This is a genomic window from Comamonas testosteroni, from assembly GCF_000761245.1.
Taxonomy (GTDB): Bacteria; Pseudomonadota; Gammaproteobacteria; order Burkholderiales; family Burkholderiaceae_C; genus Comamonas; species Comamonas testosteroni_C.
Genome location: NZ_AWOR01000046.1, coordinates 173,015 through 403,700, shown reverse-complemented (window position 1 = coordinate 403,700; position 230,686 = coordinate 173,015). Strand labels below are relative to the sequence as shown.

General features: G+C 62.1%; 207 protein-coding genes, 1 tRNA gene, 2 pseudogenes and 3 riboswitches (2 of these 213 cut by a window edge). Of the genes and pseudogenes, 117 read left to right on the top strand and 93 right to left on the bottom strand.

The features are described from left to right. Positions 1-183 carry the 3' portion of a hypothetical protein gene (locus P353_RS13155; RefSeq protein ID WP_034369880.1) on the top strand. Its footprint begins 102 nt before the window's first position, so 183 of the gene's 285 nt are visible here — the last part of the coding sequence; its start codon lies off the left edge, out of view; it ends in the stop codon at positions 181-183. A gap of 169 nt (positions 184-352) precedes the next feature. After that, positions 353-1,234 carry a nitroreductase family protein gene (locus tag P353_RS13150; protein ID WP_034369878.1) on the top strand — a complete coding sequence of 294 codons (882 nt, stop codon included), beginning with the start codon at positions 353-355 and terminating at the stop codon, positions 1,232-1,234. A gap of 101 nt (positions 1,235-1,335) precedes the next feature. On the opposite strand, the gene modB is transcribed toward P353_RS13150, so the two are convergent. Continuing rightward, positions 1,336-2,016 (bottom strand): molybdate ABC transporter permease subunit, encoded by a 681-nt coding sequence (modB, locus tag P353_RS13145; protein ID WP_034369877.1) that lies wholly within the window; start codon positions 2,014-2,016, stop codon positions 1,336-1,338. Positions 2,017-2,033: 17 nt separating this feature from the next. Beyond that, the gene (gene modA, locus P353_RS13140) at positions 2,034-2,837 is read right to left on the bottom strand and encodes a molybdate ABC transporter substrate-binding protein (RefSeq protein ID WP_034369875.1); all 804 of its coding nucleotides are present in this window, start codon (positions 2,835-2,837) and stop codon (positions 2,034-2,036) included. Positions 2,838-2,925: 88 nt separating this feature from the next. Between modA and tsaA the strand changes: the two genes are divergently transcribed. Beyond that, positions 2,926-3,408, top strand: a complete 483-nt coding sequence (gene tsaA / locus P353_RS13135; protein ID WP_034369873.1) for a tRNA (N6-threonylcarbamoyladenosine(37)-N6)-methyltransferase TrmO — start codon at positions 2,926-2,928, stop codon at positions 3,406-3,408. A 540-nt stretch (positions 3,409-3,948) separates the two neighbouring features. Here tsaA and P353_RS13130 read toward each other — a convergent pair. Beyond that, positions 3,949-5,637 carry a long-chain fatty acid--CoA ligase gene (locus P353_RS13130; protein WP_034369871.1) on the bottom strand — a complete coding sequence of 563 codons (1,689 nt, stop codon included), beginning with the start codon at positions 5,635-5,637 and terminating at the stop codon, positions 3,949-3,951. 182 nt (positions 5,638-5,819) lie between these two features. On the opposite strand from P353_RS13130, the gene P353_RS13125 reads away from it, so the two are divergent. Beyond that, the gene (locus P353_RS13125; protein ID WP_034369869.1) at positions 5,820-6,332 is read left to right on the top strand and encodes a pyridoxamine 5'-phosphate oxidase; all 513 of its coding nucleotides are present in this window, start codon (positions 5,820-5,822) and stop codon (positions 6,330-6,332) included. Here P353_RS13125 and P353_RS13120 read toward each other — a convergent pair. From P353_RS13120 to P353_RS13095, 6 genes are all read right to left on the bottom strand, one after another. Next, on the bottom strand, positions 6,329-6,886 hold the full coding sequence (locus tag P353_RS13120; protein ID WP_034369867.1) for a hypothetical protein: 558 nt from the start codon (positions 6,884-6,886) through the stop codon (positions 6,329-6,331). The two genes, P353_RS13125 and P353_RS13120, sit on opposite strands and share 4 nt — an antisense overlap. A 53-nt stretch (positions 6,887-6,939) precedes the next feature. Next, positions 6,940-8,340, bottom strand: a complete 1,401-nt coding sequence (locus P353_RS13115; protein ID WP_034370022.1) for an MBL fold metallo-hydrolase RNA specificity domain-containing protein — start codon at positions 8,338-8,340, stop codon at positions 6,940-6,942. A gap of 197 nt (positions 8,341-8,537) precedes the next feature. Next, a complete protein-coding gene (locus tag P353_RS13110) occupies positions 8,538-10,001 on the bottom strand; it encodes an efflux transporter outer membrane subunit (protein ID WP_052084845.1) in 1,464 nt (487 codons plus the stop codon). 13 nt (positions 10,002-10,014) lie between these two features. Next, entirely contained in the window at positions 10,015-13,245 is a 3,231-nt protein-coding gene (locus tag P353_RS13105; protein WP_034369863.1) for an efflux RND transporter permease subunit, read from the bottom strand. Positions 13,246-13,267: 22 nt separating this feature from the next. Beyond that, positions 13,268-14,509: an efflux RND transporter periplasmic adaptor subunit gene (locus tag P353_RS13100; protein ID WP_034369861.1), complete on the bottom strand. Its 1,242-nt coding sequence runs from the start codon at positions 14,507-14,509 to the stop codon at positions 13,268-13,270. A 181-nt stretch (positions 14,510-14,690) separates the two neighbouring features. Continuing rightward, positions 14,691-15,527, bottom strand: a complete 837-nt coding sequence (locus P353_RS13095) for an alpha/beta hydrolase (protein WP_034369859.1) — start codon at positions 15,525-15,527, stop codon at positions 14,691-14,693. 176 nt (positions 15,528-15,703) lie between these two features. Between P353_RS13095 and P353_RS13090 the strand changes: the two genes are divergently transcribed. Next, positions 15,704-16,630: a LysR family transcriptional regulator gene (locus P353_RS13090; RefSeq protein WP_034369857.1), complete on the top strand. Its 927-nt coding sequence runs from the start codon at positions 15,704-15,706 to the stop codon at positions 16,628-16,630. 38 nt (positions 16,631-16,668) lie between these two features. Here the strand turns inward: P353_RS13090 and hrpA are convergent, their stop codons facing one another. After that, positions 16,669-20,724 carry an ATP-dependent RNA helicase HrpA gene (gene hrpA / locus P353_RS13085; protein WP_034369854.1) on the bottom strand — a complete coding sequence of 1,352 codons (4,056 nt, stop codon included), beginning with the start codon at positions 20,722-20,724 and terminating at the stop codon, positions 16,669-16,671. 263 nt (positions 20,725-20,987) lie between these two features. On the opposite strand from hrpA, the gene P353_RS13080 reads away from it, so the two are divergent. From P353_RS13080 to P353_RS13065, 5 genes and pseudogenes are all read left to right on the top strand, one after another. Beyond that, positions 20,988-22,166 (top strand): metallophosphoesterase, encoded by a 1,179-nt coding sequence (locus tag P353_RS13080; protein WP_034369852.1) that lies wholly within the window; start codon positions 20,988-20,990, stop codon positions 22,164-22,166. Between the two features lie 422 nt (positions 22,167-22,588). Continuing rightward, positions 22,589-22,741, top strand: a pseudogene (locus P353_RS29920) (zinc ribbon domain-containing protein); the annotation flags it as partial. A 177-nt stretch (positions 22,742-22,918) separates the two neighbouring features. Continuing rightward, positions 22,919-23,458, top strand: a complete 540-nt coding sequence (locus P353_RS13075) for a zinc ribbon domain-containing protein (RefSeq protein ID WP_232776485.1) — start codon at positions 22,919-22,921, stop codon at positions 23,456-23,458. A gap of 5 nt (positions 23,459-23,463) precedes the next feature. Further along, the gene (locus P353_RS13070; protein ID WP_034369850.1) at positions 23,464-24,126 is read left to right on the top strand and encodes a hypothetical protein; all 663 of its coding nucleotides are present in this window, start codon (positions 23,464-23,466) and stop codon (positions 24,124-24,126) included. 64 nt (positions 24,127-24,190) lie between these two features. Beyond that, positions 24,191-25,888 (top strand): zinc ribbon domain-containing protein, encoded by a 1,698-nt coding sequence (locus P353_RS13065; protein ID WP_034369848.1) that lies wholly within the window; start codon positions 24,191-24,193, stop codon positions 25,886-25,888. Positions 25,889-25,984: 96 nt separating this feature from the next. Here the strand turns inward: P353_RS13065 and P353_RS13060 are convergent, their stop codons facing one another. The 3 genes from P353_RS13060 to P353_RS13050 all read right to left on the bottom strand — a co-directional run bounded on the left by P353_RS13060 (position 25,985) and on the right by P353_RS13050 (position 31,542). Next, complete coding sequence (locus P353_RS13060) at positions 25,985-27,775, bottom strand: enterochelin esterase domain-containing protein (protein WP_420093385.1); 1,791 nt, start codon at positions 27,773-27,775, stop codon at positions 25,985-25,987. A gap of 106 nt (positions 27,776-27,881) precedes the next feature. Next, on the bottom strand, positions 27,882-30,107 hold the full coding sequence (locus P353_RS13055) for a TonB-dependent receptor (RefSeq protein ID WP_034369844.1): 2,226 nt from the start codon (positions 30,105-30,107) through the stop codon (positions 27,882-27,884). Positions 30,108-30,261: 154 nt separating this feature from the next. Then, complete coding sequence (locus P353_RS13050; protein WP_034369842.1) at positions 30,262-31,542, bottom strand: XAC2610-related protein; 1,281 nt, start codon at positions 31,540-31,542, stop codon at positions 30,262-30,264. Positions 31,543-31,675: 133 nt separating this feature from the next. Between P353_RS13050 and P353_RS13045 the strand changes: the two genes are divergently transcribed. The 18 genes from P353_RS13045 (at position 31,676) to argA (ending at position 48,437) form a co-directional block, all read left to right on the top strand. Further along, positions 31,676-32,869 (top strand): MFS transporter, encoded by a 1,194-nt coding sequence (locus P353_RS13045; protein ID WP_034369840.1) that lies wholly within the window; start codon positions 31,676-31,678, stop codon positions 32,867-32,869. 856 nt (positions 32,870-33,725) lie between these two features. Further along, positions 33,726-34,319 (top strand): A24 family peptidase, encoded by a 594-nt coding sequence (locus tag P353_RS13040; RefSeq protein ID WP_034369838.1) that lies wholly within the window; start codon positions 33,726-33,728, stop codon positions 34,317-34,319. Between the two features lie 32 nt (positions 34,320-34,351). After that, positions 34,352-35,197: a Flp pilus assembly protein CpaB gene (cpaB, locus tag P353_RS13035; RefSeq protein ID WP_034369836.1), complete on the top strand. Its 846-nt coding sequence runs from the start codon at positions 34,352-34,354 to the stop codon at positions 35,195-35,197. Between the two features lie 66 nt (positions 35,198-35,263). Next, positions 35,264-36,820, top strand: a complete 1,557-nt coding sequence (locus P353_RS13030) for a type II and III secretion system protein family protein (protein WP_034369835.1) — start codon at positions 35,264-35,266, stop codon at positions 36,818-36,820. A 14-nt stretch (positions 36,821-36,834) separates the two neighbouring features. After that, positions 36,835-37,152, top strand: coding sequence for a hypothetical protein (locus P353_RS13025; RefSeq protein ID WP_034369833.1), 318 nt, complete (start codon positions 36,835-36,837; stop codon positions 37,150-37,152). A 139-nt stretch (positions 37,153-37,291) separates the two neighbouring features. Further along, positions 37,292-37,504 carry a Flp family type IVb pilin gene (locus P353_RS13020; protein WP_034369831.1) on the top strand — a complete coding sequence of 71 codons (213 nt, stop codon included), beginning with the start codon at positions 37,292-37,294 and terminating at the stop codon, positions 37,502-37,504. A 45-nt stretch (positions 37,505-37,549) separates the two neighbouring features. Continuing rightward, the gene (locus tag P353_RS13015) at positions 37,550-37,747 is read left to right on the top strand and encodes a Flp family type IVb pilin (RefSeq protein ID WP_034369829.1); all 198 of its coding nucleotides are present in this window, start codon (positions 37,550-37,552) and stop codon (positions 37,745-37,747) included. 100 nt (positions 37,748-37,847) lie between these two features. Beyond that, positions 37,848-39,107, top strand: a complete 1,260-nt coding sequence (locus tag P353_RS13010) for a pilus assembly protein TadG-related protein (RefSeq protein WP_034369827.1) — start codon at positions 37,848-37,850, stop codon at positions 39,105-39,107. 5 nt (positions 39,108-39,112) lie between these two features. Further along, the gene (locus tag P353_RS13005; RefSeq protein WP_034370018.1) at positions 39,113-39,556 is read left to right on the top strand and encodes a TadE/TadG family type IV pilus assembly protein; all 444 of its coding nucleotides are present in this window, start codon (positions 39,113-39,115) and stop codon (positions 39,554-39,556) included. Continuing rightward, positions 39,553-40,002, top strand: coding sequence for a TadE/TadG family type IV pilus assembly protein (locus P353_RS13000; protein WP_034369825.1), 450 nt, complete (start codon positions 39,553-39,555; stop codon positions 40,000-40,002). Before P353_RS13005 ends, P353_RS13000 begins: the two co-directional genes overlap by 4 nt. A gap of 17 nt (positions 40,003-40,019) precedes the next feature. Then, positions 40,020-41,180: an AAA family ATPase gene (locus tag P353_RS12995; RefSeq protein ID WP_034369823.1), complete on the top strand. Its 1,161-nt coding sequence runs from the start codon at positions 40,020-40,022 to the stop codon at positions 41,178-41,180. A gap of 29 nt (positions 41,181-41,209) precedes the next feature. Next, on the top strand, positions 41,210-42,631 hold the full coding sequence (locus P353_RS12990) for a CpaF family protein (protein WP_034370015.1): 1,422 nt from the start codon (positions 41,210-41,212) through the stop codon (positions 42,629-42,631). 21 nt (positions 42,632-42,652) lie between these two features. Next, on the top strand, positions 42,653-43,642 hold the full coding sequence (locus tag P353_RS12985; protein ID WP_034369822.1) for a type II secretion system F family protein: 990 nt from the start codon (positions 42,653-42,655) through the stop codon (positions 43,640-43,642). Positions 43,643-43,669: 27 nt separating this feature from the next. Then, positions 43,670-44,581, top strand: coding sequence for a type II secretion system F family protein (locus P353_RS12980; protein ID WP_034370013.1), 912 nt, complete (start codon positions 43,670-43,672; stop codon positions 44,579-44,581). A 145-nt stretch (positions 44,582-44,726) separates the two neighbouring features. Further along, the gene (locus P353_RS12975) at positions 44,727-45,620 is read left to right on the top strand and encodes a phosphatase PAP2 family protein (RefSeq protein ID WP_034369820.1); all 894 of its coding nucleotides are present in this window, start codon (positions 44,727-44,729) and stop codon (positions 45,618-45,620) included. A 45-nt stretch (positions 45,621-45,665) separates the two neighbouring features. Next, positions 45,666-46,223 carry a class I SAM-dependent methyltransferase gene (locus P353_RS12970; protein WP_034369818.1) on the top strand — a complete coding sequence of 186 codons (558 nt, stop codon included), beginning with the start codon at positions 45,666-45,668 and terminating at the stop codon, positions 46,221-46,223. Positions 46,224-46,335: 112 nt separating this feature from the next. Further along, positions 46,336-46,794: an SRPBCC family protein gene (locus P353_RS12965; protein ID WP_034369816.1), complete on the top strand. Its 459-nt coding sequence runs from the start codon at positions 46,336-46,338 to the stop codon at positions 46,792-46,794. A gap of 296 nt (positions 46,795-47,090) precedes the next feature. Next, positions 47,091-48,437: an amino-acid N-acetyltransferase gene (gene argA, locus P353_RS12960; RefSeq protein ID WP_003079639.1), complete on the top strand. Its 1,347-nt coding sequence runs from the start codon at positions 47,091-47,093 to the stop codon at positions 48,435-48,437. 143 nt (positions 48,438-48,580) lie between these two features. Here argA and P353_RS12955 read toward each other — a convergent pair whose 3' ends face one another. After that, entirely contained in the window at positions 48,581-49,396 is an 816-nt protein-coding gene (locus P353_RS12955) for an AraC family transcriptional regulator (RefSeq protein WP_034369814.1), read from the bottom strand. 275 nt (positions 49,397-49,671) lie between these two features. Here P353_RS12955 and P353_RS12945 point away from each other — a divergent pair, with 275 nt between their 5' ends. The 3 genes from P353_RS12945 (at position 49,672) to P353_RS12935 (ending at position 54,894) form a co-directional block, all read left to right on the top strand. After that, a complete protein-coding gene (locus tag P353_RS12945) occupies positions 49,672-51,351 on the top strand; it encodes a 2-isopropylmalate synthase (protein ID WP_034369810.1) in 1,680 nt (559 codons plus the stop codon). A 270-nt stretch (positions 51,352-51,621) separates the two neighbouring features. Then, positions 51,622-54,015, top strand: coding sequence for an adenosylcobalamin-dependent ribonucleoside-diphosphate reductase (locus P353_RS12940; RefSeq protein ID WP_052084844.1), 2,394 nt, complete (start codon positions 51,622-51,624; stop codon positions 54,013-54,015). Between the two features lie 231 nt (positions 54,016-54,246). Then, positions 54,247-54,894, top strand: a complete 648-nt coding sequence (locus P353_RS12935) for a dihydrofolate reductase family protein (RefSeq protein WP_198529065.1) — start codon at positions 54,247-54,249, stop codon at positions 54,892-54,894. A 527-nt stretch (positions 54,895-55,421) separates the two neighbouring features. Here P353_RS12935 and P353_RS12930 read toward each other — a convergent pair. From P353_RS12930 to bla, 8 genes are all read right to left on the bottom strand, one after another. Next, positions 55,422-56,858 (bottom strand): chloride channel protein, encoded by a 1,437-nt coding sequence (locus tag P353_RS12930; protein ID WP_034369805.1) that lies wholly within the window; start codon positions 56,856-56,858, stop codon positions 55,422-55,424. A 276-nt stretch (positions 56,859-57,134) separates the two neighbouring features. After that, positions 57,135-57,491 (bottom strand): DUF3325 domain-containing protein, encoded by a 357-nt coding sequence (locus P353_RS12925; RefSeq protein ID WP_034369803.1) that lies wholly within the window; start codon positions 57,489-57,491, stop codon positions 57,135-57,137. After that, positions 57,488-57,805 carry a hypothetical protein gene (locus P353_RS12920; RefSeq protein WP_232776463.1) on the bottom strand — a complete coding sequence of 106 codons (318 nt, stop codon included), beginning with the start codon at positions 57,803-57,805 and terminating at the stop codon, positions 57,488-57,490. The genes P353_RS12925 and P353_RS12920 overlap by 4 nt, the downstream gene beginning before the upstream one ends. Next, entirely contained in the window at positions 57,802-59,454 is a 1,653-nt protein-coding gene (locus P353_RS12915) for a PepSY-associated TM helix domain-containing protein (protein ID WP_034369799.1), read from the bottom strand. Before P353_RS12915 ends, P353_RS12920 begins: the two co-directional genes overlap by 4 nt. 10 nt (positions 59,455-59,464) lie before the next feature. Then, positions 59,465-62,002, bottom strand: coding sequence for a TonB-dependent siderophore receptor (locus P353_RS12910; RefSeq protein WP_052084843.1), 2,538 nt, complete (start codon positions 62,000-62,002; stop codon positions 59,465-59,467). A 144-nt stretch (positions 62,003-62,146) separates the two neighbouring features. After that, positions 62,147-63,142 (bottom strand): FecR family protein, encoded by a 996-nt coding sequence (locus P353_RS12905; protein WP_034369795.1) that lies wholly within the window; start codon positions 63,140-63,142, stop codon positions 62,147-62,149. Then, positions 63,139-63,606, bottom strand: coding sequence for a sigma-70 family RNA polymerase sigma factor (locus tag P353_RS12900; RefSeq protein WP_034369793.1), 468 nt, complete (start codon positions 63,604-63,606; stop codon positions 63,139-63,141). Before P353_RS12900 ends, P353_RS12905 begins: the two co-directional genes overlap by 4 nt. A gap of 480 nt (positions 63,607-64,086) precedes the next feature. Next, a complete protein-coding gene (gene bla, locus P353_RS12895) occupies positions 64,087-64,992 on the bottom strand; it encodes a class A beta-lactamase (RefSeq protein WP_034369791.1) in 906 nt (301 codons plus the stop codon). A gap of 113 nt (positions 64,993-65,105) precedes the next feature. Here bla and P353_RS12890 point away from each other — a divergent pair, with 113 nt between their 5' ends. Continuing rightward, positions 65,106-65,969: a LysR family transcriptional regulator gene (locus P353_RS12890; RefSeq protein WP_034369789.1), complete on the top strand. Its 864-nt coding sequence runs from the start codon at positions 65,106-65,108 to the stop codon at positions 65,967-65,969. A gap of 139 nt (positions 65,970-66,108) precedes the next feature. Further along, complete coding sequence (locus tag P353_RS12885) at positions 66,109-66,825, top strand: glutathione S-transferase (protein WP_052084842.1); 717 nt, start codon at positions 66,109-66,111, stop codon at positions 66,823-66,825. A gap of 119 nt (positions 66,826-66,944) precedes the next feature. On the opposite strand, the gene P353_RS12880 is transcribed toward P353_RS12885, so the two are convergent. The 7 genes from P353_RS12880 to P353_RS12850 all read right to left on the bottom strand — a co-directional run bounded on the left by P353_RS12880 (position 66,945) and on the right by P353_RS12850 (position 73,719). Then, complete coding sequence (locus P353_RS12880) at positions 66,945-67,445, bottom strand: disulfide bond formation protein B (protein WP_034370011.1); 501 nt, start codon at positions 67,443-67,445, stop codon at positions 66,945-66,947. 170 nt (positions 67,446-67,615) lie between these two features. Next, entirely contained in the window at positions 67,616-68,743 is a 1,128-nt protein-coding gene (locus P353_RS12875) for a sulfate/molybdate ABC transporter ATP-binding protein (RefSeq protein ID WP_034369785.1), read from the bottom strand. Between the two features lie 29 nt (positions 68,744-68,772). After that, positions 68,773-69,813, bottom strand: coding sequence for a sulfate ABC transporter permease subunit CysW (cysW, locus tag P353_RS12870; RefSeq protein WP_034369784.1), 1,041 nt, complete (start codon positions 69,811-69,813; stop codon positions 68,773-68,775). Between the two features lies 1 nt (position 69,814). Further along, positions 69,815-70,672, bottom strand: a complete 858-nt coding sequence (gene cysT, locus P353_RS12865; RefSeq protein WP_034369782.1) for a sulfate ABC transporter permease subunit CysT — start codon at positions 70,670-70,672, stop codon at positions 69,815-69,817. Between the two features lie 157 nt (positions 70,673-70,829). Next, entirely contained in the window at positions 70,830-71,831 is a 1,002-nt protein-coding gene (locus tag P353_RS12860) for a sulfate ABC transporter substrate-binding protein (protein ID WP_034369780.1), read from the bottom strand. 217 nt (positions 71,832-72,048) lie between these two features. Further along, positions 72,049-72,636 carry an RBBP9/YdeN family alpha/beta hydrolase gene (locus tag P353_RS12855; RefSeq protein WP_034369778.1) on the bottom strand — a complete coding sequence of 196 codons (588 nt, stop codon included), beginning with the start codon at positions 72,634-72,636 and terminating at the stop codon, positions 72,049-72,051. A gap of 141 nt (positions 72,637-72,777) precedes the next feature. Beyond that, positions 72,778-73,719, bottom strand: coding sequence for a LysR family transcriptional regulator (locus tag P353_RS12850; protein WP_034370008.1), 942 nt, complete (start codon positions 73,717-73,719; stop codon positions 72,778-72,780). Positions 73,720-73,913: 194 nt separating this feature from the next. Here P353_RS12850 and P353_RS12845 point away from each other — a divergent pair, with 194 nt between their 5' ends. Further along, positions 73,914-74,531 (top strand): FMN-dependent NADH-azoreductase, encoded by a 618-nt coding sequence (locus tag P353_RS12845; protein WP_034369776.1) that lies wholly within the window; start codon positions 73,914-73,916, stop codon positions 74,529-74,531. A 231-nt stretch (positions 74,532-74,762) separates the two neighbouring features. After that, a complete protein-coding gene (locus P353_RS12840; RefSeq protein WP_052084841.1) occupies positions 74,763-75,164 on the top strand; it encodes a hypothetical protein in 402 nt (133 codons plus the stop codon). 41 nt (positions 75,165-75,205) lie between these two features. On the opposite strand, the gene P353_RS12835 is transcribed toward P353_RS12840, so the two are convergent. The 6 genes from P353_RS12835 to P353_RS12810 form a co-directional block, all read right to left on the bottom strand. Then, positions 75,206-75,985, bottom strand: a complete 780-nt coding sequence (locus tag P353_RS12835; RefSeq protein WP_420093386.1) for an SDR family oxidoreductase — start codon at positions 75,983-75,985, stop codon at positions 75,206-75,208. 191 nt (positions 75,986-76,176) lie between these two features. After that, complete coding sequence (locus P353_RS12830; RefSeq protein WP_034369769.1) at positions 76,177-77,175, bottom strand: ABC transporter substrate-binding protein; 999 nt, start codon at positions 77,173-77,175, stop codon at positions 76,177-76,179. Positions 77,176-77,197: 22 nt separating this feature from the next. Next, positions 77,198-77,986, bottom strand: a complete 789-nt coding sequence (locus tag P353_RS12825) for an ABC transporter permease (protein WP_034369767.1) — start codon at positions 77,984-77,986, stop codon at positions 77,198-77,200. After that, on the bottom strand, positions 77,983-78,756 hold the full coding sequence (locus tag P353_RS12820) for an ABC transporter ATP-binding protein (RefSeq protein WP_034369765.1): 774 nt from the start codon (positions 78,754-78,756) through the stop codon (positions 77,983-77,985). The genes P353_RS12825 and P353_RS12820 overlap by 4 nt, the downstream gene beginning before the upstream one ends. After that, positions 78,746-80,212, bottom strand: a complete 1,467-nt coding sequence (locus tag P353_RS12815; protein ID WP_034369763.1) for an acyl-CoA reductase — start codon at positions 80,210-80,212, stop codon at positions 78,746-78,748. Before P353_RS12815 ends, P353_RS12820 begins: the two co-directional genes overlap by 11 nt. Next, positions 80,209-81,303, bottom strand: a complete 1,095-nt coding sequence (locus tag P353_RS12810; RefSeq protein WP_034369761.1) for a long-chain-fatty-acid--CoA ligase — start codon at positions 81,301-81,303, stop codon at positions 80,209-80,211. The genes P353_RS12815 and P353_RS12810 overlap by 4 nt, the downstream gene beginning before the upstream one ends. A gap of 70 nt (positions 81,304-81,373) precedes the next feature. Beyond that, a riboswitch (TPP riboswitch) is annotated at positions 81,374-81,465 on the bottom strand. A gap of 311 nt (positions 81,466-81,776) precedes the next feature. Here P353_RS12810 and P353_RS12805 point away from each other — a divergent pair. The 7 genes from P353_RS12805 to P353_RS12775 all read left to right on the top strand — a co-directional run bounded on the left by P353_RS12805 (position 81,777) and on the right by P353_RS12775 (position 89,932). Next, the gene (locus P353_RS12805) at positions 81,777-83,906 is read left to right on the top strand and encodes a TonB-dependent receptor family protein (RefSeq protein WP_034369759.1); all 2,130 of its coding nucleotides are present in this window, start codon (positions 81,777-81,779) and stop codon (positions 83,904-83,906) included. A 619-nt stretch (positions 83,907-84,525) separates the two neighbouring features. Next, a complete protein-coding gene (locus tag P353_RS12800; protein WP_034369757.1) occupies positions 84,526-85,275 on the top strand; it encodes an energy-coupling factor ABC transporter ATP-binding protein in 750 nt (249 codons plus the stop codon). After that, positions 85,268-85,861, top strand: a complete 594-nt coding sequence (locus tag P353_RS12795; RefSeq protein ID WP_034369755.1) for an energy-coupling factor transporter transmembrane component T family protein — start codon at positions 85,268-85,270, stop codon at positions 85,859-85,861. The genes P353_RS12800 and P353_RS12795 overlap by 8 nt, the downstream gene beginning before the upstream one ends. Before the next feature lie 10 nt (positions 85,862-85,871). Then, on the top strand, positions 85,872-86,465 hold the full coding sequence (locus P353_RS12790) for a biotin transporter BioY (protein WP_034369753.1): 594 nt from the start codon (positions 85,872-85,874) through the stop codon (positions 86,463-86,465). Next, complete coding sequence (locus tag P353_RS12785) at positions 86,462-87,973, top strand: AMP-binding protein (protein WP_034369751.1); 1,512 nt, start codon at positions 86,462-86,464, stop codon at positions 87,971-87,973. The genes P353_RS12790 and P353_RS12785 overlap by 4 nt, the downstream gene beginning before the upstream one ends. 5 nt (positions 87,974-87,978) lie before the next feature. Continuing rightward, on the top strand, positions 87,979-89,193 hold the full coding sequence (locus tag P353_RS12780) for an acetyl-CoA C-acyltransferase (protein WP_034369749.1): 1,215 nt from the start codon (positions 87,979-87,981) through the stop codon (positions 89,191-89,193). Between the two features lie 25 nt (positions 89,194-89,218). Then, positions 89,219-89,932: a nitroreductase gene (locus tag P353_RS12775; RefSeq protein ID WP_052084840.1), complete on the top strand. Its 714-nt coding sequence runs from the start codon at positions 89,219-89,221 to the stop codon at positions 89,930-89,932. 260 nt (positions 89,933-90,192) lie between these two features. Here P353_RS12775 and P353_RS12770 read toward each other — a convergent pair whose 3' ends face one another. From P353_RS12770 to P353_RS12755, 4 genes are all read right to left on the bottom strand, one after another. Continuing rightward, the gene (locus P353_RS12770; protein WP_034369747.1) at positions 90,193-90,993 is read right to left on the bottom strand and encodes a MetQ/NlpA family ABC transporter substrate-binding protein; all 801 of its coding nucleotides are present in this window, start codon (positions 90,991-90,993) and stop codon (positions 90,193-90,195) included. A 203-nt stretch (positions 90,994-91,196) separates the two neighbouring features. Then, positions 91,197-91,502 (bottom strand): single-stranded DNA-binding protein, encoded by a 306-nt coding sequence (locus P353_RS12765; protein WP_232776461.1) that lies wholly within the window; start codon positions 91,500-91,502, stop codon positions 91,197-91,199. 144 nt (positions 91,503-91,646) lie between these two features. Beyond that, complete coding sequence (locus P353_RS12760) at positions 91,647-92,312, bottom strand: methionine ABC transporter permease (protein ID WP_003055731.1); 666 nt, start codon at positions 92,310-92,312, stop codon at positions 91,647-91,649. A gap of 5 nt (positions 92,313-92,317) precedes the next feature. Further along, positions 92,318-93,364 (bottom strand): methionine ABC transporter ATP-binding protein, encoded by a 1,047-nt coding sequence (locus P353_RS12755; RefSeq protein WP_034369742.1) that lies wholly within the window; start codon positions 93,362-93,364, stop codon positions 92,318-92,320. Positions 93,365-93,692: 328 nt separating this feature from the next. Here P353_RS12755 and P353_RS12750 point away from each other — a divergent pair, with 328 nt between their 5' ends. From P353_RS12750 to P353_RS12735, 4 genes are all read left to right on the top strand, one after another. Beyond that, positions 93,693-94,103, top strand: a complete 411-nt coding sequence (locus P353_RS12750) for a hypothetical protein (RefSeq protein WP_034369740.1) — start codon at positions 93,693-93,695, stop codon at positions 94,101-94,103. A gap of 420 nt (positions 94,104-94,523) precedes the next feature. Beyond that, the gene (locus P353_RS12745; protein ID WP_034369738.1) at positions 94,524-95,909 is read left to right on the top strand and encodes a DUF1329 domain-containing protein; all 1,386 of its coding nucleotides are present in this window, start codon (positions 94,524-94,526) and stop codon (positions 95,907-95,909) included. 124 nt (positions 95,910-96,033) lie between these two features. Then, positions 96,034-97,431, top strand: a complete 1,398-nt coding sequence (locus P353_RS12740; RefSeq protein WP_034369735.1) for a DUF1254 domain-containing protein — start codon at positions 96,034-96,036, stop codon at positions 97,429-97,431. A gap of 17 nt (positions 97,432-97,448) precedes the next feature. After that, on the top strand, positions 97,449-98,936 hold the full coding sequence (locus tag P353_RS12735; protein WP_232776459.1) for an MBL fold metallo-hydrolase: 1,488 nt from the start codon (positions 97,449-97,451) through the stop codon (positions 98,934-98,936). Here the strand turns inward: P353_RS12735 and P353_RS12730 are convergent, their stop codons facing one another. Next, on the bottom strand, positions 98,937-99,842 hold the full coding sequence (locus P353_RS12730; protein WP_034369732.1) for an MBL fold metallo-hydrolase: 906 nt from the start codon (positions 99,840-99,842) through the stop codon (positions 98,937-98,939). 94 nt (positions 99,843-99,936) lie between these two features. Here P353_RS12730 and P353_RS12725 point away from each other — a divergent pair, with 94 nt between their 5' ends. The 3 genes from P353_RS12725 to P353_RS12715 are packed head-to-tail and all read left to right on the top strand — an operon-like array spanning position 99,937 to position 101,159. Next, positions 99,937-100,281 carry an ArsR/SmtB family transcription factor gene (locus tag P353_RS12725; protein ID WP_034370004.1) on the top strand — a complete coding sequence of 115 codons (345 nt, stop codon included), beginning with the start codon at positions 99,937-99,939 and terminating at the stop codon, positions 100,279-100,281. Beyond that, positions 100,278-100,721 carry a YeeE/YedE family protein gene (locus P353_RS12720; RefSeq protein ID WP_034369730.1) on the top strand — a complete coding sequence of 148 codons (444 nt, stop codon included), beginning with the start codon at positions 100,278-100,280 and terminating at the stop codon, positions 100,719-100,721. The genes P353_RS12725 and P353_RS12720 overlap by 4 nt, the downstream gene beginning before the upstream one ends. 18 nt (positions 100,722-100,739) lie before the next feature. Then, entirely contained in the window at positions 100,740-101,159 is a 420-nt protein-coding gene (locus tag P353_RS12715) for a YeeE/YedE family protein (RefSeq protein WP_034369728.1), read from the top strand. A 185-nt stretch (positions 101,160-101,344) separates the two neighbouring features. On the opposite strand, the gene P353_RS12710 is transcribed toward P353_RS12715, so the two are convergent. After that, on the bottom strand, positions 101,345-102,265 hold the full coding sequence (locus tag P353_RS12710) for a LysR family transcriptional regulator (protein ID WP_034369726.1): 921 nt from the start codon (positions 102,263-102,265) through the stop codon (positions 101,345-101,347). 177 nt (positions 102,266-102,442) lie between these two features. Here P353_RS12710 and P353_RS12705 point away from each other — a divergent pair, with 177 nt between their 5' ends. Both P353_RS12705 and P353_RS12700 read left to right on the top strand, forming a co-directional pair. After that, positions 102,443-103,114, top strand: coding sequence for an orotate phosphoribosyltransferase (locus P353_RS12705; protein WP_034369724.1), 672 nt, complete (start codon positions 102,443-102,445; stop codon positions 103,112-103,114). After that, entirely contained in the window at positions 103,111-104,367 is a 1,257-nt protein-coding gene (locus P353_RS12700) for a hydantoinase/carbamoylase family amidase (protein ID WP_034369722.1), read from the top strand. The genes P353_RS12705 and P353_RS12700 overlap by 4 nt, the downstream gene beginning before the upstream one ends. A 161-nt stretch (positions 104,368-104,528) precedes the next feature. Here the strand turns inward: P353_RS12700 and P353_RS12695 are convergent, their stop codons facing one another. Together P353_RS12695 and P353_RS12690 are read right to left on the bottom strand one after the other, a co-directional pair. Beyond that, positions 104,529-106,154, bottom strand: coding sequence for an FAD-dependent monooxygenase (locus tag P353_RS12695; protein WP_034369720.1), 1,626 nt, complete (start codon positions 106,152-106,154; stop codon positions 104,529-104,531). Positions 106,155-106,177: 23 nt separating this feature from the next. Next, positions 106,178-107,176 carry a Bug family tripartite tricarboxylate transporter substrate binding protein gene (locus P353_RS12690; RefSeq protein WP_034370003.1) on the bottom strand — a complete coding sequence of 333 codons (999 nt, stop codon included), beginning with the start codon at positions 107,174-107,176 and terminating at the stop codon, positions 106,178-106,180. A gap of 68 nt (positions 107,177-107,244) precedes the next feature. Between P353_RS12690 and P353_RS12685 the strand changes: the two genes are divergently transcribed. Both P353_RS12685 and P353_RS12680 read left to right on the top strand, forming a co-directional pair. Continuing rightward, on the top strand, positions 107,245-108,174 hold the full coding sequence (locus tag P353_RS12685) for a LysR family transcriptional regulator (RefSeq protein WP_080750532.1): 930 nt from the start codon (positions 107,245-107,247) through the stop codon (positions 108,172-108,174). Positions 108,175-108,575: 401 nt separating this feature from the next. Next, positions 108,576-110,963, top strand: a complete 2,388-nt coding sequence (locus P353_RS12680; RefSeq protein ID WP_420093384.1) for a DNA polymerase II — start codon at positions 108,576-108,578, stop codon at positions 110,961-110,963. 18 nt (positions 110,964-110,981) lie between these two features. Here P353_RS12680 and P353_RS12675 read toward each other — a convergent pair whose 3' ends face one another. After that, positions 110,982-113,243 carry a xanthine dehydrogenase family protein molybdopterin-binding subunit gene (locus tag P353_RS12675; RefSeq protein WP_034369716.1) on the bottom strand — a complete coding sequence of 754 codons (2,262 nt, stop codon included), beginning with the start codon at positions 113,241-113,243 and terminating at the stop codon, positions 110,982-110,984. A 17-nt stretch (positions 113,244-113,260) separates the two neighbouring features. Next, positions 113,261-113,725, bottom strand: coding sequence for a (2Fe-2S)-binding protein (locus P353_RS12670; RefSeq protein ID WP_034369714.1), 465 nt, complete (start codon positions 113,723-113,725; stop codon positions 113,261-113,263). A gap of 150 nt (positions 113,726-113,875) precedes the next feature. Between P353_RS12670 and P353_RS12665 the strand changes: the two genes are divergently transcribed. Continuing rightward, positions 113,876-114,814 (top strand): LysR family transcriptional regulator, encoded by a 939-nt coding sequence (locus P353_RS12665; protein WP_034369712.1) that lies wholly within the window; start codon positions 113,876-113,878, stop codon positions 114,812-114,814. Between the two features lie 361 nt (positions 114,815-115,175). On the opposite strand, the gene P353_RS12660 is transcribed toward P353_RS12665, so the two are convergent. Further along, positions 115,176-116,147 carry a Bug family tripartite tricarboxylate transporter substrate binding protein gene (locus P353_RS12660; RefSeq protein ID WP_034369710.1) on the bottom strand — a complete coding sequence of 324 codons (972 nt, stop codon included), beginning with the start codon at positions 116,145-116,147 and terminating at the stop codon, positions 115,176-115,178. Between the two features lie 80 nt (positions 116,148-116,227). Beyond that, positions 116,228-117,001: a 3'(2'),5'-bisphosphate nucleotidase CysQ gene (gene cysQ, locus P353_RS12655; protein WP_034369707.1), complete on the bottom strand. Its 774-nt coding sequence runs from the start codon at positions 116,999-117,001 to the stop codon at positions 116,228-116,230. A 117-nt stretch (positions 117,002-117,118) separates the two neighbouring features. Between cysQ and cysD the strand changes: the two genes are divergently transcribed. From cysD to ccmI, 23 genes are all read left to right on the top strand, one after another. Continuing rightward, positions 117,119-119,038 carry a sulfate adenylyltransferase subunit CysD gene (cysD, locus tag P353_RS30260; protein ID WP_420093383.1) on the top strand — a complete coding sequence of 640 codons (1,920 nt, stop codon included), beginning with the start codon at positions 117,119-117,121 and terminating at the stop codon, positions 119,036-119,038. Next, on the top strand, positions 119,038-120,951 hold the full coding sequence (gene cysN / locus P353_RS12645) for a sulfate adenylyltransferase subunit CysN (RefSeq protein WP_034369705.1): 1,914 nt from the start codon (positions 119,038-119,040) through the stop codon (positions 120,949-120,951). The genes cysD and cysN overlap by 1 nt, the downstream gene beginning before the upstream one ends. Positions 120,952-121,064: 113 nt before the next feature. Further along, entirely contained in the window at positions 121,065-122,174 is a 1,110-nt protein-coding gene (locus tag P353_RS12640) for a DUF1214 domain-containing protein (protein WP_034369999.1), read from the top strand. Further along, the gene (locus tag P353_RS12635; protein ID WP_034369703.1) at positions 122,171-123,358 is read left to right on the top strand and encodes a sulfotransferase family protein; all 1,188 of its coding nucleotides are present in this window, start codon (positions 122,171-122,173) and stop codon (positions 123,356-123,358) included. Before P353_RS12640 ends, P353_RS12635 begins: the two co-directional genes overlap by 4 nt. An 11-nt stretch (positions 123,359-123,369) precedes the next feature. Next, the gene (locus tag P353_RS12630) at positions 123,370-124,092 is read left to right on the top strand and encodes a hypothetical protein (protein WP_034369701.1); all 723 of its coding nucleotides are present in this window, start codon (positions 123,370-123,372) and stop codon (positions 124,090-124,092) included. Between the two features lie 28 nt (positions 124,093-124,120). Next, positions 124,121-124,576 (top strand): nuclear transport factor 2 family protein, encoded by a 456-nt coding sequence (locus tag P353_RS12625; protein WP_034369699.1) that lies wholly within the window; start codon positions 124,121-124,123, stop codon positions 124,574-124,576. 13 nt (positions 124,577-124,589) lie between these two features. Then, on the top strand, positions 124,590-125,069 hold the full coding sequence (locus tag P353_RS12620) for an SRPBCC domain-containing protein (protein WP_034369697.1): 480 nt from the start codon (positions 124,590-124,592) through the stop codon (positions 125,067-125,069). Positions 125,070-125,104: 35 nt separating this feature from the next. Further along, the gene (locus tag P353_RS12615; protein WP_034369695.1) at positions 125,105-125,899 is read left to right on the top strand and encodes an SDR family oxidoreductase; all 795 of its coding nucleotides are present in this window, start codon (positions 125,105-125,107) and stop codon (positions 125,897-125,899) included. Between the two features lie 18 nt (positions 125,900-125,917). Then, positions 125,918-126,382: a nuclear transport factor 2 family protein gene (locus P353_RS12610; RefSeq protein ID WP_034369693.1), complete on the top strand. Its 465-nt coding sequence runs from the start codon at positions 125,918-125,920 to the stop codon at positions 126,380-126,382. A 716-nt stretch (positions 126,383-127,098) separates the two neighbouring features. Beyond that, the gene (gene napE, locus P353_RS28100; RefSeq protein WP_080750524.1) at positions 127,099-127,260 is read left to right on the top strand and encodes a periplasmic nitrate reductase, NapE protein; all 162 of its coding nucleotides are present in this window, start codon (positions 127,099-127,101) and stop codon (positions 127,258-127,260) included. Continuing rightward, on the top strand, positions 127,253-127,555 hold the full coding sequence (locus P353_RS12605) for a chaperone NapD (protein ID WP_232776456.1): 303 nt from the start codon (positions 127,253-127,255) through the stop codon (positions 127,553-127,555). Before napE ends, P353_RS12605 begins: the two co-directional genes overlap by 8 nt. Continuing rightward, on the top strand, positions 127,548-130,037 hold the full coding sequence (gene napA, locus P353_RS12600) for a periplasmic nitrate reductase subunit alpha (protein ID WP_034369691.1): 2,490 nt from the start codon (positions 127,548-127,550) through the stop codon (positions 130,035-130,037). The genes P353_RS12605 and napA overlap by 8 nt, the downstream gene beginning before the upstream one ends. A gap of 17 nt (positions 130,038-130,054) precedes the next feature. Further along, positions 130,055-130,561 carry a nitrate reductase cytochrome c-type subunit gene (locus P353_RS12595; protein WP_034369689.1) on the top strand — a complete coding sequence of 169 codons (507 nt, stop codon included), beginning with the start codon at positions 130,055-130,057 and terminating at the stop codon, positions 130,559-130,561. Positions 130,562-130,585: 24 nt separating this feature from the next. Further along, entirely contained in the window at positions 130,586-131,233 is a 648-nt protein-coding gene (locus P353_RS12590) for a cytochrome c3 family protein (RefSeq protein WP_034369687.1), read from the top strand. Positions 131,234-131,237: 4 nt separating this feature from the next. After that, positions 131,238-131,927 (top strand): heme ABC exporter ATP-binding protein CcmA, encoded by a 690-nt coding sequence (gene ccmA / locus P353_RS12585; RefSeq protein WP_269799959.1) that lies wholly within the window; start codon positions 131,238-131,240, stop codon positions 131,925-131,927. Positions 131,928-131,980: 53 nt separating this feature from the next. Next, positions 131,981-132,577: a heme exporter protein CcmB gene (ccmB, locus tag P353_RS12580; RefSeq protein WP_230847653.1), complete on the top strand. Its 597-nt coding sequence runs from the start codon at positions 131,981-131,983 to the stop codon at positions 132,575-132,577. A gap of 1 nt (position 132,578) precedes the next feature. Then, the gene (gene ccmC, locus P353_RS12575) at positions 132,579-133,340 is read left to right on the top strand and encodes a heme ABC transporter permease CcmC (RefSeq protein ID WP_198529064.1); all 762 of its coding nucleotides are present in this window, start codon (positions 132,579-132,581) and stop codon (positions 133,338-133,340) included. Continuing rightward, complete coding sequence (gene ccmD, locus P353_RS12570; RefSeq protein WP_034369681.1) at positions 133,340-133,483, top strand: heme exporter protein CcmD; 144 nt, start codon at positions 133,340-133,342, stop codon at positions 133,481-133,483. Before ccmC ends, ccmD begins: the two co-directional genes overlap by 1 nt. Continuing rightward, positions 133,480-133,998, top strand: a complete 519-nt coding sequence (gene ccmE, locus P353_RS12565) for a cytochrome c maturation protein CcmE (RefSeq protein ID WP_034369679.1) — start codon at positions 133,480-133,482, stop codon at positions 133,996-133,998. The genes ccmD and ccmE overlap by 4 nt, the downstream gene beginning before the upstream one ends. Next, positions 133,995-136,001 (top strand): heme lyase CcmF/NrfE family subunit, encoded by a 2,007-nt coding sequence (locus P353_RS12560; protein ID WP_034369677.1) that lies wholly within the window; start codon positions 133,995-133,997, stop codon positions 135,999-136,001. Before ccmE ends, P353_RS12560 begins: the two co-directional genes overlap by 4 nt. Further along, positions 136,001-136,519: a DsbE family thiol:disulfide interchange protein gene (locus tag P353_RS12555; RefSeq protein WP_034369676.1), complete on the top strand. Its 519-nt coding sequence runs from the start codon at positions 136,001-136,003 to the stop codon at positions 136,517-136,519. Before P353_RS12560 ends, P353_RS12555 begins: the two co-directional genes overlap by 1 nt. Further along, positions 136,516-136,989: a cytochrome c-type biogenesis protein gene (locus P353_RS12550; protein ID WP_034369673.1), complete on the top strand. Its 474-nt coding sequence runs from the start codon at positions 136,516-136,518 to the stop codon at positions 136,987-136,989. Before P353_RS12555 ends, P353_RS12550 begins: the two co-directional genes overlap by 4 nt. Further along, on the top strand, positions 136,986-138,257 hold the full coding sequence (gene ccmI / locus P353_RS12545; RefSeq protein WP_034369671.1) for a c-type cytochrome biogenesis protein CcmI: 1,272 nt from the start codon (positions 136,986-136,988) through the stop codon (positions 138,255-138,257). Before P353_RS12550 ends, ccmI begins: the two co-directional genes overlap by 4 nt. A gap of 331 nt (positions 138,258-138,588) precedes the next feature. On the opposite strand, the gene P353_RS12540 is transcribed toward ccmI, so the two are convergent. The 3 genes from P353_RS12540 to P353_RS12530 all read right to left on the bottom strand — a co-directional run bounded on the left by P353_RS12540 (position 138,589) and on the right by P353_RS12530 (position 142,015). After that, positions 138,589-138,665: transfer RNA gene (locus P353_RS12540), tRNA-Val, on the bottom strand. Between the two features lie 105 nt (positions 138,666-138,770). Beyond that, positions 138,771-141,002, bottom strand: a complete 2,232-nt coding sequence (locus tag P353_RS12535) for a RelA/SpoT family protein (protein ID WP_034369669.1) — start codon at positions 141,000-141,002, stop codon at positions 138,771-138,773. After that, positions 140,999-142,015, bottom strand: coding sequence for an alpha/beta fold hydrolase (locus P353_RS12530; RefSeq protein WP_196354056.1), 1,017 nt, complete (start codon positions 142,013-142,015; stop codon positions 140,999-141,001). Before P353_RS12530 ends, P353_RS12535 begins: the two co-directional genes overlap by 4 nt. Positions 142,016-142,090: 75 nt before the next feature. Here P353_RS12530 and P353_RS12525 point away from each other — a divergent pair, with 75 nt between their 5' ends. Then, positions 142,091-142,873 (top strand): 3-hydroxybutyrate dehydrogenase, encoded by a 783-nt coding sequence (locus P353_RS12525; protein ID WP_034369993.1) that lies wholly within the window; start codon positions 142,091-142,093, stop codon positions 142,871-142,873. Positions 142,874-143,017: 144 nt separating this feature from the next. On the opposite strand, the gene P353_RS12520 is transcribed toward P353_RS12525, so the two are convergent. Then, positions 143,018-143,767 (bottom strand): SIMPL domain-containing protein, encoded by a 750-nt coding sequence (locus P353_RS12520; RefSeq protein WP_034369667.1) that lies wholly within the window; start codon positions 143,765-143,767, stop codon positions 143,018-143,020. Between the two features lie 313 nt (positions 143,768-144,080). Here P353_RS12520 and ompR point away from each other — a divergent pair, with 313 nt between their 5' ends. The 3 genes from ompR to P353_RS12505 all read left to right on the top strand — a co-directional run bounded on the left by ompR (position 144,081) and on the right by P353_RS12505 (position 146,959). After that, positions 144,081-144,812 (top strand): two-component system response regulator OmpR, encoded by a 732-nt coding sequence (gene ompR, locus P353_RS12515; protein WP_003055820.1) that lies wholly within the window; start codon positions 144,081-144,083, stop codon positions 144,810-144,812. Positions 144,813-145,000: 188 nt separating this feature from the next. Next, a complete protein-coding gene (locus tag P353_RS12510) occupies positions 145,001-146,503 on the top strand; it encodes a sensor histidine kinase (protein WP_034369665.1) in 1,503 nt (500 codons plus the stop codon). A 60-nt stretch (positions 146,504-146,563) separates the two neighbouring features. Further along, positions 146,564-146,959, top strand: a complete 396-nt coding sequence (locus P353_RS12505; RefSeq protein ID WP_034369663.1) for a GFA family protein — start codon at positions 146,564-146,566, stop codon at positions 146,957-146,959. 34 nt (positions 146,960-146,993) lie between these two features. On the opposite strand, the gene ispF is transcribed toward P353_RS12505, so the two are convergent. Both ispF and ispD read right to left on the bottom strand, forming a co-directional pair. Next, positions 146,994-147,476 (bottom strand): 2-C-methyl-D-erythritol 2,4-cyclodiphosphate synthase, encoded by a 483-nt coding sequence (ispF, locus tag P353_RS12500; protein ID WP_003070287.1) that lies wholly within the window; start codon positions 147,474-147,476, stop codon positions 146,994-146,996. A gap of 152 nt (positions 147,477-147,628) precedes the next feature. Continuing rightward, positions 147,629-148,396: a 2-C-methyl-D-erythritol 4-phosphate cytidylyltransferase gene (gene ispD, locus P353_RS12495; RefSeq protein WP_034369661.1), complete on the bottom strand. Its 768-nt coding sequence runs from the start codon at positions 148,394-148,396 to the stop codon at positions 147,629-147,631. A 276-nt stretch (positions 148,397-148,672) separates the two neighbouring features. Between ispD and mfd the strand changes: the two genes are divergently transcribed. From mfd to P353_RS12465, 6 genes are all read left to right on the top strand, one after another. Further along, entirely contained in the window at positions 148,673-152,164 is a 3,492-nt protein-coding gene (gene mfd / locus P353_RS12490; RefSeq protein ID WP_034369659.1) for a transcription-repair coupling factor, read from the top strand. Between the two features lie 90 nt (positions 152,165-152,254). Further along, positions 152,255-152,926 carry a hypothetical protein gene (locus P353_RS12485; protein ID WP_034369657.1) on the top strand — a complete coding sequence of 224 codons (672 nt, stop codon included), beginning with the start codon at positions 152,255-152,257 and terminating at the stop codon, positions 152,924-152,926. Positions 152,927-153,106: 180 nt separating this feature from the next. Continuing rightward, complete coding sequence (locus tag P353_RS12480) at positions 153,107-154,129, top strand: Bug family tripartite tricarboxylate transporter substrate binding protein (protein WP_034369655.1); 1,023 nt, start codon at positions 153,107-153,109, stop codon at positions 154,127-154,129. A 156-nt stretch (positions 154,130-154,285) separates the two neighbouring features. Then, positions 154,286-154,999 carry a phosphoserine phosphatase SerB gene (serB, locus tag P353_RS12475; protein WP_034369653.1) on the top strand — a complete coding sequence of 238 codons (714 nt, stop codon included), beginning with the start codon at positions 154,286-154,288 and terminating at the stop codon, positions 154,997-154,999. A gap of 143 nt (positions 155,000-155,142) precedes the next feature. Then, positions 155,143-155,700, top strand: a complete 558-nt coding sequence (locus P353_RS12470) for an NADPH-dependent FMN reductase (RefSeq protein WP_034369651.1) — start codon at positions 155,143-155,145, stop codon at positions 155,698-155,700. Positions 155,701-156,015: 315 nt separating this feature from the next. Continuing rightward, complete coding sequence (locus tag P353_RS12465) at positions 156,016-156,531, top strand: hypothetical protein (protein ID WP_034369648.1); 516 nt, start codon at positions 156,016-156,018, stop codon at positions 156,529-156,531. Between the two features lie 229 nt (positions 156,532-156,760). Here P353_RS12465 and P353_RS12455 read toward each other — a convergent pair whose 3' ends face one another. From P353_RS12455 to P353_RS12430, 6 genes are all read right to left on the bottom strand, one after another. Continuing rightward, the gene (locus tag P353_RS12455) at positions 156,761-157,111 is read right to left on the bottom strand and encodes a DUF3325 domain-containing protein (protein WP_034369645.1); all 351 of its coding nucleotides are present in this window, start codon (positions 157,109-157,111) and stop codon (positions 156,761-156,763) included. Then, positions 157,108-158,793: a PepSY-associated TM helix domain-containing protein gene (locus P353_RS12450; RefSeq protein WP_034369642.1), complete on the bottom strand. Its 1,686-nt coding sequence runs from the start codon at positions 158,791-158,793 to the stop codon at positions 157,108-157,110. The genes P353_RS12455 and P353_RS12450 overlap by 4 nt, the downstream gene beginning before the upstream one ends. A 2-nt stretch (positions 158,794-158,795) precedes the next feature. Then, positions 158,796-159,086: a DUF3649 domain-containing protein gene (locus P353_RS12445; protein ID WP_034369641.1), complete on the bottom strand. Its 291-nt coding sequence runs from the start codon at positions 159,084-159,086 to the stop codon at positions 158,796-158,798. Positions 159,087-159,373: 287 nt separating this feature from the next. Further along, positions 159,374-161,815 carry a TonB-dependent siderophore receptor gene (locus P353_RS12440; protein WP_034369991.1) on the bottom strand — a complete coding sequence of 814 codons (2,442 nt, stop codon included), beginning with the start codon at positions 161,813-161,815 and terminating at the stop codon, positions 159,374-159,376. A 109-nt stretch (positions 161,816-161,924) separates the two neighbouring features. After that, positions 161,925-162,878, bottom strand: coding sequence for a FecR domain-containing protein (locus P353_RS12435; protein ID WP_034369638.1), 954 nt, complete (start codon positions 162,876-162,878; stop codon positions 161,925-161,927). Positions 162,879-162,883: 5 nt separating this feature from the next. Next, positions 162,884-163,390, bottom strand: coding sequence for a sigma-70 family RNA polymerase sigma factor (locus P353_RS12430; protein ID WP_034369636.1), 507 nt, complete (start codon positions 163,388-163,390; stop codon positions 162,884-162,886). A 397-nt stretch (positions 163,391-163,787) separates the two neighbouring features. On the opposite strand from P353_RS12430, the gene P353_RS12425 reads away from it, so the two are divergent. Further along, complete coding sequence (locus P353_RS12425) at positions 163,788-165,617, top strand: sensor domain-containing diguanylate cyclase (protein ID WP_034369633.1); 1,830 nt, start codon at positions 163,788-163,790, stop codon at positions 165,615-165,617. 223 nt (positions 165,618-165,840) lie between these two features. Here the strand turns inward: P353_RS12425 and P353_RS12420 are convergent, their stop codons facing one another. Beyond that, entirely contained in the window at positions 165,841-166,080 is a 240-nt protein-coding gene (locus P353_RS12420) for a DUF3820 family protein (protein ID WP_012838051.1), read from the bottom strand. A 167-nt stretch (positions 166,081-166,247) separates the two neighbouring features. On the opposite strand from P353_RS12420, the gene P353_RS12415 reads away from it, so the two are divergent. Then, positions 166,248-167,033 carry a MetQ/NlpA family ABC transporter substrate-binding protein gene (locus P353_RS12415; protein WP_034369631.1) on the top strand — a complete coding sequence of 262 codons (786 nt, stop codon included), beginning with the start codon at positions 166,248-166,250 and terminating at the stop codon, positions 167,031-167,033. A gap of 241 nt (positions 167,034-167,274) precedes the next feature. Here the strand turns inward: P353_RS12415 and P353_RS12410 are convergent, their stop codons facing one another. The 4 genes from P353_RS12410 to P353_RS12395 all read right to left on the bottom strand — a co-directional run bounded on the left by P353_RS12410 (position 167,275) and on the right by P353_RS12395 (position 173,531). Continuing rightward, positions 167,275-168,909, bottom strand: a complete 1,635-nt coding sequence (locus P353_RS12410; RefSeq protein WP_034369629.1) for a SpoVR family protein — start codon at positions 168,907-168,909, stop codon at positions 167,275-167,277. Continuing rightward, positions 168,906-170,174 (bottom strand): YeaH/YhbH family protein, encoded by a 1,269-nt coding sequence (locus P353_RS12405; protein ID WP_034369989.1) that lies wholly within the window; start codon positions 170,172-170,174, stop codon positions 168,906-168,908. The genes P353_RS12410 and P353_RS12405 overlap by 4 nt, the downstream gene beginning before the upstream one ends. 71 nt (positions 170,175-170,245) lie before the next feature. Continuing rightward, a complete protein-coding gene (locus P353_RS12400) occupies positions 170,246-172,168 on the bottom strand; it encodes a PrkA family serine protein kinase (RefSeq protein WP_003062956.1) in 1,923 nt (640 codons plus the stop codon). Between the two features lie 463 nt (positions 172,169-172,631). Continuing rightward, the gene (locus P353_RS12395; RefSeq protein ID WP_034369627.1) at positions 172,632-173,531 is read right to left on the bottom strand and encodes an EamA family transporter; all 900 of its coding nucleotides are present in this window, start codon (positions 173,529-173,531) and stop codon (positions 172,632-172,634) included. 88 nt (positions 173,532-173,619) lie between these two features. Between P353_RS12395 and P353_RS12390 the strand changes: the two genes are divergently transcribed. Together P353_RS12390 and P353_RS12385 are read left to right on the top strand one after the other, a co-directional pair. Next, entirely contained in the window at positions 173,620-174,096 is a 477-nt protein-coding gene (locus P353_RS12390) for an Lrp/AsnC family transcriptional regulator (RefSeq protein WP_034369624.1), read from the top strand. 154 nt (positions 174,097-174,250) lie between these two features. Next, complete coding sequence (locus P353_RS12385; protein WP_034369622.1) at positions 174,251-174,559, top strand: hypothetical protein; 309 nt, start codon at positions 174,251-174,253, stop codon at positions 174,557-174,559. Positions 174,560-174,607: 48 nt separating this feature from the next. Here the strand turns inward: P353_RS12385 and P353_RS12380 are convergent, their stop codons facing one another. Further along, positions 174,608-175,258, bottom strand: coding sequence for a LysE/ArgO family amino acid transporter (locus tag P353_RS12380; protein WP_034369621.1), 651 nt, complete (start codon positions 175,256-175,258; stop codon positions 174,608-174,610). A 91-nt stretch (positions 175,259-175,349) separates the two neighbouring features. Between P353_RS12380 and P353_RS12375 the strand changes: the two genes are divergently transcribed. Beyond that, positions 175,350-176,270: an HTH-type transcriptional regulator ArgP gene (locus P353_RS12375; protein WP_034369617.1), complete on the top strand. Its 921-nt coding sequence runs from the start codon at positions 175,350-175,352 to the stop codon at positions 176,268-176,270. A gap of 1 nt (position 176,271) precedes the next feature. Here the strand turns inward: P353_RS12375 and P353_RS12370 are convergent, their stop codons facing one another. Both P353_RS12370 and P353_RS12365 read right to left on the bottom strand, forming a co-directional pair. Then, entirely contained in the window at positions 176,272-176,601 is a 330-nt protein-coding gene (locus tag P353_RS12370; RefSeq protein WP_034369615.1) for a hypothetical protein, read from the bottom strand. Positions 176,602-176,615: 14 nt separating this feature from the next. Then, complete coding sequence (locus P353_RS12365; protein WP_034369613.1) at positions 176,616-177,110, bottom strand: DUF2721 domain-containing protein; 495 nt, start codon at positions 177,108-177,110, stop codon at positions 176,616-176,618. Positions 177,111-177,370: 260 nt separating this feature from the next. Continuing rightward, a riboswitch (cobalamin riboswitch) is annotated at positions 177,371-177,614 on the top strand. Positions 177,615-177,770: 156 nt separating this feature from the next. Between P353_RS12365 and P353_RS12360 the strand changes: the two genes are divergently transcribed. From P353_RS12360 to cobJ, 13 genes are all read left to right on the top strand, one after another. After that, complete coding sequence (locus P353_RS12360; RefSeq protein WP_034369611.1) at positions 177,771-179,903, top strand: TonB-dependent receptor; 2,133 nt, start codon at positions 177,771-177,773, stop codon at positions 179,901-179,903. A gap of 70 nt (positions 179,904-179,973) precedes the next feature. Continuing rightward, positions 179,974-181,023 (top strand): ABC transporter substrate-binding protein, encoded by a 1,050-nt coding sequence (locus P353_RS12355; protein ID WP_113707714.1) that lies wholly within the window; start codon positions 179,974-179,976, stop codon positions 181,021-181,023. After that, complete coding sequence (locus P353_RS12350) at positions 181,020-182,174, top strand: FecCD family ABC transporter permease (RefSeq protein WP_113707713.1); 1,155 nt, start codon at positions 181,020-181,022, stop codon at positions 182,172-182,174. Before P353_RS12355 ends, P353_RS12350 begins: the two co-directional genes overlap by 4 nt. Beyond that, positions 182,174-182,989 carry an ABC transporter ATP-binding protein gene (locus P353_RS12345; RefSeq protein WP_080750523.1) on the top strand — a complete coding sequence of 272 codons (816 nt, stop codon included), beginning with the start codon at positions 182,174-182,176 and terminating at the stop codon, positions 182,987-182,989. Before P353_RS12350 ends, P353_RS12345 begins: the two co-directional genes overlap by 1 nt. Further along, entirely contained in the window at positions 182,986-183,816 is an 831-nt protein-coding gene (locus P353_RS12340) for a (2Fe-2S) ferredoxin domain-containing protein (RefSeq protein WP_034369609.1), read from the top strand. The genes P353_RS12345 and P353_RS12340 overlap by 4 nt, the downstream gene beginning before the upstream one ends. A 48-nt stretch (positions 183,817-183,864) precedes the next feature. After that, on the top strand, positions 183,865-184,920 hold the full coding sequence (cobW, locus tag P353_RS12335) for a cobalamin biosynthesis protein CobW (RefSeq protein WP_034369606.1): 1,056 nt from the start codon (positions 183,865-183,867) through the stop codon (positions 184,918-184,920). Between the two features lie 64 nt (positions 184,921-184,984). Beyond that, positions 184,985-188,821 (top strand): cobaltochelatase subunit CobN, encoded by a 3,837-nt coding sequence (gene cobN, locus P353_RS12330; RefSeq protein WP_034369604.1) that lies wholly within the window; start codon positions 184,985-184,987, stop codon positions 188,819-188,821. Continuing rightward, positions 188,818-190,032, top strand: a complete 1,215-nt coding sequence (locus tag P353_RS12325) for an ATP-binding protein (RefSeq protein ID WP_034369601.1) — start codon at positions 188,818-188,820, stop codon at positions 190,030-190,032. The genes cobN and P353_RS12325 overlap by 4 nt, the downstream gene beginning before the upstream one ends. Before the next feature lie 77 nt (positions 190,033-190,109). After that, complete coding sequence (locus P353_RS12320) at positions 190,110-190,700, top strand: vWA domain-containing protein (protein WP_034369600.1); 591 nt, start codon at positions 190,110-190,112, stop codon at positions 190,698-190,700. A gap of 172 nt (positions 190,701-190,872) precedes the next feature. Next, a riboswitch (cobalamin riboswitch) is annotated at positions 190,873-191,112 on the top strand. 197 nt (positions 191,113-191,309) lie between these two features. After that, positions 191,310-192,581 (top strand): nitrite reductase, encoded by a 1,272-nt coding sequence (locus tag P353_RS12315; RefSeq protein WP_232776454.1) that lies wholly within the window; start codon positions 191,310-191,312, stop codon positions 192,579-192,581. Next, the gene (locus tag P353_RS12310) at positions 192,565-193,194 is read left to right on the top strand and encodes a precorrin-8X methylmutase (protein WP_034369596.1); all 630 of its coding nucleotides are present in this window, start codon (positions 192,565-192,567) and stop codon (positions 193,192-193,194) included. The genes P353_RS12315 and P353_RS12310 overlap by 17 nt, the downstream gene beginning before the upstream one ends. Positions 193,195-193,205: 11 nt before the next feature. After that, positions 193,206-193,946 carry a precorrin-2 C(20)-methyltransferase gene (gene cobI, locus P353_RS12305; protein ID WP_034369595.1) on the top strand — a complete coding sequence of 247 codons (741 nt, stop codon included), beginning with the start codon at positions 193,206-193,208 and terminating at the stop codon, positions 193,944-193,946. 25 nt (positions 193,947-193,971) lie between these two features. Beyond that, a complete protein-coding gene (gene cobJ / locus P353_RS12300; protein WP_034369591.1) occupies positions 193,972-194,760 on the top strand; it encodes a precorrin-3B C(17)-methyltransferase in 789 nt (262 codons plus the stop codon). 31 nt (positions 194,761-194,791) lie between these two features. On the opposite strand, the gene P353_RS12295 is transcribed toward cobJ, so the two are convergent. Further along, complete coding sequence (locus P353_RS12295; protein WP_080750521.1) at positions 194,792-195,547, bottom strand: cobalt-precorrin-6A reductase; 756 nt, start codon at positions 195,545-195,547, stop codon at positions 194,792-194,794. Between P353_RS12295 and cbiT the strand changes: the two genes are divergently transcribed. From cbiT to cobF, 4 genes are read left to right on the top strand one after another with little or no spacing between them, the layout of a single operon-like run. Then, positions 195,540-196,736 carry a precorrin-6Y C5,15-methyltransferase (decarboxylating) subunit CbiT gene (cbiT, locus tag P353_RS12290; protein WP_034369587.1) on the top strand — a complete coding sequence of 399 codons (1,197 nt, stop codon included), beginning with the start codon at positions 195,540-195,542 and terminating at the stop codon, positions 196,734-196,736. The two genes, P353_RS12295 and cbiT, sit on opposite strands and share 8 nt — an antisense overlap. Then, entirely contained in the window at positions 196,733-197,176 is a 444-nt protein-coding gene (locus tag P353_RS12285; RefSeq protein WP_034369583.1) for a cobalamin biosynthesis protein, read from the top strand. The genes cbiT and P353_RS12285 overlap by 4 nt, the downstream gene beginning before the upstream one ends. Then, positions 197,173-197,967: a precorrin-4 C(11)-methyltransferase gene (cobM, locus tag P353_RS12280; protein WP_034369580.1), complete on the top strand. Its 795-nt coding sequence runs from the start codon at positions 197,173-197,175 to the stop codon at positions 197,965-197,967. Before P353_RS12285 ends, cobM begins: the two co-directional genes overlap by 4 nt. Beyond that, positions 197,967-198,725, top strand: coding sequence for a precorrin-6A synthase (deacetylating) (gene cobF / locus P353_RS12275; protein ID WP_034369578.1), 759 nt, complete (start codon positions 197,967-197,969; stop codon positions 198,723-198,725). The genes cobM and cobF overlap by 1 nt, the downstream gene beginning before the upstream one ends. A gap of 120 nt (positions 198,726-198,845) precedes the next feature. On the opposite strand, the gene P353_RS12270 is transcribed toward cobF, so the two are convergent. From P353_RS12270 to P353_RS12255, 4 genes are all read right to left on the bottom strand, one after another. Next, entirely contained in the window at positions 198,846-199,853 is a 1,008-nt protein-coding gene (locus P353_RS12270) for a LysR family transcriptional regulator (protein ID WP_052084838.1), read from the bottom strand. A 267-nt stretch (positions 199,854-200,120) separates the two neighbouring features. Further along, a complete protein-coding gene (locus tag P353_RS12265) occupies positions 200,121-200,921 on the bottom strand; it encodes an amino acid ABC transporter permease (protein WP_034369576.1) in 801 nt (266 codons plus the stop codon). Next, on the bottom strand, positions 200,918-201,580 hold the full coding sequence (locus tag P353_RS12260) for an amino acid ABC transporter permease (protein WP_034369573.1): 663 nt from the start codon (positions 201,578-201,580) through the stop codon (positions 200,918-200,920). The genes P353_RS12265 and P353_RS12260 overlap by 4 nt, the downstream gene beginning before the upstream one ends. Before the next feature lie 3 nt (positions 201,581-201,583). Continuing rightward, positions 201,584-202,486 (bottom strand): glutamate ABC transporter substrate-binding protein, encoded by a 903-nt coding sequence (locus P353_RS12255; RefSeq protein WP_034369569.1) that lies wholly within the window; start codon positions 202,484-202,486, stop codon positions 201,584-201,586. A 688-nt stretch (positions 202,487-203,174) separates the two neighbouring features. On the opposite strand from P353_RS12255, the gene P353_RS12250 reads away from it, so the two are divergent. The 3 genes from P353_RS12250 (at position 203,175) to P353_RS28095 (ending at position 206,077) form a co-directional block, all read left to right on the top strand. After that, positions 203,175-204,200: a tripartite tricarboxylate transporter substrate binding protein BugE gene (locus P353_RS12250; RefSeq protein ID WP_034369567.1), complete on the top strand. Its 1,026-nt coding sequence runs from the start codon at positions 203,175-203,177 to the stop codon at positions 204,198-204,200. A gap of 89 nt (positions 204,201-204,289) precedes the next feature. After that, positions 204,290-205,717: a M20 family metallopeptidase gene (locus P353_RS12245; protein WP_034369564.1), complete on the top strand. Its 1,428-nt coding sequence runs from the start codon at positions 204,290-204,292 to the stop codon at positions 205,715-205,717. Positions 205,718-205,933: 216 nt separating this feature from the next. Next, positions 205,934-206,077 (top strand): DUF3149 domain-containing protein, encoded by a 144-nt coding sequence (locus P353_RS28095; RefSeq protein ID WP_196354055.1) that lies wholly within the window; start codon positions 205,934-205,936, stop codon positions 206,075-206,077. A gap of 451 nt (positions 206,078-206,528) precedes the next feature. Here P353_RS28095 and P353_RS12240 read toward each other — a convergent pair whose 3' ends face one another. From P353_RS12240 to P353_RS12220, 5 genes are all read right to left on the bottom strand, one after another. Then, a complete protein-coding gene (locus P353_RS12240) occupies positions 206,529-208,766 on the bottom strand; it encodes a putative bifunctional diguanylate cyclase/phosphodiesterase (protein WP_034369979.1) in 2,238 nt (745 codons plus the stop codon). A gap of 148 nt (positions 208,767-208,914) precedes the next feature. Further along, on the bottom strand, positions 208,915-209,676 hold the full coding sequence (locus tag P353_RS12235; protein WP_034369562.1) for a GGDEF domain-containing protein: 762 nt from the start codon (positions 209,674-209,676) through the stop codon (positions 208,915-208,917). Beyond that, positions 209,677-210,066: a DUF1987 domain-containing protein gene (locus tag P353_RS12230; RefSeq protein ID WP_034369559.1), complete on the bottom strand. Its 390-nt coding sequence runs from the start codon at positions 210,064-210,066 to the stop codon at positions 209,677-209,679. A gap of 34 nt (positions 210,067-210,100) precedes the next feature. Then, positions 210,101-210,667 (bottom strand): SiaB family protein kinase, encoded by a 567-nt coding sequence (locus P353_RS12225; RefSeq protein ID WP_003056041.1) that lies wholly within the window; start codon positions 210,665-210,667, stop codon positions 210,101-210,103. Positions 210,668-210,682: 15 nt separating this feature from the next. Beyond that, the gene (locus tag P353_RS12220; protein ID WP_034369556.1) at positions 210,683-211,915 is read right to left on the bottom strand and encodes a SpoIIE family protein phosphatase; all 1,233 of its coding nucleotides are present in this window, start codon (positions 211,913-211,915) and stop codon (positions 210,683-210,685) included. 251 nt (positions 211,916-212,166) lie between these two features. Between P353_RS12220 and P353_RS30175 the strand changes: the two genes are divergently transcribed. Then, entirely contained in the window at positions 212,167-212,289 is a 123-nt protein-coding gene (locus P353_RS30175) for a hypothetical protein (RefSeq protein ID WP_269058804.1), read from the top strand. Further along, a pseudogene (locus P353_RS29915) lies at positions 212,238-212,420 on the top strand (helix-turn-helix domain-containing protein); the annotation flags it as partial. The gene P353_RS30175 and the pseudogene P353_RS29915, both read left to right, overlap by 52 nt. Before the next feature lie 279 nt (positions 212,421-212,699). Here the strand turns inward: P353_RS29915 and P353_RS12210 are convergent. Together P353_RS12210 and P353_RS12205 are read right to left on the bottom strand one after the other, a co-directional pair. Beyond that, entirely contained in the window at positions 212,700-212,921 is a 222-nt protein-coding gene (locus P353_RS12210) for a SlyX family protein (protein WP_034369552.1), read from the bottom strand. After that, entirely contained in the window at positions 212,918-214,114 is a 1,197-nt protein-coding gene (locus P353_RS12205) for a PLP-dependent aminotransferase family protein (RefSeq protein ID WP_034369550.1), read from the bottom strand. Before P353_RS12205 ends, P353_RS12210 begins: the two co-directional genes overlap by 4 nt. Before the next feature lie 298 nt (positions 214,115-214,412). Between P353_RS12205 and P353_RS12200 the strand changes: the two genes are divergently transcribed. From P353_RS12200 to nth, 3 genes are all read left to right on the top strand, one after another. Beyond that, a complete protein-coding gene (locus tag P353_RS12200) occupies positions 214,413-215,942 on the top strand; it encodes a collagen-like triple helix repeat-containing protein (RefSeq protein ID WP_034369549.1) in 1,530 nt (509 codons plus the stop codon). A 132-nt stretch (positions 215,943-216,074) separates the two neighbouring features. After that, positions 216,075-217,781, top strand: coding sequence for a ShlB/FhaC/HecB family hemolysin secretion/activation protein (locus tag P353_RS12195; protein WP_198529063.1), 1,707 nt, complete (start codon positions 216,075-216,077; stop codon positions 217,779-217,781). 89 nt (positions 217,782-217,870) lie between these two features. Continuing rightward, positions 217,871-218,527: an endonuclease III gene (gene nth / locus P353_RS12190; protein ID WP_034369544.1), complete on the top strand. Its 657-nt coding sequence runs from the start codon at positions 217,871-217,873 to the stop codon at positions 218,525-218,527. Between the two features lie 56 nt (positions 218,528-218,583). On the opposite strand, the gene cobT is transcribed toward nth, so the two are convergent. The 14 genes from cobT to P353_RS12120 form a co-directional block, all read right to left on the bottom strand. Continuing rightward, a complete protein-coding gene (cobT, locus tag P353_RS12185; RefSeq protein ID WP_034369977.1) occupies positions 218,584-219,696 on the bottom strand; it encodes a nicotinate-nucleotide--dimethylbenzimidazole phosphoribosyltransferase in 1,113 nt (370 codons plus the stop codon). A 182-nt stretch (positions 219,697-219,878) separates the two neighbouring features. Beyond that, positions 219,879-220,307 (bottom strand): hypothetical protein, encoded by a 429-nt coding sequence (locus P353_RS12180; protein ID WP_034369975.1) that lies wholly within the window; start codon positions 220,305-220,307, stop codon positions 219,879-219,881. A 117-nt stretch (positions 220,308-220,424) separates the two neighbouring features. After that, positions 220,425-221,879: a cobyric acid synthase gene (locus tag P353_RS12175; protein WP_034369541.1), complete on the bottom strand. Its 1,455-nt coding sequence runs from the start codon at positions 221,877-221,879 to the stop codon at positions 220,425-220,427. A gap of 3 nt (positions 221,880-221,882) precedes the next feature. Further along, positions 221,883-222,284, bottom strand: a complete 402-nt coding sequence (locus tag P353_RS12170; protein ID WP_034369538.1) for a DUF3037 domain-containing protein — start codon at positions 222,282-222,284, stop codon at positions 221,883-221,885. Beyond that, positions 222,271-223,056, bottom strand: coding sequence for a HipA family kinase (locus P353_RS12165; RefSeq protein WP_034369972.1), 786 nt, complete (start codon positions 223,054-223,056; stop codon positions 222,271-222,273). Before P353_RS12165 ends, P353_RS12170 begins: the two co-directional genes overlap by 14 nt. Before the next feature lie 65 nt (positions 223,057-223,121). Continuing rightward, positions 223,122-224,129 (bottom strand): aminotransferase class I/II-fold pyridoxal phosphate-dependent enzyme, encoded by a 1,008-nt coding sequence (locus P353_RS12160; RefSeq protein WP_034369536.1) that lies wholly within the window; start codon positions 224,127-224,129, stop codon positions 223,122-223,124. After that, entirely contained in the window at positions 224,122-225,204 is a 1,083-nt protein-coding gene (gene cbiB, locus P353_RS12155; RefSeq protein WP_034369534.1) for an adenosylcobinamide-phosphate synthase CbiB, read from the bottom strand. Before cbiB ends, P353_RS12160 begins: the two co-directional genes overlap by 8 nt. Then, positions 225,201-225,953, bottom strand: coding sequence for a 5,6-dimethylbenzimidazole synthase (bluB, locus tag P353_RS12150; protein WP_034369532.1), 753 nt, complete (start codon positions 225,951-225,953; stop codon positions 225,201-225,203). Before bluB ends, cbiB begins: the two co-directional genes overlap by 4 nt. A gap of 36 nt (positions 225,954-225,989) precedes the next feature. After that, a complete protein-coding gene (gene cobO, locus P353_RS12145) occupies positions 225,990-226,559 on the bottom strand; it encodes a cob(I)yrinic acid a,c-diamide adenosyltransferase (RefSeq protein ID WP_034369530.1) in 570 nt (189 codons plus the stop codon). Between the two features lie 60 nt (positions 226,560-226,619). Then, positions 226,620-227,417 (bottom strand): ABC transporter ATP-binding protein, encoded by a 798-nt coding sequence (locus P353_RS12140; RefSeq protein ID WP_034369527.1) that lies wholly within the window; start codon positions 227,415-227,417, stop codon positions 226,620-226,622. Continuing rightward, positions 227,414-228,457 (bottom strand): FecCD family ABC transporter permease, encoded by a 1,044-nt coding sequence (locus tag P353_RS12135; RefSeq protein ID WP_198529061.1) that lies wholly within the window; start codon positions 228,455-228,457, stop codon positions 227,414-227,416. Before P353_RS12135 ends, P353_RS12140 begins: the two co-directional genes overlap by 4 nt. Next, positions 228,454-229,365 (bottom strand): ABC transporter substrate-binding protein, encoded by a 912-nt coding sequence (locus tag P353_RS12130; RefSeq protein WP_034369525.1) that lies wholly within the window; start codon positions 229,363-229,365, stop codon positions 228,454-228,456. Before P353_RS12130 ends, P353_RS12135 begins: the two co-directional genes overlap by 4 nt. Further along, on the bottom strand, positions 229,362-229,943 hold the full coding sequence (locus P353_RS12125) for a bifunctional adenosylcobinamide kinase/adenosylcobinamide-phosphate guanylyltransferase (protein ID WP_034369523.1): 582 nt from the start codon (positions 229,941-229,943) through the stop codon (positions 229,362-229,364). The genes P353_RS12130 and P353_RS12125 overlap by 4 nt, the downstream gene beginning before the upstream one ends. A gap of 47 nt (positions 229,944-229,990) precedes the next feature. Then, on the bottom strand, positions 229,991-230,686 hold the 3' portion of the coding sequence (locus P353_RS12120) for a cobyrinate a,c-diamide synthase (RefSeq protein ID WP_232776449.1). 672 nt of this gene lie beyond the right edge of the window; 696 of the gene's 1,368 nt are visible here — the last part of the coding sequence; the start codon falls outside the window, past its right edge — the gene reads right to left on this strand; it ends in the stop codon at positions 229,991-229,993.

Sequence of the window (230,686 nt, the reverse complement as noted above, 5' to 3'; positions counted from 1 at the left end):
AAGGCCATCGCGTCTGCGCTCTATACCCGTCTTGCAGTTGCCAATCTGCATCAGGCTTATCCACCCGGCGTCACCGCCGCCTTGTATGAGCAGGCAGATGCGCTGTGCGAGCTGGACAACACGCCCGCCCCCCTCAAGCCCATGTTGCGCCCCCTGATCCGATATTCGGGGAGCGGAGACTGAAAGCAAGCCCCGCCTCGGAAAAATTGAGGCCGGTTGGCAAAGCTTGGCGGGGCGAGAACCTGTGAGCACATGGTGCATGCGGGTGACCCAAATCACCGTCCATCGGCGCATTCGAACAAGCAATGCCTTGTTGGCACTGCGCAGCAATCAAGTTGAGTAGAGGGCTTTAGTGAAGCAAGATCACCTTTCCTACCTGCTAGCCCTCCACCAGGAGCAGGACTGGGCAGCTGCAGCAATCGAGTGCAAGGTCTCTCAAGCACAGCTGAGCAAGGCCGTTGCCGATATGGAGCGCGAATACGGCTGCTCACTGGTAGAAGCCGGGGCAGCGTTTCGCGGGTTCACGGCAGAAGGCGAAAAGGTCGTGACCTGGGCCCGGAGCTTGTCCGATGCTGTTGCCACACTCAAGCATGTGTTTACCGCCTCGAACCGCAGAAAGACCATTTCACCTCTGCTAGAGCGACGCTCTGTATCACCGAAACGACTTGAAGCGCCGGGACCAGATAGCCAAGAGATTGATCTGATGATCGAGGCGGCGTTAAGTGCTCCAGATCACGGTGGTCTGCATCCATGGCGTGTGCTTGTCTTCACTGCAGACTCGCGCACGATCCTGGCAGATCTGTTCGAGCAGGAGAAGCTGCGCCGCGACCCTCTCGCCTCCCCTGAAGACGTCAAACGTGCGCGCGAGCATGCCACGCGCAGTCCTGTCCTGCTGGCTTTCATCGTGTCGCCTCAGCTGCGCATGCGAGTGCCGGAGCGTGAGCAATGGCTGGCAGCCGGCTCCGCGCTAGGCAACTTCATGAATGCCGCGCACCAACTCGGCTTCGGTGCCATCATGCTCAGCGGCGAACGCTGTTTCGATGCCTTGTTGTGTGCTGAGCTGGGGCTTGACTCCACGGAGTCTCTGGCTGGATTCATCAGCCTCGGCAGCATCAAGGCCGCAGCCGAGCCGCGCAAGCCAACCACGCTCGATGCCGTCAGAGCCTTTTGGCAACCTGACAGCAGCCCCGAGTCACCTGGCTCGACGGCCAGCAGCTCACGCAGCGCAGCGTAAGAGCCCCGTCGAACTGGCTGCGGCCAGGTCCCGAGGCGAGCGATGGATCGCCTGAGCCGCATGGCCAGACCCGCGTTGCCTGCCAAGAACCGAGAAAATTCTCACGTTTTTTTCGCGACCGGTTTTTCAAACTTCCGAAGTAGAAAGAATGCCAACGCTGCAACTCCAGCCAGCACCAGAGACAGCGCATTCGCGCAATCTGTCTCTGACCCCAACACATGGTTGTAAACAGCCAGCGACAGCGTCTCGGTGCGCCCACTGATATTGCCACCCAACATCAACGAGATGCCGACTTCCCCCATCGCGCGGCCAGCCGCCAACACCAGTCCGGCCAGAATACCGAGCCTGGCCTGCGGCAACTCGATCTTCATAAACACCTGCCAAGGTCTTGCGCCCAGCGTCGCAGCCACCTCCCGCAATGACTCATCAATTTCTGCAAACGCGGCCTGGGACGGTTTAACCATCAGCGGAAGGCCTGCGGCCACCGCAGCAATCACCAGGCCGGTTTCGCGGAACACCCAATGCGGCCTCCATTCCAGAGGTAACCAAGCCAGCAACCAGCCCTCGCGCCCCAACAACAGCAGCAGTGCATAGCCAATGACAATAGGCGGAAAGACCAGCGGCAAGGTCACGAGCGCATCGAGCAAGGCCTTGCCACGAAATGCGCAGCGCGCCAAAGCCCAGGCAATGGGCACTCCAAGCGCCAGTTGCAGCAACACGCTCCAGCCCATAACCTTCAGTGTGAGTGGGATGGAGGTCCAGGCACAGGTCTCAGCAAGCAAAGCAGCCGGGCAGAGGTTTAAAGACCATTGGCGGTCATAATGCGCCGCGCGGTGTCACCTTGCATAAAGGCCTGAAAGCGGCTTTGCGCCTCGGTGAGGGCTCGATCCTTGACTGTGCCAAGCGATATCTCAATCGGGTCGTAGCAGCTCTGTGGCAATTCAAGCACGGAGCCTGTGCGTCCGGCAATAGCCAGCGCTTCGGTCTTGTTCACGAACCCCGCATCCACTTCGCCCGAGGTGATGTAGCTACCGACTTGAGGCACGCCTTCAACCTCGAGCAACTTGGGTGCCAGCGCATCGGCGAGGTGAAGTCGCTTCACGCACTCATCGGCCGCGCCGCCAAATACGGTCCGCGTGCGATGAGGAATTGCGACGCGCTTGAAGGCCGTGTTTTTGAGCTCGTCAAGGCTACTCAAGGATTTGCCTTTGCTGGTGACAAGAACCAGCCGACCTGTACCGAGCCGCTCAAAGCTGCTGAATAGTCCGGTCGGCTCCAGCAGACTCTTGTCACCGATCAAAAAAACGACCTCCCGATTCTGCCTGGCCTGGGTCTCGATCTGTTTGATGTGGCCGAATGCAGCCTGCGCTTCAGTACCCGTTTCCTTGCGAAATGCCTCGATCAGTTCAAGCACCGGTTTGCGGTAGCCGCCCATGGCTGCAACAAGCACTGACTCAGCGGCTCTGACGGGCGTGGCGACCAGCATCGTGACCATGCTCGCCAGTCCCAGCAGATTACGGGCAAAGAGGCGCCGTGAGGAACGCAGCGCTCGATATTGATTCAAATTGGCAGGGCTCTCTTCGTAATTAACAGCATTCAACATTCAGATCCTCTGCAGAGGCTAGCGCTGGCATGCAGCGTAGCGTTATATTCTTTGGAATATAACACTCTAGAACATTGAGCCGCAGCTTATGACAGACACCATCACCCTACGCCCCATTGGCATCATTCATAGTCCTTTTCAAAGTACCCAGGGGATGCCGATACAGACTGTGGCAGCAGCCGACGTTGAAGGTGAGTTGGAGGTCTTCGAAGAGTTCGCCCCAGGGCTGCGTGATATCGAAGGCTTCGAGTTCCTCATCCTGATCACACATCTGCACCAGGCGGTGGAGAAGCTGGAAGTCGTGCCGTTTATGGATACTGTGAGCCACGGCGTATTTGCGACTCGTGCTCCAGCGCGGCCCAACCGGCTTGGCCTGTCCATTGTGCAACTGGTGAAGCTCAAGGGCCGCATATTGTGCTTTCGCGGCAACGACATGCTGGACGGTACGCCTGTACTCGACATCAAGCCTTATGTCCCTCAGCTGGATGTACGCAGCACGGAGCAAGTCGGCTGGTTTGGCCACGGGCTGCAACGTCTGCCCAGCGCAGTCTCGGATGACCGGATGTCCTGACTCGCCTCGGGCGATCAATAGCTTCATTGGCCACTGAGGCGTTTGGTAAATGACACCGCATAGGCCTGGGAGCGAAGACGCAGCACCTATGCTCTGAGCGCCTCTTCGGAACAGCGCTCAAGGTCTGCAATGGGGTAGAGCCACCAGTTCGTAGCCATGAAAACTGCTTTTGACGTGCATGGATCCACTGATCCATGATTGCCCTTGCGAGAGCTCTGCTGAATGGCCGATCCTGGTGGTACAGCGATCACTCAGGGCACGAAAAGTCCAATGACCGCTAATGACCGCTAATGACCGCGGCGATGACCAGTTCTCCATAACTGGATGACTGCAGCCAGCCTGAGGCTGCCTCTCGGGCAATGATGCTGACCTGCAGCTCTTGGCCGGTCTCAGCCATTGACCAAGACCAGTCAGCAGTCATCAACGAAGAAAAGATAGGCCTATACATCGGCCTATAAAAATACATCAGATCAAGCACAAAGCACGCTATAGCGCAAACCTACGCGAAAGCTGCTTTCCGCCATTTCCCCTCTTTGCATTTCAGACCACGGCTTCCTGCTCCTGCAGCATTCGCCACATTACCTTGCCGCTGCCGCTCTTGGGCAAAGCTGTCACGAACTGCACCAGACGCGGTGCCTTGTAGACCGCCATATTGTCATGGCACCACTGGATGATCTGCTCTGCCGTCGTAGCCTCATGGCCGGCACGCAGCACGACCACGGCCTTGACGGTTTCGCCGCGATAGGCGTCCTTGGCGGAGATCACGCAGGCCTCCTGAATCCCGGGATGGCGGAACATCAGAGATTCCACCTCGGCCGGCCACACCTTGAAGCCGCTGGCATTGATCATGCGCTTGAGCCGGTCGGTGATGAAGAAGTAGCCATCCTCATCCACGCGCCCCAGGTCTCCGGTGCGGAAAAAGCGTTTGCCGTCAAGCTCCATAAAGCTTTGCTCGGTCGCCTCGGGACGCAGCCAGTAGCCTTCAAACACCTCGGGGCCGTTGACCACGATCTCGCCTTGCTCCCCCTGGGGCACTTCCTCCAGCGTGTCAGGGCTGATCACGCGCGCATCGGTACTCATGAAGGGAATGCCCAGGCATTGCTGCTTGGGATGGTCGGGCGGATTGCTGTGCGAGGGTGCGGCAGTTTCAGTCAGGCCATAGCCCTCGCAAAAGCGCAGCCCGTACTGCTCCAGCAGTCGCTGGGCCACGGCCTGGGGCATGGCGGCGCCGCCGCCACCGATGTATTTGAGGCTGGAGAGATCGAAAGACGCAAAGTTGGGACTGGCCAGCAGATCGATCACCATGGTCGGGATATTGGTCCAGCTGGTGACCTGATAGTGCGAGATCAGGCGCCCGGCCAGTTCGCGCTCCCAGCGCGGCATGATGATCAGCCTCGCCCCCACGTAGATGGCGCTATGCAGCACGGACACCATGCCCGTGATATGAAACATGGGCACGACGGCAAGCACCACGTTCTCGCTGGTGCCCGTGCCCCACATCGCACCGGAGACAGCGTTGTGGTTGATGCTCCGGTGCAGGTGCATGCAGCCCTTGGGCTGGCCCGTGGTGCCGCTGGTATAGGGCAGCAAGGCCAGATCGTCACGGCCCGCGGTATGCGGCGGCGGCACATCGCTGCAGGCCAGTGCCTGGGTCCAGGCATGCACCTGGCCATGGCTCAACTGTGCGGGCTCGCGCTCGCCCAGCAGCCAGTTGCGCCAGGCTTCGGGCGGAGCATCCGGCCCCTGCACATCGGCGTCAAAGCCGTCGGTGAACCGGGTGACCAGCAGGTGCTGCAGCGCATCGGACGGTTCCAGGGCATTGCTGGCCTTGGCCAGCTCCGGAGCCAGATCGGCCGTGGTGATGGCCACCTTGGCGCCGGAGTCCGTGATGTAGTGCTTGAGCTCCTCAGCCGTATTCATGGGGTTGACCGGCACAACTACCGCATTGGCTCGAAAGATGGCGTAATGCGCCAGCACCAATTGCGAGCTGTTTTGCATCAGCACGATGACACGGTCACCCTTTTGAACGCCCAGACCATGCAGATAGGCGGCCATGCGCTCCGTTCCCTCGCACAGCTGCCGGTAGGTCGTGGTGCGCCCCAGAAACACCAGCGCGGCTTTGTCCGGGTAGCGCCTGGCATTGATAGCCAGGTTTTCCCAGACACTGGTCACGGGAACGGTGATGGAATGTGGCAGCCGATTGGGCCAAAACTTGTGGTGAGCGGGCATGAGTCAGGCAATCAGAAAAGCGTATACATAGTCCGGGTGGACTAATCAGTCCGCAAGACTAGGCCTGCCGCCTCGGCCCGGCATCCGGGATGCCCCCAACAGTCGGTCACGCAGGTGACGGCCGGCGCGGCCCGGCGCGGCTCAAGCTGGTCCGACCCCGCGCTCTGGCTTACCATGCGCCAATGCCTCATGAATCACGCCTGCAGCAGTCGCTGCGCCAGCTGCTCGCCGACCAGCGCACCGCCGCCCTGGCCTTCCAGCCCTTGGCCGCATCGTCGGCGCCCGGATATCTTGCCGCCCCGGGCCTGTCCCTGGTGCCATGGGCCTGGAGTGGCGAATTCAGCTGCCTGGTACTGCATGTCAGTGCGCTGGCAAGCCATACACAGGCCATGGAGTTGCATCCTGCCGTCAGCCTGCTGATGAGCAGGCCAGAGTCCGCTGGCGAAGCCGTGCATGCTCTGGAGCGCATCAGCATTCAGGGCGTGGCATCCACTCCCCCGCGCGACAGCGGCCTGTGGCAAGGCGCCCGCTCCAGCTATCTGGAGCGCTTTCCCGAAGCCGAGCCCATGACGGCGCTGGGTGACTTTCGTTTTGTCTGCATCACACCGCAAGGCGGCCGGCATGTCGCAGGCTTCGGCGCGGCGCGCGATGTGGACGAGCACGATCTCATAGCCGCACTCAACTCGGCTGCCTAGTCTTTGCTGGATTGGCCCGGCCTGCTCTGACCCGGCATGGTCCGGCCAGCTTGAGCCTGGTGCACATGCCCGGCAATCAGGCACATGCACGCCAGCGGCTGGCCCTGCACCAGGGCCTGAACATGGTCCTGCCAGATCTGTCCCTGCTGCTCCACGCTTGCGTCCAGAAAGCACTGCAGCATCTGCTGCGGATCTGCACAGGCCTGATAGTGATAGGGATCGCGCCGCAGGCATGCCGCGCGCAGATGCAGGCCAAACGCCTCCCACGTCACCGCCCGGCCTTGCAGGCGCTGCCACTGATGCAGCAGCTCATGGGCAAAGACGCCTGCCACCACTGGGTGGGCAAGCCGCAGCGGCCGATGCGGGTCAGCATGCTCAAAAAAGCTGCGCGGCAGATAGATGTGCCCACCGCCCAGGGACAGCGCGCGCCGGGTATCGCCCAGACGCCGCACATGCAGACGCATGCCGGGCAGCAGCTCATCCAGCGCAGTGCCGAAAAGCCGCTGCACGAATCCGGCCTCGACCGGCATCAGGCTTCGCCGCCAGAACATCATGCAACAGGCCGCGCGCAAGGAGGATTTCGCATCTCGGAGACTCCTGGCACGTTTTAGAACTCGAAGACCTGGCCCGGCTGCGGAACCTGCACCGAGAAATGCAGGCGCTCGTGCAGCAGCGTGGCCAAGGCCTGGGAGGCATGCGGCTCCCCATGCACCACAAAGGTCTGCTGCGGCGGGCGGGTGAACGCGGCCGCCCAGTCCAGCAGAGCTTGCTGGTCGGCATGGGCCGAAAAGCCGCCCAGGGTATGGATGCCGGCACGGACCTCGACGTCATCTCCAAACAGGCGCACCTGCCTGGCACCGTCGACCAGCCTTCGACCCAACGAACCTTCGGCCTGAAAGCCGCAGATCACCACCGCACACTCGGGCCTGGACAGATTGTTTCTCAGATGATGCAGCACCCGTCCCGCATCGCACATGCCGCTGGCCGAGATGATGACCGCGCCGCTCTTGATGCGGTTGAGCTTGATGGAGTCCTCCACATCGCTGATGAAATGAATGTGCGGCGACTCCTTGAGTCTTCTGACGCTGCCCAGCAACTGCCTGGCCTCCCCGTCGAACACGCTGAAGTGCCGCAGCGTGATGTCCGTGGCCGCCACCGCCATCGGCGAATCCACAAATATCTCTACCGGCGGCAGGCGTTGCTGCTGGATCAGCTGCAGAAAGTGATAGAGCAGCTCCTGCGTGCGCCCCACGGCAAATGCCGGGATGACCACATTGCCATGGGGAGCCGTGCGCGTGACCACATCGACCAGCTCCTCCAGGGTATCGCCCGTGCTCTTGTGCTGCCGGTCCCCATAGGTGGACTCGATGAGCAGCAGATCGGCGTCCATGATCGGCGTGGGATCGCGCAGAATCACCCGCCCCGGCTGGCCCAGATCGCCGCTGGCCACCAGCTTGCGCGAGCCGCCATGACCATCTGCCAGCCATAGCTCCACAATGGCCGAGCCCAGAATATGCCCGGCATCCTGAAAACGCACTGTCACCGCAGGATGGGGCTCGAAGCTGCGGCCATAAGGCATGGCCTGGACCTGCTCCAGCGTGCTCGCCACATGGGCCAGCGAATACAGCGCAACCGCCGGCTCTCGCTCGCGCCGCTTGCCTTCGCGCTGACGCCGCGCCGCCCGTTCGGCATCCATCATCTGGATATGGGCGCTGTCCTTGAGCAAGACTTCGAGCAGATCCTTGGTGGCCAAAGTGGCATAGACGGTCCCCTTGAAGCCCTGAGCCACGAGCTTGGGCAACAAGCCGCTGTGATCGATGTGCGCATGGGTCAGAACGACGAAATCCAGGCTTGCAGCATCAAAGGCAAAGGCTTGCTGGTTGTGCTCGTCCGCCTCGCGGCCGCCCTGAGCCATGCCGCAGTCGATCAGAAAGCGGCAGCCATGCGCCTCGACCAGAAAACAGGACCCCGTGACCGACTGTGCCGCACCGTGAAAAGTGATGTTCATGAAGCATCCATTGACGATCCACATGGACCGTCAATGAATCTAGCACCACTGGCGCCCGCGCTGCCAGAGCCTCAAGTCCTGCCTTGATGCCCATCAAACCGCAAAGCCTGTCCGGGCGCTGCAAGCACCGGCTGACTGAGCAGCAGGAGTCACAAGCCGGCGAACAGGCCGCCAGTACGAAGAGGACAGCTCTCGCCTCAGCTGCTTGCCGCCACGGACTCGCCGCTGTCCCAGCCTCCGCCCAGCGCGCGAATCAGCGCCACCGTGGCCGTGTACTGCGCGGTACGCACCTGCAAGGCCTGGCGCCGGTTGCGCAACTCGTTGCGGCGTGCATCCAGCAGCTCCAGCTGGCTCACCAGACCGTTGCGATAGCGCACGTCCGAGAGGTGCGTGGCCCGCTCGGAAGACTGCACGGCCTGCCCCAGCACGCGGGCCTGGCCCGAGAGCAGGCGCAAGGCACTGAGCTGATCCTCCACATCCCGAAAGGCCGCGAGTACCTGGCCGCGCTGGGCCGCCACGGCGGCCTCCAGGCGCGCGCGGGCCCCCTCCTCCTGCGCGGCGCGCTGGCCGCCGTCGAAGATGGGCAGGGACAGCAAGGCGCCTATGCCCCAGGAGCGCGCCGACCACTTGAACAGATCGCCCAGCTCCGGCGAGGCATAGCCGCCATTGCCCGTGAGCGTGATGGCCGGAAACCATGCAGCCTGGGCCACGCCCACGCGCGCCTGGGCCGCCAGCACCGAAGCCTGGGCCGCCGACACATCGGGGCGGCGCGCCAGCACCGTCGCGGGCACGCCTGCCGGAATTACGGGCAGCGTTGCCAGCACAGGCTGCGAAGCCAGCGTGAAGCCAGTGGCGACATCCCCCACGAGCACGGCCAGTGCATGCGTGAGGGCCGCCTGCTGGCGCTCCAGCGCCAGTGTCTCGGCCTCGGTGGCCGAAACCTCGGTCTGCATGCGCGCCACGTCCAGCTCGGCTGCATCGCCGGCCCGAAAGCGCTTCTCGATCAGCGTCAGCGTCTCGCGATAGGCCGCCAGACTTTGCTCGACCAGCTGGCGCTCGGTCTGCAGCGAACGCAGCTGCAGGTAAGTCTGCGCCACATCGGCCTGCACCATCAGGCGCGTGCTCTGCAGCAGGGCCTCGCGTGCATTGGCATCCTCGCGTGCCGCTTCGCTGGCCCGCGACAGGCGGCCGAACAGATCCGCTTCGTAGGAGAAGTTCAGGCCGGCCGTGACCAGTGTGGCGGGTTGCATGCCGTTCGCCGTGTTCGCACCGGCCTGACGCGCGGCACCGCCCGCAGCACCGATCTGCGGCTGGCGCTGCGCATCGGCCGAGCGCAGCAGCGCGCGGGCTTCGGCCAGGCGTGCCGCAGCGGTCTGCACATCGGTATTGGCATCACCCGCACGCTCCACTAAAGCGCTGAGCTCGGTGTCGGCAAATACCCGCCACCAGGCACCGCGCGGCTGGGCCTCGGCCGGGGCGGCCTGCGTCCAGCCCGCGGCGGCGGCCTGGGCACTGAAGCTTGCGGGCACGGCAACGCCGGCATGCTCGGCCACCGTGGGCGGCGCACTGGCGCAACCCGCCAGCACCAGGGCTGCCGTCAGCGCGCTCAGGGACGGCATCAGGGATCGAATGCCTTGCATCGTTTTCATATCGGAATCCATGGTTGATTGGGGCTTATTCGTCATGGCCGCGCGGCGCAGCAGGCATGGGCAGGGCCGAAGCGCCGTGACCCGGCTCGCTGATCGGCGCCACATGGCTGCCATGCTGCTGCAGCGGACGGTTGCCGGCCAGGCGGCGCAGCACCACATAGAACACGGGCGTGAGGAACAGGCCGAAGGCCGTCACACCGATCATGCCGGCGAACACCGCCACGCCCATGGCGCTGCGCATCTCGGCACCCGCGCCGGTGGACAGCACCAGCGGCAGCACGCCCATGACAAAGGCCAGCGAGGTCATGAGGATGGGGCGCAGGCGCAGGCGGCTGGCCTCGATGGCGGCCTGCACGGGCGTGCGACCGGCAAATTCCAGCTCGCGGGCGAACTCCACGATCAGGATGGCGTTCTTGGCCGACAGCCCCACCAGCACGATGAGCCCGATCTGCGTGAACACATTGTTGTCGCCGCCGCTCAGCCACACGCCGGTCATGGCAGCCAACAGGCCCATGGGCACGATGAGGATGATGGCAATCGGCAGGGTCAGGCTTTCGTACTGCGCCGCCAGCACCAGGAACACCAGCAGGATGGCGATGGGGAACACCAGCACGGCCGAATTGCCGGCCAGGATTTCCTGGTAGGTCAGCTCGGTCCACTCGAAGCCTATGCCGGGCGGCAGGGTTTCGGCGGCAATGCGCTCGACGGCTGCCTGGGCCTGGCCCGAGGAGAAGCCGGGTGCGGGCCCGCCATTGACGTCGGCGGCCAAAAAGCCGTTGTAGCGCATGGCGCGTTCGGGCCCGAAGCTGGGTTCGAGCTTCATCAGCGCCGACAGCGGCACCATCTCGCCCGTGGTGGAGCGCACCTTGAGCAGGCCCACGTCCTCGGCTCGCGCCCGGTAGGCGGCATCGGCCTGGACACGCACGCTGTAGGTGCGGCCGAACTGGTTGAAGTCGTTCGCATACAGGCTGCCCAGATAGATCTGCAGCGTCTCGAAGATATCGGTCACCGGCACGCCGAGCTGGCGCGCCTTGGTGCGGTCAATGGCGGCATAGAGCTGGGGCACGTTGACCTGCCAGCTGGTGAACAGGCCGGCCAGCTCCGGCGTCTGGTAGGCCTTGGCCATGAAGGCCTTCACGGCCGCGTCCATGGCGTCGTAGCCCAGCGAGGCACGGTCCTCGATCTGCAGCTTGAAGCCGCCGGTGGTTCCGAGGCCGGCCACGGGCGGTGGCGGAAACATCGCGATTAAGGCTTCCTGGATGCTGCCAAAGGCCTGGTTGAGCTGACCCGCCACAGCACCGCCGCTCTGGTCGGCATGCGTGCGCTCGGCAAAGGGCTTGAGCGTGACAAAGACGATGCCCGAGTTGGAGCTGTTGGTGAAGCCGTTGATGGACAGGCCCGGGAAGGCGATGGCGTCTTCCACATTGGGATTGTTCTTGACGATCTCGCCCATGCGGCGGATCACGTCTTCCGTGCGGTCCAGCGTGGCGCCATCGGGCAACTGGGCAAAACCGACCAGGTACTGCTTGTCCTGGGCCGGCACAAAGCCGCCGGGCACCAGCTTGAACAGACCCCAGGTCGCGCCCACCAGCACGACATAGATCACCAGCATCAGCGCCTTGCGGCCGATGACGCGCTGCACACCACCGCTATAGGCATCGGAGCCGCGGCGAAACAAGGCGTTGAAACGGCGGAAAAAGCCGCCCAGCACCCGCTCCATGCCGCGTGTCAGCGCGTCCTTGGGCGCATCGTGGCCGCGCAGCAGCAGCGCGGAAAGCGCAGGCGACAGGGTCAGCGAGTTGATGGCCGAGATCACCGTCGAGATGGCGATGGTCACCGCAAACTGGCGGTAGAACTGGCCCGTGAGGCCGCTGATGAAGGCCAGCGGCACAAACACGGCCACCAGCACCAGGGCGATGGCGATGATGGGCCCGCTGACCTCCTGCATGGCGCGGTAGGTGGCCTGGCGCGGCGACAGGCCGGACTCGATGTTGCGCTCCACGTTCTCCACCACCACGATGGCGTCATCCACCACGATGCCGATGGCCAGCACCAGGCCGAACAGGCTCAGCGCATTGATGGAAAAGCCCAACAGGTGCAGCACGGCAAACGTGCCCACCACCGAGACCGGCACGGCCAGCAGCGGAATGATGGAGGCGCGCCAGGTCTGCAGGAACAGAATCACCACCACCACGACCAGGGCCACGGCCTCCAGCAGGGTCTGGATCACGGACTTGATGGAGGCACGCACGAACTGCGTGGGATCGTAGGCGATGCGGAACTCCACGCCCTCGGGCATGTGCTTTTGCAGCTCGGCCATGGTGGAGCGCACATTGGCCGAGATCTCCAGGGCGTTGGAGCCCGGGGCCTGAAACACGCCCATGCCCACGGCGGGGTCGTTGTTGAGCAGGGAGCGCAGCGAGTAGTCGGCCGCGCCCAGCTCCAGCCTTGCCACGTCGCGCAGGCGTGTCACGGCGCCGTCGGAGCCGGTCTTGACGATGATGTCGCCGAACTCTTCCTCGGTCTGCAAGCGGCCCTGGGCATTGATGGACAGCTGCATGTCCACGCCGGGCAGACCGGGCGAGGCACCGACCACGCCGGCCGCGGCCTGCACGTTCTGGCCGCGGATGGCAGCCACCACATCGGCAGCCGAGAGACCGCGCTGCGCCACCTTCTGCGGGTCCAGCCAGGCACGCATGGAATAGTCGCCGCCGCCGAAGATCTGCACCTGACCCACGCCCTGGATGCGTGCCAGGCGGTCCTTGACATTGAGCACGGCATAGTTGCGCAGATAGTCGATGTCATAGCGGCCGTTGGGCGAGACCATGTGCACGACCATGGTCAGGTCGGGCGCGCTCTTGACCGTGGTGATGCCCAGGCGGCGCACTTCCTCGGGCAGGCGCGGCTCGGCCTGGGAGACGCGGTTCTGCACCAGCTGCTGCGCCTTGTCGGGATCGGTGCCCAAGGCGAAGGTCACGGTCAGCGTCATCACGCCGTCGGTCGTGGCCTGGCTGCCCATATAGAGCATGCCTTCCACGCCGTTGATGGATTCCTCCAGCGGCGTGGCCACGGTTTCGGCAATCACCTTGGGATTGGCGCCCGGGTACTGGGCGCGCACCACCACCGAGGGTGGAGCGACCTCGGGGTATTCCGAGATCGGCAGCGTTCGCATGGCGATCAGGCCAGCGAGAAAGATGAGCACCGACAGCACACCCGCAAAGATCGGGCGGTCGATGAAAAATCGGGAAAGGTTCATGGTGTCGGAGGATTAAGGGTTCTCAGACCGTAGGTTGCTTGGCGGCGCTGCGGCCATCGGCCAGCTCGGCCTTGGCGTTCATGGGCACGTCCTGGGGCGCGACCACCACGCCGGGGCGCACACGCTGCAGTCCGTTGACGACGATGCGCTCGCCGGCCTTCAGGCCCGAAGTGACCACACGCAGGCCGTCCACCGGCGCGCCCAGTTGCACCTCCCGGTACTCGGCCTTGTTGCCCTCGCCCACCACCAGCACGAACTTCTTGCTCTGGTCCGTGCCCACGGCGCGCTCGTTGATGAGCACGGCCTGGGTGGTCTGGGGCTGGCCCATGCGGATGCGCGCGAACTGGCCGGCCATGAGCGTGCCGTCCACATTGCCGAACACGGCGCGCACACGCACCGTGCCGCTCTTGGCATCGACCTGGTTGTCTATGAGCTGCAGATGACCGGCATAGGGCGTGCCGCCGCTGGTGCCCACCCCCATCTGCACGGGAATGGTTTCAATCAGTGCACGCGTGCTGCGCCCCTGGCTTGCGCTCTGCAGCCCCTGCAGCGCCTGGGCCACGATCTGCTCGTCGGCGTCGAAACTGGCATACATGGGGTCCACCGACACCAGGGTGGTCAGCACCGGCGCTCCAGCCCCCGAGCTCACGAGATTGCCCACGGTGACTTCGATGCGGCCCACGCGCCCGCTCACCGGCGCCTTGACCTGGGTGTAGCCCAGGTTCAGCTTGGCGGTCTGCAGCGCCGCCTGTGCGGCGCGCAGATTCGCATCGGCCTCGCGCCGGGCATTCACGCGCTCGTCGTATTCCTTTTGCGCGATCGCCCGCTCGTCCCACAGACGCGTGGCACGCTCGGACTCGCTCTGGGTATAGGCCATGCGCGCCTTGGCAGCAACCACCTGGGCTTCGGCGCGATCGACTTCTGCCACATAGGGAGCCGGGTCCACGGTGAACAGCAGATCACCGGCCCTGACCAGCGCGCCTTCCTTGAAATGCACGGCCTGCACAGCGCCCGAGACGCGCGGCTGCACATCCACGCGCTGCACGGCTTCGAGGCGGCCGGAGAATTCGTTCCACAGCGTCACGTCCTGCTGCAGGACCTGGGCTGCCGAGACCGGCACGGCCGGCGCGGCGGCTTGCGCAGCCGGCGCCTCCGCGTGCGACGCCTGCAGGCCCAGCATGGCGGCAGTGGTGGCGATCACGGCGGCGGCAACGCCGGCAGCGGCCCACCGGCGGCGATTGGAGAGTTTGGAGTGCTCGTTCATGGCAATGTCTTTGGTTCAAGGGTTGAAAGCGGTAGCAGCTCTTTGGGCGGCAGGCATGACTCATCCCTTCCAGCGCTTTGGCCAGGAATCGAATGAGATGCAGGAAAAAAAGGCGTAGCGGGGGCCGATCCGGCCCCACGGGGTCGGATCAGGCTGGCTGTCTCAGCAGCGCAAAATCAGCTCAGAGCCGACATCGGGTGGTTTCGAAAAACTGGCGCAACTGCTCCTGCAGCTGCGCGGCGCAGGGGCAGGCCTCGGGCGGCTGCTCCAGCAGCGCCTGCGGCCATTGCCCCGCTTCTGCAAACACATGGCGATACACGCTCAGGCCGGCAGCTTCCAGCCGCGCGCCATAGTTCAGTGCCTCATCGCGCATGGGGTCGGCCTCGCCGACCAGAATCAGCGTCGGCGGCAGTCCCGCCAGACGGCGGGCCCGCGCCGGCACCGCATAGGGGTGCTCCGCATCATGCGGCTCGCCCAGGTATTGGCACCAGCCAGAAGCCCATTTGCATTCGACGGATTCGCCCTGAGCGGCACGCTGCGAGGGCGTGGCCGAGCAAGGGTCCAGCATGGGAGAGATCAGAATCTGCCCGGCCAGTGGCGGCTGCTGCTGGTCGCGCGCCATCATGCAGACGCCGGCCGCCAGATTGGCACCGGCCTCTTCACCGGCCAGATAGAGCGGAGCGCCCTTTCCGGCCAGCTTGGTGCGTTGCTTGTAGGCCCACAGCAGCACCTCGTAGCCCAGCTCCAGCGGACGCGGAAACGGATGCTCGGGTGCCAGCGGATAGGCCAGCGACACCACACAGGCCCCAGCCGCCGCCAGCGAGCTGCCGACGGTGCAGCCGTTGTCCAGATCTCCGGCCACAAAGGCGCCGCCATGGAAATGCAGCACCAGCGGGACCACTTCGCCGCGCCGCTTGCCGCCATACAGGCGTACATGGGCCAGCCCACCGTCGGCCACGGAAATCGTGGTGTCGGTATGAGGAGTCGGCTGCAATGCGGTGGCTTTGGTGTTTGACATGGATTTTCCGGACAGGACCGGGTGATGGAACAGAAATGTAGCAACAGCAATTGACGGCATAAACCCCGCAAACGCGGCCACACTGTTTCCAATTCTCGAACAATGACGGGGTGAGCTGTGTGTGAGAATCCCGCATCCTCGGCGAGTCCGGGTTTTCGCGAGGACAAGGAGATCCCATGGATCAGATACAGGCCATGCGTATTTTCGCGCGGGTCGTGGAAGCCGGCACTTTCACGCGTGCAGCCGATTCGCTGCAAATGCCAAAAGCCAGTGTGACCAAGAATGTGCAGGCGCTGGAAGAGCGCCTGCGCGTGAAGCTGCTCAACCGTACCACGCGTCGTGTCACCGTGACCGCCGACGGTGCGGCCTATTACGACCGTGCCGTGCGCCTGCTCGCCGACTTCGACGATCTCGAGGCCAGCGTCAGCCAGGCCCGCACCACGCCGCGCGGGCGCCTGCGCGTGGATGTGGGAACGACCGTAGCGCGACTGCTCATCATTCCCCATCTGAGCGAGTTCCAGTCCCGCTACCCCGAGATACAGATCGATCTGGGCGTGAGCGATCGCACCGTGGACCTGATCAGCGACAACGTGGACTGCGTGATCCGCGGCGGCGAGCTGGCCGACCAGTCCCTGGTGGCGCGCCGCATCGGCAATCTGGAATTCATCACCGTTGCCGCCCCCGACTATCTGCAGCGCCACGGCGCGCCCCAGCATCCGCGCGATCTGGAGTCCGGACATCGCAATGTGATCTATTTCTCACCGGTCTCGGGGCGGCGCTATCCGCTGGAGTTTCACAAGGGCGGCGAAGTGATAGAGATCGCCAGTCCCGCCCACCTGGGCATCAACGAAGGCAATGCCTATATCAGCGCCATCCTCGCCGGCCAGGGCATAGGACAGCTCAGCCGCTTCCAGATTCACAAGTACCTGGAAAACGGCCAGCTGCAGCGGGTGCTGGAGGACTGGAAGCACCCTCTGCTGCCGATCTACGTGGTCTATCCGCCCAACTCGCACCTCAGCGCCAAGGTGCGCGCCTTTGTGGACTGGGTGGTGGAGCTGTTTTCGCGCAATCCGCTGCTGCAGGGCGAAAGCCGGCCCGCCTAGACAGGCAGGGCCGCACTCGTCGGGCCGTCAGGCCAGCATCACTGCTGCAGCTGCGCCCAGACCTTGTCCAGCCGCTTGGCGCTGACCGGATACGGCGTGCGCAGCTCCTGGGCAAAAAAGCTCACGCGCAGCTCCTCCAGCATCCAGCGGTACTCCTGCATTCGGGCATCGACCTGGCCCTTGCGCTCGGCCACCAGCCGCCAGTAGCGCTGCTCCAGCGGCAGCAGCTCCTTGAGCTTGGCGGCATCGCGCGCCGGATCGGCCCGGTACTTGTCCAGGCGCGAAGTAATGGCCTTGAGGTAGCGCGCGTAATGACCGAGCTGCGCCCAGGGAGCCACGGCGATGAAGTTCTTGGGCATCAGCTTTTGCAGCTGCTCGCTCGCGTCCTTGGTGGCCTCCGGCGCGTTCTTCGTGTCCTTGATCTTGCGCGCGGCGGCCGCGTACTCGGCAAGGATCGTGGCCGACATGCGAGCCACCTCGTTGGCAATCAGCGTAAGGCGCCCACGGCCGTCCTGCACGCGCTGCTTGAAGTCGGCCTCGTTGCTCGGCAGCGGCTCCTGCAAAAAGGCGCGGTCGATGGCCACGTCGATGATCTGGCCGCGCAGCTCCTCCTGCGTTCCGAGCGGCATATAGGCCACGGCCATCTTCTGCAGATCGGGAATGTTCTTTTCCAGATACTTGAGCGCATCGCGAATCTGCAGCGCGAACAGCCGGCGCAGACCCACGCGGTGCTTGGCGGCGGCCGCCTCGGGTTCGTCGAAGACCTCGATGCCGACGGCGTCGCCATGGTCGATCAGGGCCGGAAAGCCGATCAGCGTGGTGCCGCCCTTCTTGATTTCCATGAGCTCGGGCAGCTCGCCAAAGCTCCAGTCCCTGTAGCGCGCATCATGCGGCTGCGCCGGCTTGCCCGCCACAGCCTTATCATTTTTAGGAGCTGCTTGTGCTTGTCTATTAACATTTTCAGATACTTTTGACTCTGAAATGCTTGTATCACCTGCGCTAGCAGCTACCTTTAATGAAGCAAGCGCCTGAAAAGCGCCGCGTGCCTTGGCGCCCCACTCGGCCTTGAGCGCGCCCAGATTGCGGCCCTGGCCCAGCTGGCGGCCATGCTCGTCCGTGATGCGGAAGTTCATGAACAGATGCGGGCTCAGCATGTCCAGCTTGAAGTCGGCGCGCTTCACATCCAGCGAGGTCTCGTCGCGCACCTGCTTGAGCAAGGCGTCGATCAGCCCCCCCTGGGCCCAGCGCTCGCTCTCGGTGAACAGCTCGGCCAGCCGCGCCGCGCTCTCGGGCAGCGGCACGAAACGGCTGCGCGGGCGCTGGGGCAGGCTCTTGAGCAGCGCCTGAATCTTGTCCTTGAGCATGCCCGGCACCAGCCACTCGGCACGCTCCTCAGACACCTGGTTGAGCACGAACAGCGGCACGGTGACCGTGATGCCGTCGCGCGCGTCGCCGGGGCTGTGCAGATAGCTGGCGCTGCAATCGGCACCGCCCAGCTTCACGGTCTTGGGAAATTTGTCCGTGGTGATGCCTGCGGCCTCGTGCCGCATCAGCTCGTCCCTGGACAGGCGCAGCAGCTCGGGCTGGTTTCTGCTCTCGGCGCGGAACCACTTGTCGAAGGTCGCGCCGCTGTACACATCCCTGGGCAGATGCTGGTCGTAGAAGGCAAAGATCAGCTCGTCGTCGACCAGCACGTCCTGGCGGCGGCTCTTGTGCTCCAGCTCCTCGACCTTGCGCATGAGCTTGAGGTTGGCGGGCAGGAAATGCCACGTGGTTTCCCACTCACCCTCCACCAGCGCCTGGCGGATGAAGAGAGTGCGCGCCTCGTGCGGATCGACGCGGCCGTAGCTCACGCGGCGGCCGTTGTAGACCACCAGACCGTAGAGCGTGGCGCGCTCCAGCGCCACCACATCGGCCTGCTTCTTGCTCCAGTGCGGATCCAGCAGCTGCTTCTTGAGCAGATGGCCGCCCACATCCTCCAGCCACTGCGGCTCTATGGCCGCAATGCCGCGGCCGTACAGGCGCGAGGTCTCGACCTGCTCGGCCGCCACGATCCAGCGACCGGGCTTCTTGCTCAGGTGGGCGCCGGGATGCGGGTGAAACTTGATGCCGTGCGCACCCAGATAGCTCTCGCTCTCCTCTGCACGATAGCCAATATTGCCGAGCAGCCCCGACAGCATGGACAGGTGCACGGCCTCATAACCCGCCGCCTCGTTGTTGAGCAGCCATTTCTGCTCCTTGACCACCGTCAGCAGCTGAGAGTGGATGTCGCGCCACTCGCGCACGCGGCGGATATTGATGAAGTTCTGGCGCAGCAGCTGCTCCCACTGGCGGTTGCTGATCTTGTGCGCGGCCTCCTCGGCATGTTGGGCCTGCTCGGCGGGGTTGAACAGCGCCAGCCGCTCCTCCACCGTGCCTTCGAGCTGCGCGCCGCTGGCACGCTGGCTGACGGGCAGGAAGGCCTGGTTGCGCGCACTGGGCTTGGCCGCAGGCGCGTGCTGGGCCGCCATCTCCTTGCGGCTCTTGGCCACGACCTTGCCGCCGCGCGCATCCGACAGCCATTTCCACAAACGCAGATAGCCGCTGAATTCGCTTTTCTCGTCGTCGAACTTGGCATGTGCCTGGTCGGCCTGCTGCTGCGCTTCCATGGGCCGGTCGCGCACGTCCTGCACGCTCAGAGCCGAGGCAATGATCAGCACCTCGGCCAAGGCGCGGCGCTCGCGCGCCTCCAGAATCATGCGGCCCACGCGCGGATCCAGCGGCAGGCGCGACAGCTCCTTGCCCATGGGCAGCAGATGGCCGTGATCGTCCACCGCACCCAGCTCGGCCAGTAGCTGATAGCCGTCGGCAATGGCGCGGCCCGAGGGCGCTTCAAGGAAGGGAAAATGCACCACATCGCCCAGACCCAGCGACTTCATGCGCAGGATCACGCCGGCCAGCGAGGAGCGCAGGATTTCGGGGTCGGTGAAGCGGTCGCGGCTGACAAAGCTCTCTTCGTCATACAGGCGAATGCAGATGCCGTTGGCCACACGGCCGCAACGGCCCGCGCGCTGGTTGGCGGCGGCCTGCGAGATCGGCTCGACCAGAAGCTGCTCCACCTTGCTGCGGAAGGAATAACGCTTCACACGCGCCGTACCGGCGTCGATCACGTAGCGAATACCCGGCACCGTGAGCGAGGTTTCGGCCACATTGGTGGCCAGCACGATGCGCCGGCCCGTATGGCCGTCAAAGATACGGTCCTGCTCGGCCTGCGACAGGCGCGAGAACAGCGGCAGCACCTCGGCGCTGCGCAGCGTGGGCGAGTGCTGCAGATGCTTGCGCAGATGGTCGGCGGCTTCGCGAATCTCGCGCTCGCCGGGCAGGAAGATCAGGATGTCGCCGCCCTTGCCGCCGGCCCAGAGCTCATCGACGCCATCGGCAATGGCGTCGTTCAGATCCTTGTCTTTTTCACCCTCGAACGGGCGATAGCGCATCTCCACCGGATAGGTGCGGCCCGAAACCATGATCACGGGCGCAGGACCGCTCTTCGATTCGAAGTGCTTGGCAAAGCGGTCCGCATCGATCGTGGCGGACGTGACCACCACTTTCAGATCCGGGCGCTTGGGCAGGATCTGCTTGAGATAGCCGAGCAGAAAGTCGATGTTCAGGCTGCGCTCGTGCGCCTCGTCGATGATCAGCGTGTCATAGGCCTTGAGCAGCGGATCGGTCTGGGTCTCGGCCAGCAAGATGCCGTCGGTCATCAGCTTGACGGAGGCGTTCTTCTGCAGCGTGTCCTGAAAGCGCACCTTGTAGCCCACCACTTCGCCCAGCGGCGTGTTCAGCTCCTCGGCAATGCGCTTGGCCACCGAGCTGGCGGCAATGCGGCGCGGCTGGGTGTGGCCGATCAGATGGCCTCGCACCTGGCCGTTGGCGTCGGGCGCGGCATTGAGCCTGCCCCGGCCCAGCGCCAGTGAGATCTTGGGCAGCTGCGTGGTCTTGCCCGAGCCGGTCTCGCCACAGACGATGATGACCTGATGGCGATCCATGGCCTCCATGATTTCCTGGCGACGGCTGGATACGGGGAGCGACTCGGGGAAGTTGATCTTCAAAGACATAAGGGCTGGGATTATCCCCGTCCTTGGCCGGTCTTGCGCAGTGATGGCAAAAGCAGCCGTGCCGCGCCATTTTCAACGCCCTGCGTTGCGCCGGGGACAGCGGCTGCAGCAGCTTTCATCGCGGGGACACCAACGCTTGCTATGCTCGCGGCAATTTATGTAGGACTTACGCAAACAAGAATGCGACAACGGCCTGCCTTCTGAGGCCGTCGCCCGGCCTGAAACCGTTTTGCGCAAGTCGTGTTTTGATTTCTCTGCTTCCCATGGTTTCGACTGCTGCTTTCGTCATCCCTCTTCTGGCTCTCTGGCTCTGGTGGCCTGTCTCCAGTCTCAACGGCACCTCCCGTCTGAGCCGCCTGCTGGCGGTTTTGATCACGAGCTTGCTGGGCATCGCGCCGGCCTTGCTGCTCAAGGCCGTGCAGACCAATGCCCTGCCCTACGCCGTGGTGGCACGCCTGCAGGTGCCCGGCGGCTGGGTTCTGGCCATGCTGCTGATGCTGGCGCTGTTCGTGCTGCTGCGCGATCTGCTGTGGCTCATCGCCCGGCTCATGGGCCGTACCGGCCTGGCGCAGCTGCTGCACCTTCCCGCACTCACCGCGGCCGCCGTGGTGGCGACCGGCTGCCTGAGCGCCATCGGCGTCTTCAACGCCCTGCAGCCGCCCAGGGTGCATGAGCAGCAGATCGCGGTCCAGAACCTGCCCGCCGCATTGCAGGGCCTGCGCATTGCCGTGCTGGCCGATATCCACGCCAGCCCGGTCAATGATGCAAGCTATGTGCAGACCATCGTGCAGCGCACCCTGGCCACCACACCCGACCTGATCGTGCTGCCCGGCGATATGGTGGACGGCGATGTCGCCACCAGCGGCGCCCATGTGGCACCGCTGGCCGCCTTGAGCGCGCGCTACGGCGTCTGGGCGGCACCTGGCAACCACGAGTACTACAGCGGCTACAACGCCTGGATGGCCGAGTTCCGCCGCCTGGGCCTGAATCTGCTGGAAAACCGCATGCAGCTGCTGAGCATCAAGGGCAGCAAGCTGGCCCTGTCCGGCATCGGCGACCCGGTGTTCGGCCGCACCTCGCCCAACAATGCCGACCCCGAGGTCGCCGAAGGCATCCCCCCCGATGTGGACGCGGTTGCTGCCCAGGCCCGCAAGGCCGGCGCACCGTTTCATATTCTGCTGGCGCACCAGCCCAAGTTCGCGCGCGACAACGCGGGCAAGGGCGTGAATCTGCAGATATCGGGCCACACCCACGGCGGGCTGATTCTTGGCATGGACCGCTGGCTGGTGGCTCCCGTCAACAACGGTTTTGTGCGCGGCGAATATCAAATCGGCAATATGAAGCTGCTGGTCAGCAGCGGCGCAGGCCTGTGGGCCGGTTTTGCCATACGCCTTGGCGTGGCGCCGCAAATCGAGCTGCTGACGCTGGTTGCGCAGCAGTGATTACCCGCCTTGCTGACTCCCGGGGTTCGGCAAGGCCTGTATTTCGTTGAAATCTTTACGGCGCAAAACACTCCCGACCATTTGAAGCATTTGCAAAAATCAAACAGATTTCGAGATTCGAGCTTTTCTCGGCAATCCCGGCTTCCATAAAGCACCTGATTTATTGCGTTCTTTTCAAATCAGTCACTTACGCCAGAAATCCCCTGAAACTCCGCGCGCAGCCCCCTAAACCCCAACCCCATTCAAGGATTGCCATGCCTGACAAAAAGCTGTCAAAGCCGAGCATGCTTACATTCCCGTAAAGCGATCCAACAGGCTGCGGCAAATGCGCCGCTAAGATACAAATCATTTTTCATGGGTCCGTACCGGTTCATGCCAATGCGCAGAAACCGGCCCATATTCCACGCATTGCCAAGGCAGCAATGCCGCCGAGCGGCCATTGCTGCGGACTCTTTTCTCGAATGCAGACCATGAATTGTTCCCAATGCGGCAATCCGCTCTCTCCCACTGCCAAGTTCTGCAAGAGCTGCGGCGCCAGACAAGAACCGGAAGCGGCAATCACTGCTGCTGAAAAAATCTGCAGCCAATGCCAGGCTGTCTGCAAACCCGAGGCCCGCTTCTGCACACGCTGCGGCATGGTGTTCGAGCGCCCCGGAGATAACCATGCTGCGGTGGCAACTGCGCCGCCCATGCCTTTGGATGCCTCGCAGGCCGTTGACAGCGCAAGCCTGGCCCCGCCCTTGATCGAGGCCATGGATACACCCGCACCAAGGCCGCCACAGCCGGAACCTGCCGCATTTGCGACGCGCAACGACCGCACACCGGCCTTTCCCCAAGAGCCGGTGCGCAGCAGCAATGCCTGGATCAAATGGGTGGCGCTGGCACTGCTGGTCGCAGCCATTGCGGGCGGAGTGATGATGGCAAGCAATATGAAGGGCCTGAGCGGCGCGGGCAATAGCGCATCCGGTTCGTCCCAAGCCGGCAAGGATGGGATATCCCCCGAAGACAAGGCCAAGGCCGACGCCCTGGTCGGCCCGCTGGGCGGCAGTACCGCAGCGCAAGCGACGCCTGCCGAAAATGCCACGATTGCCGGCGCCGCAGACAACGCACCCGCCACCGCAGTCGCCCCCGCGGTGACGACCCCAGACACTGTCAGCGTCACCCCCGCGCCGGCGGCCAACCCGGAGCTGTCCTCAGCCCCGGCATCTGGCAAACCGCCCATGCCGGCCCCTGCAAGAACACCTGCAGTCAAGAAAAACACCGCGCCATCGCTGGATGACCTGTTGGATTGAAAGCCATGAAAAAACTCAAACTCACTGTGCTGGCCTGCGCCGCAACGCTGCTTGGCGGCTGCGCCACCTTGCAAGATGCCTCCACATCGCTGAGCTGCATGCTCTCGCGCGTCACCAATTCTGCAGACCCCAGCTGCGGCCCCGGCGGCAGCGCGCCCGCAACCGCTGTGTCGGGCGGGCAGAACGAGCGCTTTGCGCGTCTGCAGGCCGCTCTGGATCAGGAAACCCAGCAGGCGCAAAGCATGCAGGCCCAGGCCGTGCAAGCCATGCAGAAGCTGCCGGCCAGGCAGCGCGCCGTGGCCGGTCCGGTGCAGACCAGAACCGTCAGCATTGCCGATGCCCAGTCGGGACAGGCACACCAGATGCGCAGCTTCTCCGCCCTGACCGTGGAGATGCCGCTGGCCGCCAAGGGCCGCAAGGAATACACCCAGGCCATGAATGTGCTCAAGGAGCTGGCCAATGAACTGGCCGACAACCGGGGCTCGTCCAGCATCGTGGTCGATCAGTCCGACGAGGATGTCAAGGCCGGGCGTGTGAATACCGCCACTGGCACCACCCAGTCCAAGGGCGGCAAACCCGTGACTGTCATCAAGAAGATCGATACTGGTCTGCCCGCCGGCGTGGAGCGCTACACCATCGAAGCCGGCGAGATCCGCGGCAAGCTTTGACCCCGGCCAGCCAGCGGCTCATCGCGCCACACCAGCCAGCCCCAACCATAAGACAGGACGAAAAATGAGAGAGCAACCCCTGGGAGAGATACGTTTTGCCACCCTTGCCAGAGCCGCCGAAGGGCTGACTCAGTGGCGACCGCTGCTGCTGTGCTTCTTGACACTGCTGCTGACCGGCGCACTGATAGCGGGCGCGGCCTGGATGCTGGTCAAGGCCGGCTTCTTCATGTACCTGATCTTCATGCTGGCGGCCGTCATTGCGCTGCTGGCCGGCTCTTCAGGCGTCGGCATCATGCTCATGGACAAGGCCAGAAACGAGCCCGTACGCTCCTTCTCGGCGGCGGCATCGGCCGGTCTGCTGTGCCTTCCCAAATTCCTGCTGGTCGGTCTGGCGATATTTGTGGCCACGCTGGCCTACTACCTGCTGGCTGCCGTCATTTACTTCATCTGCAAGATTCCCGTGCTCGGCGGCATTCTGGCCTTTGTGGCCCACCCGATTCTGGTGCTGGTCGCCGCCGCCTTGCTGATCGCCATGATCTGGGTCGTCGGCCCGCTGATGGGTCCTGCGCTGTGGAGCGGCCTGTCCGTCAAGGCTGCTCTGGCCAATGTGCTGAGCATCGCGCGCAAGCGTCTGGTCGAAGTGGTGCTGATGGAAGTCGTGCTCTATGTCATTTTGGGCCTGGTCTGCTTCATGCTGTTCGCCGGACTGGTGCCTGCCACCGTCTCCCTGACCGGGATGGCCATGAGCATTACCGGAGATGCCGGCTCCATGGCCGGCATGTTCATGGGTGGCGGCTACGGCCGTGGCTACGGTGGTGGCTTCAATCCCATGGGCATGATGAGTGGCGGCAGCACCGGCCTCATCGCCGGCCTGGGCGTTCTCTACTGCGTAGTGGGCGCACTGCTGGCCCAGGTGGCCATCATGGGCATGAATCTGATCTATCTGCAGGCTCGTGAAAGCGTGGACCCCGCCGAAGCCGAGGGTGCACTGGACAGCCTGATTGGCGATGTGCGCAAAAAAGCCGAGGAAGCCAAGGCCCAGACCATGGCTGCTGCAGAACGCACCATGGCTGCGGCCGAGCGCGCCAAGCAGGCTGCCAGCGAGCGCCTGCAGGAAGCCACGGCCAAGCCCTCCGCCACCGACACCCCGCCCGGCACCGACAGCAATGCCAGCGCTGGCGCAGCAACCGCTGCCTCAGCAACGGCTGGCGCAGCAGCAGCTGCCGCAGGTCTGACTGCCGCCACGGCGGTATCCACCGAGCAGGCGTTTGCCGAACAGCAGGCGCGCGAGCGTGCTGCCGCCGATGCGGCGGACAAAGCACGTCAAAGCGCTGAAGAGGCTGCCGCCCGCCAGCGTAGCGAAGCCGAGGCAGCACGCCTGCGTGCCGAGGCCGAAGCAGCCCGTCTGAAGGCTGAAGCTGAGGCCACCGAGCAAGCTGCACGCGAACGTGCGGCTGCCGAAGCTCAGGAACTGGCCGCACGCCAGCGGGCCGAAGCCCAGGCCGCAGAGCGCGCAGCACAGCAAAAGGCCGCTGAGGAGCGCGCCGCAGCCCAGGCTGCCGAAGAAGCACGTCAGCAAGCCGAAGCCGAGCAACTGGCCAGGCAGCAGGCTGCCGAGCGTGAAGCGGCCCGCGCCCGCGCCGAAGCAGAGGCCGCCGAGAAAGCCCGCCTGGCTCAGGCTGCGCCGAGCTGCCCCGCCTGCAGCGCCCCTGTAGCCGCCAATGACCTGTTCTGCGGCGAATGCGGCCACAAGCTCAAGTAGAAGCTTGCATAAAAAAGCCTGGAGCGCTTGCGAACAAGCGCTGCTGGCCAAAATCAAAAAAGGGGCCTCAGGCCCCTTTTTTTGTGCTCCCCGGACTCAGAGCCCGCAGGCCTGTTCGACCTGCTCCTTGAGCGCCTCGGTCGATGGCTCACGACCCGTCAGCGCCAGCAGCCCGCAGGCCAGCGACCCCTGCCAGTGCACATAGTCATGACCGGTGCTGTGCACACGCTGCACGACCTTGTTGCCCTTGGCACGCAGCACATCGCCCAGCTCCTGGCTGGTTTCGCGTATGCCTGCCTGCCCGCCACGAGTCCCCTCGTAGATGCCGGCATCCAGGTAAAAGCGTATCGGCAGCTGCGGCGATTGCAGATATTGGCGGGCCAGCCAGTTGGGCGGCTCGCCCTTGGGAGCCCACCAGTAGGAGCCCGAAAGACTGAGCACATTGCCAAACCACTGCGGATAGCGCAGCGCCACATAGCTTGAAGCCAGGCCGCCATAGCTCGATCCTGCAATCACCGTGCGCTCCGCCCCTGCCGCTATGCCCTGTGCCTTGAGCCAGGGCATGAGTTGCCGGCCCATGAAGTCGGCAAACTCCGGATTGGGCGGCAGCTCGCGGCTGCGCGCGTCGCCTGCGCCATTGGCCACCAGCACGACGGCCGTTGCAGGCAGCAGGCCGTCGGCCATAAGGTTGTCGATGATGGCGGGCGTGGGAACCTGGCGCAGATAGGCCTGGGCGTCGAACAGCACCAGCAGGGAACGCTGAGCCGCATCGGCCTGCTGCCAGCCCTGCGGCTTGTAGATCCAGATGTCGCGCCCATTGCCCAGTGCCTGGCTGCCCAGCCAGTGACGCTGCAACTGGCCAGTTGCCACGCTGGCGCGGGACTGGCTCCAGGGTTGGGGCGGCGCCTTGGCCAGTGTCAGCACTGAGCGCCCGTCGTAGCGATCCTGCACCGCCTGCAGATCCGCAGACCGCCCCCAGCTCTGGCGATTGAGCGGATCGCGCTGCAAGGTGGACAGAATGGCTCGGCGCTGAATCATGGCATCGGCCGAGACCGCAGGCACATCGGGCGCAAAACCATAGCTGAGCCGCGCATCCCTGGGCATGACGAAACTGGCCCACCAGACATCGCTGCTTCCCAGGCGCTGCAGCGGCTCATGATTGCCCGAGGGACTGCCGAACAGCCGCACGGACTGCCCGGCGCCACGCCAGACAAAGCTCACCAACTGGTGCTCGGCATCCCAGGGCTCGATCAGCGGCGTTCCCTCGCGTTGCATCTCCTGCCAGAAGCTGCGGCCGTCGCCGCCCTGCGCCAGCCGCGCCTGCAAGGCCTTGAGCCTGGGGCTGCGCAGCGGCTCCGGTTCGATCTCTGCCGCAGGCGCATGGCCAGCCGCCAACGGCGCCAGCACCTGGGTGATCGTCAGCTCGTAGGCGCCAGGGCTGGGCGCAGCATAGGTCGGAGCATCGCTGCGCCCGTCCTGCGCCGCCGACACGCCGTTTGCTGCCCACGCATAGGGCTGGACCTTCTCGGCGCGCAGCACCAGACGCTCCTTCGCCATGCCCCGGCTTTGCCAGGTGAATGCGTGATCGGCGCCTGCGCCCTGACTCAGCCGCCGCAGATGGCGCCCGTCAGGCGTTTGCACATCCAGCACAACGCCCAGCGCCTGCAGATTGCCGCGCACCACGGCACCGGCCGGTGCCTGCAGCTGCAGGCTCAGCCTCTGTCCCGGCGCAAGCCTGCCGGAGAGCGGCTCCCCCAGCGTCAGCGAGGCGGCCGCCTTGGCCGCACTCTGAGCGGTGTCGGCCGGCAAGGGACGGGCCGCACCGGCAGCACTGGCCGGACTAGCGATGGCGACGCTGGCCGCAGCCAGCAGGCCGGGAACAAGCAAGGAACGCAGGCCTTTGCCCGATGGCCTGTGGCCTGTCACCGGCAATGGCAATCGCAATGGCAATGGCAACCCTTGATGATTTTCATGCATTGATGCTTCCTCCGCCTCAGAAGTCCACAGCAGCGCTGATGCGCACGGTGCGCGGTGCGCCCACGATCAGGAAGTTGTCGGCAAAGGCTCCAGCCCAGTAATTGCGCCCAAAGACGTTGTCCACCGTACCGCGCAAGACCACTTTCTTATCGGCAACGCGCGTGGTGTAGCGCGCGCCGACATCAAAGCGCGTCCAGCTCGGGGCACGCAAAGTGTTGGCCGAGTTGACCCACTGCTTGCCCGTATGCACCAGGCGTGCGTTCAGCGCCAGACCGGCCACGCCCGGAACATCCCAGTCCGCCGCCAGATTGGCCGCCCAGCGTGCTGCTCCGAACGCATCATGGCCGTCGTTGGAGCCGCCCTGGGTGCTGGTCAGCTTGGGCTGCAGGTACGTGATGCCGCCCAATACGCGCAAACTGGAGCTCAGCGCGCCGAAGGTATTCCACTCCACACCGCGGTTGCGCTGCTCGCCATTGAGCTTGAGGGTATTGGCCGCCGTATCGATGGTGGTCGAAGGCTTCTCGATCTGGAACAGCGACAGCGTATTCGTCCAGCCTGCGCGGCGCCACTTCACGCCCGCCTCCATCTGTTTGGATTTGTAGGGCGCGAATGCCTCGCCTGCATTGGCATAGGTGGAGCCGACCTCAAGGCCTGGGCTCAGCCCCTCGATGTAGTTGGCGTAGAAGGACAGATCCTCGCCCCAGGGCTTGGCCACCAGGCCGAGCATGGGAGTGACGGCGCTCTCGTCGTAGCCCTTCATCTTCTGATTCACGCGCTGGTGGCGCGCGCCCAGCGTCAGCTGCAGCCTGTCCTGCAGCAGGCTCAGGGTATCGGCCACGGCAAGACTGCGGATCACATTGTCGTTTTCCTGGCGCACGGCATTGCGCGGGCCGGCCAGAACCGGCAGCACCGGATCGTAGATATTGGTGGTGTAGCTGCTGCTGACCACGATGGGCAGCGCGCGCCCGCTTTGCTGCTGCAGCTCGTTGAACGAGAACACCAGCTGATGGCCCACATCGCCGGTCTTGAAGCGCCCGCGCAAACCCGCGTCCAGCGCCGTGCTGTTGGTATAGCCCTGCAGGTTATAGGTCTGACCCACGGCAGAGCCATCTCCCACGGCGTTGAGCACCACACGTGTGCCCGTGGGCTGGCCGGCATAGTCATGCCAGGCCTTGCCCAGGCTGCCGTACAGCTGCCAGCTGTCGCTGAGCTCGAAGGTGCCGCGCAGCGCCACCGACTTGTTCTCCACTTCGGTGTTGACGCCGCGGAACAGATTGTTGCTGGCATCCGGCGCGCCGATCAGATTCTTCATCTTGCCAAAGCTCACCATCACCGGGCTGCCGTTGTCCAGATTCACCTTGTAGTGATAGGCATCCAGTCCCAGCGTGAAGCGATCGCCCTGATAGTCGAGCGCCACGGCGCCCAGGCGGCGGCGGCGCTTTTGGTCGTCGACCTCGGTTTGCCCGCTGGACAGCGCGCCGTTAAAGCGTATGCCCAGGCGACGCTCGGGGCCGAAGCGCCGCGATACATCCACATGCTCCTGCAGCTGCGAGCCCGAGGTGAAAGTGGTGGTCAGCCGCGTCAGATCCTCGGCCAGCGGCTTCTTGCTGACCACATTCACCACGCCGCCCACCGCTCCATTGGGAGCCATGCCGCCGAGCAGCGCGCCCGGGCCCTTGAGCAGCTCCACGCGCTCAATCATCTCGGTCGGCACATGGCTGTCGGGCGCCAGTCCGTACAGGCCGTTGAAAGCCACTTCGCTGGCATTGACGTCGAAGCCGCGAATCACATAGTTCTCGTTGACATGGCCGGTATTGGTGGTGAAACGCACCGAGGAGTCGTTTTCCAGCACGGCAGCCAGCGTGGCCGCATTCTGGTCGCGGATCAGCTCTTCGGAGTAGGCGGTGATGTTGAAAGCAGCATCCATCACATCCACATTGCCCAGCAGCCCCAGCGCCGCCCCTTTGGCGACCTGGGCGCCAGGGGCAAGCGCAGGCAGAGCGCTGCCGTCCTGCTTGCCGGAAACCGTGACTTCGCTCAGGCGTTTTTCCTGCGGGTCCGTCGCCTGCGACTGCGCCTGGGCACCGGCGCTCAAAACGACCAACACCGCCAGCCCCACGGCTGAGCGGGGGCTGCGGCACGCCGCAGAAGACAGCCAATGCGCGAATGGAGCGAGCCGCGTGGACGCGAGCGCTGAAGCCGACGGCGCATTGCCTGCGCCGCCACGAACTGGGGTTGCCATGTAGACCTCGTTTTCGATCGATCTCCTATGGCTAAAACGAAGTGCGTGGCTAAGGCTTGTTGAGAATGAGTCTCAATTTGTTAAATTGTATAACAAGCAAACTTTCTCAAAACGATAGCAGCAAGCGATTTCCATGCATAGCGATAAGTCGTTTTCAATGCTGAACCCGAGCTGGATTTTCCACCTCGCAGTCCTGCTCGGCGTTCTCGCTCATCAGCACACGCACCACCTTGCGGGCATCGGCATCGAAGACCGCGATATCGGGGCAGTAACGGGCGCCTTGGGGCGTATCGACCTTGCGGTAGCTTGCGCCATAGGCCTTGAGGACCTGGGGTGGCTGTCCGGCTCTGGGCTCGGCCAGCACCTGTACCAGATTCTGGCCCATGGTGGCAGCAGGGTCGGCATCGCACCAGTCGGCAGCAGGCTCCTGCGCCAGGCTCAGCTCGCCGCCGCGCTGGTACAGGCCGCTAGGCCAGCGCACATGGCCTTGCGCATAGGCCGGCATCTGATAGCAGGCCATGAGCTTGCCGCCCTTGCGCACCGGCAGCATATGGCTTTCAGCCTGCTCGACCAGCTCCGGCCCCGCGGGCTTCCAGGCGTAGATGTCCACGCCATGGCTGCAGCAACTGGCACGCCATTCGCTGTAGATGCGCCTGGCCTTGCCATCGAAGGCGGGCGAGCTGATGTCCTGCAGGGACTGCGGCCCCAGCACCAGCTTCTGCGTGTCCGGGTCGTAAATCCAGGTGCGGTGCGCAATATTCGGCCCCGCAGGCAGATTCAGCGCCTGGGTCAGGTCCGGCCAGCCGTCAAAATTCGCATCCACCCAGCGTGGCTGCACCAGCCAGCAGCTGCCCACGGCGTCGGTCGGCAGGCTTTGCTTCAGGCGTCCCTGCTCATAGACCTGAATGGCAGACACCTGCAGATCCGTATATTCGCCGCAGTCGGCCAGGGAGCGCAGCTTCTGATTCATCAGCAGGCGCAGCTCGTAATGCAGTGCATGGGGAAAAGCCGGGGGCTGGCGCAGCAGATGGATCGGCCAGCGCCTTTTGCCGTCCATGGACTGCCACTGGCCCTGAAGACGCGGCGGCGCCATGCCCGGCAAAGCCGCCAGCGACCAGCGGCCCGACGGCCTGGGATCGCTTGCTCCCGCCATCGGCGTCTCGGTCAGCTGTCCGCTTGCCGAGCCTTCCAGATCGAGCGTGGCGCCGGGCCGATTGCAAGGTTCATAGCAATAGCTGCCGCCAACGGCTCCGTCGAGCCGCCACAACTCCAGCTTGACTGCCTTGCCGGCGATCTCGCCGCGATAGCTCGCCGACCAGACCACCGCTTCATGCGAGGTGTCTGCCGTCTCGGCATGCGCCATCGACGCCCAGCTCATGAGCGCCATAGCGATGTTCAGGCCCGCAGCCCGGCCAGTCAGGCATTTCAACGTCATATCACTTCCATTCACTTCGATCACCAGGCTCGCATCTGCATCATGCCCGCTGCAAACCTTTTAATGTGCGGCCAATATGAATGCTGCAAGATGTGACAAATCTGCGCACAAGCATGGACAGCCGAAGCGATTTATGCAATCAGACAACAACACACAACAAAGCCGCAATATGGGCCTGCTGGTCGCAGCCCAGTCCCTGGGGGGAGCCTCTCCGCCCATCATCATCTCACTGGGCGGCCTGGTCGGGCAGCAGCTGTCGTCCAACCCCACGGCGTCCACCTTGCCGGTCAGCATCTACCAGCTCGGGCTGGCGCTGTCCACCCTGCCGGCCGCCTGGATCATGAACCGCATGGGCCGCCGCGCGGCCTATGTGCTGGGTGCCATCCTGGGCGTGATCTCCGGCGTGGTCGCCGCGCAAGGCATTGCCCACAGCGACTTCGTCACCTTCTGCATCGGCACGGCGCTCGCTGGCTTCTATGCGGCCTGCGTGCAGAGCTACCGCTTCGCCGCCACCGATATGGTGAGCGAGCCCGCGCAGCAGGCCAAGGCCATTTCGCGCGTGATGGTCGGTGGCCTGATTGCCGCCATCATCGGCCCGCAGGTGGTGATCTGGACGCGTGACGCCCTGCCTGCCACCCCGTTCGCCGGCAGCTTCTACAGCCAGGCGGCCCTGGCCTTGCTGGCCCTGCCCCTGCTCATGGGCCTGCGTCTGCCGCAGCCTCAGAGCAAGAAGGCCGTGGCTGGCGACGCCAGGCCGCTGGGCGAAATTGCCCGCACGTCCCAGTTCGTCGTGGCCTGCGCGGCCGGTGTGGTCAGCTACGGCTTGATGGCGTTTTTGATGACCGCCGCGCCCATGGCCATGGTGGGCTGCGGCCACAGCGTGGGCGAAGCCGCCATGGGCATCCAATGGCATGTGCTGGCCATGTTCGTGCCCAGCTTTTTTACCGGCAAGCTGATTGCGCGTTATGGCAAGCGGCCCGTGACAGCTCTGGGCCTGCTGATGATAGGTGCGGCCGGCGTGCTGGCCTTGATGGGCCTGGATATCTTCCACTTCTGGGGCTCGCTGATTTTGCTGGGCGTGGGCTGGAACTTCGGCTTCATCGGTGCCACGGCGCTGCTGACCGAGTGTTACCGCCCCTCGGAGCGCGCCAAGGTGCAGGCACTCAATGACTTCCTGGTCTTCGGCACGGTGGCCGTGGCCTCGTTCGGATCGGGCCAGCTGCTGCACAGCGCCGGCTGGAACGGCATCAATATCGGCATGCTGCCTCTGGTGGCCGTCGTGCTGGTGCTGCTGGGCCTGCACAGCCAGCGCAGGGCAAAGGCCTGAAGCTGCGCCGGTATTTTCCGCCTTCAGACAACTATCAAAATAGAAGCTTGCTTCGCAATTCAGGCAATGAAATAGAGTTACTTCAGCAATGAAATCCATTCAGGAAAAGCGCTACAAGCTATATTTTATATAGCACCGCTTTCCCTGTGGATACGCCGAGCGGGTGTTGCCTGAAGACCGGATCAACGCTCGCAGCAAACCGTCGTCAAGACAGCCACCGGCAGGCCAGGAGGAAATGCCGGCCTCCTGCCGGGCTGCAGCTTGCCGAGGACTACCCGGCCTCATCCCTAAAAGCGGCTACTCAGTGCCGCGGCGGCCCTGCCCCAGGCCGTGATGCCTACGCCCCGGGCCTGCCCCGCCATGCAGCAGCGGGCACCTCAGGCCCCGGAGCATGGGTAACGCCCACAGCACATTTCAGCGCCTGCCGGGCTTCACCGGGCCAGCTCTCTCTTCAAGCCCTGTCAGCGTTTCTGCTGCCTCCCCGGCTCCCCGACTCCTCTGCGCGCGAGCTCCAGGCAAGGCCTTGCGAGCGCCCTCTGTAGCCGACACCGACCGTGAGCCCATCTGCGTCAGCCAACGCATGAGACCACTGCTTACGCAACCTACAACGGCGTCACATTTGCATCTCATGCAGATTAGGAAAATTCTTACGAGATCAAATATTGATAAGTGATTTCTATAGGAATAGTATTTCCACAAAATTAAACAAAAGAATGAAGTTGATAGAGAAATTGTATTTAGTCACATATCGTCCGAATCCTGTAGACATCAGTCAGATGAGCTGAACGCAGCAGACAGCCAGCGTCAACTCTGAGGCCCGAACAGGATTCGCTGAACACAGGACTGGAGGTTGACCATGACATCTTCCGAACTCAGCGCAGCATCCGAGCTGATGGCGGGCCTGTTCACCGAGCCGCGCTCGCTGATATTGCTGCTGCTCCTGCTGGCTGCCAGCATCAGCGATCTGCGCACACGGCGCATTCCCAATCGCCTGACTTTTGGTGGCATCACCCTGGCCCTGCTCTATGGTCTGCTGGCCCACCACCACCCCCATAGCGGCGGCTTTTTCTGGGCGCTGGGCGGCATGGCGCTGGGTCTGGCCATGATGCTGCCGCTGTATCTGCTTCATGCCATGGGCGGCGGCGACGTCAAGCTGATGGCCATGGTCGGCAGCTTTATCGGACCCGAAGCCACCTGGCAGGCCGTGATCTTTATCTTCATCACCGGCGGTGTGGCTGCCATCAGCTACGCACTCTGGCACCGCATGGCCGGCAAGCTGCTGCGCAACTCTGCCGAGGCCGTCCAGCTGCTCTACATCAATGTCGCGGCAGGGATCACTCCCGATGCCCGCTCCAGCTCGGCGCAGTCGGTAGGCAAGCTGCCTTACGGCGTCAGCATCGCCCTGGGAACCCTGGCGTTCCTGGTCGCTCGGCAGTTCACCTGGGTCTAGTCACTTACATCACGGCATAGCGGGAGCCTCCCATGAAAAACCTCAAAGCTTTGGGTCTGTTTGTCCTCGCCGTACTGGCCAGTCTGGCGGCCGCAGTCTACGCCGCCAACTGGGTCGCCCAGCGCGGCAGCCTGGACGCCGACAAGGTGGTCGTTGCTGCCACCGACATTCCACTGGGCGGCAAGATCCTGCCGAACATGCTGAACACCGTGGACTGGCCGCGGGGCTCCATACCCGATGGCGCTTTCCATGACATGCAGCAGCTGCAGGACCGGGTGGTCAAGGTCGGCGTGCTGCGCGGCGAGGCCGTGCTCGAAGGCAAGCTGGCCCCGATCGGCACCAAGGGCGGACTGGCAGCCGTCATCGCTCCGGGCAAGCGGGCCATGACGGTGCGCGTCAACGATGTGGTCGGTGTGGCGGGCTTCGCCCTGCCCGGCAACTACGTGGATGTGGTGGTCAATGCCCAGCAGGAGCAGGCCGGCAAGATGGAGGATTCGCGCCAGATCAGCAAGACCGTACTTGAAAACGTGCTGGTCCTGGCCGTGGCCCAGGAAGCCGACCGCGACGAGACCAAACCCAAGGTGGTGAGCGCCGTCACCCTTGAGCTGAGCCCCGAAGATGCCGAGAGGCTCGATCTTGCACGCAGCGTGGGCAATCTTTCACTGGTGCTGCGCAACCAGATCGACAAGGAACCGACCAGCACCGTCGGCATCACCAAGCACCAGCTGTTTGGAACACCTGAGCCTGTGCCTGCCCCCGTCAAGGTCGCAGCACCCGCCAAACCCGTGATGCAGCGAGCCAGGCCCGCACCCCAGGCTTCGACAGCCACCTGTGTCGAAGTGATCCAGGGCGGCGCTCGAACTCTCAACTGCTTCTGATCTTCCACCCGCAACCACTCAGAGAGGTCGGCCGTGCAACACCATCACCTATATCTGGCAGCTAGCATGCTGCTCGCCAGCTCAGCACCTGCGCTGGCCCAGTCTGCGGGCACACCTGCCCAGCCCGGCCCTGTGGCTGCGGCCGCTCCCGCAGCTCCCCGCACCACCCTGCCCGCCAGGAACTGCACGGCCATTCACACAGAGGACCCGACCACGGTCACGCTGGGTAAATCCGTGGTCATTCCACTGAACTCGCCCATGGCGCGCATCCTGGTCAGCGGCCAGACGCCCGGAGCCGGCCAGGCAGCCGCCAACGGACAGCCGCAGATGCAGGTACAGAACGGCATGGGCGATATCGAAGTGCAGTTGCTCAGCCCCAGGGATCTGTTCTTTCGCGGCCGCAAGTCCGGCTCCATGAACGTCATCCTGCAAAACGCCCAGGGCGCCTGCTTCATCAAGGACGTGATCGTCACCATGGACCCGGGTCCGCTGCAGGCCAAGCTCAGCGAGCTCATGCCGGAGGAGCGCAGCATCCGCGTCCAGGGGGCAGACAATGCCCTGGTCCTGAGCGGAGAGATCAGCAATCCGCTGCGCCTGGACGATGTGGTGACGCTCGCCGGCGCCTATAGCGACAGCAAGAAGATCGTCAACCTGCTGCGCACCACCTCGCCCCACCAGGTGATGCTGGAAGTCAAGATTGCCGAGGTCAGCAAGACTTTGCTCGACAAGCTGGGCTCAAGCCTCAGCGGCCAGCGCGTCACCAGCAATGGCCAGAACAGCTACAGCATCATCTCCAACTTCCTGAGCGGCGGCGGTGGCGTGTTGAGCGCCTTGCGCATCGGCAAAGGCTCGATCAGCATCGATGGGCAGAAGGATGACGGCCTGGTGCGCATCCTGGCCGAGCCCAACATCATGGCCATCAGCGGCCAGCAGGCCAGCTTTCTCTCGGGCGGCAAGATCTTCATTCCTGTGGCGCAGACCAATACCAACGGCGTACCGGTGATGTCGCTGGAGGAAAAGGAATTCGGCATCGGCGTCAAGTTCACACCGACCGTGCTCGGCAACTCGCGCGTCAACCTCAAACTGGTGTCCGAGGTCTCGGATCTGTCGCAGACCGGCTCGCCCTTTACCTCCATCAACGGCGTCACATCCGTGATCCCCTCGCTCACGGTACGGCGTGCGGACACCACGGTGCAGCTCAATGACGGGCAAAGCCTGGTCATTGCAGGCCTCATCAAAAACAATATCACCGAGGCCGTCAAACGCTTTCCGGGACTGGGGGAAATACCGGTTCTCGGCGCGCTGGCCCGCAGCACCGAGTTCCAGACCGATCAGACCGAGCTGATGTTCATCATCACTCCGCGCCTGGTACAGGCTCTGGCAGAAGCGCCGAGGGTACCCACGGACAACCATGTACCACCCTCACGCGCCGAGCGCTATCTCAACGGCGCACTGGAGAGTTCCAAGCCCGCGCCCGCAGGGAAGACAGCACCTGCACCTGCCATGCCTGACGGCGCAGCCACACCGATGCCAGCACCAACCGCAGCACCCCAGGAGCTGCAACCACAAGCACCGGTCGAGCCCTCGGTCGACCGTCCCGCCCCCCTGAATCCGCCCACCTGAACCGGAGGCAAGCCATGACCGAACGCAGCATCCTATTTCCCGTAGCCCTTGCCGCCCTGCTGGCGGGCTGCGGCAGCACAACCCCGCACTACGACGCCCGCTTTGGCGAAGCCGTACGCAACGCCCGCCTGCAGATGACCATAGACCCGCAAGCGGGCAGGACGGCCGGAGTCGGCGTGGACGGCGCCACCGGCATGGACGGCCGGGCCACGCGCCACAGCATGGAGCGGTACGAGCAGAGCTACAAGAGCCCGCCTCAGGCCGTCAACGTCATCAATATCGGTGGCTCGCTGAGCACCAGCAACTCCGGCGCCAGTGGCGGAACTCCTTGAACACACCCAGTTTTTTCACCATCCGACCAATTGATTCCGAAAGGAGCCCCGATCGCACACCGGCCTTGCACGCCAGCCCTCGGCACAGCCGCCGACCTTTCGAAACTGTCTTCAATCCATCAACATTGTGAGGTTCATCATGTCCCATATCGCTCAACAATTTGGCCATTCCCTGCTGTCTTTTGCTCGTGACGATGAAGGTGCGCAAGTCGTCGAGTACGCACTGATCATCGCCGTGGTCTCCATCGCGCTGGTTCTTGCTCTCAAGGCACTCACAGCGTCCGGTGGTGGCTTCACTTCCTTCATCAACCGCGTCGCCGCCTGCCTGTCGCCAAACACAACCTGCCAGTAACCCAGCCCCAGCTGTCCTGGACATACACCTTTACAGGAGAAAGCCATGTACTCCATCACCCAATCGAGCCTGCGTCTGCAGCACTTGCTCAGGGACGATGAAGGTGCGCAGGTCGTCGAGTACGCGCTGATCATTGCCGTGGTGTCCATTGCACTGGTGCTGGCAATTCAGGGCCTGGCCGGCGGCAAGCTTGCGGACTTCGTCGCACGAGTCACAAGCTGCCTGACGGGCACCTGCAACTAGCAGCGACGTCGATGCGGTCGGCACGGCAGTCCTGCTGCCGTGCCGACCGCCTCTGACCCGCATTCTTTTCACCGGTTCTGCCGCCCTATGAGAGTCCATCATGAGCACCCGCATTCTTGCCCCGACCCTGGTGCGGCCTGCCGGAAGCCGCAGCCGGCGCAGTTCACGGCGTCAGCAGCATGGCGCCATCATCGTCACGGCAGCATTGACTCTTTTGCTGCTGCTGGGATTCATGGGCATCGCGCTGGATTTCGGGCGCCTGTTCATCGTCAGGACAGAGCTGCAGACGGCACTTGACAGCTGCGCGCTGGCCGCGGCGCGCGAACTCAACAAGCAGCCAGATGCAATCAGCCGCGCCGTGAGCGCCGGTGCTGCTGCCGGCAATCTCAACGGCGTGAACCTGCAGTCGGCCAACTGGAGCGGCCAGGGTCAGATCACCGCCGCCGATGTCAGCTTTCGCGACGCCAGCTATCTGAGCACCACAAGCGCGACCGCTGCCGTCTATTCGCAGTGCACGCACACCCAATCCAATATCAGCATCTGGCTGCTGAAGGCGCTGGGGGCCTTCTCCGGTGACAGCACCAGCTTTCCGGCCACCGGCAATGTGGGCGCTTATGCAGTGGCCACACGGGCCAGTGCACAAAGCGCCTGTCCGATTCCGGTGGCTCTGCAAGCAAAAACGCCTGGGGCAACCAAACCCGACTACGGCTACACAGCCGGAGACTGGCTCACCCTGTTGGCCAAGTCCAACGGCGGCAGCGCTTTCGGCTGGGCCAATCTGGACGGCTCCAACAGTGCCTCCGAGACCGCCGACGAGCTCAACGGCCATTGCGGCAGCAAGCTGGGCGACACCCTGGGCACACCTGGCGTTCAGGCTTCCATCGTCGAAATCTGGAACTATAGATTCGGCATCTACAAGAACTCCAGCGGACCCAGCGTGGGCCGGCCCGACTACACCGGCTATATCTACAACACCAGCACCTGGAGCGCAGGCCGCAGCGCCTACAACGGCAGCTCGGGCGGCACGCCCAACTTTCTCGCCCAGCGCCTGGCGTTCACGCCCTGTGGCAACAACCCCGCCCAGTGCGGGCAGCAGGGTGGCGGCTTCTCGTCGGTAGCCACATCGGCGCAGCTCAAGACCTATGGCGCGGACCGCCGCATCGTGACGGTACCCATCGTCAACACCAGCCGCAAGGTGGTCGATTTCGCCTGCATGCTCATGCTCGAGCCCATGAAGATTCCAGTCGATGATGTGCAGCTCGAATACCTGGGCAATGCCAGCGCCACTGGCAGCCCCTGCACCACCAGCGGACTCGCGGGCGGCTCGGCCGGACCGCTGGTTCCCGTCCTCGTGAGGTGAACGCCATGACCAAGCACCATAGGCAACAGGGAGTGGAGCTGGTTGAGCTGGCTCTGATCCTGCCCTTGCTAATCCTTTTGAGCATGCTGGTCGTCGAGTTCGGCCGTGCGCTCTACGAATACAACACGGTCGCCAAATCGGTGCGCGATGCGGTGCGCTATCTCTCGGTCCAGCTGCCCAACACCGGCTGCAGCCAGGCCCAGAACCTGGTGGTGTATGGCCAGACCACGGCGGGAACCACACCTCTGGCCCCCGGACTGAACACCGGCTCCGTGAGCTGCTCCTGGCAGACCAGCGGAACCTATCCGCTGATCAACACCGTCACCGTGACCGTCAGCGGCTACCGCTTTCGCTCCATGACCGCCAGCGTCTTCGGCTTGCGACTGGGCGATGCCAACGGCGGCCTGACGCTGAGCAATATCGCCGCCACGATGAGGACACAGACATGAAAACGCCACGTCACTCCCGCTCCGAGCGCGGAGCAACCATCATCGAGTTTGCCCTGGCTCTGCTGGTCTTCCTGATGTTTCTGTTCGGCATCCTGGATTTCAGCCGAATGCTGTTCACCTGGGTGGCGGCCAATGAAGCTGCGCGGGCCGGGGCACGGTATGCCGCGGTCTGCGACGACACCGCCCAGCAGGCCAAGGTGCTTGCGCGCATGCAGGCCCTGCTGCCCCAGGTGAACACGATCAATGTCAGCTGGGCCCCCTCCGGCTGCACCACGGCGAGCTGCCAAAGCGTGACGGTCGCGATCACAGGACTGAAATTCCAATGGATATCGCCCATCGTGGGCCAGGGCCTTCAAGCGGCCATTCCCATGCCCACTTTCGCCAGCACGCTTCCCCGGGAAGTCATGCGCCAGGACATCAACAGCAGCACGGCCTGCTCAAGCTAACCGGGGGTGCCCATATCATGAAAATCGCCATCATCTCTCCCAACACCACCCATCTTCAGGAGATGGCCCGCGTGCTGCAGGAGCAATCGCACCAGGTCCAGACCTTCGAAGGCGGCAAGACACGCATGCCTTCGATTGCCGAGCAGCACCGGCCCGATCTGATGCTTGTGGACGGCATGTGCTGCGAGCCGGCCGACCTTGCGCCGGTGGAATATGTGACCACGCATCAACCGCACATCGCCGTCATCTTGCTGTGTGCCCAGCAGACACCCGAGTTTCTGCTGCAGTCCATGCGTGCCGGCGTTCGCGAAGTGCTGACTTCACCGGCTCCGCATCAGGCCCTGCTGGACGCCGTGCAACGCATCGCCGCCAAGCTGCAGCATCACACGACGGACCGCCATCAGGGTCAGATCATGGCCTTGCTGCCCTGCAAGGGCGGCAGCGGAGCCACCTTCCTGACCACCAATCTCGGCTGGATGCTGGCGCGCAGGCACTCGGTGTTGCTGATCGACCTCAATCTGCAGTTCGGCGACACCCTGGCCTATCTGCATGAATCCAAACCCGCCTCGACCCTGGCAGATGTGGCCCGCGACATTCATCGCCTCGATGCGTCCTTTCTCACGGCCAGCACCGTCAAGGTCACTCCTCATCTGCATGTGCTGGCAGCCCCCGAAAGCGCCATGCATGCCATGGAGGTGGAGCCGGCGCATGTGGATGCCATCCTGCAGCTCGCCGCCGCGCACTATGACTTTGTCCTGATCGACATGGGGCGTGTGCTTGATCCGCTGGCTCTGCGGATGCTCGACAGAGCCCAGATGATCGTTCCCGTGTTGCTGCCCAATGTGCCAGCCGTGCGCAATGCGCAGAAGCTGCTGCACATGTTCCGCGATCTGGGCTATCCCGAAAGCCGCCTGTATCCGGTGCTGAACCGGGTCGACCGGCGCAACGAAATCGGCCTGCCCGAAGTGCGCAAGGCACTGGGCCTGGAGCAGCAATGGCGCAGCATTCCCGACGCCGCGCCGGAAGTGCAGGCGACCATCAACGCGGGAGTGCCGCTGGCCGAGTCCTGCCGCAACAGCGCCGTGGTCCGTGAACTGGGCGCCTGGGCCGATGCACTGTCGCCTCAGGTCCGGGAAGACAGCAACGGCTTTTTGAACCGGCTCTTCCGCCGGGCATGAGCCATCCCCTATCGCACAAGGAGACCGTCATGTCACTCAGAGATTTCTTGGCCACATCAGCGACACGCGCCTCCAAGCCGGCGCTGCAGGTTGTTTCCGAAGCGGCAGACACGCCCGAGGTCGCCGCGCCGCAAGCGCCTCCCTCTGCGCCCGCCGCCCCGCACTACGGGCACTCCGCGGCCTATCTGGCGCTCAGGGCGCGCATTCATGCCAAGCTGCTGGAGCGCTTCGACCTGGCAGCGCTGGAGTCGCTGCCCACACAGACGCTGCAGCAGGAAATTGCCAGCATGACCGAACGCCTGCTGGAGGAAGACTCTGCGGTCGTCAACGATCTGGAGAGAAGGCTGCTGATCCGCGACATCCAGCACGAGATGCTGGGCTTCGGCCCTCTAGAGCTGCTCATGACCGACCCTGCGATCTCCGACATCCTGGTCAACCGCCACGATCAGATCTATGTGGAGCGCCTTGGTCGCCTGGAACTCACGCCCGTGGTCTTCACCGACGACAAGCATCTGCTGCGCATCATCGACAAGATCGTCTCGCGCATCGGCCGGCGCATCGATGAGTCCAGTCCCATGGTCGATGCCCGCCTACCCGACGGATCGCGCGTCAACGCCGTCATCCCGCCCGTGGCGCTCGATGGCCCCATGATGTCGATCCGGCGCTTTGCACGCATCCCGCTGCGCATGGACAACCTGATCCAGGACCTCAAGAGCCTGACACCGGGCATGGCCCTGACCCTGGAAGCCCTGGCCAAGGCCAAGGTCAACATGATCATCTCCGGGGGCACGGGCGCCGGCAAGACAACGCTGCTCAATATTCTCTCGGGCTACATTCCCGCCGTGGAACGTGTGGTCACCATCGAGGATGCCGCCGAGCTGCAGCTGCAGCAGCCTCATGTGGTGCGCATGGAAACGCGCCCAGCCAATATAGAGGGCCGCGGAGAAATCACGCAGCGATCCCTTGTGCGCAACGCACTGCGCATGCGCCCTGACCGCATCATCATCGGCGAAGTCCGGGGCGCCGAAGCGGTAGATATGCTGCAGGCCATGAATACCGGCCACGAAGGCTCGCTGACGACCATCCACGCCAACACTCCGCGCGACTCGCTGGCACGTCTGGAGAACATGGTCGGCATGGCAGGCCTCAATCTGCCGCACCAGGCCGCGCGCCAGCAGATTGCCTCGGCCATCACGGTGATCGTGCAGGTGCTGCGGCTTACCGACGGCAAGCGCAAGATCACCAGCATCCAGGAGATCACCGGCATGGAGGGCGACGTGGTCACCATGCAGGAGATCTTTGCCTTCACCCAGACCGGCGTCGGTGCAAGCGGCGAAGTCCAGGGGTATTTCCACGCCACGGGCGTCAGGCCCAAGTTCGCTGACCGGCTCAAAGGCTTCGGCATTGCGCTGCCCGACAGCATCTTCTCTCCAGAGCGTCACTATCAATGAACTCGGCCCAAAGGTGCTGCCATGCCGTCCTTTTCTTCTTCCCACTCGATCCTGGTGATCATTGCACTGGTGTTTGCCGCCGTGCTTTTGCTGCTCGAAGGCGTTCACATGGTCTGGAAGCAATACAAGAGTCCGGAGGCAAAGCGGCTTGAACGCCGGCTCAGGGCCTTGTCCGCCGCGGACGATCACAGCAATCCGACCAAGCTGGTCAAGGAACGCGTACTCAGCGACATGCCCAGGATGCAGCGTATGCTGCAAAGCATGCCGCGCGCGCACCAGCTGGACCGCGTGATTGTTCAGTCGGGCCTGGAATGGACTGTTTCCGGTTTGCTGCTTGGCATCGGGATAATGTTCTTCCTGGGTGCGCTGGCCACAAGCATGTTCCATCTGCCCATGGAGCTGGCACTGCTCGCCGGCGCCGTCCTGGGCTGCCTGCCATGGCTTTACCTGCAGCGCAAGCGCAGTCAGCGCCTGGGCCTGCTGGAGCGCCAGATTCCCGAAGCGCTGGATCTGATTGCACGGGCATTGCGCGCCGGCCACGCATTTTCGGCAGGCCTGCAAATGGCCGGAGAAGAGCTGTCCGAGCCCATAGCCGGCGAGTTCCGCCTCGTGCACGACGAGATCAACTACGGCACAACGCTGCAGCAGGCCTTGAACAATCTCGGAGAAAGAATACCGCTCACCGATCTGCGCTACTTCATCGTCGCCGTGTTGATACAGCGCGAATCGGGCGGCAACCTCACCGAGATGCTGAGCAATCTGAGTCGCCTGATCCGCGAACGGCTCAAGCTTCACGCCAAGATCCGAGTTCTTTCCTCCGAAGGTCGACTGTCGGCCTGGATCCTGGGGCTGATGCCTTTTGCCCTGGCAGCCCTGCTCAATTTCGTGAACCCGGAATTCATGTCCACGTTGTGGACCGACCCCATAGGCATCGTCATTTTGCAATGGCTGGCCGGACTCATGGTGATCGGCGTGTTGATGCTGCGCCGCATTGTCCGCATACGGGTATGAGTGCGTCCAAACCGCAAGGAGTCCGCCATGTTAATCGTCGCCCTGCTCACTTTCGCTGCCCTCATGCTGGCTGCAGGAGCCCTGTTCTTCTGGGTCACGCCCACGGTCACCGAACAGCGCCTGCAAGAGCTGAGCCCGGCCCCTCTGTCCAGCGGCTGGACAGAAACCGCCATCAAGCTGGTGGGGCCGTTCGCTCACCTGTCCTCCCCCACAGCGGGCAGTGATGCCACCCCGTTGCGCCTGCGCTTTCTGAATGCAGGCATTCGCCACGAAAGCGCGCCCTTGCTGTATTTTGGCGCGAAGACTCTGCTGCCTCTGGTGATGATGTTCCTGGTCTATTCGCTGATGCTGGCCCAAGGCACGACAGACAGCCTGCAGCTCCTGCTTTATCCGCTGGTGACCGGGCTTGTGGCCTGCTACCTGCCCAATCTGGTGCTGCGCTGGATGGCCGCGCGCCGCAAACGTGAGATCTTCGAGAATTTCCCCGATGCCGCCGATCTCATGCTGGTCTGCGTGGAGGCAGGCATGGGACTGGATGCTGCGCTGGGCAAAGTGACTGCCGAGATCCGGATCAAAAGCGAAGCCCTGGCCCAGGAACTTCACTGGACCAACCTGGAAATGCGCGCCGGCAGCACCCGCGAGAAATCCCTGCGCAACCTGGCCGCCCGCACCGGAGTGGACGAGATTCACGCCTTCACGGCCATGCTGACGCAAGCGGACCGCTTCGGCACCAGCATCGGCGACTCCATCCGCGTGTTCTCGGACGATCTGCGTCACAAGCGGCAGATGCGTGCCGAGGAGCTGGCCGCCAAGATCCCCACCAAGATGCTGCTGCCGCTGGTGACCTGCATCTTCCCCGCCATCGTGATGGTGGTTCTGGGGCCGGCAATCATCAGACTGCTGCGCATGGTGCTGCCCATGATCGCAGGAAGCGCCTAGGGCGGACTCGGACGGCCGTACAACTGCGGCATGTCCCTGAAGACCCGGACATGCCGCCAAGCAAGGAAGGTCCATACCCAGGCCTGTAGCGTGTGCGGCAGCCGGCCTTCACGGACGATCGAATGGATCAACAAGGGAGCTTGCTATGAACTTGATGCAGGGAACCGTCAATGGCTGGCAACTGATCAGTCCCCGAAAGCTCGCGCCCATGCTTTTCCTGGCAGCCGTGGCCCTCGGAGAAGCCCTGTGGATACATGCCCATCCGCTTGCCTTTTCCGGCACCGAGCCGGTGTTCTGGACATCACTCATCTTGCTGAGCATCAGCTGGATCTATGGATCTTCGGGGCGTAGCCTGGCCTTGTCCGAGATGTCGTTCTACGCAGCTCTGTGGATAGTGACAGCGCTGATCGGCGCGATACTGACCTATATCTTCGCGACCCTGAACCTGCCGCTGCTCGATGCCCAATTCACCAGACTGGATCAGGCTCTGGGATTCAACTGGCTGGCCTTTTATGACTTTGTCCAGCAACACCCGCTTCTCAGAGCCGTGCTCACGCTGGCCTATTTCAGCGGCCTGCTGCAAGTCTTTTTCTCGATCATCTACCTGTCGCACTGCGCAAGAAACGACAGAAACGAGGAACTATGGTGGTCGTCCTCCATCGCCTTGATGCTGACGGCCTTGCTATCGGGCCTGCTGCCTGCCGCAGGCACTCTTTTCTACCACTCCGTGGGTCTGGAAAACGCCGTGCACCTGCCTCACTTCATGGCGCTCAGGGAGGGAAGCCTGAGCGAGTTCGCCTTCGGGGATCTGAGGGGCATTGTTACGTTCCCCTCCTATCACACGACGATTGCCTTGCTGCTCATCCATGCCTATAGACAGCTCGGGCTTTTTCGCTGGGTGCTTGCATTGAACATCCTGATGCTGATCTCCACGCCCATCAACGGCGGGCACTATCTGGTGGACATGCTGGGCAGCGGCGTTGTTACCGTTTTTTCCATCTATCTGACGAGGCGCGTTCAATATTTCCTGCAGCGATGACTTCAAACTCACCCGCACAATGGGCCAGACTTGGGAGAGCTCTGAATGAAAAATATGTCGTGCAACTTCATGCTGTTGAACGAAGTGATACGGTCTCCCCGCGAGATCGGCGCCCTGTGCCCGAGTTCGGAGCGATTGGGCAACACCATGGCCTCTTTGGTGTGCAGCGGAGACGAGGGCCTGGTGGTAGAGCTTGGAGCAGGAACAGGAGTCATCACCGAGTCACTGCTGCGCAGCGGCATCGCCCCCGGCAGACTGGTGATCATAGAAAAATCTTCCTCGTTCGCCAGCTACCTGTCCGAGCGATTCCCGCAGATCAGCGTTTTTCACGCCGATGCCGGCGACTGGCCCTCGATTCTCGGTCGTGCAGCGGTCAAGGCCGTAGTCTCCGGCCTGCCGCTTCGCTCACTGCCCCATCAGTCAGTGCACAAGATCACCGACACCTGGGCCCGCTCGCTGACCAGCGATGGCCGCGTGATCCAGTTCACCTACTCGCTGTTTGGCGCATCCGCCTGGCAAAGCGCAGGCCTGAAGCGCATAGACCGCGAAACCGTGTGGGGCAATCTGCCGCCGGCACGGGTGGAAGTGTTCTCACGCCCCTGAGCCTGCGCTGCCTGTGCCTGCCGCGCCTGGCCTTGCGGGTGGAGCTGCTGCATGGCTGGCGCCAATTTATCGGTATCGTTGAGCCATCTGAATCCGCGAGGAGGCCGAGGACATGGTGGACATCATTCATAGAATTGGTATCAGAGCGCCTATCGGCGATGTTTTCCAGGCGATCTCGTCCGCTGCAGGCATAGCCGGCTGGTGGACACGGGAGATGGACGCAAGCGCAGGGACTGATGTCGCGATGAGCGCACGCTTCACGGACCAGGCCGGTCGGGAGCTCGGGAAAATATGCTTCGACCTTGTCAAGCAGGACAGGGAGCACAGCGTACGCTGGCGCTTCACGGACGGGCCCGAAGAATGGATAGGTACCGAGGCAACTTTCGAGCTGAGCCGCCAGGACGGGTACACCATCCTGTTGTTCGGCCACCGGAGCTGGCGCGAAACAGTCGAGTTCACCGCCCATTGCAGCATGAAATGGGCCGTCTTCCTGCTCAGTCTCAAAGCTCTGGCCGAGACCGGCAAAGGCAGCCCGTCTCCCCATGACACCAAGATCGACAACTGGAACTAGCGCTCCAATGCGCGACAGAGCTAGGGATAGGTCCAGGCCCGTCACGACCGGCAAGCCCGTGTCCGCATCTGCCGCACATGGCTTTCGGCGCTGCCCCAGAAGCTGCTCCCGGGCACAAGTCGTCATTTTTTGAAAACACCGCGCCACAAAAGCCACAAACTGTGCGATCTGCGCGCATAAAACCACGCAGCAACTAGCTCAGGCACGCTAGTAACCGCTACACTTTGCGCCGCAGGCCTGCGTAATACCCGACGCAGGCCTTTTTTTCCCCGATTTCGAGGTTTTCGCGCACTGCCATGTCCACCGTCTTCAATTTCACCTTTGTTCCCTGGTTCCGGTCTGTGGCTCCCTATATCCACAAGTTCCGACACCAGACCTTTGTGGTGGGCCTGACTGGTGAAGCCATTGATGCGGGCAAGCTCAGCTCCATCGTCCAGGATCTGGCAATGATCCAGGCCATGGGCGTCAAGATCGTGCTGGTGCACGGCTTTCGCCCCCAGGTCAACGAGCAATTGCGCCTCAAGGGCCAGGAGCCGCGTTATTACAACGGCATGCGTGTCACCGACTCCATTGCGCTGGACTGCGCCCAGGAAGCAGCCGGCCAGCTGCGCTATGAGATCGAAGCCGCCTTCAGCCAGGGACTGCCCAACACGCCCATGGCCGGTGCGCGCGTGCGCGTGATTTCGGGCAACTTCCTCACGGCCCGTCCCGTGGGCATCGTCGACGGCGTGGACTTCATGCACTCGGGCCTGGTTCGCAAGGTCGACGTGGAAGGCATTCGCAGCGCACTGGACTCCGAAGCCATGGTGCTGGTCTCGCCCTTCGGCTTCTCCCCCACGGGCGAGGCCTTCAACCTCAGCATGGAAGAAGTGGCCACCCGCGTGGCGATCGAGCTCAAGGCCGACAAGCTGCTGTTCCTGACCGAAGTGCCTGGCGTGCGCATGGACCCCAGCGGCCCGGCCGACGAGAACAACCCCATCGATACCGAGCTGCCGCTGGACGCCGCGCGCCGCCTGCTGGCCCAGCTCCCGCCTGCACAGCAGCCTACCGATGTGGGCTTTTATCTGCAGCACTGCGTGCGCGCCTGCGAGCATGGCGTGGAGCGCAGCCATATCCTGCCCTTCTCGACCGACGGAGCGCTGCTGCTCGAGATCTATGTCCACGACGGCATAGGCACCATGGTCATTGACGAAAAGCTCGAAGAACTGCGTGAGGCCACGATCGACGACGTGGGCGGCATCATTCAGCTGATCGAGCCCTTCGAGCGCGATGGCACGCTGGTCAAGCGCGACCGCACCGAGATCGAACGCGATATCGCCAGCTACACCGTCATCGAGCATGACGGCGTGATCTTCGGTTGCGCGGCCCTGCACCCCTACCTCGAGGCCAAGACCGCCGAAATGGCCGCCGTCACCGTCTCGCCCAAGAGCCAGGGTACGGGCGATGGCGAAAAGCTGCTTAAACGCATCGAACAGCGTGCACGCGCCCTGGGCTGCGAAACCATGTTTGTGCTGACCACGCGAACCATGCACTGGTTCATCAAGCGCGGCTTTCAGCCCGTGGAGCCCGAATGGCTGCCGGAGGCCCGCAAGGCCAAGTACAACTGGGGCCGCAAGAGCCAGGTGCTGGTGAAGAAGCTCTAATCCGCCTTCATGATTAAAAATAGCTTCCTGCGCTTGATGAACAAGCGCTGGAAGCTATTTTTTTGGGAGCCAAAGATGCGTGCAACAGGCACAGGCACAGGCACAGGCTGCGCAAGCCGCAGCTCTGTGTGCAGCAAGGCCGGCTAACGTGGCGCCGCTCTGTCTGCCGCAGCCGCAAATTCCGACGGCGGGCGGCCGAACTGCTTGCGGAAAGCCGCCGTGTATGCACTATGGCTTTCATAGCCGCTTTCCAGTGCCACGGTCGTGATGGCCATGCCCTGCAGCAACTGGGGGATGGAGGCCATCAAGCGCATCTGCTGATACCACCGGCCCCAGCTCATCCCGGTGCTTTTCAGAAATCGACGGTGCAGCGTCTTGGGCGTGAGCGCGTGTTGCCGGGCCAGGGCCTGCGCCGTGGTGCGCTGCGCCGGTGCACGCAGCATGCTCTCGCAAATGCGTCGCATCAGCACATCTTCAGGCCAAGGCAAGTAATACGGCAGCGGCGCCAGGGCCCTCAACTCCTCCAGCAGCAAAGCGCCCAGCAGCGCATCGCGCGGGCGATGCGGCCCCTGATGGGGCCAGTCGGCGAGCGCCGCCATCAACTCCCTGACCAGCGGCGAGACATGGAGCACGCAATCCTGTGCTGGCAAGCCTGCCGAGCACGCCTCATCAATGAACAGACCAAAGGCTCGCACCGCCGTGGTCGCCGTGATCCGGTGCAGCATGCCCGGGCGCAGCCACACTGCCGTGGTCGGAGGAACCAGCCATTGGCCGCAGGGGGACTCGACCAGCAACACGCCTTCCGAGGCATAGATGAGATGGCCGCGCGCGTGGCTGTGCTGCGGCACCACATGGCCAGGCGGATAACGCTGCTCCACGCCAGTGACAGGCAGTGACGAGACCTGAGCATGCTGCAGATCCAGGGCATGTGCGCCATGTTCGGGGGAGGCAAAACCCATTCAATCTGTCCAAATCTCTACAACAAATGAATATCTATCGATAGATAGTCTATACCGTGACGACATAAAGTAGCCCCACTGTCTGCATCAACAAGCATTTTTGCCGTGAAACACTGCCACCCGCTTTCGCTATGCCTACTGGCTCTGACATCTGGTCGGGGTCTGCATGCACGCGTTCGCGCATGGTCCCATCCTGGTCTTCCCAGACCCCGGCCTTAGCCAGCCCCATCCGGGCAGGGAGACCAGGTGATCGTTTCTTCAACTCCAAGGTCTCTATGCTGGCTGATCCCTCTACCAAATACCGCGCATTTCCCGTGGTGAACCTGCCCCACCGCCAATGGCCTGCCCATACATTGACGCAAGCGCCTGTGTGGCTTTCGACCGATTTGCGCGACGGCAACCAGGCGCTGTTCGAGCCCATGAACCACGAGCGCAAGCTGCGGCTGTTCCAGGAGCTGGTCGCCATTGGTTTCAAGGAAATTGAAATCGGCTTCCCCTCCGCTTCGCAGACCGACTTCGACATCGTGCGTCACCTCATCGATGCCCAGCTGATTCCGCATGACGTCACGCCTATGGTCATCACCCAGCTGCGCGAGGACCTGATTGCCACCACGGTGCGCAGCGTGGCCGGCGCGCGCCGCGTGATCGTGCACCTGTACAACGCCGTGGCCCCGGCCTTCCGCGAAATCGTCTTTGGCATGGAGGTGCCGCAGATCATTGCCATGGTGGAGCACCATGTGCGCCACCTCAGGCAACTGACCGAGCAGCACCCCGAGACCGAATGGGTGCTGCAGTACTCCCCGGAAACCTTTTGCATGGCCGAGCTGGACGTTTCCCTGGCCGTGTGCAATGCCGCGATTGCCACCTGGGATGCCGGTCCTAAGCGCCCCATGATCATCAACCTGCCGACCACCGTGGAGGTGTCCACCGCCAATGTGTTTGCCGACCAGATCGAATGGATGGACCGGCGTCTGGCGCGGCGCGAGCACATCACGCTTTCGGTACACCCCCATAACGACAGAGGCACGGGCGTGGCCTGTGCCGAGCAAGCCCTGCTGGCCGGCGCCCAGCGTGTGGAAGGCTGCCTGTTCGGCAACGGCGAGCGCAGCGGCAATGTGGATCTGGTGACACTGGCCCTGAACCTCTACACCCAGGGCATTGCTCCGGGCCTGGATTTCTCCGATATCGCTGCCGTGGCACGCATTGCCGAAGCCTCGACGGGCCTGCCCATCCATCCGCGCCACCCCTATGTGGGCGATCTGGTGTTCACGGCATTTTCCGGCTCGCACCAGGATGCGATTGCCAAAGGCTTTGCGGCGCAGAAAGCCGATGCTCCATGGCGCGTACCCTATTTGCCCATAGACCCGAAGGACCTGGGACGTACCTATGACAGCATCGTGCGTGTCAACAGTCAGTCCGGCAAGGGCGGCATTGCCTTTCTGCTGCAAAAGGACAGAGGCATCATCATGCCGCGGCGCATGCAGATCGAGTTCAGCGCCATCGTCCAGGCCTGGGCCGACAGCAGCGAAACCGAACTCAGCAGCGCACAAATCTGGGAGCTGTTTGAAGCCACCTACCTGCATGCCCAGACCGAACCTCGGTCACTGCGTTATGAAAGCCACCGCCTGTTCGACAACCCGCAAGGCCAGGGTATCGAACTGCACTGGCACGATGCCGACGGGCAACCCAGGCTGCGCAGCGGCATCGGCAACGGCCCTATTGCAGCCACCGTCGCTGCACTGGATTTGCCGCTGCGCATAGACAGCTATGAAGAGCGCAGCCTGGGCAACGGCGCCGACGCCTGCGCCGTTGCCATCATCGAAGCCGCATTGCCTGGGGTGCCCGGCTCACGGTTTGGCGTAGGCATGCACGCGAACATCGTCACCGCATCGGTGATGGCTCTCGTGAATGCCGCTGCGCGCTTTGAGGGGGACATGATTCAGACCCGCGCGTAGCCTTCGATAGATCGTTGCTTCGCCCTATCGTCGGCCGATACCATTTGTCGGCCGATACCATTTGAAGCTCGGCCTGCGCGGTGTCCTCCCTCATACGCCGACCCGGTCTTTTCCGTCTGTTTTCGGCGGGTCTGTCACAATTTTGAGGCGGGCCCGTTCTGCCGATGGAGGCCTCTGGCCACTTGGTGCATCGGCGATGTTGCGCTGCGTCACAGCACTACCAAACAGTCTGAGCTACAAAGTCGACATCCGATTAGCATGAGGCATGCCATGAACACACTCCCTCCCCAGGCCATCAGCCAGGATGTGCTGGCCGAAAAATATCTGGCCGACGGCGAGCAATCCGAGCAAGACCTGTTTGCCCGCGTGGCACGAGCCCTGGCAGCAGTTGAAAAGCCTGAGCTTCAGACACATTGGGAGCAGCAATTCCTGACCAATCTGCAGCGCGGTGCCATCGGTGCTGGCCGCATCATGGCAGCGGCGGGGCTGGACACCAAGGCCACGTTGATCAACTGCTTTGTGCAGCCCGTCGCGGACGCCACCAATGGTTTCGACACCCAGGGCAACCCCGGCATCTACACGGCGCTTTCTCAGGCGGCCGAGACCATGCGCCGCGGTGGCGGCGTGGGTTATGACTTCTCCAACCTGCGACCGCGCGGTGCGCTGGTGCGCGGCACCAACTCCTTTGCATCGGGCCCCTGCTCCTTCATCGATGTCTTCGATGCGTCCTGCACCACGGTGGAATCGGCCGGTGCGCGCCGCGGAGCCCAGATGGGCGTGCTGCGCATTGACCACCCCGATGTGCTGGAGTTCATCACCGCCAAACGACAAAAGGGCCGCTGGAAAAATTTCAATGTCTCCGTCGGCGTGAGCAGCGCCTTCATGCAGGCGGTCAGGGACGATACCGAATGGGAGCTGGTGCATGTCGCCAGTCCCAGCGAGGCACAGATACAGGCCGGCGCCCATCTCCGCGACGATGGTCTCTGGGTCTATCGCAGCCAGCCTGCGCGCACGTTGTGGGATGCCATCATGCGCTCGGCCTATGACTTCGCCGAGCCTGGCATCCTGTTTCTAGACAACATCAACGCCGATAACAACCTCTGGTATGCCGAGCAGATTGCCGCCACCAATCCCTGTGGCGAGCAACCCCTGCCGCCCTATGGCTGCTGCGATCTGGGCCCCGTCATACTCACGCGCTTTGTGCGCGAGGCGTTCACACCCCAGGCTTTCTTCGACATGGAGGCCTTTCGCGCCGCCGTCACGGTTCAGGTGCGCATGCTGGACAATGTGCTGGACGCCACCGTCTGGCCCTTGCCCGAGCAGCAGCGCGAGGCACAGCAAAAGCGCCGCATCGGCGTGGGCTTCACAGGACTGGGCGACGCGTTGATTCTGCTGGGTCTGCGTTACGCCAGCGATGAAGGCCTGCAGCAGGCCGAATCAATAGCCCGCGCCATGCGCGATGCGGCTTATGCCGCGTCAGTGGAGCTGGCACAGGAAAAAGGTGCCTTCCCGCTGTTCAATGCCAAGCAGTATCTGAAAAGCGGTTTTGCCAAACGCCTGCCCAAGGAGCTGCGCGCCGCCATCAAAAAACATGGCCTTCGCAACAGCCATCTGCTGTCCATCGCCCCCACGGGCACCGTGTCGCTGGCCTTTGCTGACAATGCGTCCAACGGCATCGAGCCCGCCTTTTCCTGGACCTATACGCGCAAAAAGCGCACGGCCGACGGCGGCGAGCAGTTCTACACCGTGCAGGATCACGCCTACCGACTCTACAAGGCCTTGCACGGTGAAGAGGCCTCGCTGCCCGAGTGCTTTGTCAGTGCACTGGAACTGAGCGCCAGCGAGCATGTGGCCATGATGCGCTGCGTACAGCCCTTTATCGACACTTCGATTTCCAAGACCGTCAACATCCCGGCCGACTATCCGTTCGAGGACTTCAAACACCTCTATATGGAATGCTGGGAGGCCGGCCTCAAGGGCTGTGCCACCTACCGCCCCAACGACACACTGGGTGCGGTTCTATCCACAGATTCAGCGCCTAACCCCTCTCAAGCGCTTACCGATAAATCACAGGCTGCTATCAATTCCTCAGGCGCCGGCGGCCTGACGGCCGTGATTGAGCGCCGCCCCGAGGGCCCGCTCAATGCCGTGGTGGACAAGATCGAATATTTCACGCATGACGGCATACGGCGTCTCTATCTGGTGGTCAGCTTCATGGTGGTCGACGGTGTGGAGCGTCCCATCGAGTTCTTCATGCCCGTGGGCCAGACCGGCGAGAGCCAGCAATGGATCACGGCCACCATGCGCAGCCTGAGCCTGGCCGCGCGTGGCGGTTTTCTCGACAAGGCCCTGGCCGATCTGCGCAAGGTAGCCTGGGATCGCGGCCCAGTGCGCTATGGCAGCAGGACGCGTGACGACGGCAGCCGCATCCCGCTCTGGCACGACAGCGAAGTGGCGCTGCTGGCCTATGCGATTCAAAGCATCATCGCCAACCGTGGCCTGCCCCAGCCAGCGCCCAGCACGGCAGCCACACCGGCATCTCCGCCTGAGAACAGTGCCTCCGTCAGCGGTCAAAAGTGTCCCGACTGCGGAGCACATGCCATGATCAAAAAAGATGGCTGTCAGTTCTGTACTGCCTGCGGCTTTGTGGGGTCATGCGGTTGAAAAATGGATAGCTTGAGCTTGAGTCGCGATCACGCTGAGCAGCGAGATGGACGACTGGGTCCGGAGCAGCGTCCATTCAGGTCGATACCCAAAGCAGCGGTCCGACGCGGCTTCGGACCCAACACCCTGCGCTCAGCAATGCGACGGGTGACCGAGGCATGTGGAAACGGTAAGTACAGACGTTGATATCGAGGCCTTCGATCATCACTCTCTCAACTGAAAGGTGCCATCATGAAAGTCAAAGTCCTCTGCTTCGGCATCTCGCTGGACGGTTACTCCGCCGGTCCCAACCAGGATTTGCAAAACCCGCTCGGCATCGGTGGGCCTGAGATCCTTGAGTGGTTCTTCCCCACCCAAGTCTTTCAGCGTATGCATGGGGGGTCTCAGATCGGCGAAACAGGTCTCGACAATCAGATGGCCGAACGCTCCTTCGAGAACATCGGTGCGTGGATTCTGGGGCGCAATATGTTCGGACCGGTACGCGGCCATTGGCCCGACGAAAGCTGGAAGGGCTGGTGGGGCGAGGAGCCGCCTTATCACGTACCCGCATTTGTCCTGACGCACCACGCGCGGCCCACACTGCGCATGCAGGGCGGCACTGATTTTCATTTCGTCACGGATGGCATTGCATCGGCGCTGGCGCAAGCCAAGGCAGCCGCAGGTGATCGCGATATTCGCATTGGCGGCGGCGTAGCCACCGTGCGACAGTTCCTGCAGGCGCGACTGGTCGATGAGATTCACCTCGCTGTACGTCCTCTGTTGATGGGGTCCGGTGAAAACCTCTGGCAAGGCCTGGACATGCGTGCTCTGGGCTATGAGGTCGCCGAGGTGAGACAGGGCGAACGAGCCATGCATGTGATAGTGCGCAAACAAGCGTAACGCCTAAGAATTGGGTCGCACCTGATACAGCAGGTGTACTCCTGGCAGTCTGGACTGTCCAAGTCCATTGACCTGACGCTTGTGGCGGTCATGGACCAACCGCGACGGCCAGCGACAGTCGTATCCAGGACGCTTGCTTAGCGCTTAGCTTTGGAGGTCGAAAAAGATGACTGGCTGGAACGACAGGCCAGATCGGTGCTGCAAGTGGCCTCGGCCGTAGACGTCGCATACATCACCAATGGCGAGCTCGCCCAACTTCTAGCTCTTTGGATATCACACCCCAGCTCTTGCCTCTCAAGCTCGACCATCAGGTACTCACGGTAAGCATCCACTCCGCCCCTCTTCGCTCAGGGTAGAGCCTCGCGCGCCATGCACTGCAACACGCTCGATGAGCACATAGGCCTGACTCACCGACTGCGCCTCGTGTCCAGGATCACCTGCACTCCTGACTTCACCCGAGCACAACCGACGTTGGCCCAAGCTCGTTCAATTCCGCGTTGACGCTGCTCATGGATTCAACCGACAGCCTAGCCTTGACGCGATTTTTGCAGGGCATCAGGCTCGGATGACTCATTCAGCGCCACTGGCTGCGTGGACTCCGCTGGAGCCGCAGCAGTTTCAGGCTCCGGCTCCGGCTCCTTGGGCAAAGAGGCCCTTGCCACCTGGAGCATGTGCAAGGCCAGCGATTCATACAGCGGCCGCGCAATCATGCGCGAGATCATGCTGGCAATCATGGCCGATGCCATGAGGCTCAGCACCAGTGAGTGGCCGTCCACCATCTCCATCACGATGATGAAGGCCGTCAGCGGCGCCTGGGTGACCGCAGCCAGAAAGGCTGCCATGCCCATTGCTATCAATGCAGGAGCTATATCCGTAGTTCCAACAATCGATGCAACGTTATTCCCCACGCCTGCACCAATCGACAGCGAGGGCGCAAAGATACCGCCGGGTACGCCCACCCAGGCCGATAGCCAGGTAGCGATGAATTTGAGCGTGACATAGAACTCGGGCACATCGGCCTCGCCCTGCAGCATATGCTTGACGGCTTCGGAGCCAGCACCAAAGGTGGCGCCGCCGGTAACCACGCCGATGACGGCAATCAGCAGGGCCAGCACTGCCGCAAAGCGGATGGGAAAGCGTGACCTGAGCTTGTTGAGACGCTCGGTGGACGAAGTCAGCGAGTGGGTCATGAGCTTGGCGAACAAGCCGCCCAGCACGCCGCAGGTCAGCGCCACGGCAAGACAAGGCAGCAGGTCACGCCAGCCGAGCTCTGCCACACGAATGCGGCCAAAGTAGCTCAGGTTGCCGAAGACCGAGACCCCCATCAGACCGGCCAGCACAATGGCCGCAATGATGAGCCCGCTGGAGCGCGACTCCAGCTTGCGCGAGAGTTCCTCGATTGCAAACACCACGCCCGCCAGCGGGGCGTTGAAGGCTGCGGCAATACCCGCCGCTCCACCAGCCACCAACAAGGCATGGGTATTGATGACGGACTTGGGGCCCAGCCAGCGTCGCGCCGAATGCATGACACCTGCAGCCACCTGCACAGACGGTCCTTCCCGTCCTATCGACAGCCCCGCAAGAAAGCCCGCGCTGGACAGCACGATCTTTGCAAACGACAGCCACAGCGACACAAAGCGCTTGCGCAAACCAGCATCGACCGCGGGCTCCAGCGTGGCAATCACCTGCGGGATGCCCGAGCCGCTGGCACCGGGAGCCCATTTGCGCGTGGCCCAAACCGCTGCCGCCGTAATGGCGGGCATCCAGATCAGTACCAGCCAGCCATTGACACCGTGGTAGATGCTCTCGAAAAAACCGAACGCTGCTTCGGCCAGCAGCGTGAAAGCCACCACGCTCAGGCCCGCCGCCGCGGCATATGCCAGCACCACCGTCCGCTCCAGCCAGCGCTTTCCGTCGCGCATCTCTTCATTGAGGTTGTGAAAGAAATCTGGCTCTTGCTGCATAGGCGGGCAATCGTTTCGGGGCGGCTGCAAAAATGGGCGGATACCCGCATTCTGCGCCCGCCCAAGGGCTTGCTAGATCGGCAATAGCCACAACGATTGCCCACACAGGTTTTTACAATAGCCAACCGAGCGGCACATATATTGCGAATCACCCGGCTAACGCCCGAGCGAATGCAGATGCTGTCATGCCGCGCAGGCCCATCTCCGCCGTGGCAGTGACAGGCCTCTGTATCCGGGCCTGCTGGCTCCAACCCGGCAGCCCTCATGCCGTATCGGTCATCCCGTGAATGCGGGCAAAAGCGTCCCGGCCAAGGCAGCCAGACCTCCCATGGCTACCAGCACCGCACCGGGCCCAGGCATATAGGCGAGCAGCCATGTGAGGGCCAAAGCGGCCACACTGAGGCCGCCCAGCCAGACGATGATTCCCACCGCACCACCCCACAAGCCCGTGCACAGCCACAGTGCGAGCAGCAGCAGCGCCGCCCCCGCCAGGCGCAGTAAGGCCCGCAGCGCGGGCCCGGGCTCGCCGCGCGATACAAGCTGGGCGCAATGCCTGTCCATGGCCTGGCTCAGCACCAGCATGCCTGCCAGACACAGCGCCAGGGCGCAGACCATCACTTGCCACAGACTCATGCCACACCTTTCAGCGCCTGCAGCGCAGCTGTCAGCAAGGCTGCCGGGCCCGCCATCCATACCATCACGCGCAGCAGGCTGCGCACATGGAAGGCCCAAAGCGCCACTGCGATGTAGAGCACAAAGCTGAGCAAGGTGGAAAGCAGCACGGCTGGTGCACGCTGCATGGCACCCACGGCCACAAGCACATGGGCCATCACGGCGCAGGCCAGCGCCGTGAGCGCATAGCCGCCCAGTGTGGCCATCAGCACGCGCAGCAGCACGGCCCAGCGATGGCGCCTGGTCTGAGCCTTGGTCATTGCAGCCGCTTTCATGTGAGACCTCCTGAGATCACGCCACGGCCCGCACGCAACTGCGCCGTGCTCTTGCTGCGCTGGGACTTTTCATGCAGCCATGCGCCCCAGGCGACCAGCAGGCCCAGCGCCATGCAGGTCAGCTCCAGCCCGGCCCGCTGACCATCGCCCTGCGCCAGATACAGCAGCAGGTGCTGGCCTGTGGTCATGACATTGAGCAGCGGCAGGCCCAGGCACAGCAAGGCCAGAATCCATAGCTGTTCGCACCAGGCTTGGCGCGCCGTGCGCAGCAGCGCATGCAGCAGGCTCAGAGCCCAGACCGCAAAGAACACGCGGATTTCCCAGCTGGAACGCGCCTCCAGTAGCAGGGGTAGCAGACGATTGCCATACAGATAGGCAATGGACGCCAGCGCCGATCCTGCCAGTGCCGCCACATTGAGCGCATCGATGCAGCGGTAAATGGAGGGCGTCGCCGCGCCCCATTCATGACCGCTTCTTGCACGGCGCTTGACCGCAAACAAGATCGATCCGCTGGCAATCATTGCCGTGCCGACCAGGCCCAGGACAAAGTACAGCCACTTCATCGTCCAGCCACCAAAGGTGACCAGATGCAGCGCGCTGATGACGGGATAGGTGTCAGTCGCCAGATTGCCGGATGCGGGATTGTTTGGTGCTTGCAGCAACCGACCGCTGATGGCATCAAAGATTAGTGAATTGGCGCTGTTGACCATTCGACGCGTCACTGCCGTATCCGGCTTGCCTTCCGTGAAGCGTATCGTGGCCGGCGCCCCCTCAGGTCGCTGCACCACCACGCCCACAACAGGCCCCGTCAGCAGGGACTGGGCATGCTGCGCAAGGCTGACAAGGTCCACAACTGCAATGGCTGGCGCATTCGAAGGCGTATTTGAAGGCGTATTCGCCTCGGGTCTGGCGTTCAACTCGGACTCGTAGCGGCTGTAGGCCGAACGGTCTTGCCCATACAGCGATTGCAGCGGCCAGGGCATATAGCTGGTGTAGAAATGCGCGAGTCCCGTGTAGACGATCATGAACAGAAACGGCAGAGTGAGCACGGCCGATGCATTGTGTGCATCCAGCCAGGAGCGCTGGCCCTTGCCGGGCCGGAAGGTAAAGAAGTCCTGAAAGATGCGCCGGTGCACAATCACGCCCGAGACCAGCGCCACCATCATGCACATCGATACCAGTCCCACCACCCAGAAGCCAGCGATACCGCCCTGCAAGGAATAGTGAAAGGACATGAAATGCCGGCCGCCTTCGGTCTGACGCATGGCTGGTTCGGGCAGGACTTCGCCCGTGTGCACATGCAGGCTGGCCTGCAGATCGCCGTCCTGGGCGCGCGCGAATACCTTGACCCCATCGCCTGTGTGCAGCGGCAGACTGATGCGCCAGATACTGGCATCCGGCGCCGTCTTGCTCAGGTGCTGCTCGGCCAGCCGCAAGGTCTGCAGACGCTCTTCCGGAGAAAGCGGCTGCTGACCGCCGCCCTCCAGTGGCACTCCCTGCATCCATAGCGTGATGGGCTCACGGAACACGCTGATCGAGCCCGTCAGGAAAATGGCGCAGAGCAGCCAGCCGCACACCAGGCCGCACCAGGTGTGCAGCCATGACATGGTCTGACGAAGTCCGGGCTGAGATGCTGGCTTGCCGCTCACGTCAGCCCGCTCAGAATGCACCACGCAAGGTCAGCAGGACACTGCGCGGCTCGCCATACCAGTTGCCGCTGCCCGAGGTCCCAACCGTCTTGTAGTAAGTCTTGTCGAACAGATTGTGCACATTGAGTGCAGCCGACCAGTTGCGATTGATGCGGTATTGCACGCTGGCGCCCCAGACTGCATAGCCGGCCTGAGTGAAGCGGAAGGGAACGGCATCGCCATCGTATTGGCCCGATGCCGGGTTGTAGCTGTTGGCGGTGCCGCTGACATAGGTGGCGCTTTGCAGCGTCACGCCACCGCCCAACGTCCATGGCGAGAGCTGGCCCTGCAACTGATACGTGCTCCACAGCTTGAACAGGTGCTTGGGTGTGATGGAGCTATAGACCAGTTGCGACGGGTCGGTCTTGTTGCGATTGTGGTTGTAGGTATAGCCGGCAAACAGCTGCCAGCCCTGCGCCAGCTGACCGGTCACTTCCATGTCCACACCCTGGCTGATGATCTTGCCTTGCGCGACATAGCAGCAGCTCAGGCCCAGATTGCCCACATCCGTTTCCGGATATCGCGGATCACGCACCGCCTGCCCCTTGCGCTCGATACGGTAAAGGGCCAGCGCAGTATTGAGCTTGCCATCGGCGAGTTCCCCCTTCATGCCCAGCTCGAAGCTGCGGCCCTTGATCGGGTCCAGCGCAGCCCCCGGTGCCGGCCCGGCCAGCATATTGGCCTGCGACTTGTGGATCTCGGTCACGCTGCCATAGGCCGTCCACTGGTTGCCCAAGTCATACACCAGACCCGCATAGGGGGTGAAGATGCCGCTTTCGCTGTAGTACTCGCGACCGCTGGCCCGAACACTGCCATCGGCGTTGTAGTTGATGTATGGCGTGTCATAGGAGTAGCTGGCATAACGTCCTCCGACAATGGCGGTGAGCTGATCCGTCAGGCTCAGGTTGGCACGACCATAAAAGCCTTTTTGCGTGGCACCATAGCCGGGATAGCTGCGCGTCATGCGTTCGCGTACCGCAGGGGGAATTCTGCCGGGATCGAACTCATAGACATTGGTCAGAGACAGCGGCGTATCCATCTCGGAGTAATAGGTGTCCTGATCGTCACGGACCTTGCTCCAGTCCGCGCCGAGCAGCAAGCGGTGCTTGCGACCGAACAGCGAGAATGGGCCGCTGGCATGCACATCCAGGCTTTTTTTCTCAGAACGAAAGTCGTTGGAAAAGCCGGTCCAGTTGGCGCCAAGACCTGTTGCAGGGTCAACGGCTCCGCTGAGGCTGGCCAGCCGCGCATCGCTATCCACCTTCTGATAATTGAGCTGGGCCTTGAGCTTCCAGTCCCCCGTCAGTTGCTGGTCGAGCTGCGCAAAGACCTCCTTGGCGCTCTTGTCGTAGTGGCTCCAGCCCGCCATCAGCGCGGTTTTGCGGGACAGCTTCAGATCGTCGCCATTGGCGGCACGCGGCAGGCCTTCGCGCCAGGGTGTGGCCTTGAGCTTGTCGTAGCTGGCTCCCAGACTCACACGCGTGGAGCTTGTCACATCGGCCTCCAGAATGCCGTAGAGCAAGCTGTTTTGCGAATCCGCTCCGCGATAGAAAAAGTTCTTGTCCGAATGCGCGAGCACGGCACGACCACGCAGGCTCCCTGCTTCATTCAATGGCCCTGCAACATCCAGCTCGACCTGTTTGCGACTCCAGCTGCCAACGCCCGCCGAGCCCAGAATCTGCTGTTGCGCCGTGGGACGCTTGCGCACCAGATTGATGGCACCGCCAGGCTCCCCATTGCCGCTGAACAGGCCGTTGGCGCCGCGCACCACCTGCACGCTGTCATACATGGCCAGATTGGGATCGAACAGCTGCTGGCTGAAAGCGTCCACGCTGGCTCCGTCGATCTGCACATTGCTGATCTCGAAGCCACGCGACAGAAACTTGGTGGCCGCACCGCCCAACCCTCCCGCACCGCCATAGTCCACCGTCACGCCGGTGGTCTGCTGCATCACCTCCCCCACATTGCTCATGGCTTGATCTTCAATGCGCTGGCGCGTCACCACCGAGATCGACTGCGGTGTCTCGCGGATGTCCTGCCCTTTGCCCAGGGACACATGCGAGGCGGCATACGAGCCACTGCCCTCCGTGGCTTCGCGCTGGGCCTGGGCCGTCACCGTCACTTCGCCCAGCATGCCGGTCTGGCTGCTGTGGCGGCGCACGGTGATGGCAGACCCGACAGGCACAGCCTCCAGCCCGCTCCCCGCCAGCGCCTTGGTCAGCGCCTCGTTCAAGGTCTGAACGCCTTGCAGCGCCGGCACCGTGCGGCCTTCCACCAAGGCAGCATCGACCGAAACCGACACCCCCCAGGTGCGGGCCAGTGCATTCAATGCCTGTCCCAGGGGCTGCGCAGGCAGGCTCAGGCTGCGCGATGTGGACATGGCCATCTGGCTGCTGGCGGTCTGGGCATGAGCCGTCGGCAACACCGCCAGAGCTGACCATGCAAGACAAGCCATGGCACTGGCCAGAGCCACTGCGCGCAGACCGCCGCAATGCGAACCTGCAGCCATTCCCTCCCTCTGAACGGAAAAAAAATGAGAGTGATTTCTTTTCATCAAATGCATCCTGTGAATTGCTTGTCAAAGTGCTTTCACAGTGAAGACGCATGAAACGGCTTGTGCCGGACAAAAATTTTCAGCCGGCAATTCCAGCCATCAGCGCCGGTGGATGGCGACTCTGCCATCGGGCAGCGACTGCACTCGCACCGGTAGGGAGCGCGGCAGGCTGGCGATGAAGATGGCGGGCTCGCGCAGCTTGAAACTGCCGGTCAATCGCAGTGATTGCAAAGAGGCTGCATCGTCCAGCACCATTGGCTGAGCCAGGTAGTCATTCCAGCGCGCCACGACCTCGGTCAGCGGCGTATGGTCAAACACCAGCCAGCCTTCGCGCCAGGCGCCCACATCCGCCGCGTTCAGGGAGTAAGGGGCAAGCTGGCCGTCTGCATTCAGGCGCAAGCCCTGGCCTGCAGTCAGGAGTGCGTCGGGGGGCTGATCGGCCGTGCTGCCCTGCTTCCACACTGCCACACGCCCCTGGGCGACGCTGACTTGCAGGCCGGCGGGCCGTAGAGCCACAGAGAAAACCGTGCCCAGCACACGTATGCGGCCCAGGGCCGTGTGCACCTCGAGGGGACGCTCTGCGTCATGGGCCACGTTGAGCCGGATTTCGCCCTGCTGCAGATGAACCTCGCGACGCTGGCGGTACAGCAGCACCGATGCATCGGTGCCCGGAGCCAGATCAAGCTGGCTGCCGTCGGGAAGATGGCGACTCAGTTGCTGGCCATGGCCTGTATGCAGCGCCATCTGATCCAGAGGCTGCAGCCAATGCCAGCGGCCGAGCATGCCGGCAAGGCCTGCCACACCGGCCACCCCCAGCACGGACAGCGCACGACGGCGGGTCTGCTGCACACGCGCCGAATGAGTGGCGGGCAAGGGCACCTCGCCCTGCAAAGCGCTGCCTTGCGTCGCTTCCCAAGCTGCCATAGCGGCCTGCGCCGCCTGTTCGTTCGCCGGCTCCCTGGCACGCCAGCGCGCCAGCGCCTCGGTCGCAGCCTGCGCCGCTTCAGGACTTGCGCCATGCTGGCGCGCAATCAGCAACAAGGCATGCTCCAGCCGCTTGCGATCCGGCATGCCGAAGGAAACGTCGGCACTCATGAGGTCAGCCCCATGCAATCACACACGGCGCGCACCACATGCTTTTCAATGGCTGCTTCGCTGATATTCATATGCGCTGCAGCCTCGGCATGGCTGAAGCCATAGATGCGCACCAGCACAAACACCTCGCGGCGCTTGCGCGGCATGGCTTGCAGGCGCCGTGACAGCAAGACCAGTTGCTGTCGCCCTTGCACTTGACGCTCGACCGAGGGCACCTCGTCGCCCCCCACCACCGCCAGGGTCTCCAGCACGCGGGCTTCTGCAGCGCGGCGGCGCGCATCGTCAATTACGATGTTCTTGCCAGTACGAAACAGCAGTGCTCGCAAATCCCGTACCGCAAGCTCTCGCGACTGCATGGCAAAGACGCGGGTATAGCTTTCCTGCACGACATCCGCAGCCGCATCCCGGCTATTGAGCGAGCGAGCAAAGAAACTGACGAGTTCTGCGTAATAGTGCGCAACCACGGGTACACCTCGACCTCTTGCAAGGCATGTCGCCCAGGCTCTGGAATCGGCCGCAAAACATGCAGCTACGAAGCGGGAAAGCGCAGACTCTACCAGAAAATGAGAATCAATCTCATTTATTGACAAATCTCAAAGCCTCGTCACATCGATGCAGAGCCGGCGTCGCGACGGCTTTGAGCTTGTGTCTGCATCGCTGCCACAGCTGGGTGAGCTCTGCCCCGGGTCATCTCCTGCGGTCAGCCATTCAGGCGCAACAACTGCTGCCTGGCATACCCAAGTTCAAGCGCAAGGTTCAGGCAGGACTTGTGATTGGCCGGCCCCCATGTCCCGGCAGGCAACAAACCTCAGGCCTGAAAGGCAAGCCCGCAGAGCGTCCTGCGGACCGCAATCGAGTGAACGGCTGGGCTCCTGTAACAGCGCTTCCCCCAAGCCTGCAGGCATGCAAGATCCTTGCCCACGATCGAAATCACCGCCGCTACTTCAGATCGCGTAATACCAGCGCTTGACCGCTTCGCCAGCCCTGGCCAACACGGCTTCGCGCCCTGCCCCATCGAGCTGGCTGCCGGTCAGATACGCCGTCACCAGCAGCGGCGCAGATTGTGCGGTAGGCCAGACGATAAGGGTGTCGCAGGCCGTGCCCCTCTCGCCGCTGCCGGTCTTGCCGCCCACTGTCCAGTCGCCGGGCATGCCGGCGCGCACGCGCTTGTCGCCGGTACGGCTGTCCACCAGCCATTGCTGCAACAGGGCGCGGGCATAGCCCTCCAGCACATCGCCCAGCAGCAACTTCTGCAGGCTTTGCAACATGGCCTGCGGCGTCGTGGTGTCTCGTTCATCGCCGGCCAGCGCCGTGTTCAGCGAAGGTTCGTTGCGGTCCAGCCTGGTGGTGCCGTCACCCAGTTCGCGCAGCCATTGCGTCAGCGCCGCCGGCCCGCCGCTGGCCTCCAGCAGCACATTGGCCGCCGTGTTGTCGCTGACAAGCACCATCGCTTCACACAACTCCTGCACCGTCATGCCGCCATTGGCACCCGCGCGCTTTTCGGAGATCGGCGACCACGCCACGACTTCGGAAGGAGAGTAATAGAGCTTGCGCCACAGACGAATTTCATCTCGCTGCGCCAGATACAGCATGCGTGCGGCCAACAAGGTCTTGAAGGTGCTGCACATGGGAAAGCGCTCATCGCCACGCCAGCCTGCCTCGGCACCGCTGACGGTATCCAGCACATACAGGCCGAATCGGCCCTGGGCCTGAATTTCCAGCACCGCCAACTCGTCGCTCAATGTTCTCGCTGCTGCGGCTTGCTGCTTGGAGATAAAAGCACAGCCGCTCAGTCCCCAGGCTCCCAGACCCAAGGCCAGTCCTGTTGTCAGCATGCTGCGTCGTTGCATAAGATCCTCTTTTGGTTAACTGCCATGGTTTGAAGCATAAATCGGTAGATTCTTACGAACCAGCAGTAATAATTGACACGATCCATTAGAAAAACTTGCATCTTGGTTGAGATATGCAGCTACCACTGAACGCCTTGCGCATGTTTGATGCGGCCGCCCGTCACCTGAGCCTGACCCGCGCAGCTCAGGAGCTGCATGTGACGCAGGCCGCTGTCAGCCAGCACATCCGCAATCTCGAAGAGCGCTTGGGCAAACCTTTGTTTCGCCGCCTGCCGCGCGGCTTGGCCCTGACCGACGAAGGCCAGGCTTTGTGGCCAGTGGTGGCACAGAGCTTCGAGCGCATAGAACAATCGCTGCAGCAGGTGGCTGAGCCACGACCACGCGAAATTCTGACCGTGGGCGTGGTTGGCACTTTTGCCATCGGCTGGCTGATCCCCAGGCTGAGCCAGTTCCAGCAGTTACATCCCTATATAGACCTCAGGCTGCTGACCAATAACAATCGCGTGGATCTGGCCGGCGAAGGTCTGGACGCAGCCGTGCGCTTTGGCGACGGTGCCTGGCATGGCACGCACGCGCAGATGCTGCTGCGCGCGCCGCTCTCTCCCATGTGCCCCCCCATGCTGGCGCAACAGCTGCGCGAACCTGCCGACCTGGCCCGGCAAACCCTGCTGCGCTCTTATCGCACCCAGGAATGGGAAGGCTGGTTTGCCGGCCTTGACCAGGCTGCCCCGCTGGCGCGCGGAGCCATGTTCGACTCCTCGCTGACGCTGGCCGAGGCCGCCGCTCAAGGCGCAGGCGTTGCCTTGCTGCCCGCACGCATGTTCGAGCACATGCTGCAACAGGGTCGGCTGGTGCGCCCTTTTGCCCATGAGGTCGACACCGGCGCCTACTGGCTGACCTATCTCAAGTCACGTCAGGCCAGCTCCGCCTTGCAGACCTTCAGACAGTGGCTGATGACCCAGCTGCAAACCGACTGAAGCAAGCGCTCTGCAATGGATAGAACCTTTTCGCATCAAGAGTTTCAAGCTATCAATCCGTGAGCACTCCACCGCATCTAAGCCGCACAGGTCTGCATGGCTTCAGAGCAACAGGTACAGTACACGCCCAGCAAGCGCCATGGCGCTTTGGTTTTATTCATCTCTTCAGACACCTGCCTTGACTGCCGCCGCCACCCTGCCCGTCCTGTACTCCTTCCGCCGCTGCCCCTATGCCATTCGCGCCCGTCTGGCGCTGGCCCATGCGGGCCTGGCTTGCCAACTGCGTGAAATCAATCTGCGCAACAAGCCACAGGCGCTGCTCGACGCATCGCCCAAGGGCACGGTGCCCGTGCTGGTACTGCAGGACGGAAAAGTCATTGATCAGAGTCTGGAGGTGATGCTGCATGCGCTGCGCAGCAACGACCCCGATGGCTGGCTGCAACCCACGCATGGCAGCCTGGAGGACATGCTGGCTCTGATCGAGCGCAATGACGGCTTCTTCAAACAGGCTCTTGACCGCTGCAAATACCCCGAGCGCCACGACGCAGAGGCCGTGAACCAGGCCCAGGCCGATGCGCTGACCTGGCTGTCGGCCCTGAACGATCAACTCGAGGAAACCGGCTATCTGTTCGGCCTGAACCCCAGCCTGGCCGATATGGCACTACGCCCCTTTGTGCGCCAGTACGCGCGCATCGACGAAGCGCAGTGGAACGAGCAGCCTTGGCCTCATCTGCAGCATTGGCTGCAGCGCTGGATCGACTCGGCCCTGTTTGCCGAAGTCATGGAAACCTATCCGGGCTGGGTGCCGGGCAGCCAGGGGCCGACATTTGTAGGCGAAAGCGTGGAAAGCCTGTGATGCCGCAGCCATAGCTGCGAACGCTTGACTGACAGCGGTGGCAAGCGTTTGATAAGCGTCAAAAAAACCCGACAGCTTGCGCTTGCCGGGTTTTTTTATGGCATTGCCATCAACAAGATTCAGCGCTTCGCGCCCTTGAACAGCAGTACCGCCAAAATCACGAAAAACGCCACAAAGCAGACAAACGACCAGTTGGCAATCGAGCCGCCCAACAGGGTCCAGTCAATCGCCGCACAGTCACCCGAGCCCTGGAAGATCATGGGAATGGAGCGGCTGAAAGAGTAGTGTTCGATCATTCCGTAGAAGTCACGGCCGCAGGTCGCAAACTCGGGGGGATACCACTGCAACCAGCTCTGGCGTGCTGCCACAAACGCGCCGAAACCGCTGCTCAGCAGAGCCAGAACGCCGAAGCTCATCCACCAGCCTTTTTGACCTCTAAGGCTTGCAAGGCCTGTGAAGATAGCTACCAAAATAAGTGCATAGCGCTGCACAATGCACATGGGACAAGGCTCCAGGCCCACCACATGCTGCAGGTAAAGGCCAAACGCCAGCATGGCCACACAGGCAACGCTGATGAGCGCCAGGATGCGCCGCGGCGCGGTTTCAAACCATTGAAGCATCATTCTCTTTCTGCGAAATTAACGGATCATGCCTGAGGCAAGGATAGCGCCCCCCGTACCTGCACGATTCCTTTCGCAGGAGACACCTAGGAAGCGCTGCCGCGCACCAAGGGTGTCGTCACCCTCCCACAAAGCGAGAGAGGGTGAAGGCGCTTAGCGCCTCAGGGGTATCAAATCCCAGCCGCCTCATCCAGGAACACCTTGGCACGGCGCGGCGTCACCACCAGGGTTTCACCTTCGCGCAAGCCCATGTCCTTGAACTGCTGTGCGGGAATCTGGGCTTCGATCAACCCGTCTTCCCCGGCATGGCTGGCATTTGGTGTGGTCTCGGAGGGAATAAGTTCCAGCCTGGCGATGGGACCGACCACAATGGCGCGCGAAAGCTGGGCCACGATGCCTGTGGGGCGACCCTGGGCATCGAGATTCTGGCCCGGGGAATAGCGCTCCACCTCCAGGTCATGAGGTCGCACATAGGCAAAAGCCTGGCTGTCCTTGGCACCGCGCGCATCGCTGCTGTCGAGCTGCATGCCCTCGTCCAGATAGACCCGGCCGTCGCTGGCGCGACCCTTGAACAGGTTGACATCGCCCAGGAAGCCATAGACAAACGGCGTGGCCGGGTTGTCCCAGACCTGCTGGGGCGTGCCTTCCTGCTCGATCTTGCCCTGGTTGATGACCACCACACGATCCGCCACCTCCAGGGCCTCTTCCTGGTCGTGGGTCACGAAGATGGAAGTCACATGCAGCTCATCGTGCAGCTGACGCAACCAGCGGCGCAGCTCCTTGCGCACCTTGGCGTCCAGCGCACCAAAGGGCTCGTCAAGCAGCAGCACCTTGGGCTCGACGGCCAGGGCTCGGGCCAGTGCGATACGCTGGCGCTGGCCGCCCGAGAGCTGCGAGGGGTAGCGCTCGGCAATCCAGTCCAGCTGCACCAGCTTGAGCAGCTTCATGACCTTTTCCTTGATCACTGCCTCGCTGGGACGCTCCTTGCGCGGCTTGACACGCAGGCCGAAGGCCACGTTCTCGAACACCGTCATGTGGCGGAACAGCGCATAGTGCTGGAACACAAAGCCCACGTTGCGGTCGCGCACATGCACATCGGTCGTGTCTTCGCCGCTGAAGTGGATGCTGCCCACATCGGCCGTCTCCAGACCCGCGATGATGCGCAGCAGCGTGGTCTTGCCGCAGCCCGAGGGGCCGAGCAAGGCGATCAGCTCGCCCGATTTGATATCCAGACTCACATCGCGCAGGGCCTGAAAATCGCCGAACTGCTTGCTGACATTACGAATTTCGATACTCATGATGAATCTCTTGTTCTGACCCCGGCAGCTCAGGCTGCCTTGGCGGTTTGGTTCGTTGCGAGGCTGATCTGGCCTGGACGCTCGGGCGGTGTTTCGGCAGCGGCCTTGGCCTGCTGCTCGGCACGCCATTCGGCGAGGGACTTGATGACCAGCGTCACCAGCGCCAGCAGCGCCAGCAGCGATGCCACGGCAAAGGCGGCAGCCGCCTGATAGTCGGCATACAGCACTTCCACATGCAAAGGCATGGTGTTGGTCTGGCCCCGGATATGGCCGGAAACCACGGACACGGCGCCGAACTCGCCCATGGCGCGCGCATTGCACAGAATCACGCCATAGACCAGACCCCATTTGATATTGGGCAGGGTGACATTCCAGAAGGTCTGCCAGCCCGAGGCACCGAGCACGATGGCGGCCTGCTCCTCGTCACTGCCCTGGGCCTGCATCAGCGGAATCAGTTCACGGGCGATGAAGGGGAAGGTCACGAACACGGTGGCCAGCACGATGCCGGGCACGGCAAAGATGATCTGGATCTCATGCTCGGCCAGCCAAGGGCCCAGCCAGCCATTGGCACCAAAGACCAGCACATACATCAGACCCGCGACCACGGGCGAGATGGAGAATGGCAGGTCGATCAAGGTCGTCAAAAATGCCTTGCCCTTGAACTCGTACTTGGCAATACACCACGCTGCCGCCACACCGAAGACCAGATTCAAGGGCACGGCAATCAGCGCCGTGATCAGCGTGAGCTTGATGGAAGAGATCGCATCGGGCTCACCCAGCGCCGTGACGTAGACATCCCAGCCCTTGCGCAGCGCCTCGCCGAAGACGGACAACAGCGGCAGGATCAGGAACACCAGCATGAACAGCAGGGCCACCGTGGTCAGAACCCAGCGCACCCAGCGCGGCTCGGTCGTGGTCATCTTCTCCAGCTTGGCGCTCTTGGGCGGGGCCGTGATCTTGTAAAGCGCGACCAGCACGACCAGGGCAATCGCGACGATGGTGATGAGGTGTGCCCAGATGGGCAGCAGATTGGGGAACAGCGCTTGAATGGCTGCGTGAATCGAAGACATCTCAGCGGCCTCCCTGCGCCTTGCGCTGCCATGCCTGCAGTGCGTTGATCAGCAGCAGCAATACAAAAGAGATCAGCAGCATGACCACGGCCACGGCCGTGGCACCGGCCACATCATGTTGGTCCAGCTTGGCCATGATGATCAGCGGAGTGATTTCCGAGACCATGGGAATATTGCCGGCAATGAAGATCACCGAGCCATATTCACCCACGGCGCGCGCAAAAGCCATGGCAAAGCCGGTCAGCAGCGCCGGGCCGATATGCGGCAGGATGACCTTGTAGAAAATCTGCCAGCGCGATGCGCCCAGGCTGGTCGCGGCCTCTTCCAGCTCTTTCTCGAAGTCTTCGAGCACCGGTTGCACGGTACGCACCACAAACGGCAGGCCAATGAAAATCAGCGCAATCGCGATGCCCTTGGGGTTGTAGGCCATCTGGATGCCCAGCGACTCGAAGTACTGCCCGATCCAGCCGTTACCCGCATACAGCGCCGACAGCGAGATGCCGGCCACGGCGGTGGGCAGCGCAAACGGCAGATCGACCAGCGCGTCCACCACCTTCTTGCCGGGGAACTGGTAGCGCACCAGCACCCAGGCAATCAGCATGCCGAACACCACGTTCACGCAGGCCGCGATAAAGGACATGGTGAAGGACAGCTCGTAAGACGCCACCACGGCCGGTGCCGAGACTGCCGCCCAGAACTGACCCCAGGTCAGAGTAAAACTGGCGGACAGCAGGGCCACCAGCGGGATGAGCACGATGATGCTCAGATAAAAAATGGTGTAGCCCAGCGTCAACCCGAAACCGGGCAACACTCGCTTGGCACTACGCGCCTTGCGGGGGGCTAGAGCAGCAGAGGACATATTCAAAGACGAAACGGGAGGGATGGATTTCACTGAAGGTCAATCAAGCACGGCCCAGCTCAAAAACATCGAGCAAGGGCCGTCCCGCAGCGAGGTTGTTGTCCTCTCCCGCGCAGCGAGAGAGGAGGAAGCCGCAAAGCGGCCCAGGGGGAGCCGGTTACTTACCGGGGGTATACAGCTTGTCGAACTGGCCGCCATCATTGAAGTGCACCTTCTGCGCTTCGCTCAGCGAGCCGAAGTACTTGGCCACGGTGAACTGCTTGATGGGCTTGAACTGGTCGGCGTGCTTCTTCAGCACCGCTTCGGAGCGCGGACGAATCGCATGCTTGGCGGCGATTTCCTGGGCTTCGTCAGAGTACAGCCACTGCAGATAGTCGGTGGCCAGCTGTGTCGTTCCCTTCTTGGCCACGGTGCGCTCGACCACGGCCACGGGGTTCTCGGCCACGATGCTCACCGAGGGGTAGACGGCGTCGACCTTGCCCTGGCCGAACTCACGGTCCACGGACACGACTTCGGATTCGAAGGTGATCAGCACATCGCCGATGTTGCGCTGCAAGAAGATGCTGGTCGCATCGCGGCCGCCCTTGCCCAGCACGGGCACGTTCTTGTAGAGCTTTTGCACGAATTCGGCCGCTTGCGCATCGGTGCCGCCCTTTTCACGCACCGAGCCCCAGGCGGCCAGATAGGCGTAGCGACCATTGCCGCCGGTCTTGGGGTTGACCACCACGACCTTCACGTCGGGACGCACCAGATCGGACCAGTCCTTGATGTTCTTGGGGTTGCCGTTGCGCACCAGGAACAGCATGGTCGATGTAGTGGGCGAAGCATCATGCGGGAACTTCTTGTTCCAGTCCTTGGCGACCACGCCGTTCTGGGCCAGGAAATCCACATCGGTGGTCGTGTTGAAGGTCACCACATCGGCAGCCAGACCGTCATTGACAGCGCGGGCCTGGGCACTGGAGCCGCCATGGGACTGATCCACCTTGATGTCCACGCCCTTGGTCTTCTTGTAATGGGCGATAAAGGCAGCGTTGTAATCCTTGTAGAACTCGCGGGCCACGTCATAGGAGACATTGAGCAGCTGAGTTTGCGCAGAGGCAGCGCCTGCTGCTGCCAGTGCGATGGATGCCAACAATGTCTTGAGCTTCACGGAATGCATGGTTCGCTGCCTTTTCTTGAGCAATGTGTATAGATGTACACATTGTGCGAACGACTCCTTAAAACTCAAAAGAATATATTTTTCTTTGTTTTTCCGAAATTTAATATAAAGAATAAAACAGCACGCAAAGCCAACACAAAAATAGCTGAAAGCGCTTTATCAGTAAGCGCTTGCAGCTATCAAAAGTAAAGCATGACCGGGAACCTGACCAAGGATTTCAAGCCGCAAGTGCAGCTGACTGCAAGGGCCGCTCAGAGGCCCGGGCATTCCAGCCGCCCTGCTCGGTCAGCGACTGCAGCAGTGCCAGCCCCAGCGGCCAGGCACCAAAGCCCGACTCGATATTGATATGTCCGGCGTTCTGCAAACGCACCAGCTCGCTGCCCCAGGCCCTGGCATAAGCGCCCGCACGGCGAATGGGGCAAAACGGATCATTGCTGCTGGCCACCAGCACGCTGCGATAGGGCAGCGGCGCATAGGGCACGGGAGCGAAGTCCGCCAACTGGGCACGACGCTCAGGGTCGGCAGGAGCCACCAGCAAGGCGCCATGAACGCGCGCTGCGGCAGCCTCGCCCAGATGCGCGGTCGTGATGCAGCCCAGGCTGTGAGCCACGATGACGGCAGGACGCTCATCGGAGAGCAAGACTCTTTCGAGCTCCGTCACCCAGGCATCGCGGTGCGGCACCAGCCAGTCCTGCTGCTGTACGCGCACTGCTCCTTCCAGCTGCTCTGCCCACAGGCTTTGCCAATGACCGGGGCCGGAGTTGCGCCAGCCTGGCACGATCACGATGCGAAATGGGGATGTCATGCTGCCTCCTGTAATCTCGGAGCACCAGCCGGGCCAGAGGAAAAAGCCCAGCGTGCTCCTGATCTGATAACAAGGCAGTCATTGTGGGCAGGGCCTGTCCAAATCCCAACGAATGTTTTGTTGTTATCTTATGGGCAGAAGCTAATGCAGCGCCGAGGCAGATGCAGCCTTCTGCGCGGCAGAGATGCTGCTGCCCGGCATGCGCTCACCGAGAAAGTCCAGAAAATGCCGGACTGCCGGCGCCAACCCACGCCGCGAGGGGAACACCGCATGCACAATGCCGCGCGGAGGCGCCCATTGCGGCAGCAACTGCACCAGAGTGCCCCTGGTCAATTCGTCCTGACACATATAGTCAGGCAGCCAGCACATGCCGCTGCCGGCCAGGGCAGCAAACTTCAGCGTCAGCAAATCGTCGACCACATAGCGCGGCTGCAACTGCAGCCGATGCTCCTTGCCTTCGGGCCCGACAAGCAGCAGGCTGGAATGGCCGTCGACTGCCGCCATCGCCATGCTGTCGAGCAGCTGCAAGTCTTCCAGCGACCTGGGAGTGCCCTGGCGCTGCAGCAGATCGGGGCTGGCCACCAGAATCTGGCGTGAGCTGTCGAGTCGCTTGACGACCATGGAGCCGCTGTCCTCCAAAGTGGCGCGCACGCGCAACGCGACATCCACACCCTCCTCGACCAGATTGACTGGGCGGTTGGTAACCTGCATCTCCACCTGCACCAGCGGACAGCGCTCGAGAAACTCAGGCATCAGCTCACCCAGCACCGTCTGCGCCAGAGTCACTGGACAGGTCACACGAATGGTGCCGCGTGGCTCGGTCTGGACTTCGGCCACGGCATCCGACGCAGCCAGTGCGGCATCGCGCATGGCCTGGCCATGGCGCAAAAAGGTCTCGCCGACCTGCGTCAGAGACAGCTTGCGGGTGGTGCGCTGCAGCAAGCGCACTCCGAGGTGTGCCTCGAGTTCGGCAACACGGCGCGAGAGACGCGACTTGGGGATGCCCAGCGCCCGCCCGGCAGCAGCAAAGCCGCCGCGCTCGACCACCTCGACGAAGTACAGCATGTCGTTGAGATCCACCATGCACATTTCCTTGGAATCGATTGAATTGATATTTGGAACGATCTATCGCATTTTTGCAGACTTATTGGCGAATCTAAACAAATCTACAATCTATCCCATTGCAATTCAAAACCAATCACTGTTTTGCCGCAACGCAGCATCGGGGCTAGGCAAGAAGTGTTTTCTGACTCATTTTTAGAGGTATAGATACCAATATGCAAATCCTGCACATCGACTCTTCCATCACTGGCTCCAATTCCGTGACCCGCGCACTGACAGCCGATATCGTTGCCAGCCTCAAGCAGAACAACCCTGAAGCCAAGGTGGACTACCTGGATCTGGCCGTGAGCGCCCCCAGCCACCTGAGCGCACAATCCCTGGGTTTTCGCACCGGCCAGGCCGCTGCCACCGAAATCGAACGCCAGGAAAACGCTGTCTCCGAAGCGCTGGTCAGCCAGTTCCTGGCCGCTGATGTGATCGTCGTGGGCGCCCCCTTCTACAACTTCACCATTCCCACGCAGCTCAAAGCCTGGCTGGATCGCATCGCCCAGGCTGGCCGTACGTTCAAGTACACCGCTACCGGCCCTGTGGGTCTGGCCGGCGACAAGAAGGTCATCGTCGCTTCCGCTCGCGGCGGCGCCTACTCCACCAGCGATGCGGGCCAGGCCATGGAGCACCAGGAAAGCTATCTGAAGGTGATCTTCGGCTTCATGGGCGTGACCGACGTGACCATTGTTCGTGCTGAAGGCGTGGCCATGGGCCCCGACGCCAAGGCCGCCGCCTTGGAAGCTGCCAAGGCTCAGATCGAGCAAGCACAAGCCGTCGCTGCCTGATAGCTGACAGAGGTGCAAAAGCCGGTACCGCCCATGGCGTACCGGCTTTTTTGCGCAACAAACTTGCTCACGACCAAGGTTTAGGACATTTCCGACTGAAGTTCTCGAAAAAAATGCCGATCTGAAGGCCTGAACCCGCTGTTTTTGATACGCTGAAAACAGTTAGATACTTATCAGGTCCCAGTCCCGGTTGACCCGGTCACGTTTTCCCAGATGCCAGCTTCCCGTCCCATGCCCACCGCCGTCCGTCAATCGCCTCAGCGCTCCGACGAAAACCTCGTCGTCACCGCTATTGCCGTATTTCTGGTGGCAGCACTGATTCTGGGTACGGTCGCCTATCGATACTTCAAGCATTCACAGCAGCAGCAGGAGCAGACTCGTAGCGAGCGTCAGGCCTACAAGCGCTATAACGACTACCTGGACTCCACCGAACAAGCAACTGCCAAGCCTGCCGCCAACCAGCCCTCCCCCGTACAGGCCAGCGCGCCTGCCGCAGCGCCCAGCATGGCCGAGAAGTTGCTCAGCCACCCGGCCGTCACGCCTGGCCCAGGCTTCAACGCCCCCGGCGTGCAGCAGACCGGCGTGGCCATCATCGATGCGATGGACCACGCCCAGGCATCTGCCAAGCAGTAAGGTCAGGAAGGCAGGCAGGCTTTGCCTAGCTGCCTGGCAGCTCAGCGCATCACCAGACCGCCGTCGACAAGCAGCAACTGCCCGGTCATGAAACCGCTGAGTTCAGACGCAAGGAACAGCACCGGCCCCGCCACATCTTCGGGCCGCGCCAGCCGGCGCAGCGGCGTGGCCGCCATCAGCGATTCACGAAAAGACTCCTTGCTGCCCTGTGTGCCCTGCGTGGGATAGACCAGCCCGGGCGCCACACAGTTGACACGGATGCCCACAGGCCCCAGCTCGCTGGCCAGATTGCGGCTGAAAGCCAGCAAGGCCCCTTTGGATGTCGTGTAGTCGTGATAGGCAACAACAGGCTGCTCCACCAGATTGCTGACGATGTTGACGATGCTGCCGCGCGCGCGCTGGCGCATCAACGGCAGCACCGCTCGGCAGACATTAAAGCTTGCACCCACGGCCCCATCGAACTGGGCCTGATAGTCCGCCCATTGCAGATCGTCAAACCGGCTGCGTCGTTCGGGGTCAAATGCATAGGGCCTGAAGGCGTTGTTGACAACGATATCAATGCCCCCCGCTTCGCGCACTATGCTGTCCACCATGCCCTGCACCGCATCGGGCGAGCCCACATCGGCCTTGACCGCCCAGGCATCCCCCCCCGAGTCCTTGCCCGCGGCCAGGCAGGCATCCACAGTGCCGGCTGCGGCTTCGTCGTTGGACAGGTAGTTGACAGCCACCGAGGCACCCTCACGCGCAAACGCCAGGGCAATCGCCGCGCCAATCCCGCGGCTTGCCCCAGTCACCAGCACCACCTTGCCGCGCAAGCCCATTGAAGAAGACTGACTCATATTCACGATTTCCGTTCAAACACTGGCGGGCCCCAAGTAAGAAACAGCAGGCAATGGCCTTGGCGGCCCCGCCGCCCCGCAGCGATGCTGTCATCCCCTCCCGCAGAGAGAGAGAGAGAGAGAGAGAGAGGGAAGGCGCTGGGCCGCCCAGGCAACGCGCCTCAGGGGGAGATTTACAGCGGCACAACCACATCCGCCACCTTGATCTGACGCTGCACCATACCCAGCGCACGATAGGCATCGGCGCCTTTTTGCAGCGCGGCCATATCGAAGCTGCCCAGCGGCTGGCCCTGGACTGCCGGCATGGAAGAGGCGTTACGCAGGCGAATCACATCCAGATTGATATCGCGACGCGTGCCGTCGATGGCATATTTGCTGGCCAGCACCGAAGCCTCCTCGGGGTTCGCCATCATCCAGGCAGCGCTTTCGCGATAGCCCTTGACGAATGCCTTGAGCAAGTCCTTCTTCTGCTGGAACACTTCCTCGCGCACCACAAACATGTCGCTGGACATATTGAGGTGGTCGCTGACCTGCATCACATTGACATCGCCTATGCCCTTGCGCAGTCCCACAGCCAGACCTGTATCAGTGGCGGCCGTGGCATCAACCTGCCCTTGCATCAGGGGAGCAAAGTTCAGCAGACCGGTCACGACAATGCTCACATCCGACTCCTTGAGACCGGCCTGATGCAGCATCACCAGCAGGTTCTGGCGCGTACCGCTGGCAAGGCTGTAGACACCGATCTTCTTGCCCTTGAGGTCTGCGGCCTTGCGAATGCCCGAGGACTTGAGCGAGACCACGTTGAACACGTTCTGCGGATAGATGTCGTAGATGGCCACCAGCTTCTCGCCCTTGTCCAGAGCCATGAAGAAGGAGCCGGGGTCGGTAAACGCGACATCGGCCTGGCCGCTGAGGATATTGCGGATCGCATCGCCGCCACCCGCACCGGGCAGATAGGCCAACTCCACCCCGTTCGCCTTGAAGAAGCCTTTTTCGGGCTCGACCAGAATATTGGTGATCTCGCTGATGGGCTTGCTCCAGCCGGCCAGGCGAATCTTGCCCTGCAGAGGAACCGCCATGCTGGTGCCGGTCATGGCAAGGCCGCTCAGGCCTGCACAGGCGCCAAGGAGGCTGCGGCGAGAGATGAACGAAGTCTGGTTGCTGGTATGCATGACAAATGGTTTGAAGATGCAGTCAGGTCCGGTCGCCAGACTGCGAGGTTGAAAAGTGATAGGTGCGCAGCAAATCGCGCTCCAGAACAAGGCAGGCCTGATAGAGCAGCAGGCCCATGGCGGCAATCAGCACCAGCGCCGCAAACATCAGCGTGGTATCCATCATTCCCTGGGCGGCAATGACCACGGCCCCCAGGCCCTGGCTTGCGCCCATGAACTCGGCCACCACGGTGCCGACCAGCGCCAGCACCACGGCCACGCGCAGCCCGGCCAGAATCGCGGGCAGCCCGGTTGGCAGTTTCAGGCGCAACAGGGTCTGCAGTCTGGTAGCCCCCAGCATGCGAAACAGCTGCAGACGCTGGGCATCCACCTGCCGCAGACCCGTCAATGTGTTTTCCATCAACGGAAAAAAGCAGATCAGCGCCGTGATCAGCACCGTCGGCAGCATGCCGAAGCCGAACCACAACACAAACAATGGCGCCAGGGCCAGCTTTGGCACTACCTGGCTGACCACCACATAGGGCTTGAGCACGCGCTCCAGCAACTCGGACTCGGCCAGCGCCATGCCGGCCAGCAAGCCCACGGCGCTGCCGACGAACAGGCCTAGCAGCAAGGCCTGCAAGGTCGCCCATAGATGCGGCCAGAAATAGCCGGACGCCAGACCCGACCACAGCGACAGCGCCACCGCCGAGGGCGCAGGCAACACCAGCGCCGACAAGCCAAATTGCCTCGCAGCCAGCTCCCATATTGCGATGACAGCTATCAAAAGCGAGGCAGACAGCCAGTGTGTTCTGTTGAGCAGGCCGCTCATGCGCCACCCCGGTCCATGGATGCGCGAATGCGCGCGCAATAGTCGTTGAACGCCGCGCCATGGCGCATGCTCTGCTGGCGCGGCTGTGGCAGCTCGACAGACCAGTCGTCCACGATGCGACCGCCATGCATGAGTGCAATGCGGTCGCCCAGATAGACGGCCTCGTTGATGTCGTGGGTGACAAACAACACCGTCGTGCCATGCTTATGGCAGGTGCGCAGCAAATCGTCCTGCAGTTCCGAGCGAGTGATGGCATCCAGGGCCGCAAAAGGCTCGTCGAGCAGCAGCAGAGGCGGCTCCAGAATCAGGGCGCGTGCCAGCGCCACGCGACTTTGCTGTCCGCCCGAGAGCTGGCCCGGGTAAAGCCGTGAATGGGCGCCAAGACCCAATTGCTCCAGCAGCTGCATGGCCGCCTGTTGATCCTGCTGCGTGGGTTTGCGCTGCAGCGACACGGGCAGCAGCACGTTGTCGATCACCGTATGCCAGTCCAGCAGTGTCGGTGCCTGGAACATGAAGCCCAGCTGCGGCCCCGGCGCTGCCAGCTCGCTGCCGCGCAGCAGGACATGCCCCGACTGGGGCCTGAGCAGGCCTGCCGCCAGCTTGAGCAGCGTGGTCTTGCCGCAGCCGCTGCGCCCCAGCAGGCAGTGAAACTCTCCGGCCCCGACCTGCCAGTCCACGCCATCCACCACGGGCGCTCGTCCCGGGTAGCTGAATCGGGCCTGCTTGAACTCCATGAATGCCACGGCTGTATCCACTCCCTCAGTCCGCATAGGCGGCCAGCGGCTGGGCCGCGAGTTCTGCCGACTGCTCGATCTCTGTCATGCGCACCAGATCCAGCAGGTTGAAGCGCCCGTCATGGTGCCAGCCGGCCTCGGGCATGCTCATGGAGCCGATGGCGCTGATACGCGTGACGCCAGCCGCGCCCAGCAGCCCGGCCAGGCGGTACAGCTCTTCGGGGCCGGCCGCAATGCCGGCGGTCTGCAGATAGTCGCGCTGAGCGGCCACCACGGGCAGCACGGCATCGAGCCGGTCCACGGCCACCACGGCAATCGTGCGGTACAGCGCGGTCGGCGCCAGGGGCTGCAGACTCTCGCTGTAGGCAACGCTCCAGGGCGCATCCACAGGCCCCAGCAACTGGTGTGCTTCACCGCCCCACTCCATGTTCTGCTGCCAGCGGGCCAGCGCCGCCCCTTCTTCCAGATCCAGCTCGCGGCGTGCGAAACGTCGCTGCAGATTGGCAAGCTCGGCCGCCAGATAGTCGGCAAAAGCACGCGGCGAAACCGGCGCCCCACGCTGCACATAGAACACATGGGGCGAATAGCAGCCCTGCTGGTCGTAGCGCATCACGTCCCAGGCCGCCAGCCTTGCCATGGCCGGAGCCTTGAGCGTATCCAGCGCCTGCGCGTCAATCAGGCCAAAGCCCAGCTTGTGGCCATGGGGCAAAAAGCGGGTCGTCACGGGCAGGCGACGACGCAGTGCATCCAGAGTCTGGTTGCCGCCATAGGCCAGCACCGTATCGGCCTGGGCATAGAGCGCGTCGGCCTCCTCGCCGCCCGCGCCGCGCCACCACACCACGGCCAGGCAACCGGCCAGCGGCGGATGCACCTCGGCCAGCAAGCGTGCAAACCATCCCGCAAACAAAGGCTCGGCACTGGCCAGCTTGCCAATCGCAGGGGCCTTGACCAGCAAGCCACAGACCAGGCTCCACAGCGACAGCGCAGGTACGTTGCCAGCCCAGCTATGCACCAGCAGATCCGGGCCGAAAGCACGTACGGCCCCGCCCTTGGCTGCCGGTTGAAAGCCATCGAGCACCGCCGGGTTGGCAAAATCTTCGGCCACAAAGCGCTTGAGCTGCGCTGCACGAAAAGTCTTGAAAAATCCTGTCAACCCCAGCCGCACCATATCGGTGTCATAGCCGCTGACCACGGGCAGCCAGGCTTCGGCCTGCTGGCGGTAGATGTCATTACGGTCCAGCAGGCGAGCCATCGCACGATCGACGGCATCGATGATCTCGGCCACCGGCATGGGACGCAGATGGATGGCCGCGGCCTTGCGCACACGACAGGCCAGTGCCTGCATCTGCGGCGCCGTCAGCAGGGGAACGCAGACTTCCAGACTCTGGCCGTCCCGAGACTTGAAGTCCAGCGTCTGCCACTGCACTTCATCGTCGCCGAGGCCTGGCAGATAGCCAGCCCTGATACGCTGCACCTTGCGCTGCTCGCTCATGCGCCGGCAGCTTTCACAAACTCTTCAACCGCCAGCGAGCACCCCTTGGCGGCAGCACCCTCGGCTCGTCCAAGCAGCAAAAAGCCGTCTTTTTCCTGCTGGCCGGCCCACAGGCCCACATCCTCGGTCAGGATGGTGGTCACCGCGTTGTAGTTGGCCAGATCGCAATGCACCAGAATGCCGCGCTCACCCGCTGCCACATCCCGCCCTGTGATCGGCTCGACCAGACGCGAACGAATCCAGTGCGGGCCGGACTTGACCGAAGGCAGCACCGCATTGCCATCGTCATAGAACTGGGTGCTCAGCTCGGTCATGCCATACATATTGATGCACAGACTGCGCGGCACGCCCAGCAGCTGCGAAAGCTCGGCATAGAACTGCTCGAGCGGCAGCTCGCGCGACTGCCCCTTGTAGCCGCCCGTATCCAGCACGCGGCTGCCTGCGGGCAGGCGAAAGCTGCGGCCCTGCGCACGCAGGGCATCCATCACATGGACCAGGCTGAAGCTCGCGCCCAACAGGGCAAAGGGCTGGCCGCTGCGCTCGGATTCTGCCAACGCGGCGCACAGGGCCGGCATGTCCAGCCCCTCCGAGTTCAGGTAGTAGCGGCTGCCTGCCGAGCCAAATTCGGACCGGGCAAGTGCCAGATAGTGGGCCAGCGAGGAATTGGGCATGGCCTGCTCATCGGGAAACAGAATACCCATGGGCATGCGCTCCAGACCCTGCATGAAATGCCTGGAGAAATAGCGCTTCATGGACAGGTCGTAGACATCGAGCTGCGGATGGAAATGACGTCCACGCGCGGCGCGGCCCGTGGTGCCGCTGGTCATGAACACGCGCTCGGCGGGCGACGGCGGCTCGCTGCGCAGCTCCATGGCCTTGAAGGCATCGATGGGCACGGCCGGAACATCGCGCCAGCTCCTGACATTGCGCAGCGTGGCGCCGCGTCGCTGGCAAAAGCTGCGAAACGGCGCATTGCATTCGTACTGGTAGGCGAAAAGGCGCAGGGCGAGTTGATTGAACTGGTCGTCGGTGCAGTCATCCATTGCGATGAAAGCAAGCAGATCGGCGACCAGCGAAGCGGCCTTGTCCATGAAATTCCTTCGAGAGCGGGGACATCATGCTCCGAAGGCTTGCTGACCATGCGAGAACGCACTGCCCTGAGGTCAGCTTGCAAGCTCTTCTTCCGCCGGTATGAACCGGGTCAAGTTCGCGGGTGTAGATCTCAGCACTGGTGTGCACCCCGGAGCGCGGCGCCATCTTACCCCAACGGCATCGCTGCAAGGGGCCTGAGCTGCCGTATGAAAGTCGCGTCACTTGTAACCTGGGGTAATGCTCCAGCACGGGCAAGAAGGACATCCAGGACAAAAACATCAAAACACTGCTGCCCAAATACAATCGACCCGGCACCGCAAGCTGCCTGAGACGTAACCTGCCACGGCGCCGACAATGGCGCAGGTACGCCATGCCTGAAAGCGCGGCATGTCGCGGCGATGGACTGCGTCAGCAGACGCTTGCAAGCCATCCAGGGCACTGAATGCCCACCCCAAGCCCCAGAGATATTCACATGCATTTTTCGCGCCTTTGTCATCTGGCAGGCTGGCCTGTGGCCGCCGCCGGACTGCTGCTGACGGCACAGTCCGCAATGGCCCAGCAAGCCACCGCCCAGCCGCAGCTGCCCCAGTTGTCCGAAGTCACCGTGCGCAGCACCTTGCAGGATTCCGCGCTTGAGCAGACACCGGCATCCGTCACGGTGCTCGACGGCGAGCGCATGCGCGAGCGCAATCTGCAGGTCAATCTCTCGGAGTCCCTGAGCGCAGCTCCGGGCCTGCAGCTGCAAAACCGCCAGAACTACGCGCAAGACCTGCAGCTGTCGATTCGCGGCTTTGGCGCGCGCTCCACCTTCGGCGTGCGCGGCATACAGATCTATGTGGACGGCATCCCCTCCACCATGCCCGATGGCCAGGGCCAGACCAACAATATCGATATCGCCTCGCTGGAGCGCGTGGAAGTGCTGCGCGGCCCCTACTCCGCGCTCTACGGCAACGCCTCGGGCGGCGTGATCAATGCCTATACCGAACGCGGCGAGGGCGCGCCCTCGGTGCAAAGCAGCTTTGCACTGGGCAGCGACGGGCAAAAGCGCCTGGGCCTGAAGGCCAAGGGCGAAGCCAATGGGATTGGCTATGTGCTCAGCGCCAGCCGTTTTCTGACCGACGGCTACCGGGCCCAGAGCGCGGCGGACAAAAACCTGTTCAACGCCCGTATCGACGTCAAGCCCGACGAATACAGCCAGCTGACCCTGGTGGCCAACCATGTGGACATCGATGCCAAGGACCCGGGCGGCATCACGCCCAAGGACTGGGCTGCAGACCCCAGGGCTGTGGCCTCCAATCCATTGCTCTACGACTCGCGCAAAAGCGTGAAGCAGACCCAGGCCGGACTGACCTATGAGCGCCAGCTGGACGGTGGCCAGGCACTGCGCCTCATGGCCTATGCCGGTCAGCGCGAAATGATGCAGTTTCAGTCCGCACCCAAGGCATCGCAGACCGGCTACAGAGGTGGGGTGATCGGTCTCAAGCGCGACTATGGCGGCATCGATGCGCGCTGGAGCGGCAAGTACGAGCTGGGCAGCGGCAGCCTGGGCCTGATTGCCGGCCTGGCCGCCAACACCGTCAGGGAAGACCGCCAGGGATACAAGAACTTTGTGGGCAACCAGCTGGGTGTGGTCGGCGAGCTGGTGCGCGACGAGCGCAATACCCTCACCAGCGTCGACCCTTATCTGCAAGCCTCCTGGGCCTTTGCACCGCGCTGGAAGCTCGATGCCGGCCTGCGCTGGAGCAATGTGCAGTTCCAGTCGCGCGACCATTTCCTGGCCGACAAAGACGATAGCGGCAATGCCGGATTCCATAAGCTGCTGCCGGTTGTTTCGCTGCAGCACGAGCTCAATCAGGACACCAATATCTATGCCTCGCTGGGCCGCGGCATGGAAACACCAACCTTCAATGAGATTTCCTACCGACCCGATCTGGCGGGCGGTCTGAACTTCGGCCTCAAGCCTGCGGTATCGACCAGTGCCGAGCTGGGCATCAAGCAACGCTTCAAGATGGCCGGCCTCTACGGCGACTGGTCTGCCGCGCTGTTCCAGACCCAGACCGACAATGAAATCGTGGTGGCCAGCAACGACAACGGCCGCACCTCTTATCAGAACGCAGGCAAAACCCGCCGCCGCGGCATGGAGCTGAGCACCAGCACCTGGCTGATGCCCCAGTTGCGCCTGAACGGCGCGCTGACGCTGCTCGACGCCAGCCTGCGCAGCGGCTATTGCGACAGCAAGGGCCAGGACTGCATTCCCGCCGGCAACCGCATTGCCGGCACGGCCAGGCATCTTGGCTACCTGGGGCTGGAATGGCTTCCCGCCACCGACTGGCGTGTGGGTCTGGACTGGCGTCATGTGGGCCGTATTGCCGCCGACGACAAAAACCAGGTCTATGCCCCCAGCTACAACGTGGCCAGCCTGAGCGTGGGCTACACCCGGCGCCTGGGTGCCTGGAAGCTCAGTGCTTTTGCCCGCGTCGACAATCTGGCGGACAAGAACTATGTGGGCTCGGTCATCGTCAACGAAGGCAACGGACGCTACTACGAGCCGGCCCCGGGGCGCCAATGGATGACTGGTGCCAGCCTCAGCTACCAGTTCTAGGCATGTCCTGCGGCTTTGCCTGACAGCAGTAAGCGGGCCCGGAGCCCGCTTTTTTCATGTCCGGACAGGTCAAAGGCCATTTTTTTAGAAATATTTTGGGTGCTTGCAAACTGCCTGCCTGAGCCCGAAAGCAGCCAATCCCGCACCGGTTTGCCTGCCTGACGGCAAAGGCCCGCCGCAGCTTGTGCTCCTGAGCATTGCAAGCCACGTCAAAACATGGCTATCCACGGCCAATCGCACGAATCTTCACGCCAGCGCTCGAGCGGTTTGAGCGAAGTTAGCCCCTGAAGCAGGCCAGAACGGCACACAGAAATGCTTCACTCTGCAACACGCTGCCATCTGGCGCACAACTGCGACGAAATGCGGGCCCAATGGCAACAAACAGCCTCCCCAGGTAAAGAAATCATTTCTTATAGGAAATTCACATAAAAAGAGCTCAGATGGCGGACTTTTGAAAGCAAATTCACAGCGCTAGAATCCGCCACCAACGCAGCCTCGTATGTTGAAGCCGGGGCACAGTTTCAGATTCTCCCCGTATGTCAGCCCTTTTCGTTTTTTGCCATCCCCATTCCAGCCCGGCATCTTGCAGCCCGGCCCTTGCCGCAGCAGGAGCTGGCGCATGAGCGACGGTTTGCAAAGCCCCACCCAACAGGGCGTGCAGTTGGTCGACATACGGCTGCAGCGTGGCCAGACCCAGGTGTTTGACGGCCTGAACCTGGCCCTGACGCAAAAGCGCATAGGCGTGATCGGCAACAACGGCGCGGGCAAGTCCAGCCTGTTCCGCCTGCTTTGCGGGCTCGAGCTGCCCCAGGCCGGACAGGTACTGGTGGATGGCATGCCCTTGCTGCAGGCGCGCCAGCACAAGCCCGGCCTGATCGGCCTGATGTTCCAGAACCCGGACGACCAGATCATCTTCCCCACCGTGGAGGAAGAGCTGGCCCTGGGCCTGCGCCCCCAGGGCCTGAGCAAGCAGCAAGCCAGAGCCAGGGCGCGCGAGCTGCTGGCCGAACGTGGCCTGGCCCACTGGGCCGAGCGGGCCGTCAGCAGTCTGAGCCAGGGCCAGCGTCAGCAGGTGTGCTGGCTCTCGCTGCTGATTGCCGCGCCCCAGCTGCTGCTGCTGGACGAGCCCTTCGCCAGCCTGGACCTGCCCGGTCAGGCCCTTCTGGCCCAGGATATTGCCACCGCGCCGCAACAGGTGCTGGTCTCCACCCATGTGCTCGATCATGTGCGCGACTTCGAACGCGTGATCTGGCTGGAGCAAGGCCGGCTGCGCGGCGACGGCCCGGGCCGCGACATCTGCAGCGCCTACGAGACCTCCGTGCGGGAGCAGTTGCAAAAGAAAAGCTCGCACGGAGACCTGCATGGGTAGTCTCTACAGCGAAGTTGCGACCTGGCTGCATCGCTGGCCGGCCGGCCTCAAGCTCTTGCTGCTGGCGGCCTTCGGCACCCTATTGTTCCTGATAGCCGATCCCAGGGTGCTGGCGGGTTGCGGCGTGGCTTGCCTGGTTCTCTGGGTATCGCTGGGTCAGGCCACGCAGGTGGCGCGCCGTCTGATGCGATCGGTTATCGTCGCGGCGCTGCTGGTGGCGGGCTTTCATGTCTTCATGGGCAACCCTGTGCTGGCAGCCGTCAGCAGTCTGCGGCTGGTCTGCGCCTCGACTCTGGGCATTGCGCTGACCATTACCACGCGCCCCAGCGATCTGGTCGAGGTACTGGAATGGCTGCTGGCCCCACTGGCTGGCCTGGGCATCCCCACCGAGCGCGTGGCCATGCAGCTTGCACTCATGCTGCGCTTTACCGAACATTTCTTTGTGCAATGGACAAAGCTGGACGAGGCATACCGCCTGCGCACCGGCAAAAGCGGCGGCCTGCGCCTGATTGCACCGCTGACGATTCATATGCTGCAGGCCACGCGTCGTGTAGCCGACGCCCTCTGGGCAAGACTGGGTTTCTAGGAGAGCATTGATGACTACCACTCCCTCTCACACCGTATCGCGCGGCGGCGCACGCTCCATGGCCCAGGTATCGCTGTTCGCCGCCCTGATGGCCGTGATGGGCCTGATTCCCAAGATCGACCTGCCGTTCGGCGTGCCCATCACCATCCAGTCGCTGGGAGTGATGCTGGCAGGCGTCATGCTCGGGCCCTGGCGCGGCCTGCAGTCCATGGCTCTGTTTCTCGCAGCAGTGGCCGTAGGCCTGCCACTGCTGTCAGGCGGGCGCGGCGGCATCGGAGTCTTCATGGCACCGTCTGCCGGCTATCTGATCGGCTATATGCTGGCCGCCGCCGTGACAGGCGCCATCATGGCCGCCCTGCCGCAGAGCACGCCGCGTCGCACGGCGCTGAGCGCCTTCATCGCCTCCTTGATCGGCGGCCTGTTGTGCCTGCATGCCTTTGGCGTGCTGGGCCTGATGCTGGTCGCCAAGATGAGCCTGAGTCAGGCTTTTGCCGTGACGCTGGCCTTTGTGCCCGGCGACTTCATCAAATGTGTTCTCTGCGCCATCATCGTCCACACCGTGGCGCGCGGAATGCCTGACTGGCGTTTTGGCGGTCGCCGGTGAACGCGCTGTCCGCTGCAACTCCGCTGCAGGGCGCCTGGCAGCTGGTTCATGGCCCGCTGGCCCATTGGGCGCAGCACCGGCCCGATGGGGTGGCCCTTCAGAGTGAGGCCGGCTCCTGGACCTTTGGCCGGCTGCATGCCGAGGTCGAGCAGCGCTCGGCGCGTCTGGTGGCGCAACGCGCGCCGCAGATGCTGCTGCTGGATGCCAGCAGCTCCACGCTGGAGCGGCTGGTGGACTTTCTTGCCGTGATCCACAGCGGCCGCTGCGCAGCGGTCGCCGACCCCGACTGGCAACCGGCCGTGCGCCAGCGCATTGAAAGCTGGCTGCCCGAGCAACCCTGCGAGCTGGAATCGGCAACACCGACGGCAGCCTTCTATACGGGCTTTACTTCAGGCAGCACCGGCCTGCCCAAGGGCTTCAAGCGCCACCATTTGTCGTGGACGGAGAGCTTTCGCGTCGGCCTGCAGGATTTCGGCCCCGTCGTCGCCCAGCGCACGCTGGCACCGGGGCGCATCTCGCATTCGCTATTTTTGTTCGGCGCCATGCAAGGCATCTGGTATGGCTGCGGCGCCGTCATGCAGGAAAAGTTCTCGGCCTCGCGCTGTCTCGCAACCCTGGCGGGCGGCGATACGCCCTGCCTTGTCGCCGTGCCCAGCCAGTTGCTGCTGATGCTGCAATGGGCGGAGCATAGACAGCTCGCACCGATTCCCGAGGTCGAGCTGATCACCATCAGCGGCGCGCGCTGGATGCGCGCTCACACGCCGGCGCTGCGCGCCCTGTTCCCCAAGGCCCGCATCATCGAGTTCTACGGAGCCTCCGAGGCCAGTTTTGTGGCCTGGATGGATGCCGACGAAGCCAGCGGCCCACAGGCCGTAGGCAGGCCATTCAGCAATGTCGAGCTATCCATTCGCCCCACCGGCAGCGATGCCGCCGAGAATGCGCTGGCCGAGCATGGCACCAGCCACGCCAGCGACGGCCTGATCTATATCCGCAGCCCCATGCTGTTCATGGACTATGTGGGCGATGCCCATGACGCCACGGCCGTGCTGCGCGATGGCGAATGGCTGTCCGTGCGCGACATGGGCCATATCGACGAACGCGGCATGCTGTGTCTGGCGGGCCGCCAAAGCCGCATGATCGTCACCCAGGGCAAGAACCTGTTTCCCGAGGAAGTGGAGAACCTGTTGGCCAGCCACCCGGCGATTGCCCAGGTCTCGCTGCACGGCCAGGCCGATGCGCTGCGCGGCCTGCAGGTACACGCGGTGCTGCAATGGAGGCCGCAGACCGAGGTGCCTACGGCCCTGGAGCTGAACCAGTGGCTGCGCGAGCGCACCGAAGCCTTCAAGGTGCCGCGCCAGTGGTGGATCTGCGAGCACTGGCCGCACACAGCCAGCGGCAAGACCGATCACGGCCAACTGGCCCAGGCCTTGCGCGCCAGCATGGCCGAGCCTGCCGGAGCTGCCAAATCCCCTGCCCTGCTCCCCTCATTGCGGCCGTGGCAGAGTTGAGGCCCATGCCAAGCAAGACCCCCATCATTGCCTGGGCACGCAGCCCGGTGGCTCCGCTGGGCTCGGCCCTGGCCCGGCTCAGTCCCCATGAACTGGGCCAGCCGCTGCTGCTGTCACTGCTGCAGCAAAGCGGCTTGCCGGCCCATGCCGTGGATGCGGTCATCGTCGGCAACGCCCTGGGCGCTGGCGGCAACCCGGCGCGCATGCTGGCACTGGCCGCAGGCCTGCCCGATGGCTGCGCCGCGCACACCATCGATACCCAGTGCTGCTCGGGCCTGGATGCCGTGGCCATGGCCGTGGGTCTGCTGCAATCGGCTCAGGCCGAGGTGGTGATTGCAGGCGGCATCGAGGCCTGGAGCCGCGCCCCCATTCGCCAGACCCGCCCGCTGCACCCCGGCGAGCAACCCCAGGGCTACGAGCGCCCGCCATTTGCCCCCGATCCCGCGCGCGACCCCGATATGCTGCAGTCGGCGGCCGACTATGCGCTCACGCATGGCCTCAGCCGCAGCCAGCAGGAGCAGTATGCGCTGCTGAGCCACAGTCGGGCCCTGGCCGCCCAGGCGCAGCTCGCCTCCGAAATCGTGCCCGTGGCCGGGCTTGTGGCAGATGCCTATCCGCGTGCGCTGCAGCCCGCACGTGCCGCGCGCATGCCGGTGGTCGCCCGGGGTTGCAGCCAGACCGCCAGTCCCGGCGATATCGCCGCCCATGCGCTCAGCCCCCTGACCATTTCGGCCAGAGCCGATGGCGCGGCCCTGCTTTTGCTGGCCACGCCCGAGGCCTGCGCCCGCTGGAATCTGCAGCCCCGCGCACAATGGCTGGCCAGCGCCAGCGTGGGCGCCGCGCCAGAAACACCGCTGCTGGCCGCCATTGCGGCGGCGCAGATGGCGCTGGCCAGGGGCAGCCAGGCATTGGCAAGCCCACAGCTGAAGGCGCAGGAGCTGTCGGTGATCGAGCTGCATGACGCCTTTGCCGTGCAAGGCCTGGCCTTTTGCGCGGCCATGGGCCTTGCGCCCGAGCAGATCAACAGCGCAGGCGGCGGCCTGGCGCGCGGCCACCCGATAGGTGCGTCAGGCGCGATTGCGCTGGTGCGCTGCCTGGCTCAGCTTGAGTATCAGGCCCAGTCATCGACACCCAAGGCCGCACTCGGCCTGGCGGCCATCGCCGGAGCCGGCGGCATCGGAGCGGCAACCCTGGTGCAATGGCTGCAAGCCTCTTCCTGAATTCATTTTTGATAGCTATTACCCCATGTCCAGCAACGGTTCAGTCGCAAAAACATCTGAAGACTTCGACTTGCCGGCAGGCATGGCGCTGATGCAGCAGCGCCGCTCCACACGTGCTTTCCTGCCCGATGCCGTGCCTGACGCACTGCTGCAGCAGTTGCTGCTGACGGCGCGCCAGGCGCCCAGCGGCGGCAATCTGCAGCCGGGCCAACTCATCGCAGTGCGCGGCAAGCTGCGCGAGCAACTGACTGCCGCCCTGCTGCAGGACGTTGAAAGCCAGGTGCCCGAATGCGAGGACTACGCCTACTTTCCGCGCCCCATGCCCATGCAGCTGCGCAAGCGCCAGGTGGCTTCGGCACAGGCGCTTTACGGCGCCCTGGGCGTGGCGCGCGACGACCGCGTCGGGCGCGAAGCACAGTTTGCGCGCAACTACCGCTTCTTCGATGCGCCCGTGGCGCTGGTCGTCACCATCGACGCCCATTACGGCCCTGGTGGCTACATGGACCTGGGCATGACGCTCTACGGCCTGCAACTGGCCGCCGCCGCCATGGGCCTGGGCAGTTGCGCCATCGGCGCCCTGGCCTCGTACCCGGCCACCGTGCGCCGCGTGCTGGGCCTGGCCGAGAGCAAGCACATCGTCTGCGGCCTGGCCCTGGGTTGGGCCGACGAGGCCGCCCCCGTCAACCAGACCCAGACCACGCGTGCGCCGCTGGGCGAGTGGTTTCAGTCAATGGAATGACTGCAAAAACAGTAGCTTCCAGCGTAATCCATCAAATGATTTCAAGGTATTTTCTACCTGAACTCCAATACCAACGGGCGCTAGCAGCTATTCAATCAAGAGCAACAAAAAAGCGCTGCAAGTGCAGCGCTTAGGTAAATGCCCTTCAAACAGCCCCCCATCTAGGAGACAGCAAGCAAGGGCCGCCCCGCAGCGAGGCTGTCGTCCCCCTTGGGGGCGCCCGGCCAGGGAAAGGCGCAAAGCGCCTCAGGGGGTAAGCATCAAAACGCCGGGAAGACCGATCCCTTGAATTCCTTGTCAATGAACTGGCGCACCTCGTCGGAGTGATAGGACTTGATCAGTTGGGCAACCCAGGGCTGATTCTTGTCGGCATCGCGCACCACCATGATGTTCACATAGGGGTTCTTGGCCGACTCCAGCGCAATCGCATCCTTCTTGGGGTTCAGACCAGCCGAGATCGCGAAATTGGTGTTGACGGTGGAGGCATCCAGGTCGTCCAGCGAACGTGGTAGCTGCGCCGCATCCAGCTCGACGAACCTGAGCTTCTTGGGGTTGGAGACTACATCCAGGGGTGTCGCCTTCAGGCCCGCGCCCTCCTTGAGCTTGATCAGGCCCTGGGTCTGCAGCAGCAGCAGCGCGCGGCCGCCATTGGTGGGGTCGTTGGGGAGGCCGAACTTGGCGCCCGTGGGCAGCTCGGACAAGGCCTTGATCTTCTTGGAGTAGATGCCGATGGGGAAATTCACCGTGTCGGCCACCCAGCTGATCTTGTAGCCACGATCCTTGACCTGGGCGTCCAGATAGGGGCGGTGCTGGTAGCTGTTGGCATCCAGGTCGCCGGCTGCCAGTGCCGCGTTGGGCTGGACATAGTCGCCGAACTCGATGACCTTGAGGTTCAGACCGTTCTTGGCAGCCACCTTTTTGACCACTTCCATGATCTGCGCATGCGGGCCGGCGGTCACGCCGATCTTGATGGTCTTGTCCTGAGCTTGGGCGGCAAAGCCCAGCGTGGCCGCAGCAGCCACGGCCAATGTGGTGCGCAAAAGCGAGCGCTTGTTCAACATGCAGATTCCTTGTACGGAAGATTGAGAGTGGCTAAGACTGTAGCGTCAGTTTCATGTGCCAGAGCGCTGTTTCTTAGACAGATTGCTCAGATGCAAACTACAGATTGGCGATGCAAGCCGTAACGGGTTGCATGCGGCAACCCAAGCGCCCACAAAAAAGCCCGCTCCTTCACGGTGGCGGGCTTGTCTGCATGCGCAGGCTGTCAAAGATCGGACATCGTGGGTGCTGCCAGCACCTGCTGGGCCACCACATCGAGCACAGCATGGGACTCCTCTTGCCTGTCGATCCAGACCTTGGGCGTGAAGCTGCCACGCAAGGCAATCGCATCGCCTTCGGACAGGCTGCGCAGCACGGCGCAAGGTGCATTGTCAAAAGCGACGATATTCACGGGAATCGAGGAGCCATCGCCTGCGTTGGCTCGCATGCGGGCCACCATATAGGGGCGGCGGTTGCGGTCTACGCGACTCTCGGGGATGCCGGTCAGTCGGCCGGTAATCAAACCATCCATCATTTGCTGTTATCTACCCAGAAAAAATCATGGCCGCCCTTGAGCAAGAGCGGCCTTTCGAAAAATTTTGAACTTGCATTTTAGGGCGGCGCCTGTTTCCAGGTAGCAGCCCTTTTCTTAATTTTTTGTAATGTACGGCACGGCTCAACGATGGCTCAGACGGCGCACGGCCCAGTCGCCCAGACTTTGAATGGCCTGCACAAAGAAGATCAGGATGATCACCACAACCAGCATCACGTCGGGCAAGAAGCGCTGGTAGCCGTAGCGAATACCCAGGTCGCCCAGGCCGCCACCGCCGATGGCACCTGCCATGGCCGAGTAGCCGGTCAGGCTCACGAAGCTGATGGTCAGGCCCGCGACGATGCCGGGCAGCGCCTCGGGCAGCAGCACCTTCCAGACGATCTGGCCGGTGGTCGCACCCATGGACTGGGCCGCCTCGATCAGGCCGCCATCGACCTCGCGCAAGGCGGTCTCCACCAGACGGGCCACAAAAGGCGCCGCCGCAATCGTCAACGGCACCACGGCCGCCCAGGTACCGATGGAAGAACCCGTGATCAGACGCGTCAGCGGAATGATGGCCACCAGCAAGATGATGAAGGGGGTGGAGCGCAGCGCATTCACGATCCAGCCGACAACCTTGTTGGCCGGGCCGTTCTGCAAAATGCCGCCGTGGTCGGTCAGGCGCAGGAACACGCCCAGCGGAATACCGATCAGACCGCCGATCAGGCCCGAGATGCCGACCATGATCAGCGTCTCCCAGAAGGAATCCAGCAGCAGCTGGAGCATCATTTCCGAAAAATTCTCAAACATCGCTCTCAATCCTTGCTGGACACGATCTGCACTTGCACACCGCTGGCACGCAGGTGCTCCACGGCTGCGTCAATCTTGGCGGCCTCGCCGCTGGCGTACACCGCCAGCGAGCCAAAGGTCTGCTCCTGGATCTCGTCGATCTGCCCGTGCAGGATCGACAGATCCAGACCCAGCTCGCGAATCAGGTGCGAGAGAATCGGCTGATAGGCGCTCTCGCCCGCATAGGACAGGCGCAGCAGCTGGCCTTGCTGGCCGGGCTGCAGCTGGGCGGCCAGCTGGTTCACGCGCTTCATCACCGACTCGGGCAGTTGCTGGGGCACGATTTCGTCGATCAGGCTCTTGGTGATCGTCTGCTGAGGGCGGGTGAAGACGTCGATCACGGGCCCCAGCTCGGCAATCTCGCCACCGTCGATCACGGCCACGCGGTCGGCGATCTGCTTGATCACCAGCATCTGGTGGGTGATCAGCACCACGGTCACGCCCAACTCACGATTGACCTTGCGCAGCAGATCCAGAATGGAGCGCGTGGTTTCGGGGTCCAGCGCCGAAGTGGCCTCGTCGCTGAGCAGGACCTTGGGGTTGCTGGCCAGCGCCCGGGCAATGCCCACGCGCTGTTTCTGCCCGCCGGAAATCTGTGCCGGATAGCGGTCGGCCAGATGATCCAGGCCCACCAGCTCCAGCAGCGGCGTCACGCGCTGATAGATCTCGTCCTTGGAAACACCGGCCAGCTCCAGCGGCAGGGCCACGTTGTCATAGACGGTGCGGGACGACAGCAGGTTGAAGTGCTGGAACACCATGCCGATGTCGCGGCGCGCTGCGCGCAGCTCGCCATCGGACAGCTGCATGAGGTCGCGTCCGTTGACGATGACCTTGCCGTTCGTGGGGCGGTTGAGCAGATTCAGGCAACGCACCAGCGAGCTTTTGCCCGCGCCGGAGCGGCCGATGATGCCGAACACCTCGCCGGAGGCGATTTCCAGATTGATGCCACGCAAGGCGTGCACCGGGCCCTTGGAGCCTTGGTATGTCAGGGATAAATCCCGAATTTCTATCATGAAAAATATCGCGAATCACGCATGAACAATGCGTTTTACGCTATAAAAAGTGATTATTCCCATCCCAGCTGCAGCGCTGCCGAGCAGCGGGCAATGCAGGCCTTCGTTCTGGTAGATGCCGGCAGATCAAGCCAGCCTACTTTTAGTAGTAACCCTCAATAATGCCTGAGTCTAGGCAAACCTGAGAGCAACTGGGACAAGTGAATTCACTTATGGCGCCGCTAGCAAGCCAGCAAATGCGAGCCTTGCCCGGGCCTGTCCCCACTGGCGGCACGGCCTTGCAGGCCTTAGCATGCTTGCATCTGCCTCTGGTTTTCTCTGCCGCCCTATGCAGCCGCCCCCCCTGCCCATCCGTGTTGAATGCCCGCCCGGCGCCTGCGACTGCCGGCGCGAGCAGTTGCTTGGCACGCCGGATGCGGATCTGCGCATTCTGCAGCTCACGCGCGAGGAAGAAAAAAAGCTGCTGCAGCGCCTGGAGAGCATCAGCAGCCTGGTCGATCTCGAGCATATGCAGCAGCGCATTCACGCGCTCCTGGGCTTGGAGATACGCATCACCCCCGGCAACAACGAGGTGCGCACCATGCGCGGCATCCAGATCGAGCTCGGCGACCTGCCGGGTCTATGCCGCAAAACACGTCAGAGCATTCCGGCCGCCATCCGCAAGGGGCTGGAGCGCAGGCCCGAGATTGCCTGGGCCCTGCTGGATGCCCATGACCTGTTTGGCATGCCCGGCAGCTGAGCCAGGCACCGGCAACGCCCTGCAGCAAAGCAGGCACTTAGCCACCCGGGTCTTCAGACACCGGTAGTCCTTGCGGCCTACGTCGCCCGGCCCATGGCGGCCTTTCGCCTTCAAAAGCATCACGCCAGGCCTCCCTCAAACCCAAATTCATCTTGGTTTTCCCGAGGTCTGATGCCACAGGTTTTCCCTTGCCTGCTCCAGTCAGCGCAGGGCTGGAGCAGCAGTCTGTCTCTGAGGTGACTTCGCTAGGCCTTACGGTCTAGTCCAAACGAGCGATGGTGGGCGGCAGAGCTCGCTTGAACATTGAATTCATCGACAGGCGTCAAGTCAGCGACTAGCTGACCTGGACTAGACCTTGGCCCGATTCGCGGGCAGATCGATAGTGCAAATGCTGCACACATACATCTTTGAGGATTCGTGATGGAAAGCAACCTGAGCTACCGCGCCCTGATCGCGCTGACCGTGACCAGCGTCATGGCTGGTGCAGCCGCTGCCAAAGGCAGCCCCGAAGAAATTGAAAAGCTGGGCAAGTCCTTGACCTGTATCGGTGCTGAAAAGGCCGGCACCGCCAGCGGCGTGCCCGAATACACGGGCAAATGGCTCGGAACGCCGCCTGGAATTCAGTACACGCCGCATGCGGGTCAGCACCCGGTGGACCCGTATGCCAATGAAAAGCCCTTGTTCTCCATCACGGCCGAGAATGTCGCCAAGTACGCCGCCAATCTGACCGAAGGCCAAAAGGCCATGTTTGCGCGCTACCCCAAGACTTTCAGCATTCCCGTCTATCCGGGCCATCGCGACTTCCGCTATCCGGACTTTGCCTGTGCCTCGGCCAAAGCCAATGCGCAGAACGCCGTGATAAGCGCCGACGGAATGGGCACCGACAACGCAGTCAAGGGGGCCATACCGTTCCCCTTCCCTAAGACCGGCATGGAGCTGGCCTTCAACAACCTGTTTCCGCTGCGCTCGTTCACCGAACACACACTGCGTGACAACGCCTATGTGATGCAGGACGGCTCCACCGTCTTCGGCCGCGCCGACAACCGCAGCATGAGTCTGCTGAACTCGCCCGAGCAGGCTGGCAAGCCGCTGGAAGGCACCATGGCCCAGGGCATGAATGCGGTCAAGCTGCCCGAACGCGAGAAAGGCGGGGTCAGCGTCAGCCGGGAGCCGGTCAACTTCGGCAAGGACAAGCGCCTGGGCTGGAGCTATGACCCGGGTACACGCCGGGTGCGCCAGATTCCCGAGTACGGTTTTGACCAGCCCATGGGGGGCGGTGTGGGCGCAAAGATGACGATTGATTCCGACCGTCTCTTCAATGGTTCTCCCGAGCGCTACAACTGGAAGAATCTGGGCAAGAAGGAAATCTATATTCCCGCCAACGCGTACAAGATTCACGCCAATACCGTGAAGTACGCCGATCTGCTCAAGCCCGGCCATGCCAACCCCGACTACATGCGCTACGAACTGCGCCGCGTCTGGGTGCTGGAAGCCACGCTCAAGGAAGGCTATCGCCATCTCTATGGCAAGCGCGTGCTTTTCCTTGATGAAGACACCGGCCACGCCGTGATGAGTGACTTCTACGATGCACGCGGCAATCTGTGGCAGCAGGGCCTCATCAATTACTACTACGCGTTTGACTCCAACGCCTGGCATGCAGGCACGGCCTTCTACCACGACCTGATTGGCGGCGGCTACGTGGCCTACAACATGTTCCAGGAGCGCCCCAAGGGCCCCGTGCTCAACAAGGGAGACATGACCCCATCCATGTTCACCCCTGAAGCCACGCGCAACGCCGGCACCTGAGCCGCCGCTGCCTCAATGAACCGCCAGCACACACTGTATGCGGTGCTGGCCGCAGACAGGCCCGGGCCGGGATGGAAAAAGCCACCGGCCCCGATCATCACCACAACAACACCATCTCAATCACATGTCAAAGTTGAACCGCGCCGGGCTGCGCGCCATGGCGGCTGCTGCATTGGGCCTTTGCCTGGGCATGACCCATGTCCAGACATCCGCGGCCACCGAAGACCAGGCTCTGGACAGCCTGATCCGCGAGGCCATGCTCTACGCCTACCCCTATCAGGAATTCATGAAAATGCGACATGAAGCCCTGGAGGTCAAGGACTCGGCCACCGCCACCACCCTCAACCAGTTCCGCCACTCGCGCCACCTGGCCACGCCCAAGGACCGCTGGGCCAACGGCCCGATTCGCGACACCTTCTACTCCACTGCCTGGCTGGATCTCGAAAAGTCTCCCCTGGTGCTGTCTCTGCCCGAAACCCATGGCCGCTACTACGTGATCGCCATGATTGGCGCAGACCTCAACACCTTCTCCTACGTGGGCCGGCGTATTGGCGGCACCAAGGCACGCAAGGTGGCCCTGGTCGGCCCACGCTGGAGCGGCAAGATCCCGCAGGTCGACCAGATCGTGCGCGCGCCCACACGTGATGTCTATCTGAATTTGCGCGTGCTAGTGACCGGTGAAGATGATCTCAAGCGCGCCCATGCAGTACAGGATGGGTTTCGCATGGAGCCTGTGCTCAAGACCGGCGCAGACAATCCGCAGCTCAAGCCGCAAGCCCAGGACTGGAGCCGCTTTGTCGATGTGAGCAATGAGGCCCTGGCGCGCAACCCACCACCCGGCACGGAACAACCACTGCTGCAGCGCTTTGCCAGCGTGGGCATCTGCGGCAAGGCCTGCAGCTGGGACAAGCTGCCCGAGGCCGTGCAGCAGCGCTGGCTGAGCCTGGCGCCCGAGATCGAGAAAAGCGAACTCAAAAATCGCCTGAATGCCGACCGCAAGACGGCTGACCCTGGACGCAGAAACGGCTGGACCCCATATCGCCTGCCTGACGGCTTTGGAACAAACTACGCCATGCGTGCCCAATCTGCAGCCATGTCGGGGGGCATCCTGGGCCTGGAGGCCGCAGAAGCCACCTATTTCGCTGCCAGTGTGGACGGCAACAATCAGGCTCTCGGCAAGGGACAGGCTTACCGACTGCATCTGCCCCAAGGTCGCCTGCCCTCCGATGCCTTCTGGTCCATCTCCCTCTATGAGTTTGTGACCGGAGGCCAGTACATGGTGGACAACCCCATCAACCGCTACTCCATTGGCGACCGCACCAAAGGCATGAAGTTCAACGCCGACGGCAGTCTGGACATCTGGTTGCAGCCCACAGACCCGGGCCCTGAAAAGCGTGCCAACTGGCTGCCCACGCCCGAGAAGAACCTGTTCTATCTGATGGCTCGTGCCTACCAGCCCTGGCCCGAAGTGCTGGATTCCTCGTGGATTCTGGAGCCCGTGCAACGGATCAACGCCCAATGAATACAGCGATGGCCAATATGAAAAGAGTATTCCCATTCTCCCGCCAGGCCCTGGCCGCTGCGCTGGCACTGAGCCAGCTCTGCATGGGCACGGCCAACGCCCACGATCAGGACGATCGCGGCGGCTCGGGAGCGCGAAGCCCTGCCGTGCTTGCAGCCCGGGCCCAGGTGTTCAAGGCCAATCCGCAGATGGTCAGGTCTATCGTGGAAGGCGGGGGCTTCGGCACCGAGCTGTCCTATGCCGTTGCCAACAGCATGTACAGCCGAACCGACCAGAACGCCATTGCAGATGCCCGAGCCAGGCTCAAGGTCGAGGCCGTGGCTCCACGCACCTGGCTGCTGCGCTTTCCCATCGTCAATGTGGTGGTCTTCGAGACCGACGAAGGTCTGGTCTTGGTCGATAGCGGCTACGCACCTGCAGGCCCGGCCTTGGCCGAAACGCTGAAGAAGCTCAGCAGCAAGCCGCTGCACACCGTCATCCTCACGCACTTTCATGCCGACCATGCCTTTGGCGCCTGGGCATTGATGGACCAGAAGCCGCGTGTAGTGACCGAGCAGCGCTTCATCGCCCAGATGGAGCTTGATATGCGCAGCAACGGTCTGATCGCGCGCAACAACCAGCAAAGCGTGGCCGATGTGCCCCGCACCTGGGCAGATGCAGTGCGGCCCACCCAGACTTTCAGGGACAAGACCACACTCAAAATTGGCGGCGAAGACTTTGTGCTAACCCATGCCCGCGGCGAGACCGAAGACCAGATCTGGGTTGCCGTGCCGGGCCGCAAGATCGTGGCCAGCGCGGATTACTTCCAGGGTTTTCTGCCCAATGCGGGCAACGGCAAGCGCCGCCAGCGCTACCCCGAGGAGTGGGCCCAGGCCCTGCGCGACATGGCGGCACTCAAGCCCGAGCTGCTGCTGCCGGCGCATGGCCCGGCCATCATCAAGCCCGAGGAAATTCAGGACCGACTGCCCGCCCAGGCCCAGATGCTGGACAGCATCTCCAGGCAAGTGGTGGCTGGCCTCAACAGCGGCGAGCGCCGAGATCTGGTGATTGACAAAGTCGCACTGCCGCCGGAGCTGGCCGGGCGCAGCGATGCGCGCGAGCTCTATGTTTCGGCCAAGGACATCGGCCGCATGGTGGTCAGCGAGTACAGCGGCTGGTGGGACGATATTCCGTCGCACTGGCGCCCGGCGCCCCTGGCCAATGAGGCAAAAGAAATCGTGCAGCTAGCCGGCGGTGCCAGGCAGGTGATTCGGCGTGCCACCGCATTGGCCGACCGCAACCCGGAACTGGCCTCCCATCTGGCCGACTGGGCCTGGTATGCGGACAGCGATGACCCCGAGGTGGCCCAAGGAGCGCTGAATGTCTATGCCAGCCGTGTGGCCAAGCCTCTGCCCACACAGGAAGTGCTGGTCTATGCCGAGCACATGGTGCGCCTGCAGCTCAAGCTCAATGAGCTCAACAGCGCACGCGCGGCCAGCGCCAGTCAGAGCAGCGCAGTGCATTAATCACTGCTGCAGACCCTGCGGAAGCTGCCCATTCTTGGCAAAGGCATTGATGGGTAGCTGAATATAGGTGCGGCCGTCGTCCTGTGCAGGCGGCAGCTTGCCAGCACGCACATTGACCTGCACCGAGGGCAGAATCAGCGTGGGCATATCCAGCGTGGCGTCGCGTGCAGTGCGCATCTGCACAAACTCCGCCTCGCTGACGCCAGCATGCACATGGATGTTGCTGTCGCGCTGGGCCTGTACCGTGGTCTGCCATTGCGGCTTGCGCCCAGCCGGCGGGTAGTCGTGGCAGACCCAAATGCAGGTCTGCCCAGGTAGTGCCAGGATGCGCCGAATCGAACGATAGAGCGTCGCCGCATCGCCGCCGGGAAAGTCGGCACGTGCCGTGCCCACATCGGGCATGAACAGGGTATCGCCCACAAACACGGCATCTTCCACCAGATAAGACATATCGGCCGGGGTATGGCCGGGCACATGCATGGCCAGCAACTCCAACCGCCCCAGCGGCAGACGTTCGCCATCCTGCACCAGATGGTCGAACTGGCTGCCGTCGGGCAAGAAGCTGCGCTCAAAGTGATAGATCTTGCGAAACACTGCCTGCACATCGCGGATATGGGCACCGATCGCCACCTTGCCGCCCAGATGATGACGAATATGCTGGGCTGCGGAGAGATGATCCGCATGAGCGTGAGTTTCCAGAATCCACTGCAGCTGCCAGCCATTGCCTCGCACATAGTCAATCAGCTTGTCCGCAGAACGGCTGCTCAAGGTGCCGGATTTGGGCTCGAAATCCAGCACCGGGTCAATCACTGCGGCCTGACCACTGATCGTATCGGCCAGAACATAGCTCACGGTACCGGTTGCTGCATCAAAAAACGGCTCGATATGCATCACATTGGCTGACATGGCGACTCCTAAAACGATGTGACTGAAACACAGCAGCACACCAATCAATTTACTTTTTTATATAATATATGAAAATATTTTGAAAAACGAAACAGTGAACTCATCAACCTTTGACGACACACAGTCCACGCTGGATTTGCATGCCATGCGAACCCATGCAGGCGAAGCTGTGGCCATGCTCAAGCTGCTGGGCAATGAAGACCGACTGCTGCTGCTGTGCCAGCTCTCCCTGCAAGAGCGCACCGTGGGCGAGCTAGAGCAACTGACAGGCGTGTCCCAGCCTACCTTGTCCCAGCAATTGGGCATTTTGCGGCGCGAGGGTCTGGTCAGCACCCGCCGCGAAGGCAAATTCATCTGGTATCAGTTGGCCGATGCCCGCGCCCTGCAGCTGATGCAAACCCTGTATCAATTGTTCTGCCAACCCGGAAAGACAGCATGAATATCTTATGGAGTGAATTCACGCCCTGGACATCTCTGGCCGGCGGCCTGCTGATCGGTCTGTCCGCGGCCCTGCTCATCGCCTTGCTGGGTCGCGTGGCCGGCATCAGCGGCATTGCCGGGGCATTGCTGCAGTTGCCGACCTGGTCCTCCATCAAGCAGTGGGGCTGGCGCCTGGCATTCATCCTGGGCATGGTTGCCGCGCCGTTGGTCTGGTCGCTGTTTGCCCCGCTGCCAGCCATGCAGATGCCTTCCAGCCCGGCAGTCATCATTGCCGCCGGCCTGCTGGTGGGCTTCGGCACGCGCATGGGCTCGGGCTGCACCAGCGGCCACGGCGTGTGCGGCCTGTCACGCCTGTCGCTGCGCTCTCTGGCCGCTACGGCGACCTTTATCGCCACAGGCGCCATCACCGTGTTCGTGATGCGCCATGTCATTGCTTGAGTCAGCGAGGAGAACATCATGATCATCAATATTGCTGCCTTGCTCTGCGGACTGGTGTTTGGCCTGGGTCTGATTCTTTCGGGTATGGGCAACCCCGCCAAGGTGCAGAACTTTCTGGATTTTTTCGGTCGATGGGATCCTTCGCTGGGTTTTGTCATGGGCGGAGCCATCGCCGTAGGCTTGATTGCCTTCACCTGGGCCAAGCGCCGCAAGACCGCTTTGTTGGGCGATCCCATGCAACTGCCCGCCAGCACCGTCATTGATCGCAAGCTGCTGACAGGCTCGGCCCTGTTTGGCATAGGCTGGGGGCTGGCAGGTTTTTGCCCCGGCCCGGCGCTGATGAATCTGGCGACCCTCACACCGCAAGTCTGGCTGTTTGTCGCCGCCATGCTGGCCGGCATGTGGGCGCAGCATCTGTGGGCTGCAAAGAAAAGCTGAGACCTGGCTGCGATTCGCTCAGGAGTCATCCACAAATCGACGTGCTGGGGCCGTGCAAGCTGCCTGCATCACTTGCCCATAGCTTCGCAGGCACGCAATTGCAGACATCGGCCTTGACCGGCTGAAGTGACTCCAGCAAAGACAGGCAGGCTGCCCCCATATCGCTTCATGCAATCCGCGCTGCCTCACTCCTTCGGCATGAGTGCCTGTGCAAAATGTCTGGCCGGTGCAGGCAGATCGGCAAAGCTATTGGCATACAGCTTGAGGCTGCGCTCCGCCCAGGCATCGGTCAGCGGCACCGCATGCAGAGCACGAGCCTCGCCCAGTCTCTGGTATGCGCCTTCGGGCATGACGCCTACACCCAGCCCGCATTCGATCATTCGGCACATGGCACTCAGGCTGTCGACCTCGATGCGCTGGCGCAGCATGCGTCGACCGGCGCGGGCTTCCTGATTGAGCACCTCCTGAACAATGCTGCTGTCGCGCAAACCGATCTGGGCGTAGTCCAGGGCTTCTTCATAGGCCAGCTCCTGATGCCGGGCCAGAGCGTGGTCATTGGGCATGATCAGCACCATGCGTTCATGCCGGTACGGCATGGACTCCAGCCCCTCGACTTCATCACTGGGACTGCAGACCCCCAGATCGGCCATGTGATCGCGAACGGCGCGCGCTACCGAGCGACTGGTTGCCTGACGCAGATCAATACGGATGTCGGGATGATGCTTCACGAAGACAGCAATATCCTCGGGCAAGAACTGTTCCACGGCCGAAGCATTGGCACTGAGGCGCACCAGCCCACGTACGCCCCGCGCATATTCGCCAAGGTCGTCACGCAGGTGTTCGACACCCAGAAGAATCGTGCGCGCATGCGCCAGCAGCAACTCTCCGGCAGGGGTCGGGCGCACCCCGCGGGCATGGCGCAGCAGCAAGGGAGTGCGAGCCAGGGATTCCAGTTCGGCAACACGCTTGCTGACCGCCGAGGCGACCATGCCGCCTTGCTCGGCCGCCCGCGCAATACTGCCGTGCTCGCAGATCAGCACGAACAGATCCAGCGATGAAAGGTCTATCTGGCGCAGAAAGCTGCGCGGCGAAGTGAAGTCGGACATGGGGCGATGACAAGCGGGCGCTCGGAAGCGCAGCCAGGGATTTCAGACAGGACGCAGCGGTCAACATCCCAACGCGCAGCTCGAGCCATCACGTTTTGGAACGGCTCGAGGAATTTTAGCCACTTCTTGCCGCAAGCCTGCCTACTTAACATGCCCACTTTGCAAACACACACGCTCATGCTTCTTTCCGCTTCCGACGCGCCACGCGTTGCCCGGGCCCTGGTCGGCCTCGGCGCTGTACGCATTGCTTCGCATCAACCTTTCATCTACACCTCGGGCTGGGCCAGCCCGGTCTATGTGGACGCCCAGGTCCTCATGTCCGATGTCGCTCTGCGCAGCGAAATCATGGACATCGCAGCCCGCTGCATACAGCCACTGATTGCCGCCCGCGGCATCAATGCCATCGTGGGAACAGAAAGCTCGGGCATTGCCTTTGCGGCATGGCTGGCCGAGCGACTGGCGCTACCCATGCTCTATCTGCGCAAGCGCCCTGTCGGCTGGGACATCACAGCCCAGCTCGAAGGCCGCCTACCTGCCGATGCCAAGGTCCTGCTGGTGGATGACGTCACCACCGACGGTCGCTCCAAGGCCGGAACAGTTGCCGCCCTGCGCCGCGCCGGCCCCGTGGTCGAGGACGTGCTGGTTCTGCTCGACTATGCGCTCTACGCCCCCCAGGCTGGCATGCTGGCCGATCACGCCTTGTCCCTGCATGCTCTGGCGACCTGGAATCAGTTGCATGAAGCGCTGCTGGCGAGCGGACAGCTCAGTGCCGAGCAAAAGGCCACGCTGGCGGACTTCTCGGCCTCTCCTGTGGACTGGTCCATCCGACATGGAGGCAGCGGAGCATGATGGCCTGCAATACCCTGACGGATACCAGCGCACTGGCGCAAGCCCTGCTCTGTGAAATTCGCGATGCCACCCGTGACGGCCTTGGCGTCACCCGTGAAAGCTATGGCGAAGGCGAGACGGCCGCGCTGCGCATACTTGAGGAGCGGGCCGCAGATCTGGGCCTGAGCCATGAATGGGATCGAGCCGGCAACCTGTGGCTGAGCCTGCCAGAGGAAAACCGGACGGAACCCTACGTCGTGGTTGGCTCGCATGCCGATTCCGTGCCACAGGGCGGCAACTTCGACGGACTGGCAGGCATTGTCGCCGGCATGCTGATGCTGCTTCAGCTGCGCGGCCGCCACGAACAGGCTCCGCCACTGCGCGTTCTGGCCCTGCGCGGCGAGGAAAGCGCCTGGTACGGCAAGGCCTACCTCGGCTCTCTGTCCCTGCTGGGCAAGCTGCCCGCCGCCACCTTGAAACGCCCTCACCGCGATGGTGCAGGCGTGCTGAGCGAGGCCATGTCGCGCTGCGGCGCCGATATCGACGCCATCCAACGCGCCGAGCCGCTGCTAGATCTCGCGAATGTATCGGCCTATCTGGAGCTGCACATCGAGCAGGGTCCGGTCATGGTCAATCGGGGCTGGCCGGTGGCCCTGGTTACAGGCATCCGCGGCAACGTCCGCCACAACCTGATCCGCTGCATCGGCGAAACCGGCCACTCGGGTGCCGTGCCGCGCTGGCTGCGCAAGGATGCATTGCTGGCGGTTGCCGAGCTGCTGTCGCGCATGGACGAACACTGGCGCGTGCTGCTGCAGATGGGCATGGACATGGTGATGACCACGGGCATCTGCTCCACCTCGGCGCAATCGCATGCAGTTTCCGTCATTCCCGGCGAAGTGGCCTTCAGCTTCGAGGTACGCAGCCAGGACACCCAGACGCTGGAGCGCTTCTACACTCTGATGCGCGAAGAGTGCCAGGCCATAGAGCGCGCCCGCGGCGTGCGCTTCGAGTTCGACGAGCGCCTGTTCACGGAGCCTGCCACCATGGATGCAAGCTGGCTGAACCGTCTGGAAGCAGCCGCCGGGCAAGACATGAAGCTGGAGCGCATGGCAAGCGGTGCCGGTCACGATGCAGCAGTGTTTGCCAATGCAGGCGTGCCGTCGGCCATGGTCTTCATCCGCAACGAAAATGGCTCTCACAATCCGCATGAGGCCATGGACATCGGCGACTTCCTGGCAGGAGTGGATCTGCTGACCCGTTCGCTGATTGTCTGAACCACGCCCGCTTTAGCCGGGCACTTCCGAGCGCATTGCAGGCCGGCAGCCAGGATTGCGCTGCCGCCTGCTACCAGGACGCCAGTCTTGGTAGCCAGGCTGCCCCTTGCCCAAACCCAGGTTCGACTCAAGCAAGGGGGCATCGAGCTGTTCTTGATCTTTCAGATGACTGCCTTGAGCAGATTTTCCACATCCTCGTTCGATATGAATTTCTCGCTGTTCGTCCACGCGACAAATGCATCCGGACGAACCAGTATCAAGTCAGACCCATAGCGCGCAAACTCATCCGTTTTTGCGGTTTCAACAATGGTTAAAGGCAACTGCCTGGTGCCGGCAACATACCGAAACGTCTCAAGCGTTTGCGCAGGCATATCGGCTGCCAGCAGCGTGTAGCCCTCCCCCAAATGCTCGAATGCATTCCGGCCATCGCCGAGCGCGGCTGGAGCCAGGTGGTGCCCAGCACGTGCGGTGAATATATGTGAGCCCTTGGCGCTGCAATTGCCGACGGCCGACGCCTGAGCGCTGCGCACAATGGGAGAGCCTTCATAGTTGGGCTCGAAAGCATGAACCTCACCTGCGGCCCCATTGGCCCGCTGACTCCAGGCTGCTTCAAAGGCACTCCTATCCTTTTCTGGATCAAAGCTGTCCAGAAACTGGTGATCGATCTCTATGGACTTGGCAATAAAGTCGTCAATGGTGGATTTGAATACAGGACGGCGCTCCTGGTCATAGGAGTCCAGCAGCTTTTCGCTGCCCCAGCCTTCCAGCACGGCTGCCAGCTTCCACCCGAGATTACGTGCGTCTTCCAGGCCTGAGTTCACCCCATAGCCGCCATAGGGTGGGTGACTGTGCGCTGCATCCCCGGCGATAAAGACCCGGCCTGAGCGATAGCTGTCGGCAAGCATGAAGCGCAGATCCCAGAAGCCAATATGTTCGAACTCGACATCAAAAGATGCTCCGACAGCATCTTCCAGATACGCCTGGAAGTCGAAGTTGTCTGCCGTGGTTCCTGGTGGCACTGGCGCATGGAAGAACCAGGTATTGCCCAGATCGACGCGGCCGAAGAATTTCCAGTAGCCCTTGAGCTCAGGCTGAAGCACGTTGTAGTAAGACTTGCCGGGAAAGCGCTCAAGCAACTTGTGCAGTCCCTGTGAGCGGAATACGAGCAATACCATGAGGCGATCATGATCGGTCTTGGTCTGGGTGATGCCCGCTTGCTGCCGGACGCCAGAGCGTGCTCCATCACAGCCCACGACATAGCTTGCCCGCAGCGTCTTGCTATCCGATCCGTTCTTTTCGGATACCGTGACGCTGACACCCTCGTCGCCCTGCCGCAAGCTATCGAAATTCCAGCCGAAAAAGGTCTGCACAGAGGGCAGCTCGGCGGCTCTATCCCGCAGAACCGCTTCCGTGGCGTACTGAGGCAGGCGCTCGTTGGCCGTGAAGTAATAAGGTTTGACGAGATCGCGCTGGAGCCAGTCGTAAGAATAAGACCCCAGCAATGTGTTGTAGGCCGTCAGGCCTCCTATGCCGTATTCGGGCGGAATGGTACGAGCTTCGCGAAGCTCCTTTTCCGCACCCCAGGCGTGGAAATGCTCCATGGTGCGCTGGGTCAGGTTCTGCCCCTTGGGAATCGGTTGCGGCTTGGCGTAGCGCTCCACGACGATACAGCGGATACCGCGCTGACCCAGCTCTATAGCCAGCCCCATGCCCACGGGGCCGCCACCCACAATGATTACATCGGCATCCTTGTCTGGCGCTTGTGTCTGATTGACTTGCATATTCATTTGGTCTTCTTGTTATGGCTGGCTTATTCGGCAGTAATGCCCTGGGTCTTGATGAGATTGCCCCAGCGCCTGGCATCGGCTTCGATCAAGGACTGGAAGGCTTGGGGAGTGCTGTGCTGGGGCGTCATGCCCTGGGACTCAAATGCTTTGGCAACTTCAGGCTGAGCAAGAATGCCCTTCAGGGCTTCGTTGATGCTGCGCACAAACTCGGGAGACAGGCCTTTGGGCCCCAGCAAGCCATACCACATGTCCACATTCATATCGCCCAGGTTCAGACTCCTCAGCGAGGGCACCTGAGGCAGGAGCGGGGATGGCGTGTCTGAACTGATCGCAAGCGCGCGAAGCTTGCCGGCCTTGATGTGCTGCAAAGCAACGTGGATAGGGAGAAACATCAGATCAATCTGTCCACCCAGCAAGTCCGTCAAGGCCGGGGCCGTGCCGCGATAGCTGACATGTGTGAGCGATATCCTGGCTTTGCTCTTGAGCAGCTCTGTTGCCAGGTGATGGGGGGTTCCGGCGCCGGGCGAGCCATAGTTCAGCATGCCCGGATTTTTCTGTGCATAGCTGATGAGCTCCTTCAGATCCGTGATCCGGGATTGAGAGCCCGTGACCAGCACCAATTGACCTGCGCTGGTCTGGCTGATGGCGCTGAGATCACGAACCGGGCTATATCCCATCTTGGGGTATAGCTCGGTATTCATCACCAATGTGTTCACGGTGACAAGCAAAGTCGTTCCGTCGGGAGTGGACCGGACCACCTCCAGGGTACCGATGTTGCCCGAGGCCCCAGGCTTGTTGTCCACGATGAAGGGACGCTGAAAGCGCTCCGAGAGCTTGGGACCGATGACTCGAGCAATCAGATCGATGCCTGTGCCTGGTGTGAATGGCACAACCAGCCGCACAGGAGCCTGCGTATTAGCGAATGCCGAAAGCCCGAGAGGGCCCGTCGTGGCTATGGCAGCCAGGGTAATAAGTGCCTTGCGGCGGCTGAGGGCCAGCCCTCCTATTGAAGGTGTAAGCATGGTGTCTCCTTGTGTTTTGTGCTGCAATTGCACCGCGTCCATTGATTTGAATCAAACGGGAATTTTTGGTGAATTCATCAGTAAAGCTGATTAATATCGGGAGCCGTCAACTGCAGGCGTTTCTCGAGATATGCAGGTGCGGCAGCTTTGCGGCAGCGGCAGAGCGCATTCATCTCTCTCCTTCAGGGGTCAGCATGCTGGTCAAGGAGCTTGAGCGCCAGTTGGGGGTCAGGCTCTTCGAGCGAACCACACGTGCAGTCGCATTGACCGACGCAGGCCGGCTGCTGCAGCCCTATGCCGAGAGGGTCGTGATGGAGCTGCGGCAACTGGGCGTCGCGTTACAAGGCAGCACCTTGGCCTCTCGTTCAACCCTGACCATTGCCGCGACGCCTGTGATCGCGACCTGTCTTTTACCGAAGGTCGTGGCTGAATTTGCACGCAAACATCCCGAGGTGCGAATCCAGGTCATGGATGGCAGCCTCGATTCCGTTCGGCAAGCCGTTCTTGAAGGACATGCCAACATGGGCATGGCATTTTTTGTGAAGCCTGCTGCTGGCCTTCTCAGAGAGTCGGTGTGCAGATTCCGGCTCATGAGTATCAGCCCAGGTGAGAGGCGGCGCAGCACACATATCCAGAACCGAACATGGAAATCTCTGGATGGCCTGCCCATGATTGCTCTGCCGATTTCAAACCCGATTCAGGCCTTGATTGATAAGCATCTTCCCAGCGTCAAGGCAAGCCAGGAAGAGCGGGCAGAAATGAATTTTCTGGGCACCATGATTGCCATGGTGGAAGCGGGCCTGGGTAACGCGGTCGTACCCTCCTTCATGATGGAGGAATGCCAGCAGCACGGCTTGAACATAGCGATGCTGACCGAACCAGCCGTTCACCTCAATATGTATGTCGCGCTACGGAGAGGCGCAGATCGACAGCTTGCCGAGACTCACTTCATAGAAGCCTTGAAAATGCATATTGCCATGTCAGATGACCTGGCTTGACGCCCCACCTCCCCATTCTTCCTCTGGATCCATCCGTCCTCGCATATGGCCTGAAAACTCGAACCCTGGCGTCTCGTGCAACTCTCAGGCAGTTCGGAATTTCAGACCAAGCCTCTCGTAATGCCTGCCTCTCGATAGAGGCGGCCATCAATCGGCAGTAGCTTGATGACGGCTTTCAGCCCTCACGGAACATTTGCATCACTCCATCTATTTGCTCCATCCGCTTTAGATCCGCAGAACGCCTAGATTGCTGTTGACGTGGCTCTGTTGGGAAAACGTGGTCATGATTGCTGGGTATCATTTCATTGGCACCTCTTTCGAAGCCCGTGGCTTGCTTTGCAAGCTCATGTCATCACACACCGCCAGGGGCTTGAGCTCCGGTTCGAGACGGTCACATTCGCTTGACTTCATCTTTTGTGTTATCTCCAGAACGCCAGGGATTCATCCTTACTCGCAATTGGCGAGACACGCCGGCGGGCGTCGAGCTTGAGTATTGGCTGGCAACCGATAGCGGCCCCCTGAAGGTCCTCCTGACTGCTCAGAAATCTGTGGCTTTCGTAGAGGCCCGGCACAGAGAAGCGGTAGAAGCGCAACTCTCGCCCCTGGCTGGAGTGGAATTGCGGGAACTGGGCCTGAAGAGTTTTCAGCAAGAGCCCGTCTTGGGTATCTATGCCAGGAGTTTTCGTCAATTACGGCGACTTGCACGCACTCTCCAGCAACTAGGCATTCCCCTGCTGGAAGCCGATGTTCGACCCCATGAGCGCTACTTGATGGAGCGCTTCATCACGGCGGGCGTCACGCTGCAAGGCGGACGGACAGAACATGCGGCGCTGGTGAACTGCAAGCTTGTTCCCGCGCCCGATTTCCGGCCGGTTCTGAAGGTTGTGTCATTGGACATCGAGACCAGTCAGCACCAGGATCTGTATTCGATCGCACTGGACGGCATGGTGGAGCGCGTCGTTTTCATGCTGGGTGAGCCTCCTGCCAAACCCGTAAGAACGCCTGGCTTCGAGTTGATTCATTGCTCAACACGCAACGCCATGATTGACAGCCTCAACGACTGGTTTGCACGCAATGATCCGGACGTCATCATTGGATGGAATGTCATTCAGTTCGACCTTCGTGTGCTGCAGAAAACTGCAGACGAATGTGCAACACCGCTACTCCTGGGACGCGAGCGCAAGCCCATTGCATGGCGAACTCATCCCGGCAAACAAGGCTATCTGTTTGCCCCCATGCCAGGACGAGTTGTCGTTGACGGGATTGAAGCGCTCAGGGCCGCGGTCTGGAGCTTCCCGTCGTTCAGCCTCGAGAACGTCGCGCAAGAGCTTCTGGGCGAAGGCAAGGACATCGGGGACGAGTACGACAAGATGGCCGAAATCGAGCGGCGCTACCAGCTAGACAAGCCCGCTCTTGCCGCCTACAACATACGCGACTGCGAGCTGGTTCTACGAATCTTCGAAAAGGCGAAGCTGCTGCAGTTTGCGATGGAGCGCGCCCACACCACGGGCCTGCAGCTCGACCAGTTCGGTGGCTCCATTGCTGCATTCAGCCATCACTATTTGCCACGCATGCACCGCATGGGGTATGTCGCGCCCAACGTGGGCGATATTCAAGGCAAGTCCTCCCCCGGCGGCTACGTCATGGACTCCAAGCCTGGCTTCTACGACTCCGTCGTGGTTCTGGACTACAAGAGTCTCTATCCATCAATCATCCGCACCTTCCTCGTTGACCCCGTGGGTTTGGTAGAGGGTCGACATGCGAGCTCTTCCGAGCTTCCGATCAAAGGCCCAAGGGGCACGCTATTTTCTCGCGAGAAACACTGTCTCCCGGAAATCGTGACCACCCTCTGGCAGGCCCGAGATGAGGCCAAACGCGCCAGGAACGAACCACTGTCGCAAGCGCTCAAGCTGGTGATGAACTCATTCGCTGGGGTACTAGGCGCGTCGGAATGCAGATTCTTCAATCCGGATTTGATCTCAGCCATCACCTTACGTGGCCACGAAATGGTGAAGCTCACAAGGGATCTGGTCGAAGAGCGCGGATACGAAGTTATTTATGGAGACACGGACTCCATCTTTATCTGGCTCAAGCGGCCCCATACCACTGAAGAGGCATATGCTGTGGCTGCCAAGCTGGCCCAGGACATCAACGCGTGGTGGGTTCAAGCCCTGCACCAAGAGCAAGGCCTGAAAAGCTTTCTTGAGATCGAGTTCGACACGTATTACAAGAAGTTCTTCATGCCCACCATCCGCGGCTCGGACGTCGGCAGCAAGAAGCGCTATGCCGGCTTGAGTGTAGATGCCGCCGGAAACGAATCGATGATCTACCGCGGCCTTGAAATGGCACGCAGCGACTGGACACTGCTGGCACGGCAGTTCCAGGAGGGTTTGCTCTCGCGCGTCTTCCAAGGTGCCCCCTACCGCGAGTTTGTCATCGAGTACGCCCATTCGACGCTGGCGGGCAAGAAGGATGATCTGCTCATCTATCGCAAACGCCTGCGACATCGCCTGGATGCCTATGTGGCCAATGTGCCGCCACAGGTCCGTGCCGCTCGCATTGCCGATGAGTACAACGATCGCGTGGGGCGTCCCAGGCAGTACCAGAACGGCGGATGGATCCAATACGTCATGACCAAGAATGGCCCTGAGCCTTTGGAAATCCGCCGCTCACGCATCGATTACGAGCACTATCTGACGAAACAGATCAAGCCGATTGCCGACTCGATCTTGATCCCCCTCGGAGAGGATTTCGTCACTCTGACATCTTCTCAGCGGGAGCTTTTCTAGCGATCCAAGCTCATGCTCTCACGCTTTCAGGAAAGGCAGCTCGCGTGGTGTATGGCCGCTCAGCTTGGCGATGGCGTTGGCAAAAGCGGGGGCCAATGGCGGCACACCCGGCTCGCCCATACCCGTGGGTGCATCGGCACTCGGCACGATATGCACGCTGATCGCGGGCATATCGGTTAAGCGGGCCACAGTGTAATCATTGAAGTTACCTTGCTCCACTTGCCCATCTTTGAATGTGATGGCCGCTCCAGGCAAGCACATGCCAAGACCCATCAAGGCACCACCTTGCACCTGAGCTTCGACACTTCGAGGGTTCACCGCCAGATTGCAATGCACGCCAGCTGTAACCGCATGCAGCTTGGGAGCGCCGTCCTTCATCGATGCTTCGACCACATAGGCAACCACCGAATCAAAGGACTGATGCACGGCCACACCCCAGGCTCTGCCTTCCGCCAATTGACGCTTTCCGTAGCCCGACTTTTCGACTGCCAGTTGCAGCGCGGCCTTGTGACGCGGATGCCTATCGCCAAACTGTTGCAGCCTGTATGCGACAGGATCTTGCTTTACAGCTCGGGCGATTTCGTCCATCAAGGTCTCCATCACATAAGCAGTGTGTGTGGAGCCCACGCTGCGCCACCAGAGAACCGGCGCATTGAGTTCGGGGTGATGCACCGAGAGTCGCATCGGCAGGTCGTACGGCTCTTTCATTCCTTCAACCGTAGTGGTGTCCACTCCGTTCTTGACCATGAAGCCTTCAAACGCCGTGCCTTTGGCAAGCGACTGGCCTACGATCACATGGTCCCAGGCGATCACCTTTCCCTTACCGTCAAAACCTATCTCGGCGCGATGCACATGCATGGGTCGGTAATAGCCTCCTTTGACATCGTCCTCGCGACTCCAGATCATGCGCACCGGTGCCTCAATACCAGATGCTCTAGCGGCCTTGGCAATCTCGCAGGCTTCGGCCACGTAGTCACTGCGCGGGTTGGCACGGCGACCGAAACCGCCCCCTGCCATCTGAACATTGACTCGAACATTCTGAGGAGCCACGCCAAGCACGCGCGCAGCAGTTGCAACTTCCCAGCCCGGAGCCTGCGTGCCCAACCAAAGTTCAACCTTGGCATCCTTTCCTGCACCCGTCACACGCACTGTGCAATTGAGCGGCTCCATCGGCGTATGGGCAAGGTAGGGGAATACATACTCGGCACTGATTTTGTGAGCAGCACCGTTGAGTGCCGAAACATCGGCATCGAACTTGAGCGCGCCCGGCTTTTTGACCAGTTCGCGATACTGCGCCAGTTGGCGAGCCGAATCGACTTTGCCAACCGCGCTGCTGTCCCACTGGATTTTCAGGGCATCACGCCCCTGCTTGGCTGCCCAGTAACCATCTGCCAGCACCGCAACCAGCTCGCCCCCCCAGACGCTGGGCACACGAAGCACTGCACGCACGCCCTTGATGGCTTTGGCTGCCGCATCGTCCACCGATTGAATCTTGCTTCCATACACCGGCGGATGCGCCACAACCGCGGTCAACATACCCGGCAGATGCATGTCAATACCGTAGGACTGTCTGCCGCTGGACTTGGCGCGTGCATCGAGCCGACCCGTCGCATGACCAATGATGCGAAAGTCTTTGACGTCCTTGAGCTTCACCTGCTGCGGAACAGGCATCTTCATGGCCTCATCCGCCAACTCGCCGTAGCCCAGCTTCTTGCCCCGAGGCCCGATCACCTGCCCTGCCTGAGTGCGCAAGGACTGCGGGTCTACACCCCAGCGCTTGGCAGCCGTGGCCAGCAGCATGGAGCGGGCGCGCGCCCCCAGTTCACGATACTGGACATACGAGTTCTTGATGGCAGTGGAGCCGCCCGTCAGATGCATCCCCATGACCGGATCCAGATAAGCGGGATCGGCATTGCCGTGCACGCTGTGCACCTTGGACCAATCGGCGTCCAGCTCTTCGGCCAGCACCATGGGCAGGCCGGTTTGCACGCCCTGACCGAACTCCAGACGGTTGATGGTGATCGTCACCGCGCCATCGCGATCAATCTTCACAAAAGCCGACGGCTGCTGGTAAGGCTTGAGTGCGCTGGTAGAAACCTCTTCGTTACCCTTCGCCTGTGCCAGTGCGGCAGAGGGAAATACGCCCAATGCAAAACCAGAGGCCGTCGCCAGCTTGAGGAAATCGCGTCGCTCGAGCTTTGCGCCTGCATCTATCGTGTCAGCCGCCAGCGCTCGCAGACCTTTGGGCATGTCTGCAAGAAAATGGTTGGGTATAGGCATGGGATGTGCTCCTTCTCTTAGGCCGACAGGTTCTTGGCGGCATCGTGGATGGCTGCACGGATGCGTGCATAGGTTCCGCAGCGGCAGATATTGCCAGCCATGGCTGCATCGATATCTGCATCGCTGGGTTGGCGATTGCTTTTGAGCAGCGCCGTTGCGCTCATGATTTGCCCACTTTGGCAATAGCCGCATTGCGCCACATCGTTGCGAACCCACGCATCCTCGACAGCCTTGCCCACCTTGTCGGCAGCCTGCGCTTCGATGGTGTCGATTTTTTGCCCTTGCGCCGCCGATATGGGCGTAATGCAAGAACGGATGGCCTGGCCATTCAGATGCACAGTGCATGCTCCACACATGGCCATGCCGCAACCAAATTTGGTCCCTGTCATACCCAGCGTGTCACGCAGGGTCCAAAGAATGGGTGTTGAAGAGTCCACATCGGCCGATGCAGGCTTGCCGTTGAGAGTGAATTTGACAGGCATGGGGAGTGCTTTCTTATTTGCTTTTCAACACAGGAGCCGCCGCACGAGCACATGCATCGCGCGAAGCAGAGGCAGTGTGCGCCAGGCAATGCAAAAGAAAAAGCCAAGCAATCTATTTAAGTTATTAACTTTTACTTAAAAATAGAAGGCATGAAGCCCGAAATACTCGCCTATCTGGCTGCCTTTGAGCAGGTAGCTCAGCATCGCAGTCTGACCTACGCCGCCCACGCCATCGGGGTCACACCGGCCGCACTGTCCCAGACGATCAAGAAACTAGAAACCCGTCTGGATGTACGCCTGTTCGATCGAACAACGCGCAGCCTCAACCTGACAGAAGCCGGAAGAATCTATCTGGAGCGCATTTCCCCTGCTCTCGCCGACCTGCGCGAAGCGACCGAGGATCTTCAGCTCCAAGCTGGCGTCGAAGGCGGCACGCTGCGCCTCACCATCTCCCATCCTGCTGGCCAGGTGCTCGTCGAGCCCATGCTGGCCGAGTTCTTTGCACTGCATCCGCACATTCACGTCGAGCTGGTCTATGACGACGGCTTTGTGGACATCGTGCGAGAAGGATTTGACGTCGGCATACGCAATGGAGAGTCGCTGGAGGGCGATATGGTTGCCGTGCCACTCACACAGGATCTGACCATGTGTTTCGGTGCATCGCCTGCTTACCTCAGAACGCACGGCACACCCGAGCACCCCGATGAGCTGGAGCAGCACCTATGCATCAACTACCGCATGAGCAGCAGCGGTGCAGTCTACAAGTGGGAATTCAATATCGACGGCAAACTGAGCGAGCGCTCCGTGAGCGGGCCACTGACAGTCAACCATAGCGACACGGCCATGCGCGCGGCCCTGGATGGTATCGGCGTGATTACCGGCTGGCGCGAATCCATGACCGACGCATTCAACACAGGCCAGTTGGTTGAAGTACTGAAACCCTATTGGGCCAGCTTCCCGGGCTTTTATGCCTATTACCCACACCGCACACACCTGCCTCTCAAGACCCGGATATTTCTTGATTTTCTGGTCCAGCATGTGCAGCGCAATGGCTTGTCCGAAACAGCCCGCGGGCAGATGAGACCCTGACCACGGCTTCTTCTGGTGTATTTCTCAATCAGTGACTTCTCGTCATCTATACGTTTAAGTCCCATGTCCCATCACCGGATATTCTTCAAAGGATGGAAATCCCCCTGCGGTAGCTTGACAACGATAGTTGCTGCTCACGCCCGCCTCGCGAGCTACCGGTCAACGCCAGGTTTCTGGCAAACAGGCGACAATGAATGTCAGTTCCAACCCGACTATATTTGGCTGAAGTCCTCTATCACAGCTCAGGAACATGCACTGCAGACCCCATGCTGCCGTTCAAGCCAAGCAAGAGCAGATCCTGCGCGGCGATTTCTACATCAAATGATCTAGCTAAATCCGAGCTCCAAACAGATTCATGAGATCAATATAAAAAGCCGCTTTTCCTAAAGAAACTTCGGTAGCGCTGATCTTCGGCCATCAAAAATGGTCCGAATTGTTTGTAGTCCTTGTACGCAACTTCAAAACCTGAATTTTCTAGTTGATCCACAAAATCTGTGTCTTTGATCACCTTGTTGATCTCGGTGGATAGATACAGAGCCAGTTCGGATGTTGCTCCCTTGGGAAGGAAGATACCTTGCCAGTATTCGAAGCTGACGCCTTGGAGTCCCTTCTCCTGAAACGTGGGGATATCGGAAAAACGCTTCGACCTTTGAGCCGATGCAATCCCCAATGCGTGCATCTTTTGGCTTTGAAGATGGGAGGCTATGGGAGCAAGCCCCGCAAAGAGTAAATCCACTTGTTTGCCCATCAGGCTTGCAGTTGCAGAAGCGGCTCCCCCGTATGGAACATGCAATAGCTCCACACCCAGGGCTTTGCCCAAGCTCTCGCCCACCAGATGCTGCAAGCTGCCAATTCCCGAGGATGCGAAACTCAAGCCACGGGCATTTTTTTGTGCTGCGGTTGCGATATCACCCAGTTGATGTATTGCGGAGTCGCCACGCGTGGCAAGAACAATAGGAGCAGAGGAAATTTTGGCGACCGGCACCATGTCAGCGACCTCGCCCGAGTCCCGACTTCTGGTGTAAATGGGATTGATGAAAATTTCGGCAGGCGACGCCAAGAGCAACGTATTCCCATCGGGCCTGGATTTCGCAACATAGTTCGCGGCGATGGCTCCACCTGCCCCCACTCTGTTTTCCACATAGACTGAACGCTGCAATCGCGCCGAGAGCTGGGTTGCGAACGCGCGCGCCAAGGTATCCATAGCACCGCCGGCTTCGAATCCGACAACGATTTTGACGGGTTGGCGAGACGCAGCCTTGTCGGCACAGGCTGCACTCATCAGCAGCCCGCAAAGCAGGCAAGCTCGAATTAGCGTCACGGCAAAGTTCATCTATCGTCAAACACAGAGGTGGTGAGTGCCCGCACTCAGGGCATTCAGGGCGGGAGGCAATGCTGTGCGAAAGCTTTAAATCAGCGGTAATCTGACGAGCATGCATAGAAATGAGGATTACTCAAATCTCGCTTGCCGTAGCTCAGAACATCTCCATTGAGCGCATGAATCTGGCCGCCTGCAGCGGCCAGCACCGCATGACCCGCAGCGATATCCCACTCCATGGTTCGCCCCAAGCGTGGATAGAGGTCAGCCTCTCCCTGTGCAATCAGACAAATCTTGAGCGATGAGCCCGCACTTTTGAGTGAGCGCACCAAGCGCCCATTGAGAAACTGATCAAGCGCATCAGCATCGCCGTGCGAACGACTGGCCACCACATCAAGGCCATCCTCCGGGATGCTTCTGCATTCAATGGCTTGGCGCTTTCCCTGCATCTCCAGCCATGCGCCAAGTCCTATGGCTCCAGAGTACATGCGATCCAGCGCTGGAGCGAAAACGACGCCCAGCACAGGGTCTCCATTTTCGATCAGCGCGATATTGACTGTGAACTCGCCATTGCGGTTGATGAATTCCTTGGTGCCATCAAGAGGATCCACCAGCCAGAAGCACTGCCCCATCTCAGGTACATATCCCGCGGCAGCGGCTTCCTCGGAAACGATGGGAAATTGCGACTGCAAGGCACCCAGGCGCTCAAGAATCAGGCGCTCGGCCTTTTCGTCGGCTTCTGTCACGGGCGATGCATCCTGCTTGCCGCGTACCTCAAAGTCGCAGCGATAGATCTTCATGATTAAAGCACCCGCTTCGCGGGTGATGGCCATTACGTCTTCAAGCAGTGCACTTCGAGTCTGAGTCACAAAAATCTCCTGTTTTGTTATTCATGTGGTCCGTTTGGCCTATGCGCCGATCAGAGGACAGACCGACAGTAAATGCGTCCGGATCTTCGCAAATAAGCGAGTGAATGTTTAACAGGAATGAGCATGGCTGTTGGTAAGAAACTCAGTGTCCAGGAAATCAATCCACTGCGAATTCAAGCCGTGAAACTGCGGCTTGAAGGCAAAACACTCAAAGAAGTCGGTAAGGCGACGGGCCTGTCCACACCAACCATCATTGCCGCCCACAAAGCCTGGCAGGAAGGGGGATGGAACGCCGTCCCTGTGCGCGAGCGAGGCCGCAAACCTGGCGAAGGCCGCTCCTTGTCGGCCATACAGGAGCAGGACATCTATGTGCAACTGGTCAGCACCCAGCCCGCCGACCATGGCCTGCCTTTTTTGCTGTGGCAGCTAGAAGCCATGCAGCAGCTGATCTTGCAGCGCCAGCAGCTTGACTTGCCCGAGCGCACCAACGCCCAGTACCTGCAGCGCTGGAACCTGAATGCCGACCGCCCTGCCAAGCGCATGAAGCAGGCATCCAGCAATGTGCAGCGCTGGTATGCCACTACTTATCTGGATATTTGCGAGCAGGCCCGAAAAGAGAGCGCCAGCATTGTCTGGATCGATGATTTTGGTGCCCATAACAACTGCCCCGGACGCCTGAGGCATGGCATCTTGCGTGCTGTCAACAACCGCGGCAAGGTGTATTGGCAACCGTATGAAGGCAGCCTGTGCGCCGCGCATCTGGAAGATTTCTTTGATCGCCTCAGGTGCTCCAGTGAGGGCAAGATCTTTGCCCTGCTTGCCGCCATGCAGTGGCAGCGCGCGGCCACTTTTTCATCGCTTGCCAGCGACAGCCACGACCGGCTTCGCCTGTTTCATCTGCCTGCTGCCACAGAGATGCTCATCCAGTCGAACGAATTGGCCAGCAGCATCTTGAAGACTGCGCAAGACGTATCGCTGGTGCCGAAGAACACCAATGCCAGAACCCCAACGTCACCGAAGCTGGATGCTATGACGAGCATGACGCAGCAACTTCTAAAACATCAATTCGCGCAAAGATTTGATTTAACGGACTCCTACAGTTGGCAGCACCCAAAACAAAAAACCAAGGAGAAATCTGTGGTGCTGACTCATTTGCAAAGGCTGGAAGCCGAAAGCATTCAGGCCATGCGCGAGGTTGTTGCCGAGGCAGAAAACCCCGTCATGCTCTACTCCATCGGCAAGGACAGTGCGGTCATGCTGCACCTGGCGATGAAGGCGTTCTACCCCGCCAAGCCGCCCTTCCCCTTGCTGCATGTGGACACGACCTGGAAGTTTCAGGACATGTACCGCTTTCGTGACCAGATGGCAGCCAAGCTGGGCATGGACCTGCTGGTCCACATCAACCCCGAAGGTCTTGAAATGGGCATCAGCCCGTTCAAGCATGGTTCGCAAATTCATACCGACGTCATGAAGACCGAGGGCCTGAAGCAAGCTCTCGACAAGTATGGCTTCGACGCCGCCTTTGGTGGCGCGCGCCGCGATGAAGAGAAGTCTCGCGCCAAGGAACGCATCTTTTCCTTCCGCTCGGACCAGCATCGCTGGGATCCCAAAAACCAGCGCCCGGAACTCTGGCATCTGTACAACACACGCAAGAACAAGGGCGAGTCGATCCGCGTGTTTCCGCTGTCCAACTGGACCGAGCTGGATATCTGGCAATACATCTATCTGGAAAACATTCCAATCGTCCCGCTGTACTTCTCGGCCCCGCGCCCTGTGGTGGAGCGCGACGGCACGCTGCTGATGGTCGATGACGAGCGCATGCCGCTCAAGAGTGGCGAAGTTCCCATGATGCGAAATGTTCGCTTTCGCACCCTGGGCTGCTACCCCCTGACGGGGGCCGTCGAATCCGACGCCAACAGCTTGCCCAAGATCATTCAGGAAATGCTGCTGACCCGTACTTCGGAACGACAGGGCCGGATGATCGACCACGACTCGGCCGCATCCATGGAAAAGAAGAAGCAAGAGGGGTATTTCTGATGTCACATGTATCTGCACTCATCTCTGAAGATATCGAGAAATACCTGAAGGCACACGAGCAAAAAAGCCTGCTGCGCTTCATCACCTGCGGCAGCGTGGATGACGGCAAGAGCACACTGATCGGACGCTTGCTGTACGAATCCAAGATGCTGTTTGAGGACCAGATGGAGGCACTGGTCGCGGACTCCAAGAAAGTCGGCACGCAAGGCGGCGAGCTGGACTTCGCGCTGCTCGTCGATGGTCTGGCCGCAGAGCGCGAGCAAGGCATCACCATCGATGTGGCCTACCGCTTCTTCTCTACCGACCAGCGTAAGTTCATCGTGGCCGACACGCCCGGCCATGAGCAGTACACCCGCAATATGGTCACTGGTGCTTCCACCGCCGATGTGGCCGTGGTGATGATCGATGCGCGCCGCGGTGTGCTGACGCAATCCAAGCGCCATAGCTATCTGGCATCGCTGATCGGCATCCGCAAAATCGTGCTGGCCGTCAACAAGATGGACTTGATGGGCTACTCCGAAAAAATCTTCAACGACATCGTGGCCGACTACCGCGAGTTCGCCAAGAAAATCAATCTGGAAGACATCACGGCCATCCCCATGTCGGCCTTGCGTGGTGACAACATCACCGAGCAGAGCGAGCACATGCCCTGGTACCGCGGCACCACGCTCATGGGCTATCTGGAGACGGTGGAGATCGACGAAGCGCGCCAGCAAAAACTGCCGTTTCGCATGCCTGTGCAATGGGTCAATCGCCCCAACCTCGACTTCCGCGGCTTTGCGGGCTGCATTGCCAGCGGCCAGATTCACCCCGGAGACAGCGTCCGCATCCTGCCTAGCGGGCGCGTGACCAAGGTTGCGCGCATCGTTACCCAGGATGGAGATCTGCAGCAGGCGGTTGCTGGCCAGTCCGTTACCCTGACGCTGGCCGACGAGGTGGACTGCAGCCGGGGAGATGTGATTGCGGTTGCGGATGCACCTTCCGATGTGGCCGATCAGTTCCAGGTCACGCTCATCTGGATGCATGAGCAGCCCATGCTCGGCGGTCGTCCCTATCTGATGAAGATCGGCGGCAAGACGATTCCCGTCACCTTCGCCGCCCCCAAATACAAGATCAATGTCAACACGCTGGAGCATCTGGCCGCCAAGGAACTGGCACTCAATGAAATCGGCGTCTGCAATCTGTCCAGCAGCCAGCCTATCGCTTTCGATGCCTATAAGGACAATCGCGAAACAGGCAGCTTCATCCTGATCGATCGCCTGAGCAATGCCACGGTGGGCGCGGGTCTGATCGACTACTCGCTGCGTCGCTCGCAGAACATTCATATGCAGCATATGAATGTGAACCAGGAAGCGCGTTCCGAACGCCTGCATCAAAAACCGGCCTTGCTATGGTTTACCGGTCTGTCGGGCGCTGGCAAATCCACCATTGCCAATCTGCTCGAAACCCGTCTGCATGCACGTGGCCGGCATACCTATCTGCTCGACGGCGACAACGTGCGCCACGGCCTCAATCGCGACCTTGGCTTCACCGATGCAGACCGCGTGGAGAACATTCGCCGCGTCGCTGAAGTGGGCAAGCTGTTTGTGGACGCCGGGCTGATTGCCATCACCGCCTTCATCTCGCCATTCCAGGCAGAACGCGAAATGGCGCGCAAGCTGGTGAGAGATGGCGAGTTCCTCGAAGTATTCATCGACACACCTCTTTCCGTTGCCGAAGAGCGTGACCCCAAGGGTCTCTACAAGAAAGTGCGCCGTGGCGAGCTGAAGAACTTCACGGGGATCGACTCTCCGTTTGAAGTGCCGGAGTCTCCGGACATTCATATATCCACCCCCGAGATGACTGCGCAAGAGGCGGTGGACAAGATCATCGCCGAACTGGTGGCCCGCGAAATCATCGCAGCGGAAGACTAAAGCAACTGGATGAACTGTGGCGTTGCCAGCCTTTGCAACGCCCCTCTTTCTTCTTTCACCCACCGCACACGACCACCACCTGGCAATGCGCGGCACACAAAGAAAGCCAGATCATGGATACCCAAACCATTAATGAACAACTGCTCAGCGGCGAAACCTGGTCGCAGTTCTGCGATCACCTCAAACGCTGCGGCCAGCAGATTCTGCGTCCCGAAACCCCTGCCGACCCCGCAACGCGGGCAGAAGGCTATCGCTATCTGACCCGACTGCTGCGCATCGCGCTGGAGATGCATGTGGAATTCGCCGACCCGGCGTTTCCCAGCTTCTTCAAGACCTCGCACGAAACCGCCAAGATTGGCGCGGACAATCCGGACAACATCTACGAATACTCGCGCCTCAACGGTTCCATGCAATACCGCATTCATGGCAACCGAGGCACAGTTTCGTACCTGAGCTTTTGCACGCAAAAAGGCGGCTATGAAACCGATGGCCGCATGGTCGTCACCGGGTTTATCGACGCCACACAGCTCAAGACTGATGAGAACGGCGACTTCGAACTCATCGTCAGCCGTGACCCGCAGCCGGGCAACTGGCTGCCCATGGAAGATGCCTCGGTGTCCTTGCTGGTGCGCCAAACCTTCATGGACCGCAAGATCGAAGTGCCCGCCAAGCTCGCCATCGAGCGCATTGGCACCACGGACACCCCCGGCCCGCTGGACCCCTTGGTGCTGGCGCAGTCGCTGCAGCGCGTGACATCCTTTGTTGAAAACACCGCAAAGCTTTTTGCTGATTGGGCACAAAGCTATCAACCCCATAGCAATCAGTTGCCGCCAGCCGATCAGGACTACTGCCAGTCCGTGGGCGGTGATCCCAATATTTTCTACTACCACTCGCATTGGGAACTGAGCGAGGACCAAGCCCTGGTCATTCATATCGACAAGGTGCCGGAATGCTCGTTCTGGAATCTGCAGATCAATAACTACTGGCTGGAGTCTTTGGACTACCGCTACCACCAGATCTGCATCAACAAGCATCAAGCGCAGTACGACGAGAGCGGCGGCGTCACTCTGGTGCTGAGTGAAAAGGACCCCGGCATTGCCAACTGGCTGCAGACAGCCGGTCTACGCCAGGGAACCATGTGCCTGCGCTGGGTTGGCGCCAAGGAGCAGTGCCACCCCACCACCAAAGTTATCCCGATAGACCAGTTGCTGGAGACTGTATGAATGCCCCTGTGACACCCCAAACTCTGCACGTCGAAGAACTGCTGCAAGCTGCACGTGAACGTACACCAGGCCTCAATGATTTTGGCAACGACAACTACCAGCAAGCACTGGAAGTTCTGACGCGAGCCTTGAACACCGAAGCCAAGCTGTCGGCAACTGGCAATGCCATGATGCGCGAGCGGCTCGTGGGTCAGTTGGTCAATCGCCTGCTCATGGAGGACTATCTCCGGCGCTTCCCAGAAATCTCGAAGATCGAGATCGAAGATCCGTTGGTTATCGTGGGCCTGCCGCGCACCGGCACCACCATGCTGCAGCGAACACTGGCCGTAGACCCGCGCTTTTACTCTGCTGCCTGGTGGGAGACCCGCTACCCGGCACCACTGACCGGTGAAGGCCCGCAGGACTGTGAAAAACGCATGGCCATGGCCAAGGCAGAGGTCGCTCAAACGATTGAGGCGATTCCCCAGATTCTGTCCATCCACCCCATGAGCGCCACGCTGTGCGACGAGGAATTCATGCTCATGGAGCATTCCTTTCTCTGCGCCATGGACGCTTACGCCGATGTGCCCAGCTACACCGCCTGGCTCGATCAGCAGGATCAGCGCCCCGTCTATACGCAGCTCAAGAAGATGCTGCAGTTTCTGCAATGGCAAAAGAGCCAGCGCGGCGAGGCGCAGGGCCAGCGCTGGCTGCTCAAAGCCCCGCAGCATCTGCACACGCTGGAAATTCTGCTGTCCGTCTTTCCCCTGGCTCAGGTCATTCTGACTCATCGCGAGCCAGCGCAGACCATCCCCTCCATGGCCAGCATGGCGCATACGCTGTGGCAGATCTACAGCGACCAGCCTGACCCAAGCTCTGCAGGCCGCCAGTGGAACAGCCGCATGGCGCGCGGTATTCACCACACCATGCAAGTGCGCGAGCAGCAGGACAGCCGGCGCTTTCTGGATATCCACTTCTCGGACACCGTGGCCAAGCCCATGGAGGTGCTGGAGGCTGTCTATCAGTTCGCCCAGATGCCCTTCACCGAGAAAGCCCGCACCGATGCGCAGCAATGGCTGTCTGGCAACGGCCGGGAAAAGCGTGCGGGTCATGACTACAGTCTGGAGACCTTTGGCCTGAGCGAGCAGCAGATGCAACGCGACTATGCGCTGTACCGATCCCGGCATCTGCCAACCCAAAGCTAAGAGGTGCTTTCATGGAAAAAATCATGTTCAGCCTGTGGCGCCCCGCACAGCATTCGGCAGAAAGTTGGTGCCAGTCGCTGATGGATTTGCAAAGTTCCTTGCAAGCCTGTGGTGCCTCGCGAATTCGTGTGATGGTTGTCGATGGCGCCATGGATAAGGCCGCAAGCCAGCGCATCACTTTCAGCAAACATCCTCTCGATGGAATGATCAGTCTGTGGCTGGACAGTGCATCCATGCTGGGCCCGGTGCAGGCGCTGATCGCGCAGCAGGTGGCAAGCCTGCATGCCTACCTGGTCTGCGAGTCCGAGCCTTACCCCGAAGAACGCAAGGCACGCATTGCGCGTTTTGATGCTGAAGTGCCGCTAGGCAAGCGCACACCTGGCATGTGCCAGGTGGCGCTGTTCAGAAAGCCGGTCGGCATGAACTTTGAAGAATGGATGGTTCACTGGCGTGAAGGCCATGGCAGCAATGCCTACCCGCTGCAGTCCATCTTCGGATACCGGCAAAACCTGGTCGTGCGACGCTTGACCAAGGACGCCCCGGAAGTCCACGCCATCGTCGAGGAGCAGTTTCCCGATATCGCGATTGGCAGTGCTCACGGCTTCTATGACACGCAAGGAGATGAAGACCTGCTGCGCCAGCGGCAGAAATACATGTCCGAATCTGTGACTCCCATCATGGATTTCAGCAGCCTCGATTGCATTCTCACCAGTTTCTATCAAGTCAGCGCTTGAGACTGACCCACCACCGGAGACAAAACACATGTTGGACCTGGAAGCCATTGAGTTGATCAAGCAACTCAAGGCGCGCTACTTTCGCGCCATCGACACCTGCAATCTGGAATTGCTGCAGGGCATGCTGACGCCAGACATCAAACTGGCCTTCAAAAGCCCGGCTTACGAATTCCATCTGGAAGGCCTGGACAAGGCGCTGGACTTCTACAAAACCTCCTTTACCAAGACCCGCCTGGCCATGCACAACGGCCACACGCCGGAGATCGAGGTCAAGGGAGAGGAAGCTACCGCGCTCTGGTATCTGAACTACGTCTTCATCAACCTCGAAGAGAAAACGCATATGCATGGCGGTGCGATCTATGAAGACCGTTATGTCAGGCGCGATGGCCGCTGGTGGATTGAAGAGACGGGCTACAAGACTTTGCTTGAAACCATGGAGCCGCTGAGCGAGCAGTTGCAGATCACCTCCAAGCCCATCAACTGAAGCGAGCACTCCAATGACCAAAGCTGCCAACCTCGTCACTTCCATCAAGGTCGAAATTAATGCGCCCGCCAGCGTGGTCTGGGAAGTGCTGGCCGATCTGGAGAACTACCGTCTCTGGAACCGCTTCTGCCCTGACATTCGCTGCAGCCTGCAGCTCTACGATCTGGTCGAGATGAAGACCCGCCACCCCCTGACCGGCGAGATCTGGCCGGTCAATGAATACCTGGTCGCGTTTGAGCCCGAACAACTGCTGTCCTGGGAGCAACGTCCGGTGCCCGAGAACAAGGACGCTGCGCGCCGCGATCAGTACATCGAAGCCATTGACGCCAACCGCTGCACCTACTACACGACAGACCAGTTCCTGGGACTGAACGCCGACACCATCATGCGCGAGCATGGGGCTTGGGTAAAGATCGCCTTTGACCAGGTCGCCGAGGATGTCAAGCACCGCGCGGAAGAGCTGCACTTTGCCCGCACCCGGGCTGCATTCTGAAGAACACCTAACCTAAAAAATCCAAGGAGACCCATATGCTTCTGAAAGACAAAGTCATCATCATCTCTGGCATCGGCCCCGGCATGGGCATCAAGCTCGCCCTGCGTGCGGCGGAATACCAGGCCAAGGCCGTGGTGCTGGCAGCCCGCACACAGTCCATGCTCGATGAGGCAGAGCAAGCGATTCGCGATGCCGGCCACTCCTGCGAGACGCTCAAAGTGTCCACCGATATCTCGCAGCCCGGGCAGTGCCAGCGGCTTGCAGAGCTGACCGTTGCCAAGTTCGGCCGCATCGATGCGCTGATCAACTCGGCCTATGCCCACGGGAGCTGGGGCTCTTCGAGCAACTCCTCCATGGATGACTGGCGCAAGGTCATGGAAGTCAATCTCTACGGCTCCATGAACATGACCCAGGCCGTGGTGCCGCAGATGAAAAAGCAAAAAGACGGCAGCATTGTGATGATCAACACCATGGCAACGCGCCGCCCCAATCAGCTCGAAGCCGGTTACGCCGTATCCAAAGGCGCGCTCAAGACCGCTGTGCAATATCTGGCAGAAGACCTTGGCCCCTTCGGCATCCGCGTCAACAGCACCTACAACGGCTGGATGTGGGGCGCACCAGTCAAAGGCTATTTCCAGGCGGAAGCCAAGCGCCAGGGCGTGCCCATGGAATCGTTGGTCGATGTGATTGCCCAGCAGATTCCCTTGCGCAACGAGATTCCCGACGATGCCGATTGCGCCTCTGCCGCGCTGTATCTGGCCAGCGACTATGCGCGCGTGGTGACCGGTGCCCAACTGGACGTCAGTGGCGGCCATTACCTGCCTCACTAAACTCCAGAGGAGAACAGCATGCAAACTCTCCTGGATATTGAAGAAATCAAACAGCTCAAGGCGCGCTACTTTCGCGGCATTGACACTTGCAATCTGGAGCTTTTGAAAACCGTTCTGGCCGATGATGTCCATATCCGTTTCGACAGCCCGACATACCAGTATGAGATCAATGGCATCGATGAAGCCATGAACTTCTACCGCAATGCCTTCACCCATCGGCGCTTTGGCATGCACAACGGGCATACACCGGAAATCAAGGTCAGCGGTGACATGGCCACCGGCATCTGGTATCTCAATGACCTGTTCATCAATCTGGATGAGCAGACCATACTCACCGGCAGTGCGCTGTACGAGGACTGCTATACCAGGGTCGCCGGTCAGTGGAGGGTGCAGCGCACGGGCTACAAGCGGCTGCTGGAGATGATTGAGCCTCTGAGCAGTGGTTGTCGCATCACATCGCAACCTATTACGAGCAGCTTATAAGTGACATTAAGACTGCTATTGGACTTTCTCTTAGCAGGTAGACATGCCTAGGGGCAGTTCAATGTAGGTTTAAGCAGGAGCAGAGCTCTGCTTCTGCATCCTTTTGCTCCTATAAAGCGCTTTTGTGGAGCGCTTTTTGGTTCGACGCACATCGTGCTCAGTACGGTGATGCTTTGAGCTGCACGAATCCAGGTTGAGCTCGCATGAGCCTCGTTATCGTTCCCTGCCTGGGCGAGACTGCGTTGCATTAAGCCACGGAGTCCACGATCTGCAGCAATTTCTTGTGCAGGCCTGGCTTTCTTCCACTGATTGCCATCATTGATTACGGCCGCACGATACCTCGACTACCTCTCTATAGCGGTCAGGTGATCCAGTGACGGTTTTCAAGCAAACGGCAGGCGGTGGCTATCGGTTTCAGGCCAGATGTCACTTCCCAACTTCAACGGATCAGTGCGAGATTGAGGTGCGAATCAAGTTTGCAGAGGGCTGATCCAAGCCGCGCTTGATTCCGATGGCTATTTAGTCAACGCCCGAGGCATTTACTTGAATGTCAATTGATTCAATGAAATCTTGATGAAGCAATTGATGCAAAGCAACGAATCGAGAAGAGCCTTGTTGCAAGTCAATTTTGTAGGTAATCTCGTGGCAAAGTTCGTTGTCGGATCTCTATCGCCAAATCATGGATGCCGAATCATCCAAGCCAAAGGGGATTGCTAATGACAGAACCTCAGCCTGAATCGACTCGTACCGAGGAGTTGCGCAGCTTCGCATTTCTCGCAGTTGTTATGGCACCTATATTGGCCGTTGTACTGATTGCTACTTACGGCTTTGCGATCTGGTTTTATCAGATGATCATCGGTGGCCCCCCACATGCATGAAGAATCTGAGCCCGTCGAAACTCATACCGACTTGCATATCACCAGTCTGGTTGTGCATGTGCTGCCTCAAGCACTGGCGCCAGTAGCTGCAGGGATTGTCACGATCAAGGGCGCCCAGGTACACGGAAGTCACCCAGCCGGCAAGCTGGTGGTGACCCTGGAAGCGGCGCATGCAAGAGAAATACTGGATTGCGTATCTCAGATCGAGCAACTGGATGGCGTGATCAACGCCTCCCTGGTTTACCAGCATGTTGAGAACTGGCAGTCACTGAACCAAGAGGTAACACATGACTAGCACTAGGCGTGATTTTGTCCGTCAATCCGCGGCCGCAGCTGCAGGGGCCGTTGCAGGCATACCCATAGAAGCTCTGTCCCAGGATGCGGGAGCCATGGCGGCCGATCTGAAGTGGTCCAAGGCTCCGTGCCGCTTCTGCGGCACTGGCTGCGGCGTCATGGTGGCCGTCAAGGACAACCGCGTTGTGGCCACTCAGGGTGACCCTGAGGCCGAGGTCAACCGCGGTCTGAACTGCGTCAAGGGTTACTTCCTGTCCAAGATCATGTATGGCGGTGACCGTCTGACAAAGCCGTTGCTGCGCATGAAGAATGGTCGCTATGCCAAGGATGGCGAGTTCCAGCAGGTTTCCTGGGATACGGCCTTCGACGTCATGGCAGAGCAGTTCAAAAAGACGCTCAAGGCCAAGGGGGCCGACGCGGTGGGCATGTTCGGCTCCGGCCAGTGGACGGTATGGGAGGGCTATGCCGCCTCCAAGCTGTTCAAGGCAGGCTTTCGTACCAACAACATTGATCCCAATGCACGGCACTGCATGGCCTCGGCAGTTGCCGGCTTCATGCGCACCTTTGGCATGGACGAGCCCATGGGTTGCTATGACGACATCGAGGCCGCGACTGCCTTTGTGCTATGGGGCTCGAACATGGCTGAAATGCATCCGGTGCTGTGGACGCGCGTGACCGACAGGCGCCTGTCCACACCAGGCGTGAAGGTGGCCGTGCTGTCCACCTTCGAGCACCGCTCGTATGAGTTGGCGGACATGTCTCTGACCTTCAAGCCTCAGACCGACCTGGCCATACTCAACTACATCGCCAACCACATCATCACCACTGGCAGGGTCAACAAGGACTTTGTCTCCAAGCACTGCAATTTCAAGCTTGGCAACACCGATATCGGCTACGGGCTGCGTCCCGAGCATCCTCTGCAGAAGGCGGCCAAGAACGCCAAGGATCCCAACGGTGCCAAGTCCATAGACTATGAGGAATACGCCAAGTTCGTATCCACCTATACGCTCGAGTACACAACCAAGCTCACGGGTGTACCGGCCAACCGCCTCAAGGCCCTTGCAGAACTCTATGCAGACCCCAACAGCAAGGTGGTGTCGTTCTGGACCATGGGTTTCAACCAGCACACACGCGGTGTCTGGGCCAACAACATGGTCTACAACATTCACTTGCTGCTGGGCAAGATCGCCACACCCGGCAACAGCCCCTTCTCACTGACGGGACAGCCTTCGGCCTGCGGAACGGCGCGTGAGGTGGGCACTTTCTCGCACCGCCTGCCAGCGGACATGGTGGTGACGAACCCAGAGCATCGCAAGACTGCTGAAACCATCTGGAAGCTGCCCGAAGGCACGATTCCCCCCAAGCCCGGCTACCACGCCGTGGAACAAAACCGTGCGCTCAAGGACGGCAGGCTCAATGCCTACTGGGTGATGGTCAACAACAATATCCAGGCGGGCGCCAACCTAGCCCAGGAAGGCTACCCGGGCTACCGCAATCCTGACAATTTCGTGGTGGTCTCCGATGTCTATCCCACAGTTACGGCCGTGGCCGCCGATCTGATCTTGCCGTCGGCCATGTGGGTCGAGAAGGAAGGCGCCTACGGCAATGCAGAGCGCCGCACCCACTTTTGGCACCAGTTGGTCAAGGCTCCTGATGAGGCGCGCTCCGACCTGTGGCAATTGATGGAGTTTTCCAAGCGTTTCAAGGTCGAGGAGGTCTGGCCCGAGGAACTGCTGGCCAAGAAGCCGCAGTTGCGCGGCAAGACCCTGTTCGAGGTGCTGTACCGCAACGGAAACGTGGACAAGTTTCCCTTGGCCGATATGGATCCCGCCTATGAAAACGAGGAAGCCAAGGCCTTTGGCTTCTATCCGCAAAAAGGTCTGTTCGAGGAGTACGCCTCATTCGGCCGTGGCCATGGCCACGATCTGGCACCGTTCGACCAGTACCACAAGGTGCGCGGCATGCGCTGGCCCGTGGTCAACGGCAAGGAAACCCTCTGGCGCTACCGCGAAGGCTCGGACCCCTATGTGAAGGCCGGTACGGGCTACCAGTTCTACGGAAATATCGACGGCAAGGCCAACATCTTTGCCCTGCCCTATGAACCACCGGCGGAGGCTCCGGACAAGGACTATCCGTTCTGGCTTTCCACGGGCAGAGTGCTTGAGCACTGGCACTCGGGATCCATGACCCGGCGCGTACCCGAGCTGCATCGTGCCGTGCCTAACGCACTGTGCTACATGCATCCTGACGATGCCAAGGCGCTGGGCGTGCGCCGCGGCAGCGAAGTGGAGCTGTCCTCGCGACGTGGCTCCATGCGCACGCGCGTCGAGACCCGCGGCCGTAACAAGCCACCGCGCGGATTGGTCTATGTCCCATGGTTCGACGCCAGCCAGCTGATCAACAAGGTGACGCTGGATGCGACCGACCCGATTTCGTTGCAGACGGACTTCAAGAAGTGCGCTGTGAAGGTCACCAAGGTTTGACGAAAGAGAGGTTGACCATGAACTTCTTCCGCAAATTCGTCCGTCTTGTGGGCATGCTGCTTATGCTCAATATAGGTATGGCCTGGACGCCAGCCGCTATCGCGGAGACCTTTTATGACTCTGCGCGCGGCCCCACGCCCATCATGCAGGCGACCAAGCCACCAGTGCTTGGCAATGCCGTCAACGATGACGTGCGCCGCACGCGCAACTACACCTGGCAACCTCCCACGATTCCCCATCGCGTGGACGGCTATCAGGTAGACAAGAACTTCAACAAATGCATGGACTGCCACTCGCGAACCAAGGCCGAGATCTCACAGGCCGTGCCGGTATCGGTCACGCACTATATGGATCGCGACGGGCGCATGCTGGGGCAGGTATCCACGCGACGCTACTTCTGCCAGCAATGCCATGTGGCCCAGGATGCCGTCCGCCCTCTGGTCAGCAACACCTTCGAAGACGTGGATACCGTGATTCTGAAGGCCCTGCAGTCCCAGTCGGGCAAGGCATCCAAGAAAAACTGACGCTGCGGCACACGAGGTTCATCTATGTTGACACTTCTCAAGCGCTACTGGGCGGTGATCCGCCGCCCCAGCGTACATTTCAGTCTGGGCTTTCTGACCATCGGCGGCTTTATCGGCGGCATTCTCTTCTGGGGCGCATTCAATACCGCCATGGAGCTGACCAATACGGAGAAATTCTGCACGGGTTGTCATGAGATGCGGGACAACGTGTTTGCCGAGCTCAAGAGCACGATCCACTACACCAACCGCTCGGGCGTACGCGCCGTATGCTCCAACTGCCATGTGCCGCACGACTGGACCGACAAGATCGCTCGCAAGATGCAGGCCTCCAAGGAAGTGTGGGGCAAGATCTTCGGAACGATCGACACGCCTGAAAAGTTCGAAGCCAAGCGACTGGAGTTGGCGCAGCACGAGTGGGCTCGCTTCAAGGCCAACGATTCGCTGGAGTGTCGCAACTGCCATAACTACGACTCCATGGATATGACACGGCAGAGTTTGCGTGCACAGAACATGCACAGCACCTATTTGGACAGCAAGGAAAAAACTTGTATCGACTGCCACAAGGGCATTGCCCATAAGCTGCCTCACATTCCTCCCGGACAGGGACCCAGCGACACGCCAGGTCAAAAAGTGCCGGGGCCAGCTGAGGCTTCGGTTGCGTCGGTGCAGTAGCGGGGTGAATGGCTTGGGCACGGCTGCTTCCAGATTTCTTTGCATATCCGGCCTGGGTTGTGTACGCGGTGGCCGGGTGGTGCTGCGCGATCTGGGCTTGGAACTCGGTGGCGGTCAGCTGCTGATGCTTAAAGGTCATAACGGCGCGGGCAAGAGCAGCCTGCTGCGTTGTCTGGCCGGCCTTCTGCCATGGCGTACTGGAAGCCTCCAGTGGTGCGGAGCTACGCTGCCCCCTCAGGATCCAGCCTACCAGCGGCAACTGGCCTATATGGGACATCAGGCAGGAATGAGCGACGCCTTGACAGGGATGGAGAATCTGCGCTTTGCGCTGGATCTGATGGCTGTGAGCTGGAATGAAGCACGCGTGCAAGCCGTTTTGCAGGCCTTGTCGTTGACGGGAGTCGTCGCACGGCCTTTTGGCCGACTGTCCCAGGGACAGCGTCGGCGATTGGGGCTGGCCCGTGTTTTGCTGGGCGAGCGTGCGTTTTGGTTGCTGGACGAACCCGATAACTGTCTAGATGCCCAGGGCGAACAATATCTGGTCGAGGCACTGGAGCAGCACCTGGCCTCAGGAGGAATGGCCGTGGTGGCTTCGCACCGCCGCCTGGTGCTGCCGATGCCCCGGGTGTCAGTGCTGGACTTATCCTGCTCCGTGGTCACGACGGCAATGAATGAGCAGGTGGCTGTTTGCTGAGAGCTGTGTGCGCAAGAGAGTTGAAATTGGCCGCTCGAAGGCCTTCCGATGCCTTGGGCGGGCTGTTCTTTTTCGTGCTGGTGGGCAGTCTTTTCCCGTTGGCTTTGGGGCCGGACGCGCCCCTGCTGAGGCAGATTGCGCCGGGCATTGTGTGGGTCGCGGCCTTGCTGGCCGTGCTGCTGGGGCAGTACCGTTTGTTCGAGAGCGACATGGCCGACGGGTCGCTGGAGCAGTGGTTGCTGGCGCCTGCGCCCCTTTCGCTGTTGGTGGGCCTCAAGGTGGCCACGCACTGGTTGCTGGGCGTGTTGCCATTGTTGCTGGTGGCTCCCTTGCTGGGCTGGCAGTACGGCCTGGATGGGACGGTGATCGGTATTCTGCTGGCATCGCTGGCCCTGGGAACGCCCAGCCTGTGCCTGCTGGCGGCTCTGGGCGCAGCACTGACACTGGGTGTGCGGGGGCAGTTGCTGCTGGCTCTGGTGGTGCTGCCGCTGAGCGTACCCATCCTGATCTTTGGCAGCCATGCCGTGGCCCAGGCACAGCAAGGGCTGAGTGCAGCGCCTGCTCTCAATCTGCTGGGGGCATGCCTGTGCCTGGCGTTACTGGCCGGCCCCTGGGCTATAGCAGCGGCCTTGCGCCTCGCACTGGAGTGATATGAATTCCCTTACTTCCAATGCATCACCGACGCCTGCAGCAGGGTCCAGCGGCCGCAAATGGCGCCAACTGACTTCGCCCCCGGTTTTTTTCCACTGGGCAGGCCGAGTCTGGCCCTGGATGGCTGTGCTGGCTGCCGTGCTGGCTGCTGCGGGTCTATGGGTCGGATTTGGACTGGCACCTACGGATCACCAACAGGGCGAGGTCTACCGCATCATCTTTTTGCATGTGCCGGCCGCCTGGATGTCCATGTTCATCTATCTGGTGGCAGCGCTCCATGCTGCCCTGGGGTTGATTTACGGCACCCGTCTTTCCCCCTTGCTGGCAAGGGCCCTGGCACCCACGGGGGCGTTGTTCACGGCCATCGCCTTGTGGACCGGGGCTGCCTGGGGCAAGCCGACCTGGGGAGCCTGGTGGGTGTGGGATGCCCGGCTGACGTCGGAGCTGATCCTGCTGTTCCTGTATCTGGGTTATATGGCCATGGTCTCTGCCATCGAGGATTCGCGTCGGGCCGATGGCGCTGGCGCCATCGTGCTGCTGGCCGGCGTGGTCAATGTTCCCATCATCTATTTCTCGGTTCAGTGGTGGAGCACCTTGCACCAGGGCGCAAGCATCCGCATGGATACAGCTCCCAGCATGACGCACACCATGCTGGCCGGCATGCTGCTGATGGCGCTGGCCTGCTGGGCCTATACGCTGGCCGTCGCTCTGGTGCGGGCACGTTGCCTGATTCTGGAGCGAGCCCGCGAGGAGAGTCTGTAATGCAGGATCATGCTTTTTTCATTGCTCTGGCCTACGGTGTGAGCGCGATGGCGCTGGGTATCGAGCTGGTCAGCATCTATGTGCGCAGCCGTCGCCTGAAGGCTGAAGCCGCGTCCGGACTCTCAACCAGGGAGAGCTCATGAAGCCGCGCCAGCGTCGCCTGCTGTGGGTGTTGGCAGGACTTGCGCTGGTGGCCGCAGCCGTCACGCTGGTGCTGCGAGCGCTCAACTCCAATGTGATGTTCTTCTACAGCCCCAGCCAGGTTCATGCGGGCGAGGTTCCGCATGGTGCGGCCTTTCGCCTGGGAGGCCTGGTGGAGCCTGGCTCACTGCAGCGCAGCGGCGACGGAATATTGCTGCGCTTTGCCGTGACCGATGAAGTGCGCAGTGTGCCTGTGCAGTATCGAGGATTGCTGCCCGACCTGTTCCGCGAAGGCAAAGGTGTGGTGGTATCGGGCCGTATGCAGGCGGACGGAGCCTTCCAGGCCTCCGAGGTGCTGGCCAAGCACGACGAGAACTACATGCCGCCTGAAGCGGCCCATGCATTGAAAAACGCCGCCGGCAAGTCGCCGGAAAAGTCTGCCGATGACGCCACCGTCAGGGACGCCGGTCAGGACAGCGCCGGTGCCGCTGCCGTCTCCAGAGGAGGCCGCACATGATCGCTGAACTTGGCGTGTTCTCCCTCGTACTGGCCCTGGTTACGGCAGTGCTGCTGGCGGTGCTGCCGCTGGCCGGTGCCCACTGGGGACTGGCGGGCTGGGTAAGGCTGGCCCGGCCCGCAGCCTTTTTGCTCTGCGCGTTGTGCGTGCTGTCTTCGGCCAGCCTGTTCTGGTGCTTCTGGCGCGGAGACTTCTCGGTGCTGTATGTGGCGGCCAATTCGCATAGCGACCTGCCCATGGCCTACAAGCTGGCAGCGTTCTGGGGCGGTCATGAAGGCTCCATGCTGCTGTGGCAGCTCATGCTCTCGGGCTGGACCCTGGCAGTGGCCTGGCGCAGCCGAGACCTGCCGCCGGCCTTCGTGGCGCGCGTGCTCGCGGTGCTGGGCTGGATCAGTGTGGGCCTGCTGCTGTTCCTGCTGTTTCTCTCCAACCCGTTTGCGCGCCTGATCCCGGCGGCGGCGGAAGGCAAGGACCTCAACCCCTTGCTGCAGGATCCCGGCATGGTTCTGCATCCTCCGCTGCTGTACATGGGCTATGTGGGCTTTGCCGTGCCTTTTGCGTTCGCGCTGGCGGCACTGATCTCGGGCGAGCTGGGTGCTGCCTGGGCGCGCTGGTCGCGCTCCTGGACACTGGCAGCCTGGGGCTTTCTCACGCTGGGCATTCTGCTGGGCAGCGCCTGGGCTTACTACGTGCTGGGCTGGGGCGGCTGGTGGTTCTGGGACCCGGTGGAAAACGCCTCTTTCATGCCCTGGCTGGTGGGTACGGCCCTGCTGCATTCGCTGATCGTGACCGACCAGCGCGGCGCCTTCCGCAGCTGGTCCGCCCTGCTGGCCATCTGCGCATTTTCACTGAGCCTGCTGGGTACCTTTCTCGTGCGCTCAGGCGTGCTTACCTCGATTCATGCCTTTGCCGTGGACCCAGGGCGGGGGCTCTTCATCCTGTGCTTCATCGTGGCTGTGGTGGGAGCATCGCTGTGGCTGTTCGCCTGGCGCGCACCGGAGCTGGGCCGCGGCTCCGGGGAATTTGCCATGCTCTCGCGCGAAACCTTTTTGCTGATCAACAACGTGCTCTTCACCGCTGCAGCGCTGGCGGTGCTCATAGGCACGCTGTACCCGCTGGCGCTCGATGTGCTGAGCGGTGAGAAGATCTCCGTTGGGCCGCCGTACTTCCAGGCCGTCTTTTTGCCTTTGGTACTGCCGGCACTGGCCCTGATGGGCGTGGGCACGGTGGCGCGCTGGAAGAGCAGCCTGGTTGGCGAGCTGTGGCGGCGCCTTCGCGCGGCCCTCGTGCTGAGCCTTGCCTGCGCGGCGGTGCTGGCACTGGCAGGCGGCTGGATGGGTGTGCGCCTTTCCCCTGCCACCTTGCTGGGCCTGGCCCTGGGCCTGTGGTGCCTGCTCAGCACACTGGCCCATATCTGGCAGCGCCTGGGGCAAGGCCTGGAAATCGGCCATCTGGGTCAGCGCCTGTCGCGCCAGCCCTGGGGCTGGTGGGGCATGCTGATGGCCCATGCCGGTGCGGGCGTGTTCGTGCTGGCGGTAAGCCTTGCCGACGGGCTGGAGAGCCGGCACGAAACCACGCTGGCGCAGGGTGAGACTGCCGAGGTGGGAGGCTACCGCTTCCGCTTCGACAGCCTTGGTCCAGCCGCCGGTCCCAACTATGACGCGCAGCGTGCCCAATTCACCGTCAGCCGAGCGGGGCTGGACAGCTGGAGCATGTTTCCCGAGAAGCGGGTTTACCGCGCCCAGGGCATGGCGCTGAGCCAGGCCGCCATTGACAGCGGCTGGACACGCGACGTTTTCGTGGCCCTGGGCGATCCACTGGACGATCAAGGCCTGCGTTGGAGCGTGCGCCTACAGGTCAAGCCTTTCATGGACTGGGTCTGGATAGGCACACTGATGATGGCGCTGGGCGCGGGCCTGAGCCTTATGGACCGGCGCTTTCGTACGGCCAAACAGCGAGCGCACCGCCAGTCCGGCGCTCCGGCCCTGCAAGGAGCTGCCTGATGCGCTTTGTCCTGCCCCTGGCAGTATTTTTAGGCTTGGCCATCATGCTCGGGCTTGGCCTGCAGCGTGACCCAAGGGCCCTGCCTTCGGCGCTGCTGGAACAGCCCGCACCGGCCATAGACCGCCCTCTGCTCGAAGACCAGCAGCAAATCCTCCATCTGCAGGACCTGCGAGGCCGGGCATGGTTGCTCAATGTCTGGGCCTCATGGTGCGCACCCTGCCGACAGGAGCTACCCGTATTGGCCGAACTATCGAAGCGCGACGCGGTCGCGGTCTACGGCCTGAACTACAAGGATCAGCCGGACAAGGCTCGCGCGCTGCTGCGAGTGGCGGGCAACCCCTACCGAGCTTCAGCCATCGACGGCGATGGCCGCGTGGGCATGGACTTCGGCATCCAGGGAGTGCCGGAAACCTTTGTCATCGACGGCCAGGGCCGCGTGCGCTATCGCCATGTGGGCCCGGTAACCGCAGAAATATGGCGCGATCGGCTGCTGCCGGTCATCAGGAGTCTCCAATGAAACCGCGAAGCACCGGCGCAGCCTGCACAGCGGCCTTGCTGGCCTGCATGGCAATGCTGGCCCAGGCCGGGCAGACCGCTCGGGACCAGGAACTGCTGGATCGTGAAATGGCGCTGGCCGCTCAGCTTCGCTGTGTCGTCTGCCAAAACCAGACGGTGGCCGAATCGCGTGCCCCCATGGCCGAGGACATGCGCCGCGAGATCCGCAGCCAGCTCGAGCAGGGCCATAGCAATGAGCAGGTGATCAACTTCTTCGAACAGCGCTATGGCTCCTTTGTGCGCTACAACCCGCCCTGGAAGCCATCGACCTGGTTGCTGTGGAGCAGCCCATTCCTTGCCGTGCTGGGCGGCTTTGTCCTGCTGCGGCGCACACTGCGCCAAAGGAGCACGTCGCACGAGCCACTCACGCCGCAGCAACGTGACCGTGCACGTCAATGGCTGGACACGACCTCGAAGGAGGAACGCCAATGAGCGCCATGCACTGGTTGTGGCTGGGTGCCATCGCCCTGATGCTGCTGAGCCTGGTCGTGCTTCTGCCACCTCTGCTGGCCGAGGCCCCATTGCCCGCCAGCGATCCTGATGAAGCGCTGCGCCGCCTCTACCAGGCCCAGTTGGCCGAGTTGAAGCTGGAGCGCTCAGGCGGGCGCATGAGCGAGACCGACCATGTGCAAGCGGTCGAAGAACTGCAGCGGCGCCTGCTCAGAGAGCTGGACAGACCCAGAGCATCGGTTGCCTGGCGCCAAAGTCCATGGCTGCGCCGTGGCAGCGCGCTGTTGTTGGCGGTGCTGCTTCCTGTCGCCGCGTTCGCTTTGTACCTGCAGGTGGGTGACCCCAAGGCTGCGGCGCAGCTGGCGCAGGAGCAACCCGACGCGCACGGAGACGGCGTGGGCGATACACAGGTGCAGGCCATGGTGGATGGGCTGGCCCGGCGTCTTGAGGAGCAACCCCAGAACCTGCCCGGCTGGGTGATGCTGGCCCGCTCCTATGAAACTCTGGAGCTATTTGACGCTGCGGCCCAGGCATACCGACGGGCTTTGCAAGAGGCGCGGCGTAGCGCGATGGATGAGGAAGTCCAGGCGAGGTTATGGGCCGATCTGGCCGACGCGCTGGCATCGGCGCAGGGCGGTGATCTGGATGGCGAGGCCGGCAAGGCCATAAAGCAGGCACTGATGTTGCGGCCCGATCAACCCAAGGCTCTGGCCCTTGCAGGGAGTGCCGCCGTGCGCCACGGCAAGCTGGATGAGGCACAAAAGAACTGGCAAGCCCTGCTACGCCAGCTGGAGCCAGGATCGGACATGGCGCTGCGAGTGCAAGATGATCTGCTCAAGCTGGAGGCTTTGGCCTCTGAAGACAGCTCGAGCATCACTGCCAAGACTGCGGCTGCCTCCAAAAGCCGCCTGAGCGGAGAATTGCGATGGGCAGCCTCCAAGGCCAATCCATCTGAACCAGACCGGTTGACCAAGGCTCAGGTCTTTGTCGTGGCTCGCGCCGACGGTCACCCCCGGCCTGTGGCAGTGCTGCGCCTGCCTGCAACCTCCCTGCCGGCACATTTCACGCTGGGACCGGAGAACCTGCTTGATCCTGCAGTTTCGCTGTCGTCATTTCCAGAGCTACGTTTGCAGGCGCGAGTGTCGCTGGACGGCCAAGCCATGCCACGAGCTGGAGATATCTACAGCCAGTCGTTCTCGGTGACTCCCGGCTCCTCGAACTTGCTGCTGGAATTGAATCCTGCTTTCTAGCAAGTGTGTCCGGACTGCAGCCAGCTAGGCAGACAACGTGCGTTATTGGCATCTCCGGTGCAGGCATTGCGCCGTCATGTGCTGTGACAGCCAATCGGAAGACAGAGTCAAGAGCAGCCATGTTGCGAGGGGCGGCTCAATCTTGAACCACTACTCCGCTCTGGACGGTGATCGGCTGCGGGATTTGGACACTGGCAGAAATCAACCGACAGTTGCGACAAAATGTCTGTTTGAATGTCGTTTTCCGCTAGCGATTTCATACCGACAAAACAAAAATGCCCGCTTTTCAGCGGGCATTTTCTGTTGCAAACTCTGGTTTCGTCTGCACGTTTGGTAGGCGCGATTGGACTCGAACCAACGACCCCCACCATGTCAAGGTGGTGCTCTAACCAGCTGAGCTACGCGCCTGTTGTTCTGTTCGATGAAGCAATTGTAGCACGGGTTTTTCACTCATTTTTTGAGAGCTAACATTTTCTTGTCATCGAGCACCGTCAGGCGCAATCGGGACTTACATCAGCGCCTTCTTGCCGAGCGAACGCCGGAGACGCTGGCGACGATGCCAAGTACCTTGTTGAGGCGACCCGAATCCGCCACTTCCACCGTGAACGTCATCCACGCCGTCCCCTTGACGGACTGGGTCTGCACCCCGATGACATTGGTCTTCTCACGTGCAAACACGTCCGAGATATCGCGCAGCAAGCCTTGACGGTCGGCCGCCTCCACCGCAACGTCCACAGGGTAAACCGGTCCGCCCTTGTCCACCTGCTTGGGAGTGCCCCAGTCGACCTCAATGACGCGCTCGGGGCTCTTGGCCATCATCTCGCGGAAATTGGAACAATCGCAGCGGTGCACGCTGACGCCCTTGCCTCGAGTCACAAAGCCGCCGATCTCGTCCGGAGGAGCGGGCTTGCAGCATTTGGCCAGCTGGGTCATGAGCGAATCGACGCCCACCACCAGCACTCCGCCTCGCGACGAGTCATGACCACGCGCCTTGCGCACCGGAGTGAATGCGTCTTCCTCTGGCGTTTCTTCACTGGGACGCAGCACGACTTCGATATTGCGCAGTGAATACTCGTCCTTGCCCACGACTTCAAACAGTGCATCGGCAGACTTGAAGCCCAGCTGTGCAGCCAGCTCTTCAAGCTTGATCGCCGTCTTGCCCTCGCGCTGCAGCAGCTTTTCAACGGCCTCACGCCCGCGCGAGACGGTTTCGTGTGTGGCCTGGGCATTGAACCAGGCGCGCACCTTGGCCTTGGCACGGTTGCTGACCAGATAACCCAGCTCGGCATTGAGCCAGTCGCGCGAGGGCCGGTCTTCCTTGGCTGTGTTGATTTCTACCGTCTGGCCGCTTTCCAAAGCGGTGTTCAGCGGCACCATGGCCCCGTCCACACGCGCGCCACGGCAACGATGGCCCAAGCTGGTGTGCACCGAGTAGGCAAAGTCCACCGGCGTGGCCCCTTGCGGCAGCTCGATCACGGCCGCATCGGGCGTCAGCACATAGATGCGATCTTCAAACAGACCACGCTGGGCCGAGCCCGTCAGGTCGCTGCCCCAGGCCAGCAACTGGCGCAGCACGGCGATCTTGGCGTCATACTCGCTGGACGCCGACACACCTGCATAGCCCTTGGTGCCGGCTTCCTTGTAGGCCCAGTGTGCGGCCACGCCATGTTCGGCATGGTCGTGCATGGCCTGGGTGCGGATCTGGATCTCTATGGTGCGGCCGGTTTCATCGCGCACCACCGTGTGCAGCGACTGATAGCCGTTGGGCTTGGGTTTGGCGATGTAGTCGTCGAACTCTTTTTCCAGCGGCGTGAATTGCTCATGCACCCAGGAAAGGGCTGCATAGCAGTCCTTGACCGTAGGCACGATGACGCGCATGGCACGAATATCGAACAGCTGGTCAAAGCTCAGCGACTTGCCGCGCATCTTCTTGACGATGCTGTAGATATGCTTGGGTCGCCCCTGAACCGAGGCGCTGATGCTGTGGGCGCGCAAATCCGCCTCGAGGCGCGCGCGCATCTGCTCCATATAGGCTTCGCGTTCGACCCGCTTTTCGTCGAGCAGACGCGCAATCTGGCGATAGGTATCGGGCTCCAGAAAACGGAAAGCCAGATCTTCCAGCTCCCACTTGATCTGCCAGATGCCCAGACGGTTGGCCAGCGGCGCAAAGACATAGAGCGCTTCGCGCGCGATGCTTGGCGAGACCGGGCTCTTCTCGGCCGCGTAGTAGCGCAGCGTCTGCAGGCGCGACGCCAGGCGCAGCAGCACCACGCGCAGATCGCGCGAGAAGCCCAGCAGCATCTTGCGTACGTTCTCGGTCTGCGTGGCCACGCCATCGACATGCTGGCTGCTCAACTCGGCCTCTCGCGCCTGCTGCTGCACGCGGATGAGCTTGATGGTCTCGACCGCCAGGGTCGCAAAATTATCGCCAAACGCCTTGGCAATCACTTCCTGCGGCTTGTTCAGGTGCACGCTGGCGTGCACCAGATAAATGGCCGCCTGCATGGTTTCCGAGCCCCCAATCTTCTTGAGGATGGCGGCCACGGCGTCGGCGTGGGTCAGGGTGTTTTCACCGGTCTCCATGACTTCGCCTGCAATCAGCGGCTCTGCAAAGGCGCGCGCGCGCGCCAGCGCATTGACTTGATCGGGCAAAACCTCGGATGTGGCGGTAATCAGATGCGGCGTAGGCTCCGTGAGCTTGGGTGCAGCGTCAGAGACTGTGGTTACGGTATCGCTGGTCTTCATGCAGCTTCCTCTTGGGCCTGCTGCGCAAGACTGATGCTCGCAGGCAGACCCTTATCCCCTTGTAAAAACTTTTGTATCAACGCCACTTGCCCCGGCACTACCAGCGTTGGAGCATGTCCCACGCCTTCCAGTTCCGTGCAATGCGCTCTGGGGCCACGCTCGGTCATGGCCTTGGCGGTACGGCTGGAAAGCAGATCGGACTCGGCCCCTCTGATAAGCAAGACCTGTGCCTTGATCTGGTCGTAAAGCTGCCAGAGCAAGGCCTCACCCGCCTGGGCGGTCTCGCGCGTCATAAGGGCCATCGGCGCCGCAATACGGGGGTCGTAATGCAGCACCACCCCCCCTTGGGGATCTGGCTTGATCATGGCTTGCGAGAGCCGGCTCCATTGCTCATCGCTATGTGGGCCGAATCCCTCGGAAATCAAGCGCATGGCGGCGGCAGCGCTCTCAAAGTTGGGAAACTGCAAGCTTTTGCCGACATAGGAGCCGATGCGCTCCAGCGACTCCCACTCAATGGCCGGGCCGACATCGTTGAGCACCAGCCGCCGCGCCGGCACCGGCAGCGGCAGGCCGGGTTGGCCCAGCACCGCCATGCCGATCAGGCCGCCCATGCTGGTGCCCACCCAGTCCAGGGTTTCAATCGGCGCCTGTGCATGCAGCTGGGCGAGCAGCGCCAGCATATCGGCGGCATACAGCGGCACCTGGTAGCCCATGGGCTCGGCCAGCCAGTCGCTTTCGCCGCGCCCGACCACATCGGGACAGATCACGCGGGCAAAGCGGCTGAGCTCGGTGGCCAGCACATCAAAGTCTCGTCCCTGGCGCGAGAGGCCATGCACGCAGACGATGACATGAGGATGTCTTGGATTGCCGGTACGGTTCCATTCCCAGTACGCCATGCGGTGCGTGCCCTCGGGCTGAACCTCGACCTGCTGGCGACGCTGGGAACTGGCCCAGCTGGGAGCCATGGCAGAGGCTCCGGGACACGATACGTAATTCAGCGTAGGTTGATTCATGGAGAACGCGTTTTCAGGACCGGAGCCGATAATGGCTGTGTCGCATCGTAATTCATTCGGAGACCTTGTATGTCCATGTTGAAAGGCAAAACCGCTCTCGTGACGGGATCGACCAGCGGAATCGGCCTAGGTATCGCAATCGCTCTGGCACGCCAGGGTGCCAATATCGTGCTCAACGGCTTTGGCGACGTCGAAGCACCACGCGCCCAGGTACTGGATGCCGGCAAGGCAGCCGGCATCCAGGTCGGCTACCACGGTGCTGACATGAGCAAGACCGCCGACATCGAGGCCATGATGAAATACGCCGCTGCCGAGTTCGGCCGCGTCGACATCCTGGTCAACAACGCCGGCATTCAGCATGTGGCCAAGGTGCAGGACTTCCCCGTGGAGAAGTGGGATGCCATCCTCGCCATCAACCTGAGCAGCGCCTTCCACACCACGCGCCTGGCCCTGCCCGCCATGCAGCAGGCCAACTGGGGCCGCATCATCAATGTGGCCTCGGTACACGGCCTGGTCGGCTCGGCCGAAAAATCGGCCTATGTCGCCGCCAAGCACGGCATCGTCGGCCTGACCAAGGTGACGGCACTGGAAAACGCCACCACCGGCGTGACCTGCAACGCCATCTGCCCCGGCTGGGTGCTGACGCCGCTGGTACAAAAGCAGGTGGATGCCAAGGCTGCCGCCCAAGGCATCAGCAATGAAGACGCCACCAGACAGTTGCTGGGAGAAAAAGAGCCTTCGATGCAGTTCACCACGCCCGAAGAGCTCGGCGAGCTGGCCGTCTTCTTCTGCTCGGCCGCGGCCAACAATGTGCGCGGCGTGGCATGGAATATGGACGGAGGCTGGGCAGCACAGTAGACACTACAGGGCTTGCGCAATTGCATCTATCAATTAGATAGCATCTAGCGCTTGCCAGTAGCCATATTCAGCATCAAATCATGATGAAAATCAAAAAGGAGCAGCGCAAGCTGCTCCTTTTTTATATGCGCAGCGCCGCTCCGATCACTGCATCTGAATCGAGCCACCGACGCTGACCGTCACCTCGGTGCGATCCGCCTCTACCGGCACAGGTGCGGCATCGGCATAGCTGGCCTTGGCCATGCTCATCATGCGCGGGCGAGGCATGGGATGCCCGCCACCGCCGCTGCTGCTCACATTGACCTCGCGCAGGCTGTAGCCCGCAAAACCGAAGCTCTTGGAGATGGCCGCAGCACGCTGACGGAAGCTCTCGATCGCCTTGGCCTGGGCTTCGCCCTCCACCTTTTCCCGTGCTTCGCGCGAGAGGCCAAAGCTCATGCCAGCCAGCGCCATGTCCTGCACCTTGGCCGCAGCCTGGGTGATGCGCACGAAGTCGCGCCCCTGCAGCACGATCTCGGCCTGGCCCTGCCAGCCTTCGATCTTGCCGTTGTTGCCATAACGCGGCGAGATGGAGAAATTACCTGTGCTCAACTCCATCTGCCGACCTTGTGCATCGTTACGCAGCGTGGTCATGGCGGACTCCACGATCTTTTGCAACTGGGACTGAACGGACGCAGCATCGCGACCATCCTTGCTGGCAGACAGGGTTGCCGTCATCCAGTCCTGCTTGACCTCCACGGTTCCCTGAGCCGACAGCTGCACCACATTGGCAGGTCTTTGCATGTCACGCGCGGCGCCCTGGGCCCATGCATTGCCGCCAGCGCAGGCCGCAGCCAGCGCAAGTGCGGCAGCCGCGGCGCGAGAGGAAGAGGAAGACTTGGAAAATTGATTCATGCGGTTCACCCTTGTAAGTAAATCAGGCCATGCAGATACACATGCATTTCACCATTGCGCAAAGTCGCTGCAGCGCAGCATGTCAGCCCAGAGTGTGACTTTATGTACGAATACTCCGTATTCGACACACCAACAGAACGAACACTGAAACAATAGTGCAAAATACTTTTAAAAAGTTCCTCATGAAACATTTATTGTTCCATTAATAAACGCAACAATCGTAACAAGTGGCAAGACTTGACCCTGTTTTGCTGGATTTTTTTGATCTAGCGATAACAATGGGCCAGTTACAAATAAATCGACAAGGACGATCATGGCAACGACGAACAACCGTACTGACAAGATCCTCGTGGTGGATGACGATGCACGCATCCGCGACCTGCTGCGCCGCTATCTGACGCAGGAAGGCTTCGAGATCATGATTGCCGAGGACGGCAAGGCGCTCAACCGCATCCTGCTACGCGAGACTGTCGACTTGATCGTGCTGGATCTGATGATGCCCGGCGAGGATGGCCTGTCCATCTGCCGCCGCCTGCGCTCTGCCAATGACCGCACCCCCATCATCATGCTGACCGCCAAGGGCGAGGATGTGGACCGCATCGTGGGCCTGGAAGTGGGTGCCGACGACTACCTGGGCAAGCCCTTCAACCCCCGCGAACTGCTGGCCCGCATTCATGCTGTGCTGCGCCGCCGCCCTCCTCAGGAAGCACCGGGCGCTCCTTCGGGCGACAACGAGGTGGTGACCTTTGGCCCCTTCACCTTCGACCTGGGCACCCGCGTGCTGCAAAAGAATGGCGAGGAGTTGCCACTCACCACCGGCGAATTCGCCATGCTCAAGGCCTTGGTGCGCCACCCTCGCCAGCCTCTGTCGCGCGAAAAACTGGCCCTGCTGGCCCGTGGCCGCGAATTCGAGCCATTCGACCGCAGCCTGGACGTGCAGGTTTCCCGCCTGCGCAAGCTGATCGAGGAAGACGCTGCCGCACCACGCTATATCCAGACCGTCTGGGGCGTAGGCTATGTGTTCGTACCCGATGGCATGAACTGATTTTGCCCAACTCCATTGCAACAAGCCGCCTGCTGCGCGGCTTGTTGCGCTTGGGTGCTGGCCCATAAGGCCCATAAGTCAAGCTCTTTCAACAACCACCAGTAGATAGACACTTTTTGGACAAACCGTAACCCGTGCTGCCCATATTGGGCGTACCCTCGGGTCCAGTTATTTCCGCATTGCTGTTCATGAGCGCTTTTCACCATCCGCCGCCCGACGCCACCAGCCCCGTACCTCTGGAGTACGAGCGGCGCAGCACAGCTCGCTCCCCTGTGGGGCTGAACCTGTTCTGGCGTACCTTCTGCCTGCTGGCCCTGCTGCTGGTGGGCAGCATTCTGGCCTGGCTGCAGACACTGCGGGCACTGGATTTCGAGCCACGCACGCTGCAAACGGCCAAGCAAGTAGCCTCTTTGGTCAACCTGAGCCGCGCTGCCCTCGAGCATTCGGACGCGATCAATCGCGTCTCCCTGATCAAGACCATGGCCGACCAGGAAGGCGTTCGCATTCTGCCCCGCGAGCCCGGCGACTCCTTCGAGCTGCTGGAGCAAAACGCCCTTGGCCAGAAGTTGACCGAGGAGCTGACCACCCGCCTGGGCTACGGTACCGTGGTGGCGCGCAGCGTCAACGGGGAGCCCGGTCTGTGGGTGGGCTTCACCATCAACGGCGACCGCAACTGGATGCTGATGGACCAGTCGCGCTTCACTCCTGCCAGCGGGCAGACCTGGCTGATCTGGCTGATCACGGCCGCCCTGTTGTCGCTCATCGGCGCGGCCGCCATCGCCCGCCTGATCAACCGGCCGCTCAAACAGCTGTCTTACGCGGCCAACCGAGTGCGCGAGGGTGACTTCGATGCCAGCCAGCTCGACGAGGAGGCCGTGACCAGCGAAATCCGCGAAGTCAACATCGGCTTCAACCGCATGGCGCAGAAGCTGGCCAAGCTGGAGCAGGACCGTGCCGTGATGCTGGCCGGCATCTCCCACGACCTGCGCACGCCGCTGGCGCGGCTGCGCCTGGAGACCGAGATGAGCGTCTATGACGATGTGGCGCGCGAGCATATGGTGGCCGACATCGTTCAACTGGACGCCACCATCGACAAATTCCTGGATTACGCCCGCCCCGATCATCGCGTCATGCTCAGCCCCGTGGATCTGCACGCCGTGGTTGCCTCCTGCGTCTATGCAGTGCAGGACCATCGTGAGCTGCAAATCACCATGAACGTGCCCGAAGACCTCTATGTCATGGCCGATGAGGTGGAGCTGGCACGCGTGATCTCCAATCTCTTCGAGAACGCACGCCGCTACGGCAAGACCCCATCCACCGACACGACCGAGGTGGATGTGGTTGCCAAGGAAAGCGAAAAATGGGTGGTCATCCGTATCCGCGACCATGGCAAGGGCGTGCCGGCCGAGCAACTGGCCAATCTGACCCAGCCCTTCTTCCGCGGCGACACTGCACGCACGGCAGCTGCAGGCGCAGGCCTGGGGCTGTCCATCGTGGACAAGACGGTTCAGCGCATGGGCGGCATGTTTGCCCTGTCCAATTCATCGACGGGCGGCCTGGTCGCCCATCTGCAGCTGCAGCGCGCCATGGGTGTGACAGCCGGTGCTGCACCCGAACAACGCCTGCAGCGCCCCCAGGTCAAGCGCAATCTGCCGCGCGACAAGAAAGACGATGAGGTAGGGCAAGACTGAATCGACCCACCTCATTGCACAATCGGCATCGCCTTTCAACCATCTGCCGGAGAGTTCACCATGCAAGCCCGATGCCTGTGCAAAGCCGTTCTCGTCACCGCACCCGATACCCACGAAGTTCATGTCTGCCACTGCAGCATGTGCCGGCGCTGGGGAGAAGGCCCTGCCTTCACCCTGCATGGCGGCACAGCAGTGCAGACCAGCGGCCCCGTCACGCGCTATGCCTCCTCGCCATGGGCGGAGCGCGCCTTCTGCAGCAGCTGCGGCACCCACCTCTTCTACCGTCTGCTGGCAAACAACGAGCACTTCCTATCTGCCGGGCTGTTTCAGGACGCCCAGGGACTGACACTGGCACAGCAGATCTATATCGACGAGAAGCCAGACTATTACGCGCTGGCCAATGACACCCCGACCCTGACCGGGGCCGAAGTGCAAGCCCTCTACAGCGATTCATGACCGGCTTTCGCAGCGGCCATTGCGCCAAACGAAGCTAAGCAGTCCGCACCAGCAAGGCCACGGCACGAGCCTCCATGGCCTGCTGCTGACCCACAGGCCCCAGCTTCTCGGCCGTCTTGGCCTTGACGTTGACCTGCTCCACATCCAGCTCCAGCACCTGGGCAATGCGCTCGCGCATCTTCTCGATATGGGGTGCCAGCTTGGGCGCCTGGGCCACGATGGTGCTATCGATATTGCCGATCTCGAAGCCCTTGGCGCGCACGCGCCTGGCAGCCTCGGCCAGCAGCACGGCAGAGTCCGCCCCCTTGAACTGCGCGTCGGTATCCGAGAAATGGCGGCCGATATCGCCCAATGCCGCAGCACCGAACAAGGCATCGGTGATTGCATGCAGCAGCACGTCGGCATCCGAATGCCCGAGCAAGCCCAGGCTGTGAGGCACCTCGACACCGCCGAGAATCAGCTTGCGCCCAGGAACCAGGGCATGTACATCCCAGCCTTCACCAATACGAAAATTCATAAAAATCCCTGTCAAACTCTTGCTCATAAAGCGCAAGCAGCTATCAAATTAAATACTATCTGCGCCGACCCGGGGCGGGCACGGCATTCTGCCGATGGCAATGCCCACCGTGCGCTCTTGCGTGCGTCAAGCCCTGCCGATGCCAAATCCCTCTAGCCACCCGCCTTGCGCTGCAGCAGCACGGCCTCGGCCAGCGCAAAGTCGTCGGGGTAGGTCACCTTGAAGTTCTGCGCACCGCCCGGCACCAGTCTGGGTGAGTGACCGGCCAGTTCCATGGCGCTGGCTTCGTCGGTCACGGCAGCGCCCGCCGCCTGCAGCGCAGCCAGCAAGGCTGCGATACGGAACATCTGCGGCGTCTGAGCCAGCCATTTGTCGCTGCGCTCCACCGTCTGCGCCACACGCGCCGGGCCCGCTCCGGCGGCCTGCTGCTTGAGAGTGTCGGGCAGTTTCAGCGCCAGCAGCCCACCCACCGCATCCGGCAGACAGGCATCGATCAAGGCGTTCACCTGCGCCGATGCGACCAGACAGCGCGCCGCGTCATGCACCAGCACCCAGTCCTCGCCGCTGGCCCCCATGCGCAGCAACTCCTGCAGGCCGTTGCTCACGGTCTCTGCACGGGTGGCTCCGCCACAGGCAGCAATGCCGAGCCGGGCGTCCGTGGCGCGCCCTTGCCAAAAGCCATCGGAAGCAGAGACCACCAGCAGCACCCGGTGCATGCGCTGCACCGCCAACATGGCGGCCAGCGTGTGCATGACCATGGGCTGGCCCGCAACGCTCTGGTATTGCTTGGGTAGCTCGGGGGCCGGGGAATCTGCGGCAATGGCACGCAGACCGACGCCCGCGCAGGGAATCAGCCCCCAGCAGCGGGGTGCAGATGCAGGCGACGACGCCGCCGCAGCGTTTGCCTTGTCGTCCGTCATGGACTCAGGCGAGAAAAACCGATCTGTCATGCACAGTATTTTAAAATCACCATTTCGTCCGAAAGCCTGTGAGATCCATCGAAGACCTGCTTTCGGCTTGCATCGCCTTGAGGTGTCCCCATTTTGAGTGAATGCGCTGCCAACCATCAGCTCCTCGCTGATTGGGCTTTAAGCCCTGCCTTTGATGGCCGGACTCGCCCGCATTCAATCTGTCCCCGTTTTTTTGCATCCAGCCCGCACCTGTGCGCCGCTGCCTGCGCTCGTCTGTGAAAAACCATGCAACTGCCCAAGCTCACCCCCGGTAAACGCTTTCACCTGCCCCGCCCTGTCGGCAGCGCCGACGCGCTGCTGCTGGCCAGGCTGGGCGAGCGTGAAAAGCACGACGGCCGGGTCACGGCCATCGTCACGGCCGATGCCGCCGATGCCCACCGCCTCATGGAGGAGATGGCCTTCTTCGCCCCCGAGCTGCGCTGCGCATTGTTCCCCGACTGGGAAACCCTGCCCTACGACAGCTTCTCACCGCACCAGGATCTGATCAGCGAACGCCTGGCCACGCTGTGGCGCATCAACCAGCGCGACAAGCAGCATGGCGCCGATGTGGTCATCGTGCCCGCCACCACGGCCCTTTATCGCCTGGCCCCACCCTCGTTTCTGGCCGGCTATACCTTTGAATTCAAGCAGGGCCAGAAGCTGGACGAGGCCAAGCTCAAGGCCCAGCTCACGCTGGCGGGCTACCAGCATGTGTCCCAGGTGGTCAGCCATGGTGAATATGCGGTGCGCGGCGGCCTGATCGATCTGTTCCCCATGGGCTCGCTCCAGCCCTACCGCGTGGACCTGTTCGACGACGAGATCGACTCCATCCGCACCTTCGACCCCGACACGCAACGCAGCCTCTACCCCGTGCCCGAGGTGCGCCTGCTGCCAGGGCGCGAGTTCCCGATGGACGAGGAGGCGCGCGCCAAGTTCCGCAGCCGCTGGCGCGAGCTGCTCGAAGGCGACCCAACACGCAGCCGCATCTATAAAGACATGGGTCTGGGCATTGCCACGGCCGGCATCGAGTACTACCTGCCGCTGTTCTTTGACGAGACGGCCACGGTCTTTGACTATCTGGGCGATGAGGCCACCGTGGTGCTGCACGGCGATCTGGAGCCGGCCTTCCAGCGCTTCTGGCAGGACACCAAGGACCGCTACCGCCTGGTGCAAGGCGACCCCGACCACCCGGCGCTGCCGCCCGAGACGCTGTTTCTCAGCGCCGACCAGTTCTATACCCGCAGCAAGGAGCATGCCCAGCTGGCCTTGCGCCCGGGCACCGAAGATGTGGCCGACAGCGCCATCTTCCAGAAGCTCGAAGACCTTTCCGTGCTGCGCGGCGCCGATGACCCGCTGGCCAAGCTGCAAAAACATATAGCATCCGGCGCAAACCGGGTCTTGCTTTTGGCCGAATCCGATGGCAGACGCGAGAGCCTGCTCGACTTTTTCCGCGCCTCGGGCGTCAACCCGCCCGTGTTCGATTCTCTGGCCGAATTCCAGGCCGATGCCACGGAAAAGGTCGGCATTGCCACCTCCAGCCTGATGACGGGCTTTGCCTGGGTCGAGGAAGGCCTGGACTTTGTCACCGAAACCGAGCTGTTTGCAAGCAGCCCTACGGGCCGCCGTCGCCGCCGCCAGGAGCAGGTCAGCGATGTGGAGGCCCTGATCAAGGACCTTTCCGAGCTCAAGGTGGGCGACCCCATCGTCCATGCCGATCACGGCATAGGCCGCTATCGCGGGCTCATCAACATGGACATGGGCCAGAAGAACCCTGACGGCACGCCTGCACTGCAGGAATTTTTGCACCTGGAATATGCGGCCGACGCCGTGCTCTATGTGCCCGTCAGCCAGTTGCACCTGATCAGCCGCTACACCGGCGTCTCGCCCGACGATGCGCCGCTGCACAAGCTGGGCGGCACGCAATGGGAAAAAGCCAAGCGCAAGGCCGCCGAACAGGTGCGCGACTCGGCCGCCGAGCTGCTCAATATCTATGCCCGCCGCGCCGCGCGCCAGGGCCATGCCTTCCGCTTCCCAGCAGCCGACTACGAGCAGTTCGTGGCCGACTTCGGCTTCGAGGAAACAGCCGACCAGCGCGCGGCCATCCACGCGGTGGTGCAGGACATGATCAGCCCCCAGCCCATGGACCGCCTGGTCTGTGGCGATGTGGGCTTCGGCAAGACCGAGGTCGCGCTGCGCGCGGCCTTTGTGGCGGCCATGGGCGGCAAGCAGGTCGCCTTCCTGGCGCCCACCACGCTGCTGGCCGAGCAGCACTACCAGACCCTGGTGGACCGCTTCTCCAAATGGCCGATCAAGGTGGCCGAGGTGTCGCGTTTCCGCTCGGGCAAGGAGATCACGGCGGCCATCAAGGGCATCTCGGACGGTACGGTGGATATCGTGGTCGGCACGCACAAGCTGCTGTCCGAGTCCACGCAGTTCAAGAATCTGGGCCTGCTCATCATCGACGAGGAACACCGCTTTGGCGTGCGCCACAAGGAGGCCATGAAGGCCATGCGTGCCGAGGTTGATGTGTTGACGCTGACGGCCACCCCGATTCCGCGCACCATGGGCATGGCGCTGGAGGGGCTACGCGATCTGTCGGTGATTGCCACGGCGCCGCAGCGTCGTCTGGCCATCAAGACCTTTGTGCGCAACGAGGGCACGGGCGTGATTCGCGAAGCCGTGCTGCGCGAGCTCAAGCGCGGCGGACAGATCTACTTCCTGCACAACGAGGTCGAGACCATAGAGAACCGCAAGCAAAAGCTGGAGGAAATCCTGCCCGAGGCACGCATCGCCGTGGCCCACGGCCAGATGCCCGAGCGCGAGCTGGAGCGTGTGATGCGCGATTTCGTGGCCCAGCGCTACAACATATTGCTGTGCTCGACCATCATCGAGACCGGCATCGACGTGCCATCGGCCAACACCATTCTCATCAGCCGCGCCGACAAGTTCGGTCTGGCGCAGCTGCACCAGCTGCGCGGCCGCGTGGGACGCAGCCACCATCAGGCCTATGCCTATCTGATGGTGCCGGACCTGGACGGCCTGACCAAGCAGGCCCAGCAGCGGCTGGAGGCCATCCAGCAGATGGAGGAGCTGGGCTCGGGCTTCTATCTGGCCATGCATGACCTGGAAATCCGTGGCGCCGGCGAGGTGCTGGGCGAAAACCAGAGCGGCAACATGATGGAAGTGGGCTTTCAGCTCTATAACGAGATGCTGTCCGAAGCCGTGCGCAGCCTCAAGGCCGGCAAGGAACCAGATCTGCTCTCGCCGCTGTCGGCCTCCACCGATATCAATCTTCACGCCCCGGCCCTGCTGCCCAATGACTACTGCGGCGATGTGCATCTGCGCCTGTCGTTCTACAAGAAGCTGGCCACGGCCAAGACAGCCGATCAGATCGATACCCTGCTCGAAGAAATCGTGGACCGTTTCGGCAAGCTGCCGCCCCAGGCCCAGACCCTGATCGACGTGCACCGTCTGCGCGTGCTGAGCCAGCCCTATGGCGTGGTCAAGGTCGATGCCGCCCCCGGCGTGATCAACATCAGCTTCAAGCCTCAGCCGCCGATCGATCCCATGAACATCATTCACCTGATCCAGAAGAACAAGCACATCAAGCTGGCGGGCAATGAGAAGCTGCGCATCGAAAAAGAGCTGGAGAACCCCAAGGACCGTGCCCAGATGGTGCGCGATGTGCTGCGCAGCCTGGGCCAGCCGCTCAAGAGCGAAACAGCCGTTCATGCCTGACAAGGCTGCTGACAAAGCCAGCAGGGCTATTGAGCCCAGTCCGATGCAGACGGTGCAAGATGGCGGCGGAACCTGAATTTCCGAGCCGCCATGTTTCTTGAAGCCGCCATTGCCCTGCTGGCCTTGTTGCTGGCCCTGCTCTGCCGCCCCTGGCACATGCTGGGCAGCCGGGCCGGCCCTGGCGGTATGCAGGACCCGGTACTGTCGCCACTGCTCACGCCCTTGCTGGCCGTTCTGGTGCTGCTGCCCTGGGTCTGGGCGCTGCCTGAGTTGCACAAAATGCCTTTGCAACTGCACTGGTCTGGTGCACCGTTGGTGCTGCTTCTGATCGGCTGGCCGCTTGCAGTGCCCGTACTGATTGCGACAAGCGCTATCGCCTATGCACTGGCTCCCGCACTTGGACTGCAGGACGCTCTGGGCATGGCAGTCTGGCAGGGGCTGGTGCCGGCCACGCTGGCCATGCTCTGGGGTGCAGCGGTACGCCGCTGGTGCTGGCACAACATCTTTGTCTTTATTTTCTTGCGCGGCTTTTTGGGCACGGTTCTGTGCGTGTTCGTCGCGTCCTTGCTCGGTCAATGGGCAGGGCATGTGCTGCCCAATGTCAACGACGAACTCTCGCGCATGGCGCGCTGGCTCATGGCCTGGAGCGATGGCGTGACCACCGGCATGCTGACGGCGGTATTCGTGGTGTTTCGCCCGCACTGGGTCGCCACCTGGTCCGATGCCCTGTATCTGCAGCCGCCTGGCAATCCTGAAAGCTGAGGCCGTCGAGGCGCATCAGCTCTGCCGCATCAGCCCTGCCACTTTCCCGGCCACTGCGCAAACCGCATCTTTCCCATCAGGCAAAACGCCAAGGCATCTGGCACAGGGCTTGCTCATCATTGGGCTATCGCACCGCTGCCGTCACCAAGGTGGTGCATATCTTGATGAAAGAGGGATCGCATGCTGCTCCAACCCGTTCGCAACATTGTCTACGGCCATATTCGCCATGCCGCTCATGCCATGACCCGCCCCGCACTGGCCTGTGCGCTGGCGGCAGGCTTTGCCGCCGCGGCCCAGGCACAGGACGCGTATCCCGAGCGTGCTGTCAAGGTCATAGTCGCCCTGCCTGCCGGCGGCAGCGCCGACATGATTGCCCGTGTGGTCGGGCAAAAGCTGGCCAGCGAACTCAAGCAGCCTTTTGTGGTGGACAACCGCGCCGGTGCCTCGGGCCAGATCGGCACTCCGGCCGTGGCACGTTCTGCCCCGGACGGCTACACGCTGATGGTCTCGCCGGCCTCATTCCTGACCACCAACAAGAGCATCTTCAAATCCCTGCCCTATGACCCCGAGGCCGACTTTGTGCCCATCAGCAAGCTGGTGAACCAGCCCATGGTGCTGGTGGTCAAGGACAGGCAGAAATTCCCCAGCGTGGCTGCCGTGGTGGCGGCAGCCAAGGCCGCACCGGGCAAGCTGACCTTTGCCTCCTCCGGCGACGGTAGCCCCCAGCACCTGGCCGCGCTGATGTTCGAGACGCGCACCCAGGCCAAGATGCTGCACGTGCCCTACAAAGGCGGTGCGCCGGCCGTCAACGATACGCTGGCAGGCAATGTGGACATGCTGTTTGCCGTGCTGCCCGAAGCCCTGCCCCATATCCAGGCTGGCAAGCTGCATGCCCTGGCTCTGATGGCGCCCAGGCGTGCGGCCATGCTGCCCAACATCCCGACCATGGCCGAAGGCGGTTTTGCCGACCTCAGCCTCTCGGCCTGGGTCGGCCTGTTCGCCCCGGCCAAGACGCCGCAGCCCGTGATCGACAAGCTCAACCGCGCCGTGCGCGTTGCCCTGGACAGCGAGATCAAGACCAAGCTGGGTGAAAACGGCATGGAAGTCGCGCCATCGACGCCAGAGCAGCTCAGGCAGACCGTGGCCCAGGACATCAGGCTGCATGCCGAGCTGGTCAAGGCAGCAGGCATTCAGCCGCAGTAGGTGCCGCCTCGTGCAGCACCAGGGGTACAGACTCAGGGGTGAATGGCCAGCCGAAGCCCGCAACAACAGCGGATAATGGCGGCCACCTTGGGCAATGGAGCAGACCCGATCTCCGCCATTCCCCTTTCTGCTACCCCCTCATTCGCACGACTCGCAATGACCGACGCCACCGAATTCGCTCCCGGCCTGATGATCCGCGGCTTTACCGCCCCCCAGAAGCTGGCGGACTACAAGCTCATCGCCTTTGATATGGACTCGACGCTGATCACCATCGAGTGCATCGACGAGATCGCCGACGCCACGGGCAAGAAGGCCGAAGTGGCGGCGATTACCGAAGCCACCATGCGCGGCGAAATCACCGACTTCAAGGACAGCCTGCGCCAGCGCGTGGGCAAGCTGGTCGGAGTGACCGAGGCCGACATGGCCCGCGTTCTGGCCGAACGCCTGAAACTCTCGCCAGGCGCAGAAACCCTGGTCAGGACCGCCAAGGCCGCCGGCCTGAAGGTGCTGCTGGTCTCCGGCGGCTTTACCTACTTTGCCGAGCATGTACGCGGCCTGTTGAATATCGACTTTGTGCGTGCCAATGTGCTGGAGATCAGGGACGGTGCACTGACCGGCGGTCTGGTCGAGCAGGCCTGGGGCGATATCTGCGACGGCGCGGAAAAGCGCCGCACATTGCTGGAAGTGGCTTCGCTGATCGGCATCGATGCCAGCCAATGCATTGCCGTGGGCGATGGCAGCAACGACATTCCCATGATGCAGGCAGCCGGTCTGTCCGTGGCCTTCCACGCCAAGCCGCGCGTGCGCAACGAGGCCAAGGTCGCCATCAACGAAGGCGGCCTGGATCGCCTGCTGGAAGTGCTCAAATAGGCGGCGACAAGCACCCGCCTCCATCAGCCGCGGCTCTGTCATCCAGAGTCAGCGGCTTTTTTGCGCCCGCTGCGGCGCGGCAATCCCCGGCAGCTTTGCTACAGTGCCATGCATCTTCCTCAACCCAGTCGAAAGGTCAGAGCATGAGCCAACTCAAAATCGCCGTCATCGTGGGCAGCCTCAGCAAGCAGTCCATCAACCGCCAGCTCGGCCAGGGCCTGGCCGCACTCATGCAGGACAAGGCCGATTTCGAATTCATCGATATCAGCCGCCTGCCGGTCTACAACCGCGACTTCGACAACACCCCCGATTTCAAACCCTTCGACGACCTCAAGCCCCTGATTCGCGGCTGCAACGGCGTTCTGTTCGTGACGCCCGAATACAACCGCTCCATCCCCGCATCGCTCAAGAACGTGCTCGATGGACTGAGCCGTCCCTATGGCCAATCCGTCTGGGCAGGACTGCCGGCCGCCGTGATCGGCAGCTCGCCCGGCGCGGCCGCCACGGCCATGGCCCAGCAGCACCTGCGCAATGTGCTGGTATCGCTGGACATGCCCACCCTGCCCCAGCCCGAAGGCTTTGTGCGCTGGTCCGACACGCTGCTCGACGCCGACGGCAAGATCGGCCAGGGCAGCCATGACTTCCTCGTCAAGTACATGACACGCTTTCTCGACTGGGTGCAGTTGCACCAGAAGCGCTAAACCAACTTTCCTCTGACTCGATAGCATGCCCCGCTCACGCACCAAGCGCTGCGGGGCACTTCAGGACTATTTCCCTGCATTGAAGACTACTGGAACTTTTGCGCATGCAGAGTGTTCCTACAATAGCGTGCGGCCTCATACATCACACAACATCCGGCCGCCAGGGTCTGAGCCCTGTCCTTTTACGGACAGTTTCAGTTCAGCACCTTGAAAATCCACCTCTCGACTTTAAATACCATAGCAAGCAAGCCTGACGCGATAAGCGTCGCAAGGCATGCTGGTTGTCTTCGCTCGTCAGAGTGCAGGCTGCCATCTATGACAACCATGACTGGAATCCATTTCGTGAAGACTTCGTACCGTGCTGCTGCCTCCGTGATTGCCATCGCCATCGCATCGCTGACCGTGCCTTCCCTGGCTCAGGCCAAGCGCATGGGCAGCAGCAAGTCCGTTCGCCCTGCCAGCATCGGCAGCAAGGCGCCCGCTCAGCCCGCACCCGTGGCTCCTGCCGCCGCCGCGCCCAAGGCTGCTGCACCTGCCACACCCGCAGCCGCAGCGGCAGCTCCTGCGGCCGCTCCCGCCGCTGCAGCCGCTCCTGCTGCTCGTGGCTCCGGCATGATGGGCACCATGGCCGGTGCAGCCGTCGGCGCCGTTGCTGGCACCATGGCTGGTAATGCCATTGCTGGCGCCATGGGTGGCGGCGACAAGGAAGCCGAAGCCAAGAAGGCCAAGGAAGAAGAGGCCAAGAAGGCTGAAGCGGAAGCCGCCGCTCTGCAAAAGAAGCTGGACGAAGCCAAGGCCAAGGCGGAAGCCGCTCGAGCAGCTGTCAAGTAATCAACAGGCCTTGTTGCAGCCCGGCACGCCAGGCCTCCGGCCACTGTCAAAAAAGGGATGCAACTGCATCCCTTTTTTGCATCCTTTTTTCATCACGCTCTGCATGATTCTGTGCTCCCCGACAGCACAGCACTCGAAAAAAGCATCTGCCCGCCACACGCCAGATGCACGGATGCGGCCATGCACCATGAGCTGATCGTGGCCACCGATGCCGGCCACCACCGCGATCTCAGGCGCTCCAGACAGCGGCCATGATCGCTGCAGCCGCAGCCAGAATGCAGGCAGCCGCAGCGGCCCCGCGGGCAGCGATGCTGATCAGGGCAACGACGAGCAATGCGCCTGCCGATAGCCAGCCCAGCCAGGCCACGACGCCTACGCTCCAGCCCCAGGCCTGTACGCAGGGCATGACCGCCGCAGCCAGCAGCCCCGCTCCCACTGCGCGCAGCAGCCGCGCTCGCGCCGCAGAGATCTCCATGGCAGCCGTGAGCTGCTCGTGGTGGCGTTCCATGGCAAACGCCAGCGCCGCCATGCCCGCAAAGCTCAGCGCAAACGCCAGCCACGATGCTTGCAAGACATTCATGCTCCCACCTCCATCTTGCCCGCTGAAACCGGGCTTTCCGAACGGGCGCTGCGGCACCGCAGATAGTGCCAAGCCCAGGCGGCCGGCAATCCCAGCGCCATGGCGCACAGCTCCACTCCCGCGCTCTCCCAGTCGCCGCGAGCGATCTGCGCAGGCAGACTGTCACCGACCGTGATCCAGTTCAGCAGCGGCAGCAGCAGGCACAGAGCGGCCAGCAGACCCAACTGCTCCTGCCATGCAACGGCGGGCGCACGCACCAGCGCATGCACCAGCGCCAGACTCCAAAGCCCGAAGAACACCGCTAGCTCCCAACTCGCTCTATGGGGCAGCCCGACGGGAACCAGGCGGTTGGCCCACAGATAGCCTATGCAGCCCAGGCCCAGACCGGCGATGGCCGCGACATTGAGTCCTTCGACGAGCCGGTACACGCGCGCCGTGGCGCTGCCGAACTCGCCAGCCTGCCGGCCCAGATGCTTGCCGCGACGCTTGACCATGAACAGGATGGCCCCGGTTGCCATCATGGCGCTGCCGGCCAGCCCGCAGAGGAAATACAGCCACTTGAGCGGCTGGCCGCCGAACTCCACCTGGTGCAGACTGCCCATCACCGACTTGGCCATGGAGGCGCCAGCACCGTCCACATCGCCAGGCTGGCGCAGCCTCAGCACCTCTGCGGTCGCCGCCGAGAACATCGCCATGCCAGTCGTTGGGTTCAGGCGCTGCTGCATTTCCTCGTCGCTATTCCAGCCGTAGACACCGATGCGCGCCGCCGCGTCGCCTGGGTTGTCCACAACCACGGCCCGCACAGGCTGACCCATGAGAGCCTGACCGCGCCGAGCAAACGGCTCCAGGTCTGGAACAGCCATTGTCCGGCCCGAACGCTCAGGCCTGTCCGACTCGTTGAGCGCTACCACATAGGAGTGCAGCCCCTGACTGCCCGTGCCGAAATAGGCCGCAATGCCGGCCGGCATGAATGTCGAGGCGGAGATGGCAATCCCCGTGTAGGCAATCATGATCTGGAACGGCAGCGTCAGCACCGCCACCGCATTGTGGGCATCCAGCCAGCTGCGCTGACCTTTGTGGGCACGAAAGGTGAAGAAATCCTTGAAGATGCGCCTGTGCGTGATGACGCCGCTGAGCAGCGCCACCAGCATGGCCATGCCCGCAATGCCGACCACCCAGAGACCAGCCTGCCCCGCGTGCAGCCGATAGTGGAAGTCCACGAAATGGTGACCGCCCTGGGTAGCGCGCACGGCGCCATGAGCTGGGTCCCTGAGCAGCGGCTGCCCGGTAGCGGAATCCAGCTGGGCCGAGGCGTACTGGCGCTTTTCATCGAACCAGTAAACACGGAGGTCGCCAGCGCCCTCGGCATCCGAGGGCCACAGCTCCCACATCTCGGCTCCCGGGTGGTGTTTTTCCATATAGGCCAAACCCCAGGCCAGGCGCTGCCCCAGGTCGCCCCCACGCTGACCCGAGGCTCGGGCGGCCGCCTGCGCCTGCTCCTGGGCGTGATGCTCGGGCGTCATCCAGTGGGAGATGGGCTCCTCGAACACCGCCAGCGTCCCCGTGAAAAACACCGCGAACAGCAACCAGGAAAACCACAGGCCGCACCAGGTGTGCAGCCAGGCCTGGGCCTGGCGAAAACCGCCCTGGCCTGCTCCGCCCGCATTTTTACGCTCGGCCATGCTCAAGCTCCTCCAGCCAGCCAGGCCGAGGCGCCGGCCAGCACGACGGTGGGCAGCAGCAGACCCAGCCAGACACGGCTGGGCGACACCGGCGAGAAGGCCCAGATCACGGCCAGCACATACACGGCAAAACTCCACAGCATGCCCGCCAGCACCGACTCGGCACGCGGCGCGGACAGGACCGTCGCCAGGAATACGGCCAGGGCGCTGGCTAGCAGATAGCCGCCCAGGACAGCGGCCAGCAGCCGGGATAGAACGCTGCTGCCCGCGAAGCTTAAAAAGAAGGAGGTCATGACATAAGGAGAGAGAGATGGGTGCCCCGGACAACCCGGGGCGAAGGAGGCCGCAGAGCCCTGTCTCTATGTATGACAAACGAAAACCCAAAAAGGGTCATCCGCCCCCGCCACGGCACAGGCGGGCTTGAGCGGCAGGGCCTGCAGCGGCTCAGGCTTGCCGCCGCCAGGCCAGCACAGAGCCTTGGCTGAACCATGGCAGCGGCAGCAGAGATCGCCAGCCTGAAGCGCCGCTGCACTCAGGCCGACGGCACCGGCGGCCTCCAGGGCAGGAGTGCTGCCTGCACTCAGAAGTCGTAGCGCATGCCCACGTTCACGCTGCGCGGCGCCCCCCAGGTGTAGTACAGGCCACCCAGGTTGCTGACGCCGGCAAAGTATTTTTTGTCCAGCAGATTGTTCACATTCAGGCTCAGCGACAGATGCTTGTCGACTTGGTAGCGGGCCATCAGGTCCAGCACGGCATAGGACTGCTGCGCCAGGGTGTTGTGGCTGTCGCTGGTCGAGGTCTTGCTTTGCCAGCGAGTGGCCGCTCCCAATGTCAGACCTCGCAGCGATCCACCCTCGAAGCGGTACGTGCTGCCGAGCTTGAGCTGGTACTTGGGATACAGGCTGGAGCTGGTCAGCGAGCTGTTTTGCTGCACCAGACTTCCCTGCACCTGCCAGCCGCGCGCCAGCTCACCCGACAGCTCCAGCTCCCAGCCGCGCCGCGTGGCGCCGCTGACGGCACGGTAGGCCATATCGCCGCCAGGAGTGAAGCCGCCGGTTTCCTCGGCCGAGTTGTCGGTCTTCATCCAGAAGTGGGCGATGCTGGCGTTGAGCCGCTTGTCCAGGAACTCGCCCTTGGCGCCGACTTCAAAGGTCTTGCCTTGCTCGGGATCCAGGGTACGTCCCTGCTCATCCTGTGCGCTTTGCGGCTTGAAGATGGTGGCATAGCTGCCGTACAGCGAGACCTGGGGGTGCACTTCATAGACCAGGCCGGCATAGGGCGTGGTGACGGTTTCGCGCATATCGTAATTCCACCAGGTGGGCGTCACGTCATGCTGGCGGTACTGCGTCACTCGCATGCCCGCAATCAGCTGCAGCGGATCTGCCAGGCGGAAGCGCCCTGCAGTGTAGGCATAGCGCTGGCGCTGGTTGAAGACATGGCGGTCATAGTTCCAGTTGTTGAAGTCTGGCTGGGCCAGCGCGCCGCCGCCCTGGGCATAGCTCAGGCCCAGATTGGCCAGCGGTACGCTCTTTGAGCTGCCGTAGAGCAGGCTGCTGTGGTAGCGCGACATGCCCACGCCGGCCAGCAGCTCGTGCGTGCGGCCCAGCAGTGTGAAAGGGCCTTTGACATCGAGATTGATCGACCAGTTGCGGTTTTCCACGTCCTGCCACGGCAGATAGGCAGCGGTGGTGCTGTTCCAGAGATAGCCCAGTGTCATGTCGTCCATCTTCACGCTCTGATGGAAGAACTTCAGGCTTGCCGTCCAGTCATGGGCCAGACGCTGCTCCACGCTGCCGAACAGCTCGGTGCTTTCCTGCTCGTAGCCCGACCAGGGCGCACCGTTGTTGAACGAGCGCGGCATCAGCCCCACTTCGGCACCCGCTGCGGTGTAGCGCTGGATGGGTCGGGTCGTGCCAAAGCCGCGAGTCTCGCGCTGACGCAGCGTGATGCCCAGGTTCAGCAGGGTATCGGGAGTGAGGTCAGCCTCCAGTGTGCCGAACAGCATCTTGCTGTTGCTCTTTTCGTTGTCGCGAAAGCTGCCCGCATCCGTCATGGACGCAACCACGCGGCCACGCAGCGTCCCCGCCTCGTTGAGCGAGCCGCCTATATCGGCCTGCGCACGGTAGGTATCCCAGCTGCCGGCATTGGCGCGCACGCTGGCCTGGAACTCACGGGTGGGACGCTTGCGGATCAGGTTGACGGTGGCGCCATAGCCGCCCTTGCCGACAACCAGTCCCGACGAGCCTTTGAGAACCTCGACACGGTCCATCTCCGCCATATCGTCCAGCGCATACATGGTGCTGGTGACAAAGTACCAGCCATTGCTGAGCTGGGACATGCCGTCGACCTGCAGATTCACCTCCGAGCCGCGGGCCTGGAAGTCCGTCGCGTTGTTTTGGCGATAGACGCCAATGCCCGGCGTCTGCTCCAGCACGTCGGCCAGCGTCTCCAGCTTGAAGTCGTCCATGCGCTGGCGTGTCATCACGCTCACCGACTGCGGCGTCTCGCGCAGAGTCAGGCCCAGGCCCGTGGCCGTGCGGCTGGGCCCCGTCTGGGTGTAGCTGCCCGTGCCTTCCGTGGTGCCGCTGCGCTCGGCCTGGGCCGTCACGCGCACCTCGGACAGCGTGCTGCCCTCTTCACTCGAGACGGGCGCCACGGCCTGCCTTTGCAGGGTATAGCTGCCGCCGGAGCGTGACACCAGCTCCAGCCCGCTGCCAGCCAGCAGGCGCTGCAGTGCCTCGCGCGGCGTATAGCTGCCGGAAAGCACCGGGCTTTGCCGACCTTGTGTGAGCGCAGGATCGAACGACAGTGCCATGCCGGCCGTAGCCGCCACCTCGGACAGCACCCGGCCCAGTGGGCCTGCTTCTATCCGGTAGGCCTGAGCCTGCCCAGCTGCTGGCGGCTCGGCAGCCTGCACGGAGGTCGCCGCCAGCGCCCAGCCCAGCAAGGCAAGCTGCGCGGCGCGCGCAACGGGGCTGAATACAGGATTCGATAGGGAACGAGAGGCCATGGAAGCAGGCATGAAAGACAGTCCTTTGGAAGCAAAAATGAGTGGTTCACCTTGCTTGCCAAACAACTTTCCAGAAAGTCTCACCTTCGTGCATTTTTTAGAAGATGCCTTGCTTGTGAACTCAGCGGGCCGCCACCGTGACCCAGTAGCCCTGCCAACGCCGGTGCACCGTCACCGCATAGGTTTCGACCAGCATGGCCAAGGCCCGGTCGGTATCGGCCAAGGGGTACGCGCCCGAGACTTTGATGGACACCGCCTCCGGGGCACAGTGCAGCAGGCCGGGCCGGTAACGCGACAGCTGGGCGCAGACTTCTGCCATGGGCATGGCGTCCGCCACCAGCATGCCGTGCACCCAGGCCAGTTGCTGCGGTCGTACCGTCTGCAGCCCCCCTGCACCCAGCGCAGTCAACCTCGCCCAGTTGCCCGCAGGCACCACCAGCGCGGGCCGGGAGGCTCCGAGTAATGTGACTTCGACCGCACCCTGGGTTACGGCCAGATCCACGAATTTGCCCTCGCTGTTCTGCTGCACCGAAAAGCGTGTGCCCAGCGCCCGCAGGCGCCCCACGGCCGTCGCCACCAGCAACGGCCGGTCCACGCCACTGGGATCGGCGGCAGTTTCCAGCAGGATCGAGCCCCGGTGCAGATGTATCAGGCGCTGATTGGCATCAAACCGGATATCGACGGCCGTTCCTGTATCCAGCAGCAAACGGCTGCCATCGGCCAATGTCACGAGGCGCTGCTCGCCCGCGACAGTACGCAGATCGGCTGCCCATCCCTGCTGCTGTGCCACACGCCAGCTCATCCAGCCACCAGGCACGGCGGCCAGCAAAACAGCCAGCTTGGCCACTGCGGCCCGTCGGCTGCGACGCTGCGATCGGCCCAGCGTCGGCATGGCCAGCGCCGGTGGCAACCCTCCCAGCTTGTCCATCAGCCGCTCGGCCCGCATCCAGGCGCCTTCATGGGCGGGACTGGCCTGGCGCCAACGCTCGAAGGCGACGCGTTCGGCAGCCGTCAGGCCTTCATCGTTCAGACGGACCAGCCAGTCCGCAGCTTCGCCCAGCAAACGTGCATCCATTGCAGTCATTCCATCAGCGCCAGACACTGCCTGAAAGCCTGGGCCATGTAGCGCTTGACGCTGGTCAGCGACACGCCCAGCTGCAAGGCGATATCGTCGTACTTCATGTCCTCCAGCTGTGAAAGCAAAAAAGTGCGCCGCACCAGCGGCGGCAAGGCATCAAGCATGGCATCTATCTCATGCAGAGCCTCCAGCACCAGGGCCCGGTGCTCAGGCGACGGCGCTTCAAGTTCGGGCAACAGGGCCAGAGCCTCCAGATAGGCTCGCTCCAGCGCCTGCCGCCGGCACCAGTTGACCAGCACGCCCTTGGCCACTGTGGTCAGATAGGCACGCGGCGATTCAATCTGCTGCGGCTCGCGCACACCGAGTATGCGCACAAAGGTGTCCTGCGCCAGATCCGCCGCATCGAAGGCATTGCCGACCTTTTTGCGCAACCAGCCCTGCAACCAGCCGTGATGGTCGATGTAAAGCGCGTTGACTTCGCGGTGGATGACGGATTCGGCAGCGGACATGGTGCGATGGAGATAAAGCTCGGGCGAAACTCAAATGATATCAATTCTCATTTTCAATGTAAGCAAAGGCGTCACTATTTCCGCAGGGACCGGGCTCTGCCATCCAGCCCGGCGCGCCGAGGCCGGACGCCTGGAAGCACAAGGATCGCAAGCGCCGCGCAGAGATCGCTGTGCGCAAGCCCTGCCCTCGGCCGGGCTTGCCCAGAGATCGCGGCAACCGGATGGTGTGGCAAAAGGCAAACAATGATCGGGCGCGGCTGCGGCCCACGGTTGCGAGCCGCTGCCTCCGATAGACTTTCCGATGACTATTGCACTGCCGAGATCGGCGATGTTTTACTGGGCCGGTGACCGCGTCGCTTGCGGCCCGGGCTGCCAATCAGGGAACTCAAGAATCAAGATGACAGGCTTTCATCCTCAACGGCTTTTGCGTCGCATCGTGCTCGGCAACCTGCTGGTGGCCGCCCTGCTGTGCTTTGCCACCTGGCTGGGCGTGCATGCCAATTACCGCGCGGACATGGAGCTGGGAGTGGCCGTCACCCGACACCAGGCACGCAGCCTGAGCCTGGAACTGGCTGCCGAGGTAAGACTGGTCGAGAACGCCTTGTCGGCGATTGCCAGCCGTTATCGTGCACGCAGCTCTGACGGTCTGCCCGCCGCCAACTCTGCCCTGTATGAAATGCTGCAGGAGCAGCGTGCCCTGATTCCTTTTGTCACCGCCCTGCGCATCACAAACAGTGCAGGCGAGGTACTCATCACTCCCAGCGAAATTGATGTGCCATTTTCAGTGGCGGAACGCGCCTATTTCGCTCAAGCCCGCGAAACAGACCGAATGGTGGTGTCTGAGCCTTTGATCAGCCACTCCTTCGGAAAATGGTCCATCGTGCTGGCAAGGCGTCTTCAGGCCGAGGGCGGCCAGTTCCAGGGCATCGTCTATGCCATTGTCGCGGCCGAGCATTTTCACCAGCTATTCCAGCGCCAGTCGTTCGGCACGAGCAGCGCCATGGCATTGCGCACCGATCAGGCACTGCTGGTAGCGCGCTATCCGGCTGCAAGCCAGGATGCCGACGCGGGTATCGGCAAGGCCGCTGTCTCGTCTGAATATCAGCAGGCCATCAGCCGCAACAGCGAGGAAGGCTGGTACATCACACCGACCCTGATCGATGGCGTGGAGCGCATCACGGCCTACCATCGGCTGCCTGGATATCCTCTGACGGTATTTACCGGGCTGGGTACGGAGGCCTATATGGCCATGTGGCGCGCCTCAGCTTGGCGTGCATGGGGTCTCGCCGGCTTGTGCATTGCCCTGATTGCTTTGGGTTCGGTGGCACTGTACCGGCTGCAGCAGCGTGAACGCCGCATCCGCAAAGAGCAGGAGCTGGTCATCAACAATGACCTGATCGGCATGGCTCGCCTGCGCGAGCGCAAGATCGTCTGGACCAACCCCGCCATGCGCCGTCTGCTCAAGCAGCCAACAGCTGCACTGCAGGGCGCATCCACGCGCATGCTTTACCCGGACGAAGCCTCCTACAGGCGTATCGGCGAAAAAGCCTATGGCTCTTTGCTGGCTCGGGGCAAATTTCACGCGCAGTTCCAGGTGCAGAATGCCGAGGGCAAGCTTTTGTGGGTGGATGCATCCGGAACACTGCTGAATGCCGAAGAGTCGCTATGGATTCTGGTGGACATCGACGCCCTCAAGCGAGGCGAACAAGCCGCCAATCACCTTGCCAACCATGACGCTCTGACGGGTCTGGCGAACCGACGAGCACTTGAAGAAACGCTGAACCAGGAGCTGGCTGACGGCCAGATGCTTGCCGTGTGCTTCATGGACCTGGATGGTTTCAAACAGGTCAACGACACCCAGGGTCACGACGCAGGCGACGAGGTTTTACGTGTGGTAGCTGCCCGACTGACGGCTCATGCTCGTGCCGGCGACTGCGTTGCCCGCCTGGGCGGCGATGAGTTTGTGGTGCTGCTATCCGGCTTGCGCACTTCCGATGAGGCCATGTCTGTCATGAAGCGCTGCATGGAAGCCGTGCGCCAGCCCATTGCGCTGAATGGTGGAGTGATGGTGCAAGTGGGCAGCAGCATCGGTATCTCCATCAGCACCACAGGTAGCTCCTCGGCCAACCTGATGCAGAGCGCGGACGAGGCCATGTACTCAGCCAAACATGCGGGCAAGGGACGCATTGTTCAGCATTCGGACCTCCCGCAAGACTCCGAGGCTTGAGAGCGTCCCCCTGCGAGCAGCTGCATCTGTATATGTCCAGAGCCGAGGATTGACAACGCCTTCGGGGCCGAAGCCGGGCATTTTGGAGACTCGCGGCCAGGCCGCCGTCAGCCAAGCCCAAAGGCCAGCCACCTGAGTCCGACCAAAGGCAAACTGCCAGGGCTTTTGCAGGCCCACATGCCGCATATTCATCTGGCCGACTGAAGCCAGCCCTCTCTCTTGGCTATTCCTGTGCTCTTGGCGGCAGCCCTGCAGCCTTGCGAATGGGCTCCAGCAAACCGCTGAGTCCGTTGTGGTCGAGCTCCTGCATCAAGGCCAGCAACTGACCGATCTCGCCTTTGGGAAAGCCCTCGCGGGCAAACCAGTTGAGGTAGTTGCCTGGCAGATCGGCAATCAAACGGCCCTTGTACTTGCCATAAGGCATAGGCACGCGGACCAGGCGCTCCAGCATTTCGGGATTCATGGCATTCAATCGGAATCAGATTTTGTATAAAAAACGACGCTCTTATAACCAAATAAGAAAAATGTCCTGCAGACGTCTGTACACGGCACTAGACTATGCACCTTAGTTCGCTGCGGTCCAGATGAGGCCCGGAATTTATTGCAACTTGCTGAAGAAGGTCAGAACCAATGTTGAAGAAAGCTCTCTCTGCTATCGCTATTGCCACTCTGGCGCTGTCGGCCCAGGCTGCTGACGTGCTCAAGGTAGGCGCCACGGCCGTTCCTCACGCCGAAATCCTCAATCACATCAAGCCCGCACTGAAGGCTCAGGGCATTGATCTGGAAATCAAGGAGTTCAGCGACTACGTGCAGCCCAACGCCGCCGTGGAAGACAAGCAGCTGGATGCCAACTTCTTCCAGCATCAGCCCTATCTGGACAGCTACAACAAGGACCGCAAGACCTCGCTGGTGGCTGTACCCAACGGCAAGGTTCATGTCGAGCCCTTCGGTGGCTACTCCAGCAAGATCAAGAACATCAAGGATCTGAAGAATGGCGCTACCGTGGCCATTCCCAACGACCCCTCCAACGGCGGCCGTGCACTGATTCTGCTGGCCAAGCATGGCCTGATCGAGCTCAAGGATCCCAAGAGCCTGACCCCTACTGCTCTGGACGTCGTCAAGAACCCCAAGAAGCTGAAGTTCAAGGAACTGGAAGCGCCTTTGCTGCCCCGCGCCCTGGCTGATGTCGACCTGGCCCTGATCAACACCAACTACGCAATCGAAGCCAAGCTCAACCCCACCAAGGATGCCCTGTTCATCGAAGGTGCCGATTCGCCCTACACCAATATCGTGGTGGCCCGCAAGGATCGCGCCAACGGCGCCGACATTGCCAAGCTGATGAGCGCTCTGCACTCTGCAGACACCAAGAAGTTCATCCAGGAAAAGTACAAGGGCGCCGTGGTTCCTGCGTTCTGATTCGCAAAGGCCTTATAAGCGTAGGCGCTCCCCTCCTCGACAGGAGGTGACGGCCGCGCTGCGAAAGGTGAGATGGGCACAGGCTCCTGCTGTGGTCCCGGGCCGGACAGAACCGGCCGCCGACCACACTTGACGACCTGACCCAGAAAAAAGCGCTGCTTTTGCAGCGCTTTTTCTTTTTATTTAATAGCTTATAGCGCTTTACAGGCAATGGTTTAAAGCAATTCTCACTTGAGATTTCTCAATGCGAGGGTGCAGGCACCGAGTGCAGCAAAACCGGTGTCTCGCCATCGCCGTTGACGCTTTCCAGATGCACGCCAAATCCCCACAGGCGAGCCACATGCTTGAGAACCTCCTGCGCATCTTCTGCCAGCGGCCTACCCTGGTACTGGGTATGCCGCAGAGTAAGACTGCGGTCGCCGCGCAGATTCACGCTCCAGGCCTGAATATTGGGCTCGCGCGTCCCCAGGTCGTATTGCTGAGACAGCAACTGGCGCAGCGTGCGGTAGCCATCTTCGTCGTGAATGGCACTGACCAGCACATCACGTTCGTCAGGGTCATCGTGCAAAGAGAACAAACGCATGTCGCGCATCAGGTGCGGGCTCAGAAACTGGCCGACAAAGCTCTCGTCCTTGTAATTGCGCATGGCGTGGTGCAACGCCGGCAGCCAGGGCGTACCGGCCATGTCGGGAAACCAGCGGCGATCTTCCTCGGTCGGCTTTTCGCAGATCCGCCGAATATCACGGTACATGGCAAAGCCCAGCGCATAAGGATTGATGCCGCTGAAGGCCCGGTGGCCAGCGGGAGGCTGGTAGATCACATTGGTATGCGATGACAGCCACTCCAGCATCACGCCATCGGTCAGCCAGCCCTCGTCATACAGAGTGTTGAGCAATGTGTAATGCCAGAAGGTGGCCCAGCCCTCATTCATCACCTGAGTCTGGCGCTGCGGATAGAAATACTGCGCGATCTTGCGCACGATGCGCACGATCTCTCGTTGCCAGGGTTCGAGCAAGGGAGCGTTCTTCTCGATGAAATAGAGGATGTTCTCTTCGGGCTCTCGGGGAAAGCGCTCGCTGCCGTGCGTCGTGCTGTCCTTGTCCTTGTCCCTTCGTGCTGGAAGGGTGCGCCACAGCACATTGACCTGTTGCTGTACATAGGCTTCACGCGCCTCTCTCTCGGCGCGCTCGCGCGACAGGCTTTTATGCGAGGGACGGCAATAGCGGTCCACACCAAAGTTCGACAGCGCATGGCAGGAGTCCAGCAACTGCTCCACAGTGTCGAAGCCATAGCGTTCCTCGCATTGCGCCACATAGTCGCGCGCATAGACGAGATAGTCGATGATGCTGCCCGCGTCAGACCACATGCGAAACAGATAGTTGTTCTTGAAAAAGCTGTTGTGCCCATAGGCCGCGTGAGCAATCACCAGGGCCTGCATAGCCGTGCTGTTCTCCTCCATCAGATAGCTGATGCAAGGGTTGGCATTGATGACGATCTCATAGGCCAGTCCCATATGACCTCGTCGGTAGCGGCGCTCCGTGGCCAGAAACTCCTTGCCATAGCTCCAGTGCCGGTAGTTGACCGGCATGCCCACGCTGGAATAGGCATCCATCATCTGTTCGGCAGTGATGATCTCCAGCTGATTCGGATAGGTATCGAGGCCGTAGCGCTCAGCCGTGGCCGCAATCGCCGCGTGATACTGTTCGATCAGCTCGAAAGTCCAGTCGCTGGGGTCGGGCAAGGGAGATGCAGGTCGCTGGGACGCCATCAAAGGTGCCTGCGGCACATCGCGAAAGCGCGGCTCCCCCTGGGCATGCGAATTTCCGGCCTTTCTGCTGGCGCTGAGATCCAGCACGGGATAGAGATTGAGGTTCATATCGATACCCCATCCTTCTTGAAGAGATCGCGGAACACCGGGTAGATCTCGTTGGCTGCCGATACCTTGCGCATGGCGAAATGGGGGAACAGCGGCAGCAGGCGGCTGTACTCTTCCCAGAGACTCTGCTCCTCGAGCACCACTTGCAGGTAAGCGTAGTAGCGCACCAGCGGCAATATTCTTTCGGCCAGAAGGCTGTGGCATTTGCCGCCGTCGTCGCTGAAGTTGTCGCCATCGCTGGCCTGGGCGACATAGATATTCCAGTCGTTGATCGGGTAGCGGGCCCTGATGATCTGTTCGAGCAGGACCAGCGCGCTGCTGACTACCGTGCCGCCGCTTTCCGTGGAGTGAAAGAACTCGTCTTCGGTGACTTCCGCCGCCTGGGTGTGGTGGCGGATGAAAACAATCTCGATCTTGTCGTAATGCCTTGTGAGAAACAGATACAGCAGGATGAAGAAGCGCTTGGCCAGCTCCTTGCGCTCCTGATCCATGGAGCCGGACACGTCCATCACGCAGAACATCACGGCCTGGCTGCTGGGCACGGGCACCTTGCTGCGATTGCGAAAGCGCAGATCCAGTTGCTCCAGGAAAGGCACTGCGCCGATACGCTCACGCAAGGTATCGATACGGCGTTGCAACTCGGCTACTGACTCACTGGTGCCGTCATCCTGCGCCAGCAGAGTTTCAAGCTGTTCTTCCAGTACCTTGAGCTCACGGTGCGGAGCTTTGGTCAGCGCAATGCGCCGCCCCAGGGCGCCGCGCATGGTGCGCACCAGCGCCAGATTGCTGGGCGTGCCGTCATGGCTGTAGCCGGCGCGCCTTGTCTTGTATTGCAAGGTGTTGCCGATGTGATTGCGCAGCAGGCGCGGCAGGGCCAGATCTTCAAAGAAAAGCTCCATGAACTCTTCCTTGGTCAAGGTGAAAGTGAAGTCATCCTGCCCCTCACCGCTATCGCTGGCCTGCGATCCCGAGCCGCCTCCCCCACCAGGCGGCCGGGCAATGCGATCACCGCGCACATGCTCGCGATTGCCGGGCAGCACCATATCGCGGACACCACCCTGACCATGCCTGAAGACCGGCTCCTGAATGTCTTTTTTCGGAATGGTGATGCTTTCCGCCTGATCGATGTGGCGGATGTCGCGCGCAGACACGGCTTTGCGCACCGCCTCCGCGATCTGCTCTTTGAAACGCCGCACAAACCGCTCGCGGTTGCCCACCGATTTATTCTTGCCTGCGAGCCTGCGGTCGATGATATGCAGTGCCATCTGTGCTCCCATCTCCAGGGGCTGTTCTCAACCGTCCTGCCGATGGCCACGCCGGGCCATCGACACCACTGTCAGCTGCTCTTGCGCACGCGCAGATACCACTCGCAAAGCAGACGCACCTGCTTGGGCGTATAGCCCTTGGCTTCCATGCGAGTGACGAAGTCCTCATGCTTGCGCGCATCTTCGGCGCTGGCCTTGGCATTGAAGCTGATGACCGGCAGCAACTCCTCGGTGTTGGAGAACATCTTCTTCTCGATCACCACGCGCAGCTTCTCGTAACTGGTCCAGCTGGGGTTCTTGCCCTGATTGTTAGCCCTGGCCCGCAGCACAAAGTTGACGATCTCGTTGCGGAAGTCCTTGGGGTTCGCAATGCCGGCCGGCTTTTCAACCTTCTCCAGCTCGGCATTGAGCGCATTGCGATCGAACACCTCGCCGGTATCGGTGTCGCGGTATTCACTGTCCTGAATCCAGTAATCGGCGTAGGTGACGTAGCGGTCAAAGATGTTCTGGCCGTACTCGCTATAGCTCTCCAGATAGGCAGTCTGGATTTCCTTGCCGATGAACTCGGCATAGCGCTGGGACAGATATTCCTTGATGAAACCGATGTACTTGGTCTCCAGCTCGGCCGGAAATTGCTCGCGCTCGATCTGCCGCTCCAGCACATACATCAGGTGCACGGGATTGGCCGCCACTTCGGTGCTGTCGTAATTGAAGACCTTGGCCAGTATCTTGAAGGCAAAGCGGGTGGAGATGCCCTCCATGCCCTCGTCCACGCCCGCGTAGTCACGGTATTCCTGATAGCTCTTGGCGCGCGGATCAGTGTCCTTGAGGCTTTCGCCGTCATAGACCTGCATCTTGCTGAAGATGCTGGAGTTCTCTGGCTCCTTGAGGCGCGTGAGCACGGAGAACTGCGCCATCATCTTGAGCGTGCCAGGCGCGCAGATGGCATTGGCCAGCGAAGACTCCCGGATGAGCTTCTCGTAGATGCGGACTTCCTCGCTCACGCGCAGGCAGTAAGGCACCTTGACAATGTAGATACGATCGAGAAACGCCTCGTTGTTGCGGTTGTTGCGGAAGGCCTTCCATTCGCTTTCATTGCTGTGTGCCAGCACCACGCCGTCAAACGGAATCGCGCCAAAGCCTTCCGTGCCCTTGTAATTGCCTTCCTGCGTAGCCGTCAGCAAGGGGTGCAGTACCTTGATCGGAGCCTTGAACATTTCCACGAACTCCAGCAGCCCCTGATTGGCCAGGCACAGGCCACCGGAGTAGCTGTAGGCGTCGGTGTCGTCTTGCGAAAAGTTTTCCAGCTTGCGGATGTCCACCTTGCCCACCAGGCTGGAAATATCCTGGTTGTTCTCATCGCCGGGCTCGGTCTTGGCAATGCCTATCTGCTTGAGAATGCTGGGGTAGCGTTTGACCACTCGGAACTGGCGAATGTCTCCGCCGAACTCCTCCAGCCGCTTGACGGCCCAGGGCGAGAGTACATGCTGCAGACTGCGACGCGGAATGCCGAACTCATCTTCCAGCACCGGACCGTCTTCCACGGGGTCGAACAAACCCAGTGGCGACTCGTTCACCGGCGATCCCTTGAGCGCGTAGAACGGGGCCTTTTGCATCAGGTATTTGAGACGCTCTGCAATCGAGCTTTTACCGCCGCCAACAGGTCCCAGCAGATAGAGAATCTGTTTGCGTTCCTCCAGACCCTGGGCCGCATGGCGAAAGAAGCTCACCACCTGCTCGATGGCATCTTCCATGCCGTAGAACTCAGAAAACGCGGGGTAGCGGCGGATGACCTTGTTGGCAAACAGACGCGACAGCACAGGATCGTTGCGGGTATCCACCATTTCGGGTTCACCGATGACGGACAGCATGCGCTGCGAGGCTCCGGCGTAGGCCATTGGATCACGCTGGCAAAGGCTAAGGTACTCGTCCAGCGACATTTCTTCTTCACGCAGACGAACGTAGCGTGCTGCGGAATTGCTGATGACATCCATATGACCTCCCGTGGCGGCACCAGGGCTCGAATCAGTGCCGCAAAGTTGCAAGGCATTCGTTACCGTGTGCGTCCGTTGTAGCACCTCGCTCCTAATTTGAATAGACCGAGATTCCTACAAATACGCAGTAGCCACGACAGCCAAAACCGCAAACCGGATAGCGCAAAAATCGGTCAAAAAATATGACTCGAAATGAGCATAGAAGTCTGTCCTCATGGAAGCAATAAAGCCCCCTATCTATCTGCCATCATTCAAGATTTCAACGACTCGCAAAACTGATCGGAGCATCGCTTAACAGGCAATCTGGGTGACAAAAAAAACGCTGCACAAACAGCGTTTCGAACTATTGCAGCTACAGAAAACAGAGCTTGCTGCTTAAATTCCAAGGGTTATTCACTAGAAATATTTCAGCAAAGCATTGATGAGCAAGCGCTCGCAGCATCTCTTTTCATAGCATGGGTATTCATCCGGAAGTGGCTGCCGAAGCATCCACCGCAGGCGATTTGGTACCTGGGCGCGTCACGGCACTACCCATGGCCGCAGCCATGATGCAGGCAATGGCGGTCCACTGCGTGGCCGTCAGGTTCTCGCTGAGCAGCAGCATGCCCATCAGTGCCGCAATGGCCGGCTCGGTCGCCAGCGCGATGCCGAAGGTAGCAGGCGGCAGACGGCGCAGAGCCAGCATTTCCAGTGAGTAAGGCAAGGCACTGGAGATGGCCGCCACCATCAGCCCGAACAGCAGAATCGACGGCGTCAGCAACTTGACTCCAGCCTCGGCCACACCAAACGGCACCACCACCAACGCCGCGCACAGCAAGCCCAGAGAGACGGCCTGGCCGCTGGGGATATGGCCCAGCCTGCGCCCCAGCACGATGTAGGAGGCCCAGCAGATGGCGGCTCCGAGCGCGCAGGCAATACCCACCGGTGACAGGTTAAGGCCCGAAGCACTGCCGCCCAGAGGAAGAATCAAGGCCAGGCCGACAACCGCCAGCGCCAGCCAGATAAAGTCCAGCGCCCGGCGTGAATAGTAGATGGCCACGGCCAGCGGTCCTGAAAACTCGATGGCCACGGCCAGGCCAAACGGAATATCGCGCAGCGCCATGTAGAACATCAGATTCATGCCGCCCAGTGCCATGCCGAAAACCAGCAGAGCGAGCGCCTGCTGACGGTTGAGCGACCAGCGCCAGGGCCGCCAGACGCACACCAGAATCAACGCGGCAAAGCCCACTCGCAGTGCCGATGTACCCTGGGCACCAATCAAGGGAAACAACTGCTTGGCCAGCGAAGTCCCCAGCCCGAGTGCAGTGACCGAGCCCAATACGGCCAACACGGGCCACCAATGATTCCAGCTGTTTTTTGACATAGGTGGGTACGATATTGCATGTCATCCGCGAAATTTGCTCGTTTTCAGTCCTGAATCTGCAAGTTTCGCTCTCAACACATTCCAAACCATGCCTGCTGCCGACCTGGACTCCTTTGACCACGCGATTCTTGCCCTGCTCCAGCGTGACAACCTCATGCCGCAGCGTCTGATTGCGGAGCACATCAACCTCTCGGCCCCGGCCGTGCAGCGGCGCATCAAACGATTGCAGGAAACCGGGGTGATTGCCGCCAATGTGGCCGTGCTGGAGCCCGTCAAAGTGGGCCGCACGCTGACTGCGGTCATCACCGTGCAACTGGTCAACGACAGGCCGGATCTGTCGCGCGGCTTCAGAGCACGGATCGCCGACGAAGCGGCTGTGCAGCAGTGCCTCTATGTGACGGGCGAAACCGACTACATCCTGGTCGTCACGGCAACCGACATGGATGATTACCAGGCCATCTGCAGACGCCTGTTCGAAGGTGACGAGAACATTCGCCGCTACACCACCTCGATCGCGCTGGAGCGCATCAAGACAGGTCTGCAACTGCCGCTGTCTGTGCCATAAGGCAGCCCGGCTGTTCGGCTGGAGCTGATCCAGCACGATGGCAGCCATCGGCCATGGAGACTGGCACTGGCGCCACCGGAAACAAAATGCAACAATTACGTCATAAACCGGCTCAGATTCTGCACAAACAAGAGTCCACTCTTGAGGAGACACGATGAACGCTTCTTCCGCTACCTCGCCCGATATGGCCACGCTGGTTGCCGATCGCACCCTGGACAAATATGCCAAGGACTACTTCCCCCGGCGCGAGCAAGTGACGATTGCCTTTCGTGGCGACATTGCCGAGAGGCACAACTACGACAAGATCCGCCCGCTCTCCGAAGCCCAGCGTCACGGCAAGCATATTGTGGTGATCGAGGGCCAGAGCCAGAAGACCGGAGCCACAGGCCACTACCGCATTGAATGCAATAGCTGGAACCTCATCGAAGCCGTAGGCCTGTGGGAACAAGCCGCAGAGGCTTGAAACTCAATGCGGGAGTGTGCAATGAGCGGCGCTGACGCAACTTGAGACTCAAATTTCCATTCCCAAAGCGCTGCTCGCCACCCACCAAGCCAGACACAGCATCATCACACCGGTGATGCCGTCCATGACGCGCCAGGCACCGGGGTTGGCAAACAAGTGCTTGAGACGGTGCCCCGCCATCGCCAGCAGCACAAACCAGAGGCAGCTGGCCGAAACCGCTCCCATTACGTAGGACCAGCGGCCGGCACCCTCCTGCTGGGCGCCAATCGAGCCCATCAGCAACACCGTATCCAGGTACACATGAGGATTGAGCAAAGTGATGGCTGCCAGCGCAGCCAGCACGCTCATCATTCCGCGTGGTGCCGCCCTGCGCTCGCCGGCCTCCATGGCTGCATCCGGGGCCAGCCACATGCGCCGCAAGGCGAAAAGGCCATAAGCCAGCAAGAATGCGGCTCCGCCCAGCGTCAGATACTGGGCCAATGCCGGATAGCTGGCCAGCATCTGCGCCATGCCGGCCACCCCCAGCGCAACCAGCAGCCCGTCGCTTAGCACACATAGAGCCACGCAGGCCTTCACATGTTCGCCCTGCACTGCCTGGCGCAGCACATACAGGTTCTGGGCACCTATGGAAACGATGAGCGAAGCGCACACCGTAAAGCCTGCAATCCAGGCGGAATAAAAATTAGTTGTCATGTCCATGAGCCGCTGACTCCTCCAAACCGGCCCGGATTCTTGCTCTGCGCAGCGATTAAGTAAAATTACATTTACTCAATCTAATGAAGAGTTTCTAATGTTTGACTACGCAGGACTGGAAGCGCTTGCCGCCGTATTGCGCGAGGGAAGCTTCGAGCGTGCGGCGCGCAAGCTGCACGTCACCCCCTCCGCCATCTCCCAGCGCATCAAGCTTCTCGAGGAACGCGTGGGGCAGGTGCTGGTGCTACGCGGCACGCCTTGCACCGGCACGGAGGCTGGCCGACGCCTGTGCCTGCATGTGGAGCAGGTGGCGCTGCTGGAAAACGATTTGCGCCGCAAGAACCCCGAGCTGGTCCCCGAGGGACAGAGCGCCTTGCCCACGCTGAAGCTGGCAGTCAATGCCGACTCCCTGTCGACCTGGTTCATGGATGCCATGGCCGCCTTCACGCAGGATGGCAACGAGTTGCTGGACATCAGCATTGACGACCAGGACCACACTGCCAAACGCATCAAGGAAGGCGAAGTCATGGCCGCCGTCACGGCCACGGACTCTGCGATCGCAGGCTGCAACACCTGGCCGCTGGGCCGCATGCGCTATATCGCCGTGGCCAGCCCGGAGTTTGTGCGGCGCCACCTGGCCAAAGCCGAATCAGACCGGGAGCTGGCCCAGATGCTGGCCAAGGCGCCAATGATGTACTACGGCCGCAAGGACAGCCTGCAGGACCAATGGCTGCACAGCCTGGGGCTGGACGGACGGCGCAATAATGCACGTCACTTTCTGCCCTCCAACCAGGGCTACACCCGTGCCGTGGAACTGGGCATGGGCTGGGGCATGCACCCGGCACAGCTGATCACCCCACAGCTGGCCAGTGGCGATTTGATGGAACTGCTCCCAGGCAGAGAGCTCCACATCCCCATGTACTGGGCCCATACCCGCAATGCCCAGGCCAGCCTGCAGCGACTGACCGACTGCATCATCCATGCCGCAGCTGCCTGGCTGGAGCCCATGCAGGACTAGCTCAGTCTGCTGCTGATTTTTTCAGGCCGTAATAGAACACCCAGGCGGCCGCCAGGTACAAAAAGGGATAAAGCGCCAGATAAGGCGCCAGATGCAGATAACTCGACCATCGCTGGGCCGAAAACAAGCTCGCATAAACCAGGGCTGCCAGCAGTGCCGCACTGCCTACCAGCAGACACGCATAGGCCAATACCGTGGCCAGACGCAAGACCGGCCTGCCGCGCTCGACCAGCCGCAACCGGCCCGAACGCAGCTGCACGGGAATCTGGTAGAGGCGAACGAGTGCCATCAGGAAGACGATGGGCACCAGGATCAGAGGCAGGAAAAACATGTCTCGCGGCGCAATCAGGGGCGATGCTCGGACTCCACATGGCGCACGGCCGCCCTGGCCTGGGTGAGCATATGAAAGTCCAGAATGCGTGTCGCCATGATGGTCTCCCAGAGAAAGCAGCACAGCGCCAGCACAAAGGCCAGCACCCCCAGCAGGAAGCTGAAAACGGCATAGCCGTGGCCGCTGACGCCGTAGGCCTGGCCCACGAACAGCAGCACGATGGTCAGCCCTATGCACATGCCGCACAGCGTCAGCAGCGCGATGGAGACGTTGGCCAGCCGCCCGCGCTCGCGCAGAAAATGCAGCTCCTTGAGGTAGCGGGCGATCAGATCGTGATCGTCCAGGGTGCGCAGGCTTTCCTCCAGCTTGCGGGCGCGATCAATGATGCGGGCCAGCCGCCCCGCTACGGAGCCAATCATGCCGGCCACGGCAGTCAGAAAAAAAACCGGCGCAACAGCGAGCTGAATGCTGTGGGTGACGGTCTGTGCGTCGATGGACCAGATGCTCATGGTGTCCTCAAAATCGGGGGCTATCTCAGCCTCTATTTTTATGCACAAATATCAGCTCAGTTTTGACTAAATTCACTCAAAAAACAGCCATGGCTGTTTTTCTACTGCGCCCGATGTTTGACGGCAATTGACATGCCTGCCGCAATGCCGCTGCTGGCCCTGTGCCTTTCCTTGGCGCCATGGATCCCGCCTCGTAGTCACTGCCGATGGCCGCTGCTATATAATTTTTCGCGAACGATCTTTCAGACTGCGGTCTGCCAAGCTTGTTCAACGTAGCAGGTGCCCAATGTTTCATCGGGTTAAACGGGAACAAGGTTCAAAGCCTTGGCTGCCCCCGCAACGGTAAGCAGATCAATCCACTTCACGGCTTTTGCACCTGCAAAAGCCAGTCACTGGCGTTCTACGTGGCCTCTTCAAGAGGTGCGCGGCAGCGCTGGGAAGACGAAGTGGCATGCCTCGCGCAATCTGCCAGCCCGGATACCGGCCTGTTAAGCGCTGACCGTCCGGGTGCAACTCCGGCAGTCGGCATTTGCAACGACCGTCTGCGGGGAGCAGCGTGACGGCAGCTGATCGGCGACAGGCGCGCACACCCAGGCGCACTTTGGACGCCAGTCATGGTCTCGTCACACGCATGCAGGCTGGTCAGTTCTCGCTGACGACATGAAATCTTTCGCCCTGCCTGCTGCCCTGATCGGCCTGGCACCTGCCTTGACCTTGGCCGCAGAACCTTCCGCCAACAGCTCAAGCCCCTCCACTTTCTCCTCCGCAGCGCAACTGCCCACCGTACAGGTCACGGACACCGCCCCTGGCGGACTGGGTCTGTCGCGGCCAACAACATCGGGCAGCCGGACCGGCATCGCCACCCGCGACCTGCCCGCCAGCCTCGACTATGTGGACGAGCAGACCTGGCAGGAGCGCGGTGACAGCCGTATGGCTGAGATCATCGGGCGCACGGTGGGCATGACGCCTTTGTCCCCCACCAGCTACAGCAGCCTGTCCTTTAGTTCGCGCGGCTTCACCGGCACCAATTCTGTTGGCATTGCCGAAGACGGCGTACGCCTGGGCGTGGCGTCCAGCACCACCCCCTACCCCGCCAACAGCTGGGGCTATGAGCGCGTGGAAGTGCTGCGCGGCCCGGCCTCCATCGTTTATGGCACGGGCACCGTGGGCGCCACAGCCAATGTGGTGCGCAAGCAGCCCAGCAAGGAGACGGTGCGCGAAGTACTGGTCGGGGCCGGCTCGCACGGTACGGCCAAGCTCGGTCTGGGCGTTGGCGGCGCGCTGAGCGACACGCTGAGCTACCGTCTGGATGCCTATGGCCACCACACAAATGGCGAGCACGACATGAGCCGCGCCAGCGGCGGCAAGCTGATGAGCACGCTGCGCTGGCAGCCCACGGCGGCCCTGCGCATGGAGCTGCTGGCCGATGTCAGCGACGAAAAACCTGCACGCTACTTCGGCACGCCCACCGTGAACGGCGCCATCGTGCCCGAGCTGCTGGGGCGCAACTTCAACACCGCCGACAGCGATATCCGCATCAAGGACAAGCGCGTGCGCGCCCGTGCCCAGTACCAGGTCAACGACTGGCTGAGCGTGAGCAACGAGCTCTACCATTTCAAGGCAGATCGCTACTGGCGCAACATCGAAGCCTATAGCTACAACCCCAGCAAGCAGCAAGTCACGCTGGGTGACTATCTGGAGCTGGCCCACGATCTGGCCCAAACCGGCAATCGGCTGGAAACTACCATCCAGGCCGGTGCACACAAAGTAGTAGCGGGCTGGGAGGTAAGCCGCGCCCGGTTCAACTTTGCACGCAACGACTATGCGGGCAGCACGACCATCGGTGTGAACGAGCCCTCGCTGGGCTACTGGCCCAATACCTCGCCCATGCTGCCCAACTACCGCACTCAGGCCACCACGCATGACTTCTATGCCGAGGATGCCTGGACGCTGAGCGACAAATGGCTGCTGCTGGCCGGCATACGCCGCGCCCTCACGGACTTTGAGCGCAATGATCTGGTGGGCAGCGCCTCCTTCGACAAACGTCTGAACGGCACGGCTTGGCGCCTGGGTCTGACGCACAAGCTCAGTGCCCAGACCAGCCTCTACGGCCAGCTATCCCAGGGCCATGACCCAGTCACCAATGTGCTGACCCTGAACCTGGGCAACAGCCCCTTCAAGCTGACCACGGCACGCCAGATTGAGCTGGGCCTGAAGCAGCAGTTCGCCCAGGGCCAGGGCGAATGGACGGCCGCCGCCTATCGCATCGAGAAGAAAGACATCATCACGCGCGACCCGAACAACGCACTGCTGTCCGTGCAAGGCGGCAAGCAAAGCTCGCAGGGGCTGGAGCTGAGCGCGGTCATGCGCCTGTCGCCCCAGTGGCGCGTGGAAGGCAACTACGCCTTTGTCGATGCCCAATACGACAAGCTGATCGAAGCCGGCGGCGTGGATCGCTCCGGCAAGCGTCCCACCAACGTGGCGCGCAACACCGCCAATCTGTGGGCCCACTACACTACCCACAGCAGCCTAGGCCTCTGGCAGGCATCGCTGGGCGCACGTGCCGTGGGCAGCCGCTTTGCGGACAACGCCAACACCGCGCGCAGCGGCGGCTACACCGTCTGGGATGCAGCACTGAGCTGGCGCCCCCAGCCGCACAGCACTTATCGCCTGACGCTGCGCAACCTCAACGACAAGCTCTACACCTACTCGGCAGTCTCCAATGCCCGGGCTTCCCAAGCCTATCCCGGCGAGGGGCGGCGCGTCGATCTGACGGCCGAGTTCACGTTCTAAGCGCCATACATCGCTTTGATATCAGTAGCAGCCTGCACTTGTATTTTCTTGAGTTCAGACATTTTTAGCCATGAAGTCCTTTAAATACATACGCCAGCAGCTCCTGTTACTGAAGCAACCGCTACGGTTTGTCGCACTGCTGGCTTCGGCAGCAGCGCTCAGCGCCTGCGGCGAAAGCCATCAGGCCGGCAGCACCCCGCAAGCCTCAGCCAGCAAGGCGGCAAAAACAGCGCTCACCATCGATGTCTGCACCCAGCCCGTGGTCTATGACAAAGTTCCGCAGCGTGCCGTGGTGCACGGCATCAATCTGCTGGAGATGTTTCTTGCCCTGGGCCTGCAGGACAGGCTGGTGGGCTATGGCGGTCTGCGCGACCTCAGCCGCCTGCCCACCGCCATGCAGCCGCTGCTGGCCGGCGTGCCCGATCTCTCCAGCCAGGGCATGAACCTGGAGACCTTGCTCAACGCCCAGCCGGACTTCGTCTTCAGCGGCTGGTCCTATGGCTTCAGACCAGGCCAGATCACTCCCGCCAGCCTCAAGGAGCTGGGCATTGCCAGCTATGTGCTCAGCGAATCCTGCATACGCCAGGTGGCTCGCGAGCGTGTTTCGCTGGAAGACACTTTCAACGACCTGCTTAACCTGGGCCGCATCTTTGACATCGAGGCACGCGCCCAAGCGCTGGTGGGCGATCAGCGCGCCCAGCTGCAGCGCGTGACCGATGCCCTCCAAAACGTGAGCCACAAACCCAAGGTCTTTGTGTTCGACAGCGGCACAGACATCCCCGTCACCACGGGCCGCTATGCCATGCCCCAGGCCATGATCGAGGCCGCTGGCGCAACGAATATCTTTGACGATCTGGACAGCAGCTGGATGCGCGGCAACTGGGAAGACGTGATTGCGCGCGAACCGGACTGGATCGTCATCGTCGACAACGACAGACCCACGCCCGACGGCAAACGCCAGTTTCTGCTGGCCAAGCCTGAGTTGGCCCACCTCAAGGCCATACGCGAGCAAAAGTTCGTGCTGCTGGAGTTTGCCGAAGCCACGCCCGGCCCGCGCAATGTCGCCGCCACCCAGCGCCTGGCCCATGCACTGCACCCCGAGCAAGTAAGCGAGCCATGATGCAGGCCACTGACACCACCACGGCAACTGCAGCGACCGACTCTTTCGCTGCTGCCAATACACCTACCAACGCGTTTATTCGCCAGCGCCGCCAACTGGCATTGTGGCTGGCGGCATTGATCGCGCTGCTGCTGCTGTCGCTCACGCTGGCCATCACGCTGGGGCCGGTGCGCATGGCACCACAACTGGCCTGGCAGATCACGGCGCATGAAATCGGCCAGCAGCTCAACAACCTGGGCTTGAACTTTGGTGGGTCCGGAGGTGACTGGACCGTGGCACAGCAACAAATCGTCTGGCGCGTGCGCCTGCCGCGCGTGCTGCTCGCAGCTCTGGCCGGAGCAGGCCTGGCCGTGGTGGGCGTGGCCATGCAAGCCATGGTGCGCAACCCCTTGGCCGACCCCTATCTGCTGGGAGTGTCGTCAGGCGCCTCGGTGGGCGCAGTCAGCGTTCTGGCCTTTGGCACGCTGGCCTTTGCGGGCGAGTTGGCCCTGCCGCTGGGCGCTTTTGGCGGCGCACTGGCCGCCTGCACCACGGTGTACTTTCTCGCCCATGCACACGGCCGGCTACTGGCCTCGCGCCTGATTCTGGGCGGTGTGGCCATTGCCTACTGTCTGGGCGGCGTCACCAGCCTGATCGTGCTCACGACCGATCAGCGCGAGCTGGCTAACTCGGTGCTGACCTGGACGCTGGGCAGCCTGGCCGGCACGCGCTGGGACGAACTAGGCCTGCCAGCCTTGCTGCTGCTGGCGGGCGTGGTGCTGCTGCTGACGCAGGCGCGCTCACTCAATGCCCTGCTCGCGGGCGAAGAAACCGCCATGACCCTGGGCGTGGACACCACACGCACAAGGCGCTGGCTGTTTGTGCTGGTCTCTCTGGTCACTGGCGTGCTGGTGGCGCTGACAGGCCCAATCGGCTTTGTGGGCCTCATCGTGCCCCATGTCACGCGCATGCTGGTCGGGGCCGAGCATCGCAGCGTGCTGCCCGTGGCGGCGCTGGTGGGCGCCATCTTCCTGGTCTGGGTCGATGTGTTCTCGCGCATCAGCTTTGCTCCTGCCGAGGTGCCCGTGGGCGTCATCACCTCGCTGCTGGGCGGCCCCTTCTTTGTCTGGATGCTGTGCCGCAAGAATGCCAGGGAAAGACTGAGCCTGTGATGTTCCAAGCCCATCAAGCTCAGGCACCCAGCCAGTGCAAGCTGCTTTTGCAGGCCAGTCAGCTCAACTTTCAGGCCGCAGCGGCGCACATCGTGCGCGATGTCAGCATGCAGGTGAGCAGCGGCCAGTTCGTGGGCCTGCTCGGGCCCAACGGCAGTGGCAAGTCCACGCTGCTGCGCATGATCTACCGCATCCTCAAGCCCGCAAGTGGCACGGTTTTCATGCAGGAGCGCGACGTCTGGCGGCACAGTGCCCGCGACAACGCCCGTGCCATGGCCGTGCTGGCACAGGAAAATGCCAACGAGTTCGATCTGCGCGTGCGCGATGTGGTGCTGATGGGGCGCACGCCGCACCAAAGCGCCTTTGACAAGGACAGCGCGCAAGACTTTGCCATCGTCACCCAGTCGCTGGCGCGGGTACAGGCCCTGTCACTGGCCGAGCGCATGTTTTCCACACTCTCGGGCGGTGAAAAGCAGCGCGTGCTCATGGCCCGCGCACTGGCCCAGCAGGCACCGCTGCTGGTGCTGGATGAGCCCACCAACCATCTCGACGTGCGCCACCAGTTCGAGCTGATGAATCTGATTCGCGGCCTGAGCCTGACCACTTTGGCCGCTCTGCACGAGCTGCCGCTGGCCGCGCATTACTGCGACCGCATCTACCTTTTGCAGCACGGTGCGCTGGTGGCGCAAGGCACTCCAGCCGAGGTGCTGACGCCCGAGACCATTGCCCGTGTCTACGGCGTGCACGCCCAGGTGCACACCAGCGCACGCACGGGCAAGCCCGTGATCGAATTCATGCCGGATGAGCTGCTATGACCCAGACCTGCACTGAGCCCACGCCCTCTTTACCTGCAGCCAACGCCGACCTGGCCATCGTACTGCTCAGTCGCGGTGCGGCCTATGCGGGCGGCCTGACGGAACTGAGCGACCTGGCAACGCAGCTTGAGGCCCGGCTGGCTGCCGCACAAGCGCCTGTGCTGCGTGTGCAACCCGCCTTTGTGGACCGAGCACAGCCTGCCTTGCCCGAAGCGCTGGACCTGTGCGCCGATGCCGATCAGATATTGATCCTGCCTGTCATGGTGCCCGACGAGCCTTCGCTGCGCCGCTGGCTGCACAAGCTCATCATGCGCTGGCGCGCCAAGCAACAGGCTTCAGGGCAACCCGGCAAACACGCCCCTCGCATCGTGTTTGCTCAACCCCTGCTGCAGTTGCCGGCGTTGGCCGAGCTGCTGGCCACCACCATTCCCAGCGCGCTGCAGCAGCCCGAGGTGCCACAATTGCTGGCCGATGAGGACTGGGAGCGCGACCCCAAAGCCTGGTCCCAAGTGCCGGAGCACCAGCACCATGTGCTGTGGTGCGTGGGCCCGCGCTGCGCGGCCAAGGGAGCCGTCGCGCTGTGGCCGCAACTGGCGCGCACCGTGCAGCAAAACCCACTGCTCAAAAAGCAGGTGATGCTGCTGCAAACCAGTTGCCAGTACCCGTGCAACCATGGCCCGCTGATGATCGCCTACCCCGAAGGCGTGTGGTATGGCCCCATGGATGCCACGACGATCGAGCCCGTACTAACAGCCCATGTGCAGCAGCAGGACTGTCCCCACGAACACCTGCGCGTGCATGGACCACAGCCTGCACTGCACGAATAAGTTTTCCCTGTCGAATTTCCCTGTTGATTCCCATCCGGAGAGTGATCCATGCAAACCACCAAAATCCCCGCCACCATCGTCACCGGCTTTCTCGGCAGCGGCAAGACCACGCTGATGCGCCATATTCTCGAGCAGGCCAAGGGCCTGCGCGTGGCGGTCATCGTCAACGAGTTCGGCGAACTGGGCATTGACGGCGAAATCCTCAAGACCTGCGCCATAGGCTGCAAGGAAGAAGGCGGCGCGGATATGCAGTCGGGCCAGATCTACGAGCTGGCCAACGGCTGCATGTGCTGCACCGTTCAGGAAGAGTTCTTCCCCGTCATGAAGGCTCTGGCCGAGCGCCGCGCCGACATCGATGTGCTGCTGATCGAAACCAGTGGTCTGGCCCTGCCCAAGCCCCTGGTCCAGGCCTTCCAGTGGCCCGACATCGCCAATGTCTTCACTGTCGATTCGGTGGTCACCGTGGTCGATACGCCCGCTGCGGCCGCCGGCCAGTTTGCCCATGACCCGCATGCCGTCGACGAACAGCGTCAGGCCGACCCCAATCTGGACCATGACGCCAGCCTGCATGAGCTGTTCGAGGATCAGCTCTCGGCCGCCGACCTGGTGGTGCTGTCCAAGGCCGATCTGGTCACGGCCGAGCAACTCGGCCAGGTACGTGCCCTGGTGGCCGAAGAAGTACCTGCCAGCGTGAAGATGATCGAAGCCGTGCAGGGCCAGGTGCCCTTGAACGTGCTGCTGGGCCAGCATCGCGCCGCCGAGCTGTCGATCGACGACAAGCACAGCCACCATGACCATGACGAAGACCATGACCACGATGCCTTCGACTCCCTGCACCTGGACCTGGGTGCCGTGGACCGCGAGCGTCTGATGCAGGCGTTGCAAGCCATCGTGGAGCAACATGGCGTGCTGCGCGTCAAGGGCTTTGCCGCTCTGCCTGGCAAGAAGATGCGTCTGCTGGTGCAGGGCGTGGGCCGCCGTTTTGATGCCTATTTCGACCGTGCCTGGACCGTGGGCGAGACTGCCGCTACGCGCCTGGTATTCATTGGCAAGCAACTCGACGCCGCCGTGCTGCAGCAGGCGCTGAAAAGCGCCGAAGTCTGAGAAATTAGCCGAAACCGGCTCTAGCCCTTTGCTGAAAAGCGCCATCAGCTACTGTTTTTGAACCATGCACCTGCTCAGCTCCCGCCCCGGCGGCTTTGTCGAAGACGACAGCATCGTCACCCGTCTGGACCAGACGCCTGCCGACATGGTGGTGCTCAGCTCTGCCGACACCACGCTGTCGCTGCTGGCAGATGCCTACCGGATATGGCTGCAGGCCGAGCCCCAGGCCGCTGGGTCCACGCCCACGCTACGCCTGGCCAACCTGCTGCATCTACGCCAGAGCGCCTCGCTCGATCTGTATATCGACGAGGTGCTGCAGCATGCCAGGCTGGTCATCGTCGATCATCTGGGAGCCGAGTCCACCTGGCCCTACGGCATCGAGCAGTTGCAAAAGCTGGCGCGCCGCAAGGGCCAGAAGCTGGCCATGTTCTCGGGCGACAACCAGGAAGATCCGGAGCTGCTGGCCAAAGGTACGCTGGAGCCCGAGCAAAGCCGTGCGCTGTGGCAATACCTGCGCGCCGGCGGTCTGGGCAATGCCCGCGAGTTCCTGCGCATGGCGGCAGCCTGGGGCCTGAACCAGGGCCGCGAGGCAGCGCCCGTGCGGGTGCTGCCCCCCGTGGCCGTGCATGTACCACAGGCCTGGATGGATGACGATGCAGGGCATCTTCCGGGCCTGGACGACCTGCAGGCACGCTGGACGCCTGGAGCACCCGTGGCCATGCTGGTCTTCTACCGCTCGCACCTGCTGGCGGCCAATACCGAGGCCTTCGATGCCATGGCCGAGGCCCTGCTCGCGCGCGGCCTGAACCCGCTGCCGCTGGCCCTGGAGTCGCTCAAGGACGGGTTGTGCCTGCAGACGCTGCGCTCCCTGTGCATCACCCACCAGGTGCAGATCATTCTCAACACCACGGCGTTTGCGGCTCTCGGAGAACATGCGCGCACCGGCGAGGCGGCCGACGCGCTGGCCGGCGACATTCCCGTGCTGCAGGTCATCGCCAGCGGCAGCAACCGCGAAGACTGGCTGGCCGACAGCCAGGGCCTGCGCCCGCGCGACATTGCCATGCAGGTGGTGCTGCCCGAGATGGACGGCCGCATCATGACGCGCGCCATGAGCTTCAAGGGCCTGGCCCATCGCTGCGAGCTGACGCAGACCGATGTGATCAGCTACCAGGCCGAGCCCGACCGCGTCGCCTGGATTGCCGAGCTGGCCTGGCGCTGGTGCCGGCTGCGCAGCAAGCCTGCAGCTCAGAAGAAGGCCGCGCTGATACTGGCCAACTACCCGGGCAGCGAGGCACGCATGGGCAGCGGTGTGGGTCTCGATACGCCGGAATCCGTCATTGCCCTGCTGGATCAGCTGGCACGTGACGGCTGGCAGCTGGGAGATGCTGCTGCGCGGCCCGACTGCGGCCTGGCGCTGATGGGCCTGCTGCAGCAAGGCATCGCCAATGACCCCAAAAAATGGCCGCTGCGCCCTGCAAGCCAGGGCTATTCGCTGCAGGCCTATCAACAGCGCCTGGCACAGCTGCCCGGCGACATGGCCCAGACCATAGCCGAGCGCTGGGGTGCGCCCGAGCAAGACCCCATGCTGCGCGATGGCTGGTTCATGATTGCCGGCCTGCAGCTGGGCCATGTCTTCGTGGGCATACAGCCCGCACGCGCGCTCGACGGGCGCAATGACTACGCCAGCTATCACGACGCCGAGCTGGTGCCGCCCCATCACTATCTTGCGTTCTACTTCTGGCTGCGCGATGTGTTTGGCGTGGACGCCATGGTCCATGTGGGCAAGCATGGCAATCTGGAATGGCTGCCGGGCAAGAGCCTGGCGCTGTCGCAGCAATGCTGGCCCGATGCCATTCTCGGCCCGCTGCCGCATGTCTATCCCTTCATCGTCAACGACCCCGGCGAAGGGGCGCAGGCCAAGCGCCGCAGCCAGGCCGTCATCATCGACCATCTGATGCCGCCGCTCACGCGCGCCGAAAACCACGGCCCCATGCAGGAGCTGGAACGCCTGGTGGACGAATACTACGAAGCCCTGCTGGTCGATCTGCGCCGCTCCAGCCTGCTGCGCAAACAGATTCTGGACTGCGCCAGACAGCAGGATCTGCTGCGCGAGCTAGGCCTTGAAGCTGCGAGCGCGCAACCCGATGCCGACGAGCAGTTGCTGGAACGCATCGATGCCTATCTGTGCGAACTCAAGGAAACCCAGATCCGCGACGGTCTGCATATCTTCGGCAGCTCGCCACAGGGCCAGCTGCGCGAATCCACCCTGCTCTCGCTGGCGCGCTATCCGGGCAGTGGCGGCGACGAGCAAGGCCTGCTCAACGCGCTGACTACCGACCTGCTGCCGGACATGGACTGGAACCCGCTGGACATGGATGCCGCAGCCCCCTGGAATGGCCCACACCCGGCCGCGCTGCAGCAGCAGGATGCCGGCACCTGGCGCCATGGCGGCGACACGCGCGAGCGGCTCGAGCTGCTGGCCTTGCAGGTCATTGCCAATCCCGCGCTGGCCCGCGACTGGCCGCACACACGACAAGTGCTGACGCGCATAGAGCAGCAGATTGCACCTTCACTGGACGCCTGCGGCCCACAGGAGCTACTGCAGTTCTCGCGCGCACTGCAAGGTCGCTTTGTGCCGCCCGGGCCCAGCGGCTCGCCCTCGCGCGGGCGCTGCGACACCTTGCCCACGGGGCGCAACTTCTACACCGTGGATACCCGTGCCGTCCCCACCCAGACTGCCTGGGCGCTGGGGCAGCAGTCCGCACAGCGCCTGCTGGAGCGCTATCTGCAGGAGCATGGCGAATATCCTCAGGCCATCGGTCTTTCCGTCTGGGGAACAGCCACCATGCGTACCGGCGGCGACGATATCGCCCAGGCCTTTGCCCTGATCGGGGTGCGTCCCAAATGGGCGGCCGGCAGCCAGCGCGTGACCGACTTCGAAATCATTCCTGCCGTGGGCCTGCGTCGCCCGCGCGTTGACGTGACGCTGCGCATCAGCGGCTTTTTCCGCGATGCCTTTCCCAACGTGGTGCAGATGTTCGATGCCGCGGTACGTGCCGTGGCCGAGCTGGATGAGGACGCCGAGGACAACCCTATCCGCTCCCGCATGCTGCGTGACACGCAAACTGCCATGGACCAGGGCCTGAGCGCCGACGCGGCCCGCGAACAGGCGCTGTGGCGCGTTTTCGGAGCGCCCACCGGCAGCTATGGTGCCAGCATGCATGAGATGCTGCGTACCGGCCAGTGGACCGATGCGGGTGACTTTGCTCGCCACTACCTGCACTGGGGTGCCTATGCCTACGGCCAGCAGGCCGATGGCGTGCCGGCCCGCGCCGCGCTGGAGCGGCGTCTGCAGGCACTCGATGTGGTGCTGCAGAACCAGGACAGCCGCGAGCATGACCTGCTGGACTCCAGCGAGTACTACCAGCATCAGGGCGGCATGGTGGCGGCCGTGCGCCACCTGGGCGGCGGCGAGCCTGCCATCTATCATGGCGACCATGGCAATCCTCAGTCTGCCAAGATCCGCTCCCTGGCCGAGGAGATCGGCCGTGTGGTGCGCGCCCGAGTCACCAACCCCAAGTGGATTGCGGGCGCCATGCGCCACGGCTACAAGGGCGCCTTCGAGATGGCGGCCACAGTGGACTATCTGTTCGGCTTCGATGCCACCACAGCGCTGGTCTCGGACCAGCATTACGCCATGGTCACCCAGGCTTATGTCGAAGACGAGAGCGTGCGCCAGTTTCTGCGCCAGCACAATCCTCAAGCGCTGGGCGATATCGTCTCGCGCCTGCTGGAGGCCATAGACCGCGGCATGTGGGAGCAGCCTGGCGAACATCACCAGAGCCTGCTGGCCCAGATGCTGGAGCACGAAGAATTCATGGAAGGACAACTTTCCCAATGAGCCCGAACCACGATCCGGCACCCGTATTCCCACTCTCTGCCATACAGGGGCAGCCCACCCTGGTACAGGCCCTGCTGCTGGCCGCGATAGAGCCGCAACTGGGCGGCGTGCTGATCCGGGGGCCGCGCGGCACGGCAAAGTCCACCGCGGCCCGTGCGCTGGCAGATCTGCTGGCCCCTGCGCCTTTCGTCACCCTGCCGCTAGGTGCCTCCATCGAGCATGTGACCGGCAGCCTGGACCTGTCCAAGGCGCTTTCGGGCCACGAAGTGGGCTTCGCTCCAGGGCTGATCGCCAAGGCGCACGACGGCGTGCTCTATGTCGATGAAATCAATCTGCTGCCCGATGCCATCGTCGATGTGCTGCTTGACGTGGCTGCCTCCGGCATCAATCGCATAGAGCGCGACGGCATCTCGCACAGCCATGCCGCGCGCTTTGTGCTGATCGGCACCATGAACCCCGAGGAAGGCATGCTGCGCCCGCAGCTGCTGGACCGCCTGGGCCTTTGTGTGCAATTGGACAATGCCCAGGACCCGCAGCTGCGCAGCAGCATCGTCAAGGCCAGGCTGCGCTTTGACCTGGACCCCCAGGGCTTTGTGCAATCCCATGCGTCCCGCCAGCAGGAGATTCGTCAACAGCTGGCGCAGGCCCGCAGCCGTTGCCGCAATCCCTCGGAGCTGGCATGGAGCGATGCCATCCACGAGGCCGTGGCCCTGCAGTGCATTGCCGCCCAGGTCGACGGGCTGCGCGCCGACCTGGTCATGCTTCGCGCTGCACGCGCCCTGGCGGCCTGGCAAGGCAGTCACAGCATCACGCCAGCACATGTGGCCGAAGTCGCGCCACTGGTGCTGCAGCATCGCGCCAGCCAGTCCCCCCCGGACAGCGCCAGCCAGCTGCGGCAGCCCCCCGCAGCCACGCCTTCCGCCCAGCCGCCGGCAACGCCTGCCACACCGTCGGGCACGGGCGGAGCAGGCCGCACAGAGCCTGATACCCAGGCGCCAGCCTCTCATTCACCGGCCACCCGCGAGCCCGGCGCCACGAGCTCCTTGCCTCAAGATGCTGGCCCGGGCCTCGAACAGCCGCCTGCCGGCTGGGGCCAGGCTCAAGCCGTGAGCAGCGTCGTCTTCGAGGCTCAACAGGCCGACGCCATGGCACAGGCAGCCCTGGAGGCCCTGGCCGCAAAAAAAGCCCGAGCCTCCGGTCCGCTGCGCTGAGCGGCGGCCGGGGGCAAGTCGGCTCCGAAAACCATGGCCTCTCCCTGGCCAGCCATGCTGCACCCAGCATCCACAAGATGCCAGGGGCGAGCATTGACTGGACTGCCACCCTGCGCCAGCGCCAGGGGCTGCCACTGGCCCCCGCACATCTGCGCTGGCGCCAGCCCGAGGGAGCTGTGCGCAGGCAACACCTGTTCCTGCTGGACTGCTCGGCTTCCATGGTGGAGAGCGGCGCATTTGCCCAGGCCAAGGGCTTGCTGCTGCAGTGGTTGCGCCGGGCCTATCTGCAGCGCGAATCCGTGGCCCTGCTGTGCTTCGGCGCAGGACAGCTGCATTGGCTGCTGGAGCCCACGCGGGCGCCACGCTGGAATGCCGATCTGATCGAGCCACTGCGCGGCGGTGGCGGCACGCCGCTGGCCCATGCCCTGCAGTCAGGCTGGCAGATGGCGGCCAGATACTCCCGGCAACCATCCTGCCTGTGGCTGCTCAGCGACTTCCGCAGCCCCGATGTGCTGCAGCTGGAGCGCGGGCCTGTACCTGTCGTGGCACAGATTCTGGTGGACTGTGAAATCGCTGCGGGCCAGAACAGGCGTCTGTTTGGCGGTGCCGAGCGGCTGACAAAGGCCTGGCCGGATACGCTGCGACTTCCGCTGAAATTCACCCAATAAAAGACCTCAACAAATTAACGATAAAGCGTTTATTGCTATCTATTTTGATAGCCGCCTGATAGGACATCACGCCAGCTCGCCGGCCCATCTGATCGATATCCGGTCGTTGCGCAGGCGGCAGGAAAGCGGCTGCCAAGCCGATGAATTGGGCCGTGTGCACCAGGTTATCGCGTAAGATCGCGCCACCACAGGTGCCTCATGGCGTGCTCTGCGCGCGGAGGTGAAACGAGAAGCAGGTGAATGGAATCTCCACCAATCCTGCACTGCACCCGCAACGGTAATCAGAGAGATGGAGATGCAAGCCCTGGCCCACGGCCACGGCTGCCACTGCGCAAGCGGGAAGGCGCATCGACATGCCACCCCCAGGTGGGCTCTGTAAGTCCGGAGACCGGCCTGGTGTGTACAAGGCGCAGCGGGATTGCATGTGGCTTGTGATCTGCCAGCGCCCGCGTGCGGCTCATCACCTCTTCATTTCCCTCTGCACATTTTGTTTGTCTGGCCCGGGTATCGGCCAAACCGACCGTGGATGACCTATGTTGCATGGAATTTGCCAGTCAGATTTGTCCCAGTGGGCCGGCCGTGCCCTGGCCTCGTCGCCTGGAGCAGCGCTTGTCCAGCCCTGAGACCATCCAGATTCGCGGCTGGTGTCCAAGCACCTGGAAGCCCATGCAGGCACAGGACGGCTGGATCGTTCGCGTGCGCCCTCGCTGCGCGTCACTCACCGCTGCTCAGTGGCTGGTACTGGCCGAGCTCGCACGAACCCATGCCTCGGGGCAGATCGAGCTGACCCGCCTCGGCAATCTGCAATTGCGCGGCGTACATGAGTCGTCCCTGCCTGCCTTGCGCGCAGCGCTCGTTGCCTCCAGACTGGCCCCTGCCGATGAACAGACAGATCTGGCGCCTGCCGTGCATTGCACGCCGTTCTATGCCAGAGGAGATCGCACCCATGCGCTGGCTCTGGCGCTTTCTGTGGCGGCGGCGCGTGATCTGACTCCCCTGGCCCTGCAACAGCAGGACATGCCGGCCCTGCCCGGCAAATTTGACATGCTGGTCGACGATCCGCGGTGCCATCTCCAAAGCCTGAGCTCCGACCTTCAGCTATGGGCCTGCGCCGATGGACGCTATGGGCTTGCCCTGGGCCAATCGGCAGACTGGTACGGTTTCGAGAGCGCACCGGCGGCCGTCCAGGCCGCCATACGGATTGCCCTGTGGTTTGCCCGTGAGCGCAGCGCGCAGGCCGCAGGCCGATTGCGCGGCCTTGCAAAGCCCATCGACCTTCAGGCCTGCGGACTCGCCAGGGCCAGCCATCACCTTGAGCTCCGCACTCAGGACACGACCACTGCCAGGCCGTTGCGGCCCGGAGCGCTCAACCCTCACGGCCTGCTGCTGGGCACCCCGCTGGGGCGCCTGGACGCATGGGCCATACAGAAGCTGGCGGCTCTCATGCCCGAACAGGCGGAGATCCGGGTCACGCCCTGGAAATCTTTGCTGCTGCCGAACAAGCACCTGGATTCACTGCCTGCCCGGCTCGATGCCAGGGACTGGATCAGCCAGCCTACGGATGTGCGCCTGCGGGTCTCGGCCTGTACCGGCGCCCCCAACTGCCCTCAGGCCCATATCCCGGCCCAGCCCATGGCCTTGCAATTCGCCAGCTCACAGGCGGCGGACCGGCATCTTCATATCAGCGGCTGCGCCAAGCTCTGCGCCCTGCCTGCCGATGCAACAAATGTGGTGTTTGCCAGCCAGGACACAGCGGGCCAGATATGGCTGCACGCCAGCCCCGCCGAGGCGCAACCGTCGGCCCGGGCCTCCATTCCCTATCGGCCTCTGAACTCCGATCCTCACGAGATACAGCAACAACTCAATGACCTACAACTATGAAAAGTGCGGTGAAGAGATTTACCGGCAATCGTTCAGCATCATCCGCCGCGAGGCCGATCTCAAGCGCTTCAACCCCGTGGAAGAGCGGGTCGCCTGCCGCATGATTCACGCAGCCGGCATGGTGGAGCTGGCCTCGCATATCCATTTCTCCCCGACCTTTGCCGAAGCAGCGGAAGCCGCGCTGCAGCGCGGAGCACCCGTGCTCTGCGATGCACGCATGGTCAGCGAGGGCATCACGCGCAAGCGCCTGTCGGCTCAGAACTCCATCATCTGCACCCTGCAGGACCCGCGTGTGCCAGCGCTGGCCGCCGACATGGGCAACACCCGAAGCGCCGCAGCACTGGAGCTGTGGCGCGAGCATCTGGACGGTGCCGTGGTCGCCATCGGCAATGCTCCCACGGCCCTGTTTCATCTACTCCATATGCTGCAGGACCCGCACTGCCCGCGCCCGGCCGCCATCGTCGGCTGCCCGGTCGGCTTTGTGGGAGCTGCGGAGTCCAAGGACGCGCTGCGCGAATGGGGGCAGATCCCGTTTGCCATCGTGCAAGGGCGCCTCGGCGGCTCCGCCATCACGGTTGCCGCCATCAACGCGCTGGCAACCACGGTGGAGTAGGAAGAGTCACCATGAATCAAGGAAAAATCTTCTGCGTGGGACTGGGTCCCGGCGATCCCGACATGATGAGCGTGAAGGCCGACCGCCTGCTGAGAAACGCCCGTCATGTGGCCTACTTCCGCAAGCGCGGTCACCCGGGCAAGGCGCGGCAACTGGTCAATGGCCTGCTGCATGCCGAGGTCACGGAGTACCCGATGGAGTACCCGCTGACCACGGAGATTCCGCACGACGACCCCCGCTATATCGCCCAGCTGTCCAGCTTCTATCAGGACTGGCAGTCCAGGCTGACGGAGCTCACGCGCAGCGAGGATGTGATCGTGCTCTGCGAAGGCGATCCATTCTTCTACGGCTCCTTCATGCACCTCTATGTGCGCCTGCGCCAGGCGGCACAGGTGACGGTGGAGGTGCTGCCCGGCATACCCGGCATGGTGGGCTGCTGGCATGCCACCGGAATTCCCATGACCTGGGGTGACGATGTGATGAGCGTGCTGCCCGCGACCCTGCCCGATACGCCACTGCGTGAGCATATGGCGCGCTCGGACGCGCTGGTCATCATGAAGGTGGGACGGCATCTGGGCCGCATCCGTGCGCTGCTGATCGAGCAAGGCAAGCTGGAGCGTGCCTGGCTGGTCATCAACGGCACCATGAGCGATCAGCAGGTCATGCCGCTGCGCGATGCGCCCGAGCGCTGCCCTTATTTCGCCATCATCGTCGTGCATGGCCAGGGCCGCCGCCCGGCCAATGACATGTGATCGCGCCGCCATGAGCAAGACCTCAATGCCTCCACAACTATTGGTGCTGGGCCTGGGCCCCGGCGATGATGCCCTGCTGACGCAGCAGGTGCTCGACAGCATTGCCAGCGCCAGCGATGCATTCGGCTACTTTCCCTATGTGGCGCGGCTACAGGGTCTGGAACATCTGCAGCTGCATGCCAGCGACAACCGAGAGGAGCTCGAGCGTGCGCGCAATGCCTTGAATCTTGCAGCCCAGGGCCGCAAGGTGCTGATGCTCTCGTCGGGCGACCCGGGCGTATTCGCCATGGCCAGTGCCGTGTTCGAGACGCTGGAGCAGGCCAGCCCCGAGGAGCATGCCCGCTGGCAGGGCGTGGACGTGCAGGTGCAGCCGGGCATCACCGCCATGCTGGCAGCGGCAGCGCGTCTGGGCGCCCCCTTGGGACATGACTTCTGCACCATCAATCTGTCCGACAACCTCAAACCCGCCAGCATCATCGAGCGCCGCATCCGTCTGGCCGCCCAGGCCGATTTCGCCATGGCCTTCTACAACCCCTGCTCCCGATCGCGCCCCGAGGGCTTCTCGCGCGCCCTGCAGGTGCTTCAGCAGGAATGCGAGCCCGAGCGCCTGATCTGCTTTGCCCGCAACGTCAGCCGCCCCGATGAGACACTGCGGGTCGTGAAGCTGCTGGATGCACGGGCCGATATGGCCGATATGCGCACGGTGGTGATCGTGGGCAACAGCCAGACCCGCCAGGTGGGCAAGCATGTCTACACCCCGCGCAGCTATGAAGCCTGCAGCAGCGCAGCTTCCATCGTGAGCGACCATGCCTGAGTACACGCAAGGTCCTGCCGGGCAAAAGTGCTCAGCAGCGCTGCCGGTCCAACCACTCCATGGCCTGTTGCGGGCTTTGGCACTGGGTGCGCGGCTCCAGCACCGGTCTGTCGACCATGATGACGGCAATGCCCAGTTGCCGCGCGGCCTCGATCTTGGCATAGGTGTCTGCTCCACCGGCGTTCTTGCTGACTATGCAGTCGATGCGGTACTTCCCGAGCAGCGCCAGTTCATCGGCGAGTTGAAACGGACCGCGCGCCACGATCAGCTCATAGCTGGATGCCGGCAAAGGCAAGGCACCACCCTCCTGGTCGATGACGCGCAGCACAAACTGGTGCTCGTCGGCCAGCCCCACAAACGCCGCCAGCTGCTTGCGTCCAATGGCCAGAAATACCCGCTTGAGCATAGGGCTCAGGATCTTGGCGGCCGCCGCCATATCCGGCACATGCTGCCATTGATCGCCGGGCCGGGCCTGCCAGGCTGGCCGCTCCATGGACAGCAAGGGCAGATTCAGTCGGGCGCAGGCCGCGATGGCATTGGCACTCATCTGTGCGGCGAACGGGTGGGTGGCGTCAATGACATGGGTGATGTGATGCGCACTCAGGTAATCGACCAGCCCCTGCACGCCGCCAAAGCCGCCCACACGCACCGGCAGGGCCGGAGTACGGCGCGTCTGGGTGGCCCCCGCATAGGAATAGATGGCTTGCACCCCGGCCTCATGCAGCAGCGTGGACAAGATATAGGCATCGAAAGTGCCGCCTAACAGGAGAACTTGGGTCATGGCCAATCCGTGGCTTTCAATTATCGGAATTCATCCGTCAGGGCTGGAAGGCCTGAGCCCCGCAGCGCGACAAGCCCTGGATGATGCCAGTGTTGTGTTCGGCAGTCCGCGTCATCTGGCCCTGGCGCAAGCAGGAGCGCGTGGCAGAGCCTGGCCGATCCCCTTCAGCGTTGAGCCCGTGCTGCAGCTGCGCGGACATCAAGGCGTGGCCGTACTGGTGTCCGGCGATCCGTTTCACTTCGGTGCCGGGGCATCGCTGGCCAGGCACCTGGAGTTGGGTGAGTGGCGCAATTACCCTCAAGCCTCGACATTTTCCTGGGTTGCGGGCGAGCTGGGCTGGTCCCAGGAGCGTACCCATTGCCTGGGCCTGCATGCCCGCAGCCTGAGCAGCCTGACGCCTCTGCTGGCGCCTCAAGAGCGCTTTATCTGCCTGTTGCGTGACGGCCCGGCCGCTCACACCCTGGCGCAGTGGCTGCTGCAGCAGGGCTGGGGCGACAGCCCCCTGTGGCTGGTGGAGCAGGCAGGCAGCGATCAGCAGGACGTCCGCAGTGGCACGGCGCGCGAGCTGGCTTCGCTGTTGGCAACCCAGCCGGCCAAGCCCCCTGTGACTGCGGCTTTCGAAGCGCGCGGCGGAAAAGGTCTGTCCCAGGTACCAGGCCGGCCCATCAGCGAGTTTGCCCATGACGGGCAGATCACCAAAAGCCCGGTGCGGGCCATGACGCTGGCCGCGCTGGCTCCGCGCCAAGGCGAGTGGCTCTGGGATCTGGGTGCGGGCTCGGGCTCGGTCGCCGTCGAGTGGTGCCTGGCTGGTGGCCAGGCCATCTGTGTGGAGCAGCATGCCGCGCGTGCGGCCAATATTGCGCAGAACGCTGAGCGCTATGCGGCAGCGATCGAAGTGGTTCATGAGCACGCCCTGGCAGCCCTGCCCCGTCTGCAGCCAGAGCCTCAGGCCGTTTTTGTCGGCGGAGGCTTTAGCGCCGAGCTGTTCAATGCCCTGTGCATGCGCCTTCCCGGGCCCTGGCGGCTGGTGGTGAATGCTGTGGCGCTGCACACCCAGGCGCTGCTGCTGGAGCTGCACCGCACGCATGGCGGCCAGTTGTATCAACTGCAATGGAGCGAAGCACAGAGCCTGGGCAGCATGCATTCCTGGACCCCGGCCCGCCCCCTGGTGCAGTGGGTCTGGAGCAGCCAATGAGATATTTGTTCGCAGGCTGGGGCTTTCAAGCCGGCGCTCTGCCTCAATCATTCGAAAGCTGCTGGACCCAGGCCCACCAGAGGCTCGAGAGCGCAGATTCAGCGCCCTGCCGCTGGACCTTTGCCCTCCTGGCCAGCAAAAGCCAGACCTCAGCGGCACGCGCCTTGCAGGACTGGGCGAGACGGATCCCGGGCCATATCGACTGGAAGACCTGTGCCGAAAGCGAGATTGCGCATATCGCCACACCATCCCATTCCGCAAGATTGCAGCAGCGCTTTGCCACGGGCAGCGTTGCAGAAGCTCTGGCCTTGCAAGCCGGCGCCGCCCTGACCCATCGCCGGCTGCTAGTGCTGCGCACCGTCTCGGCAGACCGACGTGCGACGCTGGCGATTGCCGGCTTGCCGCTGCCCACACCATTTATCCCTGGAGTTTTGCCTTGACCGTTCATTTCATCGGAGCCGGCCCCGGTGCGGCCGACCTCATCACCGTTCGCGGACGTGATCTGCTAGCTGCCTCGCCTGTGTGTCTGTACGCAGGCTCGCTGGTACCCAGCGAGTTGCTGGCGCACTGCCCTGCAGGTGCCCGTCTCGTCAACACCGCCCCCATGTCGCTGGAAGACATCGTGGCCGAAATCCAGACCGCACACGAGCAAGGGCTGGATGTTGCCCGCCTTCATTCCGGTGACCTGAGCATCTGGTCTGCCATGGGTGAGCAGTTGCGCGCCCTGCGCGAGCTGAATATCCCCTACACCGTCACGCCCGGTGTCCCCGCTTTCAGTGCTGCAGCCGCTGCTCTGGAGGCCGAGCTGACTTTGCCTGGCTCCTGCCAATCGGTGGTGCTGACACGTACCTCGGGCCGGGCGTCGAGCATGCCGGACGGCGAAACCCTGGCCGCCTTCGCGGCGACCGGCGCCGTACTGGCCATTCATCTGTCGGTCCATGTAGCCGAGCAGGTGCAGCAGGAACTCATCAGCCACTACGGCCCGGATTGCCCGGCAGCCATTGTCTGGCGCGCCTCATGGCCGGACGAGCAACTGCTGCGCACCCGCGTGGGAGATATCGCCAGCACAGCCCAATCCAATCCGCTGCAGCGCAGCGCACTGATTCTGGTCGGGGCCACACTGAGCCAGCAGGATTTCGGCAGCAGCCGGCTCTATGCCAATGACTATGATCGCCGCTATCGGCCGCGCGGCGACGAACCACGCTTTCCTTGCGGAGCTGAGGGCGCCTGATGCTGGAGCTGTTCCTGATCGGCATCGGCACCGGCAACCCCGATCACCTCACCCGGGAAGCCGAGAAAGCGATTCGCAGCGCCGACCTGGTTCTGCTGCCACACAAGGAGGACAGCAAGGCCGAGCTGGCCCAGGTCCGCCTGTCGCTGCTGCAAAGCCTGGCCGTGGACGAGAGCCGAATTGCGCACTTCGATATGCCACAACGCCGCCAGCAGGGATCGGACTACGACCAGCAGGTGGATGAGTGGCACGACGCCATTGCACGGCGCTGGCAAGCCAGTCTTCAGGACCGTCTGTCTGACCGCTCGGGGCGTGTGGCCCTGCTTGTCTGGGGCGACCCCGCCCTCTACGACAGCACGCTGCGCATTGCCGCGCGTCTGGGCCTAGCCCACGAACAGGTGCGCGTCGTGCCAGGCATCACATCCATGCAGGTGCTGTGCAGTGCCCACGGCATTGCACTCAACGAAATCGGCGAGCCCTTTCTGATCACCACCGGTCGCCAACTGCGCGAAAACGGCTGGCCATCCGGGGTGAACACCCTGGTCGTGATGCTGGATGGCCAACGCAGCTATGAACAGCTGAAAGACACCGATGTCGACATCTACTGGGGCGCCTATCTGGGCATGCCACAGCAATTGCTCATGCATGGCCGGCTTTGCAATATCGCGCCAGACATCACCAGCAGACGCGCCCAGGCCCGCGAGCAAAATGGCTGGATCATGGACATCTACCTGCTGCGCAGGGTCGCGGCCCCCTGACCCTGGGTTGCCAAGGCGCATCCCAGTCGCCTGGCAGGCACGCCCGATCAGCGCGCGGAGCGCTTCATGTCTGCAAGGTATCGATAGCCCGGGGCGTTCAGCCTGCTTGCCGGTAACCGTCTATGCGGATGCCGGTGCTGCAGCATGAGGCAGCTTGAGCCGATGCCAGAGCCTGAGCATCTCCTGCAGCAGCGCTGGCGCATGGTCTGTACGATACACCGCACCCAGCGGCGGCAAGCCACCCTCGATACGCACATCCAGCGCACGCACACGCCCCTGGGAACGCAGTCCCGGAAGAATGCTGCGGGGTACCAGCGATACGGCCCCAGGCTGGGTGAGCAGGCCCTCGAGCACTGGCAGGGACACAGTGGAGGCAGGAAACCAGGAGGCATCCTCCAGTACGGGCAGCACCTCGGTCTCTACGATATTGCGCACCGCGATGCCAAAGCTCGGCAGCACCCAGCGCGCGCCCCTCAAGGCAGGCAGCGGCACATCGCGCCGCCCGACCAACGGATGATCAGCATCCGCAATCACCACGGCCGCATCCAGCAACAGCGGCTCGAAGGAAAACTCCACGGGCAAAAGCTGGGGTTGGCGACAGAACACCACATCTAGGCCCGAAGCCATGAGCTGCGACAGCAAAGGGGCGCTGGCGTCCTCATGCACATCCACATAGACCTGCGGGTGCGCCTCGTAAAAGCGTGGCAGCAACTGGGACAGCACCGAGAGCGCAGCTGCCGGAATGGCCCCGAGGCGTAACGCTGCCGAAGCCCCGCGACGGATGGAGGCCAGCGATTCGGACACTTCCTGCAATCCCACCAGCATGCTGCGTGCCGCATCGATCAAAGCCTGGCCTGCCACTGTGGGCCGCATGCCGCGCGCATGGCGCTCGAACAGCTTGATGCCCAGCACCCGCTCCAGCTCGGCCAGGGCCTGGGTAGCCGCTGACTGGCTCATGTTCAGCTCCACTGCCGCCTGCATGACCGAGCCGCATTGCTGCAAAGCCAGCAAAAGCTGCAACTGACGCAGCCGCACCTGCTTGACCATCCGGGAAAAGAGCAAGCGGCCCTCGGGGCTTGCAGCCCCTGCTCCGGCCGGTATCTGAGAAAAAGAAGAGTCAGCAGCCATGATTTCAACGGGTGTCGATCGCTTCCACAAAGTTCGTTGCAGCGTCTCGCCAACGCTGGCACCGAACACCGCCGGTGCTCGAGAGCCAGCCGCTCGCATCGAGCATCGAAATGACCGTGATGAGGATGGTTTGCACGCATCTGACCATGCATTCACTCCTGCTTGAGCGTTCGCAAGAAACGCCGCGACACCGCATTGTCGTGGCAATTGCCCCGTCTGCTGATGACAGAGCGCCGTACCAGCCGCCCGCGAACCTCCTGAGAGCGATCAATGCATGGGCCTGCCCAGTCGCTGGCTCGCCTTTGAAATCGCATAGTTCACAAGGCAGTAAAGCGCCGCCACGACCAGGTACACCGGCACCAGCGAGTGGTAGTTCGCTATGAGCACCTTGGCGTTCTGCATGAGTTCACCATAGGTGACGACATAGCCGAAGGTGGTGTCCTTGACCACGATGACCAGTTGCGCAACCAATGCCGGAACAATGTAGCGAAGGGCCTGAGGAAAGACGACGAAGAAAAAGACCTGAACTTCGGTCAATCCCAGGCTTCGCGCGGCATCGGTCTGGCCGCGCGGAACGGCGAGCACGCCCGCGCGGTATACCTCGGCAACCACGGCTGCGGTACTCAAGCCTATGGGCAAGGTCAGCATCCAATAGGTGCTCAGCTTGATCCCGACCGATGGCAGCACCAGAAAGCAAACATAGATAAGCAGCAGCGTCGGCGTGCCGCGCAGGAACTCGATGACAGCAATGCTGGGCCAACGCATCAGCCTCAGCCGCGACAGCCGTCCCAGCAGCAGCACCAGCCCGAGGGCCAGAGAAATGACCGCGGCCATCGCCGACGATGCCAGCGTGCCGAGCAGACCTTTGGCAAGAAAGCTCCAGGTCGTCGGCCAGGCAAAGAATTCCCAATACGGAGCATCGAGCTGCCCTGCCGAATGGAAGCGGAACACGATTGCCATCGCCAGCAAAAGCAGCACGGCTGCGGCGATCGCGCTCACCACGTTGGTGACGGCCCGGGCCTGGCGGCCTGGCGCAGCAAACAAAATTTCTTCCAGAGAGCGGCTCATCGCAGTATCCGCACTTTCTTTTCCAGAGCCGCGCCGGCCCAGGCGATGAGCAGGCCTGTCGCGACATACATCGTGGCAGCCACAGCGAACGCAGCAATGCCCAGCGCCGAGTCGTTGGCGATCTTGGATACGAGCGCGGTGAGCTCCCGACCTGGAAACGGCAGCTGCGACGCCAGAGAGGTTGACAGCATCAATGCAATCAGCAGCGAAGTCATCGGCTGCACCACCGAACGCAGCGCCTGCGGCAAGACCACAGCAGAAACAATCTGCAGCGGCCGCATGCCCAGGCTGAGTGCAGCCTCGATCTGGCTGCCGGGAATGGTGTTGATACCCGAGCGCAGGTAGTCCGCCGTGAATGCGGAGCAGACCAGCGTCAGCGTCAGGATCACGCTGGGCTCATAGTCGATCACGATGTTGAGATCGGGTAGCGCGAAAACGATGAAGATCAGCAGCGCTACGCTGGGAATATTGCGGAAGATCTCGACGTAGACGCTCAGAGCCCAGCGCAGCGGCGGCAGGGGCATAAGCCTGAGCACCGCGACGAGCACGCCCAGCAGGACGCCAGGCACGAAGGACACTAGCGTGAGCTTCCATGTCAGCAACAAGGCCTGCCAGAAGGCAGGCCCATGGTCGGCCAAAAGCCTCGAAACCTCACCCATTGTTCAAGGCAGAGCTGGCGGCGTCGGAACAGTCGTGCTACCGGTACGCTGCCCTATGGAGATGGTCCAAAGTTTGGCCCAGGTACCGTCAGCCTCCAGCTTCTTCAGAAAGGCATTGATAAATGCTACGCCGTCCGAGCCCTTGGGCAGTCCCACGCCATAAGGGTCCTGCGCGCCGAATGGCGCACCCGCCAGCCGCGCGTTGCTGGTGCCAAGGCTCAGGGCGTTGAGCAGCAGCGTGTAATCGGTCACGTAGGCATCCACGCGCCCCTGACGCAGTGCGTCGAGGGCTTCCTGATGTGTCTGAAACTCTTGCACGACAGCCTTGGGGGCATACTGAGCCAATATCGCAGGCCCCGTGGAGCCCGCTTGCGTAGCCACCTTCTTGCCGCCCAGGTCGTTGTAAGACTGAACCGTCTTGTTGCCCGACTTGACCAGCACACCGGACTGCGATGTGTAGTAAGGGCCGGCAAACGAGATCTTCTCGGCGCGAGCAGGAGTGATGGAGTAGGTGGCGAAGACCATGTCCACCTGATTATTGATAAGCACCTGCTCACGCGTGGACGAGGTCACCTGCGTGAACTGGTACTTGGAGGCGTCGCCCAGAATGTAGCGAGTGATGAGCTGGGCCAGACCCAGGTCAAAGCCGCGGATCTTTCCGTCTTTCTCATTGAGCAGCGAGAAAAGATTCGAGGTTTGCGTGCTGCCCAGGCGCAGCGTGCCAGCCTGTTTGATCTTGCTGGCCCAGGTGCTCGATGCGATGGTCGCCGCATCGGCCACAGGCCCCTGCGCAACCAGTGCGTCATAGGCCGCTGCATTGATGGGAGTGCCCTGTGCGAAAAGCGACCCACCGGTCACGATCGTCAGTGCCACCACGGTGGATTTCAGAATGGATTTGATCGACATGCGGTCTTCTTGGATGGTCTGCGACGCGAATCAATATAAAGCAGCATTTGGAATGCGCGGGCCGCTCGTCCGAGCGTAGCCACCATTGTGCACACAATACAGCCCTTGTGCCCCAACACGGCACGACGCAGCTAACAGTCCCAGGCCTTGCCTAGCACTCATTCGAGATTCTGTCCCGGCCGGCGTCCTGCTATGGCAACTAGCGAGCAGTCTGAACTCGACCTCGATGCGATTTCTGGCGCCCAAGCCGGCTAAACAACAGCTGCTGCAGGCAAGGCAATATTGCCGTCGCTAGATCACACCGCCAAGGCAACCTGCCGAGAACACCTCGACGGCAGCTTTCAAGCCATCAACTTGAGAGGTCGAAACCTCCGCTGTCATCGAGCATGACCAAATACACACGCCCCCGTAAGTAGATCCAGCGATGTTGAGCGACATCTCTGTCCCAGGCACTGTCCGTGGAAAACATGATCAATGATCGCGAGAAGCATAAGGGTTTTTACTGGTAAATATCACACCCCACAGAGAGCGCCTCACCAAAGGTATCGACAACGCTTATAGCTAACCGCAAATAGCATGTACTGCCAAGGCTCCGAAATTTCTATATTTCATTTCCATGACGGCAGAATTTCGTGAACAGCACTGATGGTGTAGGCACGCATCGGCCGATATCTTTCAGGAGCCTTCCATGCCCACCTCTTCACGCACTCGCGGCTGCACAAATAGCCTCAATCGCAGCGTCGGCCTGCTCTCGCTGGCGGTTGCCAGCTCCTTGTGGACCCTGGCTGCGCCGCAGGCGCTGGCCGCTGACGCCTATCCAAGCAAGCCTGTCAAGCTCATCGTGCCTTTTGCCGCTGGCGGCTCCACCGACATCGTGGCCCGCGTGATTGCCGAAGGCATGCGCACCACGCTGGGGCAACCAGTGATCGTGGACAACAAGGGCGGCGCTGGGGGGCTGATCGGCAGCGAGGCCATCGCCCAGGCAGCTCCAGATGGCTACAGCATTGGCATGGCTACCGTGAGCACAGCCACCATCAACCCCCTGCTCTACAAACGCGCCAGCAAGATTGAAGGCAAGCTGCTGCCGGTGGCCAATCTGGTGACCATGCCTTCGGTCTATATGGCCCACCCAAAGATGGGCGTGAACAACTTCAAGGACTTTCTCGCCAAGATCAAGGCCCAGCCAGGCACCTACAGTGCCGGAGTGCCGGGCCTGGGAACGCTGGGACATCTTATGGTTGCCTCGTTCAACGAAACCATGAAGACCCAGATCCAGATCGTGCCCTATCGCGGCAACGGCCCTGCACTCAATGATGCCTTGGCCGGCATGGTTCAGATCATGACCGACCAGTTGCCCTCGGCAATGCCCCAGATCAAGGGTGGCAAGCTGCTTCCCGTGGTGGTCGCCTCACATGGCCGCTCACCCGACCTGCCCAATGTTCCGACCTTCAAGGAACTGGGCTACGACGAACTCAATGAACTGGGCATCAGCTGGTTCGGTTTGGTCGTCCCCAGCAGTACACCGGCCCCCATTGTGAAGCAGTTGCAGGATGCAGCTGTCAAAGCAGTCCACCTGCCCGAGGTGCAAAAGCACCTGAAGAATCTAGGCGCCACGGCGACCGAGGCGGCGCCCTCCCAGTTCCCAGCCCAGATCGCCGCCGAACTCAAGCGCAACAAGACCCTGCTTGACAAGGCCGGCGTCAAGCCCGAATAAGAGCCCCCCTGCAGCCGACACTCGCTGCAGCCGGCCGGTTGCTTCTTCATGCCCTATCTTCTTCACCACAGCTCAAGGACCCTTTTGCCATGCAAGCGATGAGCGCCCTGCACGATTTCTTTCAACGCGAGACACCGCGCATGACGGCATTGGCCGACCAGATCTGGTCTCTGGCCGAGCTGCGCTATGCCGAGAACGCTTCGGCCCAACTCCACATCGATGCGCTGCAGCAGGCTGGCTTTCGCATCACCCGCGATGTAGCAGGCATTCCCACCGCCTTCATGGCCGAATGGGGCGATACCGGCCCGGTCATTGCCTTGCTGGGTGAATACGACGCCCTGTCAGGCCTGAACCAGCAAAGCGGTGCTCTGGTGTGTACCCCATCCACCGACAGCCCCGGTCTGGCCGGCCACGGCTGCGGCCACCATCTGCTGGGAACTTCTGCGCACTTTGCCGCTATTGCGCTGCAACAGCACCTGAAAAGCACCGGCACGAGCGGACGCGTGCGCTATTACGGCTGTCCAGCCGAGGAAGGCGGCTCCGGCAAGACCTTCATGGCCCGCGCCGGCGTGTTCGATGATGTGGATGCAGCACTGACCTGGCACCCAGCCAGCTACACCGGTCTGTTCAGCCAAAGCACGCTGGCCAATATTCAGGCAAAGTTTGTCTTCCACGGCAAGGCATCGCATGCCGCGCACTCGCCCCACCTGGGCCGCAGTGCCTTGGATGCAGTGGAGCTGATGAACGTGGGGGTGAACTATTTGCGCGAACACATGCCCTCGGACGCCCGCGTGCACTACGCCGTCACCGATAGCGGTGGCCTGTCACCCAATGTCGTGCAAGCGCGCGCCGAAGTGCTGTATCTGGTGCGGGCAGCACGCAACCACGAAGCCACCGAACTCTATGAACGCGTGCAGAACGTGGCTCGCGGCGCCGCGCTGATGACGGACTGCAAGCTCGAAATCATCTTCGACAAGGCCTGCTCCAACCTGCTGCAAAACAGCACGCTGAACGGCGTGATGCATGCGCAGATGCAGGCACTGGGACAGTTGCAAGCCGATGCACAGGCGTATGCTGTTGCCGGTCAATTCCAGGCCACGCTGGACAAAAACGATGTCGATGCCGTCAGCCGTCCCTTGGCCAGTGTGCTGCGTGGCAAGGTACCGGCCATTTTTGAAGGTCTGACGCCCTACGACCCGAACGCCAAAGACATCATGTTCGGATCCACCGACGTGGCCGATGTGAGCTGGATCACGCCCACGGTTCAGGCCTGGGTGGCCTGCTATGCTTTCGGCACGCCGCTGCACTCCTGGCAGATGGTGTCGCAAGGGCAGTCCGGCCTGGCTCACACCGGCATGGTGCACGCCGCAAGAATTCTGACCGCCACCGCTGTGGAGCTGTTCGCCCAGCCCGAATTGCTGGAACGCGCCAAGGAAGAACTAGTGCAACGCCGCGAGGGAAAGCCCTATGTCTGCCCCATTCCTGCAGAGGTAGCTCTGCCCTTTTTGCGAAAGTAAGTTGGCAACGCCTCCCTCCTCTGGACGAAATTCCGGCAACTTCAAAGCAAAAGTCCCTAAAAACGCCCGCCAGGATTGAGGATCCTCCATGCGAGCCAGCTTGCTCTGCCTCAAAGCGGCAGCAGCCGAAGCTTGATGCAGCACAAGCCCCCGGCCAGGCCGAGCAGCCATAGTGAGACATGCCGCAAGACTGCGGAAACTCAACAGGGAGGCACCATGAAGCTGATGATCGATCTCTTTTCCACCGACTACGGGCTGATGAGCCTGGCCGTGATTGTGCTGATCCTCGTCATGGCCGCTTTCTTCACCCGCCTCTTCCTGGGCAAGATGAAAAACGTTGCAAACACCCCGCTGGAATAGTCCCGAGCTTCGCTGCATGCTGCGTAGGTACTGCCTTGAGTTGCTGGCGGGATAACTTGGATTGAACGCAAAAAGCCGATGAGTTCGCTACTCCTCGGCAATTTATATATCCAGGACGAATGAGTCAGTGCAAGCTCTCTCAGCCCCTCTTGCAGGGGCTTTTTTCTTGCCAGGATTTTCTGCGGATAGTGTCGAACACTTGGCTATTGTGTTTCAAGGCATTCTTGAATCTTTACACGTCAGGAAGCAAGAGTCGACCAAGAGTGCTCGGGGCATTTACTTGCCGAAGAAAATCCAGCTGCAGTGAAGCGCGCGCCACAGGTCCACCCCAACACTTCGGGTTCAGCGCCACAATCCGCCTTGCCAGCGGCGAACACCACGTTGGCCACATAAAGACCGACATCCAGGAATACCTGTACACCAGGGCACAAGCAGGAAGAAAGCGCCAAGGTCAAGCGCATGTATGCCGGTCCCTGTCTCGCACACCATGTCTTGAGGAGCTGCTTACTGCAGGGAGGACCGCCGCTACTGATTGTTCCGCACCGAACTCGGCAGCACCCCGTGAATCAAAAGAGAGTTCGACCGGTGGCGCTATCAGCTGGGTGCGACTTTCTGCGTCTGCATCGAGGCAATGCGCCTGAAGCCATTCCAGGAGAGCGCTCTTGTTCATAGGCCTCGCGATGTGATAGCCCTGTCCTTCATAACAATCCATGGCGAGCAATGCATGGCACACAGTGGCGTCCTCGATTCCTTCGGCGAGCACGCTCAGCCCGAGCTTGCGACCCAGTTGAACGACCATTTCCGCTATCCGTGCGCCGTCCGGTTCGCTAAGCTGACACACAAAGGAACGGTCAATCTTGATCCGATCCAGAGGAAGCTGCTCCAGATAGCTCAGCGAAGAGTACCCGGTACCGAAATCATCGATGGCGATGGAGACGCCCTCTGCCCTCAGCGCCGACAGCGTTGATTTCAGTAAATCCGTGGGAAGCGCCGCCACTGATTCGGTGATCTCCAGCTCAAGGTGATCCCCTCGCAAACCACTGCTGGCGAGTGCTGCGCACACGATCTCAAGAAATCCAGGGTCCTGAAGCTGCACCGTCGAGACATTGACGGCGATGCGCTGAGGCGCGACTCCTGCATCCAGCAATTCGCGCATCGCTGCACATGCGGCCATGAGCACCCATTGGCCAAGGGCCACAATCAGACCCGAGTGCTCGGCAACAGGGATGAACTTGTCCGGAGGCACGAATCGGCCATCCTCCGTACGCCATCGCAGAAGCGCCTCAATTCCAACGACGCTACGCGTCACCAGGTTGAGCTGAGGCTGATATACCAGAAACAGTTCCCGGTTCTCGATCGCCTCTCTGAGTTCGGACAGCAGCAATGCCCTGGATCGCGCCTCGGCGCCCATCTGATCGGAGTACCGCAGCACCTGACCGCGGTGATCTCGCTTCGCACGCTTGAGTGCAATCGTGGCATCCTTGACCAAGTCCGCCCCTGCTCGAAACTCTTGAGGCAAAAGCACATAGCCACAGGTGAGCGAGACCTTGTAAGGAGCCCCATCAATACTCAGCGGTTGGCGCACGCACTCCAGCAGACGCCTGGGCTGCACCTGTCCAATAGCCCCCAATACCCCGAAGGTGTCCGCACCCAGCCTGGCCAACAGCACATCGCCTGGCAGCACATCTTCAAGACAGCGAGCAACGCGCTCCAGAAGACGGTCCCCGAACAGATGCCCCATCAGGTCGTTCGTGGCACTGAAATCGTCAATGTCGATCAGCGCCAGAATGTAGTCGTGCAAGCCCTGTCTTGCGCATTCATCGACTGCCTCGACGAAATGGGCGCGATTGGGAAGATTCACCAGAGGATCATGATAGGCACTCTCTTTCAGGCGCCCGAGCAAACCGCGGTTATGCAGCAATGTGCTCAGGTTAGCACAGAAGACATCCAGCAGTTGCGGATGCAGCACGGCGTGGTGCCTGGGCACATCGATAAATACCACGAAGTTCTGTCCATCGTCGTGGCCGATATGCAGTGCCAGCCCGCCAGTCTCGCCATAGACATTGCAGCGGCCTTCAACGGCCTTTCTTAGTAAGCCTAGTTCCGATGTCTGCGGCAACAACTCCAGAGGACGCCCGATCAGCTCGGAGAATCGGCCCGTTGCCGCCTGCACGAAGTAGCAGCCGTCGGGATTGGCCACCTCCTGAGCACACACCACACCTACTTGCACAACCTTCAGCAAAGCCGCCAGCTGTGTCAGTACGCCGGATGCGAATTCGTAGCAATCCTTGATCTCCAGCAGAGATGCACTGGATCGCAGAACATGCTCCAGGCCGCCTCGGCTTGTGTCCGCCGCGCACAGCTGTTTGTAGGAGCGAACTGCCGTGGCAACGATGACGTGCAAACGATCCGCAGTCAGTTCCGCTCTAGTTCTGTAATCACTGATGTCATTTTCAATCAGTGCATCGAGCCCGGGCTCCTGCCCCGGTTGGCCGGACAGAAGAATGATGCGGGTATTGCGCAGGGCCGCAGCATGGCGTATGAAATGCACCAGATCGATTCTCACGCCCGCCCGCTCCATCGCAAGATCGAGTATGACCACGGCTAGGTCGGCTTCGCTCAGAAGCAGCTGTCTTGCCTCGTCGCCAGAAAACGCATTCAAAAATAGCAGCGGGCGCTCGAACAGCATCTGCGCATCCAAAGAGGAACGGCTTGCCGCGTGAACCTCTGGATCTGCGCTCACAATGAGGATGCGCCACCTTGGTCCAAAGGCCGAGTCTGCGCTTGGCATTGCATCGGCGGAGACCAGGCGCGACTGATCCCCCCTTGGAGCTAGCTCAGGTCTCATGCTCGAGAGACTGCAAAAAACACGACGAGAGGCAGACCTGGTTGCGTCCGCCACGCTTTGCGACATAAAGCGCTTCGTCAGCGAAGCCATACGCGCTGTCGAAATCGCCGCCCGGAGGCGCCCAACTCACGCCAAAGCTGGCAGTGACAGCACTTCCATCGGGCAGATCGAAATCGCAGATTTCAATCGCGCGCCTGAGATCCTGCGCAAGTCTTTCGGAAACGTCCGCACTCTGACGAGGTAGCACAACAGTGAACTCCTCACCGCCGACCCGGCCGATCTGCGCTGAGGAAGGCACCACGGCCTGAAGACAGGCAACAACGCCGAGGATGACCTTGTCACCCGTCGGATGACCAAAACTGTCGTTGATTCTTTTGAAGTGATCGATATCCAGCACGATCAGTGAAAGATCATCATGTACAAAATACCGGTTCACCAGTTCGATGACGGCAGCCCGGTTCAGGACACCAGTCAGCGTGTCGTGAGTAGCCCGATGTTCAAGCTCTGCCGCTAGGTCCTGAAGCCGGGAATTCAACTGATTCATCTCCAGTTCCGCGCGATCGCTGCGGCGCACCAGTCGGCGTGTTTCTCGCAACAGCCTTTCGTATGCAAGAAGCAGGTCACCCAAAGCCTGTCTGCATTGAGATGGCGCTGTGCAGGCGCAGCCGGTATGTGCCGCTCGCGCAGTCAACAGCGCCTGGTTCTCTGCTTCAAACAGATCTGGCGCCGCTGAAGTGCCAGGGCTGTCCATTCAGGTTGCTCCAACTGGATGGGCGACAAACTCGAGAGCGGGAAAATCCTCGCTCAGCTCCTGCCCGAACTCAAGAATCGTGTCGTCTTCTTCATCGTGATACCAGTTGAGCACCACGTGATTACCGGCCTCTGCGCAGTTGCTCAAAGCCTCTATCAAATTGAAGAGCATTTTGGTGCTGGAGCTGTTGAAATACGCCAGCGCAATATTCACTTCGATCTTTGTCTCTATCTGTGCGGACAGGTAGTCCTTGAGCCGAGAAATGATGTCGCTGTAGAAAGCTGCAGCATTTTCCGGATAGGACTCGCCGCGCATGCTCAAGGTATGCGCATCAAAAATGAAATCCACCTCGGGAGAGCTGGGCGTTGGGGCAATGTAGAGGTTTTCCATCAGTTTTCTTTATTCGTTGACGGTCTCGCCGTGCCTATATGGCTGCCTTCAGGTAGAAGACAGGCGAGTCGCCAGACTCCGCGTCGAAGTCGAACTCCAACGGCTCCCTGGCATCCCGGGCAACGGTCAAGAAACCCATGCCCGCACCCTTGCTTCCCTCAGGCGTCTCCTCGCGAAGTGTCTGTCGATAGGCTTGCTTGATCTCTTCAAGCGTCATGCTCCGCAGTGCATTCAGTTTCACCCGCAGCGCTTCGGCCATCAGTGGCTCAATAGGATTGGCGCAAAGCAGCAAAAAGCTGCCGTCCTCCTCTCGACGAATGCAGACCGAGCCATGACGTAGCTCCCCGTTGTTCAGACTGGATGGAGTCAGCGAATCAGCTGAGTAGTGAATGATGTTCTGCGCCATCTCCACGAACGAGGAAAACAGCTTGCGTCGGGTTGGAGCGGCAACCCCGGCAACTTCAAGCTGCAACTTCACTGCATCGGCCATGGCCGCAACGATGTGCTGCGAGAAATACCCGACGTAGTAGAAAATGACTTGGTGCTGACGCGCCAAATTGAAGAAGGATCCGTACTTCTCGGCAATCATGGGGGAAGGCATATATGGGCCTTGAGACTAGGTACGAAAACAGAAAAAAGTCAGATCGTCACGGCGGTGGTGTTCACCTTGCCAGACGCGCAGAGATTCGAGCAAGGCCATATTGATCTCTGAAGGAGATTTCTGTCGATGCTCAAGCAGTGATTCCCGCACCCGGCGCTTGCCAAGAGCGATACCGCGTGGCCCGCCGATCTGGTCAATCAGTCCATCGGTGCTCACAAAGACAAGCGTACCGCGAGGAAGGCTTACCTCCTGGTTGAGCCAGGCAAAATCGATCTCGCTGTCGACATAGCCGACTCCCTTGCGCTGCCCCTCCAGCATCTCAACAGTGTCCGCATCAGGGCGCAGCAGGAACATGGACAGCCGTGCGCCCGCGAAGGTCAAGCGCCCGCTTGCGGGCTCAAACCAGAAGCAGGCCGCATCCATGCCGTCGTCCGAGCCCGGTGTTGCGTCCTGACCGTCGACTTGACCCAGCATCTGCTTGATGCCGCGATTGACATGACCCAGCAGACTGGCCGGATCGCGGGACCCGTTCTGCCCTATCGCCTGGTTGAGGCTGGTCGACGCAATCAAGGTCATGAAAGCACCTGGCACGCCATGCCCCGTGCAATCAGCCACGGTCGCAAACCAGCCATCGGTGTCGGTGCTGAACTGGTAGAAATCGCCACCGACAATGTCACGTGGCTCCCACACCAGATGTGCGTCGGGACAGGCTCTTGCGAGCGCATCCAGGGAGCTGCGAAGTGTCGACTGCTGAATCACGCTGGCATATTCGATGCTGTGCATGATCTGGCGATTGCGCGAAGCCTGCATATCCGCCACCACCCGCATGAGCTGCAGCCCATTGCCCGTTCCGACAAACACACCATCTCGGGTAATGATGAAGCCGTCAGACAGCGCTTTTTCGCCGTACTCCACGGTTTTGAAAGTCAGCGCCTCGATGTCCAAAGCTGCATCCACGATCAGCGGCTCTTTGTCCATGAACGCGATACAGCTCTTGCGACCATAAAGTTCCATGCGGAACTGCTTGCTCATCTGCGACAGGAAGATGTTGCGGTTGATGAGCCCGATGGGCTGTTTGCCTTCAACAACGGGAAGGCTGACAAGGTCACGGTAGCGGCTGAAAACCTCCATGACTTTCTCATTCGTGTCATCAGTCGTCATGCACGGGACCTCAGTGCAGAGGTCGGCAGCACTCGGTGGGCGAAAGCGTGGCCGGAAGTCGCTCAGATACTCGGGGATTTCAGGCATGCAGCATCGCCATAGGAATCATTGTGAGTAAATGTTACGCACGCTATATGGCGATTTCATGACAACGCAATAGTGAAGCCATTTCACTGACACATTCAACAGTTCACAGGAAGGAAACGGCCTCCTGCAGCCTTTGTGGAGTTTCAGCAAAGACGCTTTACAGCGCAGGTTGAGTGCACACGTAATCAAAAGAGATTCCAGCATTGAACGCTGCATAGAAGCATCCTGCTTGTGACTGGAATCAGCGCCACGTGACTTCCGCTCCCCTGCACCCTGTTCTAGGCGGTATCGTCATCGCCAGCGTTGTGTGGACGTTCGATGCCTGCCGCTATACCGAGCTTGGCATTCCAGGCTTGGGGCGAGCGTTTGGCTAACCCATTCAGCCTTACTGGACAAGCTGCTGGAATCGGGCCTGCCCCTGGTACAAGTCGCCGAGAATTGCGGCTACGAATCGGAGCGCGTCTTTGCCCGCGCCTTCAAGCGCTGGTGCGGCCTGCCGCCACGCGCCTACCAGCGCAAAAAACCAGGCTCTCTGAAAAAAGCTTGCGGCGCTGAAATAGGACTGTGCCGCCCTTGCCGGGCCGGCAATCGCTGGCTCGAGCCGCCGGCCTCCCTCAAACTTAGAAATAGGCACTCTGCGATGCGCCGCCCACGATCTCATGCGGGCAAAGCCCGCTTTGCGCCAACAGAGAAGGCAACCGCAGCGGAGATACCTGCGGCTCGAGCCTCCGCAGGCATCTTGAATCTGCCGCAGCTCAAGCGGAAATTCCAGGCGCAGCCGCAGTCAGTAATGCGGCGGCAATTCGTCGCGCAGATTGCGCACCGCCGCACCCCCGCCTTCTGGCGCCTGGCGCTTGAGTTCCCTCACCTCGTTGATCAACAGATCGATCTGCTGCTGCTGGCGGTAGATCGTCATATTGAGTTGCTCGAGCAAATCCTCGGTGTAGCTGGCCTTGATCTCCAACTCCATGATTCGCTCTTGCAGCGCGTCGTGACTGTCGCTCATGCCTTCAGCGCCTTGGCAAGACGAGCAATGCCTGCGCGAATCCTGTCCTCATCAGCCGTGGCAAACGAGAGGCGGAAGGTCGCCGTATCAGGGTTCTGTGCATAGAACGGAGCGCCCGGCACAAAGGCCACGCCCTCTTCAATGGCCTTCTTGGCCAGCACAGCCGCATCGGCCAATTGACCACGCGCACCCGTCAGGCGCACCCACATGAACAGGCCGCCGGCAGGCTGTACAAACTCGACAGCATCGCCCAGTTGCTCGCGCAGCGCATCGCCCATGGTCTCGGCGCGCTTGGCATAGACCTCGCGCACATGGGCCAGGGTCTTGGGCATGGCGCCGGACTTCAGATACTGGGCTGCAGTGGCCTGGGCAAAGGTGCTGGTATGGGCATCGCTGAACTGCTTGCACATCACGGCGCGAGCAAGCAATTCGGGATGTGCAATCAGCCAGCCGATACGCAGACCGGGGCTGAGCACCTTGGACAGGGAGCCGCAGTGAGCCAGCCACTCGCGGCTGCCGGGAACTTCGCGCGTCAGCGACAGCAGGCTGGCAGGAGGCGCTTCATTGAAGTACAGATCGCCGTAGGGGTCGTCCTCCACCACCAGAGTCTGGTACTTGACAGCCAGCTCCAGCACCTTTTTGCGGCGCTCCAGACTCAGCATGGCACCACTGGGGTTGCCGAAGGTCGGGATCAGATATACCAGCTTGGGCTTGTGCTCGGCAATCAGCTTTTCCAGTTCGTCGGTCCTCACGCCATGCTCATCCACAGGGGCGGAGATCACCTCTGCGCCATAGAGGCGGAAACACTGAATCGTGGCCAGGAAAGTCGGGCCTTCGACGATGACCTTGTCCCCCTCGCCCACCATGGTCTTGCCCAGCAGGTCCAGTGCCTGCTGGCTGCCAGTGGTGACGATGAGTTGATCGGGCGCCACATCGGGCACGCCCTTGCCGGCCATAAAAGACGACAGTTGCTCGCGCAGCGGCTGGTAGCCCTCTGTCGCACCGTACTGCAATGCTGCTCCAGCCTCCTGCTGCAGGGCTGCCGCGGAGGCAGCGCTGATGCCGGTTACGTCAAACATGGCGCTGTCCGGAAAGCCGCCCGCAAAGCTGATGATGCCTGGCTTGCCCAGCAGCTTGAAGAGTTCGCGGATCGCAGAGGTTTCTACGTTTTCGAGTCGTTTGGCAAATTGCATACGTTTTCTTGGTTAAAGCGCTACGGAATCTCGTCGCTGCTTGAGCGGCAGATGCCCATTGTGGCGCGCGAATCGCCCCAGAGGCAGGAAATGGCTTTTATGTAGGCGCTATTCCATGCGGCAAGTAATCAAACTCCTACCAAAATACAAAAGTTGATAGCAATTGTTAATTGCGCATAACTTCGTGTCTCAAACTTTGAATTGGACAGCGCCAAGCCTCTGACAAGAACATACGCATACCGATCAACGGACCGCGTATTCGACGGATTTTTTCACTTGTTTTTGGGATGGAGGATTTATGCGTACTACTACTTTTACCGGCAAGGCACTGTCTGTTGCCATTGACGGCAAGACCCCGTTGAGCCTGCGCAGCCTGTGTGCCGTAGCCTTGGTTGCCAGTCTGGCTGCCTGTGGCTCGAGCGGCTCTCTGCGCAGCGACCTCGGACCCGACGGCACCGGGGGCGGAGATGTTGTTGCCGGCGGTGGCACGGGAGGTGGCACGGGAGGTGGCACGGGAGGTGGCACGGGAGGTGGAACTGGTGGTGGCACGGGAGGTGGAACTGGTGGTGGCACTGGAGGCGGTAACACCGGCGGCGGTGATGGCGGCACGGGCAATCCGCCTGTGGCAAACACTCCTCTCACGCCGGTGCGCGACACCGTGGCGGATGTCACAGGAACGCTTTCCGGAACAAGTGGCGTCATCAGCGATGTCAACAACATCGTGACCTCCACTCTGGGCACGGCTACCAACGGCACGCCTCTGAGCGGCGTGGCCCAGCCGGCCAGCGGCATTCTTGGCAATGTGAACAATGCCGTCAACAGCGTGGGTAGCGGCGTCAGTGCGGGTCTGGGCCAGATCGGCAAGACGGCCGACCCCATCGGCACTACCTTGCAAGGCGTGGCTCCCGCTGTGGGCTATCTGGGAGCAGCGGTCAGTTCTGCGGGCAAGACGGTCAGCGCTCTGGACAAACCTCAGCTTGGCGTGGTCGGCGATGTGGCGGGCCTGGCGGGCGGCACGGTACAAATCCTTGGCGCCACCGTTTCCGGTGTCGAAGGCACGGTGGCAAAGCTGACCGGCAACCCACTGGTCTCGGGTCTTACGACTCAGGTCAGCCAGGTCGCCACACCGGTATTGAGCACCGTGCTCGGTACCACCCAGAATCTGGTTCAGACCACGGGCCTGGGCCAGCCGGTTAACAGCTTGCTAGGGACCGTGGGCGGTGTCGTCAATCATGTGGGGGCTTCCGTCACCAGCACCGGGGTTCCCGTTGTTGCGCCGCTGGGCGGCGTGGTCTCGGGTGTCGGCCAGACCGTGGCAGGCCTGGGTGGTGTGGTGACTGGTCCCGGCACACCTAGCGGCGGCCTGCTAGGTGGCGTACTTGGCAATGTCACGGGCGGCGCAGGCGGCTCCGCTGGTGGAGCAGGCAATATTGTCGGCGGCGTGCTGGGCAGCGTCACGGGTCTGGTTGGAGGCGTGACCGGTGGAGCAAGCGGTGGCGGTAATGCCGGTGGCCCTGTCGCAGGAGCAGGCAATATTGTCGGCGGCGTGCTGGGCGGCGTCACCGGGCTTGTCGGTGGTGTCACAGGATCGGCAGGCGCTCCAGCAGGAGGCACCGGCAGTGCTGGCACTGCGGTGACGGGCCTGGTCGGCAACACCGTTGGCGCAGTATCAGGCCTCGTCGGCGGTGTACTTGGCGGCGTGACCAATGTGACTGCGGGCGCAGGGGCCGCAGGTGGCGCAAGCGCCTCGGGTGGCTTGCTGGGTGGACTACTGGGCGGCAATCTGGCGCTCGGCCTGGGCGGTGGAGCGGTAGCCACCAGCAAATAAGGGAAACGGCGGTGGCCTGTGCACCGCTTGAGCCTGGCCCGCCTTCAGGCGGGCTTTTTTACGACAGCCCCATACCCAGTTCTGGGGATGTAGGGAACAATGAGAGTCATAAAAATAGAACAGGAGGGACTTTTGCAGTCAAAAGCAAAACCACAGGGCCGCATCGGCTCCAGGATTCAGGCGTTGGTACTTGCGGCCTGGGCTCCGCTGGCCTGGTCACAGCAGGCAGGCAACCCGCTCAACAGTCTGCCCCAGACCCCCGAATCTGCAAGGAATCTGCAGCAGCCCAAACAGGTATCGGTGCAGATAGACAAGCCTCAGCCAAGTGCCCAGGATCTCATCAACCTCCGGGTCGCAGTACGTGGTGTCAACGTGCAGGGAAGCACGGCGATTCCTTTCGAAGAGGTCAGCGCGCTTTTCACGCCCTTTATCAACGGCACGCATACGGTGGGCGAGCTCAACGCCGCGACCCAGAAGGTCAGCGAACTGTATCAACGCCATGGTTACGCCCTGTCTTTTGCCTACCTGCCGCCGCAAGACTTTGCCAATGGCGCGGTGCAGGTCATCGTGGTCGAGGGCTATGTGCAGAGCTTGAATCTCGAGGGAAATTTCGGCCGCTCCGAGGACCAGATACGCGAAATTGCCCAGCCGCTGCTCAATGAGAGGCCCTTGACCACCAAGACCTTTCAGCACCAGACCCAGTTGATGGCACGCCTTCCCGGAGTGCAGATCACGGCGTCGGCCAATCTGCCGACCACCACCGATGGTGCGGTGCCCCTGGTCATCAAATCCAAGCACAAGCCCATTGCCGTCACCGTCGGGGGCGAGGCGCGCAAGCCCACGCCGCGCATCATTGCCTCTCTCACCCTGAATGACCCCTTGTGGGCAGGCAGCCAGCTTCAGGCTTCGGCGATGTTGCAGAACCCCGACAAGGAGCGTTTCGGCAGCATCGGCTTCACTCAGCAGCTGACACCCGAGGGCACGCAGGCACGTGTCAGCTATTCCGACTACCGCAGCTTCAACCCGCCGGCAACGCGCGTTCCCGGCATTGATGACCTGACACAGCAGCGCAAGCTGGACTTCAATATCAGCCACCCATGGATCTTGAGCAACACCACACAGCTCAGCACCACGGCGGGTCTGTATGCCATCAATTACAGCCGTGAACTGGCCGATAGCCAGGCCTCCCTGCTGCGCGAGGAAAAGGTTCGCACGCTCTATGCGCAAATGGCCTGGGCGTCCTTTGGCAAGAACACCACACGCTCGGCTTCGGTCTTGCTGGCCCACGGCCTGGACAGCCTGGGTGCCTACAAGAATCTGGACCTCTACTATCGCCAGGGCTTGCTGCAAAAGTTTGAAAACTCGGCCAAGCTGGACTTCACACGCATCACCGCAGACTATGCACAGCGCCATCGCTTCGCCAACAAGATGGGCGCCGCTTTTGCCGTGGGCGGGCAATACAGTGCCGACATTCTTCCCGTCCCGGAGAAAATCTCCTTTGGCTCCACCCGCTACGGCCGCGGCTATCAGGCTGGCGAGTTCTCTGGCGATTCCGGCGTAGGCGCCAGTGCCGAGCTCAACTACCAGTTCCTCATCAACCAGGCCTGGATTAAGTCGGCCGAACCCTATCTGCTCTATGAGTGGGCACGCACGCATCAGCAGACCAGCGGTGTCAAAGGCAATACGCTGCGCTCTGCCAGCCTGGGGCTGCGCCTGTCCGACAGCCGCCACTACGCACTGGACCTGGCCATGAGCAAACCGCTGGGCGATCGCTCCGTCAACAATCCTGATCGGGAGCTGCGCTACAGCCTTGTGTTGAGCTACAACCTGGACCCCTGACTCGCCGCAGCGCCACCCGCCGAGCCGCTGTATATCGCAGCGGCTTTTTCTTTATTCCTCCCCCTGAACGACAAGCCACAATATCGCCCATGAAGAAAAACGATATAGCGCCGTTTTTTGCAGCGCTCAAGGCCGCCAACCCCACGCCACAAACCGAGCTGGAATACACCACGGTGTTCGAGTTGCTGACCGCCGTACTACTGTCTGCCCAGGCCACCGACGTAGGGGTGAACAAGGCCACGCGCAGGCTTTTTCCTGTTGCCAACACTCCGCAGGCTATTCTGGATCTGGGGCTTGATGGGCTGGAGAGCTATATCAAGACCATAGGCCTGTACCGCAGCAAGGCAAAGCACCTGATGGAGACCTGCCGCATGCTGGTTCAGCTGCATGGAGGCACAGTACCCAGAACCCGCGAAGAGCTGGAAGCCCTTCCCGGTGTGGGCCGCAAGACCGCCAATGTGGTGCTCAACGTGGCTTTCGGCCAGCCCACCATGGCCGTTGACACGCACATCTTCCGCGTCAGCAACCGCACGGGGCTGGCACCAGGCAAGAATCCGCTGGAAGTCGAGAAGCAACTGCTCAAGCGCGTACCCGAGGAATACGCGGTGGACTCCCACCACTGGCTGATCCTGCTGGGCCGCTATGTCTGCCAGGCGCGCAAGCCGCGCTGCTGGGAATGCGTGGTCTCGCAGTACTGCGATTTCACGCCCAAAACTCCGGCACCGACATCAGGAAAAAAGATCTAAAAGCGTCTCAAACGCATACCCATCAAGCTCTTGAAGCTATATTTTTTGCAAGTTCCTCAGCTCTTGGTGCTGACGCCGGCCGATTCAAAGCTGGCCATCTCGTTGAGCATGGTGCAGGCCGAGCGCAGCAGCGGCCAGACCAGGGCCGCGCCCGAGCCCTCACCCAGGCGCAGTTGCCAGTCCAGCATGGGCTGGGCCTGCAGATGAGCCAGCAGGCGGGCATGTCCAGGCTCGCCCGAGCGATGCGCATACACGCAGCGCTGCAGCACATGGGGCTGCAGACGGCTGGCCACCAGCACGGCGGCCGTGGTAATGAAACCGTCCACCACGATCAGGCGACGCTCGGCAGCGGCCTGCAGCACGGCTCCAGTCATGGTGGCTATCTCCAGCCCGCCCATGGCTGCCAGCACGGCCAGTGGATCTTGCACGTCGGCATGGAGATCCAACACCTGCCGAAGCACGGCGATCTTGCGCGCCAGGCCTTCGCTACTCAGGCCCGTACCCACTCCAGTCACTTCCTCTATCGGTTCCGCACACAGACGCGCCAGCAGCAATGAAGCGCTGGATGTATTGCCTATGCCCATCTCGCCCAGCAACAGTGCATTACCCGGCAGCTTCTTGACCAGTTCTCCCCCATTGCGCAGCGCCATCGCACATTGGGCCTCGCTCATGGCCGGGCCCTGGCTGCAGTCTGCCGTGCCATAGGCCACCTTGCGCCGCCACAGGCGAGGCTCATGGGCCTTGGGCAGCTTGTGCGCAGGATCCTGCTCGCGCACCTCAAAGTCGCGGGCCACGCCGCAGTCCACCACATTCAGATCAATCCCGTTCTGCTGCGACAGCACGCTCACGGCGGCCCCGCCGGAGAGAAAGTTCTCCACCATCTGCCAGGTCACATCGACGGGATAGGCCGACACACCCTGGGCGGCCAGCCCGTGGTCCGCCGCGAACACCACCATCTGCGGCGCATACAGACTGGGGTTCTCGCCGCCCACGATGCCCGCAATGCGCAAGGCCAGTTGCTCCAGCACGCCCAGCGATCCCTGGGGCTTGGTCTTGAAGTCCAGGCGATGCTGAACACGGGCTTGCAGTGCCGCATCATGGATGTCCGGCACCTGCGGGCAGGACCAGAGGGTGGACGGTAGGGAATCGGAAAAGGAAGCGGAACTCATGCGTGCAGTCATTCCCGGTGATCAGGCCTGGGTGCCATCCACCACCGGGATGCAGAAGGCACGTGTTTGCGATCCTGCAAGTATCGCGCTTTCATTGCTGACCAGGCACCAAGTTCACCGATGGCCCGCGGCAGATATGAAAAAGGCCCCTGGGGGCCTTGACTGGAGACGCAGCAAAGGCATCAGCGAATGACTTCCTCCACCGTGATTTCGCGCAGGATGCCGCCATCCTTGACCGAGCCGCTGACCGCTCCGTCCTTGACGCGCGCCATACAAGCCTGCTGATCGACTTCGGTCTTGAACACGCCGCAGCGTGCATAGGCATTGCGCTGGTACTGGCTGAGGCCTTGGCCGTCATCGAGCTTACCCTTCTTGGCTTCGGCACTGGCAGCCATCGCCTCGCGCGAAGACGAATTGCTCTCGCGCATGGGTCGCTGGCCCTTTTGATGATGACGGTGGTGGTGCTTCTTCATGGCTGGCTTGGCCGCATCCACCGCAGCTGCCTCAGCCGCCGGCTTGGCCGCATCCGTCTGCGCGCCTGCCATGCCTGCCAGTGACAAGACCGCCGCACCCAAGGCAAGTTGAAGAGTCTGAACCTTGAAAAAAGCCATACGCAACTCCATTCCAGAAAGTGAATAGCTCGGTCAGCTTGCACGCACTCTCAGGCTGGGCTTATCGGTTCAGCGGCTATGAGCCCGAAGGATCAGTCCTACAGCTGCTGCAGGCGCTCAGAGCGCGCCGGGCTCAAACCATTGCTCCACGCCCTGTGCCAGCCGAGCAAACACCTGCTCCAGGCTGGGTGCATCGTGGCCGAACAGCGCGTGAATCACCTCGGCATTTTCAAACAGGCCATGCAGATAGGTGCCGACCACGGCGCTATTGCCTCCTTGCCACAGCATGCCTGGCAGCAGCTCCCGCGCCGGCTGCGCGCCAGCCGCCTGCATGTCGGCGCGCAAGCTGGTCTGGCCGTGGTGGATCTCGTAGCCTCGCGCCGTCACACCGCTAAGGGCACTCCAGGGGACTTGCAGCTCTGGCAATTTCAAGCTCGTCGGCTGCACGGTCTTGTCCTGGGCAAACAGCGTCGCCAGCGGCAGCAGGCCCAGGCCTGCGGCATTGCCGTCCACGCCATGCAGATCGATCAGCGCCTCGCCCAGCATCTGCAGACCGCCGCAAATGCCCAGCACGCGCTTGCCGAGTTCGGCATGGGTGACTACGGCCGCATCCAGCCCTTGAGCACGCATCCAGGCCAGGTCTGCAGCCGTGGCCTTGCTGCCCGGCAGAATGACCCAGTCCGCATCCGCGAGTTGCGCGGGCGAACGCGCCCAGACCACGCGCAGGCCGGGCACTTGCAGCAGCGGCTGGAACTCGTCGAGATTGCTGATGCGCGGATAGGCGATGATGGCAATCGTGGTGTGAACGGCCTGCCCGGCCCCCGCGCTGCCGCGATCATCGAACACGCCGTCCTCCTCGGGCAGACCATGCTGGAACTGCATGGGAATGCAGGCCACGGTGGGCACGCCGGTCTTGTCTTCCAGCATCTGGGGTGCCGGCGCCAGCAAAGCCGCATCGCCGCGAAACTTGTTGAGCACAAAGCCCTTGATGAGCTTTTGCTCGTCCTCGGGCAGCAATGCCCAGGTGCCGTAGAGATGGGCGAAGGCTCCGCCACGGTCGATATCGGACACCAGCAGACAATGCGCGTTGCAATGCTTGGCCACGCGCATATTGACCACATCGCTGGCATGCAGATTGATCTCGGCCGGCGAGCCCGCGCCTTCGATCACTACCACATCGTTTTCGGCACGCAACTCGTCCAGTGCCTGTGCGATCTGCGGCCAGACCTTGAGGCTTCGCCCGCGCCAGGGCATGGCGCTCAGTTCATCATTGACCTGGCCGAACAGCACGACCTGACTGCGCGTGTCGGCCTCTGGCTTGAGCAGCAGCGGATTCATGCGCACATCGGGCACGGTCCCCGCCGCCAGGGCCTGTAGATACTGTGCCGTACCGATCTCGCCCCACTGGCCCTGCGGCGTGGCGACGACACGCGCGTTATTGCTCATGTTCTGCGCCTTGAAAGGCGCGACCTTCAGGCCCTGGCTTCGATAGTAGGCGCACAGCGCCGTGGCCACCCAGCTCTTGCCCGCGCCACTGCTGGTGCCCAGCACCATGATGCAACGTGCTGTCATGTCTTAACTCCCTGCCTGTATGGGCAGCACCACGCGCTGCAGAATTCGGCTCAGCGCCTCGCCAGGATGGGTGCACATGCCCATATGCGAAGGCGAGGTCTGGATGATGCTGCTGCGCTTGGCTGTGAGCCAGTGGTAACGCGCCCGCATGGGCAGTTGCGCGATCGGCCCGCCATCGGCGCGGCCTTCGCAGATGGCCACGATGGAGCCCAGATGACGGTGCACGGCCTCCAGATCCACATTCGGGTCCAGCGCCAGCAGACGCTTTTCATCAAGGGCCACGGCGGCCTGTAGATGGCCGGTGCGCTGGCAAGAGAGGATCACGCCCGCATTCACAAATTCCTCACGCTCCACGCGCGGCACCACGCGCACGATGGCGTAGTCGTAGACCTCATGCGCGAGCATCGATCACTCCTTGCAACCAGCGGCCACGCTCGGCAAGCCGGGCCGCAAAATAATCCACATAGGCCGCGCGATGAGCCTGCACATTCTTGAGCACATCGCCCTCTTTGTCGGCAGCGGCCTGCTCCAGAAAGCAGTCGGGCACCTCGTCCAGAATGCTCTTGAGCACTTCAGGCCCCAGCTTGGCGGCCAGCTGCGCATCCAGCTGTGCCAGCTGGCTGGCCTGCGGCAGCAGCACATGTTCGGCACTGGGCGCAAACGGCTTGGCCGGATCGGAAACCATTCCGTTCCAGGCATGGTGAAAGGTCAGGCTCGCGCCATGATCGATCAGCCAGGGTTGCTTCTGGTACATCAGCATATTGGTGTTACGCGCCGTGCGGTCCACATTGCTGACAAGGGTGTCGAACCACACTAGGCGCGAGGCGAAGTCGTCGTCCACCACGTCCACCGCCGGGTCGAAGTTGATGGAGCCCGGCAGATAGTCCAGCCCCACGTTCAGCCCGTTGCTGGCACGAATCAGGTCCTGGATCTCGGGGTCGGACTCGGTGCGGGACAGATCGCCTTTCAAATGTAACAGCACGATTTCGGGCACCGGCAGGCCCAGCGCACGCGCCATGCCGCCCGAGATGATCTCGGCCATCAGCGCCCGCACGCCCTGCCCAGCCCCCCGGAACTTGAGCACATAGGTGCCCAGATCGTCGGTCTCGACAATTGCCGGCATGGAGCCGCCTTCTCGCAGCGGCGTGACATAGCGCTCCACCAGCACCGAGCGCAGCTTCAGGGTTTCAGTGTCCATGAGAAATAGTAGCGCCTTGCGCCCATCAGGTCTGATGGGCAGGGTCATTGAATGCTTTTCCAGGCCTGCTCCAGCGCGGCTTGCGACACGGGCGGCAGCACGCCCAGCCGCACATGACCGCCCAGACCAAAGCTTGCGCAGTCGCGCAGCTTGATTCCCTGGGCACGCAAGCCGGCCAGATGCGTTTCAAGCTCTGCCAGCGGCAGACCTGCGACAAAGTAATTGGCCTGATGACCGGGCACGACCTGCCAGCCCAGCCTCTCGCACAACGCCAACTGCTGCGCCTTCCAGCGGCGCAAGGTCATCAAGCTGTGGCCCAGCCATTGCTGCACCTCGTCCGTCACCCAGGCCTGCAGCATGGCCACACCATGCGAGCCCACCACCCAGGATGCCGCCAGCGCGTTCAGCGCCTGCAGCTCTGCGGCCGCGGCATGCAGGGGGGCAATAGCATAGGCAGCGCGCACGCCCGTCATGCCCAGGGCCTTGTTGGGCGTCCACAGCTGCCAGACATCGTCGAGATCGCGCTCGGGTGGCTCGCCCTCCAGCCATAACGGGCGATAGGCGCAATCCAGCACGCGCCATTCCTTCTGCGCCGGCGGCTGCTGCCAGGCGTCCCAGATGTCTTCCATTGCCCCCAGCGGGCTTGAAGGCTCGCAGGCCCAGCTGAGCACTGGCGCCACGGCAGCTTCTGTGCGACGGCACAGCGCCAGCCGCCAGACCCGCGCGGCCTGCAGATAGTCGCCATAGTGGTGCTGGGGAAACTGCACGCTTTTGGCACCGCTGCGCACGGCGTGCAGCGTGAGGCGATGAATCAGCTCGCTGCTGCTGGCGCCAATCAGGATGCGCTCGACCGCCACGCCATGAAAGGCCGCCAGCTGCGCGCGCAATGCCCTGTATTGTGGATCGGGGTATTGCGCGACATGGGCGGCCTGCAGCGCTCTCACGGCCATGGGACAAGGCCCGCAGGCATTGCGATTGGTCGAAAAATCATGCGCCGGAACGCCCAGCGCATCGGTACCGCCATGTATGGCTGCCGCATTCGCATCAAACATTGGCAAGCAGCCTTCCTCTCCACAGAACAATCAAAATCATAGCGGCCAACGCAAGCAGGACATGCGCCACGATCACTTTTGATGCCAATTTTACAGACATCTTCAGATCAGCCGCCTGCGGCGCCCGTCCCTGCGGGTTGAGTCGATAAACACCGGGCTTGGAAAGCCGAACCCCCAGTGCCTGCGCCATGGCCCCCATGGGCCAGCCGCCATTGGGCGATGGCGTCACGGCTGCATCGCGCCTCAAACCGGTCCAGGACAGGCCGCCGGCCAGCAGCGCCAGCCACATTGCGGTGATGCGCGCCGGAATCAAGTTCAGCACATCGTCGGCGCGGGCCGCCCATTTGCCCGCCCATTGCCAGTGGCGGCGCCTGTCGCCCTGGCCACGCCAGCCAGGGTAGCCCCACATGGCATCGGCCGTATTAGCAAGGCGATAGACGGCCGCCCCGGGCAAGCCGGCCACGGCAAACCAGAACAATGCAGCGATCACGGAGTCGCTGAGGTTCTCGGCCAGTGTCTCGATGGCGCTTTCGCGCACGGTGGCCGCGTCCAGTTGCGCGGTGTCGCGGCTCACCAGCCAGCTCAGGCGCTCCCGCCCTGCGGCCAGCGATTGCTGCAGCGCGGCCTCCACAGCCAGCACCTCGTCCTGGAGCATGCGCCAGGACAACAACGGCTTGAGCAGCACCCCCATCACCAGCCCCCAGAGCCACCAGGGAGCAAAACCCAGCATGAACTGGGCCAGGCCATAAACCATAAAGAACACAGCGGCCAGCGCACACCAGACAAGTGCGGCAAGACAAAAACGCAGATAGTCGTGCTGCACCTCGACGCGCGGCGCAAGCAACTGCCCTGACCAGCCCAGCAATTTGCCCATCAGCACCACCGGGTGCAGCCACACCGGCGGCTCTCCCCAAAGCCGGTCCAGCAGCAAGGCCACCAGCACGGCCAGCAAGCCAGCCTGCACATTGGCAGCCCAGTTGGGCGCCGCCAGATCACTGGCGGTGAATGTCTGATAGAGCCATGCCAGCGGACTGAGAGAAAGACCGATCAGCTCAGTCCAGCCAAAACTCGTCATGTGTCTGTTTCGCTCTTCGCTGCACGTGGTTCGCTGCCTTGCTTGCCCTTGGTCGCCGCAGCCACCACACGCGAATCGTCCCAGACATCGTCCATCAGCATGTCTTCCAGCGGTGCCCGGCAGGCCCATTTTTCCTGCTGCAACATGGGCTCGGCATAGTAGGCATCGACAGGGCCCAGGCAGAGCACGCCCAGCGGGTGGGCACCTTCGGGCATCTGCAGCAATCTGGCCAGCGCTAGCGGATCGAAAATCGAGACCCAGCCCATGCCTAACCCTTCGGCACGCGCGGCCAGCCAGAGGTTCTGGATGGCACAGGCGCTGCTGGCGATGTCCATCTCGGGCAGGGTGCGGCGGCCGAAGATATGGGCCTCGCGCCCCGGCGGCATGGCCACGACCAGCACCTCGGCCGCATCGAGCACGCCCTGGACCTTGAGCTTCATGAAGTCCTCTTCACGCTCGCCCAAGGCCTGGGCGGTGCGCACGCGCTCTTCCTCGATCAGGCCGTGGATCTGCTGGCGCAGTTGCAGGCTCTTGACGCGAATAAAGCGCCAGGGCTGCATAAAGCCCACGCTGGGCGCGTGATGCGCGGCGCGCAACAGACGCAGCAAGACCTCGTCGGCCACCTTCCCGCCCGCAAAATGGCGCATGTCGCGGCGCTCATAGATGGCGCGGTAGACGGCAGCGCGCTCGGCCTCGGTGAAAGGCGTTGCGGCTATCGTTGCGAAGGAGCTGGTCTTGGATTCGGTCATGGAACTATTGTCGCGCCACAGACGTGGCAAAAGCCATCAGTCTTCGATACCTCTTTGAGCGGGAATACCCGCCTGGAAAGCATGTTTGATCAGCGTCATCTCGGTCACGGTGTCGGCGATGTCGATGATCTCCTGCGGGCAGCGTCGGCCTGTGAGGCAGACATGCACATCCTTGGGACGGGCCTTGAGCGTGTCCAACACCTCCTGCAACGGCAGCCAGCCATAGATCAGCGGATAGGTGATCTCGTCGAGCACCACTAGGAACAGCTGGCCCGAAAGAATATCGCCCTTGGCCTTTTCCCAGCCGTCACGCGCCAGTTGGGCGGAGTGATCGAGGTCCTTGCTCTTCCAGCTAAAGCCATCGCCAAGCCCTTCGATGGGCAGTCCGACCTGCTCGGCCAGGCGGTGCTCGCCAAAGCGGGCCGTAGGCACCTTCATGAACTGATAGACCTTGACGGCCTTGCCCCGTCCCGTGGCGCGAAAGGCCAGACCAAAGGCGGCCGTACTCTTGCCCTTGCCATTGCCGGTGTTGACGATGATCAGGCCGCGGCGCTCGCCCTCGGGCTTTTCGTAAGGCTTCTCGGTGGGAGGAGTTTCAATATTCATAGCTACTCTCGCTTGTCTATCAGGGGCTAAAGGGCAAAAAATCAAGAATTGCGACCGAGCTCAGCTCAGGCGCGGCAGGGCCAGCCACAGGCCATCGAGTTCGCGCACCTGTATGCGCCGGTCAAACACGGCCTCCAGCGCGGCATGGGTGGCGGGATCGCCGCAAGCGCCCTGGTGCGTGATACGGCCGGCCTGCATGACGACCATTTCGTCAGCCAACAGGGCGAAGGACAACTCGTGCAGCACGCTGACCAGGGTCACGCCTTGCTGCACCAGACTGCGGGCCGTGAGCATCCAGTCGGTCTGGTGCGGCGGGTCAAGATTGGCCAGTGGCTCGTCCATCAGCAGGGTCCGGGCCTGCACGGCCAGGGCCCGCGCCAGTAGCACGCGCTGGCGCTCACCGCCCGATAGCTGGCCTATGCTGCGCTGGCGCCAGTCCCAGGCATGGGTCTGGCGCAGCGCCTGCTCCACGGCCTGCCGGTCGGCACCCGAGGCCGGTGCCAGCCAGCCCTGGTGTGGCAAGCGCCCCAGCATGACCAGGTCATACACGGCCATATCGGCCGCCACAGGCTGATTCTGGCCCAGCCAGGCCAGCTCTTTGGCACGCTCTCTGCCATTCCAGTCCCCGAGCTTGCGGCCCTGCAAAAACACGGCGCCGCTTTGCCGCTGGTTGGCCGCACGCATGCCCGCCATGGCGCGCAACAGCGTGGACTTACCCGCACCATTGGGGCCGACTATGGCCGTCCAACGGCCCTCAGGAATGCGTAGGCTGATCTGGCGCAGCACCTCGCGCTCGCCCAGATGCACGCTCAGGGCCTCGGTCGCCAGGGCACTACCAGTCTCGATCTTGCTGCTCATGCGCCCTCGCCTGACGGCATGGCGCCGCGTTGGTGCATCAGCCACAGCAGATAGCTGCCGCCGAGCACGGCGGTGAGCACGCCCACAGGCAGCTCCTGGGGGGCAATCAGCCAGCGCGCCAGCAAGTCGGCCGCCAGCAGCAGCACCGCCCCCATGAGGCTGCTGAGCACCAGCAGCCAGCGGTGCAGCGCGCGCACCATGGAGCGCACCAGATGGGGCGCAGCCAGGCCTACAAAAGCGATCAGACCGGTTTGCGCCACGGCCGTACCCGTGGCCAGCGCCAACAGCACGATCAGCAGCAGACGCAGCGGCGCCAGCGGTAGACCCAGGCTATGGGCCGTGGCCTCGCCCAGCGCGAGTCCGTCGAGCACGCGGCTCAGGCAGCAGGCCAGCACCAGCGCAGGCAGCAGCACCCAGATCATGAGTGCGCAGGCATTCCAGCCCGCAAACGCCGTGCTGCCCAGCATGAAAGACTGCATGGCCTGCATGATGTCGGGGTTCATCAAGAGCACCAGCGATGCGGCGGCGCCGAGCACCACGCCCACCACCACGCCGGCCAGCAGCAGACGCATGGTGTTCTGCACGCCCTTTGCCAGCACCAGGGTCAGCACCACGGCAAGCACCGCACCGGCAAAAGCCGCCCCCGTCACGCCCCAGCGGGCCAGGCCGACCAGCGCGAATGGAGAGACACCCAGGGCGGCCATGGCCAGCGCCACCCCCAGCGATGCCCCCGAGGCACTGCCCAGCAGATAAGGATCGGCGAGCGGGTTGCGAAACACGCCCTGCGCCACCGCCCCGGCCAGGCCCAGCAACCCTCCGGCCAGCAAGGCCGCCGCCGTGCGCGGCAGGCGAATATCCACCACGATCTGCCAGGCCAGCGGGTCATGCCGCGCCTGAAGCACGCTCTCGAACCCGGTGCTGCCAATACCCGCGCCCAGCAATGCCAGCAAAGCCGCAGCCAGCGTCAGCCACAGCAGCAGCCAGGCAGCGGCCAGCCCGCGCTGCCCCCTGCGATGATGACTGGAGATGCAGACCTTCATGGGCTCTTGCCCTGCCTCGCAGCCAGACGCTGCAGACACTGGGCAATGATTTGCGCCCCCTCGGCCATGCGTGGGCCTGGACGCACAAGAATGTCGGATTGCTCGGGCGTGAAGGCGCAGATCGCGCCCTGCTTCACCGCCCGCATCTGGGCCCAGCCCGGGTATTCCGGTACACCGGTTTTCCAGGCTCGCTCGCCGGCCATCAGAATGTCCGGGTCCAGCTTGACCACATATTCGGGGTTCAGGCGCGGAAACGGCCCTTGCCTGGCGTCGACCACGTTGCGCAGGTGCAGCCGCGTCAGTGTCTGGCCGATAAAGGATTTTTCACCGGCGGCATACGGACCGCGACTGGCTTCAAAGTACACACGCTGACCGCGCATGGCTTCGGGCACGCTGGCAGCGGCCTTGTTCAAGTCGGCTTCGATTCCTGCCCAGACGCGATCTGCGCCCTGTGTGGGCGGCAAGGCGAGCAGCTGACCTATTTTCTGCATCACGGTGCGCGCTTCCTCGTGGGTGCGCGGCTCCAGCGCCACCACCTTGAGGCCCAGCGCCTCCATGCGCGCAATGGCCCGTGATGCCATGGAAACCAGCACCAGATCGGGCTTTAGCGCCACGATAGCCTCGATATTCGGATCCAGCCCGCCACCCACCACGGGCAAGGTCTTCACATGGGCGGGCCAGTTGGAATAGCGATCCACCCCCACCAAACGCTCACAACCGCCCAGTGCGCACAGGCTCTCGGTCAGCGAAGGCAGCAGACTGACGATGCGCTGCGGCGGTTTTGCCAATTGCACCTGTGCGCCACGTGCATCGGTGATCTGCACGGACTGCGCTGCCACCGACAAAGCTCCAGCCAAGCCGCAAATAAGCAGCGCAGCAGCCGCAAGATGCTTTACGGCGGCCCTCATGGCTGCGGCCCTTTCAACGCCAGCGGCAAGCCGGCGCACATCAGCGTGACGCTTTCGCAATGCACTGCCGCCTGCTGATTGAGCAAGCCCAGTGCATCGACAAAGGCGCGCACTTCGCGCCCCATGGGGATGACACCGAGACCGATTTCGTTGCCGACCAAAATGACCGGACCGGACGCGGCATCCAGTGCTTTCAAAAAGAGAGCTAGCTGCGCTTGCCAGTCATGGGATTGAGGCTGATTTCCCTCTAAATCTTCAGCCTGCACCGGCATCAGCCAGTTCGTCAGCCACAAGGTCAGGCAATCAATCACCAGCAGGCGCTGCGGGCTGCTGTGCCGGGCCAGCACCTGAGCCAGCTCGCGCGGCTCCTCAATGGTCTGCATGCCGGGCACGCGCTCGGCGCGGTCGCGTTGGTGGCGCGCAATACGCTCGCTCATTTCCGCGTCCCAGGCCTGACCTGTTGCCACCAGCACAGCCTGATGCCCGGCATCCGCCTGCAGCCACTGGCGCGCCAGCAGCTCTGCACGACGGGATTTGCCGCTTTTTTGCCCGCCCAGTAGGAGCTGGGTACGCGGCATGACGAAGGAGACTGTGCTTGCAGGGCTCATGGTGATGGACTAAAGGCTCAGCCTTCGATTGTTGCGCCAAAAAGCGCCGCCACCGCCGATGGGCAGGACGGAAACCAGGCATGAAAGTAACTGGCCTGCACACTGCCATGCCGATACAGCGCCTCGCCACGGTCGGCCTGCACGGCCGCGCCGGGGCGGCTGCTGCGCGTGAGCACCGGCATGGCTGTCTCCAGTCGTGTGTAGTGAAAGGTATGGCCGCGCAACAAGCCCGCATCGAGTACCAGCTGCTGCATGCCCAGACCACCAAGCCGGCTTTGCATGATGACCTGACCGGGCAGCAGCCCCCACATGGACTGGGTGCTGCCGTCCAGGGCGGTCACGCCATCGCACAGCGCCAGCATGCCGCCGCACTCGGCCCAGACCGGCTTGCCCTGCGCCATATGCTGGGCAATGCCGTCGCGCAACTGCCGGTTCTCATGCAGCGCCCGGGCATGCAGTTCCGGATAGCCGCCGGGCAGCCAGATCGCATCGCAGGGCGGCAGCGCATCGCCAGCCAGCGGCGAGAAAAAGCACAGCTCTGCCCCCATGGCACGCAGACAGTCCAGATTGGCGGGATAAATAAAGGAAAACGCCGCATCGCGCGCAATGGCAATGCGACGTCCTTCCAGCCAGGGCTCCAGCCGAGCTTGATCGCGGGACATGTCGGGCGCGCCAAAGTCCACGCACCAGTCCTGCCAGCTAGGTTGGCCGTC

Coding starts and splice junctions, on each gene's coding strand:
- modA (WP_034369875.1), bottom strand. CDS start 2,837: ATGTTGAATGCTGTTAATTACGAAGAGAGCCCTGCCAATTTGAATCAA.
- tsaA (WP_034369873.1), top strand. CDS start 2,926: ATGACAGACACCATCACCCTACGCCCCATTGGCATCATTCATAGTCCT.
- P353_RS13130 (WP_034369871.1), bottom strand. CDS start 5,637: ATGCCCGCTCACCACAAGTTTTGGCCCAATCGGCTGCCACATTCCATC.
- P353_RS13125 (WP_034369869.1), top strand. CDS start 5,820: ATGCCTCATGAATCACGCCTGCAGCAGTCGCTGCGCCAGCTGCTCGCC.
- P353_RS13120 (WP_034369867.1), bottom strand. CDS start 6,886: ATGATGTTCTGGCGGCGAAGCCTGATGCCGGTCGAGGCCGGATTCGTG.
- P353_RS13115 (WP_034370022.1), bottom strand. CDS start 8,340: ATGAACATCACTTTTCACGGTGCGGCACAGTCGGTCACGGGGTCCTGT.
- P353_RS13110 (WP_052084845.1), bottom strand. CDS start 10,001: ATGGATTCCGATATGAAAACGATGCAAGGCATTCGATCCCTGATGCCG.
- P353_RS13105 (WP_034369863.1), bottom strand. CDS start 13,245: ATGAACCTTTCCCGATTTTTCATCGACCGCCCGATCTTTGCGGGTGTG.
- P353_RS13100 (WP_034369861.1), bottom strand. CDS start 14,509: ATGAACGAGCACTCCAAACTCTCCAATCGCCGCCGGTGGGCCGCTGCC.
- P353_RS13095 (WP_034369859.1), bottom strand. CDS start 15,527: ATGTCAAACACCAAAGCCACCGCATTGCAGCCGACTCCTCATACCGAC.
- P353_RS13090 (WP_034369857.1), top strand. CDS start 15,704: ATGGATCAGATACAGGCCATGCGTATTTTCGCGCGGGTCGTGGAAGCC.
- hrpA (WP_034369854.1), bottom strand. CDS start 20,724: ATGTCTTTGAAGATCAACTTCCCCGAGTCGCTCCCCGTATCCAGCCGT.
- P353_RS13080 (WP_034369852.1), top strand. CDS start 20,988: ATGGTTTCGACTGCTGCTTTCGTCATCCCTCTTCTGGCTCTCTGGCTC.
- P353_RS13075 (WP_232776485.1), top strand. CDS start 22,919: ATGGATACACCCGCACCAAGGCCGCCACAGCCGGAACCTGCCGCATTT.
- P353_RS13070 (WP_034369850.1), top strand. CDS start 23,464: ATGAAAAAACTCAAACTCACTGTGCTGGCCTGCGCCGCAACGCTGCTT.
- P353_RS13065 (WP_034369848.1), top strand. CDS start 24,191: ATGAGAGAGCAACCCCTGGGAGAGATACGTTTTGCCACCCTTGCCAGA.
- P353_RS13055 (WP_034369844.1), bottom strand. CDS start 30,107: ATGGCAACCCCAGTTCGTGGCGGCGCAGGCAATGCGCCGTCGGCTTCA.
- P353_RS13050 (WP_034369842.1), bottom strand. CDS start 31,542: ATGACGTTGAAATGCCTGACTGGCCGGGCTGCGGGCCTGAACATCGCT.
- P353_RS13045 (WP_034369840.1), top strand. CDS start 31,676: ATGCAATCAGACAACAACACACAACAAAGCCGCAATATGGGCCTGCTG.
- P353_RS13040 (WP_034369838.1), top strand. CDS start 33,726: ATGACATCTTCCGAACTCAGCGCAGCATCCGAGCTGATGGCGGGCCTG.
- cpaB (WP_034369836.1), top strand. CDS start 34,352: ATGAAAAACCTCAAAGCTTTGGGTCTGTTTGTCCTCGCCGTACTGGCC.
- P353_RS13030 (WP_034369835.1), top strand. CDS start 35,264: ATGCTGCTCGCCAGCTCAGCACCTGCGCTGGCCCAGTCTGCGGGCACA.
- P353_RS13025 (WP_034369833.1), top strand. CDS start 36,835: ATGACCGAACGCAGCATCCTATTTCCCGTAGCCCTTGCCGCCCTGCTG.
- P353_RS13020 (WP_034369831.1), top strand. CDS start 37,292: ATGTCCCATATCGCTCAACAATTTGGCCATTCCCTGCTGTCTTTTGCT.
- P353_RS13015 (WP_034369829.1), top strand. CDS start 37,550: ATGTACTCCATCACCCAATCGAGCCTGCGTCTGCAGCACTTGCTCAGG.
- P353_RS13010 (WP_034369827.1), top strand. CDS start 37,848: ATGAGCACCCGCATTCTTGCCCCGACCCTGGTGCGGCCTGCCGGAAGC.
- P353_RS13005 (WP_034370018.1), top strand. CDS start 39,113: ATGACCAAGCACCATAGGCAACAGGGAGTGGAGCTGGTTGAGCTGGCT.
- P353_RS13000 (WP_034369825.1), top strand. CDS start 39,553: ATGAAAACGCCACGTCACTCCCGCTCCGAGCGCGGAGCAACCATCATC.
- P353_RS12995 (WP_034369823.1), top strand. CDS start 40,020: ATGAAAATCGCCATCATCTCTCCCAACACCACCCATCTTCAGGAGATG.
- P353_RS12990 (WP_034370015.1), top strand. CDS start 41,210: ATGTCACTCAGAGATTTCTTGGCCACATCAGCGACACGCGCCTCCAAG.
- P353_RS12985 (WP_034369822.1), top strand. CDS start 42,653: ATGCCGTCCTTTTCTTCTTCCCACTCGATCCTGGTGATCATTGCACTG.
- P353_RS12980 (WP_034370013.1), top strand. CDS start 43,670: ATGTTAATCGTCGCCCTGCTCACTTTCGCTGCCCTCATGCTGGCTGCA.
- P353_RS12975 (WP_034369820.1), top strand. CDS start 44,727: ATGAACTTGATGCAGGGAACCGTCAATGGCTGGCAACTGATCAGTCCC.
- P353_RS12970 (WP_034369818.1), top strand. CDS start 45,666: ATGAAAAATATGTCGTGCAACTTCATGCTGTTGAACGAAGTGATACGG.
- P353_RS12965 (WP_034369816.1), top strand. CDS start 46,336: ATGGTGGACATCATTCATAGAATTGGTATCAGAGCGCCTATCGGCGAT.
- argA (WP_003079639.1), top strand. CDS start 47,091: ATGTCCACCGTCTTCAATTTCACCTTTGTTCCCTGGTTCCGGTCTGTG.
- P353_RS12955 (WP_034369814.1), bottom strand. CDS start 49,396: ATGGGTTTTGCCTCCCCCGAACATGGCGCACATGCCCTGGATCTGCAG.
- P353_RS12945 (WP_034369810.1), top strand. CDS start 49,672: ATGCTGGCTGATCCCTCTACCAAATACCGCGCATTTCCCGTGGTGAAC.
- P353_RS12940 (WP_052084844.1), top strand. CDS start 51,622: ATGAACACACTCCCTCCCCAGGCCATCAGCCAGGATGTGCTGGCCGAA.
- P353_RS12935 (WP_198529065.1), top strand. CDS start 54,247: ATGAAAGTCAAAGTCCTCTGCTTCGGCATCTCGCTGGACGGTTACTCC.
- P353_RS12930 (WP_034369805.1), bottom strand. CDS start 56,858: ATGCAGCAAGAGCCAGATTTCTTTCACAACCTCAATGAAGAGATGCGC.
- P353_RS12925 (WP_034369803.1), bottom strand. CDS start 57,491: ATGAGTCTGTGGCAAGTGATGGTCTGCGCCCTGGCGCTGTGTCTGGCA.
- P353_RS12920 (WP_232776463.1), bottom strand. CDS start 57,805: ATGAAAGCGGCTGCAATGACCAAGGCTCAGACCAGGCGCCATCGCTGG.
- P353_RS12910 (WP_052084843.1), bottom strand. CDS start 62,002: ATGGCTGCAGGTTCGCATTGCGGCGGTCTGCGCGCAGTGGCTCTGGCC.
- P353_RS12905 (WP_034369795.1), bottom strand. CDS start 63,142: ATGAGTGCCGACGTTTCCTTCGGCATGCCGGATCGCAAGCGGCTGGAG.
- bla (WP_034369791.1), bottom strand. CDS start 64,992: ATGCAACGACGCAGCATGCTGACAACAGGACTGGCCTTGGGTCTGGGA.
- P353_RS12890 (WP_034369789.1), top strand. CDS start 65,106: ATGCAGCTACCACTGAACGCCTTGCGCATGTTTGATGCGGCCGCCCGT.
- P353_RS12885 (WP_052084842.1), top strand. CDS start 66,109: ATGGCGCTTTGGTTTTATTCATCTCTTCAGACACCTGCCTTGACTGCC.
- P353_RS12880 (WP_034370011.1), bottom strand. CDS start 67,445: ATGCTTCAATGGTTTGAAACCGCGCCGCGGCGCATCCTGGCGCTCATC.
- P353_RS12875 (WP_034369785.1), bottom strand. CDS start 68,743: ATGAGTATCGAAATTCGTAATGTCAGCAAGCAGTTCGGCGATTTTCAG.
- cysW (WP_034369784.1), bottom strand. CDS start 69,813: ATGTCTTCGATTCACGCAGCCATTCAAGCGCTGTTCCCCAATCTGCTG.
- cysT (WP_034369782.1), bottom strand. CDS start 70,672: ATGTCCTCTGCTGCTCTAGCCCCCCGCAAGGCGCGTAGTGCCAAGCGA.
- P353_RS12860 (WP_034369780.1), bottom strand. CDS start 71,831: ATGCATTCCGTGAAGCTCAAGACATTGTTGGCATCCATCGCACTGGCA.
- P353_RS12855 (WP_034369778.1), bottom strand. CDS start 72,636: ATGACATCCCCATTTCGCATCGTGATCGTGCCAGGCTGGCGCAACTCC.
- P353_RS12850 (WP_034370008.1), bottom strand. CDS start 73,719: ATGGTGGATCTCAACGACATGCTGTACTTCGTCGAGGTGGTCGAGCGC.
- P353_RS12845 (WP_034369776.1), top strand. CDS start 73,914: ATGCAAATCCTGCACATCGACTCTTCCATCACTGGCTCCAATTCCGTG.
- P353_RS12840 (WP_052084841.1), top strand. CDS start 74,763: ATGCCCACCGCCGTCCGTCAATCGCCTCAGCGCTCCGACGAAAACCTC.
- P353_RS12835 (WP_420093386.1), bottom strand. CDS start 75,985: ATGGGCTTGCGCGGCAAGGTGGTGCTGGTGACTGGGGCAAGCCGCGGG.
- P353_RS12830 (WP_034369769.1), bottom strand. CDS start 77,175: ATGCATACCAGCAACCAGACTTCGTTCATCTCTCGCCGCAGCCTCCTT.
- P353_RS12825 (WP_034369767.1), bottom strand. CDS start 77,986: ATGAGCGGCCTGCTCAACAGAACACACTGGCTGTCTGCCTCGCTTTTG.
- P353_RS12820 (WP_034369765.1), bottom strand. CDS start 78,756: ATGCGGACTGAGGGAGTGGATACAGCCGTGGCATTCATGGAGTTCAAG.
- P353_RS12815 (WP_034369763.1), bottom strand. CDS start 80,212: ATGAGCGAGCAGCGCAAGGTGCAGCGTATCAGGGCTGGCTATCTGCCA.
- P353_RS12810 (WP_034369761.1), bottom strand. CDS start 81,303: ATGGACAAGGCCGCTTCGCTGGTCGCCGATCTGCTTGCTTTCATCGCA.
- P353_RS12805 (WP_034369759.1), top strand. CDS start 81,777: ATGCATTTTTCGCGCCTTTGTCATCTGGCAGGCTGGCCTGTGGCCGCC.
- P353_RS12800 (WP_034369757.1), top strand. CDS start 84,526: ATGAGCGACGGTTTGCAAAGCCCCACCCAACAGGGCGTGCAGTTGGTC.
- P353_RS12795 (WP_034369755.1), top strand. CDS start 85,268: ATGGGTAGTCTCTACAGCGAAGTTGCGACCTGGCTGCATCGCTGGCCG.
- P353_RS12790 (WP_034369753.1), top strand. CDS start 85,872: ATGACTACCACTCCCTCTCACACCGTATCGCGCGGCGGCGCACGCTCC.
- P353_RS12780 (WP_034369749.1), top strand. CDS start 87,979: ATGCCAAGCAAGACCCCCATCATTGCCTGGGCACGCAGCCCGGTGGCT.
- P353_RS12775 (WP_052084840.1), top strand. CDS start 89,219: ATGTCCAGCAACGGTTCAGTCGCAAAAACATCTGAAGACTTCGACTTG.
- P353_RS12770 (WP_034369747.1), bottom strand. CDS start 90,993: ATGTTGAACAAGCGCTCGCTTTTGCGCACCACATTGGCCGTGGCTGCT.
- P353_RS12765 (WP_232776461.1), bottom strand. CDS start 91,502: ATGGATGGTTTGATTACCGGCCGACTGACCGGCATCCCCGAGAGTCGC.
- P353_RS12760 (WP_003055731.1), bottom strand. CDS start 92,312: ATGTTTGAGAATTTTTCGGAAATGATGCTCCAGCTGCTGCTGGATTCC.
- P353_RS12755 (WP_034369742.1), bottom strand. CDS start 93,364: ATGATAGAAATTCGGGATTTATCCCTGACATACCAAGGCTCCAAGGGC.
- P353_RS12750 (WP_034369740.1), top strand. CDS start 93,693: ATGCAGCCGCCCCCCCTGCCCATCCGTGTTGAATGCCCGCCCGGCGCC.
- P353_RS12745 (WP_034369738.1), top strand. CDS start 94,524: ATGGAAAGCAACCTGAGCTACCGCGCCCTGATCGCGCTGACCGTGACC.
- P353_RS12740 (WP_034369735.1), top strand. CDS start 96,034: ATGTCAAAGTTGAACCGCGCCGGGCTGCGCGCCATGGCGGCTGCTGCA.
- P353_RS12735 (WP_232776459.1), top strand. CDS start 97,449: ATGAAAAGAGTATTCCCATTCTCCCGCCAGGCCCTGGCCGCTGCGCTG.
- P353_RS12730 (WP_034369732.1), bottom strand. CDS start 99,842: ATGTCAGCCAATGTGATGCATATCGAGCCGTTTTTTGATGCAGCAACC.
- P353_RS12720 (WP_034369730.1), top strand. CDS start 100,278: ATGAATATCTTATGGAGTGAATTCACGCCCTGGACATCTCTGGCCGGC.
- P353_RS12715 (WP_034369728.1), top strand. CDS start 100,740: ATGATCATCAATATTGCTGCCTTGCTCTGCGGACTGGTGTTTGGCCTG.
- P353_RS12710 (WP_034369726.1), bottom strand. CDS start 102,265: ATGTCCGACTTCACTTCGCCGCGCAGCTTTCTGCGCCAGATAGACCTT.
- P353_RS12705 (WP_034369724.1), top strand. CDS start 102,443: ATGCTTCTTTCCGCTTCCGACGCGCCACGCGTTGCCCGGGCCCTGGTC.
- P353_RS12700 (WP_034369722.1), top strand. CDS start 103,111: ATGATGGCCTGCAATACCCTGACGGATACCAGCGCACTGGCGCAAGCC.
- P353_RS12695 (WP_034369720.1), bottom strand. CDS start 106,154: ATGAATATGCAAGTCAATCAGACACAAGCGCCAGACAAGGATGCCGAT.
- P353_RS12690 (WP_034370003.1), bottom strand. CDS start 107,176: ATGCTTACACCTTCAATAGGAGGGCTGGCCCTCAGCCGCCGCAAGGCA.
- P353_RS12675 (WP_034369716.1), bottom strand. CDS start 113,243: ATGCCTATACCCAACCATTTTCTTGCAGACATGCCCAAAGGTCTGCGA.
- P353_RS12670 (WP_034369714.1), bottom strand. CDS start 113,725: ATGCCTGTCAAATTCACTCTCAACGGCAAGCCTGCATCGGCCGATGTG.
- P353_RS12665 (WP_034369712.1), top strand. CDS start 113,876: ATGAAGCCCGAAATACTCGCCTATCTGGCTGCCTTTGAGCAGGTAGCT.
- P353_RS12660 (WP_034369710.1), bottom strand. CDS start 116,147: ATGAACTTTGCCGTGACGCTAATTCGAGCTTGCCTGCTTTGCGGGCTG.
- cysD (WP_420093383.1), top strand. CDS start 117,119: ATGAGCATGGCTGTTGGTAAGAAACTCAGTGTCCAGGAAATCAATCCA.
- cysN (WP_034369705.1), top strand. CDS start 119,038: ATGTCACATGTATCTGCACTCATCTCTGAAGATATCGAGAAATACCTG.
- P353_RS12640 (WP_034369999.1), top strand. CDS start 121,065: ATGGATACCCAAACCATTAATGAACAACTGCTCAGCGGCGAAACCTGG.
- P353_RS12635 (WP_034369703.1), top strand. CDS start 122,171: ATGAATGCCCCTGTGACACCCCAAACTCTGCACGTCGAAGAACTGCTG.
- P353_RS12630 (WP_034369701.1), top strand. CDS start 123,370: ATGGAAAAAATCATGTTCAGCCTGTGGCGCCCCGCACAGCATTCGGCA.
- P353_RS12625 (WP_034369699.1), top strand. CDS start 124,121: ATGTTGGACCTGGAAGCCATTGAGTTGATCAAGCAACTCAAGGCGCGC.
- P353_RS12620 (WP_034369697.1), top strand. CDS start 124,590: ATGACCAAAGCTGCCAACCTCGTCACTTCCATCAAGGTCGAAATTAAT.
- P353_RS12615 (WP_034369695.1), top strand. CDS start 125,105: ATGCTTCTGAAAGACAAAGTCATCATCATCTCTGGCATCGGCCCCGGC.
- P353_RS12610 (WP_034369693.1), top strand. CDS start 125,918: ATGCAAACTCTCCTGGATATTGAAGAAATCAAACAGCTCAAGGCGCGC.
- napE (WP_080750524.1), top strand. CDS start 127,099: ATGACAGAACCTCAGCCTGAATCGACTCGTACCGAGGAGTTGCGCAGC.
- P353_RS12605 (WP_232776456.1), top strand. CDS start 127,253: ATGCATGAAGAATCTGAGCCCGTCGAAACTCATACCGACTTGCATATC.
- napA (WP_034369691.1), top strand. CDS start 127,548: ATGACTAGCACTAGGCGTGATTTTGTCCGTCAATCCGCGGCCGCAGCT.
- P353_RS12595 (WP_034369689.1), top strand. CDS start 130,055: ATGAACTTCTTCCGCAAATTCGTCCGTCTTGTGGGCATGCTGCTTATG.
- P353_RS12590 (WP_034369687.1), top strand. CDS start 130,586: ATGTTGACACTTCTCAAGCGCTACTGGGCGGTGATCCGCCGCCCCAGC.
- ccmC (WP_198529064.1), top strand. CDS start 132,579: ATGAATTCCCTTACTTCCAATGCATCACCGACGCCTGCAGCAGGGTCC.
- ccmD (WP_034369681.1), top strand. CDS start 133,340: ATGCAGGATCATGCTTTTTTCATTGCTCTGGCCTACGGTGTGAGCGCG.
- ccmE (WP_034369679.1), top strand. CDS start 133,480: ATGAAGCCGCGCCAGCGTCGCCTGCTGTGGGTGTTGGCAGGACTTGCG.
- P353_RS12560 (WP_034369677.1), top strand. CDS start 133,995: ATGATCGCTGAACTTGGCGTGTTCTCCCTCGTACTGGCCCTGGTTACG.
- P353_RS12555 (WP_034369676.1), top strand. CDS start 136,001: ATGCGCTTTGTCCTGCCCCTGGCAGTATTTTTAGGCTTGGCCATCATG.
- P353_RS12550 (WP_034369673.1), top strand. CDS start 136,516: ATGAAACCGCGAAGCACCGGCGCAGCCTGCACAGCGGCCTTGCTGGCC.
- ccmI (WP_034369671.1), top strand. CDS start 136,986: ATGAGCGCCATGCACTGGTTGTGGCTGGGTGCCATCGCCCTGATGCTG.
- P353_RS12535 (WP_034369669.1), bottom strand. CDS start 141,002: ATGAAGACCAGCGATACCGTAACCACAGTCTCTGACGCTGCACCCAAG.
- P353_RS12530 (WP_196354056.1), bottom strand. CDS start 142,015: ATGAATCAACCTACGCTGAATTACGTATCGTGTCCCGGAGCCTCTGCC.
- P353_RS12525 (WP_034369993.1), top strand. CDS start 142,091: ATGTTGAAAGGCAAAACCGCTCTCGTGACGGGATCGACCAGCGGAATC.
- P353_RS12520 (WP_034369667.1), bottom strand. CDS start 143,767: ATGAATCAATTTTCCAAGTCTTCCTCTTCCTCTCGCGCCGCGGCTGCC.
- ompR (WP_003055820.1), top strand. CDS start 144,081: ATGGCAACGACGAACAACCGTACTGACAAGATCCTCGTGGTGGATGAC.
- P353_RS12510 (WP_034369665.1), top strand. CDS start 145,001: ATGAGCGCTTTTCACCATCCGCCGCCCGACGCCACCAGCCCCGTACCT.
- P353_RS12505 (WP_034369663.1), top strand. CDS start 146,564: ATGCAAGCCCGATGCCTGTGCAAAGCCGTTCTCGTCACCGCACCCGAT.
- ispF (WP_003070287.1), bottom strand. CDS start 147,476: ATGAATTTTCGTATTGGTGAAGGCTGGGATGTACATGCCCTGGTTCCT.
- ispD (WP_034369661.1), bottom strand. CDS start 148,396: ATGACGGACGACAAGGCAAACGCTGCGGCGGCGTCGTCGCCTGCATCT.
- mfd (WP_034369659.1), top strand. CDS start 148,673: ATGCAACTGCCCAAGCTCACCCCCGGTAAACGCTTTCACCTGCCCCGC.
- P353_RS12485 (WP_034369657.1), top strand. CDS start 152,255: ATGTTTCTTGAAGCCGCCATTGCCCTGCTGGCCTTGTTGCTGGCCCTG.
- P353_RS12480 (WP_034369655.1), top strand. CDS start 153,107: ATGCTGCTCCAACCCGTTCGCAACATTGTCTACGGCCATATTCGCCAT.
- serB (WP_034369653.1), top strand. CDS start 154,286: ATGACCGACGCCACCGAATTCGCTCCCGGCCTGATGATCCGCGGCTTT.
- P353_RS12470 (WP_034369651.1), top strand. CDS start 155,143: ATGAGCCAACTCAAAATCGCCGTCATCGTGGGCAGCCTCAGCAAGCAG.
- P353_RS12465 (WP_034369648.1), top strand. CDS start 156,016: ATGACAACCATGACTGGAATCCATTTCGTGAAGACTTCGTACCGTGCT.
- P353_RS12455 (WP_034369645.1), bottom strand. CDS start 157,111: ATGAATGTCTTGCAAGCATCGTGGCTGGCGTTTGCGCTGAGCTTTGCG.
- P353_RS12450 (WP_034369642.1), bottom strand. CDS start 158,793: ATGGCCGAGCGTAAAAATGCGGGCGGAGCAGGCCAGGGCGGTTTTCGC.
- P353_RS12445 (WP_034369641.1), bottom strand. CDS start 159,086: ATGACCTCCTTCTTTTTAAGCTTCGCGGGCAGCAGCGTTCTATCCCGG.
- P353_RS12440 (WP_034369991.1), bottom strand. CDS start 161,815: ATGCCTGCTTCCATGGCCTCTCGTTCCCTATCGAATCCTGTATTCAGC.
- P353_RS12435 (WP_034369638.1), bottom strand. CDS start 162,878: ATGGATGCACGTTTGCTGGGCGAAGCTGCGGACTGGCTGGTCCGTCTG.
- P353_RS12430 (WP_034369636.1), bottom strand. CDS start 163,390: ATGTCCGCTGCCGAATCCGTCATCCACCGCGAAGTCAACGCGCTTTAC.
- P353_RS12425 (WP_034369633.1), top strand. CDS start 163,788: ATGACAGGCTTTCATCCTCAACGGCTTTTGCGTCGCATCGTGCTCGGC.
- P353_RS12420 (WP_012838051.1), bottom strand. CDS start 166,080: ATGAATCCCGAAATGCTGGAGCGCCTGGTCCGCGTGCCTATGCCTTAT.
- P353_RS12415 (WP_034369631.1), top strand. CDS start 166,248: ATGTTGAAGAAAGCTCTCTCTGCTATCGCTATTGCCACTCTGGCGCTG.
- P353_RS12410 (WP_034369629.1), bottom strand. CDS start 168,909: ATGAACCTCAATCTCTATCCCGTGCTGGATCTCAGCGCCAGCAGAAAG.
- P353_RS12405 (WP_034369989.1), bottom strand. CDS start 170,174: ATGGCACTGCATATCATCGACCGCAGGCTCGCAGGCAAGAATAAATCG.
- P353_RS12400 (WP_003062956.1), bottom strand. CDS start 172,168: ATGGATGTCATCAGCAATTCCGCAGCACGCTACGTTCGTCTGCGTGAA.
- P353_RS12395 (WP_034369627.1), bottom strand. CDS start 173,531: ATGTCAAAAAACAGCTGGAATCATTGGTGGCCCGTGTTGGCCGTATTG.
- P353_RS12390 (WP_034369624.1), top strand. CDS start 173,620: ATGCCTGCTGCCGACCTGGACTCCTTTGACCACGCGATTCTTGCCCTG.
- P353_RS12385 (WP_034369622.1), top strand. CDS start 174,251: ATGAACGCTTCTTCCGCTACCTCGCCCGATATGGCCACGCTGGTTGCC.
- P353_RS12380 (WP_034369621.1), bottom strand. CDS start 175,258: ATGGACATGACAACTAATTTTTATTCCGCCTGGATTGCAGGCTTTACG.
- P353_RS12375 (WP_034369617.1), top strand. CDS start 175,350: ATGTTTGACTACGCAGGACTGGAAGCGCTTGCCGCCGTATTGCGCGAG.
- P353_RS12370 (WP_034369615.1), bottom strand. CDS start 176,601: ATGTTTTTCCTGCCTCTGATCCTGGTGCCCATCGTCTTCCTGATGGCA.
- P353_RS12365 (WP_034369613.1), bottom strand. CDS start 177,110: ATGAGCATCTGGTCCATCGACGCACAGACCGTCACCCACAGCATTCAG.
- P353_RS12360 (WP_034369611.1), top strand. CDS start 177,771: ATGAAATCTTTCGCCCTGCCTGCTGCCCTGATCGGCCTGGCACCTGCC.
- P353_RS12355 (WP_113707714.1), top strand. CDS start 179,974: ATGAAGTCCTTTAAATACATACGCCAGCAGCTCCTGTTACTGAAGCAA.
- P353_RS12350 (WP_113707713.1), top strand. CDS start 181,020: ATGATGCAGGCCACTGACACCACCACGGCAACTGCAGCGACCGACTCT.
- P353_RS12345 (WP_080750523.1), top strand. CDS start 182,174: ATGTTCCAAGCCCATCAAGCTCAGGCACCCAGCCAGTGCAAGCTGCTT.
- P353_RS12340 (WP_034369609.1), top strand. CDS start 182,986: ATGACCCAGACCTGCACTGAGCCCACGCCCTCTTTACCTGCAGCCAAC.
- cobW (WP_034369606.1), top strand. CDS start 183,865: ATGCAAACCACCAAAATCCCCGCCACCATCGTCACCGGCTTTCTCGGC.
- cobN (WP_034369604.1), top strand. CDS start 184,985: ATGCACCTGCTCAGCTCCCGCCCCGGCGGCTTTGTCGAAGACGACAGC.
- P353_RS12325 (WP_034369601.1), top strand. CDS start 188,818: ATGAGCCCGAACCACGATCCGGCACCCGTATTCCCACTCTCTGCCATA.
- P353_RS12320 (WP_034369600.1), top strand. CDS start 190,110: ATGCCAGGGGCGAGCATTGACTGGACTGCCACCCTGCGCCAGCGCCAG.
- P353_RS12310 (WP_034369596.1), top strand. CDS start 192,565: ATGACCTACAACTATGAAAAGTGCGGTGAAGAGATTTACCGGCAATCG.
- cobI (WP_034369595.1), top strand. CDS start 193,206: ATGAATCAAGGAAAAATCTTCTGCGTGGGACTGGGTCCCGGCGATCCC.
- cobJ (WP_034369591.1), top strand. CDS start 193,972: ATGCCTCCACAACTATTGGTGCTGGGCCTGGGCCCCGGCGATGATGCC.
- cbiT (WP_034369587.1), top strand. CDS start 195,540: ATGGCCAATCCGTGGCTTTCAATTATCGGAATTCATCCGTCAGGGCTG.
- P353_RS12285 (WP_034369583.1), top strand. CDS start 196,733: ATGAGATATTTGTTCGCAGGCTGGGGCTTTCAAGCCGGCGCTCTGCCT.
- cobF (WP_034369578.1), top strand. CDS start 197,967: ATGCTGGAGCTGTTCCTGATCGGCATCGGCACCGGCAACCCCGATCAC.
- P353_RS12270 (WP_052084838.1), bottom strand. CDS start 199,853: ATGGCTGCTGACTCTTCTTTTTCTCAGATACCGGCCGGAGCAGGGGCT.
- P353_RS12265 (WP_034369576.1), bottom strand. CDS start 200,921: ATGAGCCGCTCTCTGGAAGAAATTTTGTTTGCTGCGCCAGGCCGCCAG.
- P353_RS12260 (WP_034369573.1), bottom strand. CDS start 201,580: ATGGGTGAGGTTTCGAGGCTTTTGGCCGACCATGGGCCTGCCTTCTGG.
- P353_RS12255 (WP_034369569.1), bottom strand. CDS start 202,486: ATGTCGATCAAATCCATTCTGAAATCCACCGTGGTGGCACTGACGATC.
- P353_RS12250 (WP_034369567.1), top strand. CDS start 203,175: ATGCCCACCTCTTCACGCACTCGCGGCTGCACAAATAGCCTCAATCGC.
- P353_RS12245 (WP_034369564.1), top strand. CDS start 204,290: ATGCAAGCGATGAGCGCCCTGCACGATTTCTTTCAACGCGAGACACCG.
- P353_RS28095 (WP_196354055.1), top strand. CDS start 205,934: ATGAAGCTGATGATCGATCTCTTTTCCACCGACTACGGGCTGATGAGC.
- P353_RS12240 (WP_034369979.1), bottom strand. CDS start 208,766: ATGCTGTTCGAGCGCCCGCTGCTATTTTTGAATGCGTTTTCTGGCGAC.
- P353_RS12235 (WP_034369562.1), bottom strand. CDS start 209,676: ATGGACAGCCCTGGCACTTCAGCGGCGCCAGATCTGTTTGAAGCAGAG.
- P353_RS12230 (WP_034369559.1), bottom strand. CDS start 210,066: ATGGAAAACCTCTACATTGCCCCAACGCCCAGCTCTCCCGAGGTGGAT.
- P353_RS12225 (WP_003056041.1), bottom strand. CDS start 210,667: ATGCCTTCCCCCATGATTGCCGAGAAGTACGGATCCTTCTTCAATTTG.
- P353_RS12220 (WP_034369556.1), bottom strand. CDS start 211,915: ATGCCTGAAATCCCCGAGTATCTGAGCGACTTCCGGCCACGCTTTCGC.
- P353_RS12210 (WP_034369552.1), bottom strand. CDS start 212,921: ATGAGCGACAGTCACGACGCGCTGCAAGAGCGAATCATGGAGTTGGAG.
- P353_RS12205 (WP_034369550.1), bottom strand. CDS start 214,114: ATGCAATTTGCCAAACGACTCGAAAACGTAGAAACCTCTGCGATCCGC.
- P353_RS12200 (WP_034369549.1), top strand. CDS start 214,413: ATGCGTACTACTACTTTTACCGGCAAGGCACTGTCTGTTGCCATTGAC.
- nth (WP_034369544.1), top strand. CDS start 217,871: ATGAAGAAAAACGATATAGCGCCGTTTTTTGCAGCGCTCAAGGCCGCC.
- cobT (WP_034369977.1), bottom strand. CDS start 219,696: ATGAGTTCCGCTTCCTTTTCCGATTCCCTACCGTCCACCCTCTGGTCC.
- P353_RS12180 (WP_034369975.1), bottom strand. CDS start 220,307: ATGGCTTTTTTCAAGGTTCAGACTCTTCAACTTGCCTTGGGTGCGGCG.
- P353_RS12175 (WP_034369541.1), bottom strand. CDS start 221,879: ATGACAGCACGTTGCATCATGGTGCTGGGCACCAGCAGTGGCGCGGGC.
- P353_RS12170 (WP_034369538.1), bottom strand. CDS start 222,284: ATGCTCGCGCATGAGGTCTACGACTACGCCATCGTGCGCGTGGTGCCG.
- P353_RS12160 (WP_034369536.1), bottom strand. CDS start 224,129: ATGTTTGATGCGAATGCGGCAGCCATACATGGCGGTACCGATGCGCTG.
- cbiB (WP_034369534.1), bottom strand. CDS start 225,204: ATGACGAGTTTTGGCTGGACTGAGCTGATCGGTCTTTCTCTCAGTCCG.
- bluB (WP_034369532.1), bottom strand. CDS start 225,953: ATGACCGAATCCAAGACCAGCTCCTTCGCAACGATAGCCGCAACGCCT.
- cobO (WP_034369530.1), bottom strand. CDS start 226,559: ATGAATATTGAAACTCCTCCCACCGAGAAGCCTTACGAAAAGCCCGAG.
- P353_RS12140 (WP_034369527.1), bottom strand. CDS start 227,417: ATGAGCAGCAAGATCGAGACTGGTAGTGCCCTGGCGACCGAGGCCCTG.
- P353_RS12135 (WP_198529061.1), bottom strand. CDS start 228,457: ATGAAGGTCTGCATCTCCAGTCATCATCGCAGGGGGCAGCGCGGGCTG.
- P353_RS12130 (WP_034369525.1), bottom strand. CDS start 229,365: ATGAGGGCCGCCGTAAAGCATCTTGCGGCTGCTGCGCTGCTTATTTGC.
- P353_RS12125 (WP_034369523.1), bottom strand. CDS start 229,943: ATGCCGCGTACCCAGCTCCTACTGGGCGGGCAAAAAAGCGGCAAATCC.